Source organism: uncultured Croceicoccus sp., assembly GCF_947496385.1.
In the GTDB taxonomy this organism is placed as follows: domain Bacteria; phylum Pseudomonadota; class Alphaproteobacteria; order Sphingomonadales; family Sphingomonadaceae; genus Croceicoccus.
This window is the reverse complement of sequence record NZ_CANMCP010000001.1, coordinates 454,585-683,771: the sequence shown is the minus strand read 5'-3', so window position 1 is coordinate 683,771 and position 229,187 is coordinate 454,585. Positions and strand designations below refer to the sequence as shown.

The 229,187-nt window shown below is 65.6% G+C and carries 203 protein-coding genes, 3 tRNA genes and 1 pseudogene (2 of these 207 only partly in view); 70 read left to right on the top strand and 137 right to left on the bottom strand.

Annotated features, from left to right (window positions below):
- Together secA and Q0897_RS03215 are read right to left on the bottom strand one after the other, a co-directional pair.
- On the bottom strand, positions 1-763 hold the 5' end (the start) of the coding sequence (gene secA, locus Q0897_RS03220; RefSeq protein WP_299307470.1) for a preprotein translocase subunit SecA. 2,006 nt of this gene lie to the left of the window's left edge; 763 of the gene's 2,769 nt are visible here — the first part of the coding sequence; its start codon is at positions 761-763; its stop codon lies beyond the left edge, outside the window.
- A 111-nt stretch (positions 764-874) separates the two neighbouring features.
- The gene (locus Q0897_RS03215; RefSeq protein ID WP_299307469.1) at positions 875-1,144 is read right to left on the bottom strand and encodes a hypothetical protein; all 270 of its coding nucleotides are present in this window, start codon (positions 1,142-1,144) and stop codon (positions 875-877) included.
- A gap of 102 nt (positions 1,145-1,246) precedes the next feature.
- On the opposite strand from Q0897_RS03215, the gene argJ reads away from it, so the two are divergent.
- Complete coding sequence (gene argJ / locus Q0897_RS03210; protein WP_299307468.1) at positions 1,247-2,467, top strand: bifunctional glutamate N-acetyltransferase/amino-acid acetyltransferase ArgJ; 1,221 nt, start codon at positions 1,247-1,249, stop codon at positions 2,465-2,467.
- Positions 2,468-2,499: 32 nt separating this feature from the next.
- Entirely contained in the window at positions 2,500-3,264 is a 765-nt protein-coding gene (locus tag Q0897_RS03205; RefSeq protein WP_299307584.1) for an inositol monophosphatase family protein, read from the top strand.
- Here the strand turns inward: Q0897_RS03205 and trxA are convergent.
- The 8 genes from trxA to ahcY all read right to left on the bottom strand — a co-directional run bounded on the left by trxA (position 3,261) and on the right by ahcY (position 16,267).
- The gene (trxA, locus tag Q0897_RS03200) at positions 3,261-3,581 is read right to left on the bottom strand and encodes a thioredoxin (protein WP_299307467.1); all 321 of its coding nucleotides are present in this window, start codon (positions 3,579-3,581) and stop codon (positions 3,261-3,263) included. The two genes, Q0897_RS03205 and trxA, sit on opposite strands and share 4 nt — an antisense overlap.
- A 76-nt stretch (positions 3,582-3,657) precedes the next feature.
- Positions 3,658-7,140, bottom strand: coding sequence for a double-strand break repair helicase AddA (gene addA / locus Q0897_RS03195; protein WP_299307466.1), 3,483 nt, complete (start codon positions 7,138-7,140; stop codon positions 3,658-3,660).
- The gene (gene addB, locus Q0897_RS03190; protein WP_299307465.1) at positions 7,137-10,202 is read right to left on the bottom strand and encodes a double-strand break repair protein AddB; all 3,066 of its coding nucleotides are present in this window, start codon (positions 10,200-10,202) and stop codon (positions 7,137-7,139) included. The genes addA and addB overlap by 4 nt, the downstream gene beginning before the upstream one ends.
- Positions 10,195-10,929, bottom strand: a complete 735-nt coding sequence (locus tag Q0897_RS03185; protein ID WP_299307464.1) for a nucleotidyltransferase family protein — start codon at positions 10,927-10,929, stop codon at positions 10,195-10,197. The genes addB and Q0897_RS03185 overlap by 8 nt, the downstream gene beginning before the upstream one ends.
- Positions 10,926-11,969, bottom strand: coding sequence for a phosphotransferase (locus Q0897_RS03180; RefSeq protein ID WP_299307463.1), 1,044 nt, complete (start codon positions 11,967-11,969; stop codon positions 10,926-10,928). Before Q0897_RS03180 ends, Q0897_RS03185 begins: the two co-directional genes overlap by 4 nt.
- Positions 11,966-12,430, bottom strand: coding sequence for a tRNA (adenosine(37)-N6)-threonylcarbamoyltransferase complex ATPase subunit type 1 TsaE (tsaE, locus tag Q0897_RS03175; protein WP_299307462.1), 465 nt, complete (start codon positions 12,428-12,430; stop codon positions 11,966-11,968). Before tsaE ends, Q0897_RS03180 begins: the two co-directional genes overlap by 4 nt.
- Complete coding sequence (locus Q0897_RS03170) at positions 12,427-14,721, bottom strand: PAS domain-containing sensor histidine kinase (protein ID WP_299307461.1); 2,295 nt, start codon at positions 14,719-14,721, stop codon at positions 12,427-12,429. The genes tsaE and Q0897_RS03170 overlap by 4 nt, the downstream gene beginning before the upstream one ends.
- Positions 14,722-14,851: 130 nt before the next feature.
- Positions 14,852-16,267 carry an adenosylhomocysteinase gene (gene ahcY, locus Q0897_RS03165; RefSeq protein ID WP_299307460.1) on the bottom strand — a complete coding sequence of 472 codons (1,416 nt, stop codon included), beginning with the start codon at positions 16,265-16,267 and terminating at the stop codon, positions 14,852-14,854.
- Between the two features lie 211 nt (positions 16,268-16,478).
- Between ahcY and Q0897_RS03160 the strand changes: the two genes are divergently transcribed.
- Complete coding sequence (locus Q0897_RS03160) at positions 16,479-16,958, top strand: peroxiredoxin (RefSeq protein ID WP_299307459.1); 480 nt, start codon at positions 16,479-16,481, stop codon at positions 16,956-16,958.
- 76 nt (positions 16,959-17,034) lie between these two features.
- Here the strand turns inward: Q0897_RS03160 and Q0897_RS03155 are convergent, their stop codons facing one another.
- From Q0897_RS03155 to Q0897_RS03140, 4 genes are all read right to left on the bottom strand, one after another.
- Positions 17,035-18,561, bottom strand: coding sequence for a phospholipase D-like domain-containing protein (locus Q0897_RS03155; protein ID WP_299307458.1), 1,527 nt, complete (start codon positions 18,559-18,561; stop codon positions 17,035-17,037).
- Positions 18,558-19,049 (bottom strand): hemerythrin domain-containing protein, encoded by a 492-nt coding sequence (locus tag Q0897_RS03150; protein ID WP_299307457.1) that lies wholly within the window; start codon positions 19,047-19,049, stop codon positions 18,558-18,560. The genes Q0897_RS03155 and Q0897_RS03150 overlap by 4 nt, the downstream gene beginning before the upstream one ends.
- Before the next feature lie 139 nt (positions 19,050-19,188).
- Positions 19,189-19,265 (bottom strand) — tRNA-Arg (locus Q0897_RS03145).
- A gap of 62 nt (positions 19,266-19,327) precedes the next feature.
- Positions 19,328-19,738, bottom strand: a complete 411-nt coding sequence (locus Q0897_RS03140) for a (deoxy)nucleoside triphosphate pyrophosphohydrolase (RefSeq protein ID WP_299307456.1) — start codon at positions 19,736-19,738, stop codon at positions 19,328-19,330.
- A 123-nt stretch (positions 19,739-19,861) separates the two neighbouring features.
- Here Q0897_RS03140 and Q0897_RS03135 point away from each other — a divergent pair, with 123 nt between their 5' ends.
- Together Q0897_RS03135 and Q0897_RS03130 are read left to right on the top strand one after the other, a co-directional pair.
- Positions 19,862-20,047, top strand: coding sequence for a Flp family type IVb pilin (locus tag Q0897_RS03135; RefSeq protein WP_202084287.1), 186 nt, complete (start codon positions 19,862-19,864; stop codon positions 20,045-20,047).
- Between the two features lie 133 nt (positions 20,048-20,180).
- Entirely contained in the window at positions 20,181-20,405 is a 225-nt protein-coding gene (locus tag Q0897_RS03130) for a Flp family type IVb pilin (protein WP_299307455.1), read from the top strand.
- Positions 20,406-20,528: 123 nt separating this feature from the next.
- Here Q0897_RS03130 and Q0897_RS03125 read toward each other — a convergent pair whose 3' ends face one another.
- The 5 genes from Q0897_RS03125 to Q0897_RS03105 all read right to left on the bottom strand — a co-directional run bounded on the left by Q0897_RS03125 (position 20,529) and on the right by Q0897_RS03105 (position 26,324).
- Positions 20,529-22,004: a M48 family metalloprotease gene (locus tag Q0897_RS03125; protein WP_299307454.1), complete on the bottom strand. Its 1,476-nt coding sequence runs from the start codon at positions 22,002-22,004 to the stop codon at positions 20,529-20,531.
- Positions 22,005-22,198: 194 nt separating this feature from the next.
- Positions 22,199-23,158: an acetyl-CoA carboxylase carboxyltransferase subunit alpha gene (locus Q0897_RS03120; protein WP_299307453.1), complete on the bottom strand. Its 960-nt coding sequence runs from the start codon at positions 23,156-23,158 to the stop codon at positions 22,199-22,201.
- Between the two features lie 35 nt (positions 23,159-23,193).
- Positions 23,194-24,132 (bottom strand): tyrosine recombinase, encoded by a 939-nt coding sequence (locus Q0897_RS03115; protein WP_299307452.1) that lies wholly within the window; start codon positions 24,130-24,132, stop codon positions 23,194-23,196.
- A gap of 37 nt (positions 24,133-24,169) precedes the next feature.
- Positions 24,170-26,104: a hypothetical protein gene (locus Q0897_RS03110; protein WP_299307451.1), complete on the bottom strand. Its 1,935-nt coding sequence runs from the start codon at positions 26,102-26,104 to the stop codon at positions 24,170-24,172.
- Between the two features lie 82 nt (positions 26,105-26,186).
- Positions 26,187-26,324, bottom strand: a complete 138-nt coding sequence (locus Q0897_RS03105; protein WP_202084280.1) for a hypothetical protein — start codon at positions 26,322-26,324, stop codon at positions 26,187-26,189.
- A gap of 159 nt (positions 26,325-26,483) precedes the next feature.
- Between Q0897_RS03105 and Q0897_RS03100 the strand changes: the two genes are divergently transcribed.
- Positions 26,484-27,047: a shikimate kinase gene (locus Q0897_RS03100; RefSeq protein ID WP_299307583.1), complete on the top strand. Its 564-nt coding sequence runs from the start codon at positions 26,484-26,486 to the stop codon at positions 27,045-27,047.
- Positions 27,044-28,168 (top strand): 3-dehydroquinate synthase, encoded by a 1,125-nt coding sequence (gene aroB / locus Q0897_RS03095; protein ID WP_299307448.1) that lies wholly within the window; start codon positions 27,044-27,046, stop codon positions 28,166-28,168. The genes Q0897_RS03100 and aroB overlap by 4 nt, the downstream gene beginning before the upstream one ends.
- On the opposite strand, the gene Q0897_RS03090 is transcribed toward aroB, so the two are convergent.
- The 11 genes from Q0897_RS03090 to Q0897_RS03040 all read right to left on the bottom strand — a co-directional run bounded on the left by Q0897_RS03090 (position 28,165) and on the right by Q0897_RS03040 (position 38,631).
- The gene (locus Q0897_RS03090) at positions 28,165-28,689 is read right to left on the bottom strand and encodes a YetF domain-containing protein (protein ID WP_299307446.1); all 525 of its coding nucleotides are present in this window, start codon (positions 28,687-28,689) and stop codon (positions 28,165-28,167) included. The two genes, aroB and Q0897_RS03090, sit on opposite strands and share 4 nt — an antisense overlap.
- Positions 28,690-28,726: 37 nt before the next feature.
- On the bottom strand, positions 28,727-29,284 hold the full coding sequence (locus tag Q0897_RS03085) for a YetF domain-containing protein (RefSeq protein WP_299307444.1): 558 nt from the start codon (positions 29,282-29,284) through the stop codon (positions 28,727-28,729).
- 60 nt (positions 29,285-29,344) lie between these two features.
- Positions 29,345-29,791, bottom strand: coding sequence for a DUF488 domain-containing protein (locus tag Q0897_RS03080; RefSeq protein WP_299307442.1), 447 nt, complete (start codon positions 29,789-29,791; stop codon positions 29,345-29,347).
- Positions 29,788-30,159, bottom strand: a complete 372-nt coding sequence (locus Q0897_RS03075) for a tRNA-binding protein (RefSeq protein WP_299307440.1) — start codon at positions 30,157-30,159, stop codon at positions 29,788-29,790. Before Q0897_RS03075 ends, Q0897_RS03080 begins: the two co-directional genes overlap by 4 nt.
- Entirely contained in the window at positions 30,159-32,186 is a 2,028-nt protein-coding gene (locus tag Q0897_RS03070; RefSeq protein WP_299307439.1) for an acetyl/propionyl/methylcrotonyl-CoA carboxylase subunit alpha, read from the bottom strand. Before Q0897_RS03070 ends, Q0897_RS03075 begins: the two co-directional genes overlap by 1 nt.
- On the bottom strand, positions 32,186-32,536 hold the full coding sequence (locus tag Q0897_RS03065) for a lysozyme inhibitor LprI family protein (protein WP_299307438.1): 351 nt from the start codon (positions 32,534-32,536) through the stop codon (positions 32,186-32,188). Before Q0897_RS03065 ends, Q0897_RS03070 begins: the two co-directional genes overlap by 1 nt.
- Positions 32,533-33,540 (bottom strand): biotin synthase BioB, encoded by a 1,008-nt coding sequence (bioB, locus tag Q0897_RS03060; RefSeq protein WP_299307436.1) that lies wholly within the window; start codon positions 33,538-33,540, stop codon positions 32,533-32,535. The genes Q0897_RS03065 and bioB overlap by 4 nt, the downstream gene beginning before the upstream one ends.
- A complete protein-coding gene (gene scpA / locus Q0897_RS03055) occupies positions 33,537-35,786 on the bottom strand; it encodes a methylmalonyl-CoA mutase (RefSeq protein ID WP_299307435.1) in 2,250 nt (749 codons plus the stop codon). Before scpA ends, bioB begins: the two co-directional genes overlap by 4 nt.
- 18 nt (positions 35,787-35,804) lie before the next feature.
- Complete coding sequence (locus Q0897_RS03050; RefSeq protein WP_299307433.1) at positions 35,805-36,578, bottom strand: enoyl-CoA hydratase-related protein; 774 nt, start codon at positions 36,576-36,578, stop codon at positions 35,805-35,807.
- A 2-nt stretch (positions 36,579-36,580) separates the two neighbouring features.
- The gene (gene mce, locus Q0897_RS03045; protein ID WP_299307432.1) at positions 36,581-37,018 is read right to left on the bottom strand and encodes a methylmalonyl-CoA epimerase; all 438 of its coding nucleotides are present in this window, start codon (positions 37,016-37,018) and stop codon (positions 36,581-36,583) included.
- Between the two features lie 86 nt (positions 37,019-37,104).
- Positions 37,105-38,631 carry an acyl-CoA carboxylase subunit beta gene (locus tag Q0897_RS03040; protein ID WP_299307430.1) on the bottom strand — a complete coding sequence of 509 codons (1,527 nt, stop codon included), beginning with the start codon at positions 38,629-38,631 and terminating at the stop codon, positions 37,105-37,107.
- A 134-nt stretch (positions 38,632-38,765) separates the two neighbouring features.
- Between Q0897_RS03040 and Q0897_RS03035 the strand changes: the two genes are divergently transcribed.
- On the top strand, positions 38,766-40,175 hold the full coding sequence (locus tag Q0897_RS03035) for a helix-turn-helix transcriptional regulator (RefSeq protein ID WP_299307429.1): 1,410 nt from the start codon (positions 38,766-38,768) through the stop codon (positions 40,173-40,175).
- Positions 40,176-40,253: 78 nt separating this feature from the next.
- On the opposite strand, the gene Q0897_RS03030 is transcribed toward Q0897_RS03035, so the two are convergent.
- The 4 genes from Q0897_RS03030 to pgi form a co-directional block, all read right to left on the bottom strand.
- A complete protein-coding gene (locus Q0897_RS03030; protein WP_299307428.1) occupies positions 40,254-40,853 on the bottom strand; it encodes an opacity protein in 600 nt (199 codons plus the stop codon).
- A 262-nt stretch (positions 40,854-41,115) separates the two neighbouring features.
- Positions 41,116-42,462 carry a glutathione-disulfide reductase gene (gene gor, locus Q0897_RS03025; RefSeq protein WP_299307427.1) on the bottom strand — a complete coding sequence of 449 codons (1,347 nt, stop codon included), beginning with the start codon at positions 42,460-42,462 and terminating at the stop codon, positions 41,116-41,118.
- Between the two features lie 189 nt (positions 42,463-42,651).
- Positions 42,652-42,873 (bottom strand): hypothetical protein, encoded by a 222-nt coding sequence (locus Q0897_RS03020; protein WP_299307426.1) that lies wholly within the window; start codon positions 42,871-42,873, stop codon positions 42,652-42,654.
- A 101-nt stretch (positions 42,874-42,974) separates the two neighbouring features.
- Positions 42,975-44,519: a glucose-6-phosphate isomerase gene (pgi, locus tag Q0897_RS03015; protein WP_299307425.1), complete on the bottom strand. Its 1,545-nt coding sequence runs from the start codon at positions 44,517-44,519 to the stop codon at positions 42,975-42,977.
- Between the two features lie 144 nt (positions 44,520-44,663).
- On the opposite strand from pgi, the gene lepB reads away from it, so the two are divergent.
- Genes lepB through era form a run of 3 tightly spaced genes read left to right on the top strand, consistent with a single transcriptional unit; the run spans position 44,664 to position 47,117 of the window.
- A complete protein-coding gene (gene lepB, locus Q0897_RS03010) occupies positions 44,664-45,512 on the top strand; it encodes a signal peptidase I (RefSeq protein ID WP_299307424.1) in 849 nt (282 codons plus the stop codon).
- A complete protein-coding gene (gene rnc / locus Q0897_RS03005) occupies positions 45,512-46,186 on the top strand; it encodes a ribonuclease III (protein WP_299307423.1) in 675 nt (224 codons plus the stop codon). The genes lepB and rnc overlap by 1 nt, the downstream gene beginning before the upstream one ends.
- On the top strand, positions 46,179-47,117 hold the full coding sequence (gene era, locus Q0897_RS03000) for a GTPase Era (protein WP_299307422.1): 939 nt from the start codon (positions 46,179-46,181) through the stop codon (positions 47,115-47,117). The genes rnc and era overlap by 8 nt, the downstream gene beginning before the upstream one ends.
- 3 nt (positions 47,118-47,120) lie before the next feature.
- On the opposite strand, the gene Q0897_RS02995 is transcribed toward era, so the two are convergent.
- From Q0897_RS02995 to plsY, 4 genes are all read right to left on the bottom strand, one after another.
- Positions 47,121-48,572 carry an MFS transporter gene (locus Q0897_RS02995; RefSeq protein ID WP_299307421.1) on the bottom strand — a complete coding sequence of 484 codons (1,452 nt, stop codon included), beginning with the start codon at positions 48,570-48,572 and terminating at the stop codon, positions 47,121-47,123.
- A 55-nt stretch (positions 48,573-48,627) separates the two neighbouring features.
- The gene (gene topA / locus Q0897_RS02990) at positions 48,628-51,222 is read right to left on the bottom strand and encodes a type I DNA topoisomerase (protein WP_299307420.1); all 2,595 of its coding nucleotides are present in this window, start codon (positions 51,220-51,222) and stop codon (positions 48,628-48,630) included.
- A gap of 97 nt (positions 51,223-51,319) precedes the next feature.
- On the bottom strand, positions 51,320-52,453 hold the full coding sequence (gene dprA / locus Q0897_RS02985) for a DNA-processing protein DprA (RefSeq protein ID WP_299307419.1): 1,134 nt from the start codon (positions 52,451-52,453) through the stop codon (positions 51,320-51,322).
- Positions 52,450-53,046, bottom strand: coding sequence for a glycerol-3-phosphate 1-O-acyltransferase PlsY (gene plsY / locus Q0897_RS02980; protein ID WP_299307418.1), 597 nt, complete (start codon positions 53,044-53,046; stop codon positions 52,450-52,452). Before plsY ends, dprA begins: the two co-directional genes overlap by 4 nt.
- 141 nt (positions 53,047-53,187) lie before the next feature.
- Between plsY and murI the strand changes: the two genes are divergently transcribed.
- The 3 genes from murI to hemA all read left to right on the top strand — a co-directional run bounded on the left by murI (position 53,188) and on the right by hemA (position 56,371).
- Positions 53,188-53,994, top strand: a complete 807-nt coding sequence (gene murI, locus Q0897_RS02975) for a glutamate racemase (protein WP_299307582.1) — start codon at positions 53,188-53,190, stop codon at positions 53,992-53,994.
- A 60-nt stretch (positions 53,995-54,054) separates the two neighbouring features.
- Positions 54,055-54,984: a hypothetical protein gene (locus Q0897_RS02970; protein WP_299307417.1), complete on the top strand. Its 930-nt coding sequence runs from the start codon at positions 54,055-54,057 to the stop codon at positions 54,982-54,984.
- A 172-nt stretch (positions 54,985-55,156) separates the two neighbouring features.
- Complete coding sequence (gene hemA, locus Q0897_RS02965) at positions 55,157-56,371, top strand: 5-aminolevulinate synthase (protein WP_299307416.1); 1,215 nt, start codon at positions 55,157-55,159, stop codon at positions 56,369-56,371.
- A 30-nt stretch (positions 56,372-56,401) separates the two neighbouring features.
- Here the strand turns inward: hemA and Q0897_RS02960 are convergent, their stop codons facing one another.
- The 5 genes from Q0897_RS02960 to Q0897_RS02940 all read right to left on the bottom strand — a co-directional run bounded on the left by Q0897_RS02960 (position 56,402) and on the right by Q0897_RS02940 (position 60,991).
- Positions 56,402-56,779 carry a VOC family protein gene (locus tag Q0897_RS02960; RefSeq protein ID WP_299307415.1) on the bottom strand — a complete coding sequence of 126 codons (378 nt, stop codon included), beginning with the start codon at positions 56,777-56,779 and terminating at the stop codon, positions 56,402-56,404.
- A gap of 51 nt (positions 56,780-56,830) precedes the next feature.
- Positions 56,831-58,024: a type III PLP-dependent enzyme gene (locus tag Q0897_RS02955; protein WP_299307414.1), complete on the bottom strand. Its 1,194-nt coding sequence runs from the start codon at positions 58,022-58,024 to the stop codon at positions 56,831-56,833.
- A gap of 172 nt (positions 58,025-58,196) precedes the next feature.
- A complete protein-coding gene (locus tag Q0897_RS02950; protein ID WP_299307413.1) occupies positions 58,197-59,369 on the bottom strand; it encodes a carboxynorspermidine decarboxylase in 1,173 nt (390 codons plus the stop codon).
- 12 nt (positions 59,370-59,381) lie between these two features.
- Entirely contained in the window at positions 59,382-59,777 is a 396-nt protein-coding gene (locus Q0897_RS02945; protein ID WP_299307412.1) for a hypothetical protein, read from the bottom strand.
- A 2-nt stretch (positions 59,778-59,779) separates the two neighbouring features.
- Entirely contained in the window at positions 59,780-60,991 is a 1,212-nt protein-coding gene (locus tag Q0897_RS02940; RefSeq protein WP_299307411.1) for a saccharopine dehydrogenase family protein, read from the bottom strand.
- A 146-nt stretch (positions 60,992-61,137) separates the two neighbouring features.
- On the opposite strand from Q0897_RS02940, the gene Q0897_RS02935 reads away from it, so the two are divergent.
- Positions 61,138-61,575 carry an MAPEG family protein gene (locus Q0897_RS02935; protein WP_299307410.1) on the top strand — a complete coding sequence of 146 codons (438 nt, stop codon included), beginning with the start codon at positions 61,138-61,140 and terminating at the stop codon, positions 61,573-61,575.
- On the opposite strand, the gene Q0897_RS02930 is transcribed toward Q0897_RS02935, so the two are convergent.
- The 6 genes from Q0897_RS02930 to Q0897_RS02905 form a co-directional block, all read right to left on the bottom strand.
- Entirely contained in the window at positions 61,565-62,779 is a 1,215-nt protein-coding gene (locus Q0897_RS02930) for a class I SAM-dependent RNA methyltransferase (RefSeq protein ID WP_299307409.1), read from the bottom strand. The genes Q0897_RS02935 and Q0897_RS02930 overlap by 11 nt on opposite strands.
- 12 nt (positions 62,780-62,791) lie before the next feature.
- On the bottom strand, positions 62,792-64,204 hold the full coding sequence (locus Q0897_RS02925) for an NAD(P)H-hydrate dehydratase (protein WP_299307408.1): 1,413 nt from the start codon (positions 64,202-64,204) through the stop codon (positions 62,792-62,794).
- 5 nt (positions 64,205-64,209) lie between these two features.
- Positions 64,210-66,072: a dihydroxy-acid dehydratase gene (ilvD, locus tag Q0897_RS02920; protein WP_299307407.1), complete on the bottom strand. Its 1,863-nt coding sequence runs from the start codon at positions 66,070-66,072 to the stop codon at positions 64,210-64,212.
- Positions 66,073-66,154: 82 nt separating this feature from the next.
- Positions 66,155-66,877, bottom strand: coding sequence for an N-formylglutamate amidohydrolase (locus Q0897_RS02915; protein WP_299307406.1), 723 nt, complete (start codon positions 66,875-66,877; stop codon positions 66,155-66,157).
- The gene (locus Q0897_RS02910; protein WP_299307405.1) at positions 66,874-67,686 is read right to left on the bottom strand and encodes a 4-(cytidine 5'-diphospho)-2-C-methyl-D-erythritol kinase; all 813 of its coding nucleotides are present in this window, start codon (positions 67,684-67,686) and stop codon (positions 66,874-66,876) included. Before Q0897_RS02910 ends, Q0897_RS02915 begins: the two co-directional genes overlap by 4 nt.
- A 16-nt stretch (positions 67,687-67,702) precedes the next feature.
- On the bottom strand, positions 67,703-69,349 hold the full coding sequence (locus tag Q0897_RS02905; protein ID WP_299307404.1) for an electron transfer flavoprotein-ubiquinone oxidoreductase: 1,647 nt from the start codon (positions 69,347-69,349) through the stop codon (positions 67,703-67,705).
- Between the two features lie 200 nt (positions 69,350-69,549).
- On the opposite strand from Q0897_RS02905, the gene Q0897_RS02900 reads away from it, so the two are divergent.
- The 3 genes from Q0897_RS02900 to moaB all read left to right on the top strand — a co-directional run bounded on the left by Q0897_RS02900 (position 69,550) and on the right by moaB (position 72,759).
- Entirely contained in the window at positions 69,550-70,371 is an 822-nt protein-coding gene (locus tag Q0897_RS02900) for a hypothetical protein (protein ID WP_299307403.1), read from the top strand.
- 77 nt (positions 70,372-70,448) lie between these two features.
- Complete coding sequence (locus Q0897_RS02895) at positions 70,449-72,242, top strand: lytic transglycosylase domain-containing protein (RefSeq protein ID WP_299307402.1); 1,794 nt, start codon at positions 70,449-70,451, stop codon at positions 72,240-72,242.
- Positions 72,232-72,759, top strand: a complete 528-nt coding sequence (gene moaB, locus Q0897_RS02890; protein WP_299307401.1) for a molybdenum cofactor biosynthesis protein B — start codon at positions 72,232-72,234, stop codon at positions 72,757-72,759. Before Q0897_RS02895 ends, moaB begins: the two co-directional genes overlap by 11 nt.
- A 13-nt stretch (positions 72,760-72,772) precedes the next feature.
- On the opposite strand, the gene Q0897_RS02885 is transcribed toward moaB, so the two are convergent.
- Positions 72,773-73,120, bottom strand: coding sequence for a LysR family transcriptional regulator (locus Q0897_RS02885; protein ID WP_299307400.1), 348 nt, complete (start codon positions 73,118-73,120; stop codon positions 72,773-72,775).
- Between the two features lie 70 nt (positions 73,121-73,190).
- Here Q0897_RS02885 and modA point away from each other — a divergent pair, with 70 nt between their 5' ends.
- The 3 genes from modA to Q0897_RS02870 are packed head-to-tail and all read left to right on the top strand — an operon-like array spanning position 73,191 to position 75,278.
- Positions 73,191-73,961 carry a molybdate ABC transporter substrate-binding protein gene (gene modA, locus Q0897_RS02880; protein WP_299307398.1) on the top strand — a complete coding sequence of 257 codons (771 nt, stop codon included), beginning with the start codon at positions 73,191-73,193 and terminating at the stop codon, positions 73,959-73,961.
- On the top strand, positions 73,958-74,659 hold the full coding sequence (gene modB / locus Q0897_RS02875; RefSeq protein ID WP_299307397.1) for a molybdate ABC transporter permease subunit: 702 nt from the start codon (positions 73,958-73,960) through the stop codon (positions 74,657-74,659). The genes modA and modB overlap by 4 nt, the downstream gene beginning before the upstream one ends.
- Positions 74,649-75,278, top strand: a complete 630-nt coding sequence (locus Q0897_RS02870) for an ATP-binding cassette domain-containing protein (protein ID WP_299307396.1) — start codon at positions 74,649-74,651, stop codon at positions 75,276-75,278. The genes modB and Q0897_RS02870 overlap by 11 nt, the downstream gene beginning before the upstream one ends.
- 22 nt (positions 75,279-75,300) lie before the next feature.
- On the opposite strand, the gene dnaE is transcribed toward Q0897_RS02870, so the two are convergent.
- From dnaE to Q0897_RS02850, 4 genes are all read right to left on the bottom strand, one after another.
- Positions 75,301-78,783, bottom strand: coding sequence for a DNA polymerase III subunit alpha (gene dnaE, locus Q0897_RS02865; protein ID WP_299307394.1), 3,483 nt, complete (start codon positions 78,781-78,783; stop codon positions 75,301-75,303).
- A gap of 94 nt (positions 78,784-78,877) precedes the next feature.
- On the bottom strand, positions 78,878-79,165 hold the full coding sequence (locus Q0897_RS02860) for a hypothetical protein (RefSeq protein WP_202084199.1): 288 nt from the start codon (positions 79,163-79,165) through the stop codon (positions 78,878-78,880).
- Positions 79,166-79,250: 85 nt separating this feature from the next.
- Complete coding sequence (locus Q0897_RS02855) at positions 79,251-79,946, bottom strand: ABC transporter ATP-binding protein (protein WP_299307392.1); 696 nt, start codon at positions 79,944-79,946, stop codon at positions 79,251-79,253.
- Positions 79,939-81,180 (bottom strand): lipoprotein-releasing ABC transporter permease subunit, encoded by a 1,242-nt coding sequence (locus tag Q0897_RS02850; RefSeq protein ID WP_299307391.1) that lies wholly within the window; start codon positions 81,178-81,180, stop codon positions 79,939-79,941. The genes Q0897_RS02855 and Q0897_RS02850 overlap by 8 nt, the downstream gene beginning before the upstream one ends.
- Positions 81,181-81,423: 243 nt before the next feature.
- On the opposite strand from Q0897_RS02850, the gene purF reads away from it, so the two are divergent.
- Genes purF through Q0897_RS02835 form a run of 3 tightly spaced genes read left to right on the top strand, consistent with a single transcriptional unit; the run spans position 81,424 to position 84,031 of the window.
- Entirely contained in the window at positions 81,424-82,905 is a 1,482-nt protein-coding gene (gene purF / locus Q0897_RS02845) for an amidophosphoribosyltransferase (protein ID WP_299307390.1), read from the top strand.
- Positions 82,902-83,621 carry an SDR family NAD(P)-dependent oxidoreductase gene (locus Q0897_RS02840; RefSeq protein ID WP_299307389.1) on the top strand — a complete coding sequence of 240 codons (720 nt, stop codon included), beginning with the start codon at positions 82,902-82,904 and terminating at the stop codon, positions 83,619-83,621. The genes purF and Q0897_RS02840 overlap by 4 nt, the downstream gene beginning before the upstream one ends.
- Before the next feature lie 44 nt (positions 83,622-83,665).
- On the top strand, positions 83,666-84,031 hold the full coding sequence (locus Q0897_RS02835; RefSeq protein ID WP_366519892.1) for a PilZ domain-containing protein: 366 nt from the start codon (positions 83,666-83,668) through the stop codon (positions 84,029-84,031).
- Positions 84,032-84,033: 2 nt separating this feature from the next.
- Here the strand turns inward: Q0897_RS02835 and Q0897_RS02830 are convergent, their stop codons facing one another.
- Both Q0897_RS02830 and Q0897_RS02825 read right to left on the bottom strand, forming a co-directional pair.
- Positions 84,034-85,290 carry a cyclopropane-fatty-acyl-phospholipid synthase family protein gene (locus tag Q0897_RS02830; RefSeq protein WP_299307388.1) on the bottom strand — a complete coding sequence of 419 codons (1,257 nt, stop codon included), beginning with the start codon at positions 85,288-85,290 and terminating at the stop codon, positions 84,034-84,036.
- 59 nt (positions 85,291-85,349) lie between these two features.
- On the bottom strand, positions 85,350-86,741 hold the full coding sequence (locus Q0897_RS02825; protein WP_299307387.1) for a deoxyribodipyrimidine photo-lyase: 1,392 nt from the start codon (positions 86,739-86,741) through the stop codon (positions 85,350-85,352).
- Positions 86,742-86,872: 131 nt separating this feature from the next.
- Between Q0897_RS02825 and Q0897_RS02820 the strand changes: the two genes are divergently transcribed.
- Positions 86,873-87,514 carry a phosphatase PAP2 family protein gene (locus Q0897_RS02820; protein WP_299307386.1) on the top strand — a complete coding sequence of 214 codons (642 nt, stop codon included), beginning with the start codon at positions 86,873-86,875 and terminating at the stop codon, positions 87,512-87,514.
- 13 nt (positions 87,515-87,527) lie between these two features.
- Here the strand turns inward: Q0897_RS02820 and Q0897_RS02815 are convergent, their stop codons facing one another.
- Together Q0897_RS02815 and Q0897_RS02810 are read right to left on the bottom strand one after the other, a co-directional pair.
- Positions 87,528-88,562: a 2-oxoacid:ferredoxin oxidoreductase subunit beta gene (locus Q0897_RS02815; protein ID WP_299307385.1), complete on the bottom strand. Its 1,035-nt coding sequence runs from the start codon at positions 88,560-88,562 to the stop codon at positions 87,528-87,530.
- A gap of 38 nt (positions 88,563-88,600) precedes the next feature.
- The gene (locus Q0897_RS02810) at positions 88,601-90,565 is read right to left on the bottom strand and encodes a 2-oxoacid:acceptor oxidoreductase subunit alpha (RefSeq protein ID WP_299307383.1); all 1,965 of its coding nucleotides are present in this window, start codon (positions 90,563-90,565) and stop codon (positions 88,601-88,603) included.
- A 237-nt stretch (positions 90,566-90,802) separates the two neighbouring features.
- On the opposite strand from Q0897_RS02810, the gene Q0897_RS02805 reads away from it, so the two are divergent.
- Positions 90,803-91,285 (top strand): RNA pyrophosphohydrolase, encoded by a 483-nt coding sequence (locus Q0897_RS02805; RefSeq protein ID WP_299307382.1) that lies wholly within the window; start codon positions 90,803-90,805, stop codon positions 91,283-91,285.
- Between the two features lie 27 nt (positions 91,286-91,312).
- On the opposite strand, the gene Q0897_RS02800 is transcribed toward Q0897_RS02805, so the two are convergent.
- The 5 genes from Q0897_RS02800 to Q0897_RS02780 form a co-directional block, all read right to left on the bottom strand.
- A complete protein-coding gene (locus tag Q0897_RS02800; RefSeq protein WP_299307381.1) occupies positions 91,313-91,837 on the bottom strand; it encodes a hypothetical protein in 525 nt (174 codons plus the stop codon).
- Positions 91,838-91,921: 84 nt separating this feature from the next.
- On the bottom strand, positions 91,922-93,103 hold the full coding sequence (locus Q0897_RS02795; protein WP_299307380.1) for an RsmB/NOP family class I SAM-dependent RNA methyltransferase: 1,182 nt from the start codon (positions 93,101-93,103) through the stop codon (positions 91,922-91,924).
- 9 nt (positions 93,104-93,112) lie between these two features.
- Positions 93,113-94,588: an IMP dehydrogenase gene (gene guaB, locus Q0897_RS02790; protein WP_299307379.1), complete on the bottom strand. Its 1,476-nt coding sequence runs from the start codon at positions 94,586-94,588 to the stop codon at positions 93,113-93,115.
- A 159-nt stretch (positions 94,589-94,747) separates the two neighbouring features.
- A complete protein-coding gene (locus Q0897_RS02785; RefSeq protein WP_299307378.1) occupies positions 94,748-95,785 on the bottom strand; it encodes a M20/M25/M40 family metallo-hydrolase in 1,038 nt (345 codons plus the stop codon).
- A gap of 37 nt (positions 95,786-95,822) precedes the next feature.
- A complete protein-coding gene (locus tag Q0897_RS02780) occupies positions 95,823-96,608 on the bottom strand; it encodes a 3-hydroxybutyrate dehydrogenase (RefSeq protein ID WP_299307377.1) in 786 nt (261 codons plus the stop codon).
- 92 nt (positions 96,609-96,700) lie between these two features.
- Between Q0897_RS02780 and Q0897_RS02775 the strand changes: the two genes are divergently transcribed.
- Both Q0897_RS02775 and Q0897_RS02770 read left to right on the top strand, forming a co-directional pair.
- Complete coding sequence (locus Q0897_RS02775; RefSeq protein ID WP_299307376.1) at positions 96,701-97,576, top strand: neutral zinc metallopeptidase; 876 nt, start codon at positions 96,701-96,703, stop codon at positions 97,574-97,576.
- On the top strand, positions 97,576-98,154 hold the full coding sequence (locus Q0897_RS02770) for a hypothetical protein (RefSeq protein ID WP_299307375.1): 579 nt from the start codon (positions 97,576-97,578) through the stop codon (positions 98,152-98,154). The genes Q0897_RS02775 and Q0897_RS02770 overlap by 1 nt, the downstream gene beginning before the upstream one ends.
- 57 nt (positions 98,155-98,211) lie before the next feature.
- Here the strand turns inward: Q0897_RS02770 and Q0897_RS02765 are convergent, their stop codons facing one another.
- A complete protein-coding gene (locus Q0897_RS02765; protein ID WP_299307374.1) occupies positions 98,212-99,765 on the bottom strand; it encodes a M56 family metallopeptidase in 1,554 nt (517 codons plus the stop codon).
- Positions 99,762-100,142, bottom strand: a complete 381-nt coding sequence (locus Q0897_RS02760; RefSeq protein ID WP_202084165.1) for a BlaI/MecI/CopY family transcriptional regulator — start codon at positions 100,140-100,142, stop codon at positions 99,762-99,764. Before Q0897_RS02760 ends, Q0897_RS02765 begins: the two co-directional genes overlap by 4 nt.
- 74 nt (positions 100,143-100,216) lie before the next feature.
- Between Q0897_RS02760 and Q0897_RS02755 the strand changes: the two genes are divergently transcribed.
- Entirely contained in the window at positions 100,217-100,918 is a 702-nt protein-coding gene (locus tag Q0897_RS02755) for a peptidylprolyl isomerase (RefSeq protein WP_299307579.1), read from the top strand.
- Between the two features lie 13 nt (positions 100,919-100,931).
- Here Q0897_RS02755 and Q0897_RS02750 read toward each other — a convergent pair whose 3' ends face one another.
- Positions 100,932-101,942: a glucokinase gene (locus Q0897_RS02750; protein ID WP_299307373.1), complete on the bottom strand. Its 1,011-nt coding sequence runs from the start codon at positions 101,940-101,942 to the stop codon at positions 100,932-100,934.
- A gap of 56 nt (positions 101,943-101,998) precedes the next feature.
- Positions 101,999-103,156 (bottom strand): hypothetical protein, encoded by a 1,158-nt coding sequence (locus tag Q0897_RS02745; protein WP_299307372.1) that lies wholly within the window; start codon positions 103,154-103,156, stop codon positions 101,999-102,001.
- Positions 103,157-103,251: 95 nt separating this feature from the next.
- Here Q0897_RS02745 and Q0897_RS02740 point away from each other — a divergent pair, with 95 nt between their 5' ends.
- Positions 103,252-104,010, top strand: a complete 759-nt coding sequence (locus tag Q0897_RS02740) for an alpha/beta hydrolase (protein WP_299307371.1) — start codon at positions 103,252-103,254, stop codon at positions 104,008-104,010.
- A complete protein-coding gene (gene murF, locus Q0897_RS02735) occupies positions 104,007-105,611 on the top strand; it encodes a UDP-N-acetylmuramoyl-tripeptide--D-alanyl-D-alanine ligase (protein ID WP_299307370.1) in 1,605 nt (534 codons plus the stop codon). Before Q0897_RS02740 ends, murF begins: the two co-directional genes overlap by 4 nt.
- A gap of 3 nt (positions 105,612-105,614) precedes the next feature.
- Here murF and Q0897_RS02730 read toward each other — a convergent pair whose 3' ends face one another.
- Positions 105,615-106,379, bottom strand: coding sequence for a molybdopterin-dependent oxidoreductase (locus Q0897_RS02730; protein WP_299307369.1), 765 nt, complete (start codon positions 106,377-106,379; stop codon positions 105,615-105,617).
- The gene (locus Q0897_RS02725; RefSeq protein WP_299307368.1) at positions 106,376-107,227 is read right to left on the bottom strand and encodes a cytochrome b/b6 domain-containing protein; all 852 of its coding nucleotides are present in this window, start codon (positions 107,225-107,227) and stop codon (positions 106,376-106,378) included. The genes Q0897_RS02730 and Q0897_RS02725 overlap by 4 nt, the downstream gene beginning before the upstream one ends.
- Before the next feature lie 182 nt (positions 107,228-107,409).
- Here Q0897_RS02725 and Q0897_RS02720 point away from each other — a divergent pair, with 182 nt between their 5' ends.
- Positions 107,410-109,551 (top strand): malate synthase G, encoded by a 2,142-nt coding sequence (locus tag Q0897_RS02720; RefSeq protein ID WP_299307367.1) that lies wholly within the window; start codon positions 107,410-107,412, stop codon positions 109,549-109,551.
- A gap of 52 nt (positions 109,552-109,603) precedes the next feature.
- On the opposite strand, the gene maiA is transcribed toward Q0897_RS02720, so the two are convergent.
- The 5 genes from maiA to Q0897_RS02695 form a co-directional block, all read right to left on the bottom strand.
- The gene (gene maiA, locus Q0897_RS02715; RefSeq protein ID WP_299307366.1) at positions 109,604-110,251 is read right to left on the bottom strand and encodes a maleylacetoacetate isomerase; all 648 of its coding nucleotides are present in this window, start codon (positions 110,249-110,251) and stop codon (positions 109,604-109,606) included.
- A complete protein-coding gene (gene fahA / locus Q0897_RS02710) occupies positions 110,248-111,561 on the bottom strand; it encodes a fumarylacetoacetase (RefSeq protein WP_299307365.1) in 1,314 nt (437 codons plus the stop codon). The genes maiA and fahA overlap by 4 nt, the downstream gene beginning before the upstream one ends.
- Entirely contained in the window at positions 111,558-112,106 is a 549-nt protein-coding gene (locus Q0897_RS02705; RefSeq protein WP_299307364.1) for a VOC family protein, read from the bottom strand. The genes fahA and Q0897_RS02705 overlap by 4 nt, the downstream gene beginning before the upstream one ends.
- A gap of 118 nt (positions 112,107-112,224) precedes the next feature.
- A complete protein-coding gene (locus Q0897_RS02700) occupies positions 112,225-113,592 on the bottom strand; it encodes an L-serine ammonia-lyase (protein ID WP_299307363.1) in 1,368 nt (455 codons plus the stop codon).
- Between the two features lie 24 nt (positions 113,593-113,616).
- On the bottom strand, positions 113,617-114,114 hold the full coding sequence (locus Q0897_RS02695) for an Lrp/AsnC family transcriptional regulator (RefSeq protein ID WP_299307362.1): 498 nt from the start codon (positions 114,112-114,114) through the stop codon (positions 113,617-113,619).
- 72 nt (positions 114,115-114,186) lie between these two features.
- On the opposite strand from Q0897_RS02695, the gene putA reads away from it, so the two are divergent.
- Positions 114,187-117,987, top strand: coding sequence for a trifunctional transcriptional regulator/proline dehydrogenase/L-glutamate gamma-semialdehyde dehydrogenase (gene putA, locus Q0897_RS02690; protein WP_299307361.1), 3,801 nt, complete (start codon positions 114,187-114,189; stop codon positions 117,985-117,987).
- Positions 117,988-118,107: 120 nt separating this feature from the next.
- On the opposite strand, the gene Q0897_RS02685 is transcribed toward putA, so the two are convergent.
- Positions 118,108-118,905 (bottom strand): hypothetical protein, encoded by a 798-nt coding sequence (locus tag Q0897_RS02685; protein ID WP_299307360.1) that lies wholly within the window; start codon positions 118,903-118,905, stop codon positions 118,108-118,110.
- A 172-nt stretch (positions 118,906-119,077) separates the two neighbouring features.
- Here Q0897_RS02685 and Q0897_RS02680 point away from each other — a divergent pair, with 172 nt between their 5' ends.
- From Q0897_RS02680 to Q0897_RS02655, 6 genes are read left to right on the top strand one after another with little or no spacing between them, the layout of a single operon-like run.
- Entirely contained in the window at positions 119,078-119,779 is a 702-nt protein-coding gene (locus Q0897_RS02680) for a DUF4129 domain-containing protein (protein ID WP_299307359.1), read from the top strand.
- Positions 119,776-121,065: a hypothetical protein gene (locus Q0897_RS02675; protein WP_299307358.1), complete on the top strand. Its 1,290-nt coding sequence runs from the start codon at positions 119,776-119,778 to the stop codon at positions 121,063-121,065. Before Q0897_RS02680 ends, Q0897_RS02675 begins: the two co-directional genes overlap by 4 nt.
- Positions 121,062-122,018 (top strand): MoxR family ATPase, encoded by a 957-nt coding sequence (locus Q0897_RS02670; protein ID WP_299307357.1) that lies wholly within the window; start codon positions 121,062-121,064, stop codon positions 122,016-122,018. Before Q0897_RS02675 ends, Q0897_RS02670 begins: the two co-directional genes overlap by 4 nt.
- Complete coding sequence (locus Q0897_RS02665; protein WP_299307356.1) at positions 122,015-123,328, top strand: DUF58 domain-containing protein; 1,314 nt, start codon at positions 122,015-122,017, stop codon at positions 123,326-123,328. Before Q0897_RS02670 ends, Q0897_RS02665 begins: the two co-directional genes overlap by 4 nt.
- Complete coding sequence (locus Q0897_RS02660) at positions 123,325-124,344, top strand: stage II sporulation protein M (RefSeq protein WP_299307355.1); 1,020 nt, start codon at positions 123,325-123,327, stop codon at positions 124,342-124,344. The genes Q0897_RS02665 and Q0897_RS02660 overlap by 4 nt, the downstream gene beginning before the upstream one ends.
- Positions 124,341-125,207 (top strand): RDD family protein, encoded by an 867-nt coding sequence (locus tag Q0897_RS02655; RefSeq protein WP_299307354.1) that lies wholly within the window; start codon positions 124,341-124,343, stop codon positions 125,205-125,207. Before Q0897_RS02660 ends, Q0897_RS02655 begins: the two co-directional genes overlap by 4 nt.
- Before the next feature lie 10 nt (positions 125,208-125,217).
- On the opposite strand, the gene Q0897_RS02650 is transcribed toward Q0897_RS02655, so the two are convergent.
- The gene (locus Q0897_RS02650) at positions 125,218-125,604 is read right to left on the bottom strand and encodes a MerR family DNA-binding transcriptional regulator (RefSeq protein ID WP_299307353.1); all 387 of its coding nucleotides are present in this window, start codon (positions 125,602-125,604) and stop codon (positions 125,218-125,220) included.
- A 242-nt stretch (positions 125,605-125,846) separates the two neighbouring features.
- On the opposite strand from Q0897_RS02650, the gene Q0897_RS02645 reads away from it, so the two are divergent.
- Genes Q0897_RS02645 through Q0897_RS02635 form a run of 3 tightly spaced genes read left to right on the top strand, consistent with a single transcriptional unit; the run spans position 125,847 to position 131,114 of the window.
- A complete protein-coding gene (locus Q0897_RS02645; protein ID WP_299307352.1) occupies positions 125,847-126,983 on the top strand; it encodes a thiolase family protein in 1,137 nt (378 codons plus the stop codon).
- Positions 126,983-129,307, top strand: coding sequence for a 3-hydroxyacyl-CoA dehydrogenase/enoyl-CoA hydratase family protein (locus Q0897_RS02640; RefSeq protein WP_299307578.1), 2,325 nt, complete (start codon positions 126,983-126,985; stop codon positions 129,305-129,307). The genes Q0897_RS02645 and Q0897_RS02640 overlap by 1 nt, the downstream gene beginning before the upstream one ends.
- 10 nt (positions 129,308-129,317) lie before the next feature.
- Positions 129,318-131,114, top strand: coding sequence for an acyl-CoA dehydrogenase C-terminal domain-containing protein (locus Q0897_RS02635; RefSeq protein ID WP_299307351.1), 1,797 nt, complete (start codon positions 129,318-129,320; stop codon positions 131,112-131,114).
- 105 nt (positions 131,115-131,219) lie between these two features.
- Here Q0897_RS02635 and glpK read toward each other — a convergent pair whose 3' ends face one another.
- On the bottom strand, positions 131,220-132,761 hold the full coding sequence (gene glpK / locus Q0897_RS02630; RefSeq protein WP_299307350.1) for a glycerol kinase GlpK: 1,542 nt from the start codon (positions 132,759-132,761) through the stop codon (positions 131,220-131,222).
- A gap of 157 nt (positions 132,762-132,918) precedes the next feature.
- Between glpK and Q0897_RS02625 the strand changes: the two genes are divergently transcribed.
- The 4 genes from Q0897_RS02625 (at position 132,919) to Q0897_RS02610 (ending at position 136,406) form a co-directional block, all read left to right on the top strand.
- On the top strand, positions 132,919-133,752 hold the full coding sequence (locus tag Q0897_RS02625) for a pirin family protein (RefSeq protein ID WP_299307349.1): 834 nt from the start codon (positions 132,919-132,921) through the stop codon (positions 133,750-133,752).
- Between the two features lie 149 nt (positions 133,753-133,901).
- Positions 133,902-134,327 carry a hypothetical protein gene (locus Q0897_RS02620; protein WP_299307348.1) on the top strand — a complete coding sequence of 142 codons (426 nt, stop codon included), beginning with the start codon at positions 133,902-133,904 and terminating at the stop codon, positions 134,325-134,327.
- A gap of 110 nt (positions 134,328-134,437) precedes the next feature.
- Positions 134,438-134,764, top strand: coding sequence for a UrcA family protein (locus Q0897_RS02615; protein WP_366519891.1), 327 nt, complete (start codon positions 134,438-134,440; stop codon positions 134,762-134,764).
- Positions 134,765-134,843: 79 nt separating this feature from the next.
- Positions 134,844-136,406 (top strand): tetratricopeptide repeat-containing sulfotransferase family protein, encoded by a 1,563-nt coding sequence (locus Q0897_RS02610; protein WP_299307347.1) that lies wholly within the window; start codon positions 134,844-134,846, stop codon positions 136,404-136,406.
- 42 nt (positions 136,407-136,448) lie between these two features.
- On the opposite strand, the gene Q0897_RS02605 is transcribed toward Q0897_RS02610, so the two are convergent.
- From Q0897_RS02605 to Q0897_RS02590, 4 genes are all read right to left on the bottom strand, one after another.
- The gene (locus Q0897_RS02605; RefSeq protein ID WP_299307346.1) at positions 136,449-138,881 is read right to left on the bottom strand and encodes a TonB-dependent receptor; all 2,433 of its coding nucleotides are present in this window, start codon (positions 138,879-138,881) and stop codon (positions 136,449-136,451) included.
- Between the two features lie 555 nt (positions 138,882-139,436).
- Positions 139,437-140,372, bottom strand: a complete 936-nt coding sequence (locus Q0897_RS02600; RefSeq protein ID WP_299307345.1) for a YncE family protein — start codon at positions 140,370-140,372, stop codon at positions 139,437-139,439.
- A 31-nt stretch (positions 140,373-140,403) separates the two neighbouring features.
- Positions 140,404-141,405: an MBL fold metallo-hydrolase gene (locus Q0897_RS02595; RefSeq protein ID WP_299307344.1), complete on the bottom strand. Its 1,002-nt coding sequence runs from the start codon at positions 141,403-141,405 to the stop codon at positions 140,404-140,406.
- 30 nt (positions 141,406-141,435) lie between these two features.
- Positions 141,436-142,524, bottom strand: a complete 1,089-nt coding sequence (locus tag Q0897_RS02590) for an MBL fold metallo-hydrolase (protein WP_299307343.1) — start codon at positions 142,522-142,524, stop codon at positions 141,436-141,438.
- 209 nt (positions 142,525-142,733) lie between these two features.
- Between Q0897_RS02590 and Q0897_RS02585 the strand changes: the two genes are divergently transcribed.
- The 12 genes from Q0897_RS02585 (at position 142,734) to Q0897_RS02530 (ending at position 157,242) form a co-directional block, all read left to right on the top strand.
- Positions 142,734-143,816 carry a putative urea ABC transporter substrate-binding protein gene (locus Q0897_RS02585; RefSeq protein WP_299307341.1) on the top strand — a complete coding sequence of 361 codons (1,083 nt, stop codon included), beginning with the start codon at positions 142,734-142,736 and terminating at the stop codon, positions 143,814-143,816.
- 30 nt (positions 143,817-143,846) lie between these two features.
- Positions 143,847-144,662, top strand: a complete 816-nt coding sequence (locus Q0897_RS02580; protein WP_299307340.1) for an ABC transporter permease — start codon at positions 143,847-143,849, stop codon at positions 144,660-144,662.
- Complete coding sequence (locus Q0897_RS02575) at positions 144,659-145,477, top strand: ABC transporter ATP-binding protein (protein WP_299307339.1); 819 nt, start codon at positions 144,659-144,661, stop codon at positions 145,475-145,477. Before Q0897_RS02580 ends, Q0897_RS02575 begins: the two co-directional genes overlap by 4 nt.
- A gap of 12 nt (positions 145,478-145,489) precedes the next feature.
- Entirely contained in the window at positions 145,490-146,017 is a 528-nt protein-coding gene (locus tag Q0897_RS02570; RefSeq protein ID WP_202084107.1) for a CopG family ribbon-helix-helix protein, read from the top strand.
- Positions 146,014-146,838 (top strand): urea amidolyase associated protein UAAP1, encoded by an 825-nt coding sequence (locus tag Q0897_RS02565; protein ID WP_299307337.1) that lies wholly within the window; start codon positions 146,014-146,016, stop codon positions 146,836-146,838. The genes Q0897_RS02570 and Q0897_RS02565 overlap by 4 nt, the downstream gene beginning before the upstream one ends.
- Positions 146,839-146,868: 30 nt before the next feature.
- The gene (locus Q0897_RS02560) at positions 146,869-147,504 is read left to right on the top strand and encodes an urea amidolyase associated protein UAAP2 (protein ID WP_299307336.1); all 636 of its coding nucleotides are present in this window, start codon (positions 146,869-146,871) and stop codon (positions 147,502-147,504) included.
- On the top strand, positions 147,501-151,091 hold the full coding sequence (uca, locus tag Q0897_RS02555; RefSeq protein ID WP_299307335.1) for an urea carboxylase: 3,591 nt from the start codon (positions 147,501-147,503) through the stop codon (positions 151,089-151,091). Before Q0897_RS02560 ends, uca begins: the two co-directional genes overlap by 4 nt.
- Positions 151,088-152,854 (top strand): allophanate hydrolase, encoded by a 1,767-nt coding sequence (gene atzF, locus Q0897_RS02550; protein ID WP_299307334.1) that lies wholly within the window; start codon positions 151,088-151,090, stop codon positions 152,852-152,854. Before uca ends, atzF begins: the two co-directional genes overlap by 4 nt.
- 113 nt (positions 152,855-152,967) lie before the next feature.
- Entirely contained in the window at positions 152,968-154,482 is a 1,515-nt protein-coding gene (locus Q0897_RS02545) for a hybrid sensor histidine kinase/response regulator (RefSeq protein ID WP_299307333.1), read from the top strand.
- The gene (locus tag Q0897_RS02540) at positions 154,479-155,417 is read left to right on the top strand and encodes a response regulator (protein WP_299307332.1); all 939 of its coding nucleotides are present in this window, start codon (positions 154,479-154,481) and stop codon (positions 155,415-155,417) included. The genes Q0897_RS02545 and Q0897_RS02540 overlap by 4 nt, the downstream gene beginning before the upstream one ends.
- A 134-nt stretch (positions 155,418-155,551) precedes the next feature.
- Positions 155,552-156,538, top strand: coding sequence for a sterol desaturase family protein (locus tag Q0897_RS02535; RefSeq protein WP_299307331.1), 987 nt, complete (start codon positions 155,552-155,554; stop codon positions 156,536-156,538).
- A 53-nt stretch (positions 156,539-156,591) separates the two neighbouring features.
- Positions 156,592-157,242, top strand: a complete 651-nt coding sequence (locus Q0897_RS02530) for a hypothetical protein (RefSeq protein WP_299307330.1) — start codon at positions 156,592-156,594, stop codon at positions 157,240-157,242.
- A 7-nt stretch (positions 157,243-157,249) separates the two neighbouring features.
- Here the strand turns inward: Q0897_RS02530 and Q0897_RS02525 are convergent, their stop codons facing one another.
- The 6 genes from Q0897_RS02525 to Q0897_RS02500 all read right to left on the bottom strand — a co-directional run bounded on the left by Q0897_RS02525 (position 157,250) and on the right by Q0897_RS02500 (position 165,728).
- Positions 157,250-157,780 carry a hypothetical protein gene (locus Q0897_RS02525; RefSeq protein WP_299307329.1) on the bottom strand — a complete coding sequence of 177 codons (531 nt, stop codon included), beginning with the start codon at positions 157,778-157,780 and terminating at the stop codon, positions 157,250-157,252.
- A complete protein-coding gene (locus Q0897_RS02520; RefSeq protein WP_299307328.1) occupies positions 157,780-158,172 on the bottom strand; it encodes a hypothetical protein in 393 nt (130 codons plus the stop codon). Before Q0897_RS02520 ends, Q0897_RS02525 begins: the two co-directional genes overlap by 1 nt.
- Entirely contained in the window at positions 158,157-160,457 is a 2,301-nt protein-coding gene (locus Q0897_RS02515) for a hypothetical protein (RefSeq protein WP_299307327.1), read from the bottom strand. Before Q0897_RS02515 ends, Q0897_RS02520 begins: the two co-directional genes overlap by 16 nt.
- 26 nt (positions 160,458-160,483) lie before the next feature.
- Positions 160,484-161,308 carry a hypothetical protein gene (locus Q0897_RS02510; RefSeq protein ID WP_299307326.1) on the bottom strand — a complete coding sequence of 275 codons (825 nt, stop codon included), beginning with the start codon at positions 161,306-161,308 and terminating at the stop codon, positions 160,484-160,486.
- Position 161,309: 1 nt separating this feature from the next.
- Positions 161,310-161,831 carry a DUF4402 domain-containing protein gene (locus tag Q0897_RS02505; RefSeq protein ID WP_299307325.1) on the bottom strand — a complete coding sequence of 174 codons (522 nt, stop codon included), beginning with the start codon at positions 161,829-161,831 and terminating at the stop codon, positions 161,310-161,312.
- A 219-nt stretch (positions 161,832-162,050) separates the two neighbouring features.
- A complete protein-coding gene (locus Q0897_RS02500) occupies positions 162,051-165,728 on the bottom strand; it encodes an endonuclease/exonuclease/phosphatase family protein (RefSeq protein WP_299307324.1) in 3,678 nt (1,225 codons plus the stop codon).
- 224 nt (positions 165,729-165,952) lie between these two features.
- On the opposite strand from Q0897_RS02500, the pseudogene Q0897_RS02495 reads away from it, so the two are divergent.
- Positions 165,953-168,486, top strand: a pseudogene (locus Q0897_RS02495) (EAL domain-containing protein).
- 79 nt (positions 168,487-168,565) lie between these two features.
- Here Q0897_RS02495 and Q0897_RS02485 read toward each other — a convergent pair.
- From Q0897_RS02485 to Q0897_RS02435, 11 genes are all read right to left on the bottom strand, one after another.
- The gene (locus tag Q0897_RS02485) at positions 168,566-169,210 is read right to left on the bottom strand and encodes a glutathione S-transferase (RefSeq protein WP_299307322.1); all 645 of its coding nucleotides are present in this window, start codon (positions 169,208-169,210) and stop codon (positions 168,566-168,568) included.
- Positions 169,200-169,997: a beta-carotene 15,15'-dioxygenase, Brp/Blh family gene (locus tag Q0897_RS02480; RefSeq protein WP_299307321.1), complete on the bottom strand. Its 798-nt coding sequence runs from the start codon at positions 169,995-169,997 to the stop codon at positions 169,200-169,202. The genes Q0897_RS02485 and Q0897_RS02480 overlap by 11 nt, the downstream gene beginning before the upstream one ends.
- Positions 169,997-170,692, bottom strand: a complete 696-nt coding sequence (locus Q0897_RS02475) for a bacteriorhodopsin (protein ID WP_299307320.1) — start codon at positions 170,690-170,692, stop codon at positions 169,997-169,999. Before Q0897_RS02475 ends, Q0897_RS02480 begins: the two co-directional genes overlap by 1 nt.
- A 412-nt stretch (positions 170,693-171,104) precedes the next feature.
- Entirely contained in the window at positions 171,105-172,310 is a 1,206-nt protein-coding gene (pcaF, locus tag Q0897_RS02470) for a 3-oxoadipyl-CoA thiolase (RefSeq protein ID WP_299307319.1), read from the bottom strand.
- A 293-nt stretch (positions 172,311-172,603) separates the two neighbouring features.
- Positions 172,604-174,475 (bottom strand): GGDEF domain-containing protein, encoded by a 1,872-nt coding sequence (locus Q0897_RS02465; protein WP_299307318.1) that lies wholly within the window; start codon positions 174,473-174,475, stop codon positions 172,604-172,606.
- A gap of 177 nt (positions 174,476-174,652) precedes the next feature.
- Positions 174,653-175,624: an NADP-dependent oxidoreductase gene (locus tag Q0897_RS02460; protein ID WP_299307316.1), complete on the bottom strand. Its 972-nt coding sequence runs from the start codon at positions 175,622-175,624 to the stop codon at positions 174,653-174,655.
- Positions 175,625-175,770: 146 nt separating this feature from the next.
- A complete protein-coding gene (locus Q0897_RS02455) occupies positions 175,771-176,457 on the bottom strand; it encodes a FadR/GntR family transcriptional regulator (protein ID WP_299307315.1) in 687 nt (228 codons plus the stop codon).
- 34 nt (positions 176,458-176,491) lie between these two features.
- A complete protein-coding gene (locus tag Q0897_RS02450) occupies positions 176,492-177,415 on the bottom strand; it encodes a Gfo/Idh/MocA family oxidoreductase (RefSeq protein WP_299307314.1) in 924 nt (307 codons plus the stop codon).
- A complete protein-coding gene (araD1, locus tag Q0897_RS02445) occupies positions 177,412-178,383 on the bottom strand; it encodes an AraD1 family protein (RefSeq protein WP_299307313.1) in 972 nt (323 codons plus the stop codon). The genes Q0897_RS02450 and araD1 overlap by 4 nt, the downstream gene beginning before the upstream one ends.
- Positions 178,380-179,960, bottom strand: a complete 1,581-nt coding sequence (locus Q0897_RS02440; RefSeq protein ID WP_299307312.1) for an aldehyde dehydrogenase (NADP(+)) — start codon at positions 179,958-179,960, stop codon at positions 178,380-178,382. The genes araD1 and Q0897_RS02440 overlap by 4 nt, the downstream gene beginning before the upstream one ends.
- A gap of 26 nt (positions 179,961-179,986) precedes the next feature.
- Positions 179,987-181,810 (bottom strand): IlvD/Edd family dehydratase, encoded by a 1,824-nt coding sequence (locus Q0897_RS02435; RefSeq protein WP_299307311.1) that lies wholly within the window; start codon positions 181,808-181,810, stop codon positions 179,987-179,989.
- A gap of 58 nt (positions 181,811-181,868) precedes the next feature.
- Between Q0897_RS02435 and Q0897_RS02430 the strand changes: the two genes are divergently transcribed.
- Positions 181,869-182,774, top strand: coding sequence for an SMP-30/gluconolactonase/LRE family protein (locus tag Q0897_RS02430; protein ID WP_299307310.1), 906 nt, complete (start codon positions 181,869-181,871; stop codon positions 182,772-182,774).
- Positions 182,775-182,809: 35 nt separating this feature from the next.
- On the opposite strand, the gene Q0897_RS02425 is transcribed toward Q0897_RS02430, so the two are convergent.
- Positions 182,810-182,884 (bottom strand) — tRNA-Gln (locus Q0897_RS02425).
- A gap of 137 nt (positions 182,885-183,021) precedes the next feature.
- Here Q0897_RS02425 and Q0897_RS02420 point away from each other — a divergent pair.
- The gene (locus tag Q0897_RS02420) at positions 183,022-184,059 is read left to right on the top strand and encodes a DNA topoisomerase IB (RefSeq protein ID WP_299307309.1); all 1,038 of its coding nucleotides are present in this window, start codon (positions 183,022-183,024) and stop codon (positions 184,057-184,059) included.
- Between the two features lie 12 nt (positions 184,060-184,071).
- On the opposite strand, the gene Q0897_RS02415 is transcribed toward Q0897_RS02420, so the two are convergent.
- The 8 genes from Q0897_RS02415 to ffh form a co-directional block, all read right to left on the bottom strand.
- Entirely contained in the window at positions 184,072-185,172 is a 1,101-nt protein-coding gene (locus Q0897_RS02415; RefSeq protein ID WP_299307308.1) for a branched-chain amino acid aminotransferase, read from the bottom strand.
- Between the two features lie 82 nt (positions 185,173-185,254).
- Positions 185,255-187,546 carry a DPP IV N-terminal domain-containing protein gene (locus tag Q0897_RS02410; protein ID WP_299307307.1) on the bottom strand — a complete coding sequence of 764 codons (2,292 nt, stop codon included), beginning with the start codon at positions 187,544-187,546 and terminating at the stop codon, positions 185,255-185,257.
- Between the two features lie 168 nt (positions 187,547-187,714).
- On the bottom strand, positions 187,715-188,089 hold the full coding sequence (gene rplS, locus Q0897_RS02405) for a 50S ribosomal protein L19 (RefSeq protein ID WP_239805529.1): 375 nt from the start codon (positions 188,087-188,089) through the stop codon (positions 187,715-187,717).
- 12 nt (positions 188,090-188,101) lie between these two features.
- Positions 188,102-188,833, bottom strand: a complete 732-nt coding sequence (gene trmD, locus Q0897_RS02400) for a tRNA (guanosine(37)-N1)-methyltransferase TrmD (protein ID WP_299307306.1) — start codon at positions 188,831-188,833, stop codon at positions 188,102-188,104.
- A gap of 63 nt (positions 188,834-188,896) precedes the next feature.
- Positions 188,897-189,628, bottom strand: coding sequence for a DUF5818 domain-containing protein (locus tag Q0897_RS02395; RefSeq protein WP_299307305.1), 732 nt, complete (start codon positions 189,626-189,628; stop codon positions 188,897-188,899).
- Positions 189,629-189,679: 51 nt separating this feature from the next.
- The gene (rimM, locus tag Q0897_RS02390) at positions 189,680-190,168 is read right to left on the bottom strand and encodes a ribosome maturation factor RimM (RefSeq protein ID WP_299307304.1); all 489 of its coding nucleotides are present in this window, start codon (positions 190,166-190,168) and stop codon (positions 189,680-189,682) included.
- 4 nt (positions 190,169-190,172) lie between these two features.
- Positions 190,173-190,652: a 30S ribosomal protein S16 gene (gene rpsP, locus Q0897_RS02385; RefSeq protein ID WP_299307303.1), complete on the bottom strand. Its 480-nt coding sequence runs from the start codon at positions 190,650-190,652 to the stop codon at positions 190,173-190,175.
- A gap of 43 nt (positions 190,653-190,695) precedes the next feature.
- Positions 190,696-192,159 (bottom strand): signal recognition particle protein, encoded by a 1,464-nt coding sequence (gene ffh / locus Q0897_RS02380; RefSeq protein ID WP_299307302.1) that lies wholly within the window; start codon positions 192,157-192,159, stop codon positions 190,696-190,698.
- 328 nt (positions 192,160-192,487) lie between these two features.
- Between ffh and Q0897_RS02375 the strand changes: the two genes are divergently transcribed.
- The 5 genes from Q0897_RS02375 (at position 192,488) to Q0897_RS02355 (ending at position 197,809) form a co-directional block, all read left to right on the top strand.
- Entirely contained in the window at positions 192,488-194,155 is a 1,668-nt protein-coding gene (locus Q0897_RS02375; RefSeq protein WP_299307300.1) for an EAL domain-containing protein, read from the top strand.
- A 75-nt stretch (positions 194,156-194,230) separates the two neighbouring features.
- The gene (gene dapF / locus Q0897_RS02370) at positions 194,231-195,040 is read left to right on the top strand and encodes a diaminopimelate epimerase (protein WP_299307299.1); all 810 of its coding nucleotides are present in this window, start codon (positions 194,231-194,233) and stop codon (positions 195,038-195,040) included.
- Positions 195,037-196,227, top strand: a complete 1,191-nt coding sequence (locus Q0897_RS02365; protein ID WP_299307298.1) for a MiaB/RimO family radical SAM methylthiotransferase — start codon at positions 195,037-195,039, stop codon at positions 196,225-196,227. The genes dapF and Q0897_RS02365 overlap by 4 nt, the downstream gene beginning before the upstream one ends.
- Positions 196,224-197,144: a signal recognition particle-docking protein FtsY gene (ftsY, locus tag Q0897_RS02360; protein WP_299307297.1), complete on the top strand. Its 921-nt coding sequence runs from the start codon at positions 196,224-196,226 to the stop codon at positions 197,142-197,144. The genes Q0897_RS02365 and ftsY overlap by 4 nt, the downstream gene beginning before the upstream one ends.
- On the top strand, positions 197,144-197,809 hold the full coding sequence (locus tag Q0897_RS02355; RefSeq protein WP_299307296.1) for an inner membrane-spanning protein YciB: 666 nt from the start codon (positions 197,144-197,146) through the stop codon (positions 197,807-197,809). Before ftsY ends, Q0897_RS02355 begins: the two co-directional genes overlap by 1 nt.
- Positions 197,810-197,856: 47 nt before the next feature.
- Here the strand turns inward: Q0897_RS02355 and Q0897_RS02350 are convergent, their stop codons facing one another.
- The 10 genes from Q0897_RS02350 to Q0897_RS02305 all read right to left on the bottom strand — a co-directional run bounded on the left by Q0897_RS02350 (position 197,857) and on the right by Q0897_RS02305 (position 206,195).
- Complete coding sequence (locus tag Q0897_RS02350) at positions 197,857-199,785, bottom strand: potassium transporter Kup (RefSeq protein WP_299307295.1); 1,929 nt, start codon at positions 199,783-199,785, stop codon at positions 197,857-197,859.
- Between the two features lie 124 nt (positions 199,786-199,909).
- A complete protein-coding gene (locus Q0897_RS02345) occupies positions 199,910-200,599 on the bottom strand; it encodes a tetratricopeptide repeat protein (RefSeq protein WP_299307294.1) in 690 nt (229 codons plus the stop codon).
- Complete coding sequence (locus tag Q0897_RS02340; protein WP_299307293.1) at positions 200,596-201,033, bottom strand: cytochrome c-type biogenesis protein; 438 nt, start codon at positions 201,031-201,033, stop codon at positions 200,596-200,598. The genes Q0897_RS02345 and Q0897_RS02340 overlap by 4 nt, the downstream gene beginning before the upstream one ends.
- Positions 201,030-201,590: a DsbE family thiol:disulfide interchange protein gene (locus tag Q0897_RS02335; protein WP_299307292.1), complete on the bottom strand. Its 561-nt coding sequence runs from the start codon at positions 201,588-201,590 to the stop codon at positions 201,030-201,032. The genes Q0897_RS02340 and Q0897_RS02335 overlap by 4 nt, the downstream gene beginning before the upstream one ends.
- On the bottom strand, positions 201,587-203,542 hold the full coding sequence (locus Q0897_RS02330) for a heme lyase CcmF/NrfE family subunit (RefSeq protein WP_299307291.1): 1,956 nt from the start codon (positions 203,540-203,542) through the stop codon (positions 201,587-201,589). Before Q0897_RS02330 ends, Q0897_RS02335 begins: the two co-directional genes overlap by 4 nt.
- A complete protein-coding gene (gene ccmE, locus Q0897_RS02325) occupies positions 203,539-204,009 on the bottom strand; it encodes a cytochrome c maturation protein CcmE (protein ID WP_299307290.1) in 471 nt (156 codons plus the stop codon). Before ccmE ends, Q0897_RS02330 begins: the two co-directional genes overlap by 4 nt.
- Positions 204,006-204,146 carry a hypothetical protein gene (locus Q0897_RS02320; RefSeq protein ID WP_299307289.1) on the bottom strand — a complete coding sequence of 47 codons (141 nt, stop codon included), beginning with the start codon at positions 204,144-204,146 and terminating at the stop codon, positions 204,006-204,008. Before Q0897_RS02320 ends, ccmE begins: the two co-directional genes overlap by 4 nt.
- A 10-nt stretch (positions 204,147-204,156) precedes the next feature.
- On the bottom strand, positions 204,157-204,885 hold the full coding sequence (gene ccmC, locus Q0897_RS02315; RefSeq protein ID WP_299307288.1) for a heme ABC transporter permease CcmC: 729 nt from the start codon (positions 204,883-204,885) through the stop codon (positions 204,157-204,159).
- Between the two features lie 112 nt (positions 204,886-204,997).
- Positions 204,998-206,056 carry a Glu/Leu/Phe/Val dehydrogenase dimerization domain-containing protein gene (locus Q0897_RS02310; protein WP_299307287.1) on the bottom strand — a complete coding sequence of 353 codons (1,059 nt, stop codon included), beginning with the start codon at positions 206,054-206,056 and terminating at the stop codon, positions 204,998-205,000.
- Positions 206,057-206,118: 62 nt separating this feature from the next.
- Positions 206,119-206,195, bottom strand: a tRNA-His gene (locus Q0897_RS02305).
- A 266-nt stretch (positions 206,196-206,461) separates the two neighbouring features.
- Here Q0897_RS02305 and Q0897_RS02300 point away from each other — a divergent pair.
- Complete coding sequence (locus Q0897_RS02300) at positions 206,462-207,094, top strand: 2OG-Fe(II) oxygenase (protein ID WP_299307286.1); 633 nt, start codon at positions 206,462-206,464, stop codon at positions 207,092-207,094.
- A 1-nt stretch (position 207,095) separates the two neighbouring features.
- Here Q0897_RS02300 and fdhD read toward each other — a convergent pair whose 3' ends face one another.
- The 3 genes from fdhD to rpmE form a co-directional block, all read right to left on the bottom strand.
- A complete protein-coding gene (gene fdhD / locus Q0897_RS02295; RefSeq protein WP_299307285.1) occupies positions 207,096-207,902 on the bottom strand; it encodes a formate dehydrogenase accessory sulfurtransferase FdhD in 807 nt (268 codons plus the stop codon).
- A complete protein-coding gene (locus Q0897_RS02290) occupies positions 207,899-210,193 on the bottom strand; it encodes an FdhF/YdeP family oxidoreductase (RefSeq protein ID WP_299307284.1) in 2,295 nt (764 codons plus the stop codon). Before Q0897_RS02290 ends, fdhD begins: the two co-directional genes overlap by 4 nt.
- Before the next feature lie 154 nt (positions 210,194-210,347).
- The gene (gene rpmE, locus Q0897_RS02285; RefSeq protein WP_202084009.1) at positions 210,348-210,572 is read right to left on the bottom strand and encodes a 50S ribosomal protein L31; all 225 of its coding nucleotides are present in this window, start codon (positions 210,570-210,572) and stop codon (positions 210,348-210,350) included.
- Between the two features lie 194 nt (positions 210,573-210,766).
- On the opposite strand from rpmE, the gene Q0897_RS02280 reads away from it, so the two are divergent.
- Positions 210,767-211,567 (top strand): MipA/OmpV family protein, encoded by an 801-nt coding sequence (locus tag Q0897_RS02280; RefSeq protein ID WP_299307283.1) that lies wholly within the window; start codon positions 210,767-210,769, stop codon positions 211,565-211,567.
- A gap of 61 nt (positions 211,568-211,628) precedes the next feature.
- Here the strand turns inward: Q0897_RS02280 and fabZ are convergent, their stop codons facing one another.
- The 11 genes from fabZ to rpsB all read right to left on the bottom strand — a co-directional run bounded on the left by fabZ (position 211,629) and on the right by rpsB (position 222,709).
- Positions 211,629-212,075: a 3-hydroxyacyl-ACP dehydratase FabZ gene (gene fabZ, locus Q0897_RS02275; protein ID WP_202084005.1), complete on the bottom strand. Its 447-nt coding sequence runs from the start codon at positions 212,073-212,075 to the stop codon at positions 211,629-211,631.
- 33 nt (positions 212,076-212,108) lie between these two features.
- Entirely contained in the window at positions 212,109-212,786 is a 678-nt protein-coding gene (locus Q0897_RS02270) for an OmpH family outer membrane protein (RefSeq protein ID WP_299307282.1), read from the bottom strand.
- Positions 212,786-215,407, bottom strand: a complete 2,622-nt coding sequence (gene bamA / locus Q0897_RS02265) for an outer membrane protein assembly factor BamA (RefSeq protein ID WP_299307575.1) — start codon at positions 215,405-215,407, stop codon at positions 212,786-212,788. The genes Q0897_RS02270 and bamA overlap by 1 nt, the downstream gene beginning before the upstream one ends.
- Before the next feature lie 287 nt (positions 215,408-215,694).
- Entirely contained in the window at positions 215,695-216,810 is a 1,116-nt protein-coding gene (gene rseP, locus Q0897_RS02260; RefSeq protein ID WP_299307281.1) for an RIP metalloprotease RseP, read from the bottom strand.
- Entirely contained in the window at positions 216,810-217,964 is a 1,155-nt protein-coding gene (gene dxr / locus Q0897_RS02255) for a 1-deoxy-D-xylulose-5-phosphate reductoisomerase (RefSeq protein WP_299307280.1), read from the bottom strand. The genes rseP and dxr overlap by 1 nt, the downstream gene beginning before the upstream one ends.
- A gap of 30 nt (positions 217,965-217,994) precedes the next feature.
- A complete protein-coding gene (locus Q0897_RS02250; RefSeq protein WP_299307279.1) occupies positions 217,995-218,714 on the bottom strand; it encodes a phosphatidate cytidylyltransferase in 720 nt (239 codons plus the stop codon).
- Between the two features lies 1 nt (position 218,715).
- On the bottom strand, positions 218,716-219,441 hold the full coding sequence (gene uppS / locus Q0897_RS02245; RefSeq protein WP_299307278.1) for a polyprenyl diphosphate synthase: 726 nt from the start codon (positions 219,439-219,441) through the stop codon (positions 218,716-218,718).
- Positions 219,438-219,995, bottom strand: coding sequence for a ribosome recycling factor (frr, locus tag Q0897_RS02240; protein WP_299307277.1), 558 nt, complete (start codon positions 219,993-219,995; stop codon positions 219,438-219,440). Before frr ends, uppS begins: the two co-directional genes overlap by 4 nt.
- Positions 219,996-220,037: 42 nt before the next feature.
- Entirely contained in the window at positions 220,038-220,760 is a 723-nt protein-coding gene (pyrH, locus tag Q0897_RS02235) for a UMP kinase (protein WP_202083995.1), read from the bottom strand.
- Between the two features lie 157 nt (positions 220,761-220,917).
- Positions 220,918-221,844, bottom strand: coding sequence for a translation elongation factor Ts (gene tsf / locus Q0897_RS02230; RefSeq protein WP_299307276.1), 927 nt, complete (start codon positions 221,842-221,844; stop codon positions 220,918-220,920).
- 112 nt (positions 221,845-221,956) lie between these two features.
- Positions 221,957-222,709 carry a 30S ribosomal protein S2 gene (rpsB, locus tag Q0897_RS02225; RefSeq protein WP_299307275.1) on the bottom strand — a complete coding sequence of 251 codons (753 nt, stop codon included), beginning with the start codon at positions 222,707-222,709 and terminating at the stop codon, positions 221,957-221,959.
- A 372-nt stretch (positions 222,710-223,081) separates the two neighbouring features.
- Between rpsB and Q0897_RS02220 the strand changes: the two genes are divergently transcribed.
- Positions 223,082-223,315, top strand: coding sequence for a hypothetical protein (locus tag Q0897_RS02220; RefSeq protein ID WP_299307274.1), 234 nt, complete (start codon positions 223,082-223,084; stop codon positions 223,313-223,315).
- On the opposite strand, the gene Q0897_RS02215 is transcribed toward Q0897_RS02220, so the two are convergent.
- The 6 genes from Q0897_RS02215 to Q0897_RS02190 form a co-directional block, all read right to left on the bottom strand.
- Positions 223,290-224,063: a phosphatidylcholine/phosphatidylserine synthase gene (locus tag Q0897_RS02215; protein WP_299307574.1), complete on the bottom strand. Its 774-nt coding sequence runs from the start codon at positions 224,061-224,063 to the stop codon at positions 223,290-223,292. The genes Q0897_RS02220 and Q0897_RS02215 overlap by 26 nt on opposite strands.
- A gap of 47 nt (positions 224,064-224,110) precedes the next feature.
- A complete protein-coding gene (locus Q0897_RS02210; protein WP_299307273.1) occupies positions 224,111-224,860 on the bottom strand; it encodes a phosphatidylserine decarboxylase in 750 nt (249 codons plus the stop codon).
- A 71-nt stretch (positions 224,861-224,931) separates the two neighbouring features.
- Complete coding sequence (locus tag Q0897_RS02205) at positions 224,932-225,390, bottom strand: GNAT family N-acetyltransferase (RefSeq protein WP_299307272.1); 459 nt, start codon at positions 225,388-225,390, stop codon at positions 224,932-224,934.
- Between the two features lie 13 nt (positions 225,391-225,403).
- Positions 225,404-227,218 (bottom strand): cobaltochelatase subunit CobT, encoded by a 1,815-nt coding sequence (cobT, locus tag Q0897_RS02200; protein WP_299307271.1) that lies wholly within the window; start codon positions 227,216-227,218, stop codon positions 225,404-225,406.
- Positions 227,219-227,230: 12 nt separating this feature from the next.
- The gene (fsa, locus tag Q0897_RS02195; protein WP_299307270.1) at positions 227,231-227,884 is read right to left on the bottom strand and encodes a fructose-6-phosphate aldolase; all 654 of its coding nucleotides are present in this window, start codon (positions 227,882-227,884) and stop codon (positions 227,231-227,233) included.
- 95 nt (positions 227,885-227,979) lie between these two features.
- Positions 227,980-228,687, bottom strand: a complete 708-nt coding sequence (locus Q0897_RS02190) for a DUF4197 family protein (RefSeq protein WP_299307269.1) — start codon at positions 228,685-228,687, stop codon at positions 227,980-227,982.
- 103 nt (positions 228,688-228,790) lie between these two features.
- Here Q0897_RS02190 and Q0897_RS02185 point away from each other — a divergent pair, with 103 nt between their 5' ends.
- Positions 228,791-229,187, top strand: partial view of a primosomal protein N' gene (locus Q0897_RS02185; protein ID WP_299307268.1) — the 5' end (the start) only. The gene runs 1,814 nt beyond the window's last position; the window shows 397 of its 2,211 coding nt (coding positions 1-397); it begins with the start codon at positions 228,791-228,793; its stop codon lies beyond the right edge, outside the window.

The following is a 229,187-nucleotide window of genomic DNA, read 5'->3' as shown; positions in this document are numbered from 1 at the left end:
CGTCCTTCTCGTAATCGTCCTCGGTCATCTGCGTGACGACCGCGTGGACCTTGACGTAAAGTTCGGACTTGTCGTCGGTCGGGCCGGAGATGATGAGCGGGGTCCGCGCCTCGTCGATGAGGATGGAATCGACCTCGTCGACGATGGCATAGTTGAACGGACGGTGGACCTGCTGCTCGCGCGTGTGCTTCATATTGTCGCGCAGATAATCGAAGCCGAGCTCGTTGTTCGTCGCATAGGTGATGTCGCAGCGATAGGCGTCGCGGCGCTGCATCTCGTTCATCTTGGGGACGATGGTGCCGACCGTCAGGCCGAGGAAATTGTAAAGCTGCCCCATCCATTCGGCGTCGCGCGCGGCGAGATAGTCGTTGACGGTGACGACATGGACGCCCTTGCCCTCCAGCGCGTTGAGATAAACGGCGAGCGTCGCGACCAGCGTCTTGCCCTCACCCGTGCGCATTTCGGCGATCTCGCCGCGGTGAAGGACGATGCCGCCCACCATCTGCACATCGAAATGGCGCATGCCGAAAACGCGCTTGCCGCCCTCGCGCACGGTTGCGAACGCCTCGGGCAGCAGATCGTCGAGCGTTTCGCCCGCGTTCAGCCGCTCGCGGAACGCCGCGGTCTGGCCGGTGATCTGCTCGTCCGACATGGCCTCGAATTCGGGTTCGAGGGCGTTGATGCGGTCGACGATCTTGTCGAGCGATTTGAGGTAACGGTCGTTGGAAGACCCGAAAAGCGATTTGGCCAGGGCGCCGAACATGGGCGTTTCCTTTTGCGATGATGGGAAGAAGATGCACGGCGCCATGGCTCGTGCGCAAAGTCGGGAGACCGGGGAACCGGGCGGCAACGCGGCCAGCCCGGAGGCCGGATGCTATTCGTGGGCGCGGTCGGCGGACAGGATGACCGTCCGCGCGAAAATGGCCGGAGCCGATTGCAGGCGCAAAGGCCCCGGATGGGCGATATCCGCCGCGCGCGGCCTCGCCAAGGCGGTGATCGCGGCCGCCGCATCATCGATGGCGGCGCCATCGTCATGTGCGCCGCTGGCCGCGATTTCGTCCTGCGTGCGCGCGAATGCCATGCGCGCCTGTGCCGGTGTCACCACCGCCGCCAGGCCCAGCATCAACATAAAAAGAGCGATCACGCGTTTCATTGCGCCGCAAAGATAAGTCACCCCGCCGCATCCGTAAAGGCGGCGCGCGGTATTTATTGCGAGGTGCCTGTAAAGCCATTACCCGGTGCCGCCATGGACACATCGCCCCTCGCCCGCCCGTTTCCCGTCATGCCGCCCATCGCGGGCGCGGTGCCGCGCATCGCCCGCGCGCGGTACAAGGATTGGGACCGGTGCGACCTGACCTTCGTTGAGCTGGTCGAGGGAACGTCGGTCGCCGGCGTGTTCACGAAGAACATCTGCTGCTCCACCGAGGTCGAGATGGGGCGGGAGCAGGTCCGGCTTGGCCGGGCGCGCGCACTGGTCGTGAATGCGGGCAATTCCAATGCCTTCACCGGCTATCGTGGGCGCGAGGCGGTGGAGCAGATCATGGCGCAGGTGGCGGGCCATCTAAGCTGTGAGCCGAGCGACGTGTTCGTGTCCTCCACCGGCGTGATCGGCGTGCCGCTTCCCCTCGACAAGGCGCGCGACGGGGTGGAAAACGTGCTCCGCGCGCAGCCGTGCGACTGGCGCGCGGCGGCGGACACCATCGGCACGACCGACACCTTCGCCAAAGGCGCGCATGCCAGCGCCATGATCGGCGACACCCGCATCCAAATCGCCGCCATCATCAAGGGCAGCGGCATGATCGCACCCGACATGGCGACCATGCTGGGCTACCTCTTTACCGATGCGCAGGTTGCGCCCGCCTTCCTGCAACACTGCCTCTCCGCCGCAAACGAGGCGACATTCAGCTGCATCACCGTCGACAGCGAAACATCGACCAGCGACACCGTGCTCGCCTTTGCCACCGGGCAGGCCGGCAATGACGAGCTGGTCGATTTCGACAGCCCCGGCGCCGATGCCTTTGCCGCCGCGATCCACGATGTATGCCGGCAGATGGCGCATCTCGTCGTGCGCGATGGCGAGGGGGCGCAAAAATTCATCGAAGTCGCGGTGACCGGCGCAAAGGACGACGACAGCGCGCGAACCATCGGCCTTGCCATCGCAAATTCCCCCCTGGTGAAAACCGCGATCGCCGGCGAAGACGCCAATTGGGGCCGCGTGGTCATGGCCGTGGGCAAGGCGGGCGAACCGGCGGATCGCGACAAGCTTTCCATCGGGTTCGGCGGGGTATGGGCCGCGCGCGATGGCCTGCCGCTCCCCGATTATGACGAGGAACCGGTGGCACGCCATCTTCGCGGGCAGGATATTCGCATCGACGTCGACATCGGGATTGGCGAGGGACGTGCCACGGTGTGGACCTGCGACCTGACGCATGGCTATATCTCGATCAACGCGGATTACCGCACGTGACCGATGCGCTGACCCGCGATGTCGCCGCCTTGATGCGCCGCGCCGCGCGCGAGGCGGTGATGCCGCATTATCGCACGCTTTTGGACGCGCAGATCGTGGAAAAAGCGCCCGACGATCTCGTCACCGTGGCGGACCGCAAATCCGAAGCCATGCTGAGCGAGGGGCTCGCCGCGATCCTGCCCGAGGCCACGATCGTCGGCGAAGAGGCCGCGCATGCCGATCCCGCGATCCTCGACCGGCTGGGCGATTCGCTGTGCTGGATCATCGACCCGATCGACGGCACCCATAATTTCGCGCATGGCCGCCCGCCTTTCGGCATCATCATCGCGCTGGCCGAACATGGTGAGACGGTCGCGGGCTGGATCTACGACCCGTTAAACGACCGCCTGTGCCATGCGCGGCGCGGCGGTGGCGCGTTCGTCGGGGAGGAGCGGATCGCGGCGCGCACCACGGGCGAAAATCCGCCAGTCGCGGCTATTTCCGTCATGTTAATGGACGAGGCGCAGCGCCACGCGATGAAGCGGCATATCGCGCCGCATTACACGCTGACCGATATTCCGCGGTGCGCGGCGGAACAATATCCCCGGCTCGCGCTGGGTATCAATGACGTTTCGGTTTTCGAGCGCACGCTGGCGTGGGACCATGCCGCGGGCGTGCTCTGGCTCAATGAGGCGGGCGGCATGGCGGCGCGCCTCGACGGGAGTGCGTATCGCGTGGACGACCGCCGCACCGGGATGATCGGTGCGGCGTCGCCTGCGATGTTCGACGCGCTCGCCGAACGGTTGAACGAAGCTTAGAGCTCGCCTTCGATCCAGCTCTTGAGCTGCGTCTTGGGCGCGGCGCCGAGCTTCTGCGCGACCGGCTTGCCATCCTTATACAGGACCATCAGCGGGATCGACTGCACGCCGATTTCGCCGGGCACCTGCTGATTGGCCATGATGTCCATCTTCGCGATGGTGATCTTGTCGGAAAGCTCCTCGCTGATTTCCTCCAGCGCGGGGGCGATCATCTTGCACGGGCCGCACCAGTCCGCCCAGAAATCGACGAGCACGGGCTTGTCGGATTTCAGAACGTCGGTTTCAAAGCTGTCGTCGGTTACGGTCTTGGTCGCCATGGCGTCTATTCTCCTGATTGCTTGAGCCCCATTTGGGGGCGCGGCGCGCAAATGCAAAGCCGGAGCGCGAAAACCATTATTCGCCCCCCGACAAGGCCGTCTTGGCCGGCGCAATATCGGCATCCGACAGCACGAACATCTGCGGCAGGTGGGTATAGAGCAGCGCCGCCTCGACCCGCCTGTCGGGGTAAATCGCCTCCAGCGCCGCGACATAGGCGGCCATTTGCCGGATATAGGCCGCGGGGATGTCCCCCTTCGTGGCGGGCGGACGGCGGGCGGTCTTGAAATCGACGATGCGGATCGTTTCGCCCAGGCACAGGCGGTCGACCGTGCCCGAAATCACGCGCCCCCCGACCGTCGCGGCAATCGGCACCTCGGCCAGCGCATCCGGCCCGAATACGTCGGAAAATCCGGGGTGAGAGAGCACGCGCATCGCCGCGGCCACCATCTCGCCGCGATCTTCCGGGGCGAGATCGCCTGCCTGCCGATCGAGCCAGCGCCGCGCGGCCCCCTCGCGCCGGTCCTCCGCCACTTCGGGAAGGCGTTCGAGCAAGCGATGGACAAGCACGCCGCGCCGCGCCGCATCCATGCCGGCACCGGGGGGAAGCGGCGGATCGGGCGCGTCTTCCTCGCCCAGCGATGACGGGGCGAGCGGGCGCGGCGGGCGCGGCTCCGGCCCGACCGGCGTGGTCAGCCACCGGGGCAGCAGGGCAAGCGCGTCCTGTGCATCGGTCGCCGCATCGTGCAGCGGTTCGCCCGGCGCCATGCCCCATTGCTTCGCCCCGGCCCAGATCGGATCGTCGCGCCACTCCTCCTCGAAAAGGGGGAGCAGCCGCGCGTACCAGCTGTCGCCCGGCGCCTCCTCCGCGCGGGCCGGCAATGCGCCGGCGATGAACAATGCCTCCTCCGCCCGCGTCATCGCGACATAGAGCAGGCGCCAGTGTTCCTGCCGCTCCGCCAGGGCGGCGGCCTCCTGCGCCGCGGCGACCCGCCCGCGGCGCTCCTCCTTGCGCAGCGCGGGCATCGGCAGGGTCCGGGGTGCGAAACCGGGCGCATCCGACCCCGGCTCGGTCAGTTGCAGCGTGGAGGGCATGGAACGGTCCGGGTCGTCCGCCGCGTCGGCGAGGATGACGATCGGCGCCTGAAGCCCCTTGGACCCATGCACCGTCATCACCCGGACGAGCCCGCCATCGCCCCCGGCCTCGCGCTTCAGCTCGCCCGAACCTGCATCGAACCAGCGGATGAAGCCGGTGAGGCTCGGCGTCTGCGTCGCGGAAAAGGACAGCGCCGCGTTCAGCAATTCGTCGATCGGATCGTTCGCTTCGGAGCCAAGCCGCGCCGTCAGCCGCGCGCGCGCCTGCCACGGCCCGACGAGCAGCCAGTGCAGCAAACCCTGCGGCGGCTGATAATCGGTGCGCGCCAGAAGGGGCCGGAGCCGTTCCACCGCGGCGCGCGGCAGGTCCGCCGTCGATGCGCGAAGATGGTCCCAAAGCGAGCGTCCCTTCTCGCGATAGCCATGTTCGAGCAATGCGTCCTGCGACCAGCCGAACATCGGCGACACGAGCAGCGCGGCCAGCGAAAGATCGTCGCCCGGCTGCACCGCAAAGCGCAAGGCCGCCATGAGGTCGCGCACCGCCAAAGGCGCGCCCAGCCGCAGCCGGTCCACCCCCGCGACCGGCACGCCCCGCGCATGCAACCGCGCCACGATCAGCCCGGCGAGCTCCTTGCGCTTGCGCACCAGCACCATGACATCGCCCGGTCCTGCCCGGCGCGCCTGCCCGCGCTTTTCCCCTTTTACGAGCGGGAAACCGGCGTCGACCCACTGCGCGATCTGTTCCGCGACATTGTCGGCCACGCGCCGGTCGGGCCGCGAAAGCCAGCTTTCCTCGCCCGCATCGCCGCTCTCGTCCTCATCCTCCGGCATGGCCCCCACCGCGCGCCAGATCACGACCTGTCCTGCGCGCATCTCGCCGACATGCTTGCCCGGATCGTCGCGCAGACCGAAATTTTCAGGCGCGATCGCGGTGATCGCCTTGTCCACAAAATCGAGCACCGGCTGCGCGGTGCGATAGCTGCGGCCGAGGCCGTATTCCTGCAATTCGCGCAAGTCGGGGCCGCCGCGCTGCGCCTCGACATTGGCGAAGGCCTCCGCCATGCGCGCCTTCACCCGCAGTTTGGCGGATTCGAAGTTTTCGGGGCTCGTGCCTTGGAAGCGGAAGATCGCCTGCTTGTAATCGCCCACCACGAAGAGCGTGCGCATCCGGCTGTCGCCTGCGCCCTGTCCGGCAAAAAATTCCTCGGTCAGCGCCTCGATCACGTTCCATTGCGCGGCATTGGTGTCCTGCGCCTCGTCGATGAGGATGTGATCGAACCGCCGGTCGAGCTTGTACCGGATCCAGTCCGCCATGTCGGAGCGTTGCAGGAGGCGGGCGGCCTGCCGGATCTGATCGTCGAAATCGATCAGCCCCTCGCGCTGTTTCGCCCGCCCCCATTCGAGCGCGAATTCACGGCCCAGCATCAGGGCCGGGGTCAGCCATTCGGCAAGCGTGGCCAGCGCGCGAAGCTCCTCAATCTCGTCCAGCTGTTCGCCGACCATGCCCGCATGGGTCGCATAGGCCGGGTCGATCTTCTCCAGATTGGTGAGCCGCCTGACGTCGCCCTTCTGCGTGAACAGTGCGGACCGCAATTCGGGCAGGTTATCGGCCCGCCCCTGCGCATCGCGCGCGAGCCACGCCGCGATGGACGCCGCCATGTCGAGCCCGCTCTTCGTCCCCCATTCCACCATCGCATCGCGGCATAGCGCAAGCGCCTGCGTATCGAAGCGATCCTCCCCGCACAGTGCGGCCACGTCGCAGCCCAAGAAATCCGCCGACAGGCCGAGTAGGCGATTGACCCGCGGGCGCAGCGGGGGTTGCCAGGCGCCCGGCCCCTCCCACGCCTCCGCCGCATCGGCGCACGCCATGAGGAAACGTTCGATCGCCGACTGATCCGCGCGAAGGGACAGTGCCGACAACGCAGCGATGAGCGCATCGTCGCCCCGCTCATCCGCCGCAACCAGCATGGCCGAGAGCACCTCGCGCAGCAGAAGCTCGCGGTCGCGATCCTCCATCGCGCGCGTGCCGGGCACCAGCCCCGCCTCCATCGGAAAGGCCGACAGCAGCCATTGCGAGAAAGCATGGATCGTCTCGATCCGCAGGCCGCCGCCCGGACAATCGAGCACCGCGGCAAAGCGCGTGCGCGCCCGTGCCCGCGTTTCGGGATCGGAGGACGCGCCGATCGCTTGTAGATCATGGGCGAGCGACGCGGCATCCGCCCGGACCCAGCTCGCCAGCACGTCATTGACCCGGTTCGCCATTTCGGCCGCGCCCGCCTTCGTAAAGGTCAGGCACAGGATCTGCGAAGGCTCCACCCCCGGTTCGAGGAGGAGGCGCAAAACGCGGGCCGACAACACCTGCGTCTTGCCCGTGCCGGCACTCGCCGAAAGCCAGACCGTGTCGGCGGGATCGACCGCCGCACGCTGATTATCCTGAAGCGGATAGACCTTGGCCGCGCCGCTCATGCGCCGTCTCCTTCGCCGGGATCGCGCCGGGCCCGCCCCTGCCATTCGTCGAGGCGCATGAGCTGGTCATACTCGTTATAACCGGGCAGATCCGGGTTCAGGCGGGCGGTGAACGGTGCATCGCCCGCAATCCATTTCGCGATCGCGTCGGACAGGAAAAACGCGCTCTGATCGAGAAATTCATCGCGCGCGAGGCCTGTGCGCTTGCGCCCCTCCTTCACCGGTTCGTCGCGAAAGCCGAAACCGTCTTTCCCGCGGGCGAGCGACCAGTATTCGAACCGGTCCGGCGTGCCGTCGATCCCTGCGTCATGGAAACCGCCGCGTGCCGCGACGAGGCCGGTCGTCCCCAGTTGCAGGGCAAACCCTTCCTCCACCATGCTGGCGCTCGGCGGGCGGCCGGTCTTGTAATCGACGATGGCGAGCGTGCCGTCGGCGAGCCTGTCGATCCGGTCGGCGCGGGCCTCCACCCGCACGCCGTCGACGGTGATGACGCCCTTGCATTCGGTGGCCGCGATCGTGCGCCCGTCGGTCGCAAGCGCCGCCGTCTCCGCCTCGATCCAGTCGAGCGCGGCGAGCAGGCGCGGCTGCCACAAGCCGCGCATGAACGGGTGCCCGGACATCGCGTGCAGCATGTCGCGCGCCAGATCGTGGAGCGTTCCCGGCGCCGCACCGTGGTCACGATGCCAGCGATGGAGGATGTCATGCACCGCAGAGCCGCGCCACGCAGGCGTCGGCTCATCATCGATCGCGTCGAGCGCATTGAGCCGCAGGATCGACCGGGCATAGAACTGATACGGATCGGAGCGCAGCCGGTCGAGCCCGGTGGCCGAAAGACCGACGCGGCGCTGCTCCGCCGAGGGCATGGGATGGGGCTGCGGATGCGGGGCAACGGGTTCCACCCTGTCGATCGCGGCGGAGAGTGCAGGCGCGCTGCTCTGCACATGCGTTTCGAGCAATTTCGGCCCCAGCATCGCCCGCACGCGCAGGACGAACCGGCTCGCGATGACAGGGCCGCTGCTGTCGCGGCGGGCGTGGCTCAATACTACCTCCGGCGCGCCGAGTGCGGCGGCGAGGTCGTGCGCCGAAAGCCCGATGCGGAAATCCCCGCCCGGCACGCCCAGCGCGCGCAGCACGGCGGGCGCGATCAACGGATCGGTCGTCGCGGGCTGCGGCCAGCTGCCTTCGTGAAGCGCGCCGCAAATGACGAGATCGGCACGGCTCATCCGCGCCTCGATCAGGCCGTAGATCGCCAGCCGTTCATGCCCGCCATACGGGGGGCGTACCGCGACCTGCTCCATCGCGTCGCGCAGCATCGCCGGCAATTCGGCGGGTTCGAGCATGGTCGGAACGCCGCGCGCCTGTTCGCGCAGATCCTCGACAAAAGCGGCGAGCGCGCGCCCGTCCGCCTCGCCCCAGATGGACAGGCCGCAAATCCCCTCCGCCGCCGCCGCAAGCGCATCGAGGCTCGCGGCAACGTCGATCCGCTCCTCCCCGCCCAGCGTGACGAGCGGGGCCAGCATCTGCTCCACCGCGTCCCACCATGCGCGCATCGCAGGCTCGCCCCGCCGCTCCGCCACCCGGTGCACCGCTTCGCGCAGCGGCGCCAGCCCGATGTCGAGCCGCGGCCCCCGCATCGCGAGATCGAGCCGCCTCGCATGGGAGAGCCACGCCGCGCGGCGCGTGCCCCTTTCGTTCCCGCCCCCGTCATCGGACCCCAGCCCGGCATAGGGATGCATCAGCACCGAGAGCAGCGGGATCGCCGCCCCCCGCTCCGCCAGCACCTCGGCCAGAAGCAGCAGCATCCGCCCGGCCACGGTCTGCGGCAGGGGGCGGCCCGCCGTATCATCGGCGGCGATGTTCCACCGTTCGAGATGCGCGATCACCCGCCCGGCGAGCCCCCGGTCCGGCGTGATGAGCGCCACCCGCCGTTCGGGGGTTTCCAGCGCCTCGCGGATGAGGATGGCAATCGCCTGCGCCTCCTCCTCCGGATGCGCGGTTTCCATGAGGCGGACGCCCGACAGGCGCCGGGCCTCGGGCGGAAGATCGATCCAGGTCGCGCTCTGTTCGGGGGGCAGGAACAGGTTCGAAATCGTCCGGCTGCGTTCGGGGGGTGCCTTGCTCATCCCCGCGCGATGCCAGGGCCGGACCTCGCCGCGCGCGACGCCCATCCGGTTGAGCAGGAGTTTGAGATGATATTGCGGATGGGTGACCGCATCGCCCGCGCCGATGGGGGGATCGTCGGGATCCTCCCCCTTGCCCGCCCGGCCAAGCCCGTCCCACACCGCATCGTCCAGCGCGAGATCGAGATCGGGCAGCACCACGCTCCCCTCCGGCATTTCGGCAACCACGCGCAGCAGGCGGGCGATCGACGGGCTTGCGCTCGTGACGCCGGCGGCCACGATGGAGCCTGCGGGCGGGGTCCGGCTCCATTTCGCGGCGGCATGGTCGAACAGCCGGGTACGGCGCGCCGGCGCATCGAGTTCGCCGCGCTCCTGCAATTCGGCGAGCCACATCGCCTGCACGCTGGCGAACAGGTGCAGGTTGCGGACCCAGTGTTCGGACAGTTCGCCGACGAGGTCGAGCACGCGTTCGCTCATCAATTCTTCGGGGCCGATTCCCTCGACGAGCAGGCGATCCATGCCGCGGGCAATCTCGCGCGCCTGCCGCAGCAGGGCGGCCTGGCCGGGGATTGTGTCCATCCCTGCGCGCTCCATCGCGAGACGCAGCATCTGCGCGAGGCTCAGCCAGCGGCGCGTCGGGTCGGCGGCGGGCGGAATCTCGTTATCCGAACCGATCGGATCGAGCAGCGCGCCCAGCGTTTCGTCGAGATCGAGATCGCCTATCACCGCCATGCGCGGCAGCAGCAATCCGCCCCCGCTCAACCGCACGAACGCCTCCGTCACCGTGCGAATGGCGCGCCTGCTCGGCAAAAGCAGGGTCAGCCGCGCGAGCCCTGCATCCTTTTCGGCGTAGCGCGGGATCAGCCCCGCGACCAGCGCATCGGCAAAACCGCGATGCGCGGCAATGGAATAGAGCGAGAGCCGCGTCGCCGTCTCAGACACGCGTGAACAGTTCTTCGGCAGGCTTGATATGATGCGGTTCGCCGATCTCGATCCATTCGCCGGCGTGAATGGCCCCGAAGAGGCGCCCCTCCTCCATCGCGCGCTGCCAGAAGACATTGGTCGAGAATTTCGCCTCCGCCGGCGGATCGCGCAGGAGGCGGCGATGCACGAGCTGTATCCCGCTGAAGACGAAAGGCGCGACGCGGCCGGGTGCGCGGCGCGACACCCGCCCCATCGGATCGAGGTGGAAATCCCCCTGCCCCCGGTAATTATGCGTGCGCATGTGCGGCACGAGCAGGAGCAGCGCGTCCATCCGCTCCGGATCCCAGGCGATGGAAAGCTGGCGAAACACGTCGCGCGGCCCGTCGAGCCACATGGCATCGGAATTGAGACAGAAGAAACAGTCGGCATCCAGCAGCGGAAGCGCCTTCACCAGCCCGCCGCCCGTTTCCAGCAATTGCTCCCGCTCGTCCGAAATGGTGACGGCGGGCGCGCGGCGCCGCTTCACATGCGCCTCGATCGCGTCGGCGAGATAATGCACGTTCACCACCGCCCGCGCGACGCCCGCATCGGCCAGCCGGTCGAGCGCATGGTCGAGCATCGGCTTGCCGCAGACCTTCACCATCGGCTTTGGCGTCGTCGCGGTGAGCGGGCGCATGCGCTTGCCCAGCCCGGCGGCCATCACCATCGCCACGTCACTGGCGAGCGGTTCGCGGCCGAGCGTCATTGTCCGTCCCCGAGCGGCGCACCGTTCGCCATCCGGATTTCGGACGGGATATTCGCATCGAACCATCGCGCGACCGGCGCCAGCGCGGGATGGGCAAGGTCCCGCTCCATCGCGGCCCACACCCGCGGGATCAGCGTCATGTAGCGATGCTTTCCATCCCGGTGGGAAAGCCGCATGAATATCCCGACGATCTTGGCGTTGCGCTGTGCGCCGAGCCGTGCGTAATCGGCGCGAAACGCATCGCCCACGCCGGTCCGGCTCGCATAATGGTCGAGCATTTCGGACTCCAGCGCCTCGCTGACCTCGCGGCGTGCATCCTGAAGCAGCGAGACGAGATCGTAGGCGGGATGACCGATCAGCGCGTCCTGAAAATCGAGGAGGCCCTGTCCATAAGGAGCAGCGCCGCCGGCGCCGCCCTCCGCGTCGAGCAGCATGATATTCTCGGCGTGATAGTCGCGCAGCACGGTCACGCCCGCGCCATCGTCGAGCGGTGCGAGCACCTCGCGCCAGGCCTGCTCATACCCGTCATCATCGACGCGCAGCCCGCGCGGAATGCAGAACCATTCGGTGAACAGCTTCGCCTCGCGCAGATATTCGGACATGTCATAGGGGCGGAACGGACCGGCGGGCGCATCGCGCAACCGGGCCAGCACATCGACCGCATCCCGGTAGACCGCCGTTTCGTCCCCCGCGTGAAGGTCGAGATGGTCGCGCATGCGCCGGTCGCCGAAATCCTCGAGCAGGACGAGCCCACGCTCCGCATCCTGCGCCAGCACGCCGGGCGCGCGAAACCCGTGCCGCGTCAGATAGTCCGCCGCATCGAGGAACGGGCGCGGATCCTCGTTCGGGGGCGGTGCGTCCATCAACATCGCGCTCTCGCCCTCGCCCCGCCGCACCCTGTAATAGCGGCGAAAGGACGCATCGCCGGGCAAAGGCTCGACATGCGCGCCTCCCCATCCGGCATGGTCGAGGAAGGCGAGGATGTGCGGCGCCACGGGCGATCCGGACTGCCCCTCGGTCGTGTTCGTCTTTGCGGTCATGGCATTCGCCCTTGCCAATCCTTTGCGCCTTTCACAATGGCGATCCGCCCTTCGTCCGCCGGTTCGAGCCGGATCGAGAGACAGGCCCGGTCGAATTCGAAACCGCCGGCATGCTCCGGCCATTCCGCGATCAGCGCCGCATCGCGTCGATAATCGTCGAGGCCGAGTTCCTCCACCTCCGCCGGATCGTCGAGCCGGTAGAAATCGGCATGGCATATCGGGAGCGAAACCGACGGCGGATCATAGGTCTGGATAATGGCGAAGCTCGGGCTCGGCACCTCGCCTTCGTGGCCCAGCGCGGCGATGATCGCGCGGGCGATGGTCGTCTTTCCCATGCCCAGCCCGCCCGAAAGCGCGACAACATCGCCGCCGCGCAGGCGTGCCGCGATGCGCCGGCCCAGCGCGTGGGTCGCCGCCTCGTCGCGGAGCGGCAGGCGAAGCACGGGCGCACCATCCGTCATGGCAGGAAGATCGCGGCCTGCACGGTCTGTCCGTCGCCGTGCGTGAAATCGAGCCGCCCGCCATGCGCCTCTATTAATTCGCGTGCGAGCGGCAGGCCGAGCCCCGCGGTCTGTCGCGCCGCCTCGCCGCCGGATGTCTTGCCGGTGGACACATGCATGACCTTGATCACCGCACCACTCGGCCTGCGCCTGAGTTCGACATTGATCTGGCCGCCCCGCGCGCTCGCCGAAATGGCATTGTCGAGCACATTGCCGATCGCGCGGCGAAGGCGGCGGCGGTCGCCCTGCACGCTGCCCGAAGACCGGTCCCCGCGCACGTTCAGCGTCAGCGCCTCTGTATCGATGCGCTCGGCCCGTTCATGCGCAAGTTCGGTGACCAGCGCCATCAGCTCGACCGTTTCATGGACCAGCGGCAACATGCCCGCCTCGCTCTGCGTGAGGTCGAGAACCGCCTCGATCTGATCCGAAAGCCGCTGTGTCGAGGACAGGATCGCATCGACGTAATCCAGCTCCTTTTCATTGAGCGTGCCGGCCACCCCGCTGTGCAGCATTTCGGCAAACCCCATGATGGAGGTGAGCGGCGTGCGGAATTCATAGCTCATGTTCGCAAGAAAGCGCGTCTTGACCGCATCCGCCTCGACCAGCGCCTTGTTCCGCTCGATCAGCGCGGCCTCCGCTTTTTGCGAATCGGTAATGTCGAGCGCGGACAGCATGCCGTTCCCATCGGGCAGCGGCACCCCCATCAGCGCGAGCGTGCGCCCATCCTTCATGGCAACGCGCCGGCTCGCCCGCTTGCGCCGCAGGGTCGCGGATTCGATGATATGCGCGATGTGCTCCGCATCGTTTTCGTTATCGAGCTGCGATTGCAATGCGGGCAGAAGGGCGTCGACATGGGGATGCGTCGCCAGGAATTTCTCCGCCAGCGACCACTCCGTGCCGAAACGGCGGTTCCACATCTGCACCTTGCCGTCGGGCGCGAACACGGCGAGCGCCTCGAACAGGCTGTCGAGGGTCGCCGACCGCACGCGCAGCAAGGTGTCGCGCGAACTCGCGAGCTTGAGCTGCTCGGTCCTGTCCTCCACGATCATCATCAAGCCGCCATCGGGCATCGGCTGCGCCACCACGCGCAGATGCGTTCCGTCGGCGAGCACCCATTCCTCGTCCTGTGCGCCGCTCGCGGTGAACCATGCCTCGTGCTCCCGCCGCCACTGGGGGAAGTCGCGCACCTGCGGAAGCCGGTTGGAATCGCGCATCATGTCCAGCACGCGGCCCACCGGCACCGATTCGCGCCGGACATCGGAGGGAAGGTCGAACATGCGCCGCATCGGCAGATTGATGAAAATGAGATTCCGGTTGCGGTCGAACTGCGCGACGCCGGACGAAAGCTGATCGAGAAGGGCGCGCTGTGCCGCGCGGAACATGCGGAATTCGCGGGACAGCTGCTCGACATCCTCGACATCGATGGCATAGCCGGCGACGCCTTCCTGTCCCACCGGCACGTCGCTCACGCGCAGGGCGCGGCGCTCGCCGCCGATCGTGGCCATGACCGTGCGCTCGACCGGGCGGCGCGCGGCGAAGGCCTGGCTCGCCACGTCGGCGGCATCGACCCCGGCGATGGACTCGACCAGTTCGATATTGGCCGCGGTGGTGCGCCCGGCATCCGGCGCGCCGACGCTGCGGACATAGGCTTCGTTCACCAGCTTCATCCTGCCGTCGGGGCCGCGGAACCACATCGGTATCGGCGCCGCCTCGATAAGGCCGGAAAGCGCCGCATATTCGCCCTGCACCCTGTCACGCTCCGCCGTGAGCCGTTCGATATCGTCGGCCATGTTCGTGACGTCGATCGCCCAGACCAGCACGGAACCGGCGGGTGCATTGCGCGAATCGGCGCCCTTGCCCTCCAGCATGATCGTGCGCGGACCGCCGCCGGGCCGCACCGTCATGCGAAAGGGCGTGGCCGATGCCTTCGTATCGCGAACCGCCTGGCCGAGCGCATCGACATCGGCCGCCGACAGCCCGCCTTCGTCCTGCACCAGTTCGGCCATGGTCGCGGGCATCCGGTCGAACCCGAACCACCGGGCGAGCCGTGCCGGCCCCTCGATCCGCATCGATGCATCGATCAGCAATGGCTGTGCCGGGGCGGCGTCGATCATGGATTGCAGGTGATCGGGCGGCGCCTTGGCGTGATGCGCCGCGAGGGCGCGCGCCTTCATCACCGCAAAGACCGCGGCCATGGTCCACCCGGCGAGAATCAGCCCGATGGCAGCAAGAGCGATCCCGTTCAATTCCATCGCCGCGCCTGTGCGTCGCGCGATCGCGCCAGAAAGGAAAAAGCCCGCATACCCATGGCCATAGGGCTAGGGAATGCGGGCTTCCATTACAATCTGTCCGATGCCGTCCGGCCCCGGAAAACTGATCCGCTTAGTAGCGGTAATGGTCCGGCTTGAACGGGCCTTCGACGGGGACGCCGATATAATCGGCCTGCCGCTTCGACAGCTTCGTCAGCTTCACGCCCAGCTGTTCGAGGTGCAGCGAGGCGACCTTCTCGTCCAGATGCTTGGGCAGGACGTAGACGTCGTTCTTGTATTCGTCGCCCTTGGTGAAAAGCTCGATCTGCGCCAGCACCTGATTGGTGAAGCTGTTGCTCATGACGAAGCTGGGGTGCCCGGTCGCACAACCGAGATTCACGAGCCGGCCCTTCGCCAGAATCAGCAATTGCTTGCCATCGGGGAAGGTGACGAGATCGGTGCCGGGCTTGATCTGCTTCCACTCGTAATTGTCGAGGGCGGAAATCTGGATCTCGGAATCGAAATGGCCGATGTTGCACACGATGGCCATGTTCTTCATCGCCTTCATGTGTTCGCCGGTGATGACGCCTTCATTGCCGGTCGCCGTCACGAAGATGTCGCAGCGTTTCACCGCGTCTTCCATGGTGACGACCTCGTACCCTTCCATCGCGGCCTGAAGCGCGCAGATCGGATCGACCTCGGTCACCATGACGCGGGCGCCGCCATTGCGCAGCGAATCGGCGCTGCCCTTGCCGACATCGCCGAACCCTGCGACGCAGGCGACCTTGCCGGCCAGCATCACGTCGGTCGCGCGGCGGATCGCGTCGACCAGCGATTCCTTGCACCCGTACAGATTGTCGAACTTCGACTTGGTGACCGAATCGTTCACGTTGATCGCGGGGAACGGCAGCTTGCCCGCCTTCGCGATGTGGTAAAGGCGGTGCACGCCGGTCGTCGTTTCCTCCGACACGCCGCGAATGGCCTCGACGCTGCGGGTCAGATAGCCGGGCTTGCGCTTGATGAAGGCCTTCAACGCGCGCTGCATCTCGATCTCTTCGGCGTTTTCGGGGTCGGGCATTTCCTCGCCCGCCTCAAGCCGTGCACCCCACAGCGCGAACATCGTCGCATCGCCGCCGTCGTCGAGGATGAGGTTCGCGGTATTGTCCGAACCGTCGTTGTCCCATTCGAAGATGCGGCCGACGTAATCCCAGTAATCGGCGAGGCTCTCACCCTTGATCGCGAAGACCGGCACGCCGCTTTCCGCGATGGCGGCCGCGGCGTGATCCTGCGTGGAGAAGATGTTGCACGTCGCCCAGCGCACGTCGGCGCCCAGCGCGGTGAGCGTCTGAATGAGCACGGCGGTCTGGATCGTCATGTGGAGCGAGCCGGTGATGCGCGCACCGGTGAGCGGCTTGCTCGCGCCGAATTCCTCGCGCAGCGCCATCAGCCCCGGCATTTCGGTTTCGGCAATCGCGATTTCATCGCGGCCATATTCGGCAAGGCCGATGTCGGCGATGACGTAATCTTCTTTTTTTGCAGCAGTGGCCAAGGCGCTGTGCTCCTGTGAAAATGATGAAAGACAATGGTTCGGCGCGTGCAAAGGGCGCCTGTATCGCTTCGCGCTTTAACGCCTCGACGCGTAGAGGGCAAATATAAAGGAAACTTTATATGCGCGCCCCGCACCCGCCCCTCCCTTGTCGCCCGCGCGATGCCGCCTATCTGGCACGGTGACGATCACAGTCAGACAGAAGGACCCGTTCATGACGATCAAGCAAGGCGATACGCTCCCCGATGCAAAGCTGGTGAAAGCCACCCCCGACGGCCCGGCTCCTGTGCAGGCGAAGGATTATTTCGCCGGTCGCAAGGTCGCGCTGTTCTCGGTTCCGGGTGCCTTCACCCCGACCTGCTCCGCCCGCCACCTGCCCGGTTTCGCGGACAAGGCCGAGGAACTCAAAGCCAAGGGCATCGACGAAATCGCCTGCACCGCGGTGAACGATGCGTTTGTCATGGGCGCCTGGAACGAGCGTGACGGTTCGCAGGACATCACCATGCTTGCCGACGGCAATGGCGAATTTGCAGAGGCGCTCGGCCTCACCATGGACGGCAGCGGTTTCGGCATGGGCAAGCGCGGACAGCGTTGGGCCATGATCGTCGACGATGGCAAGGTCACCTCGCTCAACGTCGAAGAAGGCGGCGATTTCAAGGTCAGCAGCGCGGAGCACATGCTCGATCAGCTCTGATCGAAGCTTTCGCAATGACCATGAAGGGGGCGCTTCCACGACGGAGCGCCCCCTTTTTCATGCGCCGGTCACGCCCTTATTTCGGGCGACGCAGGCAGCGGAACAGCCCCTTGCGCCTGCTCATCGGCTCGAACATGTCCGCCGGGCTCTCGGGGTCCAGCCATTCCTCGTCGGCGAGCGTCTTTTCGACGTCGGTCAGTTCCTTGAGCTCGAACAGGCGGAGGCTGCGCCCCGGCTGCGGATGTTCGCGGATCAGCGCGCGCATGGATCCGTATTTCTCCAGCAATCCGCCGATTTCGCCCTCCGGAATGCCGAGATGTTCGGCCAGAAGCGAATAGCGCAGCTTGCGAATATTATCCCCTTGCGTGCGATTGGGTGCGCGCGCCGTGTCGAGCAGCAGGTCGCATTCGCTGTCGAGCCCGAGCGAACGATTGTTCATGTTCGCCGACCCGATTTTCAGCACCTCGTCATCCACGATCATCAGCTTGGCATGCACATAGATGGGCGTGCCCTTGTCCGTGTGCGGGACATAAAGCTGGAAGCGGTTGCCCGGATCGTTCCGGCCGATCGTCTCGATCAGGCGCGCGCGGGCGGTATCCATCGCCTGTTGTTCGAGCCATCCCTCGGCGGTCACCGGGTTCACGATGACGATCTCCGGCGGGTCATCCTCCTGCATGCGCCGGCAGATCGCTTCGGCAATCTTGCGCGACGCGAAATACTGGCTCTCGGCATAGATGAAATTCTTGGCCCGGTCGATCAGCTCGACGAAAAGCGCCTCGATCTCGCGGATTTCCTCAATGTCGCCGTATTGCGCGCGGGTGCGCGACACGCCGAGTTCGACATCCTCGAAATCGGGTTCCAGACCCTCCGGCCACGCGGTCTGCGACTGCGCCTCGACGGGGCGAAGCTCGTGCCCGCCCGCCAGCCTCCACCGGGTCAGCGCGAGATCCTCCAGCGCCCGCACGATGTCGCCTTCGACCATCATCGTCATGTCGTGCCATGGGGGATATCGGCGCCCGCCGGGTTGGCGGCGGCGCGGGTCGCGGTCGATGTGATCGCGCGTGTCCCACCGGTCCGCCGTCATGTCGATGCCGCCGCACACGGCAACGGTATCGTCGATCACGACGATCTTCTGATGATGGGAGCAGCCGAACGGATGCATCGAATCGAACTTGAACTCGATCCGGTCGTGCCGATACCAGCGCCATATATCGGCCAGCATCGAACCGCGGAAAAACATCTTGATCGCGCCGAAATCCCATTTCAGCACACGAATCTCGAGATCGGGATTGCGATTGGCGAGCCACACGACAAACCGCCCCAACCGGCGCGGCGGCCGGTCGCGCCCGAAAATCTGATACCACCGGCGCCCGCGGCCAAGCGCGATGCGCGTGTCGAAATCCCATCCGATCAGCAGGATGCGCTTCTTCGCGTTCATCATCGCCTGCTGCATGCACTGAAAATAATCGGCCGCGTCGACGATCACGGTCGCGCGCGTCGCCCGGTCATAACGCCAGACGGCGGGAGAGGCTCTTTCCTCCCCCGTCGCCTGCAGATCCTCCTCACGGGTGATGTCCCCCGGCGAGTCCAGCGGTGTGCTCACTCCTTGGCGTCTTCCATCTTTTCGGGCGTGACCTCGGCGTGGCCCTTTTCCGCTTCCTTCCGGCGGTCGAACACGGACCGCATGTGCGCGATGTCGTCCTCGGTCAGATATTTCGCGAAATCGGGGAAGTGATCGTCCTCTTCCTCATCGATGTGGTGTTCGTAATCGTGACGCAGATCCTTGAACTTGGCCAACCACGCGCTCGACGACATGTCCGTCGCGGCCAAGTCGTTGAGCATTTCCTCGATCTCGTGATGCTCCGCGACCGAATGGCGGGTTTCGCCCGTCGTTTCGGGCTTGCGCAACATGGTGGAGTACAGCGCCTGCTCCTCGGCGGCGGCGTGGCTTTTCACCTCGCGCGTGAACTGCGCCAGGAGATCGGCGCGCTCTTCGCTTTCCCCCGACGTGCCGGCCATTTTTTCGAGCAGCTTGCGATGATCGTCGTGGTCCTTCTTCAGACGATCGAAAATGTCGGTCTTGTCGGCCATGCGCATTTCTCCTTGCATCTTTCGCTATGGGAACAGGCGAAGCGAGATGCGGTTCCACGCAGCGCGGCCCCGGCCGGCAAACGCAAAACGCAGACACGAAAAAGGCCGCTCCCTCTTGCGAAGGAGCGGCCTGAATTCATGGTGCGCCCGGAAGGATTCGAACCTCCGGCCCCCTGATTCGTAGTCAGGTACTCTATCCAGCTGAGCTACGGGCGCCTTGTGGGGTGGCAAATAGTCGGCACGCCGAACATTGGCAAGCCCTGTCTGTAACAAAATTATCAACCGCCGAGAAATCCGCGAAATCGCAGCAGTTCCCGGTCGAGCGGCGCGAGATCGAGCGTGTCCAGCATGTTCGCCGCCGTCCATCGCAAGGCTCCGCCTTCCTGCGGATCCGGCGTCCCCGACCAGCGCCGGCAGGCATAAAGGAGAAGCACGATTCCCCCGCCGCCCGGCCCGCCCCGGCGCGAGGACACGAACCCCGACGGCACGCAATCGTCCGGTGCGACGACAATGGCCAGTTCCTCCTGCAGTTCGCGGGCGAGCGCATGGTCCGGCTGCTCGCCCGGATCGACCTTTCCGCCGGGAAACTCCCAGAGACCGCCATGATGCTTGCCCTCTGGCCGCCTGTGCATCGCGATCCGCCCGTCCGGACCGATCAGCGCGCCGGCGACGACAATGATCGGTGCCATCGTTTTTTTCATCCCATCCGCGTGCAAGCCCGAGGGGCCGCTCAACCAAAGCTTAACGGCTTTGCTGCATCACATGCCCCGTATCCGAAGAAAAGACCTGCCGCAAAAACCAAGGAGCGCCGGATGACCAGCTGGATCAAGGCAATTTGGCACGATGAAAGCGCCGCCACCGCCGTGGAATACGGCCTGATCGCGGCGGTGCTGGTGATCGGGCTCATCGGTTCGCTGGTTTTCTTCGCGTCCAGCACGATTGGCATGTGGGACGGCGTATCGACCCGGACACAAAACGCCGTGGAAAAGAAGAATTAAACGAATTTACGATTTATTCAGTAATTCCCCTTAACCATCGAATGGCGCGATCTCAACGGAATGGGGGCAATACGAAATTCGCCAGACCGTAATTTGAACGGCGCAATCGAGTTTTGAAGTCAGGAGACCAACCATGAAGCTTTTCCACCAGATCATCAAAGACGAATCCGGCGCGACCGCCATCGAATACGGCCTGATCGCCGCCCTCATCGCCGTGGCATGCATCGGCGCGCTCACCACGCTGAGCGGTAGCCTGCAGGGCACGTTCACGACCGTCGGGACCAAGCTGGGCGGCGACGCCGGTGCCGGTGCTGGCGCGGACGCCGGTGCGGATGCTGGCGCGGACCCCGCCGCCTAATTCCCAAATCCATCTACCCGAGTACAAGCGACGGGCGGCGAGCAATCGCCGCCCGTTTCGTTTGGCGCATGAAAAAGGCGGCATCCGGAAATGCCGCCTTTCTCCATGTCAGGGCGAAGGGAATCAGTAGGTAACGATCTTCACCTTCTTGCCTGCGCGCAACGTCGCATTCGGGTCGAGCGAGTTCAGCACCAGGAACCGTTCGAGCTGCGCATTGTCATACGCCATCCGTTTGGCGAGCGAGCGAATGGTATCGCCCGATTTCACCGTCACGACGCTGACCTTGCGCGGCTTCACGGCATTGGCCTCTGCCGAGGAGATGCGGCGCATCGAATTGAACATCGGATTGAATGTCGCGGTCTGACCTACCGGCGTGATGGTCAGGAAGTGAAACGCCTGATCGTTCGAGAACTCATAGGCGAAGACGGTCACCTCGACATTCGACTGCCCATTGTTCACGCGCGCCTGGCCATAGGCGGCCTCGATCCCGTTGACCGTGGTGCGCTGTATCGCCTGCGGCACGATGTTCTGCTGCCCTTGCGGGGTGAGATCGGCGAACGCGGCGCGGATGTAGCTGTCGAGATTATTGCCATAAGGCCGCGTGGTGAGCTGCGCCTTGCCCGTCTGTCCGGTGATGGTGACGGCCTGCGTGCCGTTCACCATGAAATATCCGTCGGGGGCACGAAACTGAAAACCGAACACCGGGTGGATGAAGGTGGAGCCGTTCACCACGCCCTGCTTCGGGTCGTCGCCATACATCATGCCGTTGATACGGCTGAGGAAAACGTCGCGATTGGTGACATTGCCGGGCATGCCCTGCGCCTCGGCCAGCGCTTCGTTCACGCGGCTCGCCGGATCGGGGTGAGTCGAAGCCCATTCGGGAACGTTGGTGTCGCCCCGGCCCGTCAACCGCGCGTCGAGCGCGTTCTGCTCGGCCAAGCTGCGCAGCACGGTGCCCATCGCGCGCGGATCGTAACCCGCCGACGACAGATAGGCGACGCCGAGATCGTCGGCCTGACGTTCCTGGCTCCGCGAATAGCCGAGGGTGAGCAACTGGCTGCCGGTTTGCGCAACCTGCTGCCCGATCTGTCCAAGCGCGCTATTGCCGAGCAGCACGCCCGAAAGCACGGAGCCCAGCACGCCGAGGATCGAGTTCTGCTGCGCCGCTTTCTGTCGCGATTGCGAATGGCGCGCCGCGACGTGGCCGACTTCGTGACCCAGCACGGCGGCGAGTTCCGCCTCGTTATCCATGAGCCCGACAAGCTGACGCGTGGTGTAGATATAGCCGCCGGGAATGGCGAAAGCGTTGTTCACCGGCGAATTGAGCAGGGTCACCGTATAGGCGCTCTGCGCGTTGGCGAGCCCGGATTGCGTGGCGATGTTCTGGCCGACCTGCTGCACATAGTCTGCACCCGGACCTTCGTAGGAACCGCCGAACTCGGCCACGAGCTGCGGATGCGCCTGTGCGCCCTGCTGCTTTTCCTCCGGCGTGATCGCCTGCGCCTGTCCCGGCACCACCGGCGGCGTGGTCGTGCCCGCACAGCCCGACAAGGCCAGCGCGCCAACGGATGCAAACGCGGTCAACCGCACCTTGCGCATAAACGTGGGGAAAGGGGTGGCGGGGCGGTTCGGCATTTGATCAGGCTCCTCGATACGAACGTGACGAGGGCGGGCGCATTCGGACGGACCTGCGACCACACCCCGGTATGTTGCGAGTAAAACCAGCCTGATACTGCAATTGTTCCCGGCGGCGTTCGTCCGATCGTTCGACCGCCGTCACCCGGTGCGCGCGATTATGACCCGAGCGATCCGATCGCGACGAAGCGGTCCGCACGCTGACGCTGCAAGGTTGCGGGGTCGAGCCGCGACAGCACGGAAAGCTCCTGCTCGATCGCGTCGGCCAGATTTTGCGACGCCGCCGCAGGATCGCGATGCGCCCCGCCGAGCGGTTCTGCCACGATGCGGTCGATGACCTGAAACCGGCGGAGATCCTGCGCCGTGACCTTCATCGCCTCGGCCGCTTCGGGCGCCTTTTCGTTGGTGCGCCACAGGATCGAGGCACACCCCTCGGGCGAGATCACGGAATAGACCGCATGTTCCATCATGAGCACGCGTTCCGCCGCGGCCAGCGCCACCGCGCCGCCCGATCCGCCCTCGCCCACGATCGCGGCGACCATCGCCACCGGGAGGTTGAGGCAGGCCTCCGTCGCGCGGGCGATCGCCTCGGCTTGGCCGCGCTCTTCCGCCTCAACGCCCGGAAACGCCCCGCTCGTATCGACGAGCGTGACCACCGGCAGCCCGAACCGCCCGGCCAGCTCCATCAGGCGGATCGCCTTGCGATAGCCTTCCGGCTTGCCCATGCCGAAATTGTGGCGGAGCCGGCTCTGCGTATCATTGCCCTTTTCATGCCCGATCAGCATGACGCGCCGGTTGCCCATCGTCGCGAAGCCGCCCATGATCGCCTGGTCATCGCCAAACGCACGGTCGCCCGCGAGCGGCACGAAATCGGTGAAGGCATGGGCGACGTAATCGCCGAAATGCGGGCGGGCCGGATGGCGGGCGACCTGCGTCTTCTGCCACGGGGTCAGGTTGCGATAGATCGCGGCGCGCTGCGCATCGGCCTTGGCCTGCAGCTTGGCGATGTCGCCGGCCATTTCCCCGGCGACATCCGCCTTTTCGGCGGTTTCGCGCAATTCGGCGATCCGCCGTTCCAGCTCGGCAAGCGGCTTTTCAAATTCGAGATAGCTAATCATTTCGCGCCAACCGCTACGGTCGAAGGCCGCGCCGGTCAACTCGTATCCGACGCATTCCCACCCCGCCGCGCCAAAGGATGGCGCGCATTGACAAGCGCGACGAGCCGCCCCGCATCGACATGGGTGTAGATTTGCGTCGTCGCGATATCGGCATGGCCGAGCAGGCTCTGCAACACGCGCAGGTCGGCCCCGCCCTCGAGCAGATGCGTGGCAAAAGCATGGCGGAGCACATGCGGGCTGACCGATTCGGGCGCGATCCCCGCCCGCGTGGCCAGTTCGCGCAGCATCTGAAACAGGCGGACCCGGCTTATATGAGAGCCGCGCGAGGGAAAGAGGTAGCGCGAGCCCGCATCGCGCCCCGCCCCGCGCACCGCCATCCAGTCGGAGAGCGCCGCCCGCGCCCGCCCGCTCACCGGCACGAGCCGTTCCTGACCGCCCTTCCCCTTGACGGTGAGCAGCGGCGCATCGCGCGGCACCGCACTCAGCGGCAGCGACACAAGCTCCGTCGCGCGCAGGCCGGACCCGTAAAGCAATTCCAGCAGCGCCAGCATGCGCAGCGCCGCGGGCCTTGCCTCCGCCGCCTCCTCCTCCGCGCGGGTCAGCAGCGCCTCCACCTCCGCATGGGACAAGATCCGCGGCAGCGGGCGCCGCGTCACAGGTTTCGGCAGAGCGCCGGATGGATCGTCGTCCCGAATGTGCGAATCGATCAGAAAGCCATAAAACTGCCGCAGGGCGGAACAACGCCGCGCGACGCTCGACGGCGCAAGGGCGGACCATTGCGGGCCGAGCGCGGCCAGATCGTCCGGCCCGGCGCGAAGCAGCGAGGGCAACGCATCGCGCGCGGCATCCAGATCGCGGCGATAGGCGGCAATGGTATTGGCCGCCGCCCCCCGGTCCACCGCCGCCATTTCGAGAAACGCGTCGATCGCGGCACGGTCGGCGCACGCGCTTTCGCCGGCAGTTCCATCGCTCACCGCCGTGTGCCCCGGTCCCGAAGCACGCACCGCGTCATCAGGCGCGCGCGACGGCCTCGGCCGCGATCATCCGCGCCTCCGCACGCAAGCCCGCGGTGTTGAGCGCGGACACGATGTGATAGAGATAGAGCGGCGTCATCTTGCTCCAGTCGCTGCCCTGCATCCCCAGCGCGGCGAGATAGGTGACAAGCGGCTGGTTGCGCCGCTGTGCCGAGCGGCTGATCGCCTGCGTCCACCGGGTGCGGCGGGCAAGGTCGAAGCCCATGTCGCTCGCGAGTTCCGCGCTCGTCCCATCGTCGAGCCGCCCCAGCCCGGCCAGCCCCGCGACGAGGAAAGCGGCCTGACGCTCGCTCCCCACGTCCATGTAATCGCGCACCGCGCCCTCGCTGACTTCGGCAGACGCCGGATTGGCGAGCGACAGCAACGCCCACCCTTGCGACCCGGTCGGCACCACGCTGGCCCAGCGCAGCGCATTGCGATCCAGCCCCGCCGTCAGCATCGAGGCGATGAGCGGCCCCGCATCCTCGGCAAATTCTTCCGACGGGAGCAGCCGCGCCGCGGCATAGGCGGTGAGCACCTGGCGCGATTCGTAATTCGCCGCGGCCTCGCCGCTGGTCGCGCGATCGCCCCAGATCTCGCGGATGGCCGCGAGCCGCTGCGACGGCGTGCCGACATAGGCGGTGCGGAGCCGGTTCGCCTGCGCCGCCGCATCGCCCTCCATGTCGGTTTGCGCGTAAATCTGGGAATAGAGATCGACCAGCGCCGCGCTCGACAATATGCCCGCCGCGGCGGCCCTCTGTGCGCCCTTCGCCCGTTCGCCGAGGCCGACATTGGGCGATGTCGCCGCATAATAGGCATAGCGCGGCCCACCCGCATCGACGAGCGCGGCCGGAACCGTGCCCCCCGTCGCGGTGGCGAGTGCATAGCGCCACGGCGTCAGCTCATCCACATCGTCCCATTCGACGGTGACGGCGCGGCGTTCGGTGCCGAAAGCGCCGGCGTATTTCTGCGCGAGCAGGGCATCGATGGCGGGCGCCTGTTCGCGGCGCAGCATACGCTCGATCCGGTCCATTCCGCTCGTCTCGCCCGAATAGGTCGAGCAGATCCCGCGCAGGAGGTTCCATTGCGGATCGTCCCGTTCCGCCCCGTGCAGGCGCACCATCGGGCACGCGCCGGTGATGTCACCGTTGGCGAGATAGCTGTCATAGGCCGTCGCGATGAGCGCGGGCGAATAATCGGCGGTATCGACCTGCTGCACCATGGCGCGGGCGACGGTGCTTTCGCCGAGCCGCAACAGCGCCGCGGTGCGCAGCGCGGCGAATTCCACCCCGTCCATGCCCGACGGCGTCTCCAGCCGACTCGCCAATGCGCGGCGCAGCGCGATATGGCCCCAGCGCGATACGAGCGGCCCCTCGATCCCGTTGAGCACATTGCGTACGAACAACCCGGCCGTATTGCCGAGCGACGACGCCGCCATCCCGCGCTCCTCCGGGCCGAGCAGGCCGACCTCGTCCGTCGAACGGCGCGCCGCGGGCGGAATGTCGAAACTCGGGCGCAGGCCGAGCAATTCGTCGATCTCGTCAGTGTCCGCCGAATCGAGCGTATCGAGCTCGTTGATCCGGCGCAGGATTTCGCGCGCGCGCTCGATCCCGCTCGTCGGCGCGGAGGCGGACGGGGTCGCGTTCGCGGACGACGCACCGCGCGAGCCGGAGCCGGTTCCAGAGGACCTGGTGCTATCCGGTATGTCCTGCACCACCGGGCGCGACGTCGTGGCCGGCGCGGGCGCAGGGGTCGGGGCCGGTCGCGAGGTGGGCGCGGGACGGGGTGCGGGCGCAGGGGACGGACGCGGCGCGGGCGCCGGTGCGGGATCGTCGAAACCCGGCGGCAGCAGCGATTCCGGCGCGCCCTGCGCCTGAAGCGCGAGAACCGGCGCACTGGCCAGCAAGAGAGCTATGAGAGCTTTGGTCTTCATCGGTGCATGCTCTTGTTCATTGTGCGCTTCGCGTCAATCGGCCCGGTCGACAGGGCGGTGCCCCTTGGCACTGTTCGCGGCATCATTCGGTCCCGCCCTCGTCCAGTGCGACCGGCTGTTCGATCATGCGGGTTTCCTCCCGCCCCCCGTCGATCCAGGCATAGGCCACTATCGCCAGAATGAGGATGATCGCGGCCACCAGGCCCCTGCCAATGTGCATCGCGTTCGGCTCGTTCCCATTTTCGTACAATGCGGCCACGCGATCAATCGCGCCCGCACGCTTGCGCCGACGCCTAGCCCATCTATACGCGGTCCCGCAATGGATCACGCGCATGACAATTCGGACCATGATGACCATGACGGCGCGGCGGGGCCGCCGATGCCGTCCGCCGCCGCGATGGATGCCCTCATCACGCGGATCGATCGCCCCATCGTGCTGGTCGGGCTCATGGGTGTGGGCAAGTCGACCGTCGGGCGAAAGCTCGCGCAGGTGCTCACCACCCCGTTCGTCGATGCGGACGATGCCATCACGGCGGCGGCGCAAATGCCGATCCCCGACATTTTCGACCAGTATGGCGAGGCGCATTTCCGCGATGGCGAACGCCGGGTGATCGCGCGTCTGATCGAGGAGAACACCGGCCGCGCCGCCGTCATCGCGACCGGCGGCGGTGCCTTCGCCGATGACGAAACGCGCAGCCTCATCCTCGATCGTGCGATTGCCGTGTGGCTCGACGCGCGGATCGAGGTGCTGGCCGAGCGGGTCGGGCGCAAGCAGACGCGCCCGCTGCTCATCGGGCGCGACCCGCACGAAGTACTGGCCGAGTTGATGGCGAAGCGCGGCCCCGCCTATGCGCAGGCCCCCATCCGCATCGTCAGCGACCAGGGACCGCACGCGCATAGCGTGGCGCGCATCCTGGCGGCATTGATGGAGTATGTGACATGACGCATGAAACCGTCCGCGTGGAACTGGGCGCCGGATCGGAGAAGGACCGCAGCTATTCCGTGCTGGTCGGTGACGGGCTGATCGCGGATATGGCGGGATTGGCCGGGCCGTTGCTGCGCAAGCCGGTGGTGCCGGTCGTGACCGACGAGAATGTCGCGCGCCTGTATCGCGGCGCCGTGGATGCTGCGTTGCAGGCCGCGGGGAAAGACGCGCGCTGGCTCGTCCTGCCGCCGGGCGAGGCGACGAAGGACTGGGCTCACCTCGCGAAGGTCAGCGATTTCTTCCTGACCGAGGGGGTCGAGCGGGGCGACCATGTCATTGCGCTGGGCGGCGGGGTCATTGGCGATCTCACCGGCTTTGCCGCCGCCATATTGAAGCGCGGATGCGGTTTCATCCAGATCCCGACCAGCCTGCTCGCCCAGGTGGACAGCAGCGTCGGCGGAAAGACCGCGATCAATACGCCCGCGGGCAAGAATCTCGTCGGGGCCTTTCACCAACCCGCGCTGGTGCTCGCCGACATCGGCGCGCTTGCCACGCTGCCGATGCGCGAATTGCGCGCAGGCTATGCCGAGGTCGTGAAATACGGGCTGATCGACGACCCGGAATTTTTCGAATGGTGCGAAACGAACGGCCCGGCCCTGCTCGCCGGCGATGCGGATCTGCGCCGCCATGCGGTCACATGCTCCGTCGCGGCAAAGGCCCGCGTGGTCGCCGCGGACGAACGGGAATTGAGCGGGACGCGCGCCCTCCTCAATCTCGGCCATACGTTCGGTCACGCGCTGGAGGCGGAAACCGGATATTCCGACCGGCTCCTGCATGGGGAGGCGGTGGCACTGGGCATGGTGCTTGCCGCGCGCTATTCCGTGCGCAGCGGTCACATGGACGCGGACGATGCGGACCGTATCGCCGCGCATTTCGCGGCCTGCGGGATGATGGCGGAACTGTCCGATCTCGGCCTGTCGTGCAGCGGGCGGCGGCTCGCCGATCACATGCTCCATGACAAGAAGATGGATGCGGGCACGCTGCCCTTCGTCCTGATGCGCGGGATCGGTGCGGCCTTCCTCGACCGGGCGGTCGACATCGACGACATCGCCGCCTTCATGGGCGAGCAGCTGGCCTAAAGGCTGGTCTCCTCCGGCCCCAGCACCGAGCGCAGGGCCGTGAAATCGCGCGACGGCCCCTGACATATGACGGAGAGCGAGCCGTCGGATTCGAGGACGACCGCGCTGACATTGGCGATCTTGCCTTCGCCGTGCTTGCGGATTGCCGCCTCGACCTCGCCTTGGGTGATGCGTTCATTGCGCAGCGCCTCGTCATGGAACTTGCCATCCGACAGCAGCAGGCGGGGTTCCGAGCGCAAAGCCTTGGCAAAGCGATGGCTGCAATTGGAGAGCCACGTCACCACCATCTGCAACGCGGCGAGGCCGAGCAGCGCCGCCGCCCCTTCGGACAGGGAAATATCCTTGAGCAGGATCGTACTGGCCAGGATCGACCCCAGCGCGATGGTCACCACGAAATCGAACGCGTTGAGCTTCGACAGGGAGCGTTTCCCCGCCACGCGCAGGATCACGATGATGAGCGCATAAGACGTTGCGACCATCGCGAGAACTCTGAGGACCTGCTCCCAACTATCGAAAAACATTACTCATTCCTTGGATATTATGATCGGCATCCACGCATCACATGTCGGTGCCGCTCTTACGCACGGGGTTCAGCACGCTGCGGGTATGGGCCTTGGATCGCGGGATCACGCTGAACGTGCCGTCGCTTTCGAGCACGACGGCGGCGATATCCTCCCGGTCGCCGAAGCCTTTCTTGCGAATTTCGGATTCGACCTCGTGATGGGTGATCCGTTCGTCGCGCATCGCGGCTTCGCAAAACGCTCCGTTTTCGAGGAGGAGCCGCGGTTCGGACCGGATCAACCGCTTGAACCTGTCGGAATGGATCGACCATTTCGACACGATCCACTGAAGGCCGCACAGCATCACGAACGCCATCGCCCCTTCGACATAGGCGACGTTTTCGGACAATAATATGCTGGCGAGCGTGGACCCCAGCGCGACGGTGACGACGAAATCGAACACGTTCAGCTTCGCCAGCGAACGCTTGCCCACGATGCGCAGGATCACGATCAACCCGATATAGGCAAACGTCGTCATCACGATAACCCGCTCGATCCCGAACCAGTTATCGTAGAACATCTTCGCCAGGTCGGCGGCGATTTTCCCGAAATCCATAACCGACCTTACGCCCGGCCGCGCAGTCGGTTCCTCAATGCGGCGCGGCCCGGCTGTCCCTTACGGCAAAAGGTCGATCGCGGTGAAATCGTCGAGCATCGCGGCGTGCAGGATCGACCGATGGCATTTGCTGGCATCGCGACAGAAGCACAGCATGGCGGTGCGATGATGGAGCGCCAGATCGCGCAACTCCGCACCGGCGGCCAGTGCCTCCGGCAGTTCGAGCTGTCCTTCGTAAATGCGTTCCAACGTGGCCCGATCGCCCTTGCGCGCCGCCTCCCGCCCCTCCTTCGGCGTGCCGAGCGGCTTCATGTGGCGATAGGCGATGCCCGCCTCCCGCGCCGCGCCGGCCAGCGCGGTCTTCGAAAATCCGGGCCGCCGCGACAGGGGCAAGGCCCGCACGTCGACAAGCAGTTCGATCCCCGCCTCGGTAAGCGCGTCGATAAGCGCAGGAACGGTCGCCTGCTCGTACCCGATGGTCCAGATCCGGCGTCCCGGCTCGCTCAAAACAGGCGCGATCCGTTCGGCACCGGCGTGTCCGGCGCGAACAGGACCACCTCGCCCGCCTCATCCGCGAAACCGATGGTCAGCACCTCCGACATCAACGGCCCGATCTGCCGCGGCGGGAAATTCACCACCGCGGCGACCTGCCGTCCGACAAGATCCTCGCGCGTGTAATTTACCGTGATCTGCGCGCTGGATTTTCGCGTGCCGATGGCTGGGCCGAAATCGATATGGAGGATATAGGCAGGCTTGCGCGCCTCCGGAAAATCGAGCGCCTCGACCACCGTGCCGACGCGAATGTCGGATTTCAGGAAGGTCCCGAAATCCGTCGCCTCGGCCGGTGGGGCGGATGGATCGTGGTGAAGGTGCATTATTCCAGTTCGAGGATGATGGCGTCCACAGCGAGGCTGTCGCCCTCCGCCGCCTCGATCGATTTGACAGTCCCGCTCTTTTCCGCGCGCAGGATGTTTTCCATCTTCATCGCCTCCACCGTGGCGAGCGGCTGACCGGTTTCGACCTTGTCGCCCTCACCCACATGAAGCGATACGAGAAGACCCGGCATCGGGCACACCAGATATTTGCTCATGTCCGGCGGGATCTTTTCGATCATGTGCTTCTGATGCTTGGCGACGCGGGTCGGCAACACGCGCAGGTCGTGGCTCGCCCCGCGCGCGATCAGGCGAAAACCCGCAGGCTTCGGCTTCACCTGAACCGTCATGGTCTCGCCGCCCTCGCCGTCCTCGTCACTGTCGAAGACGGCCTGCACGCTGCGCTGTCCGGGTGCGTATTCCATGGACAGGTCGATCACCGCGTCGTCGACCATGATCCGGTCGCCGGACAATTCGACGGTCATCACATCGTCCTCGATCCACACGCTCCATTCGCCCGGCGCGTGGAGCCGGTTGCCGAGCTGTCCGTCGATGCGGCGCGCGCGGTCGGCATGGGCGGCAGCGATGAACGCCCCGATCGCGGCGAGCCGCTTGCGCAGCGTTTCGTCCGCGGGCGCGCCCTGGAAACCTTCGGGATATTCCTCCGCGATGAAGCCGGTCGTCAGCTCGCCCGAACGGAAGCGGGAATGTTGCATGATGGCGGACAGGAAATCGATATTATGGCCCAGCCCCTCGATCTCGAACGCGTCCAGTGCGGCGATCTGGAGGTCGGCGGCCTCATCGCGCGTTTCGCCCCAGGTGACGAGCTTTGCGATCATGGGATCGTAGAACATCGAAACCTCGCCGCCCTCGGCGACGCCCTCGTCGACGCGGATGCCGTCCACGCCGCGAATGCCCCCGGTCCAGCCCGCGACAGGCGGGTCGTAGCGCACGAGGCGCCCCGTACTCGGCAGGAAACCGCGATAGGGATCCTCGGCATAGACGCGGTTCTCGATCGCCCAGCCTTCGATCTTTACATCGTCCTGCGTCATGTCGAGCTTTTCGCCGGCGGCGACGCGGATCATCTGCTCCACGATGTCGATGCCGGTGATCGCCTCGGTCACCGGGTGTTCCACCTGAAGCCGGGTGTTCATCTCGAGGAAGTAGAAACTCTTCCCCGTCTTGTCCGCGCCCGACACGATGAGCTCCACCGTGCCCGCGCTGTAATAGCCGACCGCACGTGACAGGGCGACGGCCTGCTCGCCCATGGCCTTGCGCATTTCGGGCGTGACGAAGGGCGACGGCGCTTCCTCGACCACCTTCTGGTGGCGCCGCTGGATCGAGCATTCGCGCTCGTTGAGGTAGAGGATGTTGCCGTGCTTGTCGCCGAGGATCTGAATCTCGATATGGCGCGGCGATTCGATGAATTTCTCGATGAAGACGCGGTCGTCGCCGAAGGAATTGAGCCCCTCGCGCTTGGTCGCCTCGAAGCCTTCCTCGACATCCTTGTCGTTCCAGGCGAGACGCATGCCCTTGCCGCCGCCGCCGGCGCTGGCCTTCATCATGACCGGGTAGCCGATCTTGTTCGCCCATTCGAGCGCCTCTGCCGTGGTGTCGATCGCGCCGCCCGAACCGGGGACGGTGTTCACCCCCGCCTTTTCGGCCAGTTTCTTGGACTCGATCTTGTCGCCCATCGCGGCAATGGCATTGACCGGCGGCCCGATGAATTCGATGCCCGCCTCGGCCAGCGCCTCGGCAAAGCTGGTGCGTTCGGACAGGAAGCCATAGCCGGGATGCACCGCATCGGCGCCGGTCTGCTTGCACGCGTCGATGATCTTGTCCGCGACGAGATAGCTTTCCGCCGCCGCCGCGGGGCCGATATGCACCGCCTCGTCCGCCATTTTCACGAAGGGCGCGCGCGCATCCGCATCGGAATAGACGGCGACGGTCGCGATGCCCATCTTCTTCGCCGACTTGATGACCCGGCAGGCGATCTCGCCACGATTTGCGATCAGGATTTTCTTGAACATCAATTCGTCTCACTCATTTCGCGCAGCTGTGTCGTGCGTGTTTTGGTCAGTTCTGTCAGGCAGGAATTGTGGATCAACGGACGGATCGAGCCGCCGGCATATTGCGCCGCAACCGCCTCGCAATGCGCGTCGCGAAATGCGAGCCACGCCCGCTGCGCCTTCAGCAGGTCGGCGAAAAGACCGCGGTTCTTCGCCACGTCGCGGGCGATCGTCCACTCGGCATTCAATGCCGCATCCGCCGACTGATACTCGGCGTAGGAGCACGCGTTCATCTCCGCCTGCGTCATCGCGTCCCCGCAATCGGGTGCGGCGGCCGGCTGCGCCATCATGGCCAGCGCAAGGAGGATCATTCCGCCGCCTCCGCAATCCGCGGTGCAGACGACCCGTCACCGCCCATGGTTTCGAGCCCGAGCCGTTCGAACAGAGCATCGTCCGCATCGTCGCCCGCGTTCCCGGCGGTGAGCAATTTTTCCCCGCTGAAAATCGAATTCGCGCCCGACAGGAAACACAACGCCTGCGTGCTGTCCGACATGCTTTCGCGCCCGGCGGACAGGCGCACCATGCTGTCCGGCATGGTGATGCGGGCGACCGCCACGGTGCGCACGAATTCGATCTCGTCGATCTTCGCCATCGGCGTATCGGCTAGCATGTCGCCCAGCACCGTGCCCTTTACCGGGACCAGCGCGTTGACCGGCACGCTTTCCGGGTGCGTGTCCATCGTGGCCAGCGCATGGATGAACCCGACGCGATCGTCGCGCGTTTCGCCCATGCCGACGATGCCGCCGCAACACACCTTGATCCCGGCGCCGCGCACGTTGCCGATCGTGTCGATGCGATCCTCGAACGTGCGGGTGGTGATGACGCGGTCGTAATATTCCGGCCCGGTGTCGATGTTGTGGTTATAGTAATCGAGCCCCGCCTCGGCGAGTTGATCCGCCTGCTCTGCGTCGAGCATCCCGGCGGTCATGCAGGTTTCCAGCCCCATCGCCTTCACCTGCCGCACCATTTCGGTGAGCGCGGGCATGTCGCGCGGCTTGGGATTGCGGAACGCCGCCCCCATGCAGAACCGGGTCGAGCCGTGGTCCTTCGCCTGCGCTGCGGCCTGGATCACCTGCCGCACATCCATCAACTTGGTCGCCTTCACCCCGCTTTCGGCTTTCACCGACTGGGAGCAATATCCGCAATCCTCGGGGCAACCGCCGGTCTTGATCGACAGCAGCGTCGAACGCTGCACCGTGCCGGCCCGGTGATGATCGCGATGCACGGCGGCGGCGCGAAATACGAGCTCGGTAAAAGGCAGGTCGAACAATCCCGCAATCTCCTCGCGGGTCCAGTCGTTACGCGGCGCGCTCATTCGGCTGCATCCTTTTCTTCTTCATCGGCGGGCGGCATGTTGTGGCCCAGCAGGCGGAGCATGTCGGCCGCGCATTCCACGACATTGCTGCCCGGACCATAGATGCCCTGCACCCCGGCATCGCGCAGATATTGGTAATCGGTCGACGGAATGACGCCGCCTGCCGTGACCTTGATGTCGCTGCGGCCAGCATCCTTCAACAGGCGGATGAGTTCGGGGATCAACGTCTTGTGCCCGGCGGCGAGCGAGGACGCGCCGATGATGTCGACATCCCGGTCGAGCGCCATTTCCAGCGTTTCCTGCGGTGTCTGGAACAAAGGCCCGGTGGTCACGTCGAAGCCCATGTCGCCGAATGCGCTGGCGATGACATTCGCGCCGCGGTCGTGGCCGTCCTGCCCCATCTTGGCGACCATCACGCGGGGCGCGCGGCCCATGCGGCGTTCGACGGCCTGAACCCCTTCGACGACGGCGCGGTAACGCGTATCCTCGGCATAGGCCTTGCCATAAATGCCCTTTACCGGGGTGGGCATGGTGTCGTGACGGCCGAACACCGCCTCCATCGCGTCGGAAATCTCGCCCAGCGTGGCGCGTTCGCGCGCGGCATCCACCGCCAGCGCCAGCACGTTGCCATCGCCGCGCGCGCCGTCCTCCAATGCTTTCAACGCGGCGCGGCATTTCGCCTCGTCCCGATTGGCGCGCGTCGTTTCGAGCCTGCGGATCTGCGAATGCCGCACGGCGGTGTTGTCGATGTCGAGCGTTTCGAGATCGTCCTCCTGCGCCAGGCGATATTTGTTGACGCCGACGATGACGTCCTCGCCCTTGTCCACGCGGGCCTGGCGGGATGCGGCGGCTTCCTCGATCATGCCCTTGGGCCAGCCCGCCGCGACGGCCTTTGCCATCCCGCCCTCGGCCTGAACCTTTTCGATGATCGCCCATGCCTCGTCGACGAGGTTCTTCGTGAGCGCCTCGACGTAATAGGACCCGCCGAGCGGATCGACCACGTTGGTCATGCCCGTTTCTTCCTGCAACACGATCTGCGTATTGCGGGCAATGCGCGCGGAAAAATCGGTCGGCAGTGCAATCGCTTCGTCAAGCGCATTGGTGTGCAGCGACTGCGTACCGCCCAGCATGGCGGCCATCGCCTCCACCGTGGTGCGGATGACATTGTTGTACGGATCCTGCTCGGTCAGGGACACGCCGCTGGTCTGGCAATGGGTGCGCAGCATCTTGGAGCGTTCGGACTGCGCACCAAGTTGCGTCATCGCCCGGTGCCACAAGGTGCGCGCGGCGCGCAGTTTCGCGACCTCCATGAAGAAATTCATGCCGATCGCAAAGAAGAACGACAGCCGACCCGCGAACCGGTCGATGTCCAGCCCGCTCTCCACCCCATATTTCACATATTCCATGCCGTCGGCGATGGTGAAGGCAAGCTCCTGCACCTGCGTCGCGCCGGCCTCCTGCATGTGATAGCCGGAGATGGAGATGGAATTGAACTTCGGCATGTGATCCGCCGTGTAGGCGAAGATGTCCGAAATGATCCGCATGCTGGGTTCGGGCGGGTAGATATAGGTGTTGCGGACCATGAACTCCTTCAGAATGTCGTTCTGAATGGTGCCCGTCAGCTGATCCGGCGTGACGCCCTGCTCCTCCGCCGCGATGATGTAGAACGCGAGACACGGGATCACCGCGCCGTTCATCGTCATCGACACGCTCATCTTGTCGAGGGGGATCTGATCGAAGAGGATCTTCATGTCCTCGACGCTGTCGATGGCGACGCCCGCCTTGCCGACATCGCCGACGACGCGGGGATGATCGCTGTCATAGCCGCGATGGGTCGCAAGGTCGAACGCGACCGAAAGCCCCTTTTGCCCGGCGGCGAGATTGCGGCGGTAGAACGCGTTGGATTCCTCCGCCGTGGAGAAGCCCGCATATTGCCGGATCGTCCATTTGCGGCCCGCATACATGCTCGCCTTCACCCCGCGCGTATAGGGCGCGAAACCGGGCAGGCCGGGATCCCAATCGACAAGGTCATCCTTTGTATACAAAGGCTTGACGTCGATACCTTCGGGCGTTTCCCAAGTGAGGTCGCGGCCCTTCACTTCCTTCGCGGCGAGTGCCTCCCAATCCGAAACGGTCGGCGCATGGTCCTCCGCCTTGGCCGGGGCGGCGGGCTTGGCGCCGGTCGCGCCGGCATCCTCGCCGGTGTGCGTCTCGATCTTCGGATCGTTGTGATCGGATGTGCTCATGCTCTGTCCTGTCGGCCCTTACCGGCCCTTGAATTCGGGTTTGCGCTTGTCGCGAAAGGCGGCGACCGCCTCTGCGAAATCCTGCGTGAAGCCGGCCGTGGTCTGATGCGTGCGCTCCGTGTCGAGGCTGGCTTCGAAATCATGGTCGAGCGCGTGGAGCACCTGCGCACGGATCAGGCCGATGGCCTTGCTCGGCCCCTTGGCGAGCCTTGTCGCGAGCGCCTTCGCCTCGGCCAGGGCGGTGCCGTCGTCGACCACGCGCGAGACCAGCCCGGCGGCAAGCGCCGCCTCCGCGCCGATCCTCTCCCCGCTCAGCAACATGTCCATCGCCCGCGCCTTGCCCACGCTTTTCGCAAGGTGCCAGGTCGTGCCCGCATCGGGAACCAGCCCGATATTGACGAATGCGAACAACAGGTAGGCCGACCGTTCGGCGATCACGATGTCCCCGCCAATGGCGAACCCCGCCCCCGCGCCCACCGCCGGGCCGTTCATCGCGACGATGAACGGTATGGACAGATCGGCAATCGCCCGCGCGACGGGATTGTAATAAAGATCGATCTTCTCGCCCAGATCGGCCGATCCGCGCGAACCGGCCTTGAGATCCGCGCCGGAGGAGAACGATTGCCCCGCCCCCGTGAGCACGATGGCCCGCGCCCCCGCCTCCGCCGCGCCGGAAAGCCCCGCGGCCAGCGCGGTCAGCAATTCCGGCGTCAACGCATTCATGCTGTCTTCGCGGTTGATCGTGAAGACGACCACATCGCCCTCGCGCTCGGTCAGGAGTTGTTCTGTCATCGTCAATGCGCCTGCTTCGGCGTTTCCATGATCTCGGTCAGCTGGCCGAGCATGTCCTTGGGATGAAGGAAGAAGATCGGCGTACCATGCGCGCCTGTGCGCGTGGGGCCGAGGATACGCTTGCCCATCGCTTCGAATTCGGCGCGCGCTTCGGCAATGTCGGGCACCTCGTAACAGATGTGATGCTGTCCGCCGGCCGGGTTCTTCGCCATGAAGCCGGCGACCGGCGACGTGTCGTCGAGCGGTGAGAGCAATTCGACCTGCGTCCCTTCGGTCTCGTCATGACCGGGCGTATGGACGAAACACACGCGCACGCCCTGTTCGGGCAGGTCGAACGGTTCCGTCACTTGCCGCGCGCCCATCGTGTCGCGGTAATGCGCGATGGCCGCGTCGATGTCCGGCACGGCGACGCCGACATGGTTCATGCGTCCAAGCTTCATGAAAGAACCCCGAAAAGAATGCTGATCACCACGATGATCGCGATGAAGACGAGACCGAATTTGGCAAGCCGGGTCATGACGCCACCTTACAACGGAATATTGTCATGTTTCTTCCACGGGTTGGCGAGTTCCTTGTTCCGCAGCTTGCGCAGGCCGAGTGCCACGCGGCGACGGGTGGAATGCGGCATGATGACCTCGTCGATGAAGCCTTTCGACGCCGCGACGAAGGGATTGGCGAAGCGATCCTCGTATTCCTTCGTCTTTTGCGCGATGCCCTCTTCGTCGAGATTGCGGAAGATGATCTCCACCGCGCCCTTCGCGCCCATCACCGCGATTTCCGCGGTCGGCCAGGCATAGTTGAGATCGCCGCGCAAATGCTTGGACGCCATGACGTCATACGCGCCGCCATATGCCTTGCGCGTGATGATGGTGATCTTGGGCACCGTCGCCTCGGCGTAGGCAAAGAGCAGCTTGGCCCCGTGCTTGATGATGCCGTTATGCTCCTGCGCCGTGCCGGGGAGGAAGCCGGGCACGTCGACGAAGGTGACGATGGGAATGTTGAACGCGTCGCAGAAGCGCACGAAACGCGCCGCCTTCTTCGCCGAATTGATGTCGAGCACACCGGCCAGCACCATGGGCTGGTTCGCGACGATGCCGACGCTGCGCCCCTCGACCCGCCCAAAGCCGCAGATGATATTGCCGGCATGCCTGGGTTGCACCTCGAAGAAATCGCCCTCGTCCACCGTTTTGCGAATGACCTCGTGCATGTCGTAAGGCTGGTTCGCATTGTCGGGGATGATCGTGTCGAGGCTCTCCTCAAGCCGGTCCCACGGATCGTTGGTGGGCCTCTCCGGCACCTCGTCCCTGTTGGACAGGGGCAGGAAATCAAAGAAATCGCGCGCCTGCAAAAGCGCGACGATGTCGTTCTCGCACGCGAGATCGGCGACGCTGGTCTTGGTCGTGTGCGTGCTCGCCCCGCCGAGTTCCTCCTGCGTCACGACCTCGTTCGTGACCGTCTTGACCACGTCGGGCCCGGTCACGAACATGTAGCTGCTGTCCTCCACCATGAAGATGAAGTCGGTCATCGCCGGCGAATACACCGCCCCGCCCGCGCATGGCCCCATGATGAGCGACAATTGCGGGATCACGCCCGATGCGAGCACGTTGCGCTGAAACACCTCGGCATAGCCGCCCAGCGATGCGACGCCTTCCTGAATACGCGCACCGCCGCTGTCGTTGAGGCCGATGACCGGCGCCCCCAGCTTCATCGCCGTGTCCATCACCTTGCAGATCTTTTCCGCGTGACGTTCGGACAGCGAGCCGCCGAACACGGTGAAATCCTGGCTGAACACGTAAACGAGGCGGCCATTGATCGTGCCGCTGCCGGTGACGACGCCGTCGCCGGGGATGTGGTTTTCGTCCATGCCGAAATCGACGCAATTGTGCTCGACATAGGTGTCGAGCTCTTCGAAGCTCCCCTCGTCGAGGAGAATCTCGAGCCGTTCGCGCGCGGTCAGCTTGCCCTTGGCGTGTTGCGCATCGATGCGCTTCTGTCCGCCACCCATGCGGGCGGCCTCGCGGCGGCGTTCGGTTTCGGCGATGTTCGCGGACATCCAGCTCTCCGTTCAAACTACAGACGTATTGTTGCGCGATGTATGGCGCAGGGCCGCCGCCGATGTCCAATGCGAATTTGCAAAATCGGCGCGGTGGGTTTTGCAAAACCGCGGCGATGCGCTACGCCGGACCCATGCCGAGACAACAGCGCATCTTTGCGGGAAAGACCCTTCGCGCCCTTCGCGACATGCGCGGTCTGCGGCAGGCGGACATGGCCCGCGATCTCGGCATCTCGGTCAGCTATCTCAGCCAGATCGAGCATGATCACCGCCCGCTCACCGCCCCGCTCATCGCGGCATTGTCGCGCCGGTTCGGCGTATCGCTCGACGATTTCGGCAGCGACAGTTCCGACGCACGAGCCGAGGCATTGCGCCGGGCGGCGGCCGATCCGATCTTTGCCGAACCGTTCGACGATGCGCAGACCTTGCGCGCGGTGCGGCAGCAACCGCATCTCGCCGAACGCTTCATTCAGCTTCATGCTGCCTATCGCGATGCCGGCGAACGGCTGCTCATGCTCGACGAGGCATTGTCCAGCGACGGCACCGCCGGCACCCGCCTCCCGTGGGAGGAGGTGCGCGACTGGTTCCACAACGCCGGCAATTACGTCGATACGCTCGACCGCGCGGCCGAAACATTGGCGCAGGACATGTCGGAGGGGGCGCCCTCGCCGCCGTTTTCGGGGCTTGCCCGTTTCGCACGCGCGACATTGAACATCACCCTCGCCGAAGGGGGCGGCACCGTCCTGCGCCAGTTCGAGGCGGATACCCGCGCGCTCACGCTCGACCGTGCGCAACCGCCGGAAACGCGCCGCTTTCAACTCGCGCATCAGATCGCGGCCCTCGCCCTTTCGAACGAAATCGCCGGCGTGGTCGATGCTTCCGGGCTGAGCTCCCCCGCCGCGCGGCAATTGTTGTCGGTCGGGCTGGCGAACTACACGGCGGGCGCGATCATGATGCCCTACGCCATTTTCCGCGAGGCGGCGCGCGAACAGCGCCACGACATAGACCGTCTGCGCCAGATTTTCGGCGTCAGTTTCGAACAGGCCTGCCACCGGCTTTCCACGTTGCAGCGGCCGGAGATGCGAGGCATTCCGTTCTTTTTCTGCCGCGTCGACATGGCGGGCAACATCACCAAGCGCCATTCCGCGACGCCGTTGCAATTCGCGCGATTTGGCGGGGCGTGCCCGCTGTGGATCGTGCACGAGGCGGTCGCGATACCCGACCGCATCCTGACGCAGCTGGCCGAAACGCCCGACGGGGTCCGCTATGTCTCCATGGCGAAGGGGCTGGTGAAACCCTCGGGCAGCTTTGCGCGGCAGCCGCGCCGCTACGCCGTGGCGCTGGGCTGCGAGGCGGGGCACGCGGGCGAATTCATCTATGCCGACGGGCTCGACACCAATGCCCACCATGCGGCGACGCCCATCGGCATATCCTGCCGGATCTGTCCGCGCGACAATTGCGATCAGCGCGCCTTTCCGCCCGGCGACCGGGCCATCGTCGTCGATCGTGACGAGCGCGGGGTCGTGCCCTACCGCATTGCGTGATGGGGCGCGGGCATGAACGAAAACGGCCCGCCCCCGGGGTGGGGAGCGGGCCGCGTTTCTATCGCAGAGGCGACAGGATCAGAACTGGAACACCACCGCCGCGTTCGGGCGGAAGGATTCGAAATCCTTGAACGTGTCGACGCCCACGCGCAGGCGCACGCCGCTTTCGCCGGTGACGCCGCCAAGGCCGATGTCCTTCGTGCCGACCTCGGCACCGATGCCGTAGATCATGCCATCGCGGTCACGGCTGCTCGGCCCGCCGTCGGTGTCGAGGAAATCGTCCTCGGCATAGTTGTTCTCACCTTCGAGCCACATGTAACCGACCCGGCCGAAGAACATGCCGGATTCGCCGACACGCACGCCAAAGCGGCCCGCGGCGCCATATTCCCAGTCAATGTCGGAAAATCCGTAGGAGCCGAAACCTTCGGCGCCGACGAAAAACGCGCCGAGCGGGACATTCGCGCCGACCGTGCCGGTGACAACGGCGCCCTCGGTCGAATCCTCGAACGCGATCGTGCCGGGATTACCGGAGCGGTCGAAATCGTGATAGCCGCCGCCGACCGCCACATAGGGTTCGAAACCGAATGCGTCGGTACCGTCGGGTGCTTCCTGCGCGAAGGCATGCGCCGGGAACAGCGCGGCGCCAGCGGCGAGAAGAAGTGCGGTCTTGGTATTCATAAATCTATATTCCTAGTGTTCGTTTTTATCAGTTCCCCGGCCGCACAACCGGGCACTGACGGCGACGTTCCGGTTCCCTGCGGAACCGAAATTTTGTGTGTTATTTAAGCAACTTCCCGCAGACGCACACGAATCCACACGCGCGATGCTGCATGGCGGCAAAGATGTATGGGCCCTGTATGGATCATGGCCTCGCGCATCCGATTTGCGCCGCCGTCGCATCGCCGGCCCGCTTTGTCGCGAGGCTGGCTTGCGCCAAAGCCTACTTCATCAGCACGAGTTCTTCGGCCATGGTCGGATGGATCGCGACGGTCGCATCGAAATCCGCCTTCGTCAGGCCGGCTTTCACCGCGACGGCCGCGCCCTGCATGATCTCGGCCGCGTCCGGCCCGATCATGTGCAGCCCGACGACCCGTTCGTTGTCGCCCTCGCAGATCATCTTGTAGAGGCCACGCTCGTTCCGCCCCGCCACGACGTTCTTCATCGGACGGAAATCGGATTGATAGACCTTGATCGTGCCAAGCTTGTCGCGGGCCTCCCCTTCGGTCATGCCCACGCTGGCGAGCGGGGGATGGCTGAACACCGCGCTCGGGATACAGTCGTAGCTGACCGAGGTGGGCTTGTTCCCGAACACCGTGTCGGCAAAGGCCTGCCCCTCGCGAATGGCCACCGGCGTCAGTTGCACCCGGTCGGTCACGTCGCCCACGGCATAGATATGGTCGACATTCGTCTTGGAAAAACGGTCGACCTGCACCGCGCCGCGCGCGTCGATCTCGACGCCTGCAGCCTCCAGGCCCAGCCCCTTCGTATTGGGAAGCCGGCCCGTCGCGAACAGCACGCAATCGACGTCGATATCGTCGTGGTTCGTCATCGACACGCGCAGGCTGCCATCGTCGTTCTTTTCGATCCCGCGGAAATCGGCGTTGAAGCGGAACTCGATCCCCTTCATCAACGAAATCTGAAGCAGCCGGTCGCGCAGGCTTTCGTCATATCCGCGCAAAAGCTGGTCGGAGCGGTTGATGAGCGTAACCTTCGATCCGAACTGATGGAAGATTCCGGCAAATTCGTTCGCAATATAGCCCGCCCCGGCGATCAGCATCCGTTTCGGAATGGCGTCGAGATGGAATGCCTCATTGCTGGTGATGCCCAGCTCATGGCCCGGACATTGCGGCACGTGGGGGTGCGCGCCGACCGCGATGAGGATGTGCTTGGCCGTGACCGTTCGCCCCGACGAAAGCGTGATTTCATGCGGCCCGGTCAGAACCGCGCGCTCATTGATGATCTCGACCTCGTGGTTTTCGAGCGTCTGACGATACAGCCCGTTGAGCCGGTCGACATCGGCGAGCACATTGTCGCGCAGCTTTTTCCAGTTGAAATGGCACTCGCCCATTTCCCAGCCGAATTGCTGTGCATCTTCCAGATCCTCGGCGAAATGGGCGCCGTAGACGAGCATTTTCTTCGGCACGCAGCCGCGGATGACACAGGTGCCGCCGACGCGAAATTCCTCCGCCACGGCGACCTTCGCGCCATGGGAGGCGGCCACGCGGCTGGCGCGCACCCCGCCCGAACCGGCACCGATGGTAAAAAGATCGTAGTCGAATTCGGACATGTTGGCTCCTGTTTGCTTGTGCGCCCGATATGGCGAGGCCGGCGGCGTTTTTCCAACCCCAATCCGCGCAATGTCTCGCTGGGGTCAGGATCACGCGCACGAAAAAGGCCGGCGGATCGCGATGATCCACCGGCCTCGTTCACCATCCGGGATGGCGGGCAATGCCGCCATGCGCCGGAATAAGCGAGATCAGATCTCGTCGGCAGCTTCGCCCATGGCATCGGCCTGCTCGTCGAGCTGCTCTTCCTGCATTTCCATGCCCTGCTCGTCGGCGAGGTCGGCCTGCTCTTCAAGCACGTCTTCCTGCGATTCCAGCTTCTGCTCCTGAACTTCTTCAGCAGCATTGTCGGCGCCGCAAGCGGCGAGCGTTGCGAACGAAGCAGCGGCGAGAACGGTAACGATCTTCTTCATGATAAATCCCCTTCTGGTTGGAATGGTGCTTTCATGGCATGAACCAAATCACAAGGCAAGCGGTTTGCCACTTTTTTGACACATTTGGCGAAAAAACCGGCTTACCCACTCAATCCCGCGGCGCGCAGCAGCGCCTTGGTCGAGGGATCGAAATTGCCCCCCTCGCCGCGTTCTATCTCGTTCGCGATGCGCTTGCCAAGCTCCACGCCGAACTGATCGAACGGATTGATGCCCAGCAGCGCCGCTGCGCTGAACGTGCGATGCTCATGGAATGCAATAAGGGCGCCAAGCGTTCCCGGCGACACCGCATCGCACAGGATCGTCGCCGACGGACGATTGCCGGGATAGCGGCGCGCGCCATCATCCGCATCCGCGCCGGCCATCAACGCCGCCCCTTGCGCAAAACAATTGGTGAGCAGGATCCGGTGGTGCGCCTCGTCGAGGTCGTGGCCCGCTTCCTTTGCCGCGATGAAATCGACCGGAACCTCGAACGTGCCTTGGTGGAGCAGCTGAAACACCGCGTGCTGCGCGTCGGTGCCGGTCCCGCCCCAGGTGATCGGCGCACTGGGCCGCGCGAGCGGTTCGCCGTTTGCGGTCACCGATTTCCCGTTCGATTCCATCTCCAGTTGTTGCAGATAATCCGGAAACAGGTCGAGCCGCTCGTCATAGGCAAATACGGCGCGCGTCTGACACCCGCGCACCTGCGTGTAGAGAAGATCGGCGAACGCGGCGCGCAGCGGCAGGTTCGCGGCTCCGCTTTCATTCGCGAAATGCGTGTCGATGGCCGCCGCACCCGCCAGCATCGCGGCAAACCCGTCATAGCCGAGCGCCATCGCCACCGGAAAACCGATCGACGACCACAGCGAATAACGCCCGCCCACGCTTTCGGAAAAGGGCAGCACGCGCGTTTCGTCAATGCCCCATTCCACCGCCTTTTCCGGGCTCGCGGTGAGCGCGACGACGCGGCCATGCGCGTCGGCCACGCCCGATTCCTCGAGCCATTGCACCGCGCTGGCCGCATTGGTCATCGTCTCGATCGTGGTGAAGGTCTTGGACGCGACCGCGATCATGGTGTGGGCCGGGTCGCACGCCTCGAACGCGGCTTCGAGCGCGTTGCCGTCGATGTTCGACACGACATGCACGTCGATCCGCGCGCGAAACTCCGCCGTCGGCCGCGCCAGCGCATCGACCGCGAGCGCCGGACCCAGCGCGGAGCCGCCGATGCCGATATGGATGAGATGGCGAATATCGCCGAGTGCGCCCTCGTGGATCGCCTCGACCAGCAATCGCATCCGGTCGTGCAGCGCCTCTGCCTCCTCCACGCTGGCGTCGGCGCCCATGCCGCGTTGCGCCGTATGCTCGGCGGCGCGCCCTTCGGTCGGATTGGCGATGCCGCCGGTCAGCATGAGCTGTCGCGCCGCGTTGAAATCCATCGCATCGCAAAGCTGCTCGAACCGGGCGATGGTGTCATCGTCGAGATGCGTTTTCGACCAGTCGAAGAGAATATCGCCGCCGGGCAGAGCGAGCGTTTCCGAAAGCCGGTCGACCCGATTCGCGTCCTTGTCGAACAGCGTCTGCAAGCTGGGCCGGTCATGGCTTGCCAGCGCGTCCCAGATTTCGGCGGCCTTGGAAGTGTCCTGCGTCATTTTCGGTCGGTGTCCTTTCCTTGCGGGTGCGGTCCTGATGGCGCCGGGGCGATACGAGCGCCCTCGCGCCGCAATTGGCTTTGCATGGCGGCGTTCCTGCCCTATGCCGCCCGCCTTGACCAGCAGCAAGCAGACGAAACCTGTATGAACGATCCGGCGACCCCCGATAAGGCCAAGGGGAAGGAAAAGAAGGAAGACAGCTTCGTCGTTTTCCTGATCAAGCTTGCGGTGATCGTGTTCGTCTTTCGCAGCTTCATCTATTCGCCGTTCAACATTCCGTCGGAATCGATGCAGCCGCGCCTGCTCATCGGCGATTACCTGCTCGCGGCGAAATGGCCATATGGCTATACCCGCTATTCCCTGCCGGGGAGCATTCCGCTCATCCCCGACCGCATATTGGCGAGCGATCCCGAACGCGGCGACATCGCGATCTTTCGCGGGACGAAGACCGATTTCGACCTCATCAAGCGGGTCATCGGCCTCCCCGGCGACCAGATCCAGGTGCGCGAGGGGCAATTGTTCCTCAACGGCACGGCGGTCCCGAAGGAGCGGATCGAGGATTTCGTCATTCCGGTGACGCAGAACATGATCGATGCCGCCGATCTTGCCGGGCGCCCTTCCCCTTGCCGCGACGAAAGTTTCGTCGAAACCGGCCCGAACGGTGGCGATTACTGCCGCTATCCCCGCTATCGCGAGACATTGCCCGGCGGGAAAAGCTACGAGGTGCTTGATCTCGGCATGAGCTGGCCCGACAATACGCCGGTCTTCACCGTGCCGGAGGGCCATTTCTTTGCCATGGGTGACAACCGCGACAATTCGCAGGACAGCCGCTTTCCCGCAACGCCGGAGGGCGGTCTGGGCTACATCCCGATGAACCACCTCATCGGGAAGGCGCATGTCATGATGTTCAGCACCGATGGATCCTCGCACCTCTGGAACCCGGTGAGCTGGTTCGAGGCGACCCGGTGGAGCCGCATCGGAGGCACGTTCTGATGCCTTCGCTTCCCCCCGAAACGCGGGACTGGATCGAGCGGAACACCGGCGCGAAACCCGACGATGCGCGCCTGTGGCTCGCCGCGTTCACCCATGGCAGCACCGGCGAAACGCTCGATTACCAACGGCTCGAATTCCTGGGCGACAGGGTTCTGGGGCTGACCATCGCGCAATGGCTCTATGAACAGAACGGCGATACCGAGGGCACGCTTTCGCAGCGTCTGAACGCGCTCGTCAGCCGTCGGACCTGTGCGCATGTCGCGCGCAGCGTCGGCCTGCCCGCGCATATTCGCCTTGGCAAGCAGGCCAATGCCGATGGCGGGCGGGAGAGCGACAATATCCTCGGCGATGTGACCGAATCGGTCATCGGCGCCTGTTTCGTGGCGCAAGGCTTCGACACGGCCAGCGCCATGGTCCGCCGATGGTGGCAGGAAGCGATGCATGGCCATGCCGGGCGCAGCAAGCATCCCAAATCCGCGCTTCAGGAATGGGCCGCGGGCAATCAGCGCCGCATGCCCGAATACGAACTGGTCGAACGATCCGGCCCCGACCACGCCGCACATTTCACCGTGCGGGTCACGATCCACAATGTCGGCGACGCGATCGGCAAGGGCGACAGCAAGCAGCAGGCGGAAACCAATGCCGCCGCTGGGTTTTTGGAACAACATGGCTGACACGAACGAAAATCTTCCGCCCGAACACACGCCTTCCGATGGCACGAAATGCGGGGTGGTCGCCGTGCTCGGCCCGCCCAACGCGGGCAAATCGACGCTGGTCAATCAGCTGGTCGGGCAAAAGGTCGCGATCACGAGCGCCAAGGCGCAGACGACGCGTGCGCGCCTGCTCGGCATTGCGCTTCACGGCGATACGCAGATCATCCTTGCCGATACGCCCGGCATTTTCGCGCCGCGCCGCCGGCTCGACCGCGCGATGGTCAGCGCGGCGTGGGAGGGCGCGCATGCCGCCGATGCCATCGTCCTGCTGATCGACCCGGTCAAGCAGCGGCGGCACGAGCTGATGCCGCTCATCGAAAGCCTGAAGGACCGGCCCGAGCGCAAGCTGCTCGCGCTCAACAAGGTCGATGCCTCGCCGAAGGAGCCGTTGCTCGCGCTTGCGCAGGAGCTGGCCGATGGGGGGCTTTTCGACGAGGTGTTCTTTATTTCCGCGCTGACCGGCGACGGTGTGCCGGAGCTAAAGGCGCATCTGGCCGCGCTCATGCCCGAAGGTCCGTGGCACTACCCCGAGGACCAGGTTTCGGATGCGAGCGAACGGTTGCTGGCCGCCGAAATCACGCGCGAGCAGCTTTACCGGCAATTGCACGATGAACTGCCCTATGACAGCGCGGTGCGGCCCGAAGCCTACAAGCATCGCAAGGACGGCTCGGTCGAAATCCATCAGCAGATCGTGGTCGGACGCGAAAGCCAGCGTCCCATCGTGCTGGGCAAGCGCGGCGCCCGGATCAAGGCCATCGGCGAGGCCGCGCGGACCGAGCTTGCGGAACTGCTCGGACACAAGGTGCACCTTTTCCTCCACGTGAAGGTCGAGGAAGGCTGGGACGAAAATCGCGAACATTACGAGGCGATGGGCCTCGACTGGGTGAAATAAGCCTCAGGCCCCGACATCCTGCACGGTGACGGGGCCATGTTGCGATGCGACGGTGCGGGTGCGGAACATGCTGCACCCGGCGGCCAGCAGGGCCAGGACCGCCGAGACGATCAACGGCATCGGTCCGAGGCCCAGCCCCAGCGACAGGATGACGCCGACCATCGCGGCCGCCGTCGTCTGCCCGAACAGGCGCGCGGTGGACAAAAGACCACCCGCCGCGGCCGAACGATCCTCCGGCGTGCTCCCGATCAGGAGGCGGGAATTGGGGGCGAAGAAAAACCCGAAACCCAGCGCCACGATCGTCAGCCGCCACGCAATCCCGAACCATCCCGGCTGCTCCGGCATGAAAATCATGAGCAGCAGCCCGACGATCGTCACCGCCATCCCGGCCACGCCCAGCTTCGTCGACGCGACCCGGTCCGACAGCCAGCCCGCCAGCGGTGAAATGACCAGCAGCGTCAGCGGATAGGGCAGCAGCAGCAAGCCCACCTGGTCCGGCGAATATCCCATCGCCTGCTCGAACAGGAACGGGAGCGACACGATGAGCACCGCGCTGGAGCAGAAAACCGCCACCGCGGCGAGCGCGCTCAACCCGACCGACGGGATCGCCATGATGTCCACCGGCACGATCGGGCGCTGACGCCCGCGTTCGCGGCGGATCAGGAAGACGCTCGACACGATGCCCGCCGCGATGATCGCAAGGCCGTAGAGCAGGTCGCCCGAATGGGTCGAGACCTGCACTCCGCCGATGAGCATGGCGACCGTGGCCGCGCTCCACAATGCGCTGATGATGTCGCCGCGCACGTTGCCTTTTGGCTGAACCGGCGATTCGGGGAGCGCACGGCCCAGCAGCAGTGACAGCACGGCAAAGGGCGCCGCCGCCACGAACACCAGCTGCCACGGGAGATCCGCCACGATAAACCCGCCCAGCGTCGGCGCGATGGCCGCTGCGGTCGCGATGACCACGGAATTGAAGCCCAGCCCGCTGCCGAGCGAAGCGCGCGGGTAGATCCGGCGCAACACCGCGACCGAAACCGCGAGCGCCATGCTCGCGCCCAGCGCCTGCCCCGCGCGCAGGATGAGCAACATCGCGAAGCTGTCCACGAAATAGCACAGGGCCGAGGCGAGGCAGAAGATGACCTGCCCCATCTGATACAGGCGGCGATGCCCGATCCCGTCGCCCAGCTTCGCAAAGGGGAGCAGGCCCATCACCATGACGAGTTGATACAGGGTGATGACATTCGTCACCGCCGCCTCGGTCACGTTCAGTTCGCGCGCCAGCGTCGGCAGCGCAACATTGGCGATGCTCCCGTCGATGACCAGCACCGCAACGCCGAAACTCACCGCCGCGATCGCGACGAGCCGCCGCGGCATGGGCAAGCCGTCCCACCGATCGGGCGAGCTTTCGCCGCCACCGGTTGTCTCGGTGGCGGAAATGGTTCGCGATTGCAGCATGGGGTTCAAACGGCGCCGCCCCGGCCCGGTTCCCTCGTCCAGACCGGGGCGCACATCATGCGTCCTCGCCGCTCTTGGCTGCTGCGGCTTTCTTCTTGGCCGGCGCCTTCTTGGTCGCGGCCTTCTTCGGGGCGGCTTTCTTGGCGGCGGGCTTCTTGGCCGCCGCCTTCTTTGCCGGGGCCTTCTTCTTTTTGGCCGGTGCCTTCGCCGCACGCTCGTCGATCAACCGGATCGCATCCTCCTCGGTCACGTCCTCCGGCTTCATGTCGCGCGGAATGGTGGCGTTGGTCGTGCCGTCAGTGACATACGGACCATACCGACCGGGCAGGACTTTCATCTCGCCGCCGCTGGTCGGATGCTCCTTGAAGGTCTTGATCGGCTCGGCCTTGGCGCGGCCGCGACCGCCCTTGTTCGCGGCTGCCTCGGCCAGGAGCGTGACCGCGGCATTCATGCCGGTGTCGAACACATCCGCCGTTCCGGCAAGCTTCGCATACTTGCCCTGATGGACGAGGTATGGCCCGTAACGCCCTATGCTCGCACGAATTTCTTCGCCCGTTTCGGGGTGGATGCCGACAAGCCGAGGCAGGCTGAGCAGCTTGACCGCCATGTCGAAATCGAGTTCGCCAATATCCTTGGGGATGGAGGAGCGGCTCGCCTCCTTGCCCTCACCCATCTGCACATAGGGGCCAAAGCGGCCCGTCTTGCGCACGACATCCTCACCCGTTTCGGGATGTTGACCCAGCACGCCATCTTCGGCCGCTTCGTCGCCATCGGCATTGGGCTGCCCGAACCGCCGCGTGAACTTGCACTCCGGATAGTTGGAACAGGCGACGAACGCGCCAAAGCGCCCGCCGCGCAGGGCAAGCCGGCCATCGCCGCATTGCGGGCAGGTGCGCGGATCGCTCCCGTCATCCTTGGGCGGGAAGAGATAGTCGGAGAGGAAAATGTCCAGCTCGGCGGTAATTTCGCTCGGCTGCTGCTCCATCACCTCGTCGGACTTGGGTTTGAAATCGCGCCAGAACGCTTCGAGTACGGCCTTCCACGCGGCGCGCCCGCCGGACACGTCGTCGAGCTCGTCCTCCATCCCCGCGGTGAAATCATAGGCAACATAGCGCGTGAAGAAACGTTCCAGAAACGATGTCAGGAGCCGGCCTGAATCCTCTGCAAAAAAACGATTTTTCTCGGTCCGGACGTAATTGCGATCCTTCAGCACCTGCAACGTCGCGGCATAGGTCGACGGGCGCCCGATGCCCAATTCCTCGAGCCGTTTGACCAGGCTGGCTTCGGAATAGCGCGGCGGCGGCTGGGTGAAGTGCTGCGTGGCCTCCACGCCCTTCTTCGCCGGCTTGTCGCCCGATTTCATGGCGGGCAGCAGGCCCGATTCCTCGTCCTCCGACTTTACGTCGAGCCCTTCTTCATAAACGGCGCGGAAGCCCGGAAATTTCACCACCTGCCCCGTCGCGCGCAATTCGGAATTGCCGGTCCCGTCGCGCAGGGTCACGGTCGTGCGTTCGAGCGAGGCCGACGCCATCTGGCTCGCCATCGCGCGCTTGAAAATCAGGTCGTACAGCTTGCCTGCGTCGCCCTGACCGGCGCGATCCTTCGTGAAGTCGGTGGGACGGATCGCTTCGTGGGCCTCCTGCGCGTTCTTTGCCTTGGTTTGATAATGCCGGGGTGTTTCAGGCAGATAGTGACCATCGTAACGATCGCTTATCGCCTTGCGCGCGGCGGAGATGGCGCTGTGATCCATTTGCACGCCATCGGTCCGCATATAGGTGATGGCGCCCTGTTCATACAGCCCCTGCGCGAGCCGCATGGTATGGCTCGCGGAATAGCCGAGCTTGCGCGCGGCTTCCTGTTGCAGGGTCGAGGTCGTGAACGGCGGCGCGGGGTGGCGCTTCTGCGGCTTGGTCTCGACCTCTTCGACGGTGAAATTGCCAGCCTCGACCGCTGCCTTCGCGCGCATGGCGCTGCCCTCGTCGCCGAGGGTGAGCTTGTCGAGTTTCTTGCCTTCAAACCGGACGAGACGCGCGTCGAACGGCGTTCCGCCCTGCTCCATCCTGGCCAGGATCTGCCAGTATTCGTCGGGCCGGAACGCCTCGATCTCGCGCTCGCGCTCTACGATGAGGCGCAGGGCGACCGACTGCACGCGTCCGGCCGATTTCGCGCCCGGAAGCTTGCGCCACAACACGGGCGAAAGCGTGAAACCGAACAGGTAATCCAATGCGCGCCGGGCGAGATAGGCGTCGATCAGATCGCTGTCGAGATCGCGCGGCGCCTTCATCGCGTCGGTCACCGCCTGCTTCGTGATCGCGTTGAAGGTTACGCGCTCGACTTCCTTCGGCAGTGCCTTACGTTTGGCGAGCAACTCCCTGACATGCCAGGAAATAGCCTCCCCCTCGCGGTCAGGGTCAGTCGCGAGGATGAGGCGGTCGGCTTGCTTGGCGAGATCGGTGATCGCGCGGATCTGCTTCTGCTTGTCGCCGTAAAGCTCCCAGTCCATGGCAAAACCGTCGTCGGGTTTTACCGAGCCGTCCTTGGGCGGAAGGTCGCGGACATGGCCGTAGCTGGCGAGGACCTTGTAATCCTTGCCCAGGTATTTTTCGATGGTTTTTGCCTTTGCGGGCGATTCGACAATGACGAGTTGCATGCAATTTCCTGTTGCGGGGCGCCGGTACGGCCAAGCCCCTTACGTGTATGCGCACGAAAATGGGGAGGCTTGCGCCCCATCGTCAAGCGGGATGTTTCTATGACGTCAGGCTGACCCGCCCGCCGGCATGGCGCGTCAGCCGCCCGGCCAGCTCCAGTTCGATGAGCGCCATCTGCACCGTGGGCGTGTTCGCGCCGCTCAACCGGATGATCTCGTCGACGCTGACGGGCGCGCTCGACAAAAGGGCGGCGATGTCGAGATCACTGTCCGCCTCGCTCTCGGCCGTGGCGGCGTGGACGAACGGTTCGGGCGCTTCCTCCCGAAAATGGGAGCGCGGATTGCCGGTAAAGCCGTCGAGAAGTTCGGCGACATCGTCCGGTTCCTGCACCAGAACCGCGCCGTCGCGGATAAGCTCATTGCAGCCGCGCGCCCGTGCATCACGCGGCGAACCGGGGATCGCCATGACCTGACGACCGGCCTCATCCGCCAGCCTCGCGGTCAGCAGGCTGCCCGAGCGCGGCGCCGCCTCCACCACCAGCGTTCCGGCGCACAGCCCGGCGATGATCCGGTTGCGGGAGGGGAAATGGCGCGCCTGCGGCTCGACCCCCGGCGGCTGTTCCGCGATGAGGATACCCTCGTTCGCGATGCGCTGCTGAAGATCGAAATGCTGCGAGGGGTAGACCACGTCGATCCCGCCCGCGATCACCCCGCAGGTGCCGCCGCTTGCCGCGGACAGCGCCCCTTCGTGCGCCGCCCCGTCGATGCCGCGGGCAAGGCCCGACACCACGAGCCGCCCCTGCCCGGCAAGCGCGGCGGCGAATTCCCACGCCATGCGCATCGCCGCCGCAGAGGCATTGCGCGCCCCGACAATGGCCACCGCCGGACGATCGAAAAAAGAGATATCGCCGCGATAGGTCAGGATCGGCGGTGCGCCCGGAAATTCCCGCAAAAGCGCTGGATAGGCCGGCGAATCCTCGAACAGATATTTCGCGCCCGCCGCGCGCACCGCGTCGATTTCGGCAGACACCCGGTCGGCGCCTGCCACGCGATAGCGGCCCCCGCCCCGTGCCGCGAGATCGGGCATCGCCTCCAGCGCGCTCTGCGCTGTGCCGAACCGCGCCATCAGCTGGCGATAGGTGACCGGCCCGACATTGGGAGAGCGCAGGAGCCGGATGCGCGCGAAAGCCTCCGCCTGCGGCAAGGTCTGGCCATGGCCGGGCGCCTGCGTCACCGCGATGGGCCCTTGCCCCCGACGCGCGGTTCCTGACCCGCCATCAACCGGGCGATGTTGGAGCGATGGCGCCACAGCACCAGCGCCGCCATCACGACACCCGCGACGATAAATTCGGAGTAGCCGAGCGCCCACGCGGCCAGCGGCGCGGAGATCGCCGCGCTCATCCCCGCGACCGAAGAAATGCGCAGCACCGCGAGCAGGCCGAGCCACACCACTGCAAATACCAGCCCCAGCGGCCATGCCAGGCCCAGGACGACGCCCATCATCGTCGCAACGCCCTTGCCGCCGTTGAACCGCAGCCAGACCGGGTAGCAATGGCCCGCAACCGCGCCGATGGCCGCCAACGGCGCAGCCCCCGGCCAGAGCGCCCCCGCGATGAGCACGGCGCAAAGCCCTTTCAACAGATCGAGGAGCAAGGTCGCCGCGGCCAGCCCCTTGCGCCCGGTGCGCAGGACATTCGTGGCCCCCGTGCTGCCCGATCCGATTTCGCGCAGGTTCCCCGCCCCCGTCACGCGGGTCAGCACGATGCCCCACGGTATCGAGCCCAGCAGATAGCCGAATGCGGCCGCGAAAATTGCATGTGCGGACATGATGGTATCAACGGGCCTCCCTGCCGGTTCGCGTTTCGCATAGGCGCTGCCCGGGCAAGGCTCAAGCGCCCGGCTTGCAAAAGGTGAGCCGCGCGGCGATAGGGCGGCACCATGGCAACCGCCCCCTTACCGACGCCCGACATGCGCGGCGATGCACCTGTTCTGATCTTCGATTCAGGGGTGGGCGGGCTCACCGTGCTGGACGCGCTGCGCCGCGAAATGCCGGACATGCCGGTGATCTATGCCGCCGACAATGGCGGGCTGCCCTATGGCGAGAAGAGCGAGGCCGAAATCGCGGCGCGGGTGGCGGGGCTGCTCGGCCGCATGGCGGAGCGGTTCCGGCCCCGGCTCGCCTGTATCGCGTGCAACACCGCCTCCACCATCGCGCTGGGCATGGTGCGCGACGTTCTAAACATCCCCATCGTGGGCACGGTGCCCGCGATCAAGCCTGCCGCCGCCCTGACGAAGACCGGCACCATCGCGCTGATCGGGACGGAGGCCACGATCCGGCAGGGCTATGTCGACCGGCTGGAGCAGGAATTCGCGCAGGGCTGCACGCTGATCCGGCTGGCCGCGCCCGAGCTTGTGAGCCTCGCCGAAGGCAAATTGCGCGGCGCGCCGGTCGATGGGGCGGTGATCGTCAATCTCGCCAACCGGATGCGCGAAATGGCGGACATGTGCGGGGCCGCGCCGATCGACACGCTGGTGCTCGCCTGCACGCATTTCCCGCTGCTGCGCGACGAATTGCGCGCCGCATTCGGCGGGGATGTCGCGCTGGTGGATGGCGCGGACGGCATCGCGCGGCGGATCGCGTTTCTCACCAAGGCTCACCCGATGACGCGAACGCGGCCCGACACCGCGGTTTTCACGCGCGAGAACGCCGATCTTGCCCGTCTTTATCCGCCCTTGCGCATGCGCGGGTTGGAGAAATTCGAAATTCTGTCATAGAAGCGCAAGAATGATGGGGGCGGGGTTCATCGCGTAATGGCTTTTGGGCGGAAAAGACGCTTGGCACGCAGGCTGTTCTGGGTCGTGGCCGCGCTGTTCCTGGGATTGTACTGGTATCTTCTGCTCGACGGGCGTGCGGACGGCGATGGGCCGGCGCCCCGGATCGACATTTCCCGCCTGCGCGAGCTTTCGCAGGCGGTACCCGGCCCTGCGCCCACCGACATTGTCGCCTATGTCACCGCGGTCGATCGCAAGCCGGGCAATCTGCTCGTCGCGGGGTCGGGCTTTCACGCGCCACACGTCGCCGCGATCGGATACGCCATCAACTATGCCCGTCAGCCGGCGATCGTCATCGACGCCGCGATGGACGAACGCGCCGCCATCGCGCAGGATGTCGAGGGATATTCCGCCACCCGCCGGGCCGAGCTCGACCGCCGGATAGAGCAGGCCTCCACGATACTCCTGACCGGGACCGGCCCGTTCTACGCATCGGGTCTCCATACGCTGCGCAGGGCGCGGCTGGGCGAAGCGCAGGCCCGCGTGTTGCGCGCGCAGATCCCGGCGGACACGGAGCAGGAGCAAATGCCGAACCTGCTCCCCGACGATCGGCCCAGCGCCATCGCACCGGGCATCGTGTCGATCCCGGCGCCGGGCTTCGATGCCGCGACCCGCATGATCTATGTCCGGATGATCAGCGGGCGCGAACTGCTCTTTACCGGTCCGAATGCCCCGATCGCGCGGGCTTGGCATGCACAGAAACCACCGGCACGCATCGTCACCGACATGCTCGAAAATCGCGATCGCGCCGCCATGCGCGGCTGGTTGCAAGTGATTGCCGACCTCAAGCGGCAGGCCCCGGACCTGATCGTGATCGCCGGCAATGACATCGATATGCTGGAACGGGAAATTCAGGATAGCGATGCCGCGCTCGGCCTGTTGCGCTACGGACTGCGGCAGCCCGGCATTTTCGTCCCGCCCGGCGAGGACTGATCTTCGCCCGTTTCGGATTAAAATGCCTTTTGCATGGGTGGGCGCAATCGTCTATGGGCGATGGCAAGCAATCTGTCCTGCCCCCGGCAGGCGCGATTTTTCGCGCGTTTGGGTGCGCCGTTTGACAGGTCGGTTGCAACGACGAAGTCTTGAGGCCGACGGGACCCGAAGCGTGAATTACGACCAGATTTTCGATCAGGCAATCGACCGCCTCCATTCCGAGGGGCGTTACCGGGTTTTCATCGACATCCTGCGCAACAAGGGCGCGTACCCCAATGCGCGGTGTTTTGCCGGGCACAACGGGCCCAAGCCGATTACCGTGTGGTGCTCGAACGACTATCTCGCCATGGGGCAGCACCCCAAGGTGGTCGAGGCGATGGAAGAGGCGCTGCACGATGTCGGTGCCGGTTCCGGGGGCACCCGCAACATCGGCGGCAACACCCATTACCACGTCGATCTGGAACGTGAGCTGGCCGACCTCCACGGCAAGGAACGCGCGCTTCTTTTCACGAGCGGATATGTCTCCAACGACACGACGCTCTCCACGCTGGGCAAGCTGCTGCCGGGCTGCGTGATCTTTTCGGACGAGCTCAACCACGCCAGCATGATCGCCGGCATTCGCAATTCGGGCTGCGAGAAGCGCGTGTGGCGGCACAACGACCTCGCCCATCTCGAGGAGCTTCTCGCCGCGGAGGATGAGAACACGCCGAAGCTGATCGCCTTCGAATCGGTGTATTCGATGGATGGCGACGTGGCGCCGATTCACGCGATCTGCGACCTCGCCGACAAATATAACGCGCTGACCTATATCGACGAGGTTCACGCCGTTGGCATGTACGGACCGCGCGGTGGCGGCATCTCCGAACGGGACAAGGCCGCCAACCGCATCACCATTATCGAGGGGACGCTGGGCAAGGCGTTCGGCGTGATGGGCGGATATATCGCGGCGGATGAGAAGATCGTCGACTGCATCCGCTCCTACGCACCCGGTTTCATTTTCACGACGTCGCTGTCGCCGGTGCTCGTCGCGGGCGTTCTGGCCTCCGTCCGCCATTTGAAGGGCAGCAGCACCGAACGCGACGCGCAGCAGGCCGCCGCCGCGACGCTGAAAACGATGTTCCGCGATGCCGGACTTCCGGTGATGCACAGCACCACGCATATCGTGCCGCTCATGGTGGGCGACCCGGTCAAGGCAAAGAAAATCAGCGATATCCTGCTCGCCGAATATGGTGTCTACGTGCAGCCGATCAATTTCCCGACCGTGCCGCGCGGGACGGAACGTTTGCGCTTTACCCCCGGCCCCGCCCATGACGAGGCGATGATGCGCGACCTGACCAAGGCTCTCGTGGAAATCTGGGATCGACTGGAAATGCGGCTGGCTGCTTGATCGCGCGGCGGCGCTCCATGCGGTGCCGCCTCAATCCGTAACCGGCAATCGCCATGGCGGATCCCGCCGGTTGACGCCCGCATAAAAGATGCACAGCCGATTGCCCGCAGGATCGCGCAGCCGTGCCTCGCGCCAGAGCCAGGGCTGATCCACCGGATCGCTTTCGAACACGATGCCAGCGGCGCGCAGGCGTGCCACCACCGCATCCACGTCGCCCACCTCGAAATAGATCATCGGGCCGGATTCGGGCTCCCGATCCTGCAGATGCACCGATAGGGTGGCATCCCCCTCCGGCATTTCGAAGCGGGCATATTCCTCCCGCGCCGATACGATCAGCCGGAGGCCCATGCGCGTGTAGAAATCGACGCTCTGCCGGAAATCCGTGGCGCCGACGGTGACCTGGTTCAAGCGCACGCGCGTGCCTTCGGGCGGGACGCCGGAGCATCCCGCCGGCTGTGATTATCGCAGGCTGACCACATTGTCCGACACGCGCGGATCGGTCCGGTCGCCGCGGTAAAGGCTTGCCATCGGCTCATCGCTGACCGTCTCCACAGGGCCGGTGCCGAAGCCGTTGAACCCGGTCCGCATCGCCGCGCCATAGGCGCCGAGCATGCCGATCTCGATATAATCGCCCGCATCGATCCCGGCGGGCAGGTTGAACGGCCCCTCCATGAAATCGGCATCGTCGCATGTCGGGCCGTAGAACGCGAAATCGGCCATCTCGGCACCCTCGACCGGTTCGGCGACCTGCCGCACGGGAAAGCGCCACCCGATATGCGCCGCATCGAACAACGCGCCATAGGACCCGTCATTGATGTAAAGCTCGTTCCCGCGGCGCTTTTCCACCCGCACGATCATCGAGTTGTATTCCGCACACAGCGCGCGGCCCGGCTCGCACCAAAGCTCCGCGTTGTAGGCGATCGGCAATGCGTAAAAATGGCGGTGAATGATCGCGAAATAATCGTCGAGCGGCGGCGGCTCCATGCCCGGATAGATCGACGGGAAGCCCCCGCCAACGTCGATCATGTCGATCAGCACCGCAGCCTCGGCAATGGCGGCGCGCACGCGTTCCAGCGCCTGCACATAGGCGAAGGGCGTCATCGCCTGGCTGCCAACGTGGAAACACACGCCCAGCCAGTCCGCGACCTGCCGCGTGGCCTGCAACAGCGCAGGGGCATCGGCCAGCTCGGCGCCGAATTTCGAGGCGAGCGAAAGCTCCGAATATTCCGACGACACGCGCAGGCGCACGCACAGGCGCAGATCCTTCGCATCCTTCGTCGCGGTGCGGATTTTTTCCAGCTCCTCGATCGAATCGAGGCTGAAGGTCTTGCAGCCGTGCTCGAAATACGCTTCCTCAATGGCGCGGGCGGTCTTGACCGGGTGCATGAAGCACAGCGTCGCCTCCGGCAGCGTTTCGCGCACGAGCCGGACTTCGGCGATGCTGGCGACGTCGTAATGGGTCACGCCCCCGTCCCACAGCACGCGCAGGAGGTCGGCGGACGGATTCGCCTTCACCGCGTAGAGCACCTTGCCGGGGAATTTATCGACGAAGAAACGCGCCGCGCGCCGCGCCGCATGCGGGCGGTTGAGAATGACGGGTTCGTCCGGAGCGGTGTCGCGAACTACAGCCAGTGCGTCAGGATGGATGGACAATTCAAGGGACCCCCAGGACGGTAATTGCACAAAAAGCTGCCTTGCGGTTTGGAAGTCCCCATGGGGCAGCGGGGGGCGGATATAGGCAGTGGTGCATGAACTGCAAGTGAAATCCGCGCGGATGATTTACAAGCGTGCACCGGCCCGGCCGCAGCACGCAAGCGACGAGCGGTCAGCTCAGCCTGTCGCGAAAGGTTTCGTAGCCGAAATCGCGAATCTTTTCCAGTGCATCGGTCTCGCTGTCCCAGAGCCAGATGGAGGGCAGCGGCACGCCGTTGAACGTGTTGGTCTTCACCATGGAGTAGTGCGCCTGATCGAGGAAAGCGATGCGCTGCCCTGCCTCGTTCGGCACGGGCAGGTGGTAATCGCCGATGACATCGCCGGCCAGACAGCTCGGCCCGCCGAGACGCACGGGCGCACCCGCCCCGCCCTCGTGCAGCATGGCGGGGCGGTAGGGCGCCTCGATCACGTCGGGCATGTGGCATGTCGCGGAAATGTCGGTGATCGCAATCGGCATCTCATTCTCGCCCGAATCGAGGATCGTCCCGACGAGGATCCCGGCGTCCAGCGCGACCGCCTCACCCGGTTCGATGATGATCTCGGCGCCGGTATCCTCGGCCGCATCGCGCAGGAATTCGACCAGCTCCTCGCGCTGATAATCGGCGCGGGTGATGTGGTGCCCGCCGCCCATGTTGATCCATTTGAGCTGTCCGAACCACGGTTCGATCGCATCGAATACCTTGTCCCAGGTTTTCAGGAGCGGCTCGATATCCTGCTCGCACAGATTGTGGAAATGGATGCCGTCGATCCCCTCCATATGCTCTTCGCGAAGCTGGTCGAGGGGAAAGCCGAGCCGCGAGCCGGGGCTCGACGGGTCGTAGCGCGGCACTTCGCCGGTGGGCACCTGCGGGTTGAGGCGCAGACCGACATCGAACGCACCGCCCGTGCTGCGCGCCTGTTCGAGGATGAGGCCCGCCCGCATATGTTGTGCCGGGGAGTTGAAGATGACGTGGTCGGACAAGCGGCACACCTCCTCCAGCTCGTCCGGGCGGTAGGCGGCGGAATAGGTGGTGATCTCGCCGTCGTAGAATTCGGACGCCAGCCGCGCCTCCCACAGTCCCGAGGCGCAGACCCCGTCGAGATATTCGCCGATGATGGGCGCGGTCGACCACATCGAGAACGCCTTGAGCGCGGCGAGCACCTTGCACCCCGCCGCATCGCGAATATCGGCGAGGATCCGGCAATTTTCGCGCAGCTTCGCCGCGTCCACGACGAAAGCCGGGCTATCTACCCGGTTGAGGTCGAAATGCGCGAACGCACCGGGATCGCCTGCCCTGGTTTCCATCGAAATGCCCCGTCAATCCACGCAGATGGCGCGCACGGCGGCGCCATCGACAACCTCGGCATAGCAGCCGAACAGCGCATCGTCGGCCTGGCATTCGCCGACGACGCCGGTCATGCCGGCATCGGGTTCGGCGACGCACTTGCCATCGCATTGCTGATTATCGGTGCAGCTTTGCCCGGCATCGCCATAGGGATGCACGCAGGTTTCGAACTGCCCCCGCCCGCGCCGGTCGACATGTCCGCCCGACGCCTCGCACGCAGCGGGGTCGATATTGCGCGGATTGGCGACCGATTGCGGGCCGGACACCGGCGCGGTAACGGGCGCCGGATCGGCAGGCGCCTCCGTCACGGGCGCCGGAACGCACGCCGCCATGGCGAGCGGAATGCAGATCGCCGCAAAACGCCGCACGCTCAAAATTCCAGCGGGCCGGACAGTTCCTCGACCTCCCACGGCAGGCCGTTTTCGGCCAGCATGTCGAGGAAGGGATCGGGGTCGAACTGCTCCATGTTGAACACGCCCGCGCCGTCCCACTTGCCGGTCAGCATCATCGCCGCACCGACCATCGCGGGCACGCCGGTCGTATAGGACACGGCCTGGTTGCCGGTTTCCTCGAACGCCTTTTCATGGTCGCAGATATTGCGGATGTAGAACGTCTTTTCGCCGAGCCCGTCCTTCGCCTCGCCGGTGGCGATGTCGCCGATATTGGTCTTGCCCTTGGTGGTGGAGCCAAGGCTCGACGGTTCGGGCAGCACGGCCTTAAGGAATTGCAGCGGGATGATTTCCTTGCCCTCGTACATGACGGGGTCGATGCGCGTCATGCCCACGTTCTGAAGCACGGTAAGGTGCTTGATATACTCCTCCCCGAACGTCATCCAGAAGCGCGCCCGCTCCATTTCCGGCACGAATTTGGCGAGGCTTTCCAGCTCCTCGTGGTACATCATGTACATTGTCTTTTCGCCGACTTCCGCAAAATCGAAGGTCTGCTTCACGCCCATCGCCGGGGTTTCGACGAACTGCCCGTTTTCCCAGTGGCGGGCGGGCGCGGTCACTTCGCGGATGTTGATCTCGGGATTGAAATTGGTGGCAAACGCCTGCCCATGGTCGCCGCCGTTGCAATCGAGGATGTCGAGCAGGCGAATCGTGTTGAGGCGGTGCTTCTTGAGCCACATGGCGAACACGCTCGTCACACCCGGATCGAAGCCGGATCCGAGCAGCGCGGTCAGCCCGGCCTTCTCGAAACGCTCATGATATTCCCACTGCCACTTATATTCGAACTTCGCTTCCTCGCGTGGTTCGTAATTGGCGGTGTCCATGTAATCGACGCCCGCGGCAAGGCACGCATCCATGATCGCCAGATCCTGATACGGCAGGGCGAGGTTCACGACGAGCTTCGGGCCGACCTCGTTGATGAGAGCGGTGGTCGCCGCGACATCGTCGGCGTCGATCTGCCGGGTCGCGATGTCGACGCCGGTGCGGTCCTTCACGCTCTCGGCAATGGCGTCGCACTTGGAAACCGTGCGACTGGCAAGGGTGATATCGGTGAAGATATCCTTGTTCATTGCCATCTTGTGCACCGCGACACTGCCGACGCCGCCCGCACCGATCACCAGAACCTTGCTCAAACCCGATCTCCTGTTACCAATTCACGGGGCCATGTCCGGCCCGGATACCGACCCGAAGGCCGTCCATGCCCGCCCATATAGGGGCTATGGCCATTATCGAAAGGGTCAATGCGCCGCACGCGACCCCGGCGCCGAAAAGGAAAGCGATGAACGGATTGGATACGCAGATACTCGTGCCCGCGGCGGTGCTGCTGGTGTGGACGATGGCCGTGATGGCGTGGATGATGGCAGGCCGCATGGCGAGCTTTCGCGTGAACAAGGTGTCGATGGGGCGCCTGCCGCGCGGTTTCCGGGCGAGCGATGCCGGCGACACGCTGTCGGGCCGGCGCGAATGGCCCGCGCATAACTACATGCATCTGATGGAGCAGCCGACGGTCTTCTACCCCTGCGTCATTCTCCTTGCGCTGGGCGGATACGAGGCGTTCGACGTGGTGGTGACGTGGGTTTACGTCGCGTTGCGCGTGGCGCACTCGCTGTGGCAGAACCTCGTCAATACGCTGCCGGTGCGTGCCGCGCTGTTCATGGCGGGCAGCATCGCGCTTTTCATCCTCACCATACGTGCGCTTCTCGCGCTTATTTCGTGAAATAGCTCGCCAGCTCGACATGGGTGGACCAGCGGAATTGCCCCACCGGGCGCAGGTTCTGTAACGTCCAGCCCGCGGCGACGAGCGCGGCCGCATCCTTTGCCCAGCTGCTCGGATTGCAGCTGATGTAGCAGATGCGCGGGACCTGGCTTTCGCACAACCGCTCCACCTGTTCGCGCGCGCCGGCACGCGGCGGGTCGAGCAGGACGGCGTCGAAACGATTGAGCTCGTCCGTCATCAACGGGTTGCGGAACAGGTCGCGATGCTGCGCAAAGACCGGGCGCCGGTGCAGATCGGCGCCCTGCTTGCACGCAAGGTGCAGGTCGCGCGCCGCTTCGGCTGCGAGCACTTTCGCATCCCCGGCCAGCGCGAAGGCAAACGTGCCCAGCCCCGAAAACAGATCCGCCACGCGCGTCGCGCCGGCAAGATAGTCGCGGGCGGAGGCCACGAGCGCCGCCTCCCCCGTGCGGGTCGGTTGCAGGAAGGCACCCGGCGGCATCGCGACCGGCACGCCCGACAGCGTGACCGTCACCGGCTCCGGCTCCCAATGCGTTTCGGGGCCATATCCATCGTCGAGCGTGAGCCGCGCCAGGCCATTCTCCTGCGCAAAGGCGATCATGCCCTCCGTCTCGGCAAGGCCTTCGGGACGCCAGCCCTCGATCCCGCAATCGACACCCTGGTCGGTGAGGGTGAGATGCACGTCGCAGGCAAGCTTTTTTCGTCCCAGCCCGGCGATCAACCGGCGCAGCGGGCCGATGATCGCGAAAAGCGCCGGCTCCATCACCTCGCATTGTTTCATGTCGACGATGCGATGCGTGCGCGCGGCCTTGAACCCGATGCGGACCTGCCGGCCCTTCGCCTCGGCATGAAGCGTGGCGCGGCGGCGGCTTCGTGCAGGGGACAGGACGGCGGGCTCCATGATGGCGGGAGAAAGGCCCTGCCCCTCGGCCGCGTTGGCGACGCGCGCGGTCACGAAATCGGACCAGCTTTCCTCGTCCAGCTGTTGAAGCTGGCACCCGCCGCATTCGGGGAAATGGCGGCATGGCGGGGTCTGGTGATGCGGGCCGGGCACGATCGTGCCATCGGCGGTGACCGCGTCGCCGGGGGCGGTGAGCGCGACGTGCCGCCCCGATGGGGTCACGCCGTCGCCCTTCGCCGCGATGCGCAGGATGGTTTCGGATTCGGTGGGTGTGGTCTTTTCCATTACGCCCCGCCCTTACAGCGCGGCGGCCACCGCGTCTTGCACTGATTGCGCGAGCATGGCGGCGGTGAATGCCGGTCCCGCATGGCGCGCAGCCTCCCCGTGGAGCCAGACGGCCTGCATCGCGGCGTCCCACGCCTGTCCCGTCACGCCGAGCCGGGCGGCCACGATCCCCGCCAACACGTCACCGCTGCCCGCCACCGAAAGCCAGCTTGTCGCCGACGGCGCAAAGGCCAGCCGCCCCTGCGGCGTGGCGATGACCGTGTCCGGCCCCTTTGCAATGACAAGCGCATCCATCTCGGCAGCGAGCGCGAGCGCCCGTTCCGGCTTCGATCCCTCACCCGACAATCCGAACAGGTCTTCGAGCCCCGAAAGCTCGCCCTCATGCGGTGTCACGATCAGCGGCGAGGCCCGGCGAGTCATCATCGCCGGCCGCAGCATCACAAGCGCATCGGCATCGAGCACCGTCGGCCGATCGGCGGACAGCACCTGCCCCAAACGTTCGCGCGCATCGGCATCGCGGCCCAGCCCCGGCCCGATGAGCAGCGCGGCCACGCGTTCATCGCCAATCTCCCGCCCGAGCGAAACATCGCCCGGCGCCTTCATCGTGACGAGATCGGCGGGTGCATCGACGATGCGGCGCTGCGAGAGCAGTTTGACATAGCCCGCCCCGGCCAGCCCCGCGGCCCGCGCGGCCAGCATCCCGGCGCCCGGCATCTGCCCACCCACGACATCGATCAGCCCGCGCCGATATTTGTGCGCATCCATCGCAGGCGCCGACAGCCGTGGTTTTTCCACGAGCAAGGCCCGGCCATCGGCCCGCTCCACCCCGATATCGATCAGCCGGACCATGCCCCAATGCGCCATCGCCGGCATCAGATAATGCGCCCGTTTCCACGCCCCCAGCGCGATGCACAGATCATAGCGCGGCAATTCATCGGCGAGCAGCGCCCCGTCATCCGCGCCGATCCCACTCGGCAGATCGACAGCGACAAGCCGGTCGTGGCGCGATGCCAGACCGATCAGCATATCCTGAAGCTCGTCTGACAGCCGCCGATTGAGCCCGCTCCCGAACAGGCAATCGACCAGCACGTCGCCCTTCGCAGCATCGGGTTCGAGGCGCGGTGCATCGCACTCCGCCGCCGCACGGCGGGCCGCATCGCCGCCCGGCTCCATCGCCGCAACGACCGCGACCCGGTGCCCCCATTCACGCAGCGCGCGCGCGATGACATAGCCGTCACCGCCATTGTTGCCCGGCCCGCACAGCACCGTGATCGCCGCCCCCGGCGCCATCCGCCGGATGAGATGCGCCGCGCCGCGCCCGGCCCGCTGCATCAAGGCATCGACATCGCTGCCGCCCGAGATCAGCCGTTCCTCCGCGCTGCGCATCTGCGCAACGCTCAGCACCTGCGCGCCCGCATTGTGCATGGGTGTCAATCCTTGCGCCGGCGCTCGAGGGCGGAGAGGTCGCGCACGGCCCCGTGTGCCGCGCTCGTCGTCATCGCGGCATAGGCCTTGAGCGCGGTCGAAACGCGGCGCGGGCGCGGGTGCGAGGGCATCCACGCATCGTCGCCCTTCTCCTCCATCGCGGCGCGGCGATGGGCGAGCGTGGCCTCGTCCACTTGCAATTCGATGGTGCGTTCGGGAATGTCGATGGCGATGATGTCGCCCTGTTCGACGAGACCGATATTGCCGCCCTCCGCCGCCTCCGGGCTGGCATGGCCGATGGACAGGCCCGACGTGCCGCCCGAAAAGCGCCCGTCGGTGATCAGCGCGCAATCGGCGCCCAGCCCCTTCGATTTCAGATAGCTCGTGGGGTAGAGCATTTCCTGCATCCCCGGTCCGCCGCGCGGCCCTTCGTACCGGATGACGACGACGTCGCCCTTCACCACCTTGCCCGCGAGGATGCCGGTGACGGCAGCTTCCTGGCTTTCGAAGACCTTGGCCGGGCCGGTGAATTTCAGGATGCTTTCATCCACGCCCGCCGTTTTCACGATACAGCCGTCGCGCGCGATATTGCCGTAGAGCACGGCGAGCCCGCCATCCTTGCTGAATGCGTGTTCGGCGCTGCGGATGACGCCGGTTTCGCGGTCGAAATCGGGGTCCCAGCGGCGATCCTGCGAAAAGGCGGTCTGTGTCGGCACACCGCCCGGCGCGGCGGAGTAGAAGCTGACGACGCCGGGCGACGGATCGCGCGCGATGTCCCACCGGTCGAGCGCGTCGGCCATGGTGCGGCTGTGCACGGTCGGCAGATCGGTGTGGAGCAGCCCTGCGCGGTCCAGCTCGCCCAGGATCGCCATGATGCCGCCGGCGCGGTGCACGTCCTCCATGTGGACGTCGTCCTTCGACGGCGCGACCTTCGACAGGCACGGCACGCGGCGCGACAGCCGGTCGATATCGGCCATGGTGAAATCGACGCCCGCCTCGTGCGCGGCGGCGAGCAGGTGCAGCACGGTATTGGTCGATCCGCCCATCGCGATGTCGAGGCTCATCGCGTTTTCGAACGCGCCGAACCCGGCGATGGAGCGGGGAAGGACACTGTCGTCGTCCTGCTCGTAATAACGCTTGCACAGGTCGACGGCGGTACGGCCCGCCTCCCGGAACAGCTTTTCCCGGTCCGCATGGGTGGCGAGCAGCGACCCGTTGCCCGGCAGCGACAGGCCCAGCGCCTCGGTCAGGCAATTCATCGAATTGGCGGTGAACATCCCGCTGCACGATCCGCAGGTCGGACAGGCGGAGCGTTCGATCGCGGTCACGTCCTCGTCGCTGATCCGGTCGTCGGCGGCGGCGACCATCGCATCGACGAGGTCCAGCGCCTTTTCCTTGCCGTCGATCACGACCTTGCCCGCCTCCATCGGCCCGCCCGACACGAACACCACCGGGATGTTGAGCCGGAGCGCCGCCATCAACATGCCGGGCGTGATCTTGTCGCAATTGGAGATGCACACGATCGCATCGGCGCAATGGGCGTTGACCATGAACTCGACGCTATCGGCGATGAGGTCGCGGCTCGGCAGGGAATAGAGCATGCCATCGTGCCCCATGGCGATGCCGTCATCGACCGCGATGGTGTTGAATTCCTTGGCGACGCCGCCCGCATCCTCGATCTCGCGCGCGACGAGCTGCCCCAGATCCTTCAGATGCACGTGCCCCGGCACGAATTGCGTAAAGCTGTTGGCGATGGCGATGATCGGTTTGCCGAAATCATCGTCCTTCATGCCGGTCGCCCGCCACAGACCGCGCGCCCCTGCCATGTTGCGGCCATGGGTGGTGGTGCGGGAACGATAGGCAGGCATGGGTATCTCCGTCGGTTGCGCTTGGCGCCCCCCTACAGCACCATGTCCTATAGCTTAAGCAAGAAATGCTTGGGGCGGGCGGTTAATCCAGCATCAAAGCTACGCGATTGGCGATGTCGGCGATCAATCCTGCCCAGCGTTGCTGCCCCGCGGCGGTGGCGATATGATCCTGCCGCACCTCGATGGCGAGATAGTCGCGGCCCTTCGCCTCGGCATGGCGGTTCATCGTGGCGTTCAATATGCGCCCGGAATAAGGCTCGTTATCGCCGACATTCATCCCCTGCGCCCGGAACATGGCAATGGCGCGCAGGGCCGGCTCGCTGTTTTCGTTATAGAGCAGGCCCACGTCCCAGGGGCGTTCCTCGTCCGGATCGCTCTCCAGCTTCGGCGTGAAACTGTGCAGCGACACGATCAGCCGCGGGTCCGCCGCATCCAGCCATTGCGCCAGCGCATCGTGATAGGGCCGGTAATAGAGCGCCACGCGCCGGTCCCGATCCGCGCCGATATTGCCCGCGATCAGGTGCCCGTCGCTTTCGACCGGGATCAGCTTTTCGTGGTCCTCCTCCCGGTGGAGGTCGATGACGAGCCGGCTGATCGTCGCGAGATGGGCGGGAATGTCGTGGCGGCGGGCCATGCGTTCGGCCACGCCTTCCACCCCGATATCGACGGCGATGTGTCGTTTCATCAGGTCAGGCCCGATGCCCAGCGGAATATCGTCCGGCACCGCGGTCCCGGCATGGTCGGCGACGAGCACGATGCCGCCGCGCGAGGGCGTGCCGACCTGGCGATAGGGGGTAAGGCTCAACGCAGGCATCCTTCCATCTGCCACCAGCCCGGATGGGCGGCGGCCAGCTTGCGGGCCGCATATTCGCGGCCACGCATGTCGTCATATAACGCAAAACAGGTCGCACCCGATCCCGACATCCTGACGACAAATGCATCGGTTTCGCGCAAGGCCGCCAGCACATCGGCGATCTGCGGGCACAGCGCGATCGCGCCCGGCTCCAGATCGTTGCGCCCCGCCATGGCGATCGCGCGGACGCCGCCATCGGGCATGGCGCCGCGGTCGCGCCCGTCCCAGCGCCCAAACACCGGCCCGGTCGCCAATGGCACCCGCGGATTGACGAGCAGCACCGGCGTTCCGGCAAGGTCGCTCTCCACCATTTCGAGGTCGGTTCCGGTCCCCCGCCCGATGCAGGTCCGGCTTTCCACGCAGGCCGGGACGTCGGCGCCGAGGCGCGCGGCCTTCTCCTGCCAGCCATCGGGCAGGCCATGCGCATCGCGCACCATGCGAAAGATTGCGCCCGCATCGGCCGACCCGCCGCCCAGCCCCGCCGCCACCGGCAGCCTTTTTTCAAGCGTCACGTCCCAGCCCGCCCCATGCGGGAGGCGGGAGAGCGCCTGCGCGACGATATTGCCGAACGGGTCGGTCAGCGCACCCGCGAATTCGCCGGTCGTCGTCAACCGGTCGCCCCCCGCCCCGCACGCGGTCAGGCGATCGCCATCATCGACGAAGGCGAACAGCGTTTCAAGCTCGTGATAGCCATCCTCGCGCCGCTTGCGGACATGCAGCGCGAGGTTGATCTTGGCAAAAGCAGTCTCGGCAAGCGCCACGCGTCAGGCGCCCCGCTCACATATTGGGATAGTTCGGCCCGCCGCCGCCCTCCGGCGTGACCCAGTTGATGTTCTGCGTCGGGTCCTTGATGTCGCACGTCTTGCAATGCACGCAATTCTGCGCGTTGATGACGAATTTCGGATCGCCCTCCTCGACACCGACATATTCATAGACGCCCGCCGGGCAGTATCGCGCCGCAGGTCCGGCGAAGACCGGCAGGTTGATCTTTACCGGCACGTCCGGATCGGTCAGCTGCAAATGGCAGGGCTGATCCTCGGCATGGTTGGTGTTGGACAGGAACACACTCGACAAACGGTCGAAGCTGATGACGCCGTCGGGCTTGGGATATTCGATGGGCTTGTAAAGATCGGCACGCTGCAATTGCTCGCAATCGCGGTGGTGCTTCATCTTCACGGGAAGCCCGATCTTCAACGTGCGCATCCACATGTCCGCGCCGGCGAGGATCGTGCCGAGCGAACCGCCGAATTTCGCGACGGCAGGTTCGGCGTTCTGCACCTTCTTCAATTCCTCGGCGATCCAGCTCGACCGCAGATTCGCTTCATATTCCGAAACCTCGTCATGTTCGCGGTCGGCCGCGATGGCGTCGGCCATGGCCTCGGCGGCGAGCATGCCCGATTTCATCGCGGTATGGCTGCCCTTGATCCGCGGCACGTTGACGAAACCCGCCGCACAACCGATCAGCGCGCCGCCGGGGAAGCCGAGCTTGGGCACCGATTGCCAGCCGCCCTCGTTGATCGCCCGCGCGCCATAGGACACGCGCTTGCCCCCTTCGAGCAGCGGGCGAATGTCGGGATGCTGCTTCCACCGCTGAAATTCCTCGAACGGGTGGACATAGGGGTTCTTGTAATCGAGCGCGGTCACGAAGCCGATCGCGACCTGCCCGTTCGCCTGGTGATAGATGAACCCGCCGCCCCAGCTTTCGCTTTCGGACAGGGGCCAGCCCTGCGTGTGGACGACGCGGCCCGGCACGTGCTTGCCCGGCTCGATGTCCCACAATTCCTTGATGCCGAGACCATAGACCTGCGGCTCGCAATTCGCCTCAAGGTCGTATTTCGCCTTCAGCTGCTTGGTCAGCGAACCGCGCGCCCCTTCGGCAAAGAGCGTGTATTTCGCGTGCAGTTCCATGCCCTGCGCGTAATCGGCCTTGTGGCTGCCATCGGCGGCGACGCCCATGTCGCCGGTCGCTACACCGCGCACCGCGCCATTGTCGTCATACAGGATCTCCGCCGCGGGAAATCCGGGGAAAATCTCGACGCCCAGACCTTCCGCCTTCTCCGCCAGCCAGCGGGACAGATTGCCGAGCGAGCCCGTATAATTCCCCTTGTTCGACAAGAGCGGCGGCATCATCGCATGGGGCATGTTGAACTTTTTGCCCTTGGTCAGGATCCAGTGCCAGTTGTCCGTCACCGGCACCTCGGCCATGGGGCAGCCATCCTCGCGCCAGTCGGGCAGCAATTCGTCGAGCGCGCGCGGATCGACCACCGCACCCGACAGGATATGCGCGCCGATTTCCGATCCTTTTTCAAGGACGCAGACCTCAAGCGCGTCATTCACCTGTTTCAGCCGGATCGCCGCGGACAGGCCGGCAACGCCGCCGCCGACGATGACGACATCATAGGGCATGGATTCGCGTTCGCTCATGGGGTCTCGTCCCTTCCAGATCTCTTGTCTTCGCAACTGTTGTGCCCATGGCCTTGATTGCCATTGACGGTAAGGTCAAGAGCGGCAACGGGCTGCGTCTTGTAAATTCGTGTAAGGAAAGGCCGTTCCGGTCAAGGCGCTTGTCCCGCCATGCGGCGCGGCGTTATGGGTTCCCCCGCGACGATCGAAAGGCAGGCATCATGACCGACGGCACGGGGCGCCCGCAGCAGACAGGCGGCGACGGGGACTGGTCCGCGCTCGCCGCGAGCATCGACGCGTGGTGGGCCGATGCGGGCGTCGATCATGCTTTTGTCGACGATGCGCGCGACTGGCTGGCCGAAGGGGCGGCCAGTGCAAAGCCCGACCCCGCCGCAAAGGACGCACGCCGCCCCGCCCGCCGGCCCGCCCATGCCGATGCGCCCCCGCCGCCGCGCGGCCCCGCCGCCAATGCCGCGCTTCCCGACCGGATCGGTGGCCCGCGCGAGGATTGGCCCGAAACGCTTGAAAGCTTCGCCGCGTGGTGGCTCACCGAACGCAGCCTCGATACAGGGCCGGTCGCGCGCCGGGTGCCGCCCGCCGGGCCGAAGGGCGCTGCGGTCATGGTTCTTGTATGCGAGCCTGAAGCCGCCGATCACGAAGTCCTGCTTTCGGGCAGCGATGGCGTTTTTCTGGACGCGATGCTGCGCGCGATGGGGGTGGCGCGGGCCGCGACCTACCGCGCGAGCGTGCTGCCGCGCCATACGCCCGCCGCCGATTGGGAGGCGATGAAGGCCGCGGGGCTGAGCGATGTGCTGCGCCATCATGTCGCGCTTGCCGCGCCCGAACGGCTGCTGGTGTTCGGGCGGGAGGCGCTCGACCTGTTGCAGCCCAGCGAATTTGCCGAGACCGGCGTGGGCAATGTGTCCATCGACGGGGCGGACATTCCGGTGATGGCCGGCTATCCTTTGTCTACGCTGGCGCAGCGCGCGCATTTCAAGCGCAACTGGTGGCATCGCTGGCTCGCCTTCTCTCACGAGGCTTGACGCGCGATGCACGGCGATTCAAACCGGTGTCGTGGGCTGGGCCGCGAGGATCGGCGCCCGGCAGCGAGAGGGAAACGATGATCGAACGCAATTCCAGATGGCGCCGGCTGGCGATGGCGGCGGTTTTGCCGGCGATGGCCGCGCTCGCGCTGCCGGGCCCGGCCATGGCCAACAGCGCGGCGATTACCATGCCGAACGCAGAGGTGCCGACGCAGCTCAACGCCAGTGACCGGCAATATTACGCCAGCGTGTTCCGCGCGATCGACGCGCAGGACTGGACACAGGTGCAGAACCTGCTCAACCGCGGCGACACGAGCGCGCTGCATCAACTCGCGCTCGCCGAATATTACCTGCACCCCAACAGCCCGGCGATCGACCTCGATTCCCTCAACAACTGGCTCGCGATGGGACGCACGCTTCCGCAGGCGGAGCAGATCGGGCGGCTGGCGGTGAAACGCGGGCTCGGCGCGGAACCGGCGCTTCCGGGTGCGCAGCGGCTGGTCTCGATCCGCGCGCCCGAAAAACGCACCCGCCCGCGCGGCATTTCCGATGGCTCCATGCCCGAAAGCGTGAGCAGCGCGATCCTCGACCGCATCGTCAATGACGACCCCGGCGGCGCGCGGCAATTGCTGTCGGGCGTGGAGATGACCTTGACCCCCGCCTCCCGCGCGGAATGGCGGCAACGCGTCGCGTGGAGCTATTATATCGAGAATGACGACCGCACCGCGCTCGCCATGGCGCGGCAGGTGGCCGACGGCGGCAGCGGGCCGTGGGTCGCCGAAGGCTGGTGGGTCGCGGGGCTTTCGGCATGGCGGCTGGGCGATTGCGCGCTGGCGGCGGACGGTTTCGCCCGCGCGGCGCAGGCATCGCAGAATGACGAGCTGACCTCAGCCTCGCATTACTGGGCCGCGCGTGCCTATACCCGCTGTCGTCAGCCCGAGAACGCCGCCCCTGCGTTGCAGAATGCCGCCAACCTGCACGAAACACTTTACGGCATGCTGGCCTCGGAACAGCTCAATCGCGCGCTCCCCGCGCAGGCCGCCGGCGAACCGTTTTCGCAGGACGACTGGCGCCGCCTGTCGGACGAGGCGAATGTCCGCGCCGCCGTCGCCCTCGTCGAAATCGGGCGCGAGGGGCTGGCGGACGAGGTGCTGCGCCATCAGGCCCGCATCGGGGCGCCCGCCGATTATCCCGCGCTCTCCCGGCTCGCCCGCGCCTTGGGCCTGCCCGCGACGCAGCTTTACATGGCCTATAACGCGCCGAGCGGGACGCGCGCCGACCCCGCGACCCGGTACCCCGCCGCAAAATGGCAGCCGGTCGAAGGATGGCGTGTCGATCCCGCGCTGGCCTATGCACACACCTTGCAGGAATCCAATTTCCGCGCCGATGCAGTCAGCCCCGCACAGGCGGTCGGCCTGATGCAGATCACGCCGATCACGGTGCGCCAGCATGCCCCCTCGCTCGGCATGGATGCGAGCCGCGCCGACCTGACCGACCCGGCCACGAACATGAGCTTTGGCCAGCGCAATCTCGAAATGCTGCGCGATTCCAGCGGGACGCAAGGGCTGCTCCCGAAGATCATGGCGGCGTATAATGCCGGCCTGTCGCCCATCACGCGCTGGAACACCGAGATCAACGATTACGGCGATCCGCTGCTCTGGATGGAATCGATCCCCTATTGGGAAACGCGGGCCTATGTCGCGATCGTGACGCGCAATTACTGGATGTATCAGCGTCAGCAGAACCGCGATTCCGACGCGCGGGAGGCGCTGGCGCAGAATCTGTGGCCGCGTTTTCCGGGCGTGTCTGGCGCCGATGCGGTGTCGATGCAGGGCAAGCCGGTTTTATCGGGAGCGGTTCGTGGCAATTGACGAAACGCGCGCGTTCATACCTGTCCGCATCGCGCTGCTGACCGTATCGGACACGCGCGGGCCGGACGAGGACACGTCCGGCGACATCCTGGCGCAGCGGATCGAGGGGGCGGGCCATATCCTCGCCGACCGCACGATCATGAAGGACGATGCAGCGCTCATCACCGCGGGGTTGCAGATCTGGATCGGGCGCGCGGACGTGGACGCGGTCATCATCACCGGCGGCACCGGCCTCACCGGGCGCGACGTCACGCCAGAAGCGCTCGACCGTGTGAAGACCAAGGACATCCCCGGTTTCGGCGAGCTTTTCCGCTGGCTAAGCTTCAAGACCATCGGGACCAGCACGGTGCAATCGCGGGCCTGCGCGGTGGTGGCGCAATCGACCTATATCTTCGCGCTGCCGGGATCGAACGGCGCGGTGAAGGACGGTTGGGACGGCATCCTTGCCGAACAGCTCGACGCGCGCAACGGCCCCTGCAATTTCGTGCAGCTCATGCCGCGTTTGATGGAACGCTGACCCCCCGGCGAGGTCAGCCAGTCGGCGCCACTGGCGCGTCGCGCAACCGCCGGGCGATGGCGCCGGGCGCCGCCGCTGCGCCGTCCACCTGTGCCATCATCGCGCGATAGGCGCCGAGCACCGCCGCCCCGTCCGCCGTCACATCCGCGCCCCCGCCGGGTCGCGTCGCGATGAGCGGCTCCGCAAAGCAGCGGTTCATCGTATCGACCAGCAACCACGCGCGCCGGTAACTCATCCCCAAAGCGCGGGCGGCCGCCGAAATCGACCCCTCCCGCCCGATCGCGTCGAGGAGCGCGGCCTTGCCCGGCCCCATCGCGATGGCATCGCCGCAATAGATCTGAACCTTGACCTTGATGCGCATGTCCCCTCCCGCCGTGCGGGCGCAAATGCACGCTCGACGATCTGTATATGCGCGGATATAGCTTTGCACCATGCTCCGCACGCTTTTCACCTTTTTTGCCTGCGCGCTCCTGATGGCGTGCAGCCCTGCGCCCGCCACCGGGCCCATCGTCCTCGCCGCGTCGAGCATGACGGAGGCCTTGACCGCCGCGGCGAATGTTTGGGCCGCGCGCGGACATGCGCGGCCCGTCCTGTCCTTTGCGGCAAGTTCCGCACTCGCCCGCCAATTGCAGGAGGGCGCGCCGGCGGATCTCTTCGTTTCGGCGGACGAAGAATGGATGGACGTGCTGCAACAAGGGGGGCACATCCGGGAGGAGAGCAGACGTGTCATCGCCGGGAACGCGCTCGTGCTGATCGCGTCCGCGGGTGCCGCGGATGCCGGGGCCGTCGATCTGCGCGATCCGGTCGCGCTTTCGAATGCGCTGGGCGGCGCGGGCCGGCTCGCCATGGCGGATCCGGTGGCGGTTCCGGCGGGCCGGTATGGCCGTGCGGCGCTGGTGGCGATGAACCTCTGGGACGGAGTGGCGAAGCGCATCGCACCTGCGCAGAACGTGCGCGCCGCGCTCGCGCTCGTGGAGCGGGGGGCCGCACCGCTCGGCATCACCTACGCCACCGACGCGGCGGCATCGGACCGGGTGCGGATCGTGGCGCGGTTTCCGGGATCGAGCCACCCTGCGATCCGCTATCCCGCGGCGATTCCCACGCTGTCGCGCAATGGCGATGCGGCGGCGTTCCTCGATTTCCTGACCGGCGCGGAGGGGCAGGCGATCCTGCGCGCCCGCGGCTTTACGGCGCCGCGATGACGGCCTGGCTTTCCCCCGCCGAATGGGAGGTGATCGCGCTTTCGCTCAGGGTCAGTGCGGTGGCGATGGTGGCCACGCTGCCTCTCGCCTATGCGCTGGCGTGGTTGCTTGCGCGGCGGCGGTTTGCGGGGCGGGTCCTGCTCGATGCTGCGGTGCATCTCCCGCTGGTGGTGCCGCCGGTGGTCACGGGGTGGATCCTGCTCATCGTGCTTGGCCCGGCGGGACCGGTCGGGGCGTGGCTGCAAACGCATTTCGGTATCGGTTTCGTGTTTCGCTGGACCGGGGCGGCAATTGCGGCGGCGGTGATGGCACTGCCGTTGATGGTGCGGGCGATGCGCCTGTCGATCGAGGCGGTCGACCGGCGTGTCGTCGATGCGGCGCGGACGCTCGGTGCGACGCGGTGGCGCGCGTTTGCGACCGTCACGCTCCCGCTTTCGATGCCGGGCATTCTGGCAGGCGCAGTGCTCGGTTTTGCGCGGTCGCTCGGCGAATTCGGCGCGACGATCACCTTTGTCTCCAACATTCCGGGCGAGACGCAGACGCTCCCGCTCGCGATCTATAGCGGGTTGCAGGTGCCGGGGGCGGAGGCCGCGGTGACGCGGCTCGCCATCGTGTCGGTGGTGCTGTCGGTCGGTGCGCTGATGCTGTCGGAATGGCTGATCCGCCGCTCCGGCGCCGGGAATAGCCATGTCCTTTGACGTCGACATCGCCTTTGCGAACGGGGCGGCGGGCGCACCGACGGCGTTGCGTATTGCGAGCGACGCGGCGCTGATCGCGCTCACCGGCCCCTCGGGCGCGGGCAAGACCAGCGCGCTCAACTGCATCGCGGGATTGCACCGGCCGATCCGGGGTCGCATCGCCATTGGGGACGCGGTGTTGTTCGATGGGCCCGCGGGCATCGACCTTGCGCCGCAGCGCCGGCGGGCCGGATATGTCTTTCAGGAAAACCGCCTCTTTCCCCATCGCCGCGTCAGCGCCAACCTCATCTATGGCGAGATGCTGCGCGACGAAGGCGAGCGGTGGATCACCCGCGCCGAAGTCGTCGATTTCCTCGGCATCGGCCATTTGCTCGACCGCTGGCCCGCGACGCTTTCGGGCGGGGAGGCAAAGCGCGTTGCCATCGGGCGGGCGCTGCTTTCGGCGCCGCGCTTCCTGCTGCTGGACGAACCGCTCGCCGCGATCGACCCCGCCCGGCGCGACGAAATCCTCACCGTGATCGAGCGGATCCGCGACACGCTGCCGGTGCCCATCCTCTATGTGGGCCACCATCCGGACGAGATTGCCCGGCTGACCACGGTGAATGTCACGATGGGCTGAACGACGCGGCGGGCGCCGGCGGTCAGGCCACCAGCTTCAGATCCTGCACCCGTTTCGCCTCCAGCGCGGTCGCGGCGATGCCGTCCACCTCGGCAATCCGGTCGACCAGATCGCCATCGAGCATGAAACGCCGCCCAAGGCTCATCACCGCCTCGCGCCCTTCGCCGAGCTGCAGCCGCGCGATGACCTCACCGGTCGCGTCGGCGCCGGTCGGCAGCATCGCGGCCAGTTCCGCCATCGCGTCCGCCCGCGACACCGACAGGCGAAGCACCATGCGCGCCGTGCCCTTCACCTCGGCCAGCGGGCGGGCGCCGCGCACGGTGACCCGCGGCGGCTCATCGATGCTGGGCCGGTCGAGTTCGACGTTGAGCAGCACGCATTCCCCGCTCGCCGCCCATTTGACGAAGCTGTCAACCAAAGCCTCCTCGAAACAGCTGGCCGAAAACTGCCCCGACTGATCCGAAAAATCGGCCATGACGAAATCGCGGCCCTTGCGCGTCTTGCGCTTGTTCACGCTTTCCACCAGCACGGCCATCACCGCATTGGTGCGGCCCTGCCCGCCGGCGCCCTGCCCGCCGACATCGCCCACGGTCAGGCTGGCATGCGTGCGCGCGCCATTGGCGCCGGCGACCGCGCGCCATTGTTCGACCGGGTGCGCGGCAAAGTAGAACCCGAAATTCTCGCGCTCCTTCGCCATCTGTTCGATCCGGGGCCAGCGTTCGGTCTCCACCATGCGGAGATCCTGCGCGTCTTCCCCCTCCGCCCCGAACAGCCCGGCCTGCCCGCTCGTCTTCTCGCGCGCGGCGGCGTCCGCCACGGCCAGCAGCATGTCCGCATTGGCGATGATCTTCGCCCGGTTCGGCTCCAGCTGGTCGAGCGCGCCCGCCGCGGCCAGCCCTTCGAGCCCGCGGCGGTTCATCGCACCGGGCGGCAGGCGGCGGAACAAGTCGGCGAGGCTTTCGAACCGTCCGCGGGCAATCCGCTCGTTCACCACCGCGTCCATCGCCTTTTCGCCGACATTGCGAATGCCGGCCAGCGCATAGCGGACCTGGTGCCCGTCCTCGGTCGGCTCGACGGTGAACTCGGCCTCCGAATGGTTGATGTCCGGCCCGGCCAGCGCGACGCCCGCGCGCCGCATGTCATCGACGAAGATCGAAAGCTTTTCCGATTGATGCATGTCGAAACACATCGACGCGGCATAGAATTCGTGCGGGTAATGCGCCTTCAGCCACGCGGTCTGATACGCCAGCAACGCATAGGCGGCGGCGTGCGACTTGTTGAAACCGTAGCCTGCGAACTTGTCGATCAAGTCGAACAGCTCGTTCGCCTTCGCCTTGTCGATGTCCGACACGCGCTTGCACCCCTCGACGAAACGTTGGCGCTGCGCGTCCATTTCGGCCTGCACCTTCTTGCCCATCGCGCGGCGCAGAAGGTCCGCATCGCCGAGCGAATATCCGGCGAGGATCTGCGCGGCCTGCATCACCTGTTCCTGATAGACGAAGATGCCGTAGGTTTCGGCGAGAATGCCTTCGAGCTTTTCGTGCGGATACTCGATCTCCGCCTGCCCGTTCTTGCGCTGTCCGAACAGCGGGATGTTGTCCATCGGGCCGGGACGGTAGAGCGAGACGAGCGCGATGATGTCCTCGAACTTGGTCGGCTTCACGGCGGACAGCGTGCGACGCATGCCTTCGGATTCCAGCTGAAACACGCCGACGGTATCGCCGCGTTTCAAAAGATCGAACACGCCCGCATCCTCCCACGACAGCGTGTCGAGGTCGATGGTAATGCCACGCTGCGCCAGAAGATCGATCGCCTTGCGCAGCACCGACAGCGTTTTCAGGCCGAGAAAGTCGAACTTGACCAGCCCGCTCGATTCCACGTGCTTCATGTCGAATTGCGTGACCGGCATGTCGGACCGCGGATCGCGATAGAGCGGGACGAGCTGGCTCAGCGGGCGGTCGCCGATCACCACGCCCGCCGCGTGGGTGGAGGAATTGCGGGGCAGACCCTCAAGCTGTCGGGCGAGATCGACGAGCCGCTGCACATCCTTGTCGCGGCGATATTCGCCGGCAAAATCGGACGCGCCATTGAGCGTGCGTTCGAGCGTCCAGGGGTCGGTCGGGTGGTTCGGCACCATCTTGCACAGCCGGTCGACATGGCCGTAGCTCATCTGCAGAATCCGGCCGCAATCGCGCAGCACGGCGCGGGCCTTCATCTTGCCGAAGGTGATGATCTGCGCAACATGGTCGTGCCCGTATTTGTTCTGCACATAGCGGATCACCTCGCCCCGCCGCGTTTCGCAGAAATCGATGTCGAAGTCGGGCATCGACACGCGCTCGGGATTAAGGAACCGTTCGAACAGCAGGCCGAGCCGCAGCGGATCGAGATCGGTGATGGTCAGCGCCCACGCCACCAGGCTGCCCGCGCCGGAGCCGCGCCCCGGCCCCACCGGAATGCCATTGTCCTTCGCCCATTTGATGAAGTCGGCAACGATGAGGAAGTACCCCGGAAAGCCCATTCCGGTGATGATCTCGACCTCGAATTTCAGCCGGGCATAATATTCCTCCCGCGCCTCCTCCGACAGGTCGGGATAGATTTCGAGCCGCCTGTCGAGGCCGCGCCGCGCATCCTCGGCCAGGGCCTTCGCCTCGCCCTCCTGATCGCCGGCGAGGCTGGGCAAAATCGGCTTGCGATAGGGCGGCATGAAGGCGGTGCGTTGCGCCACGATCAGCGTGTTGGCGGTCGCCTCGGGCAGGTCTTCGAACAGCTCGTGCATGACGGGCGCCGGTTTCACCCACGCATCGCGCGGGGCGCGGGGCCGGTCGGTCGCATCGATATGCGTGCTGTTGGCGATACACAGCAGCGCATCATGCGCAGGGTGGAACGGCGCCTCGTCGAACAGGGCGGGATTGCTGGCCACAAGTGGCAGGTCACGGGCATAGGCAAGCGCAATCAGCGCGTCCTCGGCCTCCGCCTCGTTCGGGGCACCGCTGCGCGCGATTTCGATATAGAGCCGGTCGCCGAACAGCGCCTGCAGCCGGTCGCAATAGGCCGCCGCCTCGTCCCCCTGCCCCTCGGACAGGAGGCGGGCGAGCGCCCCCTCCCCCGCGCCGCTCAGGCACAGGAGGCCTTCGGTCCGCCCCTCCAGCATGTCCATGCTCACATGCGGGTCGAGATGAAGCGGCCGGTCGAGATGGGCCGCGCTCACCAGATGGCACAGATTGTCCCAGCCGGTTTCATCCTGTGCGTAGAGCGCGATCCAGTCGATCTGCTCCCGCCCGGGCCGCTGCACCGCGAGGAACGTGCCGATGACCGGCTGCACCCCTTGCACCTTGCACTCCCCCGCAAAGGGAATCGCACCGTAAAGCCCGTTGCGGTCGCAAATGGCCACGGCGGGAAAGCCGCGCGCCTTTGCCAGCTTTGCCAATGCCTTGGGGTCGATCGCGCCTTCGAGCATGGTAAAGCTGGAAAAGACGCGAAGGGGGACGAAATCTGCATATGCCATCGCGGGATAGATAGCGAAACGCCCGCCCCCATGCGAGGGGGCGGGCGATATTTTCACCCGTTAACGGACCGTGGCGCGATCCGTCGGACGCGGGTCAATCCGCCTTCGGAAAATCGTCGTGCCGGGCCAGCGCCAGGATTTCGGGAAGCGTGAACACGCGGTCGCCCGATTTCTGAATCACGAGATGCTCGCGCTCATCCTCCGGTAGGTGGTCGACGAAACGGACCATTTCGGCGAACGTGCCCTCGCGCATCACGTTGAAACCGCGCAGCATGTTGCTTTCATTGCCGTTCGGGCGATTGTGGATCGCGGCGTGATCGTCCCACTCGATCCCGTTGAGATTGGGCGATTCGCCGCGAAAAGTGGTGGGGGAATGGCTCACCTGAGAGATCCTTTGTCAAAACGGTTCGATGGATCAACGCCCCTTAGTCCACCCCGGTTCCGGTTCGCAAGGCGGATTGCCGCGGCTACCCCGCGCGAAGGCGCCCTTCGTGGAGGCGGACGACGCGGTCCATGCGGCGGGCGAGCCGTTCGTTATGCGTCGCGATGAGCGCGGAGCTGCCCTGCCCGCGCACGAGCCGCAGGAATTCTTCCAGCACGCGGTCCGCCGTCGCCTCGTCGAGATTGCCCGTCGGCTCGTCGGCCAGCACGAGTTCGGGCCGGTTGGCGAGCGCGCGGGCGACGGCCACGCGCTGCTGCTCCCCGCCCGAAAGCTGGCTGGGCCGGTGGTCGAGCCGTTGTGACAGGCCCAGCGCGCCGAGCAGTTCGTCGGCCCGTGCCTCCGCCTCGCCCCGCGCGCGTCCGGCGACGAGCTGCGGCAGGATCACGTTCTCGCGCGCGTCGAAATCGGGCAGCAGATGGTGAAACTGATAGACGAAGCCTAGATGTTCGCGCCGCAGCGCCGTGCGCGCATCGCCATTGAGCGCGCTGGCCTCGACACCTGCAATCTCGATCTTGCCCTGAAACCCGCCTTCGAGCAGGCCAACCGCCTGCAACATGGTGGACTTGCCCGAACCCGACGGGCCGAGCAGGGCGACGATCTCGCCCGGCATGATGGAAAGCTCGACCCCGCGCAGTACCTCGATCGTGACGCCGCCTTGGGTAAAGCTGCGGCGAAGATCGTGGAGCCGGACGACGGGCGCGGACGATACGGTATCATTCATAGCGCAGGACCTGCACGGGATCGGTGCTCGCCGCCTTGAACGCGGGGTAGAGCGTGGCGAGGAAGGACAGCACGAGCGCCATCACGACGATGACCGTGACCTCGGCCGGGTCGGTCCGCGCGGGCAGTTCGGTGAGGAAGCGGATCGAGGGATCCCACAATTCCTGTCCGGTGAACAATTCCATCGCGCGCACCACCGACTGCCGGAATTCGAGCGCGACGAAGCCGAGCAGCAGCCCCGCCATCGTGCCCATCGCCCCGATCAGGAATCCGGCGGTCACGAAAATCTTGAGGATGGACCGCCGCGTCGCCCCCATCGTGCGCAGAATCGCAATGTCGCGCGTCTTTGCCCGGACCAGCATGATGAGCGAGGACAGGATGTTGAACACGGCGACCAGAACGATGATCGACAGAACGACGAACATCGCGACCCGCTCCACCGCGAGCGCCTCGAACAGGGAAGCGTTGATCGTTTTCCAGTCGGACACGACCGCGCGCCCGGCGAGCCTTTGCGCAATGGGCGCCATCGTATCCTCGACCGTGTCGGGATCTTCGGTGAGCACCTCGATCATGCCGATGGAATCGCCCGAAAGCAGCAGCGTCTGCGCATCCTCCATCGCCATCACGACAAAGGAATTGTCGTAATCGTAGATGCCGATTTCAAAGATCGCCCCGATTTCATAGCCGATTTCGCGCGGCACGGTGCCGAACGGCGTCGTGCGCCCCTGCGGATTGATGATGGTGATCGTATCGCCAAGCCGCATGCCGAGCGTCTGCGCCAGCCGCGCACCGATGGCCACCGTATTGGACCCTGGCTGCACCCGCGACAGGTCGCCCATCACGTTCTTGTCGGCGAGCCTTGCGATATCGTCCGGCTCGTTCCCGCGGACCAGCACGGCCTCCACCCGCCCGTTGAACGTGGCGAGCAGCGGCTGCTCGATCAGCGGGGAAGCACGCGTCACACCGTCCGTTTCCCGCACTTCTTCGAGCACGTCGCGCCAGTTGTCGAGCCGGCCGCCATAGGCCTGCACGATGGCATGGCCGTTCAGTCCGACGATCTTGTCCATCAATTCGGCGCGAAACCCGTTCATCACGCTCATCACGATGACGAGCGCGGCCACGCCGAGCATGACCGCCACGAGGCTGATGCCGGCGACGAGCGCGATGAAACGCTCCCCCTTGCCGGGCAGCATGTAGCGTTTGGCGATCGTCCATTCGAAAGGGGAAAGGATCACGAGGGCAGCGGTCCGTGCATGGTGGGAAGGTGCGTGCGCCCCATGAACGGGGCGGCTTTAACGCAAGGTGAAGTAGGCGGTGCCGCCCCGCGTGGCAAGCGTTCCGGTGCAAACGCACCGCTGCGTACAACACACAGGTTGTAATCGAACGCGTTTCTCGGCAAAGCGGCGCCAGCGAACGGGGGCGATAACGCCCTGCACGAAACGGCCACCGATCGGGCCGATCCGGGACATTGCGCGAACATGACCATCGAGACAAACGTGAACCATCCCTTCCATGACGAGGACGGGGATACGCTGCGCGAGGAATGCGGCGTTTTCGGCGCCATCAACGCACGCGACGCCACCGCGCTCACCGCGCTGGGCCTGCACGCGTTGCAGCATCGCGGGCAGGAAGCGGCCGGCATCGTCAGCTATGACGGGGCGGAATTCTACGTCCGGCGCGGGCTTGGCCACGTGGCCGAGAATTTCGGCGCGGGCGATGCCATCGCCGAACTGCCGGGGTCGATGGCGGCGGGCCATGTCCGCTATTCCACGACCGGCGGATCGGGCCTCCGCAATATTCAGCCGCTCTACGCCGAACTCGCCACCGGCGGTTTCGCGATCGCGCATAACGGCAATATCTCGAACGCGATGCACCTGCGCGCCGATTTGGTGCGCAAGGGGGCGATCTTCCAATCCACCTCCGATACCGAGGTGATCGTCCATCTCGTCGCGACGAGCCGGTATCCCACGCTGCTCGACCGGTTCGTCGACGCGCTGCGCCTTGTCGAGGGTGCCTATGCGCTGATCTGCATGACGCCCAAGGGGATGATCGCCTGCCGCGATCCGCTTGGCATTCGCCCGCTTGTCATGGGGCGGGTCGGCGACGCGGTGGTCTTCGCCAGCGAGACGGTCGCGCTCGACATCATCGGGGCCGATTTCGAACGCGAGGTCGAACCGGGCGAGCTGATCGAGGTGGATTTCGACGGAAAGACGAAGAGCCACCGCCCGTTCGGCAATCGCGGTTCGCGCCCCTGTATCTTCGAACACGTGTATTTCAGCCGACCCGATTCGATTTCGGCGGGCCGCTCGGTCTATTCCGTGCGCAAGGCCATCGGGGAGCAGCTCGCCATCGAATCGCCTGCCGATGTCGACCTCGTCATTCCGGTGCCGGATTCGGGCGTGCCGGCCGCGATCGGCTATGCGCAGCAATCGGGCAAGCCGTTCGAGCTGGGCATCATCCGCTCGCATTACGTGGGCCGCACCTTCATCCAACCGTCCGACGGCGCCCGGTCGAGCAGCGTCAGCCGCAAGCACAACGCCAATCGCGCCCTGGTCGAGGGCAAGCGCATCGTGCTCATCGACGACAGCATCGTGCGCGGCACCACCAGCCTCAAGATCGTGCAGATGATGCGCGATGCCGGCGCAACCGAAGTGCACATGCGCATCGCCAGCCCGCCGACCATGCACAGCTGTTTCTATGGCGTGGACACGCCCGAACGCTCAAAATTGCTGGCCGCGCGGATGGAGGTCGAAGCGATGCGCGAGTTCATCCAGGCCGACAGCCTCGCCTTCGTCTCCATCGACGGCCTCTATCGCGCGGTGGGCGAGGAAGAGCGCAAGCCCAAGTGCCCGCAATATTGCGACGCGTGCTTTACCGGCGATTATCCGACGAAGCTCACCGACCTCGAAGAGCGCACCGAACCGGATCAGATGTCGCTGTTGCAGGAGAAAGTGGCGTGAGCGCCGACCGCGACCTCGACGGGCAGCTCGCGCTCGTCACCGGCGCATCGCGCGGGATCGGTGCGGCGATCGCGCAATCGCTGGCCGCGCGCGGGGCGCATGTCGTCCTGACCGCGCGGAGCGATACCGCGCTGGAGCAGGTGGAGGACGCGATCCACGCCGCTGGCGGAAGCGCGACCATCGCGCCGATGGACCTTTCAGAACCCGACGCGGTCGCACGGCTCGCCGCCGCGATCCGCGGCCGGTGGGACGCGCTCGACATGCTGGTCATCAATGCGGCGATCCTCCCGCAATTATCGGCGGTGCAGGATATCGACCCCCGCGAATTCAGCCGGGCGATGACGGTGAACGTCCTCGCGACGCAGACATTGCTGACCGCATTTCATCCCATGCTGAAAGCGTCGAAGGATGGCCGCGTGGTCGGCATTACCAGCAGCGTGGGGGCAAGCCCGCGTGCCTACTGGGGCGCATATGGCGCGACGAAGGGCGCGTTCGACGTGCTGCTCGATTGCTATGCGCAGGAAAACGCGAAGGTGTCGCGCATCCGCACGGCCATCGTCGATCCCGGCGCCACCCGCACGACGATGCGGGCGCGCGCCTATCCGGGTGAGGATCCGCAGACGGTGAAATCGCCCGACACGGTCGGCGAGGCGGTCGCGCGCCTGCTGTGCGAGCCGTTCGAAACCGGACATAGACTTCGCGTTAACCAAGCCTGATAGGCAAAAATTCACACTTCCAGACGAGATTGACTCGCAATACGATGATCCCCATCGGGAGTGTTGCGATGCACGCCTTGCTTCAACGAAAACGTCCAAGTGCCCCGGTCCGGCCCCGCCGTTATGCGACCGCGGCCGGGCTCACGATTCCCGCCAATCTGAGGCCGTCTGGCGGGCGCGGATTTTCCACCGTGATTCACGATTTTTCGATCGGCGGCTTTTCCGGCACCGCGGCGGAGCCCCTGCGCGAAGGCACGCTATGCTGGCTCTACGTGCCGGGGATCGAGCCGCTCGCGTGCGAGGTGATATGGTGGCGCGACAATGCGGTCGGCTGCGCGTTTCACGACCTGCTCGATTTCGGGACGTATGAAACCATCGTCGCGAGCTGCCGCATTCCGGCCCGGCTCTGACGCTATTGCCGGATCAGCGTGACCTGATGCACGTCGATCCCGCCGCCGCGAAACCCGCCCTCGCAATACATGAGGTAGTAGCGCCACAGATCGACAAACCCGCGGTCGAAACCGGGCGGAAGCAGGCCATCGTCCACCGCACGCTCGAAATTCTCGCGCCAGATCCGCAGCGTTTCGGCATAATCGTGCCCGAAATCATGTTGATCCTGCCATGACAGGCCCCGCGCCTCGGCAAGCCTGCGGAACTCGCTCGTCCGGATCAGCAGACCGCCGGGAAAGACATAGGTCTGAATGAAATCGGCGCTGCTGGCGTAGGCGTCGAAAATGTCGTCGCGGATCGAGATATATTGAATCGCCGCACGCCCGCCGGGCTTCAGGTTGCGGGCGATGCAATCCATGTAGGTCGGCCAGTATTCCCGGCCAAGCGCCTCGACCATCTCCACGCTGGCGATGGCGTCGAACTGCCCCTCGACATCGCGGTAATCCTGCCGCCGGAAATCGATGGACAACGATTCGCGCGCCGCCCTGTCCCGCGCATGGGCGAGCTGTTCGTCCGACAGGCTGATCGCGGTGACATCCGCGCCGTGCCGGTCGGCCAGCCGCCGCGCGAGAAAACCCCAACCGCATCCGATTTCGAGCACACTGTCATCGGGCGCGAGCGCGAGCCGGTCCGCCAGCGCGTCGACCTTGGCGAACTGCGCCTGCTCCAGATCGTGTGCCCCATCGGTGAACAGCGCGCTGGAATAGCTCATCGTGGGATCGAGCCACGCGGCGTAGAAATCATTGCCGAGGTCGTAATGCGCGGCGATGTTCACCTGCGCGCCGGCCCTGGTATTGCGCCGCAAGCGGTGCAGCATCCGGCTGGCCAGCCGCCACGGTCCCTTCGCCCGCCCGACCGAGCCGAGCGTTTCGGCATTGGCGATGAACAGCGCAAAGATCATGACCGGGTCGGGGCTGTCCCATTCGCCCAGCTCCCATGCGCGATACCATCCGACCGACCCGCCGGTGGCCAGCCGCAACAACGCGCGCCAGTCGTGGAGCCGGATCTGCGCCGCGAAACCCGGCGCGCGTCCGCCGACGATGCGATGGCTGCCATCGGGCAATTGCGCCTCGATCGAGCCGGTCGCAATCCCGGCGTCGATACGCTCGACCAGCCGGTCTGTCCCGCCGGATATCACCCGCGCGAGCCAGCCTGTGCCGTTCTGCCAGTCAAGGCCCGCCTGTGTCAGGTGCCTGCCGCGTGGTTCGGGTGCATTCATCGCGGCCCCCTATGGCGCGGGATGCGCCGCTTGCCAACAGGCGGAAAGCATGCCGTCCCCTATCCCGCGCGATCCTTCATTTCGCCATAGGCGTCGAGCGCGCGTTGCCGGGCGACCTTGTGCGCGATTCGCTTTTCGGGATAGCCGTCCGGCCGGCAATCCTCACCCGGATCGTGGATCGTGTCGTCGCCGAGATGGCTGAGTTCCGGCACCCATTCGCGGATGTATTCGGCGGCATCGAACTTCGGCGATTGCGAGAGCGGCGCCATGATGCGCGGGAACATGTTGCTGTCCACCCCCGTGCCTGCGATCCATTGCCAGTTCACGCCATTGTTCGCATAATCCGCATCGACCAGCGTGTCCCAGTACCACCGTTCCCCGTGGGTCCAGCGGATGAGCAGATGCTTGATGAGGAAGCTCGCCGCGATCATCCGCACCCGGTTGTGCATCCAGCCGATGTGCCACAATTGCCGCATGCCCGCATCGACGATGGGATAGCCCGTCCGGCCCTCTTGCCATGCTTTCAGATCGGCCGCGGCTTCGTCGTCGCTATCCGGGTCGCGCCACGGGAAATGCGCGAACTGGTCGCGATAGCCGCTCTCGGGATATTCGGGAAACTGGCAGATGATGTTCTGCGTATAATCGCGCCACAGCAATTCGCCGCGAAAGCTGTGCAGCCCTTCCCCGCTGCGCCCTTCCAGTGCCTTCCACACCTGCGTCGGCGAAATCTCGCCCCAATGAAGGTGCGGCGACAGGCGCGAGGAACCGTCGACCGACGGCAGGTTGCGGTCGGTTTCATAGGACGCGACCCGCTCGGAGAATTCGTCGAGTTGGTCCTGGCCCGCGTTTTCCCCCACGGCCCATTCGCTGCGAAATCCCTCGGCCCAGTCGGGCTTTGTGGGAAGCAGGTTCCAGTCGCTCAGGTCGTCGCTGTCGGGCCATGCGTCGGGAAGCGTCAGGCTCGGCACGTCAAGCGGGTCGCGTTGCGGCAGCTGGCGGGTCGCCGCCTTCGCGAAGGGGGTGTAGATCTTGTACGGATCGCCCGAACCCGTCGTCACCGTGCCGGGCGGCAGCAGGTAATTCCCGTCATAGAGGTTGAGCGTGACCCGTTCGCACAGCGCGTCCTGCGCCTTCACCCACCAATGTTCGTAATGGCGGATGGCGTGGACCGCCTCCGCGCCCGTTTCCTCGACCAGCGCGCAGAGTTCCTCGACCGCGTCACCGCGCCGCAGGATCAGCCGCGAGCGATGCTGCGCCAGCCGGCTCGCCATCGCATCGAGGCTATGATGCAGCCACCATCGCGACGCCCCGCCCAGCGCGCGATCCCCCGCGCGGTCGTCGTCCAGCACATAGACCGCGATGACCGGCCCCTGCGACGCGGCGGCGCACAGCGCGGGCTGATCCGAAAGGCGCAGGTCGCGTCGCAGCCAGACGATTTGCGGGGCAGTCATTCAGGTCTCCTCGGCAGTCGTAATGTTCTGATCGGGAACGGGTGGCCAAGCGCGAATGTTCCATGACGATGTCATCTCCTCCCCCTTCGCCCGTCGCGTCCCGCCCTTCCCACCGCCACGGGCGCGCAGGGATGCTTGCTCTCGCGGCGCTGCTGTGGGCGGGGTTTGCGATTGTGGTCTGGGCGGTATTGGGGGGACATACTGCGCGGTTCGACACGGCTCTGCTCCGCTTGCCGCGGATGGCGGACGGCGCGGCGCAGGGGCCGGGATGGATGCTTGAAATGGTGCGCGACGTGACCGCGCTGGGCGGTGTGTTGCTCCGCAATGTCTTCGCCTTGGTCGGGGTGGGTGTCGCGGCCTTCGTCTTGCGGTGGCGGGGGCTTGCGGTCTGGCTTTTCGTGACGGTGGCGTCGGGCTGGCTCGTGAACAGCGTGATGAAATATGCGATCGCGCGGCCCCGGCCCGAACTCGTACCGCATCTGGCGGAGGCAGGCGGCCCCGCCTTTCCCAGCGGGCACAGCTTCAACGGGGCGGTGGTCTATGTCGCCCTTGCGCTGGCCTTTGCGCCATGCGTCGCGCGGGCATCGGTGCGGCATGCGCTTATCACGGCGGCGATGGTTCTGGCCATGCTCATCGCGGTGAGCCGGATATGGCTCGGCGTGCACTGGCCCAGCGATGTGCTGGCCGGATGGCTCGGCGGGACCGGCTGGGCCGTGCTGTGCGCCTCCGCGTTCCACCCCTCGCCGAGAGGGCGGGACGCGGCGCGCGCCTAGCGCAGACCCGCGTTCAGATCGGATCCTGCGCCGTGCCCGACACGGTCCAGGTCTGCCCCTTGCGGAGCAGCGCAGCGAAATCGGTCGACTTGCCGGCTGCGTCCTTCGCATTGCGCGCGTGGACCATGTCCTCGTAAACCGGCGCCGGATTGTCGTAGATCACGCCCAGCGCCATCGGAAACGGCCCGAACGGCATCTCGATCAGCATGTGGGCGAGCGTCTTGCTCTTCGCATTATGCGTCATCACGCCCGCGCCCTGCCAATCGCCATCGACAACATCCACGACCTTGAGCGTGAGCGTCCCTGTATCGAGCGCAAGACCCTTCGTCCCCTTGGCAAACAGCATCGGCTCGCCATCGGTCAGCCAGATCTGTGTTTCGGGCGCGGTTTTCTTCTGCGTGAAATCGTCGAACACGTCCTTGTTATAGACGATGCAGTTCTGGAAAATCTCGATAAAGGCCGCGCCCTTGTGCGCATGGGCAGCTTTCAGCACCTCGGGCAGATCCTTTGACACGTCGTAACCGCGCGCCACGAAACGCGCCCCCGAACCGAGGGCAAAGGCGCACGGGCTGGCCGGTGCCTCGACCGAACCGGCCGGTGTCGACGGGCTGGTCGTGCCGGGGCGGCTGGTCGGCGAATACTGGCCCTTGGTCAGGCCGTAGATCTCGTTGTTGAACAGCATGATCTGCATGTTCACGTTCCGGCGCAGCACATGCATCATGTGATTGCCGCCGATGGAGAGCCCGTCGCCGTCGCCCGTCACCAGCCACACGTCGAGATCGGGATTGGCGAGCTTCACCCCCGTCGCAACCGCGGGCGCGCGGCCATGGATGGTGTGGAAGCCATAGCTTTCCATGTAATAGGGAAAGCGGCTGGAGCAGCCGATGCCGGAAATGAAGACCGTATTGGCCGGATCGGCGCCTAGCTGCGGCAAGGTGCGCTGTACCGCCTTCAAGATGGCGTAGTCGCCGCAACCGGGGCACCAGCGCACTTCCTGATCGGTTTCCCAGTCCTTGAGCGTGGTCGTTACAGGGGTCATGTCGTTCATGTCGCGTGTCCTTCTGGACTGATTCAGGCGTGACGGGCTCAGGATTGGGCTTTTTCGGGGCTGGGAAGCTGCGTGTCGTTCACGTCGACCTGCCCGCCCTCATTGCCGTCGACATCGTCGAAATAGGCGGCGATCGCGGCCTCGATCTCGGCAATGGCAAAAGGCTGCCCGCTGGTCTTCGTCAGCGATTGCGCATCAATCAGGAACTGATCGCGCAGCACGGTCTTGAACTGTCCCGCGTTCATTTCGGGGATCAGCACATTGTCGAACCCGGCCAGCAATTCGCCCATGTTCTTCGGCAGCGGCCAGATGTGGCGGACGTGGATGTGACTGACGTCGATGCCCTTCTTCCGCGCGCGGCGGACGGCCTGATGGATGGGGCCGAACGTGCTGCCCCAGCCGACCACGGCGAGCTTGCCGCTCGTATTGCCCATGCACACATCCTGATCGGGGATGTCGCTCGCGATCCCCTCGATCTTGTCCTTGCGCGCGTCGGTCATCGCCTGGTGGTTGGCGGGCGAATAATCGATGTGGCCGGTGCCCTGCGCCTTCTCGATCCCGCCGATGCGGTGCATCAGACCGGGGGTGCCGGGCTTGATCCACGGGCGCGCGCCCTTTTCATCGCGCGCGAAGGGGAGCAGCGTGTCGTTGCCATCCACATCCGTCGCGTTCTTCTCGGAGAGGAACTTTGCCGGGAAATGCGCGAAACCGGTCGGGTCGGGCACCTTCCACGGTTCGGCGGCATTGGCGATATAACCATCGGTGAGCAGCATCACCGGCGTCATGTAATGCACGGCGAGGCGGCATGCCTCGATCGCGCATTCGAACGCATCGGCCGGGCTGCGCGCCGCGATCACGGGAAGCGGCGCGTCGCCGTTGCGGCCATAGACCGCCTGGTAAAGGTCGCTCTGCTCGGTTTTCGTGGGCAGGCCGGTGGACGGGCCGCCACGCTGCGAATTGACGATGACGAGCGGGAGTTCGGTCATCACGGCAAGGCCCATGGCTTCGCCCTTCAACGCAATGCCCGGCCCGGACGAGCTGGTGATGCCGAGCTGCCCTGCATAGCTTGCGCCGATGGCGGCGCAGATCGCGGCGATCTCGTCCTCCGCCTGAAACGTGGTGACGCCGAATTCCTTCAGATTCGCCAGATGGTGCAGGATGGCGGACGCCGGCGTGATCGGATAACCGCCGAAGAACAGCGGCAATTCGGCCAGCTGCGCCCCCGCGACCAGACCAAGCGAAATGCTCTCCGCCCCGGTGATGGTGCGATAGAGACCCGGATCGCTTTCGACCGGCGCGACATGATATTGCTTGAGCGGGCCGGAAATCTCCGCCGTCTCGCCATAGGCATGGCCCGCATCCAGCGCCGCGATATTCGCCTCGGCCAGGTCGGGCGCCTTCCGGAACTTCTGCTTCAGCCAGTCATGGATCGGTTCGCGCGACCGGTCGAACATCCACAGCGCGAGGCCCAGCGTCCACATGTTCTTGCAGCGCAGCGCTTCCTTGTTGCCCAGCCCGAACGGCTTCACCGCTTCCAGCGTGAGCGCGCTGATGTCGAAGGCCAGCACGTCCCATTTCGCCAGCTCGTCCCCGTCGAGCGGGTTGTGGTCGTATTTCGCCTTGTCCAGATTGCGCGCCGTGAACTCGCCCGTATCGGCAATGATCAGCCCGCCGGGCTTCAACGCGGCAAGGTTCACCTTGAGCGCCGCCGGGTTCATCGCGACGAGCACGTCTGGCGCATCGCCCGCGGTTTCGATCGCGGTGGAGCCGAAATTAATCTGAAACGCCGAAACGCCGAACAGCGTGCCCTGCGGCGCGCGGATTTCGGCCGGAAAATCGGGGAACGTGGCAAGATCGTTGCCGGCCAGCGCGGTGGACAGCGTGAACTGCCCCCCGGTCAGCTGCATCCCGTCGCCCGAGTCCCCGGCAAAGCGGACGACGACCGCCTCTGTCTGACCCGACGGGGTATCGGGGGCGGCGGTGCTTGCGGTTTGTGAAGCCATTGTCATCCTCGGTATCGGCCCGAATGAAAGCGCGGCGGGCGGCGCGTGCCCGAATTGCGGGCGGCGGTCATTGCCTGACTAGTCTTCTGAACCCAAGCGTTCAATTTAGAAAAAGTTTCCGCCCCGCCCTGATGCGCTTTGCCGGATCGATCCGCCCCGCGCATCGCAACCGGTTGCAAAACCCATGCTCCGGCGGCCAGATGGCACCCATATCCGCGAATCGAGAAAGCGAACCGCATGAGCAAGCCCGACCCCACCCTTTACCGCCCCTGCGCCGGGTTGATGATCGTGAACGAGGATGGCCGCGTCTTCGTCGGCAAGCGGCTCGACACGAAGGAAGGCGACTGGTGGCAGATGCCGCAGGGCGGCGTCGATCCGGGCGAGGACATGCACGATGCCGCCTTTCGCGAAATGTACGAGGAAACCGGCATACGGTCCGACAAGGCCCGGATCGAGGCGCAGAGCGAGGAAGAGCTGTTCTACAACCTGCCGGAGGAATTGAAGGGCAAGCTGTGGGGCGGCAAATATATCGGACAGCGTCAGCGCTGGTTCCTCGTCCGGTTTTCGGGGACCGATGCGGATATTGACCTCAACGCGCATAGCGAGGCCGAGTTCGCCGAATATCGCTGGGTCGACGCCGACACGCTGCCGGCGATGATCATTCCGTTCAAGCGCCCCGTTTACGAAGCGGTTCTGTCGCAGTTTCGCGACCGGATCTGACGCCGGGCCGCAAGCGTTCAGTTCAGTTCAGTTCACCTCGACCGGTTCGTCCATCCCGGCCATCGCATCGCCGCCCGATGCGTCCGCCGAACGGACCGGTTCGACCGGCCCACGCTCGATCGCGGCGGCCAGTGCGCCGACCTGGGCGCAATCATTACCGCACAGCGATTTCAGCCGGGTGAGGTTCTGCTCCGCCTTGGCGATCGCGCCCTTTTCGGCCATGGCCGCGCCCTCGCCTGCGATGGCGGAAAGATTGCCGGGATCGAGGGTCAGCGCCTGCCGGTAATAATGGATGGCCTTGCCCTGCAAACCCTTCGAGCGGGCAACATCGGCCAGCGACATGAAAATCTCTGCATAGCCGGGGGCGAGCACGGCCGCAGCCTCGAACCGGTCGGTCGCGCCGGCAATGTCACCGCTCGCAAGCGCCGCATCGCCCGATTGCAGCAGGCTTTCCACCCGCGGATCCGCCGGTTCGGCCGCCTTGCCATAACCGGTGCTCGCACTGATCGCGACGAAGAGCGACAGGGCGGCGGCGATCGGGGTGTAGCGCATCAACAAATCCTTCCAGGCCGGGTCACGCTCCGTGCGCGGGCGATCGAACGATGAGGCGAGAGGGCGGGCCATGTCCGGCCAAGCCTAGCACGGCGAGATATAGCGTGCGATAAAAAACCCATCGGTCGCATCGTGCAACGGCGTGAGCCGCATTCCGGTTCCCCGCCTCCGGCCAAGCGGCAGATCGGGCGTATCGGCCGAAAAACCGGGGTTGCGCGAAAGAAACGCCTCGCCCTGCTCCGCCCCTTCGACGTCGAGCAGCGAACACACGACATAGACGAGCCGCCCGCCCGGTTTCACCAGCCGCGCGGCAAGGTCGAGCAGCCGCGATTGCAGCGCCGCCTGCTCCTTCAGGCTGGCGGGCGTCACGCGCCAGCGCGCCTCGGGATTGCGGCGCCAGGTGCCGGTCCCGCTGCACGGCGCATCGACGAACACGATGTCCGCATCGCCCTCAACCTGCGTCAACGCGTCCATCTCGTGTCCGGGGTTGAGCAGCACGGTTTCGGCGATCGTGACCCCGGCGCGTTCGGCGCGCTCCGGCAATTTCTGAAGCCGCGCGCGCGAGGTATCGGCGGCAAGGATGCGCCCCTCGTTCCCCATCATCGCGGCCAGCGCGAGCGTCTTGCCCCCCGCGCCCGCGCACAGATCCACCACGGTCATTCCCGCGCTCGCCCCAGCGGCGAGGCAGGCGATCTGGCTGCCGGTGTCCTGCACCTCGACCGCGCCGCTCCTCCACGCGTCCCAATCCTCGACCCGAAGCCCGGTGTCGAGCCGCAGCCCGTGCGGCGCCGCGGTCGGCTCCGCCGTTTCGGGCAGGGACAGCGTATCGCGCCGCGCCTTCAGCGTATTGACGCGCAGGTCGAGCGGCGCCCGCGCGGACAGAGCGTCCTGCTCTTCGCGGTCGAGGCCGCTCCCCATCATCTCCTCGCGCAGCCAGCGCGGCGCCGTGTCGAGATTGGCGACCGGTTCGCCCGGCTCGATCTCGGCCGGGCCATACTGGCTCCCGTCGAACATTTCGCGCAATTCCGGTTGTTGCTTGGTCAGCGCCAGCATCGCGGCGCGGCCCGACACCGGCACCTCGCCGCAGGCCCGGATCGCAGCATAGACCAGCTCGCGGATCGCGCGCCGGTCCTTCGACCCGGCATAGCGATTGCCCCGCGCCCAGTCGGCGATGATGCGGTCGGCGGGCGGGCCATTGCCCCGCGCGCCTGCGATCACCGTGTCGAGAATGTCGATCGCGGCTTTCACGCGGGCGGGCGGGGTCATGGCTGTTCCTTAACGGGTGGGATAGTTGGGCGCTTCGCGCGTGATCGTGACGTCGTGAACGTGGCTTTCGCGCAGGCCCGCACCGGTGATGCGCACGAAACGCGCATCCTTGCGCAGCGCGTCGATCGTGCCGCACCCGGTATAACCCATCGCGGCCTTCACCCCGCCGACGAGCTGATGGACCACATCCTTGGCCGGGCCTTTATACGGGACCTGCCCCTCGATCCCCTCGGGGACGAGCTTCATGGAATCCTTGATGTCCTGCTGGAAATAGCGGTCGGCGCTGCCGCGTGCCATCGCGCCGACGCTGCCCATGCCGCGATACGCCTTGTACGCGCGGCCCTGATACAGGAACGTTTCGCCCGGCGCTTCCTCGGTCCCGGCCAGCATCGAGCCGATCATGATGGTGGAGGCACCCGCCGCCAGCGCCTTGGCCGCGTCGCCGCTCGTGCGCAGGCCGCCATCGGCGATGACGGGCACGTTCGACTTGTCGGCCTCCTCCGCCGCATCCATGATCGCGGTGAGCTGCGGCACGCCGACGCCCGCCACGATCCGCGTGGTGCAGATCGAGCCGGGACCGATGCCGACCTTGATCCCGTCGGCCCCCGCATCGATGAGCGAGCGCGCAGCCGCCGCCGTCGCGACATTGCCGGCAATGACCTGCACGTCGCTGGACAGCGCCTTCACCCGCTCGACGGCGCGGGCGACATCCTTGTTGTGCCCGTGCGCGGTGTCGATGACGACCACGTCGACCCCTGCATCGACGAGCGCGCTGCTGCGCTCGAAGCCGGTGTCGCCGACGGTGCTTGCCGCCGCGACGCGCAGGCGCCCCGCCGAATCCTTGGTCGAATCGGGGAAGGTCACGGCCTTTTCGATGTCCTTCACCGTGATGAGGCCGATGCAATGATACGCATCGTCCACCACGAGCAGCTTCTCGATCCGGCGGCTGTGGAGGAGGCGGCGCGCCTCGTCCTGCTGAATATCCGCCGAAACCGTGGCGAGATCGTCGGCCGTCATCAATTCGCGCACCGGCTGGCGGTCATTGGCGGCAAAGCGCACGTCGCGATTGGTCAGGATCCCGACCAGCCGGCCCGATTGCTCGACCACAGGAATGCCCGAAATCTTGTGGCTCTGCATGAGGTTGCGCGCCTCGCCCAGCGTCGCATCGGGCGCGATGGTGATGGGGTTGACGACCATGCCGCTTTCGAACCGCTTCACCTGCCGCACGGCGCTGCATTGTTCTTCCACCGTGAGATTGCGGTGCAGCACGCCAATGCCGCCCATCTGCGCCATGACGATGGCCATCTCGCTCTCGGTCACGGTGTCCATCGCGCTCGACAACACCGGAATGTTGAGCGTGATGCCCCGCGTCAGCCGCGTGCGCGTGTCGGCAAGGCTGGGCACGATGTCGGATGCGGCGGGCTGCAACAGCACATCGTCGAAGGTGAGACCGAGGGGGATGTCGGAGGAAAGGCGGTTTGGCACGGCGAAGGGATGCTTTCGTTCGGTAGGCGGGCGGTTCGTTGCGGGCGAGCGGCATAGATGCGGCGAATCCACGCAAGGGGCCGCTTCCGCCCGGACCCTGTGAAACTGCCCGGCATGGAGAGTCGTGCAACGCCCTCTAACCGCCCTGCGCCTTCGCCGCTAGGGGGTGGTCGCGCTTTCTGTTGCAACGGGCCGCCCGTCGGAGCGCAAGGGGCCGGGAAAACGGGACGGGTCCGCCGCCGCCCGGACAAGCGCGGTATGCAGACGCACCATGTCGACCGCCGCGCCCAGCTCGACCGTTTCGAACTCGTCGCCGGGGCGGTGGTAATTGCCATCCATGAACCGGGCGAGCCGCGGCGCATCGGCGAAACTCGCGCTCACCATCACGGCGGGCAGCCCGGCCCGCATCAGGGCATAGCCATCCTGACGGCGCAGGAACATGGCGTTCACCGCGTCCGGATCGACGAGCACGATCGCCTCTTCATCCGCGACGCTCTGCACCAGCTCGGCCAGCGGACCGCCCTTTTCTCCGATCACGACCGCCGGTGCGTCCGCCGGGGCCAGCCCTTCGCTGTCGATATTGAACGCGGCGACGAACTTGCCCAGCGGCACGGGCGGATCCTCGGCAAAGGCGCGCGCGCCCAGGAGGCCGTCCTCTTCCGCCCCGGTGGCGAGGATATAGACATCGCGCTTCATCCGCGGTCCGGCGCGAAGATTGCGCGCGATCTCGGTAATCATGGCAAGCCCGGTGGCATTGTCGACCGCGCCGTTGCAGATCGTGTCGATGAACCGGCGCCCGCACTTCGCATTATGCGCGCCAAGGTGGTCCCAGTGGGCGAGCAGCAGCACCGCGCCCGCCTGCGGGTCGGTCCCCTCGATCCGGCCGATGAGGTTGTAGGTCGTGACCGCCTCGCCGTTCGCGCCGGTCACGCGGAACGGCGCGCGCCACGGGCTGGCCGAATCGTGGGTGCCCGATTTCAGGCCGATCGCCTTCCACTGCGCCTGAAGATAGTCGAGCGTCAGCCCCTCGCCCGGCGTGCCGGCCGCGCGCCCTGCGAAACGGTTGGAGGACAACAGCTCGACATGGGAGGACAGCGCCTCCGCAACACTCGCCGGTTCACGCTCGCGCACCGTTGCGCACGCCGAAAGCAGCGCCGCGCAGGCCGCCACCCACGCGCACTGTGCGGCCCGTCGCATACGCCTGTCGCCCCCGTTTGCCCCGTGTTTCATCGCATCATTGCGCGGTCCAGCCGCCGTCCATGCTGATATTGCCGCCGGTCATGTTCTGCGCCGCGTCCCGGCACAGGAACACCGCGAGCGCGCCAATATCCTCGGGCTGGGTGAATTTCTTGGTCGGCTGCCCGGACAGGAGGACGTTTTCGATAACCTCCTCGCGGCTGAGCTTGCGGGCTTTCATCGTGTCGGGAATCTGGTTCTCGACCAGCGGGGTCCACACATAGCCGGGCGAAATGCAATTGGCCGTGATATTGTCCTGCGCGAGTTCGAGCGCGACCGTCTTCGTCAATCCGGCCAGCGCGTGTTTTGCCGCAACATAGGCCGATTTATACGGCGATGCGGCCAGCGAATGTGCAGAGGCGGTATTGATGATGCGCCCCCATCCGCGCGCCTTCATCATCGGCACGCAAAGCCGGCACGCATCGAACGCCGCCGTGAGATTGAGCGCAATGATGCTGTCCCATTTTTCGGGCGGAAATTCGTCGATCGGGGCGACATGCTGCATCCCGGCATTGTTGACGAGTATGTCGACCGCGCCAAATCGGGTCCGCGCCGCCTCGATCAACGCCTCGGTCCCTTCGCGCGCGGTCAGGTCGGCGGGCACGAATGCGACCTCGACCCCGTGATCCAGCGCCATTTTCGCGCGCGTCTTCTCGATCTCGGCCTCGTCGCCGATGCCCGTCATCACGATATTGGCGCCCTCCTGCGCGAGCGCATCGGCGATGGAATGCCCGATGCCCGAGGTCGATCCGGTCACGAGTGCGGTTTTTCCGGTAAGGAACATCTTATACTCCAAAAGGTTATCCGGTCTGGCATCAAGGTGGCACCATGACCGGGCCGATTCGGCACGACCGGCACCTTTGAAAACGAGGTAACATGAGGCTGAACGATTTCTCCCGTAATATACGCGTGCGGGACCAGCGCGGTTCCGGCGGCGGTATCGGCGGGGGCAAGAAACTGGGTTGCGGCGCGATCGTCGTCGCGCTGATCGGGGCGGTGTTCTTCGGAATCGACCCGATGACCACGCTCGGCACCATCGACCAGGTGACGCAATCCGCCCCCGCCGGCAGCGGTCAGGAACAGGTACAGAGCGGGCAGACGGTCGAGGAAAGCTGCTCCGCCGGGCCGTACAGCCGCGAAAGCTGCGCTGCGCTCTCCTCGCTCGACGAAACATGGGCGCCCTTGTTCGCAGAGGCGAATATTCCGTTTGAGCGGCCCACCCTAAATTTCTACGACGGCCAGGGGCGTTCGGGTTGCGGCAGCGCGCAGGCGGCGATGGGGCCGTTCTACTGCCCCGCGGACGAGGGTATCTATATCGACACCAGCTTCTATGATCAGATGGAGCGTCAGATGGGCGCCGGCGGCGATTTCGCGCGGGCCTATGTCATGGCGCACGAATATGGCCACCACGTACAGCACCTGACCGGTCTCGCCGATCAGGTCCGCAGCGCGCAATCGTCCAATCCTTCGGGCGCGAACCCGTTGCAGGTGCGCATGGAGTTGCAGGCCGATTGCTATGCCGGGGTGTGGGCGGCGAAGAACCGCGACCTCATCGAACCCGGCGATATTCAGGAAGGCCTGCGCGCCGCCAGCGCCATCGGCGACGATACCTTGATGCGCAATGCCGGGCGGCGCGTATCGCCCGAAAGCTTCACCCACGGTTCAAGCGCGCAGCGTATGGAATGGCTGCAACGTGGGCTTCAGACAGGAGACGAGGATCAATGCGACACCTTTGCCGATTTGCGCCGCTGATGGCCATGGCCGCCGCGTTCAGCGCGCCGGCCATGGCACAGGAGGACATGCGCGATCCCGATTTCGAGGCCGAGGATCTCGCCACGCAGCCGCTGCGCGATCTCAACCTGCACCGGGACGATATTCCGCCCCTGCTCATCGACGTGGCAGCGGACCCGTATGCGACCGGCGGGCTGCACGATTGCGCGCAGATCGCGCGCGCGGTGACCGATCTCAACCTCTATCTCGGCGTGGACATCGATCAGCCCGCGGCGGAAAAGAGCGACATGCAGAAGGGCACCAACATGGCGGGCAATGTCGCCAAGTCGCTGGTCGGCGGGCTCATCCCGTTTCGCGGCATCCTGCGCGAGGTGACGGGCGCGAACGAGGAACGCCGCCGGTTCGAACGGATCGTCGGGGCCGCGCTGATCCGGCGGGGCTTTCTCAAGGGATTGGGCGCGGCGCGCGAATGCGAATGGCCCGCCCGCCCGGCCCGCGAAGGCGACGTGTTCGATCCGGTCGCGCGGCGGACCGCGGAATTGGACCTTCCGCAGCAAGGCAGCACCGCGGAACAGATGGCGGTAAGCGAGACGCCCTAACCCGGCGTCCCCCTGCATTTCCGTCCCTTGCGCCCCTGAACTCCCCGCGAAGGAAGGTCAGTTGCCGCGGAGCTCTACCTGCATGTCCTCGAGTTCCTGGTCCAGATCGCGCAAGGCTTCGGCACGGGCATCGGCCGGGATCGAGCGGCTCGTCGCGATGGCACGGCGCGCGGCGCGCACGGCGGAGATCGCACTGGCATAGGCCTTGCGCTCGATCGCGCGTTCATCGACGACCTGCGTCTGCATGACGCGCCGCTTGCCGTCCTCGTCCACGCCGAAGAGCCGGATGACATGGCGCTTCCCATCGCCGTCGCTCGACACGGAGTGCTCTATGTCGGGCACGGATTTCATTGCGAGGCGCACGCTTTGCGCGATCATGGGGCCGAGCTGCTCCATCTCGTTTTCGAACGCCTCCATTTCGGATTCGAACGCGTCGGCCTCGGCTTCGGCTCTCGATGCTTCGGCCTCGATCCTGGCTTCGTAGGCGTGACGGTCGGTACCCGCCCACGTGTCCGGAATGTCCTCGGGTGCCGGCACCTGCGCAAAGCTGGCGGGCGTCGCCGGCGGCGCGGGTGGGTGCATGGGTGACGGCGGGGCGGCGGGAACCGGCGGCGCGGCGGGCGCAGGACGCGCGGCCTGCTCCCCCTCGGCAAAGCTGATCGTCGCAGAGAGGGGCAGAGCGACCAGCACGGCGCCCGCAATCGCCATGCGCCCGGCACGGCGGCGGCGGGTGCTGCCCTCCTCCTGCGTCAGGCTGCGCAAACGGTGGACGATCGCCTTTTCACCGAGCGCCGGGCCGATCTCGCGAAAACCCGCCATCGGCGCGGCGAGCGCCATGTGCTGTTCCCGGGCGAAGAGCACGATCACCTCGCCATAGCGGGCGCGCACGGGACGGCTCTTGCCCGCCATGACATGCGCGTCGCAGGCCGCTTCCTGATCCCGGCGCATTGCGCGCCAGCCCAGCCACGCCACGGGATTGAACCAATGCAGCGCCAGCACCGGCTGCGCCAGTATATTGGCGAGCAGATCGCCGCGGCGATGGTGCGCAATCTCATGCGCGATGGCGAAATCGCGGGCCTCACGGCTCGGCTGCGCCATGAAACCCGCGGGCATGGCGATCACCTTGTCGCGTATGCCGAAGGCGAGCGGCGCGGCGACCTTGCGGCTTTCCACCATGCGAATATCGCCGACCTCGCCCACCGGCACCGCGCCGTCGAGCAGGCGTGCCCGCATCGCGCGATAATTGCGCATGCGCCAGACACAGAACGCCGCCGCCCCGCCAAGCCAGATCGCGATGGCGAGCGTTGCGAAAATATCGCCGCCCGCGCCGGTCTGCACCGCCGCGTCGGTCAGGGATGCAGTCCCGATCTCGGCATCGACCACCGAGGGATGCACCGGAGGCGCCTTTTGCGCAAAAAGCGGCACGCCGGCCTCCGGCGCCAGCCACGCGGGCAGCACGATCGGCGGCATGACGAACCGCAACGCCGGCAACAGCCACAGCGCATAGGCAAGCCGCGCGCCGAACAGATGCGCCATCGGCCGGCGGATGAGCAGCACCAGAGCGATCAGCAGCCCCGTGGCGAGCCATGTATCGAAAACGAACCCGGTCATTTGCGCAACTCCTGCAAGAGAGCCTCAATCTCGGACAGATCCTTGTCATCCAGCGCCTCGGCCTCCGCCAGATGCGCGAACAGCGACGATGCGCGCCCGCCGAACAGCCGGTCAACGAGCCGGCGCGATTCCGTGCCGACATATTCGGAGCGCGCCACGACAGGCGAATAGAGAAAGCGGCGCCCGTCCGGCGCCGTGTCGACCGCGCCCTTCTGGCTAAGGCGGGAGAGCAGCGTCTTTACGGTGGCAAGGCTCCACCCGCGTGTTTCGCCGATCCGGTCGGCCACCTGCGCGGCGGTGAGCGGCGCGTCGGCCCACAAGGCTTCCATCACCGCGTGTTCGGCCTCGCTGATGCGTTCGGTCTGGGGGGTGTTCATCGATTCCTCCACGGGTTGCGATTACAGTTGTAAGCGATCCGATTACATCTGTAAATGCTCGCGCCGTGGCCGAAATGACGCTCGTCGATCCCGGTATGTCGTTCGTCGAACGGATTTGGCATGATCGCGCCATGCTCAAACGATTCGCCCTCGCCGCCCCCCTCGCCCTCGCCCTGTCATCGCCCGCGGCCATGCCGGCATCGGGGCAGGATGCCGCGCCGCCCGCCACGCAGGACGTCGTCATCGAAACGACCATGGGCGACATCACCGTCACGCTCGAAACCGGGCGCGCGCCGGTGACCACCGGCAATTTCCTGCGCTATGTGGATGAGGACCGGTTCGACGGGACGGTGTTCTACCGCGCGATGCGGCTCGACTGGGGTGAGCAGCCCAATGGCTTGCTCCAGGGCGGAACGCGCAACGATCCGGAGCGTATTCTCGACCCGATCGCGCACGAACCGACGAGCGAGACCGGGCTGACCCACGACACCGGCACCATTTCGATGGCGCGATTCGACCCCGGCACGGCGACCGGCGATTTCACGATCATGCTCGCCCCGCTGTCCAGCATGGACGCCGATCCCGCGTCGGACGATCCGTCCCTGCACGCAGGGTTCGCCGCGTTCGGCCGGGTGGTGGACGGCATGGACGTGGTGCGCGCGATCTTTGCCCGCCCGCTCGACCCGGAGGCCGGCGAAGGATGGATGAAAGGGCAGATGCTCGCAGAGCCGGTCGAGATTGTCGACATACGTCGGGTGGCGCCGGCGGAACGCTGACCCCGGCGGGCGTTTAGTCGTACGCCTGCGCAAAGGCGGCGGCGGCGCCGAAAAGACCCGGCTGCGGATGGGTGATCAGCTTGACCGGGATCGTCTCCATGAGCGCGCGAAACCGTCCCTTTGCCACGAAACGTTCGTCGAAACGGCTGTCGAGCAGCTTGTCCTTCAGCCTGAGCCCCAGCCCGCCCGCGATCACCACCGCATTGGCCCCGTGGGCAAGCGCAAGGTCGCCCGCCACGCTGCCCAGGATCATGCAGAAACGCTGACACGCCTTGACCGCGACGGGATCGCTGTCGGTCATGGCGGAAAGCCACAGTTCGCGATCGTCGCCCGACGGCATCGGCAATCCCTCGATCGCGGCGATCGCCTCGGCGAGCGGGATGATCGCGGGGCCGGAACACATCCGCTCGACCGATACGCGGGGAAGCACCTCGCGCACGTGGGACAGGATGCGCTCGTCGATGCGGTCCTCGGGCGCGAAACCGATGTGCCCGCCCTCGGTCGGCTGCACGCGATAGCTATCCTCTTCGCGCGCGCCCTGAAACAATTGCGCCACGCCGAGCCCGGTGCCCGGTCCGGCGACGGTCGTGACCCCGGTGCGCGGCAATGAAATGTCCGGCCCGGCGAGATGGATGAAATGATCCTCGTGCGCCGCGGCGACGGCGTGGCCGACCGCCTCGAAATCATTGATGATGACGTGGTCGTCGACCTTCAGCTCTTCGGCGATCTCGGCGGGTTTTACGACCCAGTGCGAATTGGTGAAGCGGATTTCCTCACCCGTGACCGGCCCTGCGACCGCGATGGCCGCCGCGCGGGGCAATTCGTAATCCACCGCATCGGCAAACCGGTCCCATGCCGCGCCCAGGCCAGCGACGCTGCTCGTCGCGAAGGTGTGCGGCGTGCCCAGCGAGATGACATGGCCATCGGCAACCTCGGCCAGGGCAAAGCGGGCATTCGTCCCCCCGACGTCGATGGCAATGACGCGGGTGGTGTCGTGGGCGGGCTCTTCGGGTTCGCTATCCATCGCCACCGTGCTAGCTTTCGCGCGGTGCGTGGACAAGCGGATTTGCACGCCTCTTTTTACCGGGGCAGGAGATAGGCACCCTGCGGCACCGGGTCATCGAACCGCTTGACCGTATCGGCCAGCGCTTCGGCCACCAGATGGTCAATTAGTTCCGGGAACAGCAAGGGCCGCGCCGCCGCCTCCCAGAGGAAGAAGCCATAGCTGCCGGGAATGGCGTTGATCTCGTTGAACCACAATTCGCCGGTTTCGCGATTCGCCATGAAATCGATGCGCGGCGCACCCCGATGGCCGAGCGCGACGAACACCCGGCGCGCATAATCGTGAATGCGGTCCTGAAACGCGGCGGGAAGGTCGGGATTGATGTCGCGGGTCAGCGAAAGCATCCCCTCGCTCGGCAGGAAGGCGCCCTTCGTGCCGCCGCCCGATGACAGGTATTTCTCCTTGAAATCAAGGAGTTCTGCACCAGACTTCGGACGCTCTATAGCCGAAAGCGCGACATCGTCCCCGGTCCAGCGCATGGCGATGTTATATTCGACCAGATTCTGCACCTGCGGCTCGATCAAGGCGAGATTGTCCTGCGCCAGCACATAGGCGACCAGCGAGGGCAGATCCGCCGCCGTCTTCGCCAGCCCGACCCCGATCGAGGAGCCGAGATTGGCCGGCTTCACAATGGCGGGAAAGCCGACCTTCGCCTCCACCTCCGCGACAAGATCGGCGGACCGGGCGAGCCGCGCCCGGTTGGCCGTCACATGGTCGAGCACGTTCACGCCCGCCAGCTTCACCAGCGCCTTCGTCGCGTCCTTGCGCATGGCCATGGCGCTGCTGCCCGCGGCAAAGCCGGTGACCGGAATGCCGAGCAGTTCGAAATGCCCCTGAAGCCGGCCGTCCTCTCCGAACGGGCCGTGAAACACCGGGAGCACGCAATCGATCGGCGTCTGCGTCCCGGATTTCAGCTCCTGCATCACCGGGCCGCGTTCGGACCAGCGGAAGAATACTTCGGGCGCGCCCGCAGGTTTGGGCTTGAACCGCCTGATATCGCGCAGGAAAGGCGCGGAAAAAAAGCGGTTCTCGAAATCGGTGTAGACCGGCACCACCTCGATATTGCGGACATCGGCGGCATCCATCAGCTGATGCGCCGACACGACGGACACGTCATGCTCCTGGCTTGCACCGCCGAACATCACCGCCACGCGTTTCCTGTCGTGAGCCGTCAAAACATATCCTTGGGTCTGAAGTTTTCCGCCGTCATGCGCCGCTTGCGCGCTTGCTTCGTCTTGTGCCGCAAATCAAGGCCTGTAAGAAGGGCGTCATGCAGCCCCCCCATCATATTCGGATCGGCACGCCGGGCAAGCCGCGCGTCGTTTTTGCCCATGGCTGGGGTCGCACCCACCGCGATTTCATCCCGGTTGCGGAGGCGCTGGCCCCGTCGGTCGATGCGTATCTGTTCGACATGCCGGGCTTTGGCGAATCCGAACGGCCCGGCGATGCGTGGGGCACCGCCGATTACGGGCAATTCATGTCCGAGCATCTGCTCGACGCACTCGGCATCGATTCGTGCGTGTGGGTCGGGCACAGTTTTGGCGGGCGCGTCGGATTGCGCATCGGCGCACGCTCGCCGGGGTTGTTGCAGCATATGGTGATCGTCGCCGGTGCGGGCGTTCCGCGCGACATCGGCTGGGGCGAGGGGATGAAGCGCAAGCGTAGCGCGGCAAAGTTTCAACGGCTGAAGGCCGCGGCAAGGGATGAGGACGCTCTCATCGCGCTCGAAAAACAATATGGCAGCCCGGATTACGTCGCGGCGCGCGAAACCGGTATGCGCGACATTTTCGTCGCCACCATTTCCGAGGATCAGAGCGATCAGCTTCACAAGGTCGCCGTCCCCACCACGTTCATCTACGGCGGGGCGGATACCGAAACACCGCCCGAAATCGGCCGGAAACTGGCCGCCGGCATTCCGCAATCCGAATATATCGAATGCCCGCATTATGACCATATCTCGATCCTCGATCGCGGACGGCATCAGATCGCGCTCGCCATCAAGGAAGCGGTGCAGGGAGGCGAGGCATGACCTTCGCGCTGATCCTTTTTGCGGTGGCGGCCTATGCGCTGGCATGGGTGCGCATCCACACGCTGCTGACCTATTTTCAGCAGGAGGAATATAACGGGCGCCGCTTTATCGGCGCGGTGATGCGCGTGCGGCTTTTCGACGTGAAAGCCAGCATCGTGCTCGCGATCAGCACTGCGATCGCGCTGTTTTTTCCCGCCAGCCGGACGGGGGCGATTGCGCTTTCGCTGCTGATCTTCGTGGATGCGGGGCTGCTCGCGCTGATCGCGTGGCGGGAACGCGGCTATGGCTATAAAAAGCCGCTGGTGATGACGGGGCGGGCGCGGCGCATTCGCAACCTTGCCGCGATCCTTGCGCTGTTCGTCGTCGCGGCGGCGCTGTCGGGGCCGCTGGCGACGTTGGTCGCGCTGCAATTGCTGCCGCTGGCGCTGATCGCGGGGAATGCCGTCCTCGCCCCGCTGCAGGAGCGGGAGAACGAGGGATACATTGCCGAGGCGCGGGAAAAGCTTGCCCGGCTGAACCCCCGCCGCATCGGCATCACCGGTAGCTTCGGAAAGACCACGACGAAGCATATCTTTGCCGAGGTGCTCGCCGTATCGGGGCCGGTGTTCTATTCCAAGGGGTCGATCAACACCGTGCTCGGCCTCACGCGCCATATTCGCGAGCGCCTGCAATTCAGCCACCGCTATTTCATTGCCGAGATGGGCGCCTACGGCATCGGTTCGGTCGCGCGTCTGTGCCGGTTCGTAAAACCCGATTTCGGCATCGTGACCGCGATCGGCGATGCGCATACCGAACGCTTCGGCTCGGTCGAGAACATCGCGAAGGCGAAGAGCGAGCTGGTCGAGGCGGTGTGCGCCAATGGCGGCATCTCGCTCGTCTCGACGCAGGTGATGGATTACGAACCGTTCCGCATCCTGCGCGATGCCCACCCGGCGCAGGTCGTGACCGTCGGCCCCGAGGAGGACGCCGACATCCGCATCGGGAGCGCGGAATTGCGCGATGCGGACTGGCACATCGTGCTCGACGACCGGCGTGAGGGCGGCTTTGGCGCGCTCGCTTACGAGCTGCCGCTGCTGGGCGAGCATAATGTGATGAATTCCGCGCTGGCCGTGGCGGCGGCGGCGGTGATCGACCCGACGGTGGCGCGGCGCATCGCACTGGTCACCCCCGATGTCGAGCAGGTGCCCCACCGCCTGCAAAAGCGGGAAAGCCCCGGCGAGGCGCTGGTGCTGGACGATGCGTATAACGCGAATGAACAGGGCTTTCGCAATGCCGTTTCCGTGCTGGCCGAGCTGGCGCGGCAACGCGGCGGGCGCGCGATCCTGGTCACGCCGGGCATTGCCGAGCTGGGGATGGAGCACGATCGCGTGCATGCGGCGCTCGGCGAATATACCGCGCGCCATGCCGATATCGTCTATGCCGTGAACCCGTCGCGCATCGCCAGCTTTACCGCCGGCTTGCGCAAGGCCGGCAAGGAACCGCACGAGGTCGACAGCTTTGCCGAGGCGCGCGCCGCGCTCGAAAAAATCGCGACGGCGGAGGATGTCATCCTCTACGAAAACGACCTGCCCGACCTGCTGGAGGAAAAGCGCCTGCTCTGAGCCTCAGATCCCGGCCCACCAGGCGTAGCGGGCGCTGTCCTCCCAGTAACCGCCCTTCCCCCCGGCTACATTCGCGAAATCGGCAATCGCCTCGATCCCGGTCACGAATTTCGCGTGTTTGTAGCCCAATTGCCGCTCCACCCGGAGGCGCAGGGGCGCGCCATGGCGTTCGGGCAGCATTTCGCCGTTCATGCGCCAGGCCATGATCGTCTGCGGATGAAATGCCTCGATCATGTCGATCGTCTCGTAATAGGGCGTATCGCCATAATTGTCGGCACAGCGAAACAGGATGTAGCGCGCCCGCGTCCGGTCCAGCCCCGCCATGTCGAGCAGCAGCTTGAGCGGCGTTCCGGTCCATGCCCCGATGGCGCTCCACCCCTCCACGCAATCGTGTTTCGTCACCTGCGTCCGGGCGGGCAGGTTCGTCAGATCGCGCAACGACAGTTCGAGCGGCCGCCGCACCAGCCCGCCGATGCGCACCCGGTAATCGGCAAAGCCATTGGCCAGCATCCGGCGATATTCGGGCGTATCGACCGTGCGCGAACCATTGGCGCGAAAGACCGGGCTGCGCTGCGACAATGCATATTCGGGGGCCAGCGCGCGCCGGTCGGTGACGAGCCGCTGCGCATCGCGCGTGAATTCGTCCAGCGAATAGACCACGTCCGACACCGGCCCGGTTTCCAAAATCCGCTGACACCCGCCAAGCGCCGCGCCCGTGCCGAGCAGCGCCGCGCCGCGCGCCATCATCCCGCGCCGTGAAACGCTCATCGCTTGTCCTCCGGCAGGCGGAAGCGCCCGCTTATCATGCTGCGTATCTCGTTCACCGGTCCGGCCAAAAGGACCATCGCGATATGCACGATGATGAAAAGGACCAAAGCGAACGCCGCGATGAAATGCACCGAGCGGGCCGATTGCCGCCCGCCGAACAGGTCGAGGATCCACCCCCACGACGCATTCATGAACGGGCTCATGCCAAGGCCGGTCAGCACGATCGTCGGCAGGATGACGAACAGCACGGCAAGATAGCTCAGTTTCTGAAGGATGTTGTAACGCGCCGCCGCCGCGCCGGTGGGAAAGCGCAGCCGCGCATGATCGCGGATGTCGCGCCAGATATGCCGGGGCCGCAATTCGCGTTTCGTGGGGAGGAGATCGCGCGCGACATGGCGGTTGGCGATGCTCCACAGCATGTAGAGCAGCCCGGCCACGCCGAAAATCCACGCGCCGAGGAAATGATAGCGCCGCCCGTCGGCGAGGCTGTAATAATTGGGCAGCGTCATCCAGTGGGGAAAGGCGCGCGTCATCGTGCGGCCCTCCTTCTCCCACACGCCGAGCACGCCGGTCGTCCGGAGCGCCGCATCGCCGACGCGCACATATCCCTCCGCCCCCGCATCGGTGTCGCGGGCGCCGATCTGGAGCCAGGCGGTATCGTAATTCGCGCCGTAATGCCCCCAGTAGAGCCGGGGATGCGCGTTGAAGATCATCAGCCCGCTCATCAAAAGCGTGAACACCGCGACCACATTGGTCCAGTGCCACAGCCGGGTGGACAACCGGTGCCGCCGCACCACGCGCCCGCCCGCGGTATCGCCGGGGGTTTCGACCTGTTCGGGAATTGCCATGCATCCACCATGCCGCGCCGCCGACCCCCTTGGCAAGCGCCATCGGGCGGGCGCCGGGTCGCGGCAAAGTGCAAAACTTACAAGCGCGGCGCCCCGCCTTTACGCAAAAGCACAAGGTCGGCGGTTTCGCCGACGCCGCCGACCCCCTACCCCGGTCGGCAACAGGCACGAGGAGAATGGCGATGACGCAGCAGGACACAATCGAGAGAACCGGCACGAGTGGCGGGCGCGTATCGCGGGCCGGGCTCGACGTGGCGGCGGGGCTTGCCGAATTCGTCGAAACGCGCGCCCTGGCAGGGACCGGGATCGACGCGGACGCGTTCTGGCAACGGTTTGCCGCGTTGCTCGGCGAACTTGCGCCCGTCAATCGCCGCCTGCTCGACCGGCGTGACACGCTGCAGCAGGCGATCGACGAATGGCACGCGGCCCGCAAAGGAAAGCCCATCGACACGCAGGAGTACATGCAATTCCTTCGCGAGATCGGCTATCTCGTGGAGGAGCCGGCACCGTTTGCCGTCGATACCGAAAACGTCGATCCGGAAATCGCGACCATGGCCGGGCCGCAGCTCGTCGTGCCGGTGCTTAACGAACGGTTCGTGCTCAATGCCGCCAATGCGCGCTGGGGCAGCCTGTATGATGCGTTCTATGGCACCGATGCGCTCCCCGGCACGCCGGAGCCGCGCGGTTATGACGAGGCGCGCGGCGCGAAGGTGATCGCGGCGGGGCGCGCGTTCCTCGACGAGACCGTACCGCTGCGCGAAGGGTCGTGGGCGGATTGGGACGGGCGCGAACCGCTCTTGCGCGAAGGCGAATTGCGCGGGCGGCGGGGCGATGGCTGGCTCCTGCGGCACAATGGGCTACATATCGAGATCGTCGTGGACCGCGATCACCCCATCGGCCGGACCGATAGCGCGGGCGTTGCCGACATCGTGATGGAGGCGGCCATCACCACCATCGTCGACATGGAGGATTCGATCGCCGCCGTCGATGCGGAGGACAAGGTTGCCGCCTATGCCAACTGGCTCGGGTTGATGCGCGGCGAGCTGACCGCGCATTTCCGCAAAGGGGGGAAGGATGCGAGCCGAACGCTCGCCGCCGACCGCGACTATACCGGACCCGATGGCGCGTTCACCCTGCCCGGGCGGAGCGTGCTCTTCGTCCGCAATGTCGGCCATCTCATGACCAATCCCGCGATTCGCCTGCCCGACGGGTCGGACGTGCCCGAAGGGTTGATGGATGCGGCGATCACCGCGCTGTGTTCGCTGCACGATCTGAAGCGGCTCGGCAATCCGGCCATCGCGAACAGCCGCACGGGCAGCATCTATATCGTGAAGCCGAAGATGCACGGGCCGGAGGAAGCCGCCTTTACCAACCGGCTGTTCGACGCGGTGGAGGACATGCTGAACCTGCCGCGCAACACGATGAAGGTTGGCGTCATGGACGAGGAACGCCGGACGAGCGCCAATCTTGCCGCCTGCATCGCGGCGGTGCGCCACCGGATCGTGTTCATCAATACGGGGTTCCTGGACCGTACCGGCGATGAAATCCACACCGCGATGCGCGCCGGGCCCATGGTGCCCAAGGGCGAGATGAAGGCATCGGAATGGATCGACGCCTATGAAAAGCGCAATGTCGCGATCGGTCTTTCCTGCGGGCTCGACGGAAAGGCGCAGATCGGCAAGGGGATGTGGGCGATGCCCGACCGCATGGCCGACATGCTGGAGGCGAAGATCGCCCATCCCATGACGGGTGCGAACACGGCATGGGTCCCCTCTCCCACCGCCGCGACCTTGCACGCCATCCATTACCACCGCGTCAATGTGTTCGACCGGCGGGAGCATATCGCGAACGAAGGCATCCCGCCGCTCGAAAACCTGCTGCGCGTGCCGCTGGCCGACGGGCGCAACTGGACCGAGGATGAAATCGCGCGCGAACTCGACAATAATGCGCAAGGGATCTTGGGCTATGTCGTGCGCTGGATCGATCAGGGGGTCGGGTGTTCCAAGGTGCCCGACATCCACGACATCGGCCTCATGGAAGACCGCGCGACCTTGCGCATTTCATCGCAGGCGCTGGCGAACTGGCTCATGCATGGTGTGTGCAGCGAGGCCGATGTCGACGCCGCCCTGCGCCGCATGGCCGCAAAGGTCGATGCGCAGAACGCCGGCGATCCGTTCTACGAACCGATGGCCGGCAATTGGGACAGCAGCCACGCATTCCGGGCTGCACGCGCGCTGATCTTCGAAGGGGCGGCGCAGCCTTCGGGCTATACCGAGCCGCTGCTACACGCATGGCGCCTGCGCAAGAAGGCGGAGGCGGCCTGAGGCAGGACGGGCGCCGGTTTGCCACGCATGCGGCGAACCGGCGCTCTATCTGTCAGTCGGCGTCGGGCTGACGGTCGGGGTGGGCCGCGGCGATCTGCGCATTGTTGCGGGCATGTTCGACCACGCGCATGAGCTTGGGGTACGGCGCCATGTCGACGCCGAAACGCTCGGCGGAATAGACCTGCGGCACGAGATAGCATTCGACCATCGTCGGCGAATTGCCGAATGCATATTTGTTGCCATGTTTGATGATCATTTCCTCGAGCGCCTCGAAACCGCTCGCGATCCATTTGGTCGCCCATGCCTTCACCGCGTCGTCATCCGCGCCGAAATCGTCGCGAATGGCGCTGAGCACGCGCAGATTGTTGAGCGGATGAATGTCGCACCCGATGACCGCGCACATCGCGCGCACCGTCGCCCGCTCATAGTGATTGGTCGGCAGCAGCGGCGGCTCGGGATAGCGTTCCTCAAGAAATTCAAGGATCGCCGGGCTTTGCGGGAGGTAATAGCCCCCCTCCTCGAGCACGGGCACCAACCCTTGCGGCGCCATCGAGCGATAGGTTTCCAGCCTGTGCGCCCCGGTACGCAGATCATGCGTGACCTGCCCGTATTCCAGCCGCTTCAGCTCCAGCGCGATCCGCGTGCGATAGCTCGTCCCGGACCGCCAGTATCCGTGGAGGATCAGTTCGGGCGGCGTCACGACCGGAACTCCGGCGCGGCGCGGATGACCGCGCGGCATTCGCCGAACCCGATGCGGACGGCGCCATCCGCCTCGCCATAGGCGCGCATGATGATCTCGTCGCCATCCTCCAGGAATGCGCGCGTCTCGCCATTGGGCAGTTCGAGCGGTTGCTTCCCGCCGCGGCTGATTTCCATGAGGCTGCCCATCGTGTCGTCATCGGCGTCCGACAATGTCCCGGTGCCCAGAAGATCGCCGGGCCGCAGATTACAGCCATTGACCGCGTGATGCGCGACAAGCTGCGCCGCGGTCCAGTACATCGCCGTCATCGGCCCCTTGCTGAGCCGGTGCGGTTCGGCGCCGGCACTGCGCATCGTCGGCGTGGTGAGCAGGACCTCCATCGTGATGGCGAACGCGCCCGATTTCTGATCCTCCGCATCGGTGAGATAGGGCAAGGGCTGCGGGTCGCCATCGGGGCGGGCGGGCTGTGCCGTGCGGAACGGGGCGAGCGCATCGCCGGTCACGATCCAGGGCGAGATCGAGCTGTGGAAATTCTTCGCGAGGAAGGGGCCGAGCGGCTGATACTCCCACGCCTGAAGATCGCGCGCGGACCAGTCGTTGAGGATCGACATGCCGGCGATATGGTCGCCCGCCTGCGCGATCGGGATCGGCTGACCCAGATCGTTGCCCTTCCCGATCCAGATTGCCATCTCCATTTCATAGTCGAGCCGCGCCGCCGGGCCGAAGCCGGGGTTGCCGCCCTCTTCCGCCGGCTTTTTCTGGCCGACCGGGCGCGTGACCTCCGCGCCCGACACGCGGATCGAGGACGAACGCCCGTGATAGCCGATCGGCACGTGCTTGTAATTGGGCAGCAGCGGATTGTCGGGGCGGAACTGCTTCCCGATGTTCATGGCGTGGTGGATGCCGGTGTAGAAATCGGTGTAATCGCCGACCATGACCGGCACGTGCATGGCGCAATCGTCCGCCGCGTAAAGATGCGGGCGCACGTCGCCGGCCCGGCTTTCATCGGTCAGCAGGCCGAACAATCCGCGGCGAAGGGCGCGCGCCGATGCCGGACCGCAGCCGAGCAGCGCATTCAGCGTGTCCTGCCCCGCGAGCTTTGCGGCCTCTACCGCATCGCCGTCGAGCAGATCTGCAACCGCCGCGATGTCCAGGATTTCATCCCCGATCGCGGCGCCGCCACGCTTCCCCTTTCCGCCGGGCGCAAAAATGCCGAGCGGCAGATTCTGTACCGGGAAATCGGGGTGGCCATTGGCGCTCTCGACCCAGCTTTTCGCGGCGGGGTCATGGGTGAAATCCGTATCGGTCATTGCTTTTCAGGTTCCTCGTGTAGCCATGCGGCATGGCGCGGTGCACGCTTCGTGCGCGACCATTCGTCCAGCATGAGTGGGGCGACCCGTTCGAGCTCCGCATATTGTTCGTCGGTGCCGATATTGCAGGCCAGTTCGACGCGGTGCCCGTTGGGGTCGAAGAAATAGATCGATCTGAACACGCCGTGGAACGTCGGGCCGAGCACGTCGACGCCCCCCGCCTCCAGATGGTCCTTCGCCGCGAGCAGCGCGTCCATGTCCGGTACCTCGAACGCGAGATGCTGCACCCACATGGGCGTGTTTTCATCGCGGCCCATGTCGGGCTGTCCGGGCAGTTCGAAGAAGGCCAGCACATTGCCGCCCCCGCAATCGAGGAAGACATGCATGTAGGGGTCGTCTTCGCCGGTGGAGGGGACCTTGTCCTCGCTAAACGCGCTTTTGAACGTCATGCCGAGCATGCGCTCGTACCACTCGACCGTCTCCTTCGCGTCCTTGCAGCGATAGGCGACGTGGTGAATGCGGCTGAGTTGGAATGGCGTGGTCATCGTGATCCTCCTTGCCCAACGCGCCTGTGGCGAAAGGTTTCCCCGGCTTCCTCGGCGCTCCTGTGCGTTTACCGTGCTATAGTATCACCTGAAACCTGTTTGCGCCATGGTCTGCGTGTCAGCATTCGACGACGTTCACGGCCAGCCCGCCGAGCGAGGTTTCCTTGTAGATTTCCATCATGTCCTGCCCGGTCTTGCGCATGGTTTCGATCACCTCGTCGAGGCTGACGCGGTGGGTGCCATCGCCGAGCAGCGCGAGCCGCGCCGCCTCCACCGCCTTGATCGAACCCACGGCATTGCGCTCGATACACGGCACCTGCACCAGTCCCGCGACCGGATCACAGGTGAGGCCGAGATTGTGCTCCATCCCGATTTCCGCGGCGTTCTCCACCTGCATAGGCGTGCCGCCCAGCGCGGCGGCAAGCCCCGCCGCCGCCATGGAGCAGGCGACGCCCACCTCGCCCTGGCACCCGACCTCGGCGCCTGAAATGCTGGCGTTTTCCTTGAACAGCGAACCGATCGCGGCGGCGGTGAGGAGGAAATCCTCCACCCCGCGCCGGCTCGAATTGGGGGCAAAACGTTCGTAATAGCGCAGCACCGCCGGCACGATGCCCGCCGCACCATTGGTCGGCGCGGTCACCACCTTGCCGCCAGCGGCGTTCTCCTCGTTCACGGCGAGCGCCCACAGGTTGATCCAGTCGATCACGGTGAGCGGATCGGCCAGCGCACGCTCCTGCCGCTGCATCAGCGATTCGCGAATGCACGGCGCGCGGCGTTTCACCTTCAACCCGCCGGGCAATTCGCGAAGGTCGGTGTGCATGCCGCGTTCGATGCAAGCCGTCATCGCATCGGCAATCTCGGCCAGCCGCCGCCCGATCTCATCCGGCGAACGCAGGCTTTCCTCGTTCTCGCGCACGAGATCGGCGATGCTGGTGCGGTTTTCGCGGGCCAGCGCCAGCAATTCGCGCGCGGAGGAAAACGCATTCGGCACGTCGCCGGCAAGGTCGACCGGCGCATTCCGGCCCACCTCGTCTTCGTGAAGGATCGCGCCGCCGCCGATCGAATAATACACGTCGCTGCGCAATTCGGCGCCGCCTTCGTCGAAGGCCGTGAACCGCATGGCGTTGGAATGAAAGGTCAGCCGCTCCTTTTGCAGGAACAGCAGGTCCGCATCCTCGTCGAACGCGATCTCGCGCTTATTGTCGAGCGGCAGGCGCCCTGTTTCCCGTACGCGTGCGACGATGCGCTCCGCCTCGTCCGGGTCAATCTCCGCCGGCGTCTGCCCGGACAGGCCGAGCAGCACCGCGCGATCGGTCGCATGCCCCTTCCCCGTCAGCGCGAGCGAGCCGAACAGCCGCGTTTCCACCCGCGCGGTACCGGACGGCGCCGCGGCGGCAAAGGCGGCCGCGGCCGACATCGGCCCCATCGTATGAGAGCTGGACGGGCCGACGCCGATCTTGAACAAATCGAATGTGCTGATGAACATGGGCCGTGCATAGCCCATCGCCCCCTATCGGGAGAAGTCGCAAATCGTTTCCATCGCAACGAATGTCGACGTGCTGGACACATGGGGCAGCGCGGAGATGCGTTCGGAGAGCACCTTGCGATATTCCTGAATGTCGCGGGTGCGGATCTTGAGCAGGAAATCGAACGTGCTGGCGATCATGTGACATTCCTCCACCTCGGGGAGCTGCCGCACCGCGGTCTTGAAGGCGACCATTGCCGCCTCCCGCGTGTCCGACAGCTTCAATTCGACGAAGGTCACATGGTCGCGGCCCAGCCGGGCGAGGTCCACGACCGCGCGAAAGCCCGTGATGACGCCAAGATCCTGCAACCGCTTCAACCGGATCTGGCATGGCGTTTTCGACAGGCCGATCTGCCGGGCCAGCTCGCTCACCGACATGCGCCCGTCGGCGGTCAATGCGGCCAGTATCTTGTGGTCGAACGCGTCCAGATCGACTGTATCGTCCGCAAGGCGTGTGCCATTTGGTCTAGCAGGTGGGCTCATTATGGCCAGATAGGGCTTAACTGTCCGGGGGGGAAGGAAATAAGCCATACGCCGTGCGTTGAATTGGCTATTATGACCTACATGCACACACCCGAATCCATCGACCGCCTGAACCACGACGCCCATGATGCGCCGCGCGATACCGACGCGCCCGCCGCCAACCGGACGGACAAACCCTCCGATGAGGTCCAGTCGGGTCAGGCGTCCGGTCAGGCGCCCGACCATGCCGTGATCGCAGGGGAAAAGGCGTTCACCCATTTCGCCCCGCCCGTCCGCGAGCAATCCGAACTTCGCCGCCGCATCACCGATCATTATCGCTGTGCCGAGCCCGACTGCCTGCAACCCCTGCTCGAATATGCGCGCCGGCCCAAGGTGCAGCGTCAGGCCGCGCAGGACACCGCCTATGACCTCGTCATGGGGCTGCGCAAGGCGCGCAAGCCTTCGGGGGTCGAGGGGTTGGTGCAGGAATTCTCCCTGTCCACGCAGGAAGGTGTCGCCCTGATGTGCCTTGCAGAGGCATTGCTGCGCGTGCCCGATGCCGCGACGCGCGACGCGCTGATCCGGGACAAGATTTCGGGCGGCAACTGGCGCTCCCACGTGGGCGAGGAAAAGGCGCTCTTCATCAACGCGGCGAGCTGGGGCCTCATGTTCACCGGCCATCTCACCGGGAGCGTCGGGCCCAAAGGCCTGACCGAAAAGGGGCTGGCCAATGCGCTGACCCGCGTGGTGGCGCGCGTCGGCGAGCCGGTCATCCGCAAATCGGTCGACATCGCGATGCGCATGATGGGCGAACAGTTCGTCACGGGCGAGGACATTGACGAGGCGCTGAAACGTGCGCGCCACATGGAGAAGAAGGGATTTTCCTACAGCTTCGACATGCTGGGCGAGGCCGCCGCCACGATGAAGGGCGCGGAAGGCTATTACCGCGATTACGAAACCGCCATCCACGCCATCGGCAAGGCGGCGAACGGTCGCGGCATCTACGAAGGCGCGGGCATTTCGATCAAGCTGTCGGCGCTCCACCCACGCTACGAACGTGCGCAGGCCGACCGCGTCATGGACGAGATGCTGCCCAAGGTGATCGAACTCGCGCGCCTTGCGAAACATTACGACATCGGTCTCAACATCGATGCGGAGGAAGCGGACCGGCTCGAACTCTCGCTCGACATTCTGGAATCGCTGGCCGTGCATCCCGACCTTGCCGGGTGGAACGGGCTGGGTTTCGTGGTGCAGGCGTTCGGGAAGCGGGCGTTCTACGTGCTCGACTGGATCATCGACCTTGCCAAGCGGTCCGACCGCCGCATCATGATCCGGCTGGTCAAGGGCGCCTACTGGGATGCGGAGATCAAGCAGAGCCAGGTCGAGGGGCTGGACGATTTCCCCGTGTTCACGCGCAAGCTGCACACCGACGTGTCCTTCCTCGCCTGCGCGAAAAAACTGCTGGAGCACAAGGATGTCGTGTTCCCGCAATTCGCGACGCATAACGCGCAATCATTGGCCGCGATCTATCACATGGCGGGGCCGGACGATTTCGAATTCGGCGATTACGAGTTTCAGTGCCTGCACGGCATGGGCGAACCGCTCTATGAACAGGTCGTCGGTCCGGACAAGCTGAACCGGCCCTGCCGCATCTACGCACCTGTCGGCACGCATGAAACGCTGCTTGCCTATCTGGTGCGGCGCCTGCTCGAAAACGGGGCGAATTCGTCCTTCGTCAATCGTATTTCCGATCCCGCGGTCCCGGCGTCCGAGCTGGTCGTCGATCCGGTGAAGATCGTGCGCGACATGCCCATGCCGGGCCGGCTGCACGATCGTATTTCGCTGCCGAAGGACATTTATGGCGAGCGGCGCAATTCCGACGGGATGGACATCTCGGACGAGCGTGACCTTGCCACCATGACCGACGCGATGATCGCCAGCGCGAAGCGGACATGGACCGCCTTTGCCGACGGCGACACGAGCGATCCTGTCGAGGTGCTCAACCCTGCCGACCACCGCGACGTGGTGGGCCACATGCGGGTCGCCTCCCCCGAAATCGCGCAGGCGGCAATGACGCGGGCCGCGGCGTCCAAATGGAACGAGGTGCCGCTCTCCACCCGCGCCGACATGCTCGAACGTGCGGCTGACGCGATGCAGGAACGCATGCCCGAACTGCTCGGCCTGCTGGTGCGGGAGGCGGGGAAATCCGTGCTCAACGGCATTGCCGAGGTGCGCGAGGCGATCGACTTCCTGCGCTATTACGCGATGCAGGCGCGCGAGATTTTCGATGAGGGTCAGAAGCCGCTCGGCCCTGTGGTCTGCATCAGCCCGTGGAACTTCCCCATGGCGATCTTCACCGGGCAGGTTGCCGCGGCGTTGATCGGCGGGAACACGGTCGTGGCGAAACCGGCGGAGGAAACCCCGCTCATCGCTGCCGAAGCGGTGCGCATGCTGCACGAGGCGGGCATCCCGCGCGATGCACTGCAACTGATGCCGGGGTTTGGCGAAACGGGCGCCGCGCTCATCGGGTCGCCGGAGGTGGCGGGCGTGATGTTCACAGGCTCCACCGAAGTCGCGCGCATCATTCAGAAACAGCTCGCCGACCGGCTTTCGCCCGAGGGCAAGCCGATCCCGCTTATCGCGGAAACCGGCGGGCAGAACGCGATGATCGTCGATTCCACCGCGCTTCCCGAGCAGGTCGTGGGCGATGTCATCGGTTCCGCCTTCGACAGCGCTGGACAGCGTTGTTCGGCGCTTCGCGTGCTGTGTCTTCAGGATTCGATTGCGGACAACACGCTCGACATGTTGAAGGGTGCCTTGCAGGAATTGCGCATCGGCTCGACCGACCGGATCGGCAACGATATCGGCCCGGTCATCAGCGCCGAGGCGAAGGACGGCATCGAAAAGCACATCGCCGAGATGGAAGCCAAGGGATGCCGGGTGCATCGCCTTTCCATGCCGGACGATACCGCCCACGGCACGTTCGTCGCGCCCACGATCATCGAGATCGACAACATGGCGATGCTGACCCGCGAGGTGTTCGGCCCGGTCCTGCACGTCGTGCGGTTCAAGGCGCATCAGCTCGACGCGATGATCGATGCGATCAACGATACAGGCTATGGCCTGACCTTCGGCCTGCACACGCGGATGGACGAGCGCGTCGCCCACGTGGTGAAGCGGATCAAGGTCGGCAATGTCTACGTCAATCGCAACCAGATCGGCGCCATCGTCGGCGTGCAGCCGTTCGGGGGCCGCGGGCTTTCGGGCACCGGGCCGAAGGCGGGCGGGCCGCTCTACCTTCGCCGGCTGGTCAAGAATCCGCCGGTGATGGAGCATCCCTTTGCCGTGCGCGGCGATACGGCGCTGCTCGATTACGGCAAATGGCTCCATGAAAATGGCGAGCAGGGCACCGCGCGCCGGGCCAAGACCTATGGCTGGCAATCGGCGCTCGGCGTGGAGCTGGAACTGCCCGGCCCGGTAGGCGAGCAGAACCTCTATGCCCTCCACAGCCGGGGCCGCATCCTTTGCCTGCCCGAAACGCGGCGCGGCATGCTGGGGCAACTTGCCGCCGTGATCGCGGCGGGCGGCGTGGCCGTTTTCGACAGCGAGGTGGAGCTACCCACCGACCTGCCGCAAAGCGTGCGGCGCCACGTGTCGCAGGATCTTGGCCTGGGCTTTGCCGGCGCGCTCATCGAAGGCGATGCCGACAGGGTCAAGGCGCTGCAACGCGAAATCGCGAAGATGGACGGGCCGATCCTGCTCACCCAGGCGGCGACCCCACGCGAATGTCTCGAAGGCGGGGCATGGCACGTGGACTGGATGCTGGAGGAGGTATCCACCTCCATCGACACCACCGCGGCGGGCGGCAATGCCAGCCTGATGATGCTGGGCTGATCGCACGCACCGGAGCCTACGGAAAGCGCCGCGTCCCGATGGGGGATGCGGCGCTTTTCACATTGGCGATGCAGGCGCTGTCACCCGGAATGCCCGCGGCTGGGGTAAGAACGCCGGGCCTCAGGAAAAGATATCCTCCAGCTCCGCCACATCCGGCCCTTCCTCCAATTCGCGCAATTGTATGAAGAGCGCGGTCACGAGGATCGCGCCGACCATGTTGACGAGACCGGTAATCAGGCCATTGATCGCGGCGGCCACCCACAAACCCGATCCCGATATCGCGTCCGGTGCCCCCGTTAACATCACGATCGCGGCGCCCAGAATGCCGCCCCCGACCATCGACGCCACGAACAACAGCAGGAACAGTCCGAAAATCGACCAGCGATGCCCCTTCGTCAGCCGGCGGCTGCGGCCGAACGCCCCGATCACGCCGCTGCGTTCGAGCACGAGGGCGGGCACCGCGACCGACCACATGACGATGAGCACGATCCCCGGCACGATGAACAGCATGAACCCGCCGAAAATGCCCAATATGTAGAGGATGAGGAAACCGAGCAGCGGCAGCACGACCGAGGCGGCACCGGCGATGCTCTGCCCGAACGCCGCACGCTCCCCGCGCAGCGACCGGTAGCTCGCCTGCACCAGCGCGGCCTGCACCAGGAGATAGGAGGCGAGGTTCACGAGATAGGCGATCGCCACCGCGCCGATGACCCCGTACCCGTCATCATCGCCGAGCCCGCCGGCAATGCGCGCCTCGAACAGGCTCCACACGAAAAGAGGCACCGCCCCGAAAACGAGCGTGAGAGCAAGCAGGGTCGCACCATCGCGGCGCAACGCACGCGGCACGGATTTCAGCGCGTCGCCAATGGAAAGATGCCCCTGCGTCCGATAGTCCCCGACCGCCATTTCGTCCGTCACGCGCCGCTCCCCCAAGATAATCCCCATCGGGTGCCAAGCAGGCTGCCGGCTGTCCAGCGATAATTGCGGCGGGGCGTGTGCCGCCCACACTTGAACCCGGCGCGGCATCGGCTACTCTGCGCCGATGGCGAGGTGCATGGGCCGGACCACAGACCATCGGGGCGCGTTTTTCATGGCATCAGCATCAGGGGCGCCCGACCCGTCGATGGGCGACGCGACATTTCGCGAGGCGCATCGCGAACTCGTGAACGGGGGCGAGGTTCAATTCTCCTTCGACCCGGCGACCGAGCCGCCCACGACGCCCGAATGGCTTCGCGCGGTGGGGCGCGCCATTGCCGATGCGCTGGAAACGATCGGCGCCGGGATCATGTGGCTGTTTTCATGGCTTCCGGAGGCGCCCTATGCACGTGTGCTGCTCGTGGTGCTGCTCGCGGCGCTTGCGATCCTCGCCGTGTGGATCGTGGCGGCGCGCATTCGCTCGGGGGCGTGGCGTTGGCCCCGGCGCGCGGGGCGCGATGCGGGCACGGAGGATGACGAGGGCTGGACCCCGGCGGAGGAGCCGGCCCGCGCCTGGCTGAACGAGGCGGATCGGCTCGCCGCCGATGGCCGCTATGGCGAGGCGGTGCATCGGCTACTCCTGCGCAGCGTGGAGGATATCGCCCGGTGGCGGCCCGGCGCGGTGCGCCCGTCCTCGACCAGCCGCGATCTTGCCGGGGCGCCTGCCCTTCCCCCCGCGGCGCGCGGCGCGTTCGCGCAGATCGCGGGCCTCGTCGAACGCAGCCTGTTCGGTGGGCGGGCGCTGTCGCTGTCGGACTGGAGCCGGGCGCGGGATGCCTATGCCGGCTTCGCCCTCCCCTCGGATAACGCGCGATGAGCGACATCGCCATCGGCCATACGGCGCAACGCAGCCCCTTTCGCCGGGGGGCCGTCGTCCTGCTCGTCGCGGCGGGGGTGCTGGGCTTCGTGCTGCTCCTGCTGCTGGCGGCCTATGCGCCCGAACGGCGGGGACTGGATAACGGGCGGGCCAATGCGCTTTCGAATAGCGCGGTGGGGTTTCGCGGGCTGTTCCTGTTGGCGGAGGCGACGGGGCGGGCGCCCGTGCTGGTCCGCAACGACCGGCAATGGGATGGCGACGGCCTGCTCATCCTCACCCCCGAAAGCGGCTATACCAATCTTGGGGAAAGCACGAACCGGGGCCGGCCCACGCTCGTCGTCTTTCCCAAATGGCAGATCGAACCCCTGAAAGAGCGTGACGGCTGGACCAGCACGCCCGGCCCCCTCCCTGCCGAAGATCCGGAAACCGTGCTCGCCCCGGCGATACGATACGATATCGAGCGACACGCCACGAATGGCGAACCGCTGGCGGTATCGGGGCTTTCGCAAGAGTTCCGCTTCGATGCTCCGCGCATGCTACAGGTCTTGGTGAACGATCGTTTCGCGAGCGATGAGGACGAGAACGCCGATCGTGACCGCCCGGGTGCCCCGGCCGATGCCCGCGACCGCGTGTTCGAACCGCTCATCACCGATGGGCGCGGCGGGATCGTGCTGGGCCGGATCGGGCATCTCTTCGTGCTTTCGGACCCGGATCTCATCAACAATATCGGCATGCGCGACGCGGCCAATGCGCGCGCCGCCCTCGCCCTACTCGACATCCTGCAGGCGGATGGTTCGCGAGACCCGGACGATGCGACCGGCATGTTGATGTTCGACGTCACGCGCAATGGCTTTGCCGTGACGGCCAGCCCCCTGCGCCTGCTGTTCGAACCGCCGCTGCTGGCCATGACGCTCGGCCTGCTCGTGCTGATGGGGATGGTCGGGCTGCGCGCCCTCGCCCCGTTTGGCGAACCTGTGGCACGTGCCCGCGCGCTGCCCTTCGGCAAGGCCGCGCTCGCCGACAGCAGCGCCGCCATGATGCGCAAGGCGAACCGCACGCACCGGCTCGGCACGCGCTATGCCGATGCGATCCGGTTACAGGCTCGGCGCATGTTCGCCATACCCGCGCATATCCGGGGCGAGGCGCTCGACGCCCGGCTCGACCGGATGAACCGCCGGGACGATTTCACCGCCCTTGCCGCACGTGCCGCGGCGGCGGACAACGATGCGGAGCTGCTGTCCGCGGCGCGCGCCCTCGATGACTGGAAACGGGAGAAGACGTCTTGACCATTGACGAATTGCAGGCACTGTCCGGCGCGATAAGGGCCGAGGTCGGCAAGGCCGTCGTCGGTCAGGACGAAACCTTGCGGCTGATGCTGATCGCACTGTTTTCGCGGGGGCACATCCTGCTCGAAGGGCCGCCCGGCACGGCCAAGACCCTGCTCGCCCACAGCTTTGCGCGGGCCAGCGGGATGGATTTCGGGCGCATACAGTTCACGCCCGACCTAATGCCGGCGGATATCATCGGCGCCAACCTGTTCAATTTCCAGACGAGCAGCTTTACCCTCACGCGTGGCCCGATCTTTACCGATCTCCTGCTCGCCGACGAGATCAACCGCACCCCGCCCAAGACGCAGGCCGCCTTGCTGGAGGCGATGCAGGAACGGCACGTCACCATCGACGGCGAGACGATGGATCTCGGCCCGCGCTTCACCGTGATCGCGACGCAGAACCCGATCGAGCAGCAGGGCGTCTATCCGCTGCCGGAGGCGCAGAACGACCGTTTCCTGTTCAAGCAGGTCGTCGGCTATCCCGGCTACGACGAAGAATTGCGCATCATCGCCGGGCATGGCGCGCGCGATGCGAACATGTCGCCGCAGGCATGGGGGGTCGAACGCGTCGCGGACGGGGATGCCATCGGCGCCGCCGTCGCCGCGGTGCGCGAGGTGCGCCTGGCGGAAGAGGTGGTGGATTATATCGCGCGGTTGATCCGCGGATCGCGCGATTCCGCCGATCTCGACGGCGGGGCGTCGCCGCGTGCGGGCGCGATGCTGGCCGGTGCGGCGCGGGCGCATGCCGCGATCGACGGGCGCGATTTCGTCATTCCCGACGATGTGAAGGCGCTCGCCCCTGCGCTGCTGCGGCACCGCCTGCAACTTTCGCCGTCGGCCCAGATTGAGGGCCGCGCGGTCGAGGACGTGGTCCGTTCCATCATCGACGCAATCGAGGCGCCGCGTTGATCTACCCCACCCGGCGCGCGTTGATTGCGGCGGCGGCGGGGCTTCCGCTGGCGCTGTGTATTGCGGTGTTGTGGCCAGGGGTATGGGCGGCGGGGCTCTTGTGGCCGGTCGCGGTGGCGGCGTTGGTGGCGATAGATGCGATCATGGCGCCGTCGCGCCGAACGCTATCCGTCGATGTCGACATGCCGGAAACCGTGTCCGTCGGCCATGCTTTCGACGCGGTGGTCACCTTGCGCTTTGCCGGCAAGGCGCCCGATACGGTGGAGCTTTCACTCGGCCTTCCCCAACATGCGGAGGCGGTGGACGGAGCATCCCGCACGCTCACCCCTTTGGCTGGCGAGGCGAGCGCTGCGTTTGCGCTGCGGCCACAGAGGCGCGGATTGATCGCGGGGCGGCGGGTGTGGCTGCGCTGGACCGGGCCGATGGGGCTGTGCTGGAAACAGATGGTGCACCATACGGATGGCGAAACCGCCGTCCTGCCCGACATCGAAACCGCCCGGCGCAACGGACCGCGCATGTTCGACCGGATTCAGCATAACGGCATGGTCACGCAGATGCTGCGCGGCGAAGGGTCCGATTTCGACAGCCTCGTCGAATTCCGGCCCGGCATGGACCGGCGCGCGATCGACTGGAAACACTCGGCCAGGCATCACGCGCTGCATGCCCGCGAATATCGCACCGAACGCAACAATCAGATCGTCTTTGCCATCGATGCGGGGCGGCAGATGACCGACCCCGTCGCGGGCATGCCGCGCATCGACCGGGCGGTTTCGGCGGCATTGCTCAACGCCTGGCTCGCGCTTCGGCTGGGCGACCGGGTTGCGTTCTTCGGCTTTGACGCGCGGCCCCGGGTGACGAGCGGTTTCGTCGGCGGGCCGTCCGCCTTCGCACAGTTGCAGCAGGTCGCCGCGCGCATCGACTATTCCGCGCAGGAGACCAATTATACGCTGGCGCTGTCCGAATTGTCCGGGCGGGTGCACCGGCGTTCGCTCATCGTGTTGATGACGGAGTTTACCGACGCCATCGCGGCAGGCTTCCTGCTGCGCTCCGCCGCGCAGATCATGCGCAGGCACGTGTTGATGGTCGTCGTATTGCGGGATGAGGAGCTGGAGAGCATGGCCGGCGCGCGGCCCGATACGGCGGACGATATTGCGCGGGCGGTCACCGCCGATGCGCTGCTGCGCGAACGGCTGCTGGTCCTCACGCAGCTGCGCCAGCTTGGCGTCGAGGTGGTCGAGGCCGGGCATGAAAATGTGGCCGAGCGGCTGGTCGAGGCGTATCTTGTCATGAAGCGGGAGAACCGGTTGTGAGCGCATCCCTGCCCGCCCCCGCCCCGGCGCGCGCGCATTCCACCCTTTTCCGCGAGGCGCGCGAGGCGGAGTGGATGCGCCTCGACGCGCTGCTCCAAAGGATCGAGAAACGCTCGATCCGCAGCCTTTCGGACGAGGAGCTGATGGCGCTCCCCGTGCTGTATCGCGCGGCGCTGTCCTCGCTTTCCATAGCGCGTGAAACCGCGCTCGACGCGGCGCTTGTCGCCTTTCTCGAACAGCTTTCCACGCGGGCCTATTTCCATGTCTATGGCGTGCCGGAGACGGGCCGGGCCCAGTTGCGCCGCTTTTTCGCTGCGGGCTGGCCGCGTGCGGTGCGCGCGATCGTCCCCGAAACGCTCGGCGCGCTGGTGTTGAGCGTCATGGGTGCGATCCTCGGTTTTGCGATGGTGACGGGCGATCCGGCATGGTTCTACGCGCTCATCCCCGAAGGGCTTGCGGGAGGGCGCAATCCCGGCGCCTCGGCCGAGGTGCTGCGCGCCGCGCTCTACACCCGGCAGCAGGACGGGTTGAGCGTGTTCGCCGCCTATCTCCTCACCCATAATTCGCAGGTGGCGCTGTTCTGCTTCGCGCTTGGCTTCGCCTTCGGTGCGCCGACGGCCTTGCTGCTGCTTTATAACGGGATGATCCTCGGCGCGTTCTATGCCGTCTATGCAAAGGCGGGGCTGGCGTTCGAGCTGACCGGCTGGCTGATGATCCATGGCACGACCGAGCTGTTCGCGATTCTGCTTGCCGGGGCGGCGGGGTTCCGCATCGGGCGCGCGATCGCCTTTCCCGGCGGGATGCGGCGTATGGATGCCGCGGTTGTGGCCGGACGCACCGCCGGGCCGGTCATGGGCGGGGTGGTCATCATGCTCATCGTGGCCGGCGCGCTCGAAGGGATCGGGCGGCAGCTCGTGACCGCAGATGGCGCGCGCTATGCCATTGCGGCGGGGATGCTGCTGCTCTGGACGGGCTATTTCTACCTCTGGCGGCGTGGGGACGCCGAACGGCGATGAGCCTGACCCGCCCCCATCGCCATCGCTCGCGCACCCGCGATTTCGTCACGCCGGAGGGGGTGAACCTGCGCCTGCGGCTCGCGGGCGGGTCGGAGCGTGCGATCGCCTTTGCCATCGATGCCGCGATCATCGTGGTGGCGCTCATCACCCTGACGATCCTGGCCTCGGCGGTGTTGTCGGGCGGCGGCGGCGAAGCGGCGGCGATCATCTGGCTGATCGGGTTCTTCCTGCTCCGCAATTTCTGGTTCATCGGGTTCGAGAGCGGTCAGCGCGGCGCGACGCCGGGCAAACGGCTGATGAAGCTGCGCGTGGTGGCGCGCGACGGTGCCCGGCTCACCGGCGGGGCGGTCGTCGTGCGCAATGCCATGCGCGAGATCGAGGTGTTTCTCCCCCTGCAATTTTTGGCGGTGGAGGCCGCGACGAGCGATCTCGACGCGCTGATCGGCCTGCTTGGCCTCGCGTGGAGCGGGCTTTTCCTGTTTTTCCCGCTGCTCAATCGCGACCGGATGCGGATCGGCGACCTGCTCGCCGGGACATGGGTGGTGCATGTGCCCGAGGCCCGGCTGCTGCCCGATCTCGCCGCGACGCAGGATGCCGGGCCACGGCGCCATTTCGACGAACGCGCGCTCCGGCTTTACGGGATATATGAATTGCAGACGCTCGAAAAAGTGCTGCGCCAGGGGCGGGAGGACAGCATTTCGCGCGTCGCCGCCACCATCCGGGCCAAGGCGGAAATCCCCGACGATGGCGAGGACGACGCCGCTTTCCTCAACGATTATTACGCCGCGCTCGTCGCCTATCTGGAGAGCGAGCTGGTTATGGGCCGCCCCACCGATACGAAGCATGGACGGCGGACTACGTGAACCGCGGGCGTCACTCCCCCTCGGGTATGCGGGCGCGGGCCTGCTTCTCCATTTCCTTCAGTTCGCGCAGCGTCTGATCGAGTGCGACGCGCTGCGCCTCGAGCTCCTCGACCCTTTCGGCGCAGCGTTCGGCGAGCCGGCGCATCTGTTCGACATGTTGCGGATCGGCGTCGTACAGATCGAGAAATTCCTCGATCTCCCGGAGCGAGAAACCCAGCCGCTTGCCCCGCAGGATCAGTTGCAGGCGCGCGACATCGCGGCGGGCATACACGCGCGTGCCCCCGACGCGGACCGGCTGCACCAGCCCCTTGTCCTCGTAAAAGCGCAGCGTGCGCGTCGTCACGCCCAGACTGTCGGCGACATCCTGAATGCCGCGCAGTGGATTGGTGTCGGCCAAGCTTTCGTTCCCCTCTCCCGCATACCGGAACCCGCGTCCGATCCCGTCCGTTGCCTTGTTGCAGGGTCGCGAGCCGTTTGGAAAGGCGTGTTTTACGATGGCCATTCTCCGTAAAAGTGGGGGGTTGAAAAACCCTGCCCTGATGGTTTACCTATAGGGTAAGCATACGACGCATTGGTTAGCAAGCGGAGAAACCCCGCCGACCCGTGTGCCACGAGTTCGGATCAAAGAGAGGAAATGCAGTGACTGATATCGTCATCGCCGGATATGCCCGGTCCCCCTTCCACCTTGCGAACAAGGGCGATCTGGCCCGCGTGCGGCCCGACGACCTCGCCGCGCAGACGATTCGCGGCCTGATCGAGAAGACCGGCGTGGACGCAGGCAAGGTCGAGGACGTGATCCTGGGTTGCGCCTTTCCCGAGGGCGAGCAGGGCCTGAACGTGGCGCGCATGGTCGTGCTGCTGGCCGATCTTCCGATTTCGGTGGGCGGCATGACGGTGAACCGGTTCTGCGGCTCGTCGATGAGCGCGATCCACATCGCCATGGGGCAGATCGCGATCGGCGCGGGCGATGCCTATATCTGCGCCGGCCTCGAATCCATGAGCCGCGTCCCGATGAGCGGGTTCAACCCCTCCCCCAACCCCGCGCTCGCGAAGAAGACCGCCGGCGCCTACATGGGCATGGGCGAGACGGCGGAGAACGTCGCGACGAAATTCGGCATCACCCGCGACGAACAGGAAGAATTCGCGGTGAAGAGCCAGCAGAAGGCCGCCGCCGCACAGGAATCCGGCAAGTTCGACGGCGAGATCATCGCGATCGAGGGCAAGCAGGGCACCGTATCCAAGGACGGCACGATCCGTGGCGGCACGACGAAGGAGGCTCTGTCCGGCCTGAAACCCGCATTCGACAAGGATGGCACGGTGACCGCCGGCACGTCCTCCCCCCTCACCGACGGCGCATCGGCGACGCTGGTGTGCAGCCGTGAATTCGCCGAGGCGAACGGGCTCGACATCCTCGCCACGATCAAGTCGGTCGCGATCTCGGGCTGCGAGCCGGAGACGATGGGCCTCGGTCCGATCAATGCGTCGAAAAAGGCGATGGAGCGCGCCGGGATCACCGCAGCCGATCTCGACGTGGTGGAACTCAACGAGGCTTTCGCCAGCCAGGCGATTGCGTGCATCCGCGAGCTGGGGCTGAAGGAAGAGACGATCAACATCGACGGCGGCGCGATCGCGCTCGGCCATCCGCTGGGCGCGACGGGTGCGCGCATCACCGGAAAGGCGGCGCAATTGCTGAAGCGCGAAGGCGGCCGCTACGCGCTCGCCACGCAGTGCATCGGTGGCGGCCAGGGCATCGCAACCGTGCTGGAGCGTGCATGATGGCTGAACAAATCAACAAGGTCTGTGTCATCGGCGCGGGCACCATGGGCGCGGGGATCGCGGCGCAAATCGCCAATGCGGGCGTGCCGGTGCTCCTGCTCGACATCGTGAAGGACGGCGAGGCCAATCGCAACGCCATTGCCGAGGGTGCGGTGGCAAAGATGCTCAAGGCCGACCCCGCTCCGTTCATGACGAAATCGGCGGCAAAGCTGGTCGAGACCGGCAATATCGACGACCACCTCGACCGGATCGCCGAGTGCGACTGGGTCGTGGAGGCGATCGTCGAACGGCTCGACATCAAGCAGAAGCTCTATGCCAGGATCGCCGGGGTGAAAAAGGCCGGGACCGCGGTGTCGTCCAACACCTCGACCATTCCGCTGGAAAACCTGGTCGATGGCATGGACGAGCAGTTCCGCCGCGATTTCCTCATCACCCATTTCTTCAACCCGCCGCGCTACATGCGGCTGGTGGAGGTCGTGCGCGGCAAGGCGACCGACGCCGCCACCGCCGACAAGGTGTCCGATTTCCTCGACCGCAAGATGGGCAAGACCGTCGTCGCGGCAAAGGACACGCCCGGCTTCATCGCCAATCGCATCGGCACCTACTGGCTCGCGCTCGCCGTGAATGCCGCGATGGATCAGGGCATCACGGTGGAGGAAGCCGACGCCATCGGCGGCCGCCCGATGGGCGTGCCCAAGACCGGCATTTTCGGCCTGCTCGACCTCATCGGCATCGACCTGATGCCGCTGCTGTCGCAAAGCCTGTCGAGCACGCTTCCGCAAGGCGACCCCTATTTCGACACGGTGCGCGACATGCCGCTGATCGAGAAGATGATCGCCGACGGCTTTACCGGCCGCAAGGGCAAGGGCGGTTTCTACACGCTGAAAAAGGCGACGGGCGGGGGCCGTGAGAAATACGCCATCGATCTGGAAAGCGGCGAATATCGCGCCGCGCGTCCCGCCAGCGTGCCGAAGCATGCGCAGAAGGACCTCACCGCGCTCGTCTCGCTCGACGGGAAGATCGGGCGCTATGCGTGGGAATTGCTGGGCCACGTGCTGTCCTATTCCGCCATGCTGGTGGGCGAGGCCGCGGACAATGTCGTCGCGATCGACGATGCGATGAAGCTCGGATATAACTGGAAGCACGGTCCGTTCGAACTGATCGACCGGCTCGGCCCCGGCTATCTCGCGAAACGCCTGCGCGAGGAAGGGCGCGACGTGCCCAAAATCCTCGACGTGGCGGGCGACCGTCCGTTCTACCGGATCGAGGATGGCAAGCGGCAATATCTGACGGCCGAGGGCGAATATCGCGACATCGTGCGGCCCGAGGGCGTGCTCCTGCTTGAAGATATCAAGCTTGCCTCCAAACCGCTGGCCAAGAACGGTTCGGCGGCGATCTGGGACATTGGCGACGGTGTTCTCGCGCTCGAATTTACAGCGAAGATGAACGCGCTGGACGAACAGGTCATGAAGATGATCGGCAAGGCCATCGGCATGGTCCGCGATGGGCGCAAGGCGCTCGTCATCTATAACGAAGGCAGCAATTTTTCCGTCGGCGCCAATCTCGGCCTTGCCATGTTCGCGGTGAATATCGCGGCGTGGAGCGAGATCGACAAGCTGATCCGCGCCGGACAGGATGCGTACAAGGCGCTGAAATACGCGCCCTTCCCCGTGGTGTCGGCGCCGGCCGGGCTGGCGCTTGGCGGCGGGTGCGAGATCCTGATGCATTCCGACGCGGTGCAGGCACATGCCGAAACCTATACCGGGCTTGTCGAATGCGGCGTCGGGCTGGTCCCCGGATGGGGCGGCAATGGCGAATATCTCTCCCGCCTGATGAACAGCCCGAAAATGCCGCGCGGCCCGATGCCCGCCCTGTCCAAGGCGTTCGAGACGATTTCCACCGCGCAGGTCGCCAAATCGGCGGCGCAGGCGAAGGAAATGGCGTTCCTGCGCCCCGACGACGTCATCACCATGAACAGGGACCGCCTGCTCGCCGATGCGAAGGCGAAAGCCTTGTCGCTTGTCGATGGCTACACCCCGCCGGAGAAGCCGGTGTATCGCCTGCCGGGCGATACCGGCCGCGCGGCGGTGGATCTCGCCGTCAGCGATTTTCACAAGAAAGGCGTTGCGACCGATTACGATACGGTCGTGGCCAAGCGGCTAGCCCACGTGCTGACCGGGGGCGACACCGACATGCAGGACGAGGTCAGCGAAGACCAGCTGCTCAAGCTGGAGCGCGAGGCATTCATGGAATGCGTGCGCGACCCCCGCACGCAGGCCCGGGTCGAGCATATGCTCGAAACCGGCAAGCCCCTGCGCAACTAAGGAAACGACCATGCAGACTTATGAAGCACCCCTTCGCGACATGCGTTTCGTGTTGCACGAATTGTTCACCGACGACGGTTTCGGCGGGATCGCCAAGCATGCCGATTTCGACGATGACCTGCTGAACGCCATCCTCGACGAGGCGGCGAAGACAACGCGCGACATCCTCCTCCCCCTCAACGCCAGCGGCGACCACGAAGGTTGCACGCTCGAAAACGGGGTGGTCCGCACGCCCAAGGGGTTCAAGGACGCCTACGATCAGTTCGTCGAGGCCGGATGGGCCGCGCTCGCCTCCGACCCCGAGTGGGGCGGACAGGGCCTTCCCGAACGGATCAACAAGCTGGTCGAGGAGATGATCTGCGCGACCAACCTGTCGTTCAGCCTGTATCCCGGCCTCACCCACGGCGCGACCACCGCGCTGGAGGCGCACGGCTCCGACACGCTGAAGCAGAAATATCTGCCCAAGATGGTGAGCGGCGAATGGTCGGGCACGATGTGTCTGACGGAATCGCATTGCGGCACCGACCTCGGCATGCTGCGCACGAAGGCGGAACCGAACGAGGACGGCAGCTACAACGTCACCGGGGCGAAGATATTCATCTCGTCCGGCGATCACGACCTCACCGACAATATCATCCATCTCGTGCTGGCCCGCCTGCCCGATGCGCCGAAGGGCGTGAAGGGCATCAGCCTGTTCCTCGTGCCGAAATACCAGGTCGACGAGGAAAACCGCATCGGGCCGTCCAATGGCGTGTCCGTCTCCGCGATCGAGCACAAGATGGGCCTCAAGGCGTCCGCCACCTGTCAGCTGAATTTCGACGGGTCGAAGGGCTGGCTCGTGGGCAAGCCGAACAAGGGGCTGGCCGCGATGTTCACCATGATGAACCAGGAACGGCTCTCGGTCGGTATCCAGGGGCTCGGCATCAATGAAATCGCGTATCAGTCCGCGGTCTACTACGCGAAGGACCGCATTCAGGGCCGCAGCCTTTCGGGTGCGAAGAACCCCGATCAGGCCGCCGACCCCATCATCGTGCATCCCGACGTGCGCCGCATGCTGATGACCATGCGCGTCTATGCCGAAGGGTGCCGCGCGCTGGGTCAATGGACGTCGCGTGCGCTCGACGCGAGCGAGCATGCCGACGATCCGGAGGTGAAGGCCCGCGCGACCGATTTCGTCGCGCTGATGACGCCGGTGGTGAAGGCGCTGTTCACCGACCTTGCCTTCGATGCGGCCAACATGGGCATTCAGACCTATGGCGGGCACGGCTACATCGTGGAATCGGGCGTGGAGCAATTCGTGCGCGACGCCCGCATTGCGCAGATCTACGAAGGCACCAACGGCATTCAGGCTCTCGACCTCGTCGGGCGCAAGATGCCGGACCGGATGGGCCGCAACATGCGCCCGTTCTTCCATGCGGTGTCCAACCTTCTGGAGGATATGGCCGGCACGGATGACAAGCTTCTGGCCGGGATGGTCGGCGGGATGCAGCAGGCGTTCGGCGCGTTGCAGCTCACCACCGGCACCATTGCGCAAAAGGGCATGAAGGATCCAGAGGAAGCAGGCGCCGCGGCGACCGATTACCTTCGCATGCTGGGCCTTGTCGGCATGGGCTATTGCTTCCTCAAATCGGCGAAGATCGCGACCGAACGGCTCGCCGAGGCAACGGGCGATGCGGAGTTCTACAAGAACAAGCTCAATAGCGCGCGCTTCTTCATGGACCGCGTCCTGCCCGAGGTGACGGCGAAATTCCTCGCCATCAAGAGCGGCAAGGATTCCATGATGGCGATGCAGGCCGACGCGTTCTGAACGCGGCTGTCTGACGGTGCCTGTCATTCGGCGCGGAGGCCCCTGACCTTCGCGTCGCGGGCGCGCGGAGCCATTCGCTCCGCGCGCCCTTGTTACGTCTCGGCCTTACGTTCCGGCCTGCCGCGATCGCGTGCGTGCCACCGCATCGTGCCAGCCCTCGATGCGGGCGGCGCGCAAGTCGGCCTTCATGTTCGGCTGAAACGCACGCTCGCGCCGCCGCACATGGGCGAGCGAGGCGAGATCGGGCCACAGCCCCACGCCCAGCCCGGCCAGAAACGCCGCACCCAGCGCCGTCGTTTCCAGATCGTCCGGCCGGTCCACGGGAACATCCGCAACGTCGGCGATGAACTGACACAGCCAGTCGTTCGCCGCCATCCCCCCGTCGATGCGCAGCACACGCGGCATCGTGCCGCCATCGTCGCGCATCGCGGTGATGAGATCGAGCGTCTGATACGCCACGGCCTCCAGCGTGGCACGCGCCAGATGCGCGGGCCGGGTGTCGAGCGTGAGGCCATAGATCGCCCCCCGCGCGCCCGCGTCCCAGTGCGGCGCGCCCAGCCCGGCAAAGGCCGGAACCATGTAAACCCCGTGACTGTCGGGCACGCTTTGCGCCAGCGCCTGCGTATCGCCCGCCCGCTCGATCAGCCCGACCCCGTCGCGCAGCCATTTCACCGCCGCACCCGCCGCGAAGATCGATCCCTCCAGCGCATAGGCGGTCCGCCCCGCAATGCGATACGCCGGCGTGGTCAGCAGGCGATGGCCCGACGTCACCGGCGTATCGCCCGTGTGCAGCAACATGAAGCACCCGGTGCCGTAGGTCGCCTTGACCGAACCCGCCTCGAAGCAGGTTTGCCCGATGAGTGCGGCCTGCTGATCCCCCGCCATGCCGGCGATTGGGATGGACCGTTCGAACAGGCCGGGCGCGGTGGTGCCGAATGCATGGTCATTGTCGTGGACCGCCGGCAATATCGCCATCGGTATCCGGAACATCCGGCAAAGCTCCGCGTCCCAGCATTGGCGGTGAATGTCGAACAGCATGGTGCGCGATGCATTGGTGATGTCGGTCTTGTGCACCGTCCCGCCGGTGAGGTGCCACAGGATGAAACTGTCCATCGTGCCTGCGCACAGCTTGCCGCGTTCGGCCCTCTCCCGCGCGCCGGCGACATTGTCGAGGATCCAGGCGATCTTCGTCGCACTGAAATAAGGGTGGATGAGCAGGCCGGTGCGCGCGGTGACGCACGCCCCATGTCCGTCCTTGACCATATGTGCGCAGGCGGCGGCGCTGCGCCGGTCCTGCCACACGATGGCGTTGTGGATCGGTTCTCCCGTGTCGCGGTCCCACACCACGCTGGTCTCGCGTTGATTGGCGATGCCGATCGCGGCGATGTCCTCGGCGCAAAGCCTACTCGCCGCCAACGCCTGGCGCGCGGTGTCGAGCGCGTTCTTCCAGATTTCCATCGCATCGTGCTCGACCCTGTCGCGGCCGGGGTAATGCTGAATATGCTCCACCTGCGCCGATGCGACCGCATGGCCGCGTGCGTCGAACACGATGCTGCGGGTGGATGTCGTGCCCTGATCGATGGCCAGGATATGATCGTTTGCGATTGTGCCGTCTCCCCTTGGCGCAGGATGGCGGCGCGGGCGCATGCGGGCAAGCGGTTCGTGGCCATTTCTCCGCCCCCCCACCTTGGAAAACCATGGGCGAGCGACCAGATGGGACGTCCTCTTCCAAACTTTGCAAACAGCCGAGATCCACGATGCAGCGCACCGCCCTTTCCGCAAGCCCCTTCCCCGCGAGGCACGCATGACCGCGCGGCGCCTCCTCTCGCTCCACACCGCGATGCAGGATGATATCGGCGATCTCGTCACGCGCTGCCCGGTGCCCGGCCCCGGCCTGCCGCAGGTCGATCCGTTCCTGTTTCTCAACCACCACGGCCCGCAGACCTACCCGCCGAACAGCAATGGCCTGCCCTTCGGTCCGCATCCCCATCGCGGGTTCGAAACGGTGACCTTCATCATCACCGGCAGCCTCGCCCACAGCGACAGCGCGACCGGGGAAAGCATCGTCGAGGCCGGCGGCACGCAATGGATGACCGCCGGGCGCGGTCTCGTTCATGCCGAGCTTTCGCCCGAAAGCTTCAAGAAGAGCGGCGGCCCGGTCGAATTCCTGCAATTGTGGGTCAACCTGCCCGCCCGGCTGAAGATGACGGAGCCGGGCTATATCGGCGCGGACGCGGCGGATATTCCCGACATCGCGATGGCGCCGGGGGTGACATGGCGGCCCGTATCGGGGCCGGACGGTGCGCCGGTTCAATCACTGACCGGGGTGGTGGTCGGGACGGTGGAGATGGAGCCGGGCACGCGCGCTACTTTCCCCGCGCCTGCCGGCCGGAACGTGCTGTTCTATACCGTGCGCGGCGCGGCGACCGTCGGCGGCGAGGTGGTTCCCGAATACACCCTCGCCCGGATAAGCGATGGGGACACGGTCGAGGTCGAAAGCGCCGACGGGTGCCTGATCCTCTATGGCCATGCCGATCCCATCGGCGAGCCGGTCGTCGCACATGGCCCCTTCGTCATGAACACGCGCGAGGAAATATCGCAGGCGATCCGCGATTATCAGACCGGCGTCATCCGGTGACGCGCGGGACGCCCCCGCCCGCCATTTGGATAATACCATTGACGAGGGTGGTAATACAGGTAAGCTGTAGCCCATAAGAACGACAAGCGCGTGGGAGAGATTCAATCGCCGCCGCAGCCAGATACGGCGCGGCGGAAGGAGATTTCTTCATGGATCGCATCCTGTCACGCCCCCTCCCCCGCATCGCGCCCCGGCACGGCCGCATCGCCGCCGCGCTGTTCGCGATGGCCACGGCCGGCGCCGTGCCGACGCAGGCTTTCGGCGATGACGATCCGGTCACGCGGCTCGTCCGCTGCGGCGAGGCGAGCTGCCTCATGGTGTCCGGGCGCCGTGACGATCCGGCAGCAATCGTGAAGGTGAACGGGCGCCCCGTGTTCGTCGAGGGCGGCAAGGGATGGAAACTGCGGCTGTCGCTAGACACGCTGCGCGAATGGTCGGACGGACCGGCGCGCACGATCGCGGTATCGCTCCATGCCCCGGACCGCAGCACGAAGGACGTGGCCATCGTCGACCTGCCCATCGGCGTGCTCGGCGACACGACCGACCTCGACACGTTGAGGGTTCGCGTACGATAACCATGCCCCTTGCGTTTCATGGCCGCGGGCTGCGTGTTGCCAATGGCGGCGCGGCACCCTATATTCCTGCCATCCGCCGAAGAGCGGCGTTTTGATGTTTGCAGGAGAGTATGATGAAAAAAGGCCTCATGGTCATGGCCGCGTGCGCGCTGGCCGGTACCGCATCGACGGCAATGGCCGATCCGTTCGTTCAGGAAAGCGCGACCTTGCATCTCGACGGGATCAACCTGTCGACCGTAGAGGGACAGCGCAGCCTAGCGATCCGTATGGACGCGGCCGCCAATGCCGTTTGCGGAGAGGGGCTGGACCGTGTCCACCTGAAACTTCACGCACAGGCCGAAGAATGCCGGGTCGCGGTAAAGCAGGACATTCGCAATCAGATCGAGCAGCGTATGGCCGCACGCTCGACATCCACCGTTCTGGCTCTGCGCGACTGATTCATGGCCGCGCGTCGGGGCGCGTGATCCCGATGGGCGGCATGGCATTGATCGGTCCCTGGCAAGGGCGGCGCGCCTCGTGACTCTCGCGTCGGAGGCGCGGAACGCACTTGCGCGGGGCGATCTTGCGGCGGCGTCGCGCGCGGCCGATGCGTTGATCGCGGACAGGCCGGACGATGCGGACGGCTATTTCCTGCTTGGCATTGCCGCTGCGGAAGCGGGCCGGATCGCGAAGGCGGTGCCCCTGCTCGAATCCGCCGTCGCACGGGGCGACGATCCCGAACATTGCGCGCAGCTTGCCCGCCTGCTCATCCTGATGCGCCGCGATGGCGACGCCGCGGCCATGGCCCGGCGCGCGCTGGACCTCAACCCACGCGATGCGCGCACCTTCGACACGATCGGTTGCGTGCTCGTCAGGCTGGGCGATCATGCGCGCGCGATCGCACCTTTCACCGCCGCGGTGGAGGCGGAACCCGACAATCTCGACTATCGCTACAACCTGGCCGCCGCGCTCGGCTTTACAGGTGCGGTCGAGGATGCGCGCGTCCATTACGAATACGTCCTCGGAATCGACCCTGAAAATGGCCGCACGCATTACGCACTCGCCATTCTGTCGCGGCAGACGCGCAGCGACAACCATGTCGATCGGCTGAAAACCGCATTGGGCGCGGCGCGAAGCGAGGACGACGCCCTGCGCATCCGCTACGCCTTGGCAAAGGAGCTGGAGGATCTCGGCGAGGTCGAAGCGTTTCGCCATTTGGCCGATGCCAATGCCCGGCACGCGCGCAATATCCGTTACGATTTCGCGCAGGACGCCGCGATCTTCGACGCGATCGAACAATGCTTTGCCGATGACGGCGGCCATGGCGCGGGACAGCCGATGGGGAGCCGCGCGCCCCTCTTCGTCGTGGGCATGCCGCGGACCGGCACGACTTTGGTCGACCGGATCCTGTCGTCGCATCCCGACGTCGTTTCCGCCGGGGAGTTACAGGCGATGCCGCTCGGCGTAAAACGGTTGAGCCAGACGGCGTCGCGCGTCATCATCGATCCCGAAACCATCCGCGCGAGCCGGCATATCGACCCCGCGCAACTCGCCAGCCATTACATGGCACAGGCGCAGCACCACCGGATGGACGACACGCGGCGCTTCGTCGACAAGCTGCCCGCCAATTTCCTGTATATCGGGCATATCGCGCGCAGTTTCCCCGACGCGCCGATCGTGTGCCTGCGCCGCAATCCGATGGACACGGTGTGGAGCAATTTCAAGAATCTGTTCGCCAGCCGCTCGCCCTATTACGCCTATTCCTACGACCTGATGGCGACGGCACGCTATTATGCGCGGTTCGACAGGCTCATGCGGTTCTGGGATCGCGTCTTTCCCGGCCGTGTCCTGCAATTGTCGTATGAGGCGCTGGTGACGGCGCAGGAAGCCAGAACGCGGGAGCTGCTGTCGTTTTGCAGGCTGGAGTGGGACGCGGCATGCCTGTCCTTTCACGAGAACAAGGCCGCCGTCGCGACGCCCAGCGCGGCGCAGGTCCGCCGCCCGATCAATAGCGACGGCATGGGTAAATGGCGGACCCATGCCGACGCCCTGGAACCGGTCCGCCGCTGGTTCGAGGACCAGGGGATCGAAACCGGTTGACGGGCGGGACCGGCGCCCGACGCGCCGCCCCGCCCATACGGATCAGAACTTCACCCGGCCCTCGATCCCGACGGTCCGGGGATTGAGCACGACCTGGCGGTAATAGCGCACGGCGACGCCGTCGTTGATCCCGATGCGCGACCGGTCGTTCGCGACCGACACGATGGCATATTTGTCGAAAATATTGTTCGCGAACAGGCCGATGCTGAACTTGTCGGTATCGTAGGTCAGCCGGGCGCGATGCGTGACATAGCTCGGGATCAGCTCGCCATAGGCCCGCTCCCATCCCAGCCGCGACACCACGTCGCCGCGATATACCGTGGTCCAGTTCGCGATGAGATCGCCATTCGTCAGGGGCTGCACATAGGTGGCGCCGATGCTGCCCGCATTCTTAGCCGAGCCGGGCAGCCGGTCGCCGTCCATCGCATCGAGCTGTACGAAACGGTTCGAATAATCGCCCGGCGTCTCGCGAATGGTCAGGATGCCGGGAATATCCTCTGTCAGACGCGCATCGGTGTAGGAATAATTCCCCTGGATCGACAGGCCGCGCACCGGGCGAAGCTGAAACGAGGCTTCGAACCCTTCGGACTTGGCCTGGCCCCCGTTCACCGTGATGCCGGTCGCGCCATAGAGCGTGGCCGAATCCACCTGGATGCCGTCCCACTTGATCTGGAACACGTTGAAATTGAGCGACAGCATCCGGTCGAACAATTGCGTGCGAACGCCCAGTTCGAGGTTCTTCGTCGTGTCCGGGCCGTATTGCAGCTCGTCCGGAAGCGCGCAAATGATCTGCTGTCCGGGTTGAATATCGGCGGGGCACGGCGCGACGCGGTTCGGCCCGCCGATGCGATAGCCCTTGCTATAGGTGCCGTAGACCATGAGGTCGGGCGTGAATTCGTAGCTGCTGTTGAATTTCCAGACCCAGCCGTCCTGTCCGGCCTGCCCGCCATTGGCCGGCAGGTCGTAAGGGCTGAGCGGATCGCCGAGCAGCGGGAGCGCGGCCGCACCCGAAATTTCCGACTCGTAATCGAAATAGCGCGTGCCGGCGGTGACCTGAAATTCCGGCGTGATTTCGAACGTTGCCTCGCCGAAGATCGCCTTTTCCGTGACCTCGGAGGTGATGTAGCTCACATATTCGAGCGCCTCGGGATTGTCCGGGCCGACCCATGGATGGTTGGGAACGCGTTCGGCATAATCGCTCTGATACTTGTTTTCTTTGAAGAACCCGCCGAGCACCCAGCTCAAGGGACCGCCGTGGCTGGAGACGAAGCGGATTTCGGCGTTCTTCTGCTTCCGCTGATTGATCGATTCGGTGTAGCCGGCGAAGGCAGGAAACAATTCGTAATCGTAATCGAGGTCGAGCAGCAGATCGGTCACATCGGCCTGCCCTTCGAAATTCACCTCGGTATAGGCGCCGGTCGCGACGATATCGACGAAATCGCCGATATTCGCATTGACCTCCGCACTCGCCAGATGCGCATTGCGGGAGATCGGCTCGATAAAGCGGCTCGCGTTTTCATAACGCCCGGTGCCCAGCACGCCGAAGCTGTTCGCCTGCGCGCCATCGGTGTCCGTCTTCTGATAGGCGTAGGTGAGGATGAGTTTCAGATCCTCGGTCGTCTGGAACAGAAGCTGGTTGCGCGTGGTGAACGTCCGCTCGAAGTTCAGATCCTCCGCACGGCGCAGGTTTTCGGCAAAGCCTTCCTGCGTGACGCCATCGGGCCCGTCGGGCTGCGGCAATGACACGCCCGGCTCCTGCACGAGCAGCGGATAATCGATGAAGCCGGGATCGAAATAGTAACCGGTCGCCGAACGGAACGCGACATGATCGCGCACGATGGGAATATTGACCATCCCGTCGGCCTGATAACCGAAATCGTCGCTGTGGCTCTTGGCGTAGGCGCGACCGTGGAACTCGCCCTCGAAACCGGTGACATCGGGGCGGTTGGGAATATAGCGGATGGCACCGGCCAGCGTGCCCAGACCGTACAACGTGCCCTGCGGGCCGAGCAGGGTTTCGACCCGGTCGATATCGATCAGCTTGAAATCGTAGAACAGCGGCACTTCGCCGAGATAGATGCCGAGCGAATCGTCGTAACCCGCACCGAAATCGTCGACCCCCGACGCATTCAGCCCGCGCAGCACGATCGAACCCGTCGACCCCGGCCCGGTGTCCGAAATGGTCATGCCGGGCGTGAAATCGGCGATGTCGCGGACATCCTCGATCTGCTTGCTGGCGAGCTCCTCCGCATCGATGGCCGAGATATTGATCGGCGTGTCCTGGATCGTGGTGCTGCGCCGGGTGCCGGTCACGACGATCGCGCCGTCGATCGTGTCGGCATAGGTATCGCCCGCCGGTTCGTTGATCATCGTGCCCGCGTTTGCATCCTGTGCCGAGGCGTGGGCGGCATGGCCCGCCATGGCGAGCACGGTTGCCGAAAGAAGGGTGGATCTGAAGGTCTGGCGTTTGGTCATGGTTTTCCCCCTGTCAGGTGTAAGACCCCGCGCGCGATCGCGCGTCGATGATTGGTGTAGAAAGGGACCGCCCCGCGTTCCGTCATGGCAAGGCGGCCGGTCGTCATCCGCGTGCCGCAACGCGCGCCCGGAACAGGGCACGTGCCGCCTTTCGCGCCGCCCGCATCAGCCCGGCGGCAGACCGCAGCCAAGCGGGTGCAGACGGCGGACGATGGCCGCGCCGGTCCTCCCGCCGCGCGGCGGGCGCGAACAGCCCGGCGGCGCGGGGATGGGCAAGGGATGCGGAATTTTTCTGATCGGGCAGATGCACGAGAAACCTCCGTATCAAGCCGGGCATATGCCCGGCCGGGTGGATCCTCTCGCTCTCGGTCAGACGCTCTTGCGGCGTCTCTCGATACGCTACAGATATTACGAAATGCGTCAAGCGTATTAATTTATGAAATGCGCGTTAACGAATGTTTCGAAGGCCCGGCGCGACATTAACCGATGCAAAACCGGCAGTTACCCGACAGAATTGCAAAGCGCGTCGCGTCTGGAACTGTATTGCGCGGAAGCTCAGTCCGGCCTGCTCCACCAGGAAAGCGTCTGATTGTCGTGGGCGCTGGTCCACACGCCATCGGGGGTGTAGCGGATCGCCCCGCTGCCCGCCGGTTCGCCAAGGCGGGCGGTCACATCCATGGTCGCCGGATCGATGACGGCAAACACCTGGTCCTCCGTCGTGCGGAGCCAGACCATCCCCCCGCCGACGTCGATATCGCCATAGGCCAGCGTCTCGCCGACCTTCACCCTGTCGGTGATGGCGAGCGTTGCGGGATCGATGCGCGCCACCGTGCCATCGCCCTGTTCCTGCACCCAGACGGCCCCCTCCCCCGCGGCGAGGAAGCCGGGCTGAAGCCCGAGCGCGACCGTGCCGACGACCGCGTTGCTGTCGGGGTCGATCTTCTGCAAGGTGCGGGCGTCGCTGCTCACCGCCCAGAGCGCATCATGCCCGTAGGCGAGGAAGAACGTGCCGGGATTGACCGGAATGCGGGCGACGATCGCGCCCGTCTCGGGATCGAGCCGCGCGATTTCGCCGCTTGCCGCGCTCGGCACCCAGACGGACCCAGCGCCGGCAACGACATTCGTTTCGCCCTTGGGATTGGCGATGCCGGTGGCGATCATCTGCTCCACCGTCGCGGTTTCGGTGTCGATGCGATAGAGATTGGCATCGGGGCAATTCGCGACCCAGAGCGATCCCGCCGCCACCGCCATCGTCCCACACGGGCGCGGCACGGTCACGCTGGCGAGCTTTTCCTCGCGCGACCATTGCTCGACCCGCCCGTCATTCGTGACCCAGACCGTATCGCCATCGACGGCGAGGAAATCGGCAAAGCCGGGCACGCTCAATTCCCGCTCGACCAAAGCCGGTGCGGCGTCCGGGCCGGGCGCGCCTGTCGTTACGCATCCTGTCGTCGCGGCGAACAGGGCGGCGGTTACGATGGTGCGTTTCATGGGAAGTCTCCTGAGCTCGCGCAATTGCGCATCATTCGTAGCGATAGGGGTAGCGGTCGATGGTCGTCGTGCTGCGCGACTGGTTGCACAGGTAGACCGTGCCGGTGAAATAGATGCCCGGCTCGGTAATGCCCTTCGCATATTCGTAGGTTTCGCGAAGCTGCGCGACGGTCATCTGCACCGGCGCCTCGTTCGGTTGGTAGGTCAGGCCATAAGGGTAATCCTCGCCCGTCTCGCTCATCTCGACATGGCAACCCATCACATGCGCGACCGGGTGGGTGTCGCAAAAATCGATCAGCCGCTTCATGCTGTCGAACCACGGCTGCCAGAAGCTGATGTAGCAGCGCCCGCGATAGAACATGTCGCCGGTATAGAGGATCTGCGTGTAGCTGTCGTAATAGGCGAATTCCGAAATCACGTGGCCGGGCGAGCCCCAGATAAGGATCTCCCGCCCGCCGAGATCGAGCGTCACGCGCTCTTCGGGAAAATTGGTCATGCCCCAGAAGCCCAGCATCTCTTCGTGGGTGAGGCCCATGTATCGCGTATTCGGGCGGTCGGCGAACTGATTGACCGCGGCATAATGGTCGGCGTCCAGATGGCTGAACGCGACGAGCAGTTCCATCGCGGCCGGATTGCGGCCGTTGCGGCGGCACCATTCTTCGATGCAATCGTCGACGACGGCGCGGTAATCGCAATCGTTGCGAAGCTGTACGTAGCCCTCGTCGAGCAGCAGCACCCGGTCGTTCCCGAAATAGAGCGGGGCGAACGGCGCTTCGTAGCTATAGGCCTTGTTCTGCCGCAGGATCGCGGTGTGCTCGTTATACCAGTGCACCTGGATCGGCGGGTCGGTGTTGTCCATCGCCGACGGCGATCCGCAGATCCAGCGGTCGGGAAATGCGCCCGGTGCGGGGCCGTCGACGGTGAAATCCACCGGCGGGCCGTCGTGGGAAACGGTTTTGCCATAGGCCTTTGCCGCGAGGGTGAGCGGCACGGCCGCCGCGGCGTTGTAGGCAAGGAAGGTGCGACGATCCATCGGCGGATCCTTTCGTTCGGATAGGAGCGTTCAGAACGGGTGCGGCGGATTGATCTTCGGCACGCCCTCGGGCCAGTCGGACGTGCGCTGATCCGGGCTGACCCCGTTCATCAGCACGAAGTCGGGCCGGATCAACATGGTGTCCCGCCCCTGCACCGCCCGCGCATGGGTCAGCGCCTCGTCAATGAGCGCGGGCTCCATCTGCAAGACGCGCTCATACGGCTTGAACGTGGCGAAGCGCGGGTAATAGCGGCCGGGCACGAACATCATCTCGACATGGCCGCCCATCACCCATTTCACCGGCTGACTGCCGGCAAACGCGGACAGCCGTTCGAGCGAGGCGACAAAATCGCGATCGTTGCCGATGTTGATCTTGCCGGGATAAAGAAGGTCGCCGGTAAACAGGAAATCGGTATAGGGATCGTAGAAGCTGACCCCGTCGCGATGCGCGCCGGGCGTCGGCAGGACGGTGATGACCCGGTCGCCGAGGTCGATCGCCCCCGTCCCGCCGGGCCAGTTTTCGGCGAGGCCGTAATGCCCCTTCATCGCGGCGAAGGGCGGCGGGACGATCGTCGTATCGGCGCGCCCGGCGAATTGTTTCAGGCCCTGGTTCTGCGCGACATCCTCACCCGAGGTCAGCGCAATGGTGAGCGGCACCCGCCGCCGCCCGCGCGCCTGCGCCCAGCGTTCGATCACGGCATCGACGGTCTTGCGCAGCGGATAATGCGCCGGGTTGGCGGTCGCGCCGGTATCGATGAGCAGCGCGCCGGCATTGCCGAAGAGCAGATAGGTGAACGGCGCCTCCCAATGGACGCAGACATTCTGCCGCAGGATGAAGCTGTCCTCGTTATATTGCAGGACATGAACCCGCGGATCCTGATTCTTCGCGGCGATATTGGAGCCGTGGATCCAGCGAAACGCGATCTGTCCCGGGGCCGGCCCGTCGCAAGCGTAATCGTGCATGACTGGCGCGCGGGGCGGGCGCGGGACCGCGCTGTCGGTGTTGCGCACCGCCGCGCGGTTGTAGGGAAGATTGGGATTGCCATTGGGATAGGCGCGTGTCGCGGTCGATTCCACGATGGTCGTCGTGATCGGCTTTGCCGCATCGGTCTGGGGCATCGTCATCCTTTCGAACCGCCGCGTGGGCGGCGTTGAACGCATGCCGTTTTCAGACGCCCCCTCCCCGGACATCGCACGCGGCGCTCTCTTGCCAAGGCGCCGCATGTGACGAGGACTATACCGATATTACGAATACGATCAATAGTAATATTTGGCATGGACAAGACGTCAGGATCGCGCAATGCTGCAAGCGCGAAAGGAGACGAATCATGATCAACCGTATCCGCACCGCGGGGAACATCGCCGCAATTGCCGGTGCACTCGTGCTGGCCTCGTGTTCGTCGCCGGAAGAGCCCGCCGGTCCGCGCACCGATTTCGACATTGGCTGGTCGATCTATGCCGGGTGGATGCCCTGGCCCTATGCCCAGCAGGCCGGGATCGTCGACAAATGGGCCGACAAATACGGCCTCGACATCGAATTCGTGCAGGTGAACGATTACGTGGAATCGGTGAACCAGTACACCGCCGGAAAGCTCGACGGCGTGACGGTCGCGAACATGGACGCGCTCACCATTCCCGCCGCGGGAGGCAAGGATACGACCGCCGTCATCATCGGCGATTATTCGAACGGAAACGACGGCATATTGCTCAAGGGCAATGACCGGCTCGGCGCGATCCGGGGCAAGGACGTGCATCTCGTCGAATTGTCGGTATCGCATTACCTGCTGGCGCGCGGGCTGGAAACGGCGGGCCTGCCGATGACCGCGGTCAACACGATCAACACGGCGGATGCGGACATCGCCGGCGCCTTCACCGCGCCCGAGATCAAGGCCGCCGTGGCCTGGAACCCGCAGCTTTCCACGATGAAGGACACGCCGGGCACCAATATGGTGTTCAGCTCGTCCGATATTCCGGGCGAGATTCTCGACCTGCTGGTGGTCGATACGGCCACGCTGAAATCCAATCCGAATTTGGGCAAGGCGTTGGCCGGGATCTGGTACGAGACGATGGCCCTGATGAAGCGGCAGGACGCAGAGGGCAAGGCCGCCCGCGACGCCATGGCCAAGATGGCCGGCACCACGCCGGAGGTGTTCGAAGGACAGCTCGCCACGACGTTCCTCTATGACACGCCGCAGGCCGGCGTCGCCGCGGCGCGTTCGCCGGCGCTGGTCGAAACGATGCGGCGCGTGCGCGATTTCAGCTTTTCTCAGGGCCTGTTCGGTCAGGGCGCGCGTTCCGCGGATGCGGTCGGCATGGCATTCCCCGGCGGCAAGACGCTCGGCAATGCGCAGAACGTGACGCTGCGTTTCGACGACAGCTTCATGCAGATGGCGGCCGACAATGCGCTTTGATCGTGCGGGCATAACGGGGGGCCGCCGCTGATGCGATGGGTCAACCGCAGGCTTGGGCGGGGTCACGCCATCATGATGGGCGCATTGCCGATCGCGCTGCTGTTGCTGCTCTACCTGCTCCTCGCCGCGGACCGGCACGCGATCAACCCGGCGGACAAGATCCTGCCGCTGCCGGGGCAGATGGTCGATGCGATGGCGGCGCTGATCCTCGAACGCGATCCGCTTTCGGGCGGGCGCCTGTTCTGGGACGATACCTTCGCCAGCCTGACGCGGCTCGCCATCGGGCTGTTGATTTCGACCGCTTCGGCGCTTCTGGCCGGGCTGGTGCTGGGCATATTGCCGACGGTGCGCGCGACGTTCGGGCCGCTGGTGACCGGCATTGCCGTCATTCCCCCGATCGCGCTGCTGCCGGTGTTGTTCATCGCGTTCGGGCTGGGCGAAACGGCGAAGGTTGCGCTCATCGTCATCGGCATCGCGCCGTTCATGATCCGTGACATCGCCGCCCATATCGCCGCCCTGCCCCGCGAACAGATCATCAAGGCACAGACACTGGGCGCCAATAGCTGGCAGGTGATGATCCGGGTCGCTCTCCCGCAGGCGATGCCCCGGCTCATCCATGCGGTGCGGCTCTCGCTCGGCCCGGCATGGGTGTTCCTGATTTCCGCGGAGGCGATCGCGGCGGACGTGGGGCTTGGCTATCGCATCTTTCTGGTGCGGCGCTACCTGTCGATGGACATCATCCTGCCCTATGTGGCGTGGATTGCGCTGCTCGCCGTGACGATGGACCTGCTGCTCACGCAGGCGAGCCGCCGCATGTTCCCCTGGGCCCATGGAGCAGGATATTGAGCGCGCTGCTGAGCCTCCGCAATATCTGGGTCGAATATGGCGACAAGATCGTGCTGGAGAATGTCTCGCTCGACATTGCGGACCGGTCCTTCGTATCGATCATCGGCCCCTCGGGCGCGGGCAAGAGCAGCCTGCTGCGCGTGATCCTGGGACAGGAGGCACCGACGCGGGGGTCCATCCTCCTCGACGGGGAGACGCTTCCCCCCGAATGCGGGCCGGATCGCGGGGTCGTGTTTCAACGCTATTCGGTGTTCGCGCATCTGTCCGCGCTGGGCAATGTGATGTTCGGCCTCGAATGTGCGCAGGCCCCCTTTGCCGCCCGTCTGTTCGGTGCGGGCAAGCGGGCCGCGCGTGAGCAGGCGGAGGAGATGCTCGACGCCGTGGGGCTCAAGGATGCGATGCACCTCTACCCCGCGGAAATGTCGGGCGGGATGCAGCAGCGGCTCGCCATTGCGCAGGCGCTCATCAAGCGGCCGCGGATCCTGTTGCTGGACGAACCGTTCGGCGCGCTCGACCCCGGTATCCGCGCGGATATGCATGCGCTCATCACCCGGCTGTGGAACGAATATGCGCTGACCGTGATCATGGTCACCCATGATCTGAAGGAAGCGTTCACGCTCGGCACGCGGGTTCTCACGCTCGACAAGCGCCGCCACGATCCGCACGCGCCGCACCGTTTCGGCGCCACGGCGGTCTACGACCTGGAGCTGTCGAAGAAGGATCCGGCGGCGCTGGAAGATCGCAGCGATGACCGGGCGAACCTTCGGGCCGATGACACCAACAGTATTACGATTGACAATAAACGTAATAATTGAGAAAGAGGTCGCATGAGTTCCGATTCCAACAATCTGGCGCGTCTGAGCATGAGCCTGCCCGCCGAATTGTTCCGTCAGCTCGACATGATGGTGGAGGAGCGCGGGCTTCCCTCCCGCTCGCAGCTTATCGCCGAGCTGATCCGCCACGCGCTCGCGGAGCATGAGGCGCAGTTCCGCCCGGACGACATGCTCGCGGGGACGATCACCCTCGTCTATCGCGGCAATCGCGGGCGCGTGCGGCAACAGCTCGCCGAGACGCAGGCGGATTACCTGAAGGAAGTCATCTCCTCGCAGCATGTCTTCCTCGAGGATGATCAGTCGCTGGAGGTGTTGCTCGTGCAGGGGCCGGCGATGCGGCTCGAAGAGCTGTGCGATGCCTTGCGCAGCATTCGCGGCATCAATCAGCTTCAGCTGGTGACGACAACCGCCCTGCTCCCCCCCTTGCACGAACTGGACACGCCGGAATGGGCCGCATCCGCCGATGCGCCGGAGCCCGCCGCCAAAGGACGCAAGGCAAAAAACAAGGACGCGAAGGTATGACAACCAATCTCGCCAACCCGATGGCCGCGCGCGACCATGCGCGCGCCATGGCCGGAACCGTCGCGGAGGCCATGCCGATCATCCCGCCCGTCGCCGACGACCTGCCCGATGGTGTCGATACAGGCGACCTGGTGTGGGAGGAAACGATCGCGGCGGGCGGCTATGCGACCCGCGTGCTGAAACGCGGGACGCGACTGCGGCTCGTCGATATTGGCGGCGATGCCTGTGCCTCGATGCTGCTCTACAATGCGGACATGCCGACGGAGCGGCTGAACGTCGCCGATACGGTAAAGGTGCAGTGGAACGCCTATCTCGCGATCGGACGGCTGCTCCTGTCCGACATGGGCCGCGTGCTGATGAGCGTGATCGAGGACGGCGCCGGCACGCATGACACGTTTTGCGGCACGTCGAACGCGGCCACCAACGCGGCGAAATATGGCGAGGGGCGCAACAGCGGCCCCACCCCCAACGGGCGCGACCGGCTCATCCTCGGCTCGGCCAAGCACGGGCTGACGCGGCGCGACGTGCACCCGTGCGTGAACCTGTTCAAGGGCACGCGGATCGGGAAGGACGGGACCATTACCCCGCAGGTCGGCCCGTTCGAGAAAGGCCGCGAAATCGTGATGCGCGCCGAGATGGACGTGATCGTCGTGCTCGCCAATTGCCCCCACGTGCTCGACCCGCGCGCGGAATGGAGCGTGACCCCGCTGCGTGCGACGGCATGGCGCGGCGCCCCCGCCCCGGCCGACGACCCGGTGCGCAACGCCACGCCCGAAGGCTTGCGCGCGTTTCAGAACGTCGAAGACTACTACCGCCGCTGAACGGCGCTGCTGATAGAAGGACTTGCCGACATGAGCAACGACCCGAATGTTGCCGGCCTCCCCGGCCCGATCGTGCATGACGAAATCGTCGCCGCCCGCGCACCCTGGCTCCACCATGTGAAGGCCGGGCAGACGCTGCGCATCGTCGATGTGGAGGGCAACCAGGCCGTCGATTTCCTGCTCTATAGCGAAGCGGACGATGCCGAACGTTACAGCGCGCAGGACACCGTCGCCGCGCAGGGCAATCTGTTCCTGCGCAAGGGCACCGTGCTGCGCTCGAACGAAGGGCGCCCGATGATGACGATCACCGATACCTCGGTCGAATATCACGACACCATCGGCGGCGCATGTTCGTGCGAATCCAATACCTTGCGATACGGTCATCATACGAAGTCGCAACACGCCTGCGTCGAAAATTTCCTGGAGGCGAACCTCACCGAACGGCGGGGGAAGCGCGACATGGTGTCCAACATCAATTTCTTCATGAACGTGCCGGTGGAGGATGACGGCTCGCTCGGCATCGTGGACGGCATCTCCGCACCGGGCCTCACCGTCGATCTCCATGCCGAAATGGACGTGATCGTGGTCGTGTCCAATTGTCCGCAGATCAACAATCCGTGCAACGCGTTCAACCCCACCCCCGTCCGCATGATCGTTTCGGCATGAGCTTCGATACGGTCCTCGTCGCCAACCGGGGCGCTATCGCAACGCGGATCATTCGCACGCTCCGCCGCATGGGGCTGCGCTCCGTCGCGGTCTATTCCGAGGCGGATGCAGGTTCGCTCCATGTCTCGCAGGCCGACCATGCCATCTGCATCGGTCCGGCGACGGCATCGCAAAGCTATCTTTCCATCCCTTCGATCCTCGATGCCGCGCGCGAGAGCGGCGCGGGGGCGATCCACCCCGGCTATGGCTTTCTCGCCGAAAGCACCGAATTCGCCGAGGCGTGCAAGGAGGCGGGGATCGTGTTTATCGGGCCGACGGCGGACGACATCCGCACTTTCGGCCTGAAGCATAGCGCCCGCGATCTTGCCGCGCGCCACGGCGTCCCGCTTGCCCCCGGCACCGGCCTGCTCACCGACCGCGAGGAAGCGGCCGGGGCCGCGCGCGACATCGGCTTTCCCGTGATCGTGAAGGCGACCGCGGGCGGCGGCGGCATCGGCATGCGCATTTGCGAGGACGAGGCCGCGGTGCGCGACGGGTTCGACGCGGTGGCGCGGCTCGGCCAGGGCAATTTCGGCGACGCGGGCGTGTTCCTCGAACGGTATATCGGGCGTGCGCGCCATATCGAGGTGCAGATCTTCGGCGATGGCGCCGGTCGCATTACGCCATTGGGCGAACGGGACTGCTCGCTCCAGCGTCGCAATCAGAAAGTGGTGGAGGAAGCGCCCGCCCCGTGCCTGTCGGATGCCAAGCGTGCGGAGCTGATCGGTGCGGCGGTCCGGCTGGGTGAGGCGGCGCATTATCTTTCGGCCGGCACGGTGGAATTCCTGTTCGATGCGGAGCGGGAGGAGTTCTTCTTCCTCGAAATGAACACCCGGCTTCAGGTGGAGCACGGCGTCACCGAAGAGGTCATGGGCATCGACATCGTCGAATGGATGATCCGGGGCGCACAGGGCGATTTCGCGTTCATGGACGCCGACGCCCCGGTGGCGAAGGGCCACGCGATACAGGTGCGCCTCTATGCCGAGGATCCCGCGATGGATTACCGGCCCACGGTCGGCACGCTGACCGCCGTGGAGTTTCCGGACGACGTGCGCGTCGAACGCTGGTGCATGGCGGGGAGCGAGATCAGCGCATGGTACGATCCCATGCTGGCCAAGATGATCGTCCACGCCGACACGCGCGAGGCCGCGATCGGCGCGATGCAGGACGCGCTCGACGACACGCGCATCGACGGGATCGAGACGAATCTGCGATGGTTGCGCGACGTATTGCGCGACGGGGATTTTGGCCGAGGGACGGTCTCGACCAAGCTGCTTGAAACCATCGACTACCGCCCGGCGAGCATCCGCGTGATCAGCGGCGGCACCGCGACGACGGTACAGGACTGGCCCGGCCGCGAGGGATACTGGTCCGTCGGCGTGCCGCCCTCCGGCCCGATGGACGACCGTTCGTTCCGGCTCGGCAATCTGATGCTCGGCAATGCGGAGGGTACGGCGGGCCTCGAAATGACGGCGAGCGGGCCGACGCTGCTCTTCAATGCGGATGCGCGAATCTGTCTCATGGGCGCGGATTTCGGCGCCACGCTGGATGGCGAACCGGCGCCGAGGGGCACCGTGCTCGACATCGCGGCCGGGCAGACGCTCGCGCTTGGCCGGGTGAGTGGCGGCGGCGTGCGCGGCTATGTCCTGTTCGCCGGCGGGCTCGACATTGCGTCCTATCTCGGCAGCCGCAGCACCTTTGCGCTGGGACAGTTCGGCGGGCATGCCGCGCGGCAATTGCTTGCGGGCGATACGCTGCATCTCGAACGTGGCGAAACCGCCGCGCCCTGTCCGCTGACGGGCGAACCCGCGTTCGGCACGCAATGGGCGCTGCGCGTGCTTTACGGGCCGCACGGCGCGCCGGATTTCTTTACCGAGGCCGACATCGCGCAGATCGCCGATGCCCGCTGGCAGGTGCATTACAACAGCAACCGGACCGGGGTGCGGCTCGTCGGGCCGAAACCTGAATGGGCGCGCAAGGACGGCGGCGAGGCCGGGCTGCACCCGTCGAACATTCACGACAATCCCTATGCCATCGGCGCGGTCGATTTCACCGGCGACATGCCGATCATCCTGGGACCGGACGGCCCTTCGCTCGGCGGGTTCGTCTGTCCGTTCACGGTGATCGCAGCGGACAGATGGAAGATCGGACAGCTTTCGCCCGACGATACCGTCCGCTTCGTCCCCGTCACAGTGGAGGATGCGGCACAGGCCGACCGCCTGCCCCTGTCGCACGACGATACGCCCGATGCGGGCTCCGACCTTGCCGCGCTCTCCCCCGTTCTCGGCATGATCGAGGCGCAGGGGCACCGCCCGCGCACCGTCTATCGACAGCAGGGCGACCGCAATATCCTCGTCGAATACGGGGACATCGTGCTCGACATCGAATTGCGCATTCGCGTGCACGCCCTGATGGAGGAACTCGAACGGCGCGCCCTGCCTGGCGTGATCGACATCGTGCCCGGCATCCGCTCGCTGCAACTGCATTTCGACGGGCATTCTCTGGATCAGAAGGGCGCGCTCGACGCGCTCATCGCGGCGGAAGAAGCATTGGGCGATCTTGAGGATTTCACCGTGCCCTCGCGCATCGTGCATCTCCCGCTGAGCTGGCGCGACCCGGCGATCGAGGAAACGATCGAGAAATACATGGGCGCGGTCCGCGACGATGCACCGTGGTGCCCGGACAATATCGAGTTCATCCGCCGCATCAACGGCCTACCCGATGCCGACGCGGTGGAGAAGCTGATCTTCGATGCGAGCTATCTCGTCATGGGGCTGGGCGATGTGTACCTCGGCGCGCCGGTCGCGACGCCCGTCGACCCGCGGCAAAGGCTGGTCACGACGAAGTATAATCCGGCGCGCACGTGGACCCCGCCCAATGTGGTGGGAATCGGCGGGGCCTACATGTGCATCTACGGCATGGAAGGACCGGGCGGATACCAGCTTTTCGGCCGCACGATCCAGGTGTGGAACACCCACAGGCAGACCGGCGCCTTCGTCGATGGAAAGCCGTGGCTGCTGCGCTTTTTCGATCAGATCCGCTTCTTCAAGGTGGATGCCCACGAGCTTGCCGAATGGCGCCGCGATTTTCCCAACGGACGCCGCGCGATCGAGGTCGAGCATTCGGAGTTCCGCCTCGCCGATTATCGCGCTTTCCTTGCCGAACATGCCGAATCCATCGCCGCGTTCGAGAAAACCCGACAGGCCGCCTTCGATACAGAGCGCGCCGAATGGGAACGCTCCGGCGAATTCGACCGGGTGAGCGATCTCATCGAGGATGAGGTCGGGCTCGGCGCTGCGGCCCCGGCCATCGAGGTTCCCGACGGGGCCGAGCTGATCGAGGCGCCCTTTGGCGGGAGCGTGTGGAAGATGAATGTGGCGCCGGGAGACAGCGTGACCGAGGGGCAGATCATCGCCATCATCGAATCCATGAAGATGGAATGCCCGTTCGAAAGCCCGGCGAGCGGCACGATCGCGGCCATCTATGCCGAGGAGCGCCAGGCGCTCACCCCCGGCGCGCCGATGGTCGCCCTGCGGCGGGAGGCATGAGCATGACAAATCTGCGCAGCGCCACCGAAATCGCCGACGCCGTCGCCACCGGCAGGAGCAGCGCCGCCGCGATCATGGAGGAGGCGATCGCCCGCATCGAACGCTACGATGCTGTGCAGCCGGCCATCTGGATTTCGCGCGCGTCGCCCGACACCCTGCGCGAGGCGGCCCGGCGGATCGACGCCCGCATCGCGGATGGGGAGAGCCTGCCACTTGCCGGCGTGCCCTTTGCGGTAAAGGACAATATCGACGTCGCCGGCTTGGAGACGACCGCGGCATGTCCCGCCTTCGCCTATCGTCCCGAACGGTCCGCGACGGTCGTGGCCCGGCTCGAACAGGCCGGTGCGATCTGCGTGGGCAAGACCAATCTCGATCAGTTCGCGACCGGCCTCGTCGGCGTGCGCAGCCCGTATGGCATTCCGCGCAATGCCTATAATCCCGACTATGTCAGCGGCGGATCGAGTTCCGGCTCCTCCATCTGCGTGGCGGCGGGGCTGGTCCCGATCGCGCTCGGCACGGATACGGCGGGATCGGGGCGTGTGCCGGCCGCATTCAATCACCTGATCGGGTTCAAGCCGACGAAGGGGCGGTGGAGCACCGACGGGCTTGTGCCCGCGTGCCGCAGCATCGATTGCATCACCGTATTTGCCAATGATTCCGCCGATGCCCGACTCGCCGATGCGGTGGTCGCAGGCTTCGATCCGCGCGATCCCTGGTCGAAACCTCTGGCGCATCGCGGCATCGCGGCGTCGCGCATCGGCGTCCCGCGCAAGGACCAGCGCGCCTTTTTCGGCGATACACAGTCCGAGACGCTTTATGACCGGGCGCTCGCAACGCTGGGCCGGGATGCCGAGATTGTCGAGCTGAACATTGCGCCATTGCTGGAGGCGGCGCGCCTGCTTTACGGCGGGCCGTGGGTGGCGGAGCGCACCGCCGCCATCGCCGAATTGCTGCGCGACGATCCCGACGCCATCGATCCCACCGTGCGCGAGGTGGTGAGTGCGGGCACCGGCATGAGCGCGGTCGAATTGTGGAACGGCATCTATCGTCTGGCCGAGCTGAAACGCCATGCCGATGAGCTTTGGGACGATGTCGACATGCTCGCCTTTCCGACCACGGGCACCACTTACCGGGTCCGCGAGCTGGAGGCGGCGCCGGTCGCGCTCAACAGCAATCTGGGTTTCTATACCAATTTCGTGAACCTGCTCGACATGGCGGCGATCGCCGTGCCGGCGGGTGCGCGCACCAATCGCACCGGCTTCGGCATCACGCTGATCGGGCCGGCGGATACGGATGCCGCGTTGATCGACGCGGCGCAGAACTATCTCGATGCGGCCGAATTGCCGCCGCCCCCGCCCCTTGCCGAGGAGACTATCGTGGAACGTGTGAAACTGGCCGTCGTCGGCGCCCATCTGAAGGACATGCCGCTGCACTGGCAACTGACTTCGCGCGATGCCGAATTCATCGCGGAGACGACCACCGCGCCGAGCTATCGCCTCTATGCCATGGCCGACAGCACGCCCCCCAAGCCCGCCCTTGCGTATAGCGCGGACGGCGCCGAAATCCCGGTCGAGATCTACGAGCTGGACGTCGCCCATTTCGGCAGCTTCACCGCCGAGGTGCCCGCCCCGCTCGCCATCGGTACGGTCACGCTTTCCGACGGCAGCAGCGTCAAGGGCTTTGTCGCGGAACCGCGCGCGCTCGACGGGGCGGAGGATATCACGCATCTGGACGGGTGGCGCGCCTTTATCGCGCAAGGTTGAATGGCGCCGGCGTCATCCAGCCACGCGGGCCGCACCGGCGCCGTGCAAGCGGCCCCGGCATTGCGTCATAAGCCGCGATTGCCTCCTGCCCGGCGGGCGCTAAGGCTGGCGGGATGACGGTGACAGGCCATTCCAGGGAGACGGACCCGGCGGGGGGCGCGGGCGATGATGCTCCATCGCGCCGCATGGCCGCGCTCGAGGCGGAAAACGCCCGGCTGTCGCAGGAGGCCCGCCGCGCGCAGTCCGCGAACGAGGCGAAGAGCCGCTTCCTCGCCAGCCTCAGCCATGAAATCCGCTCGCCCCTCAATGCAATATATGGCCATGCGCAATTGCTGGAGCGCAAGGAGGGGCGCGATGCGATGCGCGCGGCACAGATCATCCGGCGATCATGCGAGCATCTGACCAATCTGGTCGAGGGTCTGCTCGACCTTTCGCAGGTGGAGAACGGCGTCCTGCGGCTTCAGCGCGAGGCGATCCGCTTTCCCGCCCTGCTCGACCAGATGATCGCCATGTTCGAGCCGCAGGCCCGCGCACGGGGGCTGTCGCTCACCCTCGAACGGCCGGGCACGCTGCCCGAATTCGTGCGCGGCGATGCGAAGAGGCTGCGCCAGGTGCTCATCAACCTGTTGTCCAACGCGATCAAATTCACGAAAGATGGCTCCGTGACGCTGGCGGTGCATTACCGCAGCGATGTCGCAACCTTTGAAGTGCGCGATACCGGCATCGGCATTGCGCCCGCGGATTGCGCCCGCATTTTCGATCCGTTCGAGCGTGGCGACGAAACGCGCGCCGCCCTCGCGCCGGGGGCGGGGCTCGGTCTGTCGATCACCCGCGCGCTGGTGCACATGATGGGTGGCGACATCGCGGTGGAAAGCACGCCCGGCGCGGGAAGCCGGTTCACGGTGCGCATAATGCTGTCGCAGCCGCCCTCCCCGCCGGCGGGCCCGGCGCCGACCGCCCGCATCGCCGGCTATAACGATGCGGGACAGAACGAAGGCCGCCGCCGCATTCTCATCGTCGACGACGACGCGGAGCAGGCAGAAATGGTCGAGGGGCTGCTCGAACCGCTGGGCTTCGAAATTGCCGTTGCGGCCAATGGCGAGGACGCGATCGCGATGGCCGGACGCCGCCCGCCGGCGTTCGTCCTGCTCGACATATCGATGCCGGGCCGCACCGGGTGGGAAACGGCGGAAATCTTGCGCGCGCAGCACGGGGACGCGATGCGCATCGTGATGGTGTCGGCCAATGCGCACGAACGGGACGGCGGCGGCGATGGCCGGGCCGCGAATGACGGTTTCCTTTTAAAACCCTTCGACTTTACCAGCCTGCTCGATCTCGTGGCGCAGCAGCTTGGCATCGAATGGACCGATGCGGACGGGACGCCGCCAGCGCCCGCCCCGATACCGGAAGCGGAGGGGGCGCCGGCGGTCGGCGATGTCGCGGCCTGCCTGTCCCGGATCGCGCGTCTTGCACGGAGCGGCGATGTCCGTGCGCTCGAACAGCGGATCGCCGATTTCGCCGCACTGGCCCCCGATGCCGCGATGCGGGCCGACCGGATGCGCGATGCGCTCGATGCGTTCGATCTTGCCGCGCTGGCCCGCATCGCTGCCGAAGAGGCATCGCGATGACGGAAGAGCTTTCCCGGCGCGACCGGATCCTGGTCGTGGACGATACGCCGGACTCGCTGCGCTTTCTGGTCGACATGCTGGATCAGGAGGGGATGACGCCGCTCGTCGCGACAAGCGGGGAGGCCGCGCTCGACCTGCTGGACCATACGGTGCCCGATCTCGTGTTGATGGACGCGGTGATGCCGGGGCTCGACGGATTCGAGACGACGGCCCGGATCAAGCGCGATCCCGCGCTCGCCCACCTGCCCGTCATCTTCATGACCGGGTTGAGCGAACCGCAACATGCGATCATGGCGCTGGGAAGTGGCGGCGTCGATTACGTGCGCAAGCCCGTCGTGCTGGACGAATTGATGGCGCGCATCCGCGTCCATCTCGCCAATGCGCGCATGTCGCATCGTTCGCAGCGCGCGCTCGACGTAGCGGGGCGCCATGTGCTCGCGCTCGACAGCGAGGCCACATTGCTGTGGTGCACGCCGCAGGCCGAGAGCCTGCTTCTCCTCGTCGATCCGGCCTGGAGCAGCGCGCAATCGCGCCTCCCCGACGGATTGCGGGCCGCCGCCGCACGTTTGCTCCACGACCCTGCGGGGCCGGGCCGTTCGATCCGCGCGCCCTTCGACACGTTCGAGATCGAGCTTGCCACGATGGAAGGCGCACGTGACGGCGAACGCGGAGAGAACGGCGAAATCCTCGTCCGCCTGACCGAGATTCGCGAGGGCGCGGAGGCTGCCCTCCTGCAGAAACAGGCCGCCCTCACCCCGCGCGAGGCGGAGGTATTGCTCTGGGTGACGCGCGGAAAATCGAACCGCACCATCAGCGAAATCCTCGAAATCAGCCCGCGCACGGTGAACAAGCATCTGCAGCAGGTGTTCACGAAACTAGGCGTCGAAACCCGCGCGGCGGCAACGGCCCATGCCATGCGCATCCTCGCCGGATAGCGCGCGCAACGGTGGCAAACGTCATTTGAACACTTACGCGCGCCCTCTTGTTCCCTTTACCATTTGTGCAGTGCCGCATCGCTGTCCCCGGACGCGAAAACGGCACCATGAATGCAGTCACCAAGGTAGATGACATGAACGGAACGCGCGTAGGAAACAGGATGATCGGCACCGAGGCGCCGGTTACCATCGGCTGGGAAAACCTCCCCCGGGTCGAGGGCGGGCCGATCAAGCAATTCGTCTTCACCTGGTTTCAGCCGGTCATGCTGTTCGCGCTCATCGCGTTCTGGTATTACGCGCCCAATTCGCTCGCGACGGCGGAAACGGCGATCTACCTCGGCATCGGGTTCAAGGCGCTGCTGCTCGCGCTCGAATGGGTGAGCCCGCGGTTCACCAGCTGGCGGCTGACGTGGAAGGAAGCGGCGACCGACCTGTTCTATGTCGGCATCGGCTATACGGTCGTCAGCCTCGCGGGCAGCTATTTCGGCTCCGACTTCATGACCGAGGCTGTGCAAGGCGTGTTCGAATGGGACAAGTTCCTGTGGTTCATGGGCCTGCCCCTCCTGCTTCAGGCGTTCCTGATCTCGTTCATCTTCGATTTCGGGCAGTACTGGATGCATCGCGGCATGCACAACTGGTTCCCGCTGTGGCTGACCCATGCGCCGCATCACTACATCACGCAGCTCAACATCAACAAGGGCGCGGTCGGCAACCCGATTGAACTGTTCCTGATCGGTCTCGGCATTGGCGGGTTCTTCAACTTCCTGCCGCGCGCCGCGCTGCTGGCCGGGTCGCTCGGCATCGCCGTCTCGATCTATCAGCATGTCAACGTGCGCTTCAACACGCCCAACTGGTGGCGCTTCCTCTTCAACACGACGGAGCACCACAGCGTCCACCACTCGCAGGATTACGAAGCGAGCCGGAGCAATTACTCGGCCACCTGGATCATCATCGACCGCATGTTCGGCACGGCCATCGACGGCGAGGCGGAACTGCTCGGCATGGAAGGTGGGCGCCCGATGTCGATCCGCGAAACCATGGTCTATCCCTTTACCGAAGGGTGGAAGGCGTTTCGCGAGCGCTTCCCCGGTCAGCGCGAAACCGCCGTTCCCGCCGAGTGAGGGCGATCGCCGCCCCGTCCCGCCGACGTTTCCGCGCAAAAGGATAAGCGCCCATGAAATCCATGATCGACAGCATCTGGCACATCCGGGGCGCGGTGCCGCTCCGCCCCGGTCAGGATGCCGATGAGGCCTTCGCGCGGCTCGACCCTCTGTTCGCGACGCGGGGCACCACGCATCGGCGCGACGGCGACACCCTGACCTTTCACAAAAAGGATCAGGAGGCGCAGGACAAGCTGTCGATCTTCGATGGCGGAACCCTGCGTGTCGAGGCGGGTCCGGGCGGACGCGCGCTGCGCTACAACATGAAGAGCCGGGCTTTGCTCTATTGCTTCCTCGCGCCGCTGCTCTTCCTCGCCATCGCACAGGTGACCGTGCTCATCGGGCAGTACGAGGCGAACGCCGCAAAGGCCGAAGAGAGCGATAAAAAGGAAAAGGCCGAGGACGAGGATCTGCCGCAGCATTTCATCGACGCCGCACTCGGTGCCCCGGTGCCCGAAAAGCCGAGCGCCGACGACGCGGAAGAGGACAAGGGTCCCAAGCCGACGGCCGCCTATATCTTTGCCGGTATCTTCGCGGCGCTCTATGTCGTGGGCCGCATATTGGAAAGCTGGCTGGTAAAGTCGTTGTTCCGGCGGCGGCTTTCCGGCGATACCGGCGACATTCGCGCATCCGGCGATACGCCCGGCACCCGGCTCTCCGTCTGATCCTGTCTTAATCGAAGGCGACGCTCACGTTGTATGCGAAGGTCGTGGGGCCGGTATAGCCCGGCTCCACCACCACATCCATCGCGAGGCTCAGCGTCGTGTCGCCCACGCCCATCGGATTGAGCTGAAAATCGAGCGAGCTTCCGCCCGGCGGCGGACCGTTGCGAAAACTCGCCCCTGAAAGTTGCCCCGGATAAAACATGGTGATGCGCGATGCGGCATGCTGCGTCTGCGGCACGATGGTAATGCGGACATAGCGGATAAGACACAGGTTCGAGAGGTTGAGCGCGCGGCACGATATCATCATGCGGGGCGCGGCCACCGGCGCCGTGCTGAGCCGGATGGCGTCGCCCGACACGCGCGTGACCTGCCCCGATGGCGCGATCCGGAACGTCGTGGGCACGGTACCGGCGATGATCTCGCCGAGCTGCGGCGCGACGCCGGTCTGAAACACCACCGAGATCTGCGCCTTTGCAGACGACACGCAGCCGAGCGCCAGCGCCGCAGGCAGCAGAAGCCACATCACAAACCGGGACATCAGACCGTTCCTTCCTGAACATGGAGAATGGCACGGTCGAGCAGCATGTAGCCGCCCGACGCAGGCACCTCGACCACCGGCACCTCATCCATGCGGAGGCCGAACCGGGCGGCCTGATCGGGGTCGATTTGCAATGTGTATCGCCCCGGCGGCACGGCCCCGAAAATGGCAATGCCGTCATGCCCCGTGCGCGCCGCGATGACCGGACCCGCACCGTCTGCACCCTCCGCAGCCCCCATCGGCACAAGTCCAAGCAGGATCGCGGCGATCGGGCGAAAGCCATCCGAGGTTGCGAAGAACACCGGGATCTCGATCTCGGAGGCGAAGCTCATCGCGATGCGTATCGGGACGGTTCGCCCCTGCCGCGGGGTCAGCATCAACGCATCGGGCACACCGCCGAGATAAAGCTGGCCGGTCTGCGATGCGTCGATGCGCAGCCGGGCGGGCGACGAATCGCCGAGCGCCTCCGCGATGGCGTAACCGGCCGCATCGGTGGTGACGATCCCCCCGGGAGTATGAACGCGAAGCGCGCTGACGCCGACCTCGTCATCCTGTCGCCGTCCGTCGCCATTCGCGTCGATGAACGCGTCGATCGCCCCCCGCCCCCCGATCGCGCCATTCGCCGACGAAAGGCGATAGCCGCCCCGCGCTCCGCCGGGCGCGAGAACGAAGGACAGTTGCAGCGACGCGCGCCAGTCGCCACTCCCAAGCTCCATCCCGCCAGAGCTCGTGATATCCACCCCGCGATCCGGTAACGATGGGACATATCCACAAGCGTGCTGGCCACCCCGCGGTCGTAGCGCGATGCGCCGATCTGGAACTCGCCAAACCGGTTCCGGAATTGCGAGGCGATGAATGCGCGCTCAACGCCTGCCTCGTCGGTCATGCGATAGGTGAGCCCCGTCCGCAGCGTGACCGCCCCGGCCAGCGGAACGATCGCCTCCGCCGCGGCGACGTTCCGGTCGAGCGCGATCGGCCCGCCACGGCGTTGCCGGCTGAGCAGGAGATTGACATAGGCCCGGCCCAGCGTCACGCCCGCGCGTATATTGGCGTCGAGACGCGCACCGTCGGTGTCGTAATCGGCATAGCGAAGATCGAACGACAGCGGCAGCAGCATCCCGCCCGGCAATGGCGCGGCCACGCCCATCCGTAATTCGCTGGACCGCCGCAGCGCACCAAGGCCAAGGCCGATGGGCCCGCGCGTTTCGTCGATGAAACCGCCGGCATATTCCGAATGGCTCGCGCGCAGGTCGAAGCTGCCCCGGCGTGTCGCGGCAAGCAGGCTCGCCGCCCGGCCGCCGCGCGTATCATAGGCGACAATCGCATCCAGGCCGGTCCTTGCGACGATGGTCTTGACCCCGGCCGCGGCGGCGATCCGCGCGCCCGCACCCCACGGGTCATACCGCATCACATCGGCATGGACCGTCAAACCCGACGTCAACCCGTAATCGAGGCCGAGCGTGACGCGCGGTCCTTGCTCGGCCTGCATGAAATTGGCGAGCGCGAAGCCATAGACCGGCTTGAACGCCTCCGCGATGCCGAGCTGGAACACGCTCTCGCCCGGTTGCAACTGCCCTGCGCCGAGGGGTACGTGGCGGACTTCCTCGCGCATCTGTCCCTGCGGACCGTAGAATACGAGGCGCACCAGATTGTCGCCCATCGGCAGCGTCAGCCCATCGAAGCGATAGCGTCCGATCCCCTCATCGGCCAGACTCGCCCGGAGGACGCCATTGACGTAAAGTTCGACATCCTCACCAGCGGGCAGATCCCCCTCCAGCACGACAGGCGCGGAAAAATCGAAGCGCGACAAGGGGCTGGTGGAGTAGAACAGCCCGCGCCCCTGAACGCTCCGCGCGCCGAGCCGGGCATCGGGCGTGTTCACATCGCCCACCGCGACGCGCCGCCCCCCGAGCGGGCCGAGTGCGCGATTGTCGGCATCCACCCGTTCGAGGAACAGGCGAGCGGTCCGCATACCCCGCGAGTTCGCCGCAAAAGCCCCGCGAAACCCGGCAAAGGCAAGGTCGCTCGCCGCCTGCACATTGACCCATTGCATCGCATCGGCAAAGCCGCGCGCGGTTTGCATGCCGGCGGCAAAGGCGAGCGTGGGCGCGGTGATCGCGCGATAGGGATCCTCGATCCGGCGATAGACGCCCTTTGCCTCGTTCTGATCGAGATGGCGGCGGCGATCCTCGACCGCGCGGCGCAACATGACAGGAAGCGGGGCGGTCGGGTCGATCTCCATCAGCTGCGCATCGGGGCGCAGACGGAGACGCACGGGCAACACGCGTTCGATGAGCTCGGTCGCAAGATACAGATCGCCGGAAAAGGCGCACACGCTCCCGCTATCGAGCTGATGCCGATTTGTGCCGATGGTCGCCGTCATCGCGGCAAGATCGATGGCAAAGGGCGCCGCGGGCGGTTTCAGATCACCCGCGGCCGAAAGCCCGTCCGGCGAAACCCGGACCGAAAGATCGAGCAGACGCGCCAGCTGGCCGAGCGGGATGAAGATTTCGTCGCCTGCGCGATAGGCGTCCATCGTATCGGCCAGCAGTTCGGTCCCGACCCGCACTTCGAGCCAGAGCAGGTTGTCATCCGAAAGGCATGGGGCCGGCGCCGGCAAGGGCGTGGCGGAAACCGGCTGAGCCAGAACCGGCGTTCCGGCGAGGGCGAGGACCATGCCGCCACCCGCCATCCACGCCCGTCTCACGGCAGGCTGAGCGCGGTTGCCGCCAGTTCGTTGCCGGCGACGTTTTCCCGGTTTCGATAGACGACGCGCACGGTGCGACCCACCGAGTCCTCGGGAAGTGAAACGCGAACCGCGCGGCGGGCGATCTCCGGATAGACGGCGATGCCGCGAATGGATTCAAGCACCTCGCGGTTCTTGCCGGAGCCGGCAACGATTTCGACATCGCCGTACACCGAACCATCCCCCTGCCGCACCAGATCGAAGGCGAGCACCGGCCGCTCCTGCGGTCGTGCGCGAACCATGTGCAGAGATTCGATCGTCACCCCCGCCGCGTCGACCCCGGTGCGCAGGATGATCGGGATGCTGACACTGAACAGGCTGGAGACCCGGACGGAAATGGAGCTCGGGTTCACGCGGGCGATCTCTTCGGGAGAGAAGCCGGCATCGTCCGCCGGCTGTGCGGTGATGGCGAGATGGCTGCGCCGTTCGCCCGGCGACGCGGGGACGCGCGCCCTGACCTTGATCGCCTGGCTCTGCCGCGGGGCGAGCGCGATGCGACGGGGCGTGAAATCGACGAACGCACTGGCCGATGTGTCGGGCACCTCGTCGCCGAGCGGGGTAATCGCCCCATCGGCGTTCATCTCCATCTCGATCATGTCGACGCGATAGGTCACCGCCGTATCGCCCCTGTTCACGATATAGAGCGTCGCGGTTCGCGTCCCTTCGTCAAAGACCAGCCTGTGATGCGACAGGCTGACATTGCCGGATTGCGCCGCGGCCGGGCTTCCGGCCAACATCGCAATGCACAGCATCGCCGCCAATGCGCTGCGCACCCCCCGCATCTCAGTTATACGCGGTGGAAACGGTGAAGGAGCCGGAATACAGGCCGGCGACCGTCGCCGTGCTGACCGCGACCGACCCGCCGACGCGCACGTCGAGCTGCCCCGCCGAACCTGCGCTACCGCTCAAGGTTTGCGCGCTGAGCGAACCGGAGAGGTTATGCGCGGTCGCAACGGTCAGCATTTCGGACCCGTTCGACAGGACGAAGCTGCTGGGAATGGTGACGGAGACGGCGTGGCCGCCCTCCCCCGCGATCGTAAACGAGGCGGCCTGCGGCGTGTCGCCCGCATCCATGCTTTCCACCCCGCCGCTTACCGAACGCAGGCCCGAAACGTCGACCTGCACCGTGCCGTCACTCGTCGTCGAGCGCAGGATGCTGCCGAAACGAAGGTCCGCATTCTTCGTAATCGTCAACGGCTGCACGATTGTCAGGGAACCATTCGCCGTCGCCGAGCTTTGTGCAGTTGCGGGCGATCCGGAATAGAGAACGATCGTGGCCGCAGCCACGGCAAGACGCAGGAACATGACTTAATCCTTCGCAGTGGGACCGCGCACAAATTGTGCCGATCCGGTACGAAGATTTTTAAACGCATCCCCTGAATCGGAATCGTTTTCGCGTTACGTGTTTGACCCTAAAACCGTGAGAGATTGGTCCGGATTTAGATCAACGTCGGTCCCACGCGCATTGGCAAGATAACGCAATACGGTCGGGGCAGGCCGCAAACGGCCCGCCCCGCCCCGGCATCAGCCCAGATCCGATTGCGACAGCGCATGCATCGGGATCAGGTAATCCGCCTGCCAATCGCCGGCTTCGGATACCGCGACCGGTTCGGCGCCCACATATGCGCTGTTGAAGGACGCGGCGGGGGCCGGGGCCGTCGCATCCTCGACCGCGCCGGCCTTCGCATCGAGAACCGTCCCGATCAGCGTATCGCCGGCGTAGATTTCGGTATCCGCGCCGTTCTGCACGAATGCGATCGGTGCGCTGCCCATCCCTTCGATCAGTATCGCATCCGGGCCGTTGCCGAAATCCGCAACGATGTCCGCGTCCTGCGCCGTGCCATCGGCATGCAACACGAACACATCCGGCCCGCGTCCACCGATCAGCATGTCCATGCCATCGCCCCCGTCGAGCACGTCGGCGCCATTGCCACCCTCGAGCCAGTCATCGCCCGCACCGCCCAGCAGCGTGTCCGAACCATTGCCGCCGTACAGCCTGTCGTTCCCGCCAAGCGCGATCAGCACGTCGCTGCCATTCCCGCCAAACAGGACATCGTTGCCGCCATTCCCGGTCAGCATGTCGGCGCCATTCCCGCCGTCGATCACGCGTTCACCCAGGTTGAACCGGGCCAGCACCGGATCGTGGTCCGACACGCCCGACGCGGTGGGGATGTTGCGATGCACGATGTCGAACGCCGCCCCGCCGAGCAGGTTTTCGCTCGCAAGGATATGGTCGATCTGCTGCGCATTGCCTTCGAACAGGGCGGAGTAACGCTCCGCCGGGTCGAGCATCCACGTCAGGTTGACGAGTTCGACATCGCTGCCGTCCGTGATCGCGCCATCGGCGTAGTCGAGCTGCCCCGCGACGATCTGCAGGGTTTCCTCGAACTGGAAATCGTTGAAGTCGCCGGTGACCACGACATTCGCATCGGGATCCTCGGCAAGAACCCCCTCGACATAGGCGTTGAGCGCGGCGGCCTGTTCCGCACGGCGAAGCGCGCCCGCCATCTCCGGCGGCTGATTGGCGGAGAATGTCGTGTCCGACCCGATGAGCGAGGTGAAATGATTGCCGATGACCGTCACCTCCTCGCTATTGAAGGTGAACGTCGCGCCCAGGGGCACGCGCGCGAACGCCTCGTCGTCGATGGTAAAGACCGAGCTTTCGTCGAGATCGACCCGGTCCTCGCGATAGAGGAAGGCCACGCGAATATTGCCGCCCGGCTGCCCGCCGGTCTGCCCATCCTCGACAAACGGATTGTCGAGCACGGAGTAGACGATGCCCGTTTCGGCGTAGATCGCATCGGCGATCGCCTGCAGATTCATGCTTGCCGTGACGGTGCCGTCATTGGCCGAACCGCTATCGTCCTGCACTTCCTCCAGCACGACGATGTCGGGGGCGTTCATCGCCACGCCAATGTCGAAGGCGATCGCATCGAGCCGGCCATCGGCAATGTCGGTATCGCCGTCCGCCTCGTTGATGTCGAAATTGAGGATGTTGTAATTGGCCACGGTGAACTGATTCGCCGTGCCTTCCAGGATCGAGGTTTCGGCCGTGTTTCCGGCCTCAGCCGCGACCGTCACTGCCTCGGTCGGGCGCAATTCGAAATTGCCGAAGCTGTAATCGATGATGCCCGTCACATCGTCGAGGCGCGCGCCGGGGTCCACCTCGGGCGTATCGAAACGCACGCCGTTCAGCGTGTAGCCGCCGTCGATCTGTATCCGCTCGGGATTGAAATCGGACCCGGCCCCGCTGTCGAACACGCCGAGACCGCCCTCGCCGCCGCGCACGGTGACAAGGCCGCTTTCCGCGACATTGGTGGCAAGGAGCGTGCCCTCGCCGTCGCTCGCCACGGTCCAGATTTCGCCGAAACGATTGGTGCTGTCGACCGCGACGGGGCTTTGCACGGTGACGCGCATCGCCTCCATGCTTTCCCAGAAATCGATGCCGTCGCTCTGCGGATCGTAGGTGGTCATCCCGTCGTCGTCGATGATTTCGGTCGGCGGGGAAATCCCGTCCGGCCCGATCACGACCGCCTGCGGCAACGCATTGCCGCTGCTTTCGACTGTGACGTTCACGTCCATCAGTTCGGTCGTGGTGAGGCTGCTGTCATCGCCGCCGGGCAGGAATTCGGTGACCGTGCCCGATACCCGCACCGCATCGCCCGCCGCGACAGCAGGCGCCGTGCGGGTAAAGACGAAAATGGCGTCCGAGGTGGCGGCGTTACCGTCTCCGTCCGGATCCTGCATATAGAAACCGTTCGATGCGACCGCGGTGACGATGCCGCCCGTTTCGACCTCGCTGCCTTCGTAGATCGAGCGGTGGCCTTCGCCCTGGATTTCCCCGATGCGGAGGTTGAGCAGATCGTCATTCTCGATCGTACCGGTGGCGGTGCCGCCGCGAATATCGGCGCCGCCCGTCGCGTCGTTAAGCGTGAGGGCAAAGGTTTCGGTCGGCTCCGCGACCGTATCGCCCACTACCGCGACGGTGATCGTCGCGCTCGTCTGCCCATCGGCGAAGGTGACCGTGCCCGAAAGCGGCCCGGCAATATCGGCCGCATCCGCCGATTGCGCATCATCGCCCAGCACGACGGCGTAATCGACGGAAATGTCGCCATCGCTGCCGCCGGTGCGGCGCACGGTAAAGGTGAGATCGCGCGTGCCGCTGTCCCCTTCGACGACGGAGGCATCGTCGACATAGAGGCTGCCGGCCGGATTGGGCGCGACGAAATCCTGCCCGCCGTTCACGGTGCCAAAGCTGTCGTCCAAAGGCCCGGTCCAGGTAAAGTCGTCATAGCTCGACCCCGTGCCCGACAATTGCAGGGACAATCCCTCCGGGCTGCCCGCTTCCTCGACACCGACATCGACGCTGGTCATGCCGGCCGCGGGGCCGTCCGTCGCCGTCAACGTGCCTTCGTACGACAGGAACTGCACCACCGTGCCATCGGGCGAGACCAGCGCGAAGCCATCGGGCACGCCGTTCTGCAGACCCGTTGCGGCAAAGGCGAGCGTGCCGAACCCGTCATCCTCATCCGCGATGGTGCCCGACAGCGCGATGGTGTTGTAAACCCCGCCGCCATTGCCGTTGTAAAGCGCGATGGACCACCCGGTAAGATCGGTGCCTGCACTGCCCGCGATCTCGATCGCCTCGCCGACATCGCTGCCCGCGTTGTCGTAATGGAATTCGTTGAAGAACACCGTGGGCGCGCTCTCGTCCTGCGCGAAACTCTGCCCGGCATTCGCCTCGCCCGAGGTGCCCGGTGCCGCGCCGGTCCAGATGAAATCGCCGTAGCTCGTGCCCGTGCCCGACAATTGGAGCGAGTAGCCGACCGGCGTGGTGCCATCCTCGGCGACCCCGATGTCGGTGCTCTGCATCCCGTCGGCCGCGCCGCCCACCGCGGTAAAGCTGCCTTCGTAGGACAGGAACATGACCACCGCGCCGCCCGCATCGACAAGCGCCATCCCGTCGGGCGCGCCATTCTGAAGCCCGTTGACCGGCAGGTTCACCGTGGTGAAGCTCTCGCTCCCCGAAAGCGCGATGGTGCCATACGGCGCCCCGTTCGATCCGTTGTAGAGAATCACGCTCCACCCCGTCAGGTCGACGGAATCGAGATTGGCGATCTCGATGAATTTCCCGATGTCGCTGCCTGCATTGTCGTAGTGAATTTCGTTGAAAAAGACGCGCGCTGACGTGTTCGCAACCATATCCGTGACCCTCTTGGAAAACGATGCGGACGGCGGGAAGGCCGATCCGATGCCGAAATGCGGTAAGCCGATGTTAAGACAGATTTATGACGCAAATCAGCAGGACAGAGCAAGCCGCATTCGCGTGGCCGTGACACATGACGGGGATGCGAGCCGAACCCTGCGCAGTTTTGACGGAGCCGGCGTATACCAGACGTTAAGCGATACGCCGCTAGCGCAGCGGGGTGTTGCAAGCTCCCCATCCCTTCGCGCTGAGCGAGAAAGAACGGCTTACCGCTCTTGCCGAACTCGCCATCCTGGATTCCGAGGAGGAGGAAGAGTTCGACGCCGTCACGCGGCTCACTGCTTCCATATTCGGCGTGCACAGCGCCGCGGTCAGCCTCATCGACAAGCATCGGCAATGGTTCAAGGCGCGCCATAATATCGCGTTGAAGGAAACCCCGCGCGAGGTCGCGTTTTGCGATCACGTCGTCGCCCATCGCAAGGGGATGGTCGTGCGCGACACGCATCGCGACGCGCGCTTCGTGAAAAATCCGCTCGTGACCGGGGCGCCGCATATCCGATTCTATGCCGGCGCGCCGCTTTACCTTCGCTCGGGCCATTGCGTGGGCAGCCTGTGCGTGATCGACGGGCGTCCGCGGCACGATTTCGACGCGGACAAGTTCGAACTTCTCCACCATTTCGCCGCCATCGTGAGCGAATTGATCGAAGCGCGAAAATCGCGGCGCGAGGCCGACATCGCGGCCAAGGTGGTGACGTCGACGCCCGACGCCGTGCTCGCCGCGAACCGGAAGGCGGAAATCGTCTACTGGAACGACGCGGCGGCGAATCTGTTCGGCTGGTCGGCACAAGAGGCGCTCGGCAAGAACGTGACGCGCATCATACCCGAGGATTTGCGGGCCGGGCATCAGGCCCGGTTCGAGCGGGCGGCCAGGGGTGGGCCGACCCGGCTCGTCGGCAGGTTCGTGGAGTTGGAGGCGCGGCGGAGCGATGGCTCGGTCTTTCCGGTGGAGCTGTCCCTCGCCCCGTGGGGTGACGCGGCACAAGGCGGTTTCGCCGCGATCGTCCGCGATATTTCGGAGCGCAAGGCGCTGCAGGCCGACCGCCTGGCGAGCAAGCGTTTCCTCGACGCGGTGGTGTCCAACCTTCCGCTGATGCTGTTCGTGAAGGACGCGGAGACGCGGCAATATCTGTTGCTCAACAAGGAAGCCGAAAATCTCATCGGTCGTCCTGCCAGCACGATGCTCGGCAAGGAAGACAGCGAATTGTTCCCCGAGCGTGGCCCGGCCTTCAGGCAGAACGATCTGCGCGCGATCAGGAGCGGCAATCCCGAGTGCAGCGAAAGCGCGTTCGAGCGCGACGATGGCTCCGTCGTCAACATCCGGACCACCCGCGTCCTCATCGACGGCCCGGACCGACCGGGTCAGTATCTGCTCGGCCTGTCCGAGGATCTCACCGAGATGCGGCAGTCAGAAGCCGAGCGGTGGAGGCTCGCGCGCTTCGACAGCCTGACCGGGCTGATCAACCGGGCGAGCTTCCTTGAACAGGTCGAGGAGCTGGTCGGCAATCACGCGCCCTTTGCCATGCTGTCCGTCGATATCGACAGGTTCAAGGCGATCAATGACCAGTTCGGCCACGCCATCGGCGATAGCGTGCTCGAACATGTCGGCAAGCGGTTGCTCGCCATGGCCGACGATGGGACGAGCGTCGCACGCGTCGGCGGAGACGAATTCACCTGCCTGCTGACCGGTCGCAATCTGCGGACGCGCGCGCGAACATTGTCCCGGCGCCTGTTCGAAGATTTCGAAACGCCGTGCCAGATCGACGCGGTAACCGCCTATCTCGGCATGTCGATCGGCATCGTCATCTATCCCGATGACGGCAACACGATCGAAACTCTGCGTCAGAATGCCGACCTCGCCATGTACCGGGCAAAGCTCGACGGTCGCGGCGAGCCGTGTTTTTTCGACGATGCCATGGACACCGCGCAACGCGATCGCCTTCGCCTCGAAACGAAGCTGCGCAACGCGATCGCCGACGACCGCATCGAAACCGTCTATCAACCGATCGTCGAGGTGCACACCGGCGCCGTCGTGGGCGTGGAGGCGCTCGCCCGGTGGACCGACATGGAACGCGGCCCGATCCCGGCCGATCTGTTCATCTCCATCGCCGAGGATCCGGCCTTATCGACGAGCTGGGTGAGAATATCCTGCGGCGTGCCTGTGCCGATGCGACGGGCTGGCCCGCCGGAATAAGGGTTTCGGTGAACCTGTCGCCACGGCAGTTCTATTCCGGCAAGCTTTTGAAGATCATTGCCGACACGTTGAACCAAACCGGCCTTCCGGCAAACCGCCTGCAGCTTGAGATTACCGAAAATCTCGTGATGCAGAACGCGGATGAAGCGTTCGCCCAGCTCGAACGGATGAAGGACATGGGCATTCGCATATCGATCGACGATTTCGGAATCGGCTATTCCTCGCTCGGCTATTTTCAGAAGTTCTGCTTCGACACGGTCAAGATCGACAAATCCTTCATCCGCGAAATCGAAAGCTCGCAGGCGGCCAAGGCCATAGTGACCGCGGTGGTGGGGCTGGCCCGGCAATTGTCGATGTCGGTCGTGGCAGAAGGCGTGGAGACGCAGCGTCAACGCGAATTGCTCGCGAAGCTGGGCGCCAGCCATCTGCAAGGCTACCTGTTCAGCGCGCCTGTCAAGCCGAGCCGGCTCGACCGCCTGTTCATGAAGTCGTTCACGGATTGAACACGCTGGCCGCGCCGCGGTGGCCGAACCCATGGAAAGGAGGCACGGGCCCGCGCCCCTGCCCCCTTCACCCCTGGCCCTATGCCGCGCCCATCGGTTCCATATCCTGCCGCGCGAGAGCGGTTCGCACACCCTCGTCCACTTCCATCCGATCGCGATGCGCGGCAAGGGCCGGATAGTCCGCAAGTGTCATCGGCGTCTGATCGAGCCAGCGCACGAGCACATAGAGAAACGCATCCGCAAAGCTCCGCTCGCCAAGATACCACGTCCCGCCGGCGGTCGTCAGCTTCTCCTCCATACGCGCGTAATGATCCTTGAGCGTATCGTAGGCGGCCTGCTTGACCTCCTCCTGCGCATCCTCGCTTTGGGCGAAGTTCTGCGGCGCGAAATGCGGGCCGTAGCTTGCGTGAACCTCGGTCGTCATGAACGACAATGCCTCGGCCTCGCGCCGGCCGAGCGTCGTATCGCGGGCATAACCCTCCCCGCCATGGGCCGCGCCCAGCCAGGCAAGAATAGCCGAAAGTTCCGTCAGGACATCGCCATCGGGAAAGGTGATTGCCGGCACCTTGCCCTTCGGATTGATGGCGAGATAGTCGTCCTTCTTGTGATCGCCATAGGCCATGTTGTGCACCGCAACCGGCGCATCGATCCAGGCGATGGCGATATTGGCGGCCAGCGAACAGGTGCCGGGCATGGTGTAGAGCGTGGTCTGATTATCGGACATGGGTGGTTTTCTCCTTTCCCACCCATACGCATGGGCGCCCCGATGTGTCCGCGCGAAGGCGAGGGCGTGCCATCATCCGCGCGGTCAGATGCGGCATCGTCATATGCGGCACGCTCAACATCAAAAGCCCGAGAAGGAGATGGCTCCAATACGCCCCCTGCCACAGCACGAAACCGATGAGCAGGGCGATCGCGCCGACACTGAATACAGCATAGTCGAGCACGTGCCGCAGCAGCGTGACGCCGCGCCGCTGCGCTTGCCTTCGCAGCAGCGGTAGGCTGTGGAGAAGCACGAAATAGGCCGCGAAACCGAACGGCGGCGGGAGCAGGAGGTTCATCGCGATCTCCCCGCGCCAGCCCGGTCTGTGCCATGCCGCCCATGATGCCGCGAACAACACCGCAAGCGCATCGATCCGCACGCCGACGCGCGCTTCCGCCGGAACCGCCCCGATGAGCGGGTCAACAAGCGAGAACAGCGGTCCAGGCCAGAGCACCGCCGGAAGCATGACCGGCAATGCACCGCGCAGGATACGAGCCCAGCCGCGCTCCTCTTCCCCGAAATGCAGGATTCCCAGCATGAACAGCGCGAGCAGCGCAGCGGCAGGCGCCACGATCCAGGCCGCCACCACCCCGGCCAGAATGCCGAGATAGGCAAGGACGAAGAGCGCCGGTCCGCGCCGCCCCCATCGTGCCGACCATGCGCCCGAACCGAACCGCGCATCGGCGGCTCCGTGCGGGACGCCGGCCACCAGCACGGCGAGAAAGGCGAGGCCCGCCGCCACCGTCATTACGCGAGATCGACCGCGGTCTCGTCGACCTTGCCGAACCGGCGGACCGAAACGAAACCGTAAACGACCTTGGCAATGATATCGAGCGCCAAGATGATCCAGACATTCGTGACGGTATCGGTAATGCGAAGCCCCTGCGGCCCGATCGCGAATACGATGGGATAGGCGAGCCAGACAACCGTCACGAAGGCAAGGTTCTTCTTGTAGATGGAATCGAGCGGCTGACCGTAATGTTCGCTCCGTTCGCGCACGGGCTTCCACAGGAGGTACAGCACGCCCGCAAATGCCGCCGAGCTCCACCAGAACCAGATCCAGCGCGCGCCGGCATCGGGCGCCAGCGCGGACAGCAACCCGGTCAGCACCATGAGCACGTCGAGAATCACGACGGACACGACAAAGCCGGAAAAGCGGTGATGCTCGTGAAGCGCAGTCAGCACGAGGCCCGTCAACAGGATCGGCGTCGTCACCGTCCAGTCGGCATAGCGCGCAAGATAAATCGTCTCGCCGCCAATCTCGATGACGCCAACACCCAGCAGCATGGCGAGATAGGCAGTCGCCGCGATGAAGGGCACGACGGAATGAAAATGGGTATGGTGTCGGAACGTCTTTCCTTTGTCCCCACTCACGTAAAGTGCGAGCGAACTCACACTCATGACGATAAAGCCAATCAATAGTGGCAGATTATCCGTGCTCATCACCGTTCTTCCTTTTTGTTTCGAAGACGATAGACAAACAGACCCGAACCGACCTTGTTCCAGAAACACTCTGTTACAATGCAGAAATATACGACACGAATGGCACGACTGATCAAGCCGCGCGGATTTGTCCGTCCGGCGGCGGGGAAGGCAACGTCCCGAAGTTCTCGATGATGATGAGGTGCGGGAGGAACGTCAGCGGATCATGTTCGGGATACGGAACGGAGGCGGCAGGGCGGGCATGCGGGCACTGCGCAAAAGTCGCGAGCCGGCCCGGCATTGCAGCCGGTCGACATCGGTTCACAAACCGTGCACGGCGCCAGCCGCGTGCACAATTGCCCGCCATCCGCCGTGCGGCGACAGCGTGGATGCGCACCGCCCCGTGCGGGGCAAGCACACACCGCGAGAGTGATCAGACGCGTTCGACGATCATTGCCATGCCCTGCCCGACGCCGACGCACATGAAGATCAGCGCGTAGCGGCCTTCGGTCCGCTGCAATTCCTCGACCGCGGTCATGGCGATCCGTGCGCCTGACATGCCGAGCGGATGACCCAGCGCAATGGCGCCGCCGTTCGGATTGACCCGCGCATCGTCGAGCGGGTCGATACCGAGATCGCGCAGCGTGGCGATTGCCTGGCTTGCGAAGGCTTCGTTGAGTTCGATCACCGAAAGATCGCCGACATCCACCCCAGCGAGGGCGAGCGCCTTGCGCGCCGCTTCGACCGGGCCGACGCCCATGACGCGCGGCGCGATGCCCGATGCCGCCATGGACAGCACGCGCGCCCGCGGCGTCAGGCCATTTGCCGCCGCCGCCTTTTCCGACGCGACGATCATCGCCGCCGCCCCGTCATTGAGGCCGGAGGCGTTGCCCGCGGTGATCGTGCCATCCGCGCGCACCACCGGCTTCAACCCCGCGAGCGCTTCGCGCGTAGTGTCGCGGGGATGCTCGTCCTGTGCAAACACGGTCGGCGGACCCTTGCGCTGCGGAATTTCGACCGGCTCGATCTCGACCGCGAAACGTCCGGCGGCGATGGCGGCCTTGGCCTTGTGCTGGCTGGCGAGCGCGAAACGGTCCTGATCCTCGCGGGTGACGCCCCATTGGTCGGCCACGTTTTCGCCGGTCTGCGGCATGGAATCGACGCCATAGGCCGCCTTCATCGCCGGGTTCACGAAACGCCAGCCCAGCGTCGTATCCTCGATCGTCTGCGCCCGGTCGAATGCGGTTCGCGCCTTGCCCATGACATAGGGTGCGCGCGACATGCTCTCCGCGCCGCCCGCCACGATCATCTGCGCATCGCCGCAACGGATCGCCTGCGCGGCAAGACCCACCGCGTTCATACCAGAGGCGCAGAGCCGGTTCACCGTCACGCCGGGCACGCTTTCCGGCATGCCCGAGAGCAGCACCGCCATGCGCGCGACGTTGCGATTGTCCTCACCCGCCTGATTGGCGCAGCCCAGGATGACGTCGTCCACTCCGGCCCAGTCGACGGCCTCGTTGCGCCGGACGAGCGCACGCAGCGGAAGAGCGGCAAGATCGTCGGCGCGAACGCTGGCGAGCGCACCGTTCAGCTTGCCGACGGGAGTGCGGATGGCATCGCAGATAAAGGCCTGGGTCATGAGGTCGGGTGCCTTTCTGTAGACATAGGGCGACATGGCGGGTTGGTCGGCGCTTTGGCCGCAAGGGGCGAATGCCCCGTTCGAACCGCCGCATGGCATAGCGAGGGTTTGGCGAAAAGGAATAATTCCTTTGCGGGCGCCTCCGCTTCGCCATGATCACGAGCCCATTGCGGCTTGCGCAATTTCGTTACGCCCGATCGCGATTATATCAAGCCTCGCGCGGTTGCACGACACCCGGCCGCCGACGCGCGGCGCATGGCGCGGATTCCCCGAAGGTCACGCGGCCAGTAGGTTCAAGCAGACAGGCCCGCCGCCCGTCCCACGGCATGCGGCAGGCTTCGCTCTGCCGCCGCTTCCTTGCCGAACATGCCGTCCCCTTCCGCGCAGCTCTGATTCCGGCCCCGCGCCTTGGCGTAATAGAGGCGCCGATCGGCCAGCTTTATGCAAGCGTCAGGCTCTCCGCCCGCCTCGCTCAGCTCGGCGATGCCGGCGCTGAACCGCAGGCGGAAACCGGGGGCGTAATCGAAATACTCCGCTTCGGCTTCGTGGCGGACCCGCTCGATCATGCGCACAAGCTCCTTGCCGCTCGCATCCGGGGCGATGAGCAGGAACTCCTCCCCGCCCCATCGTCCCACCGCATCGCCCGGCCGGACGCAGCTTTCGATGATACTGGCAAACGTGCTCAAGACCCGATCGCCGGCATCATGGCCGAATTCGTCATTGCACGATTTGAAATGATCGATGTCGAGCAGGGCAAAGGACGCGTCGGCGTGCCCTGCTTCATTATTGTGAAACACGTCCTCCGCCTTGCGCAGGGTCGCCCGGCGATTGGCAAGACCGGTCAGCGGATCCGTCATGGCGAGCCGGCGGAATTGCCGCCGATGGCGCGCCAGCACGAAGACGAGAATGCCAAGGAGAGAAAAGGTCACGATCGCACCCAGGACGACGACAGTGACAAGCCGCAGTCGTGCCTCGCTGCGCCGTTGCTCCTCCGCGAGGCTGTCCTCGAGCTCGCGCGTCTTGAACCGGGCGCGCAGGGCCGTCGTCCCGCTCTCGAGTTCGGTTTCGACGTAGGCTTCGGACAGTTCGGTCACCTTCTGCAGATCGGCATAAGCCTCGGCGTAGCGGTCGACCGATGCGAGCGCATCCGCGCGCGTCCTGAACGCAACCATCCAGTCCTCGATCTGATTTTCGCCGCGTTCGCCGGCAAGCAGCGGATCGAGCAGCGCAATCGCCTCGCGCGGGTCACCCTGCGCAACGCGAAGACCGGCGAGCGAAGCGGCCGCGGCAAACGCCTTCGGCCCGCCCTCGGGCGCGAACCCGGCATACGCACTTTCGCACGCCGGGGCCGCCGTTTCAAAAGCCTCCCCGTCGAGCGCCGCCATGCAGGATCCAAGTTCTGCATAATGGACCGCATAGGAATTGTCGTATCGGCGCGAGAGATCGGCGGCGGCATCGAAATCGTCCAGCGCGCCTTTCCACTCATCGTCCGCAAGCTGCGCATATCCGCGCAGGACCAGCTCATTGGAGGCGAGATCGGCCTGCCCGAGCTTGAGGAAAATGGCGAGTGCCTCGGTCTGCAACTCCCTGGCATAGGCGAAATCGCGGCCCGTCGACACGAGATAGGCGAGAAAGGATGCCGCGCTTGCCCGGGCGATCGTATCCTTGTGCGCCTCGCTGTTGCGATAGGCCTGCGTTGCAAGGATGAACGCCTCGCGCGGGCGGTTGCGCATCGCATATTCGAAGGCGAGATTGAGCCCCCGGCACGTGCGCGCCATGCTTCCCTCCGGCAGCGAACCGTAATCGCGCGTGATGGCCGCGAGGGCTCGCAGCTTTGCCGCATTGTCGTCCATCAACGGAACATCGGCAAGCCGGATCGTGAGGTTCGCCACGTGATCGGGCGGGAATCCGCTCGCCGCCTGCCGCGCTTTTTCGAGCAGGGGCAAGGCGTCGCCCCCGCTCATGTACGTTGCCTTGAACTTGGCGAGATAGAGCAAGGCCAGCCGGTTCCTGTCCTCACGGTCGGTCCGCGCGATCTGCCTTGCGATCATGTCCACCGCGGCCTTGGGATCGCGCCCGGTTTCCCGCTCCAGCCGGATGATGACGGGATCATCGCTCCCGATGCAATGGGCGGCGGCCTCCCCGACAACGGCTGCCGGCGTCATGATCAACGCCGCAACCGCGCCCAATTGTCTGGCATAGCGCCGGGGAAATGATGGCCGGAATTTCACGAACATGCATTAACACAGGTTCGTTGACCAAGACTTACGGCATGCCTATCGATTCTATCGCATGCTTGCCCGGAAATGCGGTTCGCGCAGGGTTCTGCGGCGGCTCGCGTATCATACGAGCAGCACGGTTTTCCCACGGTCGTGCCCCTCGCGATTATGGACATAGCCGTCCTGCGCCGCGTCGAGAGGAAAGGTCTTTGCCACCTCCACGCGCAGCGTCTCATCCTTCATATGGTCGAGAATCGCGGCGAGCACCCCGTTGTCCGGGCTCGCCATGTAACTTTCGACACGGATGCCGCGCGGCGCCTCGATCGTATCGTTCTCCGCGACCGTCGTGATGAGCGTGCCGCCGTCCCTGATCACGGCGAGGGAGCGTTCCTGCACCTCTCCGCCGATGAGGTCGAACACGAGATCCAAGTCGTTCACGACATCCTCGAAATCCTGCGCTTCGTAATCGATCACCATCTTCGCGCCGAGCGATTCGACGAAATCGACGTCCTCGCCGGAGCAGGTCGCATAGACGGTCGCCCCCTTGATCCGCGCAAGCTGCACCGCGAGATGGCCGACACCGCCCGCGCCGCCGTGGATGAGCACGCTCTGCCCCGCCTCCAGCCCGCCATGATCGAAAAGCCCCTGCCACGCGGTCATCCCGATCAGGCCGACCGCGCCTGCGTCAATCGTCGACACGCCGTCGGGAATGGCCGTGAATTCGGTCGCGTCGACGCGGACGAAGCGGGCCTGCCCGCCGCGTTCGAAGCCGCCGACATGCGCCATCACTCTTTGCCCGATGCTCAGCATGTTGTGCGCCGCCGGGCCGAGCAGCGCGATCGTTCCCGCGCAATCGCGACCCATCGGCGCGGGCAGGTCATCCTCGTCGACGAACGGCGCCGCCCCATCGCGGATTTTCCAGTCCACGGGATTGACGCTCGCCGCCTCGACACGGATCACGATCCCGTCGTCGTGGGGGGCGGGCATGGTCGCATCGCGCACCTCGATCGCGCCATCCTTCCCCATGCGGGTCAGCATGACGGCGCGATTTTCGGGCAGGTCGCGCGCGGCGTTGGTAAGCGGCGTATCGGGCATGAAATGTCTCCTTTCATGCGAAGACGCCGCAGGTGCAGTCCCGTTCCGGACGGCCGCACGCCCTGCCCGCGGAGCGTGCACGAAAAGGGGCAGGACACCGATGCCGCCGTCCGCAATGGCTGGCGAGCCGCTGCCGGGCGCGGGGTCTAGTCGCGTGGCCCGACGGCGAGCCGCATGTCGTCCCACGCCAGCGTCACGAGCTTTGCCATCGTGCGGGACGCCGCATCCGCATCCTGTTTCGCGATGGCGGCAAAGACGGCCTGATGGTCGGGGAGGGAATCGCGTGGTTCGGCCTGATTTTCCTGCTTGAACCGGGTGGTCATGCCGACCGCCGCCTCGACCGGTGCGGACAGGGCGATGAAGAAATTATTGCCCGACGCATCGAAGATCGCCGCGTGGAAGGCCCGGTCGGCAAGCCGCCCCTCGTCCGTGGCGAGCCCCGCCCTTTCCATCTGGTTCAGTGCGTCTTCCATCCGGGCGAGATGGGCATCGCTACGGCGCTGTGCCGCCATGGCCGCGGCGGCCGGCTCGATGATGGCGCGCAATTCGAAGATTTCGCCCGAGAACGCCGGATCCGGCTCGTCCGAGAGGATCCATGACAGGATGTCGAGATCGAGCAGGTTCCAGTGATGCGGATCGCGCACGTGGGTGCCGCGGCGCGGCCTACTCTCGATCAGGCCCTTCGCGATGAGCGAGCGCATCGCCTCGCGATAGACGGTGCGGGACACGCCCCACGCGTCCGCCTCCTCGATCTCCCCCCTGAAACCGCTGCCGGGCGGGCGTTCGCCCTTGAGAATCTCCGTCCCGATCTTGCGCGCGACGAGTTGGTTCATGCGTTCCCGGCGCCCGCTCATGCGATGCTGACTCTCACCCATCCTCGTGAAAAGGGTCCACCGTCCGGCCGCGACCGCACAGAAACGCATCCGCCACGATGCGGAGCGGGGCAATATCTACATCACTGCGCCCCTCGCGGACAAGTGTCACGAACCGGTCGTAGAGCGCAGGATATTCCCGCTCGCCCCCGGTTTCGACTTCCTCACCGTCGATGAACAGCCGGTTGCCCCCCTCGCGGAGCATCAGCTCGCCCGCGTCGGTGTCCACCGCAATGTTCCATTTTTGCGGGCCGGTCTGGAGAAAGTCGAACTCCGCCACGACCGGCTGACCCGACGCCGTCGCCATGTCGAGCCTTGCCGCGATGGGCGCGGCCCGGTTCGCCGGGGTGTCGAGCACCGCACCCGTCACGCGAACAGGCTCCGGCAGCACCGCGGTCAGTATCGAAAGCGCGTTGATACCCGGATCGAACACGCCGAAGCCGCCCGGCTCCCAGATCCAGTGTTGCCCCGGATGCCAGACGCGCACGTCCTCCTTCCACTCGATCCGCGCCGCCTTCACGCTTCGATCGGCGAGCCATGCGCGCGCCTTGGCGACGCCTGCCCCCTCGCGCGAATGCCATGCCGCGAACAGCGTGCGGTCCGCCGTGCCGGCACTCTGGATAAGCGCCTCCACCTCCGACAGGGTGACGCCCGGCGGCTTTTCGAGGAACACGTGCTTGCCCGCGCGCAGAGCGGCCATTGCGGCATCGAAGCGCAATTGCGGCGGCTGACAGAGGACGACGGCGTCGAGCTGCGTCTCGCTCGCGAGCATGGCCTCGATATCGTGGTACACCGGGACGTCGGCGACCGCGTGGGGGCTGGCTACGGCGACCAGTTCGATGCCGTCGGTGCGCGCGATGGCGGGCAGATGCTGATCGCGCGCGATCTTGCCCAGCCCGACGAGACCCAGCCGGATCATAGGGGAACCACGCGGCTGTCCGCGTCATCGGCCGCGCGGCGCAGCGGATTGCGCACCGGCATCCGGAACGGGGCGGCGCTGATCTCGAAAATGTCGTCCTCGCGTGTTTTCACCGCGTCGGCAAAGGACAAGGTCGCCGTGCCGAAGAAATGCACGTGGAGATCGCCGGGCCGGCGGAAGGACGCATATTTGAAATGGTGATGTTCGAGGTTTTCGATGGAGTGCGACATGTTCGCCTCCCCCGAAAGAAACGGCTTTTCCCAGAGCGTTTCCTTCCCGCGAAGCACGCGGGACGTTCCCTCCACATGGGCGGGCAGATCGCCGAGCAGCAGTTCCGGGCCAAGCGCGGCAGAGCGCAGCTTCGAATGGGCGAGCCAGAGATAGTTCACCTGCTCGGTCACGTGGTCCGAAAACTCGTTGCCCAGCGCGAAGCCGAGCCTGCGTGGCCGGCCCTCGCCGTCGATGAGGTAGACGCCGGCGATCTCCGGTTCCTCGCCGCCGTCCCCGGCAAAGGACGGCTGGACCACCGGCTCGCCCGGCGCGGCGATGATGGATCCGTCACCCTTGTAGAACCATTCGGGCTGCACCCCCTCGCCCGTCTCGGGTTTTCCGCCTTCGAGGCCCATGAGGAACATGCGCATCGTGTCGGTCGCATTGCCGGCCGCGGCGGCCTTGTGCATGCGGTCGCGCCCCTCCGCCGAACCGAGATGGGTGAGCCCGGTCCCGCTCACCAGAAGATGCGCGTCGTCCGGATGGTCGATGGGGCTGAGCAGGCGCACGGCGGCGAGGTCGATGGCCTCGCCCCGGCGGGCCTGCGCCGCGGCGGCGAGCGATGTGCCGTCTTCGAGGCAGGCGTTCGCAAGTTCGAGCGTCGTGGCGACGCCCGACACGACATGCGCCCCCTCGTCGTCGAGGACGGCCAGCCCGCGCGCGCCGTCCTTTTCGAACTGAACGAGGCTCGTCGTCATGCGCGTGCTTCCCATACGCCGTCGACCCGGCGCGCAATGCCAAGCGGATTGTCCCGGCGCAGCGCGGCGGGGAGGAGGCTGTCCGGCGTATCCTGATAACAGACCGGCCGCACGAAGCGCATCATGGCAAGCGTGCCGACAGACGTCGTGCGCGGGTCGGTCGTCGCGGGGAACGGTCCGCCGTGAACCATGGCGCGGCACACCTCGACCCCGGTCGGCCAGCCGCCGAACAGGATGCGCCCGCACCGGTCCTGCGCCGCGGGCATAAGCGTTGCGGCGTCGGCCTCGTCCGCCTCGTCGCAATGGAAGGTGATGGTGAGCTGCCCTTCCATATTGGCGAGGATCTCGCGCATCTGCGCCAGGTCGCGGCAGCGCACGATGACCGATGCGGAGCCGAAAACTTCCTGCGAAAGCGCGCGATCGGCCACGAAATCGTCGCCCGAAACGGTAAACACCGCAGCCGAGCACAGATTGGCGCCGTCGCCCTTCGCCCCGCTGGCGACGCGGTTCGTGGCGGGGTGCGCGTCGAGCGCGGAGACCGCCTCGTCATAAGCGGCATGGATCTGCCCGGTCAGCATGACGGCCGGCGAACCGTTGGACAGCGCCTCTGCCGCCGCGGTGACGAAGGGGTCGAACCCCTCCCCGCCGAGCGTCAGCACGATGCCCGGATTGGTGCAGAACTGCCCCGCACCCATGACGAGCGAACCGGCAAACGCCTCACCCAGCGCGGCGCCGCGATCGGCGAGCGCATGCGGCATGAGGATGACGGGATTGATGCTGCTCATTTCGGCATAGACGGGGATCGGAACCTCGCGCTCCGCCGCGATCGCGGCCAGGGCGAGCCCGCCGCTGCGCGAGCCGGTGAAACCGACCGCGGCAATCCGCGGATCGCGCACCAGCGCCGAGCCCAGCGCGTTGGAACGGCCCGGAAGATAGGAGAACACGCCCTCCGGAAGGCCGCTTTCGGAAATGGCGTCGCGGATCGCGCGGGCGACGAGTTCGCCCGTGCCGGGATGGGCGGGATGCCCCTTCACCACCACGGGACAGCCCGCCGCCAGCGCAGAGGCGGTGTCGCCGCCCGCCACCGAGAAGGCGAGCGGGAAGTTCGAGGCGCCGAACACCGCGACCGGCCCGACCGCGCGATTGGCACGGCGCAGGTCCACGCGGGGCGGCTGACGATCGGGGAGCGCCGGGTCGATGGTCGCATCGATCCATTCGCCGCTGCGCACTTCGGCCGCGAAAAGGCGCAGCTGATTGCACGTGCGCCCACGCTCGCCCTCCAGTCGCGCGCGCGGCAGGCCGGTTTCCGCCATCGCCGTCGTCACCAGCTCGTCACCAATCGCCATGATCTTGTCCGCGATCGTTTCGAGGAAGCCGGCGCGGGCATCGGGGCTCAACCCGTCGAATGCGGCGAACGCCTCCGTGGCGAGTGCGCAGGCCGCGTCAACATGGCCGGCATCGGCTTCGCAATATTGCTGATCGAGGGGTTTTCCGGTGGACGGATCGACCGCGCCGAAGCTTTCCTCGCTCCGCTCTTCGCGCGATCCGACAAGAATGGCACCGTTGAGTTTCGACATGATGTATGACCTTTTGGGTTTGCTTTTCAGTGGCTGTCGCGCGGGAGACCGCGCGTCTGTGCGATGCGTTGGAATTTTTCCGCACCTTCGAGAATGGCGCCCTCGTCCATCTGTCCGACAAGAGCGCGCTGAATGTCCTGCCAGGGGGTTTGTGACGCGGGATAGGCGTAACCGCCCGCCTCGTTCAGCGCCGCACGGCGGGTGGCGAGTTCCTCATCCGGCAACAGCGCATCGACGCGGCCCCGCCGCAGATCGATACGGATCCGATCGCCCGATTTCAGCAGCGCGAGCCCGCCGCCCACCGCAGCCTCGGGCGCGGTATGGAGGATGGACGGGCTGCCGCTGGTGCCCGATTGCCGCCCGTCGCCGAGGCAGGGCAGGCTCTGCACCCCGTCGCGCAGGAGATGGGCCGGCGCGCGCATGTTCACGACCTCGGCCGAACCGGGGTATCCGACCGGCCCCGTGCCGCGCATCACGAGCACGGTCCCCGCATCGATGCCGAGCGCGGGATCGTCGATCCGCGCGTGATAATCCTCCGGCCCGTCGAACACCACGACCGGCGCCTCGAACGCGTCGGGATCGTCGGGATTGCCGAGGAAACGCTGGCGGAATTCGTCGGAAATGACGCTGCGCTTCATGATCGCGCTGTCGAAGAGGTTTCCGGTCAGCACGATGAAACCCGCGCTCTGCCGCAAGGGCTTGTCGAACGGGCGGATGACCTCGGTATCGAGGATGGCGACATCGCGGCAGTTTTCGCCGATCGTCTTGCCGTTGACCGTATTGGCGTCCTCGCGGATCAGCCCCGCCTCGATCAGCTGCGCCATGACCGCCGGCACGCCGCCCGCGCGATAGTAATCCTCGCCCAGATATTCGCCGGCGGGCTGCAGGTTGACGAGCAGGGGAACGTCGTGCCCGAATTCGTGCCAGTCGCGCAGGGAAAGCTCCACCCCCATGTGCCGCGCGATGGCGGCGAGGTGGATCGGCGCGTTCGTCGACCCGCCGATCGCGGTATTGGCCACGATCGCGTTGAGAAACGCATCGCGCGTCAGCAGGTCCGAGGGCTTGAGATCCTCGCGCACCATGTCGACGATCCGCTTGCCGGTGCGATAGGCGTTTTCCTGCCGGTCGCGATAGGGCGCCGGAATGGCGGCCGACCCCGGCAGGCTCATGCCCAGCGCCTCGGTCAGCGAATTCATCGTCGTGGCCGTGCCCATCGTGTTGCAATAGCCGGTGGAGGGCGCGCTCGACGCGACGAGGCGGACGAAGCCGTCCTGGTCGATTTCCCCCCGGCTCAACATTTCGCGCGCTTTCCACACGATGGTGCCCGATCCCGTGCGCTCGCCCTTGTGCCAGCCATTGAGCATCGGCCCGACGGACAGCGCGATCGCCGGAATGTTGACCGTCGCCGCCGCCATGAGCGCGGCCGGCGTGGTCTTGTCGCACCCGATGGTGAGCACCACCCCGTCGAGCGGATAGCCGAAAAGCACCTCGACCAGGCCGAGATAGGAGAGGTTCCGGTCCAGCCCCGCCGTGGGCCGCTTGCCCGTTTCCTGAATCGGGTGGACGGGAAATTCGATGGCGATGCCGCCCGCCTCGCGGATGCCTTCGCGCACGCGTTCGGCCAGGACGAGGTGATGGCGATTGCACGGGGACAGGTCGCTGCCTGTCTGCGCGATGCCGATGATCGGGCGCCCCGAACGCAGTTCCTCCGCCGAAAGCCCGAAGTTCAGATACCGCTCCAGATAGAGCGCGGTCATGTCGATATTGTCGGGGTTGTCGAACCACGCGGCAGAGCGCAGCCGGCGATCCCCGCCGTTATCCGCACCGTTTTGCGACCTGTTGGCCGTCATGATCCTATCCTTTCCAACACCGATTGACCCGTTTGACCGTGCCTATATACTCATACAAATGAGGTTTCAAGGGAGCGTAATCGTGGAAGAGCACGCGATGAGTGAGAGCGGATTGACGGTCGCCTGGCGCGCCGGGACGATACTGGGCGAAGGGCCGGTCTGGATCGAGGAGCAACAGGTGCTGCTCTTCGTCGACATCCATGGCGGGCGTATCTGCCTGTACGATCTGGAGCGCGGCGCGGGCCGCGACCTGCCCTGCACCGGGCGGCCGAGCTTCATCTATCCCGCGGGGGCGGACAGCTTCGTCTATGGCTCGAACCGGGAACTTCGGCTGCTGTCGCTGACGGGGCGCGACGATCGACTGTGCGACCTGCCCGTGCGGGAGGATACGCGGACCAACGACGGGGCGGTCGATCCGCATGGGCGGCTCTGGTTCGGGATGTCGCATGAACCGGAAACCGAGCCTCTGGGCGGGTTGTTCGTCTATGACCGCGGCGAGGTCCGGCAACATCTCGACAATATCGTGGTGCCCAACGGCCCGGCGATCTCAGCCGATGGCAGCACGATGTATCACGTCGATTCGCCGCGCGGGCGTATCTCCCGCTACAGGATCGAGGACGGCGCGCCGGTCGATGGCCGGCTCCATGTGCAGATCGAGGAAGGCAACGGGTTCCCCGACGGTGTTACCCTCGATGCCGAGGGATGCCTGTGGGTGTGCCTGTGGGATGGATGGGGGGTGAGACGCTACGATCCCGATGGGCGGCTGATGCGCGAAATCCGGTTTCCCTGCGCGCGCGTGACCAAGCTTGCACTGGGCGGGGCGGATGGGACGACCGCCTATGTCACCACGGCGCGCACCGGGCTCGACGATACACAGCTTCGCGAGCAACCCGACGCCGGGAGCCTGTTCGCCTTCGATGCGGGTGTGGCGGGGGTGCCGGCTGCGCATTGCGCGCTACCCTAGGGCGTCGCGGCGGGTTCGTTTCGTGAAAGCGCGGGTGGCTGGGGCGGCAGGATTCGAACCTGCGCATGCCGGTACCAAAAACCGGTGCCTTACCGCTTGGCTACGCCCCAATATGCATCCGTGTGCGCGGCGCCTTATAACCATACGAACGTCAAATGAAAGGGGCCGATTGCACGATCCGTCGCGATAGGCGCGCCGTCCCGGCACCGCGCGCGGAACCGCCTGTGGCGAAAAGGGTTTTTCGGCCATGGCAACACGCACATCCCCCGCCGAATGTTCGGCATCGCGGCTGGTCTATGTCGACGATTCCCTCCCCGGCGTCACGCGCCGGCGTTGCGGCAAGGGTTGGGCGTATTACGATCCGTCGGGCACGCTGATCCGCGACAAGGGGGAGATTACGAGGCTCAATGCCATCGCCCTGCCCCCTGCCTACACCGATGCGTGGTTCTGTCCGGCGGGCAACGGGCACATCCTCGCCACCGGGATCGACGCGCGCGGGCGCAAGCAATATCGCTACCACCCCGCCTTTCGCGAAGCGCGCGAGGGCGAAAAATTCGACCGCTGCGCCGCGTTCGGAAAACTGCTGCCGCTCGTGCGCAAGCGGGTCGAGGATGACCTCGCCGCCCCCACGCTCACCCGCGCGCGCGCCATCGCAAGCGTCATTCGCCTGCTCGACCTCGGCCGCATCCGGATCGGGAACGAGGCCTATTCGAAGGCGAACAAGAGTTTCGGCGCGACCACGCTGCGCCACCGCCATGTCGAGGTGACGAAGGGCGCGCTCCACCTGAAATTCAAGGGCAAGTCGGGCAAGTTGCGCAAGGTCACGCTGACCGATCGCAGCCTCGCCCGGTTCGTGAAGGATGTGCAGGATCTGCCGGGGCAGCATCTGTTCCAATATGTCGATGCCGATGGCGATGCGCATCACGTCACCTCCTCGGACGTGAACGCCTATCTTCGCGAAACCATGGGCGAGGATTTCACCGCAAAGGATTTCCGCACCTATCACGCGAGCGTTCTCGCCTTCACCGCGCTGTCCTCGGCAAAGGAAGGCGTGGCGATCAAGGATCTGCTCGACGTGGTGTCGGACCGGCTCGGCAATACGCCGGCGGTCGCGCGGCGCAGCTATATCCACCCCGCCGTCATCGCGCGTGTCGAGGATCAGGACGCATGGCGCGACGCGCTGCGCCTGCCACGCCGCACCCGCTGGCAAAGCCGGGAGGAGCGCGGCCTGCTGTCCCTGCTCGAACAAAGCCCGCAGGCGGCCGAGCTGCTCGCCGCGGCCTGACTCCGCGCGGCGTCAGTCCAGCCGCGTGACCCAGCCGTGCGGATCGGCGATCTCGCCGCGCTGAATCCCCGTCAGCGTCCGCCGCAATTTCTGCGTCAATTGCCCGGCGGCGCCCGATCCGATGGTGAACTCGCCATCATGGCCCGCCACCTTGCCGACCGCGGTGATGACCGCCGCCGTGCCGCAGGCGAAACATTCGACGAGCCGGCCCGAATTCGCATCCTCGCGCCACTGGTCGATGCTGTATTTCTCTTCGCGCAGGCGCAGGCCTTCGTCCTTGAGCAGGGTGATGAGGCTGTCGCGGGTGATGCCGGGCAGGATCGTGCCGGTGAGCGGCGGGGTCACGACGCTGCCATCCTCCATTACGAAGAACAGGTTCATCCCGCCCAGCTCCTCGATCCATTTGTGTTCCGCTGCGTCGAGGAACACGACCTGGTCATGGCCGCGCTCGATCGCTTCGGCCTGCGGGACGAGGCTGGCCGCGTAATTGCCGCCGCATTTCGCCGCACCGGTGCCGCCCGGCGCCGCGCGGGCATAATCGCGCGATACCCAGATCGACACCGCGGGCGCACCCGACTTGAAATAATTGCCGGCGGGGCTGGCGATCACGACGAACTTGTACTCACGCGCGGGCCGCACGCCCAAAAACGCCTCCGACGCGAACATGAAGGGGCGCAGGTAGAGCGAGCCGCCCTCGACCTCCGGAAACCAGTCCCTGTCGGCCGCGATCAATTCGCGCACCGCGGACAGGAACAGGTCCTCCGGCAACTCCGGCATCGCCATGCGCGCGGCGGAACGATTGAAACGCGCCGCGTTCTCCTCCGGCCGGAACAGGGTCAGCCCGCCATCGGGACCGCGATAGGCTTTCATCCCCTCGAAGATTTCCTGCGCGTAATGCAGCACCGCCGCGGCGGGGTCGAGCGGGATCGGCTGGCGCGGGCCGATGGTCGCATCGTGCCATCCGCGCCCTTCGGTATAATCGACCGTGACCATGTGATCGGTGAACAGCGTGCCGAAGCCGGGATTGCGCAATGCCTCCACCCGGGTTTCGCCGGGCACGGGCGCGGGGTGCGCGATTGCGTTGAATTGCAGCGTGGGCGCGCTGTTCGCCATGGTCCGTTATCCTGCCTGTCTTCGTGATATTGCGCGGGGGATTAGGCGCTGCGGCAATGCCATGCAAGCACCGCGAGGCGCCCTATCGCCCGCCGCCGGGCACGCCGTTCGCCTCCAGAAAGCGAAGCGCCGTTTCATAACGATGCACCGATATGACCGGCCCCGAAACACGGTGGGTGTAACCGGGATAGAGCATCATCTCGAACGGGACGCCGCCTTCCTGCATGGCGGAGATCAGCGCGCTGGAATTGTCGAACACGACATTGTCGTCGCTCAGCCCGTGAATAAGGAGCAGCGGATCGGCGATTTTTCCCGCGTCGGCGATGGCGTTGGCCGCTGCATACGCATCGGGCAACTCGCGCGGGTCGCCCATGTACCGTTCGGTGTAATGGGTGTCGTAAAGCTCCCATTTCGTGACCGGCGCGCCCGATATGCCGGCGGCATAAAAACCGGGATCCGCCTCCAGCATCTTGAGCGTCATGTACCCGCCATAGGACCAGCCATCGATCGCGATCCGGTCGGGATCGACATAGTCCAGCGTTTTCAGCCACTCGGCGCCCGTCTTCTGGTCGCGCACCTCGACACTTCCCATCGAGCGGTAGATCGCCTTTTCGAAATCGACGCCGCGATTGGCGCTGCCGCGATTGTCGATCTCGAACCAGATATAGCCCTTGTCGACAATCGCCTGTTGCAACGCGCCGCCCCACGACCGAGACACGACCTGCGCATGCGGGCCGCCGTAATGGGAGAACCACACGGGGTAACGCTTGCCCTGCTCCATCTCGGGCAGGATCATCTTGTAATAAAGCGGCGTGGCGTTTTCGTTCGGGATGGTGCCGAAGATCGCGGGGCGATGGCTCGCGGCGAACGGGGCATAGGGATGATCCGCATCGACGCGGTTTTCCACCAGCCAGGTCAGGCGCGTGCCGGCATTATCGGCGAGATAGCTTTGTGGCGGCTGATTGGGCGAGGATCGCGTGACGATGAGCGCCTGCGCATCCTTGTCCATGCGCGCTCCATGCGAATAGCCTTCCTCGGTGAGGCGAACCGGCGCGCCGCCGCCGGCGTAATCGAGCGCGTAGACATGGTTTTCGAGCACGCCGTCCTTCGTCCCCGACAGCCACAGCCGCCCCGCCGCCTCGTCCACGCCGAGCAGGCCGGTCACGACCCAGTCGCCATCGGTGAGCTGCGTCCACGCGCCATCTGCCAAGCGGTAGAGATGGCCGGATCCGTCACGCTCCGACCACCAGATCAGCGACCCGTCCTTCAGGAAACGATAGTTCGACGTCTGGTTCAGCCAATGCCCCTCGGCCGCCTTTTCGGTGAACAGGACCGTGCTCGCCCCGGTGGCCGGATCGATGCGCAGCATGTCCATGCGCGTCTGCGCCCGGTTCTGCCGCTGTGCGAAGATCGCGCTGCCATCCGGCGCCCAGTCGACGCGGGTGATGTAGATATCGTCGTTCTCACCCAGATCGGCGCGCACGCGGTCGCTGCCATCGGGATCCATGACATAGAGCGCGATTTCCACGTTGGGCGTGCCCGCGGCGGGATAGCGCTGTTCATAAACCTTGGTGCTGCCCGCGCCGATGGCGGTGCGCTGCACCGTGCCGACGCGCGCCTCGTCGAACCGCAGGACGGCGATGCGGCGTTCATCCGGCGACCACCAATACCCGGTATCGCGGCCCATCTCCTCCTGCGCGACGAACTCCGCCTCGCCCCAGTGGACCGTTTCGGCCTCGTCGGGCGGGGTCACGGCCTCCGCCTCGGCCCCGACATCGCCGACGAAGAGCCGCCCGTCACGCACGAAGGAAAGATACCGCCCCTCCGGGCTGAGCGCCGGGTTGAGCTCGCCCGCCTCGCTATCGGTCAGGCGCCGAACCGTGCCGTCGAGCCGCGCGAGATACAGATCCCCGTCGAGCGGCACGAGAATGCTCTGCCCATCGTCGGACCATTCATAGGCGACGATACCCTTCAAACTGCCGATGCGGGCGCGCTCGCGCTGCATCTTTTCCGCCTCGGACAATTCGCGGCCAGACCCCAGCTTTTCGGAATCGACCAGCATCGACCATGCGTTCGCCTCACGGTCGAATGCCCACAGGTCGTAACGCTCGCGGTCATCCTCCCGATTGCGCAGGACGGTGAGGTAGCGCCCGTCGGGCGACAGCCGCGGCACACGCGGCCCCGGACCGTCGAGTGCGGGGCTGGCGAATACGCGCTCGAGCGTGAGCGGGCGTTGCTCAGCCGCCGGAACGTCCATCGGTGCCGTCACGACCGGCTGTGCCATCTGTGCGAAGGCCGCAGGCGCGGTGCCCGCCATCAAACCGGCCATCAGAAACGCACCCGAGACGGCGCGGCTTGCGGAAAATCGAAACATGGGAAAAATCGTCCTATCGTCATCTGCGCCATGGTTCGCGCAAGCGGCGGACAATTGCAACCACCGGGAGACGAGCGGTTGCGACACCCCCCGAATAAGCCGCACACACGAAAAAGGGCGGCCCCGTTACGGCGCCGCCCTTCAACCTTGCGATACTGTCGCCGAGGCTCAGCTCGACTTGCGGTCGTCGCGACGTTCCGCGATACGCGCACGCTTGCCGGTCCGGCCGCGCAGGTAATACAGCTTTGCGCGACGCACGATACCACGGCGCACCACGGTAATGTTGTCGAGAATCGGCGAGTAGAGCGGGAACACGCGCTCCACGCCTTCGCCGAAGCTGATCTTGCGCACGGTGAAGTTCGAGCCCATGCCGCGGTTCGACCGCGCGATGCACACGCCTTCGAAATTCTGCACACGCTCACGCGTGCCTTCGACGACGCGCACGCCGACGCGCACGGTGTCGCCCGCACGGAATTCGGGGATGTCCTTGCCTTCTTTCAGGCTCTCGATGGCTTCCGCCTCGAGCTGCTGGATCAGGTTCATATCCTGTGTCTCTCAGTCTTCTTGCCGCGCGCCAGAGGCAGATCGGACCCGACCGTCACCATGACGATCCCAAAGATCCGGCCTGCGTAACCGTGTGTCATCCTCCGCCCGTTGTTTCCGCCAGGCGGCGATCTTCGCATGATCCCCCGATCGCAGCACTTCAGGGATCGTGCGCCCTTCCCATGTGACGGGCCGGGTATAGTGCGGATATTCCAGAAGACCGCTTTCAAACGATTCTTCCACTCCGCTCCAAGCCGCGCCCATTACGCCGGGCAGGAGCCGAATGCAAGCGTCGAGCACCATCAAGGCCGCCGGCTCCCCGCCCGAAAGCACGATGTCGCCGACCGACACCTCCTCGACCTCCCGCCCGTCGAAAATACGCTCGTCGAACCCTTCGAATCGGCCGCACACTATCGTCACCCCCGGCCCCGCGGCGAGTTCGCGGATGCGCGCCTGTGAAATGGGGCGTCCGCGCGGCGTCATGGCGAGGACCGGCGCATCGGGTGACAGGCCCCGCGCATGGTCGATGGCGCGGGCCAGCACGTCGGGTTTGAGCACCATGCCCGCGCCGCCACCCGCAGGCGTATCGTCCACGGTGCGATGCTTGTCGGTCGCAAAGTCCCGGATCTGCACCGCATTCATCGACCAGGTTCCGGCGGCATGCGCCCGCCCGGCCAACGACACGCCGAGCGGCCCTGGAAACATTTCGGGATAGAGCGTGAGGACGGTGGCGGTAAAACTCATGCCCAGCCGGTTAGCGGGCGCCGCCCCGCCGGGCCAGCATTCATTGCCGCGCCCCGGGCGCGATCACCCACATTTCACGAAAACGACGCCGTCGCCTGTAATCCTGTGCCCGGCCAGCGTCACCACCGGCCCGTCGCCCGGCATCACCGCCAGCCCGTCCGGGCCGCGTGATTCGATCGGCATGCGCGCGATGCCATCCGCCCATTCGAAGGCCGGATCGTCACCTGTTGCGACGACGCCGGTTTCCGGCAGGCCATCGATCCGCGTTTCGATGATGGTCCGGCCCGCCCCGGTGCGGGTCACGTCGAAATCGGGCTTTTCGCAATTGGCATTCACGCCCTTCGCGACCCAGCTTCCCGCGACATGGCGCGCGGTGATCGCCGTCCCGCCGGCGCGGGCGGGGTCGCGGTCGCGGGCGGGCGGATCGCGGCGTTCGATGCGGTCGATGGCGATGGTGCCGGCACCCTCCATGCACAGGCTCGTACCGGCGAGAGACCCCGTGATGTGGACGTAGTCGCCCGGCGTAAAATCGCCCTCGCCAAGATTTACGGCATAGGCTTCGCCGTCGGGCGTGCGAAGAACTGCGCATTCGGTCCCTTGGGCAAGCCGGCCTTCGAATTGCCGCAAGCCGTCACCGGACCGCGCATCGCCGGCGTCGTCCTGCGGTTCGGAAGAGTTCACGGTGGCATCGCCGTCCAGCCCGGTGAGGTCAGGTTGTTCGGACGCATCGCCGCCACACGCGGCAAGCAGGAGCGCGCCGGCGGACACGAAACAATATCTCGAAAAAACAGCCATATCATGGCCAACACGTCAGACGGGCCCGTGTTCCGAATCCGCCGAACCGGGTCAGATTTCGGCGAAACCCTCGGCCACGGTGAGGGTCGTATCGTCCCATCCCGGCACCGCGTCCCGCGTCATCGGGACCATGAAGCGCTTGCCGTCGGGCCTCTCGATCTCGACTACGTCGCCCGCGCCGTAATTCTCGACCGCAACCACCTTGCCAAGGATGGTGCCATCGCCCGAAACCGCGTCGAGAGCGAGGAGGTCGGCGTGGTAATATTCCCCCTCGTCGAGCGGGGGCAGCGCATCGCGCGGCACGGTCAGCACGGTCCCGCGCAGCGCCTCCGCCGCATTGCGATCGGCGATTTCGGCAAAGCGCGCGACGGCGCCGCCCTTGCCATCGTCGCGGATTTTCTGCGCGGTCAGGGCGCCATCGTTGAAGGCGCGGAATCGCCGAAGCGAGTCCACGCCTTCTCCGAACAGCTTCAGCCGCACGTCGCCCGTCACCCCGTGCGCGCCGGTGACAGCGGCCAGGGTAACGGTGCGCAGCGCCATGGGATCAGTCCTCGGCCTTTTCTTCGGACCCTTCCGCGGGTTCCTGGCTGCTTTCGCCTTCAATGGCCTGGCCTTCGTCGCCGGCATCGCCACTGGGGGTCGCGAAGTTTGCTTCCTCTTCGGCGGCCTTGGCAGCTTCGGCGGCGGCTGCGGCCTTCTCGGCGCGCTCTTCCTCACGCTCCTTGGCCTTCTCGCCCGGCTCACCCTTGTTCGGGTTGTTGCGGGCGGCGCGCTCCTTGATCCCGGCCTTGTCGAGGAAACGTGCGACGCGGTCGCTCGGCTGTGCGCCGACGCCGAGCCAGTAATTCACGCGATCCTCGATGAGGGTCACGCGCTTGTCGTCCTCCTTGGCGAGCAGCGGGTTGTAGGTGCCGACCTGCTCCAGATACTTGCCGTCGCGCGGGCTGCGCGCATCGGCGACGACGATGCGGTAATAGGGACGCTTTTTCGCACCACCGCGCGACAGACGCATTGCAATTGCCATGATATTCTACCTTTCGTTCAAACTGTAATCTATTGAATTGACGTTATTTCTTCAAAAGCTTGGCGAGATCGGGCGGAAGCTCGCCGCCGCCCATTCCGCCCGGACCGGCACCCCCGCCCAGCCCCGGCATCGCGGCATCGAGCCCGCCCTTGCCGAACAGTGCGCCGAGACCTTTGAGCCCGCCCATCTTCTTGATCTGCTTCATCGCCTTGGACATTTCCTGATGCATTTTCAGCACCTTGTTCACGTCCTGCACCTCCACGCCGGAGCCGGCCGCGACGCGCCGCTTGCGCTTTGCATTGAGCAGCGCGGGTTTCGCACGTTCGTCCGGCGTCATCGACGAGATGATCGCATCCATGCGCAGCAGCACCCGGTCGTCCATATTGGCGGACGCCATCGCCTGCTTGGCCTTCTTCATGCCGGGCATCATGCCCGCAATCGCGCCCAGCCCGCCCATCTTCGTCATCTGCTGCAACTGCATGCGCAGGTCGTTGAGGTCGAACTCACCCTTCGACATGCGGCGGGCGAGCCGTTCGGCGTCCTCCGCCTTGACGCTCTCCGCCGCCTTTTCGACGATGGAGACGATGTCGCCCATGCCCAGGATGCGATTGGCGACACGGACAGGATCGAACGCCTCGATCGCGTCGAGTTTTTCGCCCGTGCCCGCAAACTTGATCGGCTTGCCGGTGACGGCGCGCATGGAAAGCGTCGCACCGCCGCGCGCATCGCCGTCCATGCGGGTCAGCACCACGCCGGTCAGCGGCACTTCGCCGGTAAAGCTCTGCGCGACATTGACCGCGTCCTGCCCGGTCAGCGCATCGACGACGAGCAGCACTTCCTTCGGCGCGGAGACGGCGGCAACCGCCTTCATCTCCGCCATCAGCGCCTCGTCCACGTGCAGCCGGCCCGCGGTGTCGAGCATCAGCACGTCGAAACTCTGCAATTTCGCGGCCTGAAGCGCGCGGGTTGCGATGTCGACCGGCTGTTGCCCGGCGATGATCGGCAAGGTCGCGACATCCGCCTGCGTGCCCAACACGGCAAGCTGTTCCTGCGCCGCAGGGCGATTGACGTCGAGCGACGCCATCATCACCTTCTTGCCTTCCTTCTCGCGAAGGCGCTTGGCGATCTTGGCGGTGCTGGTGGTCTTGCCCGACCCCTGCAGGCCGACCATCATGATCACGACCGGCGGTTTCGCATCGAGGTTGAGCGCGCTCGTATCGGCGCCCTCGCCTTCGGCGTCGCCGCCGCCGAGCATTTCGACCAGCGCGTCATTGACGATCTTGACGACCTGCTGCCCCGGCGTGACCGAACGCAGCACCTGCTGCCCGATGGCCTGTTCGGTGACCTTGTCGATGAAGCGCCGCACGACCGGGAGCGCCACGTCGGCCTCCAGCAACGCGATCCGCACCTCGCGCATGGCGGCGCGGACGTCGTCCTCCTGCAAGGCACCGCGACCGCGCAGCGAATCGAATACGCCGCTCAGCCGGTCGGACAGCGAATCGAACATGGCCGCATCTCCATCTGGCGCATCGGCGCCGGTGTGAACCCGTGGCGCCGTGCGCGCCGCTTGAAACCGCTACGAAAAACGCGAAAAACGCCGATGGGCGAAACCTCGCCGATCAGCGTAGCGCGTATCACGCATGGAACGATGACACAGCCCAATGGCCTGCCTTCGCCGGATCCGATAGCGCAGACCCGCCTCGCTTGCAAGTGGGCCGCGCGCCCCCGCCAGCGCAGAGCCGGTATTTTACAAAATCTTTACCGCCGATCGAATAGGCTACGGACCACACCGGCCGGGAGGCCCGCAAGAAGCAGCGAGATGGCCACCCCCCGACATGGCGAAAAGCAGGCAACACAAGCACGAGAAACGCGGGGAGGCAGCGGACCGCCCGCCTGTCCTGCCGCTCGGCGTGATGATCGGCGCGCTCGTGACCTTCATCGCGCAGCTTTGCTATGCCTTGCCGATGTTCTGGAGCTATATGCGCGGCAATACCGCTGCGCGCGCGGACCTCACCCCGATCAGCGCGCTTCTGCTCAATATCGCGCTCATCCTGCTTGGATGGTTCCGGTATCGCGATCTTCGGGCCGAGATCGCCGCCCATCGCCGCGATGCGAGCCGCGCCCGGTCGCTTGCGCTCACCGATGCGCTGACCGGGGCGCTCAACCGCCGCTCGCTCATGCCCGAACTCGACGCACGGCTCGAACAGGCGCGCAATACCGGGCGCGCCGTGGCCTTTCTCATGGTTGATATCGACAGGTTCAAGCAGATCAACGACCTCAATGGCCACCGCGCGGGCGATGCCGTCCTCGTCGAGGTGGTGTCCCGCATACGTGCGCTTCTGCCCGACCATGCGAGCATCGCGCGGCTCGGCGGTGACGAATTTGCCTGCGTGCTGGATTACGACAGCGACGCGCCCGGCGCGCTGGAGGAGTTGTGCGCGCGGCTGGTCGTCGCGGCAAGCCGGCCCATCGCGGTTGCCGGCGGCTCGATCTGCGTGACGCTTTCGCTCGGCATCGCGTCGAGCATCGATATCGCGAAATGCAAGGCGCCCGGTTCGGACGCGCTGCTCCACATGGCCGACATGGCGATGTATCACGCCAAGAAGCACGGCCGCGACCGATTTCACTGGTACACGCCGGAGATGGAGAGCGAACTGCAACGGCGCAGTGCGCTCGAAAACGGTATCCGCCGCGGCATCGCACAAGGGGAGTTCGTCCCCTATTACGAGCAGCAGGTGGACCTCGAAACCGGCAGGCTGACGGGCTTCGAAATGCTTGCCCGCTGGCAGAATCCGGAACTGGGGCTCATCACCCCGGATGCCTTCATTCCCGTCGCCGAGGAAATGAACGTGATCGCCGAATTGTCCGAAACCGTGATTGCACAGGCGTTGCGGGACGCACGCGAATGGGACCGGGAGCTGATCCTGTCGGTCAATATCTCCCCGGTGCAGATACGCGACCCGTGGTTCGCGCATCGCTTGGTCAAGCTTCTGGCTGCGGCGAATTTTCCGGGCGAGCGGCTGGAAATCGAAATTTCCGAAGGATGCCTGCGGGAGGATATGGCGCTCGTGCGCTCCATGATCACCAGCCTCAAGAATCAGGGGGTGCGTGTCAGCCTCGACGATTTCGGCAACAGCTATGCGTCCATGGCCGAACTTCGCGCGCTGCCCTTTGACAGGGTGAAGATCGACCGCGGCTTCATCGCGCAGCTCACCTGTCAGGAAGAGAGCGAGGCCGCGGTGCACGCGATCAGCGCCATCGCGCAAGGGTTCGACCTGCCAGTCACGGTCGAGGGCGTCGAAAGCGGCCCCGTCCGCAACCTGCTGCGCAAGATGGGGCGGTTCAAGGGGCAGGGCTATTATTACGGGCGCCCCGAACCGGCCGAGCGGGTCCGCGCCCGCTTGCGCAGCGAAGCGCGCCTTGTCGTGAACGAGCCGTCGCGGACCGAACGCGATGCCACGAAGGCCGAGCGGGAAAATCCGAACGCGGCCTGGCACCCCTGAAACCGGCGCACGGGGCGCGCCCGTACTGTCACCGCGCACTGGACGTTGCCCGTCGCACTGCCTAGAGCCGGGACCATGCAGATCCCTTTCACCAAGATGCACGGGCTGGGCAATGATTTCGTCGTGCTGGACGCGCGGGAACGCAGCCTGCCGCCACTCGGCCCGGCCACGGCCGCGGCGCTTGCCGACCGTCACACGGGCATCGGCTGCGATCAGCTCGTATTGATCGAACCGTCGCGGCACGCGGACTGGAAAATGCGTATTTTCAATGCCGATGGGAGCGAGGTCGAGGCCTGCGGCAATGCGGCCCGCGCGGTCGGCATGCTCATCGGCGGGGCGGTCTCGCTCGAAACACTGGGCGGTGATATTCGCGCCGTGCCCGACGGCGGCGGCATCGCGGTCGACATGGGCGTACCGCGTTTCGGATGGCAGGATGTTCCGCTCGCCTATGCGATGGACACGCTTTCGTTGCCGCTGGGCTGGGACGGGCTCGAAAATCCGGTGTGCGTGAATGTCGGCAATCCGCATGCCGTGTTCTTCGTCGACGATGCCGATGCGGTGGCACTCGACACGCTTGGCCCCGTTATCGAAAACGATGCGGTCTTTCCCGAACGGATCAATGTCAATGTCGCAAGCGTAACGGCGCGCGACGCAATCTCTCTGCGCGTATGGGAACGCGGCGCCGGGCTCACGCGGGCGTGCGGAACCGGTGCATGCGCAACCGCGGTGGCGGCGATGCGGCGCGGCCTGACCGACCGGGCGGTGACCGTGACCCTGCCGGGCGGTCCGCTTTCCATCCGGTGGGGCGACGACGACCGCATCACCATGACCGGCCCGGCGACCATCGCCTTTACAGGACAGTTCGATTGGGGCGATTACGCGTGAGCGAGGCGCAGATCGTGACGCTTGGCTGCCGCATGAACATCGCCGAGAGCGACAGCATTCGCGCCATGCTCGCCGACAGCCCCGATACCGTGGTCGTCAATAGCTGCGCCGTTACGGAGGAGGCCGTGCGCCAGACGCGCAAGGCAATCCGCCGCCTGCGCCGTGCGCGGCCAGATGCGCGCCTGCTCGTCACCGGATGCGCGGCCGATATCGAACGCAGCCAGATTTCGGCAATGGACGAGGTGGACGGCATCGTCGCCAATACGGCAAAGCTCGATCCGCGCAGCTGGAACGTGCCCGCTGCCACCGTGCCGCGCCCCGATGTCGCCCATACGCGCGCCTTCATCGCGGTGCAGAACGGGTGCGATCACGCCTGCACCTTCTGCGTCATTCCGCAGGGGCGCGGGCAGAGCCGCTCGCTGACTATCGCGCAAGTGCTCCGCGAGGTGGAGGGCCATCTTGCGCTCGGCGCACCGGAGATCGTGCTGACCGGCGTGGACGTGACCTCGTGGGGCAGCGATCTGCCGGGACGTCCTGCGCTCGGCACGCTCGTCGGTGCGATCCTCGATGCGTTTCCCCGGCTGGCCCGGCTCCGCCTGTCGTCCGTGGACGGGGCGGAGATGGACGATACGCTCGCCGCGCTCCTCATGCACGAAGCGCGCGTCATGCCGCATGTGCATCTCTCGCTCCAATCGGGCGACGACATGATCTTGAAGCGGATGAAGCGTCGCCATTCACGGGCGCAGGCGATCACGCTCGTCGAACGGTTGCGATCCGCGCGCCCCGACATGGCCATCGGCGCCGACCTCATCGCCGGATTTCCGACGGAAAGCGAGGCCATGCATGCCTCCAACCTGTCGATCATTCGCGAATGCGGCATCGTGCACGGGCATGTCTTTCCCTATTCGCCGCGCCCCGGCACGCCCGCCGCGCGCATGCCGCAGGTGCCGCCGCCCATCGTGAAACGGCGCGCCGCGGAATTGCGCGCCGCCGTTGCCGAAACGCGCGATGCGTGGCTGCGCGGGCTTCACGGAAGCGTGCATCGTGTGCTCGCCGAACGCGACGGCACCGGCCACGCGGAGAATTTCGCCCGGTTCCGCCTCCCCGACGGGGTCGCGGCGGGCACCATCGTCACCATGAAAGCGGACGCGGTCGAAAACGGCCTCGTCACCGGGAGTATCGTATGAGCGAAAGCTGGAAAGACCGCGTTTTCGGAGGATTCCGCAAGACATCGGCCCGGCTGTCCGAAAACCTGTCGGGCATAACCGGCGCCACGCGGTTGAGCGAGGATCAGCTCGACGAGCTCGAGGATGCGCTGATCCTGTCCGATCTCGGTCCGCGTGCGGCGATGCGGATCCGCGACCATCTCGCCGAAAAACGGTTCGAGCGCGGCGCCGACGAACGCGCGATACAGGAAGCCGTCGCCGAGGAGATCGCGGAAATCCTGCGCCCCGTGGCAAAGCCGCTCGACATCGTGGCCTTCCCCCGGCCGCAGGTCATCCTCGTCATCGGGGTCAACGGATCGGGCAAGACGACCACCATCGCAAAGCTCGCCCATCTGTTTCAGGAGCAGGATTATTCGGTCATGCTGGCCGCCGGCGACACGTTCCGCGCCGCCGCCATCGGGCAGTTGAAGGTATGGGCCGACCGGCTCGGCATCGACATCGTGACCGGACCCGAAGGCGGCGACCCGGCCAGCGTGGTGTTCGACGGGGTGAAGGCCGCGACGCAGCGGGGCATCGACACTCTCATCGTCGATACGGCCGGACGCTTGCAGAACAAGCGCGAATTGATGGACGAGCTGTCCAAGATCCGCAAAGTGCTCGGCCGGCTCAATCCCGAGGCGCCGCATGACGTGCTGCTCGTGCTCGACGCGACGAACGGACAGAACGCGCTGCAACAGGTCGAGGTGTTCCAGCAAAGCGCGAACGTCACCGGCCTCATCATGACGAAGCTCGACGGGACGGCGCGCGGCGGCGTGCTGGTCGCGGCGGCGCAGCAGTTCGGGCTGCCCATTCACGCGATCGGTGTGGGCGAACGGATCGACGACCTGCGCCCCTTCGATCCCGAACTTGTCGCCCGCGTGATTGCAGGAATCGCCTGATGGAACAGCGCCCCTCCCCTTCCCCGGCGCCGAAGCGCAAGTCGGGCCTGGTCAATCTCGCCATCGATTACGGACCGCTGCTCGTGTTCTTCATCGTGTATCGCTGGGCCAGTCCGGACGATGACGGCAATGCGGTCGGCGAGGTTCTGGCCGTGGTGAAGGGGACGGTGGCCTTCATCGTAGCCGCGCTGGTCGCGCTCGCCGTGTCGAAGTGGAAGCTCGGCCATGTCACGCCGATGCTGATGCTTTCGACCGCGCTGATCGTGTTTTTCGGCGGGCTGACCATCCTGTTTCAGGATCCGGTGTTCGTGCAGGTGAAGCCGACGATCATCTACTCCCTCTTTGCCGCCGCGCTGCTCATCGGCGTCTGGCGGGGCAAGGCCTTGCTCAAATATCTGCTCGACGCCGCGTTCGAGGGGCTTTCGGATCGCGGCTGGATGAAACTTTCGCGGAACTGGGGCTTCTATTTCATCGGGCTGGCCGTGCTGAACGAGGTGCTGCGCGCGACATTGTCGTTCGATAGCTGGCTGGCGACGAAATTCTACGTGTTCATGCCGCTCTCGTTCCTCTTCACCTTCAGCCAGCTGCCGATGATGATGCGCGAGGGGCTCGGTGGCGGCGCGGCGGACGAAGCGATGAGCGAGCAGCCGCCCACCGGTGAATGATCCGGACCCGGTGCGCGCCCTGAGGCAGGCCGGGACGAGCAGCGCCGCTAGATCTTCAGCTGGCTGCCCAGTTCCACGACGCGATTGGTCGGCAGGCGGAAGAATTCCATCGCGCTTGCCGCATTGCGCAGCATCCATGCGAACAGCTTTTCCCGCCACAGCGCCATGCCGGGCTTGTCCGCGCTCAACAATGTCTGGCGCGAGAGGAAGAAGCTCGTCTGCATCATGTCGAAGGGTGCGCCGCACATCTCGATCGTCTTGAGCGCGCGCGGCACGTCCGTCTCCTCAAGGAAACCGAAATGCAGCGTCACCTTGAAGAAGCTGTCGCCGAACTGCTCCACCTGAGAGCGATGCCCCGCATCGACGAAGGGCACATCCTCGATGATCACGGTGAGGATCACGACCCGTTCGTGCAGCACCTTGTTGTGCTTGATATTGTGGAGCAGCGCGGACGGCACGCCCGCATTCGCGCTGGCCATGAAAACCGCCGTTCCCGGCACGCGCGCGGCCGAGTTATGCGCCGATTTCGCGAACACGCCGATGGGGATCGATTCCACCGCCATGTTCTCCTTCATCAGCGCGCGGCCCCGGTTCCACGTCGTCAGCAGGGTAAAGATCACCAGCCCCATCACCAGCGGCACCCAGCCGCCATCGGGAATCTTCGTAAGGTTCGCACCCAGATAGGCCGCGTCGAGCAGGAAGAACACGATGAGCAGCGGGGCTGCCTGCCACCATTTCCAGTTCCACAGTTTCAGGAGCACGACGCCGAGCAGGAAATTGTCGATCATCATCGCGCCCGTCACCGCGATGCCATAGGCGGCGGTGAGGTTCGACGAACGCTGGAACACCACGACCAGCAAAAGCACCGCAGTCATCAGCGCCCAGTTCACCAGCGGAATGAAGATCTGCCCGGCATGCAGCGAGGTATGCTTGATCGTCATGCGCGGCACGAAACCGAGCTGTATCGCCTGCTGCGTGACGGAGAACGCACCGGAAATCACCGCCTGGCTGGCGATGACCGCCGCCATCGACGCGATGATGAGCAAGGGCCACTGAAACCAGTCCGGCGCGAGATAATAGAACGGGCTTTCCAGCGCGGCGGGATTGCGCAGCAGCAGCGCGGCCTGTCCCAGATAGTTCAGCGTCAGCGCCGGCAGCACCAGCGTCATCCACGATACGCGGATCGGCGGGCGCCCGAAATGGCCCATGTCGGCATAGAGCGCCTCCGCCCCCGTCACGGCAAGAACCGCGGCACCCATCGCGAGAAACCCGCGCAGCGGATCGGCAATGAACATGGACACCGCATAATGCGGCGACAGCGACCACAGCACGTCGGGCATGCGGATGATACTGGCGAGGCCGAGCACCGCGATGGTACCGAAATAGACCAGCATGACCGGCCCGAACAATTTCGCCACGCGCGCCGTCCCGCGCGACTGTATGAAGAAAAGCCCGACGATGATGCCCATGACGAGCGGCACGACGAAATCCTTCATCCCCGGCGAATAGACGGCCAGCCCCTCGATCGCGCCGAGCACGGACACCGCCGGCGTGATCATCGAATCGCCGTAGAACAGCGCGGTCGCGAACACGCCCATCAGCACGACGAACTTCGTCACGCGCTTGTCCTTGCGCATCGCGCCCTGGATGAGCGCGATGAGCGCGAGGCTCCCCCCCTCGCCCCGGTTGTCGGCGCGCATGATGATGGTCACGTATTTGATCATCACGATCACGATCATGGACCAGAACATGAGGCTGATGATGCCGAACACGTGCAGCTGATCGAGCGGGAGCGGATGATGCCCGGCAAACGTATCGCGCATCGCGTAAAGCGGGCTGGTGCCGATGTCGCCGAACACGACGCCAATGGCACCGACGGCGAGTTTCAGGACGTTCTTTTCATGGCTGCGATGCTGGTCAGCCGGAAGCCCGGCAGGCAGCGTCGGAGAAGTCTCGCCCTTGGCGGTCTCGCTCATCGGATACTCCTGCCATGGGGGCGGGCGTGCAACGTATTGCCGGCACATGATGCCAGGCGGGCCATAGCGGATCGCCGCTTAGCAGCGGGCGAACCGCCGGGCAAGCAGGCGCATGCAGGGCCCGTCATTGCCGCCCCTGCGCCGATGGCGGAGCCGGCGACGCCGCGCCATTCCCCGGTCCGCGGCCTTCCTGCATCGCGATCAGCGCGTCGAGCTGCCGCAGCTGCGCATCGAGAATCGGAGCGAGCGGAGAGCCGGCGATTGCGGGACGGGCGCGAAGACGCATCCATGTCTCGCGCGCCTCTGCAAATTGCCCGGACTGCGCCTGCGCCAGGCCGGTAAAGAACGCCGGCCCCGGATTGCCCGGTGCCAGCAGCGACGCCCGGCGATAGGCAAGCGAGGCCGCCGGGGTCAGCATCCCCTGCGCATGACCGACCAGCGCATTGCCGAGCGCGAGCCACAATTGCGGATCGTCTGGCGTTTGCCGGATCGCGCCGCGAAGCAGGCCCGCCGCCGTGCCATATTGCCCCTGCCGAACAAGGGCGTCGGCGGTGATGATATAGTTCGAGCCGGAGCCGAAATCCGCGCTCATCGCCTTGCGCAATTCGATGAGCGCGGCCTGCCCGTCATCGCTCTCCGCAATCGGTTGCCCCGGTGCGCCGGCAAGCCCCGGACTGCCCTGCACCGCATAGCCGGCGAGCCCGAACAGGAGCGCCGCCGCCGTGATCTCGCGCCCGCCGCGCGGCATCCGCAGCACGAAATTCAGCGCCAGCCACACCGCCACGGCGGCCCCAATGATCACGACCCAGCTCATGCCACGTCCCCGCCCGTGCGTGCGCCTTTCCGGAACCGGCGGCGCAGCAGCAGCGCGGCCAGCGCGGCCAGCACCACCGGCGCGGCGAACAGCGGCCAGGTGAGCGGCTTCAACTCGGGCTTGTAGCTGATGTAATCGCCATACCGGTCGACGAGCCAGGCGCGGATCGCCTCCGGCTCCTCGCCCGCGGCGATGCGCATGCGGACCTGGCTGCGCATGTCGCCGGCCATCGGCGCGTCGGAATCGGCGATGGACTGGCTCTGGCACCGCACGCAGCGCAGCGTTTCCATCAATGCCTGCGCCTCGGCCTCCTGCGCCGGATCGTCGAGCTGCGTATAGGCGTAGGGCGCGGGCGGCATGCTGTCCTGCGCCGCGGCGACGGGCGCGGCGGCGGCAAGCCAAAGCGACACGAACGCGAGGATTGATCGGGTCATAGCGGCTCTTTCGCCTTGCGCCATTCGGACATGATCTGCGCGATGTCACGCTCCATGATCGGGCCCATATGCTGATACCGGATGATCCCCTCGCCATCGATGACGAAGGTTTCGGGCACGCCGGACGATCCGATGCCGAGTTGCACGGCGCTCACATCGTCCTTGCCGATGGCACGATAGGGGTTGCCGTTCCGGTCCAGAAACTGCGCGATATCCTCGCTCCGGTCGCGGATGGCGACACCGTCGATCGGCACCCCCTGCGCGGCGAGGGTATCGAGCTGCGGCGCCTCCACCGCGCAGGGCACGCACCAGCTTGCAAAGATATTGAGCAGGCGCGGCTCGCCCTTCGTAAAATCCGCGCGCGACAGTCCGGGCGTGCCCTCTACGCCGGCGGGGAGCGTGAATTGCGGAAGCGGATTGCCGACCATCGCGCTGCGCACGTCGCGTTCCCCCGGCGCCATCAGCCCGTATGCGACGAGCGCCACGAAACCGATGAACAGCGCAAGCGGAAGCCATATGGTCCAGCGCGACCGGCGCCCGGGGGTCGGCGCGCTCATGGCTGCGCCTCGCGATATTCGCGCCGCTCGGCGAGCCGCACCCGGATCGCCCGCTGTTTCCAGTCGGCAATGACCCGCCCGATCAGCGCGAGCAGACCGCCCAGCGCCACCATCAACCCGCCTATCCAGATCAGCGTCACGAACGGCTTCCACCACAACCGCAATTGCCAGCGTCCGCCGTCGGCCTCCTGTCCCAGAACGGCATAAAGCTGCCCGTTCCAGCGTGTCGCCAGCGCCGATTCATTCGTGGCCGTGGGGGGCGAGAAGAAATTGCGCGCCTGCGGGCGAAGCACGACCGGTGCCCCGCCGCGATAGCGGGCCGTCATCGTCCCCTCCAGCGCGGTCCAGTTGGGGCCAGCGATCGGCTCGATTTCGGAGAGCGTCACGTCCCATGGGCCCACCGCGACCGTATCGCCGATGGCCGCCGCGGCAAGCCGCTCGGTCGTAAAGGCGGCATTGCTGGCCATCCCGGCAAGCGCCACGGCGAGGCCGAAATGCCCGACCACCATGCCCCACACGGCAAGCTTGACCCGGCGCGGATTGCGGCCCAACACCGGCAACACGCTCGCAACCGCCAGCATCGCGGCGAGCGCGAGGCCGAGCAGCGGCAGGATCCCGATTCCCGGCGCGAGGACAAGCGCCGCCACCAGCGCAATTGCGAATATCGCCACCGGCGCGATCATCCGGCGCCCGACGCGCGCAAAGCGATCCTCCCGCCAGCGCAGCAGCGGGCCGATCGCCATGACCACCACCATGGGAAAGGCGAAAATCGCGCCGACCGGATTGAAATAGGGCGGCCCCACCGACACCCGCACGCCGAACGCCTCGGTCAAAAGCGGATAGAGCGTGCCGACCAGCACGATGCCGAGAATGGCGGTCAGCGCGACATTGTTGAACACCAGCGCGGCTTCCCGGCTGCTCCATGCAAATTGCTTGCCCTCGTTCACGGTGGAGGCGCGCAGGCCGAACAGCACCAGCGCCCCGCCGATGTAGAGGCACAGAAGCGCAAGGATGAAGCTGCCGCGTTCCGGGCTCACCGCAAAGGAATGCACGCTGGTCAAGACGCCGGAGCGCACGAGGAACGTGCCCACCATCGACATCGAAAACGCCACGACGCCGAGCATGATCGTCCATATCCGCAAGGCATCGCGCGCGGCCAGCACGCTGACCGAATGGAGCAGCGCCGTCGCCGCCAGCCACGGCATGAGCGAGGCATTCTCCACCGGATCCCAGAACCACCAGCCGCCCCAGCCCAGCTCGTAATAGGCCCAGTAGCTTCCCGCCGTGATCCCGATGGTCAGGAATATCCACGCGCCCAGCACCCAGGGCCGCATCGCGCGCGCGAATTGCGGCCCGACCTGCCGCGTCATCAAGGCACCGACGGCAAAGCTGAACGCGACCGAAAGCCCGACATAGCCGAGATAGAGCGTGGGCGGATGGAACGCGAGGCCGAGATCCTGCAATAGCGGGTTGAGCCCCGCCCCCACCCGCGCCGCCGGTTCGAGCCGGGTGAACGGGTTGGAGGAAAACAGCAGGAAGGCGTAGAAGCCAAGGCTCACGAACGCCTGCGCGGCAAGCGTCGCCAGCATGGTGCGTTCGGGCAGACGCCGTTCGAGCAGCGCGATCGCCGCCCCCGAAAGCGCCATGACCGTCACCCAGAGCAGCATCGAGCCTTCGTGATTGCCCCACGTCCCCGCCAGCTTGAACACGAACGGCTTGTCCACATGGCTATTGGACGCGACGAGCAACACCGAAAGATCGGTGCGCAGGAACAGCCAGATCAGCGCAAGGAAGGACAGCGTCACCAGCACGCCCTGCATCACGGCGACGGGGCGCACCGATTCGGCGAACCCGGCGCCCGCCTCGCGGAGCGACAGCAGCCCCGTAAAAAGCTGAAGCAACGCAAAAGCCGCCGCAAACCATAGCAGCGCAAGGCCGAGTTCCGCGATCATTGCGCCTGCGCCTCGTAGGTTTCGGCGACGACTTCGCGCTGCTGCGCTTCGGTCATGTCCTGCAATTCGCGCGGCATGTAATTCTCGTCATGCTTGGCAAGCAGGTTGGTCGCGATAAATGCGGTGGGGCCCATCGACCCTTCGGCGACGACGCCGGACCCTTCGACGAAGAGGTCGGGGATGATACCCGAAAACTCAACCGGGACCGATGCCTGCCCGTCCGTCACGGTAAAGCGGATCGTCACGCCATCGTCCATCGTCTCGATCGAGCCATCCGCGACCATCCCGCCCAGCCGCACCGCCTGCCCCGGTTCGGGCGGGTCGGCCACGATGTCGGACGGAACGTAGAAATAGCTTGCCTGATTGCGCAGCGCATAGGCCGCCAGCAACCCCGCCCCGATGAGCACGCACAGCGCGACGATCACGAGCACCAGCCGCTGATGCTTGGGCTTGAGCGACGCGCTCATTTCCCGCGCGCCCGGTCGCGGCGGCGTTCGGCGCGGCGCATCGCGACCCAGGCCCACGCCGCGGTCGCGAACGTGCCGCCCACGCCCACCGCATAGGCCGCCCAGACAAACGGCCACTGATCGAGCCCTTCGGTCATGCCGGAACGGTCACGTCAGCGCACGCCGGCGCAGGCGCGCCTCCGCCTGAATATCGGCGAGCAAGGCCCGCATGCGCGCAAGCACGATCCCGCCGAAAAGAAGCGAAAACCCAAGCGTGGACAGGAGCAGCGGAACGAGAAAGACCGGGTCGATCGCGGATTGCCCCATCGTGATGCTGGGCGGTTGATGGAGCGAGTTCCACCACACCACCGAACGGTTGATGATCGGAATATTGACCGCACCGACGAGCCCGAAAATGGCCGTGACCCTGTTTCCGCCGGCCCCTGCGGCCATGTCCCCCTGTGCCGCGCCGGCAAGCGCGATATAGCCGAAATACAGGAACAGCAGCACCAGCATCGAGGTCAGCCGGCCATCCCACACCCACCATGTCCCCCATGTCGGACGGCCCCAGATGGACCCGGTGACAAGGCAGATCGCCGTGAATGCCGCACCCGGCACCGCCGCCGCGCGCGCCGCGATTCCGGCCAGCGGATGGCGCCACACAAGCTCGACCAGGCTGGCGATGGCGATGGCGGTCCACCCCCCCATGCCCAGCCAAGCCGCCGGCACGTGAAGATAGAGAATGCGCACCGTTTCGCCCATCAACCGGTCCGCCGGCGTCGCCAGCAGCCCCCAGGCGAGCGCGCCGCCGGCGACGATCATTCCCGTCACCAGCAACACCGGCGTCAGCCAGCGGGCGATCGTCAGGAAGCGTTTAGGATTGGCAAAACCATGCATAGCGTTACGCAGCCCGCTTTGGCACCGCTGTCGCGCCGCGGCAAGGCACCGACTCGGCCCCTGCCCCGCGCGGCGGCGGTGCGGACAGGCGGAACTGATTGCGCAGCGGCGGTCAGCTGCGCCCGATGCGGCGGCGGGCCATCATGTCCGCGATCGTCGCGGGGGTTTCGCCCGTTCGGTCGCATTCGGCCCAGATTTCGACGAGCCGACCGGGAATCTGGCGAATCTTCTCACGCACCTCGTTCACATCGGCGGTCCGGCCGCTCTGCCGCGCGAGATATTCGATCGTGACCGAAATGATCCCGCCCGCATTCAGCACGTAATCCGGCGTATAAAGAATGCCGCGCTTGGCCAGCATCTGTCCGTGTTCGGGCCGGGCCAGCTGATTATTGGCGCCGCCCGCGACGATCTGCGTGTCGAGCCGGGCAATCCCCTCGTCATCGAGGATGGCGCCCAGCGCATTGGGGCTGAACACGTCGCAGGCAACGCCCATGATCTCGTCCGCCGCGACGGCGCGCGCGCCGAGGTCGCGGGCAAGCGTTGCGGCGCGCTCGGCATTGACATCGGCCAGCGTCAACTGCGCGCCATCCTTGGCGAGCATGCGGGCGAGGCGGCCACCGACGCTGCCGGTCCCCTGCACCGCGACATGCACCCCGTCGAGCGTTTCGCGGCCAAGCTTGTGACGGACCGCGGCGGCAAGGCCGAGATAGATGCCCATCGCGGTGAACGGCCCCGGATCGCCGCCCGCGGCCTGCGCGCCTTCGGTCGGAAGGCCGGTGACATGCGGGGTCGCACGGGCAATGGCGACCATGTCCTGCTCCGAAATGCCGACATCCTCGGCCGTGACATATTCGCCGCCGAGCGCGTCGACCGCGCGGCCATAAGCCTCCAGCATGGCATCGGTCTTCGTACCGTCCGCATCGGCCAGCAGAACCGCCTTGCCGCCGCCCATGGGGAGATCGGCCATCGCGTTCTTGAAGCTCATCCCCTGCGACAGGCGCAGCGCATCGGTCACGGCATCGGCGGAATCGGCATAGTGCCAGAACCGCGTGCCGCCCGCCGCCGGGCCGAGATGCGTGGAATGAATGGCGATGATGGCGCGCAGCCCGCTCTTGCGGTCATGGACCAGCGTGACTTTTTCATGATCGTCGAAAGCGGGATTGCTCCACATCGCGGCGCGTCTCCGATGCTGCGGGCAATGCGGGGCATCGAACGCCCGCTGCCAGTGAAAAATGGGGCGATCGAGGGGTCTCGAACCCCCGACCTCCGGTACCACAAACCGGCGCTCTAACCAACTGAGCTACGATCGCCATAAGCGTGCCGACCGCGGGAATTCCCGGGCCGGGCGTGCCTGTTTTCACCGACGGGCGACGACGTCAAGCGCTATCGCCAGCGGGTTCGCCCTGTTGCACAGCCATCGCGAGAAGGGAAGCAAAAAAGCGTCAAACCCCGCATTTTGCGCAAGATTCCATCGCCCGCCCTTTTTCGGTCGCCAGCCGGGCGCCGCGCGTGCCCTTCGCATTCGATTCGCGCGGACACTTGGCGCGCCGCACCGGCTTGCTTATGGAGTGAGCCCATGAGTTCCCACGCATCATCGGTCGCGGCCCGGCTGCGCGAAGACCCCGCCGTGCAGCAGCACCCCTCGCCCCGGCTGGAGCTGTTCACCCGGCGCGGATTTCTCTCTCCCGACGATTGCACCGCGCTCATCGCGCTCATCGATGCGGACCGGCGCCCGTCCACCATCGCCGACCCCAATGGCGACGCCTATTTCCGGACGAGCGAGACCTGCGACCTCGATTCCGGGATCGATGTCGTCGCCCGGCTCGATGCCGCGCTCGGCGCGCTGTCGGGGCTCGACCCCGCGCATGGCGAACCGCTTCAGGGACAACGTTACGCCGTCGGTCAGGAGTTCAAGGCGCACACCGACTATTTCACGCCCGGCGGCGAGGATTACGACAAATTCTGCGCCGTCGCGGGGCAGCGGACTTGGACCTTCATGATCTACCTCAACGAACCGGACGCGGGCGGCGCCACCCGTTTCAAGGTGATCGGCAAGACGTTTCAGCCCGAAACCGGGCGCCTCGTCGCCTGGAACAATCGCAAGAGCGACGGCGCGGTCAATGCGAGCACGCTCCACCACGGGATGAAGGTGCGCAAGGGCACCAAATATGTCATCACGAAATGGTTTCGCGAACGCCCCTGGGGCTGAATCACGTCAGCTCGAGCACCGAATCCCCGCGCGCCAGCACGAAAAGCGGAAGCCCCGCATCCCGTGCCCGTTCCACCGCCATGCTCGTCGGTGCCGAAATCGTGACGAGCGCACTCAATCCGCCCCGCACCGCTTTTTCGACCAGCTCGAAACTGCATCGCGCGCTCAACATCGCGAAACGCGGGGTCGCGCCGCCCGGCGCCGCCCCGGCGGCGGTCCACGCGCCGATCGCCTTGTCGAAGGCATTGTGCCGGCCGACATCCTCGCGCACGCATGCGATCGCGCCATCCATGGTGCAGATCGCGGCGGCATGGGCGGCACCGGTCGCGCGGCCGATCGGCTGGTGCTCTCGCAACATAGCCCCAGCGCGGAAAATGGCGGCGGGTTCGGGCCGCATCGGCACCGCGACCGGCGGCAACGGGCGGGCCACCTCGGCCAACGTGTCCATGCCGCACAGGCCGCAGCTGGAATCGCCGATCCGCCGCCGCACGCGGGTCGCCATGGTTTCGGCATCGCAGCCCGGCAATTGCGCCCGCACGATCCATCCATCGTCGATCCGCGCGACATCGACGGACAATGGGGGAGCGTCGCGCGCAATGAGCCCCTCGCCAATGGCGAACCCGCGCGCGTAATCGCCAAGATCTTCGGGCGTCGCCATCATGACCGCCCACGTCACCCCATTGTATTCCAGCGCGACCGGCACTTCGCCGGGAAGCGAACGGTCCAACGGCCTCGCGGGCCGTCCGTCGGCGAAATGTTCGGTAAAGCGGGCGGGCGCGGTCCCGCCCGTCACGGGATGACGGCTCATTCCTTCACGATACGGACGGGAATGCCTTTCGATGCGGGCGTTTTCGACAGCTTGTCATGATACCACAGCGGAACGAGCGGATTGAGCTCCGGAAAATAACCCGCGAGGCACCCGTCCGGCAGGCGATAGGGCGTCACCTTGAGCCCGCGGACCGTGCGCTCCATATCATCCTCCGCGTCGCCGATCAGCGTGACGAGATCGCCGTCCGCCAATCCGTGGCGCTCCATGTCGTCGGGGTTGATCATCACCATCATGCGCGTCCCTTCGAGCCCGCGCAGCCGGTCCGAATGGCCGTAGACCGTCGTGTTGAACTGATCGTTGGAGCGGACGGTGACGAGGTGAAATCGGCCGTCCGCCTCCCCGATACCGCAGGCATTCAGCACGGTGGGATCGGTGAATTCCGCCTTCCCGCTGTCTGTTTTCCAGATGCGGTCATGGGCACCATTGCCGCGATAGAACCCGCCGGGCTGGTTCATCCGCCCGTTCATGTCATGGAACTCGTCCGGGAACGTATGCGCGATCAGGTCGCGGATGCGCGCATAATCGCCGGTCCATTCGTCCCATGCGAGCTTTGGATTGCGCGTTTCGCGATGGGCCAGCGTCGCCTTCGCCAGCCCCGCGACGATCGCCGTTTCGCTTTTCAGCTGTTCGCTCGCCGGCTTGCGCTTGCCGATGCTGCCGTAGATGTGGCTGAAGCTGTCCTCCATCGTGACGGTTTGCCGGCCGCTTGCCTGCATGTCCTCCTCCGCCCGGACGAGGCAGGGCAGGATCCACGAGGATTTGCCCGGCATGAGATGCGTCTTGTTGAGCTTCGTCGCGATATGCACGGTCAGCTCCATCTCGCCCCAGGCGCGGTGCACGCGTTCATGGTCGGGCACCGCCTGCGCCAGATTGCCGCCAAGGCCGATGAAACCCTTGTTACTCCCGTCGAGCAGCGCCTCGAGGAATTCGACCGTGGTGTGGCCGTCCTCCTCCGGCGTTTCGAGGTCGAGCAATTCGCGGTATTTCTCCACCGGGGCGAGCTTCGTCTTCTCGGTAATGCCGACGGTGCGCTGCCCCTGCACGTTGGAGTGGCCGCGGATGGGGGTGCAGCCGGCCCCTTGCCGCCCGATATTGCCGTTGAGCAGCAGGAGATTGACCAGCATCCCGATCGCCTGCGAGCCGTGGACATGTTGCGTCAGCCCCATGCCGTAGATGCCGATGACATTCTTCGCCCCGGCATAGACATCGCCCGCCCGCTCCAGATCGGCGCGCGCGATGCCCGAATTTGCCTCGATCGCGTCCCAGCCCGTATTCTCGACCGTGTGGCGCAGCGCATCGAAGCCATGCGTATGTTCGGCCAGAAACGCATCGTCCAGCGTGCGGGCCAGGCCCTTTTCCTTCGCCTCATCATCGATTTCCAGCACGCGCTTGATCACGCCCATCAGGGCCGCGATGTCGCCGCCGGGCTTCACCTGCATGTACATGTGCGACATCTTGGTCGGCTTCTGCGTGAGCATCGCGACCGGGTCCTGCGGGTCGATGAATTCGAGCAGGCCTTTTTCGCGCAGCGGGTTGAAGGTGATGATCTTGCAGCCGCGCTTCGCCGCCTGCATCAACGGGCGCAGCAGGCGCGGGCTGTTGGTGCCCGGATTCTGGCCGAGGTAGAAGATCGCGTCGCAATGGTCGAGATCCTGCAAGGTGCAGGTGCCGACCGGCGAACCGACGACCTTCTTCAACCCGACCGACGTCGTTTCATGGCACATGTTCGAACTGTCGGGCAGGTTGTTATGCCCATAGGCCCGCGCGAACACGGCATAGAGATAGGACGGTTCCAGCGCCGCCTTCCCCGAAGCGTAGAAGGTCACCGATTTGGGGTCGAGCCGGTGCAGCTCCGCGCCGATGGCGGCAAATGCCTCGTCCCAGCTCGCGCGGACATAGCGATCGGTCCCGGCATCGTAGCGCATCGGCTCGGTCAGCCGCCCGCGCATTTCCAGCTCGTACCCGCTGCGTTCGCGCAATTCGGTCACCGTGTGGCGCGAAATCCATTCCGGCGTGCAACGCTCGCTGGTCAGGTCCCAGAGCGTTGCCTTCGCCCCGTTTTCACAGAATTCGGCGAGATGCGGGTTCGGCGGCTTCGCCCATGCGCAGGACGTGCACATGTGGCCCTCGGGCTTGTTCTGGCGATAGAGCGTTTCGGCAGCCCCCGGCCCGGCGCGCTCCTTCAATTCGATGCGCGCGATACCCTGTAACGACCCGAAGCCGCCCGCCGCCCCGTGATATTCGCGTGGTTCGGCTTTGCGGCTGCTCATCGCTCATTCTCCATTCGATGGAACTGTTCGCACAAGAGACGAAAGGCGCCCCCGCGCGGTTCCCGACGCGTAACAGATTCCGCAGCCGCCCATAACGAAAAAGGCGGCCCGTGCGGACCGCCTTTCGCGCGTGGGACAGCAATGTCCGCGTCGCTTATTTCTTGAGCGAGAGACCGCCGAAACGCTTGTTGAAGCGTGCGACCCGGCCGCCTTCGCTCACCAGACGCTGACCGCCGGTCCATGCCGGGTGCGAGGTCGGGTCGATTTCGAGCGTCAGCGTATCACCCTCATTGCCCCAGGTGGAGCGGGTCTGATACTCGGTGCCGTCGGTCATCTTGACCGTGATCATGTGGTAATCGGGGTGGATGTCGTTCTTCATCGCGTCGTCTCCGTATTCGCGACCGGTTCCGACCGGGCACGCGGGGCTGATAGTTCGTTCAAGCCCGCGCCCTTAGCCAGTCCGCCAACGCTTGGCAAGCGGGCGACGAAAACTTGGGGTCCGCAAAGGGGCCATCGCGTGACAGCGCGCCGCGAAGCCCGTATGGCCGATGTTCGATGAAAAGAAGGAAAACCATGGTGAATTGCCGAATATGGCCCGCGTTGATCCTGGCCGGCACGATCGTTCCGGTCGCCGCACAGGCGCAGGACGCAGACGAGTTCGAGCAGGTGCGGATCGGCATCGGCCCGCAGTTTCAGCCCGCCTATCCCGGTGCGGACGGCGCGCGGCTAGGCCCGTTCTTCGACATCGACCGCCGCGCGGAGGATGAGGATTTCGCGTTCGAGGCGCCGACCGAAAGCTTCGGCTTTCCGCTGATCGAGTTCGGCGGCGTCTATCTCGGCCCGACGGGATCCATCACCAACAGCCGCAAGGAAAAGGACACCGCGCCCGGCCTGCGCACCATCGGCACCACGGTGGAGGCGGGCATCGCCGCGCAGGTCTACATCAGCGAAGATCTCTACAGCTTTGTCGAGCTTCGCCGCGGGATCGGCGGGCACGATGGCTGGACCGGGCAGGCGGGGCTCGATTACATCGTGCGCGATGCGGACCGCTATGTGGTGTCGGCGGGGCCGCGCGTAACCTATGGCGATTCCACGCATAGCCAGGCCTATTTCGGCATCACGCCCGAGGAATCGGCGGCGAGCGGCTATGCCGCCTACGATGCCGATGGCGGGCTCCAATCGGCGGGCGGCGTGGTGAGCGTGGACTTCGCGCTCAGCGGTCCCTGGGGCGTCATGGGTTTTGCCGGGTATCAGCGGCTCGTCGGCGATGCGGCGGATTCGCCCGTGGTCGAACTGTTCGGGAGCAAGGACCAGTGGACCGGCGGCGTTGCGCTCAACTACACGTTCCGTCGGCGGCGCGGCGGGCTGTTCTGATCGAGCGGCGCCGCCACGAAGGATGCAATAAAAAAGCCCCGGCGCGAAACCGGGGCTTTTTTCAATCGGCGATCATCGCGGTAAACTCGGTCTCGCACGTGACCTTGCCGTCGATGTCGGCCTTGCCCCAGAACTTGCACACGCGCGTGCGCTTCTGAACGAAGCCGGTGCGCAGGTTGAGGAGATGGCCCGGTTCCACCGGCGCGCGGAATTTCGCATTCTCGATCGCCATGAAATAGACGAGCTTGCCCGTGCCCGCGAGGCCCAGCGCCTCCACCGCGAGGATACCCGCCGCCTGCGCGAGGGCCTCCACCTGAAGCACGCCGGGCATGATCGGCCGGCCGGGGAAATGCCCCTGAAAGAAATCCTCGTTGAAGGACACCGCCTTCACCGCGTGGATCTCGCTTTCGGGGTCGAGCGAAACGACCCGGTCCACCAGCAGCATCGGATAACGATGCGGCAGCAGTTCAAGAATGCGCGCGTGGTCGAACCCGGTCGTCTCGCTCATGCCCCGTCCCCTTGCCTCACTGGTCCCCGTGCCTCAGCGACCGCCGGTCGCGGCGGCGTTGCCCTGCTGCGGCTGCTGCGCCTGCGCGGCCTGTGCCTGCGCCTGCGCCTCGCGCTGCGCCCGCGGGAGCCAGCCAGCCGGCGGCACGATCTGCACGCTGGGCACCAGGCGATCCATTTCGGTCACGACGTCCTGGTTGATGTTATACGCCTGATCCGCGTCGAGCACCGAATCCGGCGTCAGGACGAGCGTCAGCCGCTTGCGCTGCTTCACATTGGTGAGCGCGGTGTTGAACTGCTCGCTAAGCTGTTCGAGCACATAGGCGCGCGACAGGGCGACAGGCTGCATGATCTGCTGCAACTCGGCCTGCGCCTGCTGCTCGATCTGCTGGATCTGTGCGGCCTGCTTCTGCAATTGCTGCTGATTGGGGTTGGCCTGCTGGCTCGCGGTCTGGATCTGTTGATACAGCGGCTGAAGCTGCTGAGAGATCTGGGCGCGGCGCTGTTCGGCCTGCTGCATCTGCGCGGCATAGGTGGTCTGGCGCTGCTGCTCCGCGAGGCGGAAGGCCGCGGTGTTGACGACGATCGCATCGGGATTGGCGATGCCGATGCCCTGCACGACCTGCGCGGAGGCAGGCGCAGCGGTCAGGGCCGCGGTGGGCAGAGCGCCGGCCATCAGCGCGGCGGCGAGAAGCTTGGTCGTGTTTTTCATCAGAATTGCGTTCCTACGTTGAAGGAAAATGTCCTCGGATCGTCGCCCTCTTCTTTCAAGAGAGCCTTCGACAGGTCGATGCGAAGCGGTCCGAAGGGAGAATTCCAGTTGACGCCGATGCCCACCGCAACGCGCGGTTTCGGGCTGTCCCCCAGGAATTGTTCGGTAAACGGGCTGATGATCCGCTGATTCTGCGTTTCACCATCGGGCGCCAGCGGGTCATTGGTGTAGATGATCTCGTCGAGCGGATCGCCATTGGCATCGACCCGCTGCGCATAGAGCGGCTGATCGAAGGTCTGCGTCACCGGGTCGGTCAGGCCGAACACCGCACCGGCATCGACGAAGATCGACGGCCGCAGACCCAATTCGCGCGCACCGGAGCCGAGCGGAATTTCCAACTCTGCCCGGCCGAGATAATAGGCCCGGCCGCCCAGCGCGTCATCGGTCCAGGTGTCGCGATCGTCGCTCACCGTTTCGAAAATGCCGTCGCCATTGGTGTCGAGCAAGGGCTTGCGAATGACGCGCGGACCGACGCCGCGAATGTCGAAGCCGCGCATCTGCGGATTGCCGAGGAAGAACCGGTCGGTCAGGCGGACATCGTCGATATTCGCACCCGCCCGGTCGCTCAACGCGTGAATATAGCCGCCCTCGCCCTGCAGCGAGAAGATGAAGCCCGAACCCACGCCCCAGAATTTCGACGCGTTCAGCTTACCCCGCAGATATTTCACCGAACCGCCCAGCCCGGCAAAATCGCCGTTGAGCACGACACGGTGCCCGGCAGAGGGACGCAGCCGGTTGTTGAGCGTGTCATAGACCAGCGACGCGCCCAGGATCGAGCTCGTCCGCTTGCCAAGAGCGTCGCACAGATAGCGCCCCGCGATCAGCGGTTCGCAGGTCCGCACGCCGTCGCCGTCGAGGTCGGCGAAATATTGCTGTCCCAGCGTCACGTCCTCGACCTGAAGCGTGTAGCGGCCGATGAACTGCATATACTCGCTGAGCGCGGTGCCGGCGCGCACCGAAAACCCGGTCGAGCTGTTTTCGTAGGTGGTGTTGCGGCTGTTGTTGAAGCGGTTGAAGCTGTTGAAATCGCGGCGGTAGATGTCGGCGCCGAACGAAATGTTGGAATCGAACACGTACGGTTCGGTAAAGCTGACCTGCGCCGATTTGGAAAAGCGCGAATAGTTCAGCGAAAGGCCAACGGACTGCCCGCGGCCGCGGAAATTGTTCTGCCGGATCGAACCCTGCAGGATGAAGCGTTCGAGGCTCGAAAAACCGGCCGAAAGCTGAAGCTCGCCGGTCGGCCGTTCCTCGACATTGGCGGTCAGGACGACCCGGTCAGGTGCGCTGCCCGGCCCCTGCTCAACCTCGAAATTCTCCTGGAAATAGCCCAGCGAATTGATGCGCGCGGTGGACCGGCGCACCTGGAGCGAGTTGAACGCGTCCCCCTCGGCCAGCCGGAATTCGCGGCGGATCACCTTGTCCTGCGTCAACGTATTGCCGTTGATGTCGATCCGCTCGACATAGACGCGCGGCGCCTCCGCGATCTGGAACGTGACGTCCATCGTCAGGTCTTCGCGGTTCGGATTATAACGCGGCTGCACCTCGCCGAACGCATAGCCGAACGCGCCGATCGTTTCGGCCAGGCTTTCAATCGTGTTCTCGACCTGCTCGGCATTGTACCAGTCGCCGGTCTTCATCGGCAACGTCGCGGTCAGCGCGGCATCGTCGAAATCGCGGATCTCGCTTTCCACCTCGACATCGCCGAACTTGTACCGCTCGCCTTCCTCCACCACGTAGGTGATGATGAAATCCTTGCGATCGGGGGTCAGCTCGGCGACGGCCGACACCACGCGGAAATCGGCATAGCCCTGCGTGAGATAGAACCGGCGCAGGTTCTGCTGATCAAAGGCGAGCTTGTCGGGATCGTAGCTGGTATTGCCGGTCAGGAAGGTCAGGAAGCCGGTCTGCTTCGTCAGCATCTCGCCGCGCAGCTCGCCGTCGGAAAACTGTTCGTTCCCGATGATGTTGATCTGGCGAACCTTCGATTTCGGGCCTTCGGTGATTTCAAAGACGATATCCACGCGGTTCTGGTCGAGCATCACCGCCTGCGGCTCGACCGTGGCGGCAAAGCGGCCCTGCCGCTTGTACAGCTCGATGATGCGGGCGACATCGGCGCGCACCTTCGAACGGGTGTAGATCTGCCGCGGCGCCAGCCGGATTTCGGGAAGGATCTTGTCGTTCTTGAGCCGCTTGTTGCCTTCGAGCACGATGCGATTGATGACCGGGTTTTCCTGCACCTCGATCACGACATTGCCGCTGTCCTGCCCGATGCGCACGTCGCTGAACAATTCGGTGGCATAGAGGTCGCGCAGCGCGGCATCGGCCTTGGCCGTGGTATAGGGTTCGCCCGGCCGCATGGAGATATAGGACAGGATCGTCTGCGGCTCGAGCCGCTGTGCGCCCGAAACGCTGATCGTCTGGATGATCTGCCCTTGCGGGGCGGGCGCAGTGGCGGGCGCCTGCTGCGGCGCGGCGGCGGGATCGGCGGGGACGTCCTGCGCCGCGGCCGGCACGGCGGACAAGGCCGTTCCCGCCATCAGCGCGACCGCCATCGAGGCCATGCGCGGCGCGAAGGTGGAAAGGGGCTTTCGTCCCGAATTAAGGCTTGCTGTCACTATCTATCCCGTCGCTCTATTCGTAACCCGCGCCTGGCGGCGATCTGTGCCGCTGCAACCGCGATGATGCCCCTTCGATCGGCCCCTTGCGCGGCCGATCCGTTCCGTTTCAGCCTGCGAATTGCCGTTTCTGTCTCAGAATTAATCGTCGCCCTTGCCCGATGCGCCTGCGTCAATCAAGCGGAGCGAGCGGCGAACCGCACCGAAACCTGCGTGCCAACCGTCCTCCCGCCTCAACTCCCGAACAGATCCAGCGAGGCCAGATCGATGAAGGTCACGACGACCATCAAGGCCAGGACGAACGCCAGCCCGGTCCGGAAGGCCAGTTCCTGGGTCGCTTGCGAGACCGGTCGGCGGCGCACTGCCTCCGCGGCGTAGAAAGCGAGATGCCCGCCGTCGAGCACGGGAATTGGCAGGAGGTTAATGAATGCCAAGTTAATTGAAATCATGGCAATGAAATAGACGAAGCTCTGCCACCCGGAGACTAGCTGTTCTCCCGAAAACTTGGCGATCTTGATCGGCCCGCCAAGCTCTTCGATGGGGCGGCGACCCGAGATGATCTGCCATATGCCGACCACCGAAAGCTTGAGCAGCTTGCCCGTTTCGGTGACGCCGATGCCGATCGCCTCGGCCGGTCCCACATCGCGCAATTCGCCCGTGTTCGAAAAGACGCCGATCTGCCCCATGCGGAACGTATTGCCGAACCGGTCCTCCTCCACATGGAGGCCGATGGTCATGTCGGTCGTGAATTCGCGGCCATCGCGCTCCACGGTGAGCGTGATATCCTCGCCCGGATAGGGGATGACGCTGTCGCGCACCTCCTCGAACCCGTCGATCCGCCGGCCTTCGATGGCCACGATCCGGTCGCCAAGCTCCAGCCCGGCGGCCGCGGCGGGCGATCCCTCGACGAAACCATCGACGACGGGCTCGGCCACCATCCTGCCATAAGCGAGGCTGAACCCGCCGAGGATCAGCACCGCGATCAGCAGATTGGTGAGCGGTCCGGCCGCCACGATCCATGCGCGCTGACCCAGCGATCTGGCCTGAAACGTGCGTTCGCGCTCCTCCGCCGGGAGGTCGAGCCAGTCCTGCCCCGGCTGGCTAGCCGGGTTCATGTCGCCGGCGAACTGCACATATCCGCCCAGCGGCAACGCCGACAATTTCCAGCGCGTCCCCCGCGAATCGGTGAACCCGGCCAGCTCCTTGCCGAAGCCGACGGAAAATGCCTCCGCCTTGACCCCGAACCAACGCCCGACGAGGTAATGCCCCAGCTCGTGCAACACGACCAGCGGGCCGAGCACGAGGACGAAACCCAGGATCGCGGTAAAGATATTCGCGTTATCGAACATCACGCGGTCTGTAACAATTCGCCGGCCCGGCGGCGCGCATCCGCATCAATCGCCAGGACATCGTCCAGCGTTCCGGGCGCATCAGGCATGGGGCCATCGTTCAACATATCGGCCACCATTGCCGCGATGCGCGTGAACCCGATCTGACCGGAAAGGAAGGCCACCACGGCAATTTCATTGGCCGCATTCAGGATTGCCGGCGCCGCACCGCCGTTCGCGCACGCCTCCCGCGCAAGCCGGGTGGCGGGGAACAGATCTTCATCCGGGGCACGAAATTCGAGCCGGCCGATCGCGGCGAGGTCCAGCGAACCCATCGGCGTGTCCATCCGCCGCGGCCATGCCAGCGCGCTGGCAATCGGCACGCGCATGTCGGACGGGCCCAGCTGCGCCAGCGTGGAACCGTCGCGATATTCCACCATCGAATGCACCACAGATTGCGGGTGCACGATGATCCGCAATCTATCGAGACCCACGGGAAACAGGTGAAACGCCTCGATCAGCTCCAGCCCCTTGTTCATCATGGTGGCGGAATCGACGCTGATCTTGGCGCCCATGTCCCAGTTCGGGTGCGCGACCGCCTGCGCCGGGGTCGCGGCCTCGATTTCTTCACGGGTGCTGTCGCGAAACGGCCCGCCGCTCGCGGTCAAGGTGATGGAGCGGACGTCCGACAGGCGATTGCCCTGAAGGCACTGAAATATCGCGTTATGTTCGGAGTCCACGGGCAAGAGTGTCGCGCCGTGCCGTGTGACGGCGGCGGTCATCACCTCGCCCGCGGACACCAGCGCTTCCTTGTTGGCAAGCGCGATCGTGCCGCCCCGCTCGATCGCGGCCATGACCGGCGCAAGCCCGGCACATCCCACGATGGCCGCAACGGTGAGGTCGGCGCCCCGCCCCGCCGCGTCGTTCAACGCCTCGGCGCCCGCCGCGCATTCGACCCCGCTACCCGCAAGGGCGCCGCGCAATTCGGGGAGGCAGGCCTCGTCCGCGACGACCGCGACATCGGGCACGAATTCGCGGGCGAGCGTGGCCAGCGCCTCCACGCTTGCGTTGGCAGTCAGCACGGTCACACGCCACGCATCGCGGTTGCGCCGCACGAGATCCAGCGTCGAGGCGCCGACCGAACCGGTCGCGCCCAATATCGCGATGCTGCGCATATCGTCCCCCAAAGGCTTTCCCACAGGCGTCTATAACACGATTTCGTGCAGAAGGCCGATGAGCAGCAGCACCGGCAACATGCCGTCGGTCCGGTCGAACAGCCCGCCATGGCCGGGGATCAGTGTGGAGCTGTCCTTCACCTTGGCCCGCCGTTTCATCCAGCTTTCGAAGAAGTCGCCGGCCTGCGCCGACACGGCCAGCACCGCCCCGATCAGCGCGGCCAGCGCGAAATCGGTCGCGCCGAGCCCGTGCGTCGCGTTCCCGCTCGTGAGCGAGGCCGCCAGCGAACCGATGAAGGCCAGCCCGAAACAGCACCATGCCGCCGCCCCGATCATGCCGCCGACCAGCCCGGCCCAGGTTTTCGACGGGCTGATCCGCGGGGCGATCTTCGGCCCGCCGATCGCGCGCCCGGTGAAATAGGCGCCCGTGTCGGTCATCACCGTCACGCCCAGCGCGAATACGAACAGCCACGCATCCATCGCCACCGCGAGCCACGCCGCGGTCCCGATATAGAACGCGCCCGCCACCAGCCACAGCAGCGCGGCGGAAAACCGCAATTGCCACCGCCGGACGAGCCTTTGCCATTCCCAGAGCGTCACGCCCGCGACCGCAATGATCAGCAGGTCGAGCACCCAGCCCCCCTGCCACAATGCAAAGGCGGCGATGGCCAGCATGATGATGGCGCTCGCCGCGCGCACGGGAAGGTCGGTCTTGCGCCGCCCCTCGGGCCGGACGGCGGGGGATTTCATCTCACCGTCCGCCAAAACGACGCTCCCGCCCGGCAAATTGCGCGACCGCCTGCCGCAAATGATCGACGGTGAAATCGGGCCACAACACGTCGGTAAAGCACAATTCGGCATAGGCCGATTGCCACAACAGGAAATTGGACAGCCGGATTTCCCCCGACGTGCGGATGAGCAGGTCGAGCGGCGGCATGTCCGCCGTGTCGAGATGGGCGGCGAGCGTATGCTCGGTAATCTCGCCCTGCGCGGCGGCAGCGCGGGCGGCGCGCACGATTTCCTGCTGCCCCCCGTAATTGAGCGCGATGGCGAGCGTCGTGCCGGTGTTGCCCGCCGTGCGCGTCAACGCCCCGTCGATCAATGCGACCGCTTCCTCGTCGAATGCGGAATGGTCGCCGATGATCTTCAACCGGACGCCATTCGCGGCGATCTCGTCGAGGTCGGAGCGGATGAAATGCTTCATCAACCGGGTGAGATCGTCGATCTCCTCCGCCGGACGCCGCCAGTTCTCCGAACTGAACGCATAAAGCGTGAGCGCCTCGATCCCCATGTCCCGCACCCCGCGCAGCAGGTTGCGGACCGCCTCCACCCCGCGCTTGTGCCCCATGGCGCGCGGCAAATGGCGTTTCCTGGCCCAGCGCCCGTTGCCATCCATGATGATGGCGACATGGCGCGGGCCGTCCGGACCGCCCGCCGCGTGCGCGACCGGCTGGGATCGTGGCGCGCTGGCGCTCACTGGCTCATGATTTCCTTTTCCTTCGCCTCGGACGCCCTGTCGACTTCGGCGATGTGGGTATCGGTCATCTTCTGGACCTCATCCTCGAGCCGCTTGCGGTCGTCCTCGGAGATTTCCTTCTTCTTCTCGTCGGTCTTGAGCGCTTCCATGCCGTCGCGGCGCACGTTGCGGATCGCGATCTTCGCGCCTTCTGCATATTTGCCGGCGAGCTTCGCCAGCTCCTTGCGGCGCTCCTCGGTCAGGTCGGGGATCGGCAGGCGGATGTTCTGCCCGTCGACCATCGGGTTGAGACCGAGGCCCGCCGAACGGATCGCCTTTTCAACGGGCGTCATGTTCGATTTGTCCCAGACCTGCACGCTCAACATGCGGGGATCGGGCGCCGAAACGGTGGCCACCTGGTTCAATGGCATGTTCGCGCCATACACCTCGACCACGACGGGATCGAGCAGCGTCGTATTCGCACGGCCCGTGCGCAGGCCGGCAAGATCGCTCTTCAGCGAATCCACGGCGCCGTTCATCCGGCGTTCCAGGTCGGCCTTGTCATATTTGGGCATCGTCTTGATTCCTCTCTTGGATTCTCGGCGGGGGTGCGGGCCTTAGGCCGCCTCGCCCACGATGGTCTGCGTGCCTTCGCCGGCGAGCACGCGGGCAAGATTGCCGCGCTCGCGGATGGAGAACACGATGATGGGGATCTGGTTGTCGCGGCACAGTGCGACCGCGGACGCGTCCATCACCTTCAGATTGTCGGCCAGAACGCGGTCGTAGCCGACCTGGTCGTAACGGGTGGCGTTCGCGTCCTTCTTCGGGTCGGCGTCGTACACGCCGTCCACGCTGGTGCCCTTGAACAAGGCGTGACAGTTCATCTCGGCCGCGCGCAGGGCCGCACCGGAATCGGTGGTGAAATACGGGCTGCCGACACCGGCGGCGAAAATGACCACGCGCCCCTTTTCAAGATGGCGTTCGGCGCGGCGGCGAATGACCGGCTCGCACACGGCGTCCATTTGAATCGCGGATTGCACGCGGGTCGATACGCCCAGCTTTTCGAGGCTGCTCTGCATCGCGAGCGCATTCATCACTGTCGCGAGCATGCCCATGTAATCGGCCTGCGCGCGGTCCATCCCCTTGGCCGCGCCCGCCATCCCGCGAAAGATATTGCCCCCGCCGATGACGAGACAGATTTCGAGCCCCGTATTCTTGGCCGCGACCACCTCTTCGGCGAGGCGATCGACATATTCGGTGTCGATGCCGAATTGCTGATTGCCCATCAATACCTCGCCCGAAAGCTTGAGAAGGATGCGCTTATATTGGGGTAGGGCCATGGGAAGGACGGGTTCCGCTCGATTCTGGGGTGAAGCCGGTCCTTAACCCCACCGCCGCCTTCGCGCAAAGGGAAAGCCGGGCCGCAATCGGCGCGGGCACGAAAAAGGGCCGGGAGCGCAATGCCCCAGCCCTCTTGCGTTCGGACAAAAGCGGCGATCAGACGCCGGCGGCGGCAGCCACCTCGGCGGCGAAGTCGCTCTCTTCCTTCTCGATGCCTTCGCCGAGCTGGAAGCGGACGAAATCCTTGAGCACGATCTTCGTGCCCGCATCCTTGCCGGCCTTCTCGACGACCTGTGCGACGGGCGTCTTGTTGTCCATCACGAAAACCTGGCTGAGCAGCGCGTTTTCCTTGGCGAACTTGGCGACGGCACCCTCGACCATCTTTTCCTGCACGTTTTCGGGCTTGCCGCTCTCGGCAGCCTTCTCGCGCGCGATGGCACGTTCACGCTCGATCACCTCGGCGTCGAGGTCGTCGGCGGTGAGCGCCTGCGGAAACGCGGCGGCGATGTGCATGGCCAGCTGCTTGCCCAGCGGTTCGAGAACGTCGGCACCCGCATCGCTTTCGAGCGCGACCAGCACGCCGATCTTGCCGAGGCCGTCGGCCACCGCATTGTGCATGTAGGGCACGACGACGCCGTTCGACACCTGCACCGTCTTCATGCGGCGGATCGACTGGTTCTCGCCGATGGTGGCGATATTGTTGGTGAGCTTGTCCTGCACCGAACCGCCATCGGGATACGCGGCGGATTTCAGCGTCTCGACATCGTCGCCGTCGGTCTTCAGGCCGAGCTCGGTAACCTTGCGCACGAAATCCTGGAACTGGTCGTTCTTGGCGACGAAATCGGTTTCGGAGTTCACTTCGACGGCGACGCCGCGCGTGCCTTCGACCGCGACACCGACGAGGCCCTCGGCCGCGGTACGGCTGGACTTCTTCTGCGCGGCGGCAAGACCCTTCGCGCGCAGGAAGTCGACGGCGCCTTCGATATCGCCGCCGGTCTCTTCCAGAGCCTTCTTGCAATCCATCATGCCCGCGCCGGTCTTTTCGCGCAGGTTCTTCACATCAGCAGCGGTATAAGCAGCCATGGCGTTTACCCTCTTAATAAAATGATGCGCCGCCGGGGCGCCTGACGACGGTCCCCGGCGGGCTGAAACATGAATGCGTCAGGGCGATGACCGCCCCGACGTCATTGTAAAATCAGGCGGTCGCGTCTTCGGCGACCGGCTCATCCATCGCGCCGATGTCGGCACCCGAATCGGCGATACCCTTGGCATTGCCTTTCGTGGCGGCCTCTGCAATCGCGTCGCAATACAGGCGCACGGCGCGGCTGGCGTCATCGTTCGCCGGGATCGGGAACGCGATGCCCGAGGGATCGACATTGGTGTCGAGCACGGCGACCACCGGAATGCCGAGCACGTTGGCTTCCTTGATGGCGAGTTCCTCGACATTGGCGTCGATCACGAACATCACGTCGGGAATGCCGCCCATGTCGCGAATGCCGCCGAGCGACATTTCAAGCTTGTCGCGCTTGCGCGTCATGTCGAGGATTTCCTTCTTGGTCAGCCCGGACGTGTCGCCCGAAAGCTGCTCCTCGATGGTCTTCAGCTTCTTGATCGACTTCGAAATCGTCTGCCAGTTGGTGAGCATCCCGCCCAGCCAGCGGTGGTTGACGAAATACTGGCCGCTCGCCAGCGCCGCTTCGCGAATCGGGTCCTGCGCCTGGCGCTTGGTGCCGACAAAGAGCACCTTGCCGCCGGCCTGCACGGTCGAGGATACGAAATCCAGCGCGCGCTGAAACAGCGGAACGGTCTGCGACAGGTCGATGATGTGAACACCGTTGCGGGCGCCGAAGATATACGGCTTCATCCGCGGGTTCCAGCGGTGGGTCTGGTGGCCGAAATGCGCGCCGGCCTCGATCAATTGCTGCATGGTGACGCCAGTGGACGCCATAGGGAATTCCTTTCCGGTTGAGCCTCTGGCCAGCGGGAACCGGGGCGATACGCCCGCGGCACCGGTATGTGTGCCGACCATGTGGAGTTAAGATGTCCGCGCCCCCTGCCCGTCGGCAAGAGACGCGAACGACGCGCCCTTAGCCCAATGCGCCCGCTTTGCAAAGGACAAACAGGCCGGTCGGCCCATTCGCTTTGTCGGATGCGCAATTCGCCCCGCCGCAAATTCCGCTTGACCAACGCGAACAAAAGAGGAACATTAAGGGAAAGAACGGAACGGCTTACCGAATATCCCGTTATCCACAGGATTTCGACAGGTTTGTGACAAGGTTTGTAAACACATCCCTGCCGCGATCGAACGAAGGATCAGTCCATGACACATTTCGCGACGACAGTCCTGCCTCTCCTGTTCTTCGCCCTTTGCGGCGTCGCGGGTTTCGTCATGAGCTGCAAATGGTTGAAGGATCTGGCGCCGTTGTTGCGGCATGGGGAGCCTTCCGTGTCGAAGGCCCGTGCATCGCAACCAAAGGCGCGTCCCCGGCCCGCACCGCGCAGCACGGCGCGGCGCGGCGGCCCTGCCGTCATGCCCCGGCCCGCGCTCGCCTGACCTTGCGGTAGCGCCACCAGCCCAGCGGCAAGAGCGCGAGATACACCACGCAAAGCCCGACGAGCGAAAGCCAGGGCTCCAGCATCAGCGCAACACCCAGAATACCCAGCAAGGCGATCAGCTCGATCCGAATCGACCGATCCGGCTTGATCGAGGTCCAGCTCAGCGTCGCGAGATTGGAAATCATCAGGAACGCCATCAACACGATCCAGATCGCGACGAGCACCGGATTGCGGAAGATCTCCTCTCCCGACGCCATCCACAGGTACAGCGGCAGAAACGCCAGCCCCGCCCCGACCGGCGCGGGCACTCCGGTCAGGAAGCCGGCGGATTTGTGCGGCTGTTCATCCTCGTCGATCTGCGCATTGAACCGGGCGAGGCGCAACATGCAGCACAGCGCCAGCGCCAGCGCCGCGAACCAGCCCAGCCGCGGCAATTCCTGAAGCGACCACATGAAGATGATAAGCGCGGGCGCCACGCCAAAGGACAGCGAATCGGCAAGGCTGTCGAGCTCGGCCCCGAAGCGCGATTGCGCCTTCAGCAAGCGGGCGATCCGCCCGTCGATCCCGTCGAGCAGCCCGGCGACGATCACGGCGAGAACCGCCATACCCCACAAACCATCGGTCGCGAAACGGATGCCCGTCAGGCCAAAGCACAGGGCCGCGGCGGTAATGGCATTGGGCGCCACCGCCCGCACCGAAAGCCCACGGCTCCGCCGCGAGGGCACGGCACGCTCGCCATGCGAGATGCGCGGCCCGACATCGCCGGGTTCGGCATGGCGGTCATCGTCGTGGTTCAAAGCGAAACTCCTTCGAGAAGTGGGGCATGGCCGATCATGGCGAGGACGGTTTCCCCGGCGATGGTGCTTTGCCCCATGACGACCCGCGGTTCGGTGCCGGCGGGAAGATAGACATCGACGCGGCTGCCGAACCGGATCAGGCCGATACGTTGCCCCGCCGCGACCATGTCGCCCGGTTTTACGAACGGGACGATCCGGCGCGCGATCAGACCGGCGATCTGCGTGAAGCCGACCTGCACGCCGTCCGCGCGCGCGACGAGGAAATGTTGACGCTCGTTGTCTTCGCTCGCCTTGTCGAGGTCGGCATTGACGAACTTGCCCGGAATATACGCGACCCGGCGGACCGTGCCGGCGATCGGGCTGCGGTTGATATGCACGTCGAACATGCTCATGAAAATCGAGATGCGGGTGACGGGATCGCCCGCCATGCCGCCGTGGCCCGACCCGTCGTCGACCTGCAATTCGGGTGGCGGGGGAACGCGCGCGATGAGGGTGACCAGCCCGTCTGCCGGCGCGACGATCACGTCGTCGTCCTGGGGCACGACGCGGGCGGGATCGCGGAAGAATGCCAGCACGCCGCCCGACGCGGCCACCGTCGTCCAGGCGAGGAAACTCCACCCGATGACGAAGAACAAAAGCGCGATACCCGCCGCGATCAATGCAAACTTGCGGCCTTCGGGATGCACGGGGGGCAAGGCCCACCCGGCCTCGCCACGCCCCCGGTTGTCGAGAATTTCACCTGCCATGTCCGAACGTCTAGGCGCTGCACCCGCAGGCGGCAAGCATCGCATTTTTTCGCAAGGCCCGCCCCGCGCAGTCAGATCTGCCGAACCATGCGCAGCGTTTCGGCACCATATCCCGCAGACTCGTAAAACGCGCGCGCACCCGCGTTGCTTGCAAAAACGTCGAGAGCGATCCGCTCATAACCCTTTTGCGCGGCCCAGCTTTCCGCATGTTCGACCAGCGCGCGCGCCACGCCGGTCCGCTCCTGCTCCTCCACGACGGCGAGCAGGGCGATATAGGCGCACGGTTCGTCTGGGATATCGTCCATGCCGGGCCGCACATTGACATAGCCCAGCCGCCGCCCATCGGCATCGCAGGCCACGAATGTCGCGCCGGCGTCCTCGCTTTCGTCAAATGCGGTCGCGGTGAAACGCGCCTGAAACGCGGCAACCTCGGCACGCGAATGGGCAGGTGCGACGATGACATCGATCAGGCGATCGTCGAGCGTCCGGATGAATTCGCGATCTTCGGCGCCCGAGGCGGAACGGATCACGAAAGCGGACACGTCAATCTTCTTCGAACAATCCAGCCAGCTGTTCGATCATCGTGCCGCCCAGTTGCTCTGCATCCATGATCGTGACGGCGCGGCGATAATATCGCGTGACGTCGTGCCCGATCCCGATCGCGACGAGCTGCACCGGCGATTTCTTCTCGATCCACTCGATCACCTTGCGCAGGTGCATTTCGAGATAGCCGGCGCTGTTCACGCTCAACGTGGAATCGTCGACCGGCGCGCCGTCGGAAATGACCATCATGATGCGGCGGTCTTCCGGCCGGGCGAGCAGGCGGGAATGCGCCCACAGCAAGGCCTCGCCATCGATGTTTTCCTTCAGCAATCCCTCGCGCATCATCAGGCCGAGATTGCGGCGCGCCCGGCGCCAGGGCTCATCAGCCTGCTTGTAAACGATGTGCCGCAAATCATTGAGACGACCGGGATTTTCCGGCTTCCCCTTGGCCAGCCATTGTTCGCGTGCCTGCCCGCCCTTCCACGCGCGGGTGGTAAAGCCGAGGATCTCCGTCTTCACCCCGCAGCGTTCCAGCGTGCGGGCGAGCACGTCGGCGCTGATCGCCGCGATGGAAATCGGGCGCCCCCGCATCGAGCCGGAATTGTCGATCAGCAGCGTGACGACCGTGTCCTTGAACTCCTGGTCGCGCTCCACCTTGTAGGACAAGGCCTGTCCCGGCATCGTCACAACCCGCGCCAGCCGCGCTGCGTCGAGCAGGCCTTCCTCCTGATCGAAGTCCCAGCTCCGGTTCTGCTGCGCCATCAAACGGCGTTGCAACCGATTGGCGAGCCGGGTCACGATACCCTGTAACCCCTTGAGCTGCGCGTCGAGATAGGTGCGCAGCCGGGCCAGCTCCTCTTCATCACACAGATCATGTGCGGCGACGATCTCATCGAAATCGTTGGAGAATGCCTTATAATCGAAATCGTCGGGAAGCTCGGTCCATGGCCGGTTGGGGCGCACCGGCATCATGCCGTCCTCGGCACCGTCGGCGGGGTCTGGGTCGCCCTCGCTCTCGGCCTCGCCCTCCTCCTCGCCGTCGCCTTCGGCCTCGGGATCGGCGTCGCCGGGCTGTTGATCGACGCGCATGTCCTCCTGGCTCGAATCGGACAGGTCGTCCTCTTCGTCCTGGGTTTCCTCGCCTTCCGGCTCGTCGCCCTCCTCGCCGGCTTCATCGGATTCGGGTTCGGTCGCGATCAGTTCGAGATGTTCGAGCAGGCCGATCGCCTTCTTCTGAAACTCGGACTGGTCATCCATCGCGGCGAGCAGATCGTCGAAATCGCCGCCGATGGCGCTCTCGATCTGTTCGCGGCGCAGGTCGACGCCGGCCCGCGCGGCCTGCGGCACCGCCTCCCCCGTCAGATGTTCGCGCAGCATCAGCGCCAGCGCGGTCGAAATCGGCGCATCCTCGACCCGGTCGGCGCGGCTGATCGGGTCGGTGGCCAGCCGCTTGTCCAGCGCGGCGGCGAGATTGTCGCGCATCCCGCCCATGGCATTGGCGCCCAGCGCCTCCCACCGGACCTGTTCGATCGCATCGAAAGCGGCACGCGCCATCGGCTCCGCCGGGCGGGCGCGCAGGTGCCGCTGCGCATCGTGGTAACGGCGTTTCAGCGCGTAGCTGTCGGCGACGCCCCGCGCGCTGGCGACCGGCCCGGCCTCCAGCTTGCGGCCCGGCATCGGCACGCGCACGGTGTTGCCGAGCTGCGCAGGCGCGTCGCTGGTCCAGCTGACGTCGAGTTCGGGCTCGCGCGCGACGGCACGGGTCGTGGCGGTCAGCGCGGCGCGGAACCGGTCGAGAGGGGATTCGTCTGCCAAGCCGAGGTTCTCTTAAAGTATGCTCTGGCCGGTCTTCGCCCAGTCGGCGGTGAACCCCTCAAGCCCCTTTTGCGTCAGCACGTGATCGGCCAGCGCCTTGATCACCTTGGGCGGCATGGTTGCGACATCGGCGCCGATCTTCGCCGCCTGCAGCACATGGGTCGCATGGCGGATCGACGCGGCGAGAATCTGCGTCTCGAACCCGTAATTGTCGTAGATAAGGCGCATGTCCTCGATCAGATGCATGCCGTCGATGCCATTGTCGTCGTGCCGCCCGATGAAGGGGGACACGAAGGTCGCGCCCGCTTTCGCGGCCAGCAGCGCCTGATTGGCGGAAAAGCACAGGGTGACGTTGACCATCGTGCCATCGTCGGTGAGCTTGCTACAGGTCTTCAGCCCGTCGATCGTCAGCGGCACCTTGATACACACATTGTCCGCGATCTTGCGCAGAACCTCGGCCTCGCGCATCATCGTTTCATGGTCGAGCGCGACGACCTCGGCCGACACCGGGCCATCGGTCAGGCCGCAGATTTCCTTCGTCACTTCCTTGAAATCACGGCCCGATTTCGCGATCAGCGACGGGTTGGTCGTCACCCCGTCGAGCAGTCCGGTTTCGGCCAGCTCGCGAATTTCGGCGGTGTCGGCGGTGTCGGCAAAGAATTTCATGGGTAGTGCCCTTCGCGAAAAATGCGGTCATGCGTCAAATACGAATCTGACCCCGCCTATATGCATCCCCCGCCGCCGACGCCACCCCGCCATGATCACAGCACCGCATCGCCCAGGTCGTTCAGTCCGAAGACCCGGCGGATGAGCGGATCGTTCGTGCTGTCCGGGTTTTCGCGGATATACGCCTCTTCCCGGCCGATCTGGGTCCAGATCGTATTCTCGACCTCGTCTGTGAAACGCCCCGTAACCCGTTGAATATCCACACCGGCAAGGTCGGACAGCGCCGGACCGAGCAGCGGGTCGTCGATGATCCGCATCGCATCGCGCACCTCCGGCAGCATCACGTCGATGAGCCGGCGGCCCATGCTCGCGCGCAGAAAGCCGGTCGCCGCGGTATCGCCGCCGCGGATAAGGTCGATGGCATTGCGAATGCCCACGACGCGGATCGCATCGGCGACGGCGGGCGCGGCGGCCGCGGCCCCGTCGGCCGCCACGTCATAGAGCGCGCGTGCCATCCGGTCCCGCACCAGCGAGGAACCGAGAATGCGTTCCACCGCCCCGCCGCGCACCCCGCCAAGCATCGTGCCGAGGTCGAGCGAGGCGATCTGCGTATCGTAGAATCCGCCGGGCGCCAGCATCCGGTCGAACGCATTCACGCTCGATATGGTGAGAAGCCGGCGGATCGCCTCGTCGAGGCTGAACCCGCCATAGCTGGCGCAGCCCGGCAGCGTCATCGCCGCGGCGCCCATCATGGAAAGGCCGATGAAACGGCGGCGGCTCGCGGGGGTGGTCGTCATTTCCATCGTCGGTCTTTCCTTCACCAGTCGGCCCGCTTGGTCGCCGGGCCATGCGGCGATGCTGCCGCGTTGTGTTGTGCGTTTCGGCGTCCCATATGGGGCGCGGCCCATGAACCAGACCGAAACCTCCCCCTCCGAAACGCCGCCCGCGGGGCGCGCGCGTGTCCGCCTGCTCGTCATGAACGCGGCGCTGGGGCCGCTCGACTATACCGTGCCCCCATCGCTTGACGTGGAGCCGGGGAGCGTGGTCATCGCACCGCTCGGCCCCCGGCAGGTCACGGGGATCGTGTGGGAGACGGAACGCCTTCCCGGCGCGCCGGTTCCGTTTGCGAAGCTGCGCCCGATCCTCGACGTGATGCCGGTGCCGCCGCTGTCGGCGCCGCTGCGCCGGTTGATCGAATGGACCGCCGATTATTATTGTGCCTCGATGAGCAGCGTCGCGCGCATGGCGCTGTCCTCCGGCGCGGCGCTGCGCGGCGGGGGCAGCATCACCGAATACCGGCTCA

Excerpts from the sequence above, each read along its gene's own strand:
- argJ (WP_299307468.1), top strand. The coding sequence starts at position 1,247 with ATGGACACATCGCCCCTCGCCCGCCCGTTTCCCGTCATGCCGCCCATC.
- Q0897_RS03205 (WP_299307584.1), top strand. The coding sequence starts at position 2,500 with ATGCGCCGCGCCGCGCGCGAGGCGGTGATGCCGCATTATCGCACGCTT.
- trxA (WP_299307467.1), bottom strand. The coding sequence starts at position 3,581 with ATGGCGACCAAGACCGTAACCGACGACAGCTTTGAAACCGACGTTCTG.
- addA (WP_299307466.1), bottom strand. The coding sequence starts at position 7,140 with ATGAGCGGCGCGGCCAAGGTCTATCCGCTTCAGGATAATCAGCGTGCG.
- Q0897_RS03185 (WP_299307464.1), bottom strand. The coding sequence starts at position 10,929 with ATGACGCTCGGCCGCGAACCGCTCGCCAGTGACGTGGCGATGGTGATG.
- Q0897_RS03180 (WP_299307463.1), bottom strand. The coding sequence starts at position 11,969 with ATGACCGCAAAGACGAACACGACCGAGGGGCAGTCCGGATCGCCCGTG.
- tsaE (WP_299307462.1), bottom strand. The coding sequence starts at position 12,430 with ATGACGGATGGTGCGCCCGTGCTTCGCCTGCCGCTCCGCGACGAGGCG.
- Q0897_RS03170 (WP_299307461.1), bottom strand. The coding sequence starts at position 14,721 with ATGGAATTGAACGGGATCGCTCTTGCTGCCATCGGGCTGATTCTCGCC.
- Q0897_RS03160 (WP_299307459.1), top strand. The coding sequence starts at position 16,479 with ATGACGATCAAGCAAGGCGATACGCTCCCCGATGCAAAGCTGGTGAAA.
- Q0897_RS03150 (WP_299307457.1), bottom strand. The coding sequence starts at position 19,049 with ATGGCCGACAAGACCGACATTTTCGATCGTCTGAAGAAGGACCACGAC.
- Q0897_RS03140 (WP_299307456.1), bottom strand. The coding sequence starts at position 19,738 with ATGGCACCGATCATTGTCGTCGCCGGCGCGCTGATCGGTCCGGACGGG.
- Q0897_RS03135 (WP_202084287.1), top strand. The coding sequence starts at position 19,862 with ATGACCAGCTGGATCAAGGCAATTTGGCACGATGAAAGCGCCGCCACC.
- Q0897_RS03130 (WP_299307455.1), top strand. The coding sequence starts at position 20,181 with ATGAAGCTTTTCCACCAGATCATCAAAGACGAATCCGGCGCGACCGCC.
- Q0897_RS03125 (WP_299307454.1), bottom strand. The coding sequence starts at position 22,004 with ATGCGCAAGGTGCGGTTGACCGCGTTTGCATCCGTTGGCGCGCTGGCC.
- Q0897_RS03120 (WP_299307453.1), bottom strand. The coding sequence starts at position 23,158 with ATGATTAGCTATCTCGAATTTGAAAAGCCGCTTGCCGAGCTGGAACGG.
- Q0897_RS03110 (WP_299307451.1), bottom strand. The coding sequence starts at position 26,104 with ATGAAGACCAAAGCTCTCATAGCTCTCTTGCTGGCCAGTGCGCCGGTT.
- Q0897_RS03105 (WP_202084280.1), bottom strand. The coding sequence starts at position 26,324 with ATGCACATTGGCAGGGGCCTGGTGGCCGCGATCATCCTCATTCTGGCG.
- Q0897_RS03100 (WP_299307583.1), top strand. The coding sequence starts at position 26,484 with ATGCCGTCCGCCGCCGCGATGGATGCCCTCATCACGCGGATCGATCGC.
- aroB (WP_299307448.1), top strand. The coding sequence starts at position 27,044 with ATGACGCATGAAACCGTCCGCGTGGAACTGGGCGCCGGATCGGAGAAG.
- Q0897_RS03090 (WP_299307446.1), bottom strand. The coding sequence starts at position 28,689 with ATGTTTTTCGATAGTTGGGAGCAGGTCCTCAGAGTTCTCGCGATGGTC.
- Q0897_RS03085 (WP_299307444.1), bottom strand. The coding sequence starts at position 29,284 with ATGGATTTCGGGAAAATCGCCGCCGACCTGGCGAAGATGTTCTACGAT.
- Q0897_RS03075 (WP_299307440.1), bottom strand. The coding sequence starts at position 30,159 with ATGCACCTTCACCACGATCCATCCGCCCCACCGGCCGAGGCGACGGAT.
- Q0897_RS03070 (WP_299307439.1), bottom strand. The coding sequence starts at position 32,186 with ATGTTCAAGAAAATCCTGATCGCAAATCGTGGCGAGATCGCCTGCCGG.
- Q0897_RS03065 (WP_299307438.1), bottom strand. The coding sequence starts at position 32,536 with ATGATCCTCCTTGCGCTGGCCATGATGGCGCAGCCGGCCGCCGCACCC.
- bioB (WP_299307436.1), bottom strand. The coding sequence starts at position 33,540 with ATGAGCGCGCCGCGTAACGACTGGACCCGCGAGGAGATTGCGGGATTG.
- scpA (WP_299307435.1), bottom strand. The coding sequence starts at position 35,786 with ATGAGCACATCCGATCACAACGATCCGAAGATCGAGACGCACACCGGC.
- Q0897_RS03050 (WP_299307433.1), bottom strand. The coding sequence starts at position 36,578 with ATGACAGAACAACTCCTGACCGAGCGCGAGGGCGATGTGGTCGTCTTC.
- mce (WP_299307432.1), bottom strand. The coding sequence starts at position 37,018 with ATGAAGCTTGGACGCATGAACCATGTCGGCGTCGCCGTGCCGGACATC.
- Q0897_RS03040 (WP_299307430.1), bottom strand. The coding sequence starts at position 38,631 with ATGTCCGCGAACATCGCCGAAACCGAACGCCGCCGCGAGGCCGCCCGC.
- Q0897_RS03035 (WP_299307429.1), top strand. The coding sequence starts at position 38,766 with ATGCCGAGACAACAGCGCATCTTTGCGGGAAAGACCCTTCGCGCCCTT.
- Q0897_RS03030 (WP_299307428.1), bottom strand. The coding sequence starts at position 40,853 with ATGAATACCAAGACCGCACTTCTTCTCGCCGCTGGCGCCGCGCTGTTC.
- gor (WP_299307427.1), bottom strand. The coding sequence starts at position 42,462 with ATGTCCGAATTCGACTACGATCTTTTTACCATCGGTGCCGGTTCGGGC.
- Q0897_RS03020 (WP_299307426.1), bottom strand. The coding sequence starts at position 42,873 with ATGAAGAAGATCGTTACCGTTCTCGCCGCTGCTTCGTTCGCAACGCTC.
- pgi (WP_299307425.1), bottom strand. The coding sequence starts at position 44,519 with ATGACGCAGGACACTTCCAAGGCCGCCGAAATCTGGGACGCGCTGGCA.
- lepB (WP_299307424.1), top strand. The coding sequence starts at position 44,664 with ATGAACGATCCGGCGACCCCCGATAAGGCCAAGGGGAAGGAAAAGAAG.
- rnc (WP_299307423.1), top strand. The coding sequence starts at position 45,512 with ATGCCTTCGCTTCCCCCCGAAACGCGGGACTGGATCGAGCGGAACACC.
- era (WP_299307422.1), top strand. The coding sequence starts at position 46,179 with ATGGCTGACACGAACGAAAATCTTCCGCCCGAACACACGCCTTCCGAT.
- Q0897_RS02995 (WP_299307421.1), bottom strand. The coding sequence starts at position 48,572 with ATGCTGCAATCGCGAACCATTTCCGCCACCGAGACAACCGGTGGCGGC.
- topA (WP_299307420.1), bottom strand. The coding sequence starts at position 51,222 with ATGCAACTCGTCATTGTCGAATCGCCCGCAAAGGCAAAAACCATCGAA.
- plsY (WP_299307418.1), bottom strand. The coding sequence starts at position 53,046 with ATGTCCGCACATGCAATTTTCGCGGCCGCATTCGGCTATCTGCTGGGC.
- murI (WP_299307582.1), top strand. The coding sequence starts at position 53,188 with ATGCGCGGCGATGCACCTGTTCTGATCTTCGATTCAGGGGTGGGCGGG.
- Q0897_RS02950 (WP_299307413.1), bottom strand. The coding sequence starts at position 59,369 with ATGGAAACCAGGGCAGGCGATCCCGGTGCGTTCGCGCATTTCGACCTC.
- Q0897_RS02935 (WP_299307410.1), top strand. The coding sequence starts at position 61,138 with ATGAACGGATTGGATACGCAGATACTCGTGCCCGCGGCGGTGCTGCTG.
- Q0897_RS02930 (WP_299307409.1), bottom strand. The coding sequence starts at position 62,779 with ATGGAAAAGACCACACCCACCGAATCCGAAACCATCCTGCGCATCGCG.
- Q0897_RS02925 (WP_299307408.1), bottom strand. The coding sequence starts at position 64,204 with ATGCACAATGCGGGCGCGCAGGTGCTGAGCGTTGCGCAGATGCGCAGC.
- ilvD (WP_299307407.1), bottom strand. The coding sequence starts at position 66,072 with ATGCCTGCCTATCGTTCCCGCACCACCACCCATGGCCGCAACATGGCA.
- Q0897_RS02905 (WP_299307404.1), bottom strand. The coding sequence starts at position 69,349 with ATGAGCGAACGCGAATCCATGCCCTATGATGTCGTCATCGTCGGCGGC.
- Q0897_RS02900 (WP_299307403.1), top strand. The coding sequence starts at position 69,550 with ATGACCGACGGCACGGGGCGCCCGCAGCAGACAGGCGGCGACGGGGAC.
- Q0897_RS02895 (WP_299307402.1), top strand. The coding sequence starts at position 70,449 with ATGATCGAACGCAATTCCAGATGGCGCCGGCTGGCGATGGCGGCGGTT.
- Q0897_RS02885 (WP_299307400.1), bottom strand. The coding sequence starts at position 73,120 with ATGCGCATCAAGGTCAAGGTTCAGATCTATTGCGGCGATGCCATCGCG.
- modA (WP_299307398.1), top strand. The coding sequence starts at position 73,191 with ATGCTCCGCACGCTTTTCACCTTTTTTGCCTGCGCGCTCCTGATGGCG.
- modB (WP_299307397.1), top strand. The coding sequence starts at position 73,958 with ATGACGGCCTGGCTTTCCCCCGCCGAATGGGAGGTGATCGCGCTTTCG.
- Q0897_RS02870 (WP_299307396.1), top strand. The coding sequence starts at position 74,649 with ATGTCCTTTGACGTCGACATCGCCTTTGCGAACGGGGCGGCGGGCGCA.
- dnaE (WP_299307394.1), bottom strand. The coding sequence starts at position 78,783 with ATGGCATATGCAGATTTCGTCCCCCTTCGCGTCTTTTCCAGCTTTACC.
- Q0897_RS02855 (WP_299307392.1), bottom strand. The coding sequence starts at position 79,946 with ATGAATGATACCGTATCGTCCGCGCCCGTCGTCCGGCTCCACGATCTT.
- purF (WP_299307390.1), top strand. The coding sequence starts at position 81,424 with ATGACCATCGAGACAAACGTGAACCATCCCTTCCATGACGAGGACGGG.
- Q0897_RS02835 (WP_366519892.1), top strand. The coding sequence starts at position 83,666 with ATGATCCCCATCGGGAGTGTTGCGATGCACGCCTTGCTTCAACGAAAA.
- Q0897_RS02830 (WP_299307388.1), bottom strand. The coding sequence starts at position 85,290 with ATGAATGCACCCGAACCACGCGGCAGGCACCTGACACAGGCGGGCCTT.
- Q0897_RS02825 (WP_299307387.1), bottom strand. The coding sequence starts at position 86,741 with ATGACTGCCCCGCAAATCGTCTGGCTGCGACGCGACCTGCGCCTTTCG.
- Q0897_RS02820 (WP_299307386.1), top strand. The coding sequence starts at position 86,873 with ATGCTTGCTCTCGCGGCGCTGCTGTGGGCGGGGTTTGCGATTGTGGTC.
- Q0897_RS02815 (WP_299307385.1), bottom strand. The coding sequence starts at position 88,562 with ATGAACGACATGACCCCTGTAACGACCACGCTCAAGGACTGGGAAACC.
- Q0897_RS02810 (WP_299307383.1), bottom strand. The coding sequence starts at position 90,565 with ATGGCTTCACAAACCGCAAGCACCGCCGCCCCCGATACCCCGTCGGGT.
- Q0897_RS02805 (WP_299307382.1), top strand. The coding sequence starts at position 90,803 with ATGAGCAAGCCCGACCCCACCCTTTACCGCCCCTGCGCCGGGTTGATG.
- Q0897_RS02800 (WP_299307381.1), bottom strand. The coding sequence starts at position 91,837 with ATGCGCTACACCCCGATCGCCGCCGCCCTGTCGCTCTTCGTCGCGATC.
- Q0897_RS02795 (WP_299307380.1), bottom strand. The coding sequence starts at position 93,103 with ATGACCCCGCCCGCCCGCGTGAAAGCCGCGATCGACATTCTCGACACG.
- Q0897_RS02785 (WP_299307378.1), bottom strand. The coding sequence starts at position 95,785 with ATGCGACGGGCCGCACAGTGCGCGTGGGTGGCGGCCTGCGCGGCGCTG.
- Q0897_RS02780 (WP_299307377.1), bottom strand. The coding sequence starts at position 96,608 with ATGTTCCTTACCGGAAAAACCGCACTCGTGACCGGATCGACCTCGGGC.
- Q0897_RS02775 (WP_299307376.1), top strand. The coding sequence starts at position 96,701 with ATGAGGCTGAACGATTTCTCCCGTAATATACGCGTGCGGGACCAGCGC.
- Q0897_RS02770 (WP_299307375.1), top strand. The coding sequence starts at position 97,576 with ATGGCCATGGCCGCCGCGTTCAGCGCGCCGGCCATGGCACAGGAGGAC.
- Q0897_RS02765 (WP_299307374.1), bottom strand. The coding sequence starts at position 99,765 with ATGACCGGGTTCGTTTTCGATACATGGCTCGCCACGGGGCTGCTGATC.
- Q0897_RS02760 (WP_202084165.1), bottom strand. The coding sequence starts at position 100,142 with ATGAACACCCCCCAGACCGAACGCATCAGCGAGGCCGAACACGCGGTG.
- Q0897_RS02755 (WP_299307579.1), top strand. The coding sequence starts at position 100,217 with ATGACGCTCGTCGATCCCGGTATGTCGTTCGTCGAACGGATTTGGCAT.
- Q0897_RS02750 (WP_299307373.1), bottom strand. The coding sequence starts at position 101,942 with ATGGATAGCGAACCCGAAGAGCCCGCCCACGACACCACCCGCGTCATT.
- Q0897_RS02740 (WP_299307371.1), top strand. The coding sequence starts at position 103,252 with ATGCAGCCCCCCCATCATATTCGGATCGGCACGCCGGGCAAGCCGCGC.
- murF (WP_299307370.1), top strand. The coding sequence starts at position 104,007 with ATGACCTTCGCGCTGATCCTTTTTGCGGTGGCGGCCTATGCGCTGGCA.
- Q0897_RS02730 (WP_299307369.1), bottom strand. The coding sequence starts at position 106,379 with ATGAGCGTTTCACGGCGCGGGATGATGGCGCGCGGCGCGGCGCTGCTC.
- Q0897_RS02725 (WP_299307368.1), bottom strand. The coding sequence starts at position 107,227 with ATGGCAATTCCCGAACAGGTCGAAACCCCCGGCGATACCGCGGGCGGG.
- Q0897_RS02720 (WP_299307367.1), top strand. The coding sequence starts at position 107,410 with ATGACGCAGCAGGACACAATCGAGAGAACCGGCACGAGTGGCGGGCGC.
- fahA (WP_299307365.1), bottom strand. The coding sequence starts at position 111,561 with ATGACCGATACGGATTTCACCCATGACCCCGCCGCGAAAAGCTGGGTC.
- Q0897_RS02705 (WP_299307364.1), bottom strand. The coding sequence starts at position 112,106 with ATGACCACGCCATTCCAACTCAGCCGCATTCACCACGTCGCCTATCGC.
- Q0897_RS02700 (WP_299307363.1), bottom strand. The coding sequence starts at position 113,592 with ATGTTCATCAGCACATTCGATTTGTTCAAGATCGGCGTCGGCCCGTCC.
- Q0897_RS02695 (WP_299307362.1), bottom strand. The coding sequence starts at position 114,114 with ATGAGCCCACCTGCTAGACCAAATGGCACACGCCTTGCGGACGATACA.
- putA (WP_299307361.1), top strand. The coding sequence starts at position 114,187 with ATGACCTACATGCACACACCCGAATCCATCGACCGCCTGAACCACGAC.
- Q0897_RS02680 (WP_299307359.1), top strand. The coding sequence starts at position 119,078 with ATGGCATCAGCATCAGGGGCGCCCGACCCGTCGATGGGCGACGCGACA.
- Q0897_RS02675 (WP_299307358.1), top strand. The coding sequence starts at position 119,776 with ATGAGCGACATCGCCATCGGCCATACGGCGCAACGCAGCCCCTTTCGC.
- Q0897_RS02655 (WP_299307354.1), top strand. The coding sequence starts at position 124,341 with ATGAGCCTGACCCGCCCCCATCGCCATCGCTCGCGCACCCGCGATTTC.
- Q0897_RS02640 (WP_299307578.1), top strand. The coding sequence starts at position 126,983 with ATGGCTGAACAAATCAACAAGGTCTGTGTCATCGGCGCGGGCACCATG.
- Q0897_RS02635 (WP_299307351.1), top strand. The coding sequence starts at position 129,318 with ATGCAGACTTATGAAGCACCCCTTCGCGACATGCGTTTCGTGTTGCAC.
- glpK (WP_299307350.1), bottom strand. The coding sequence starts at position 132,761 with ATGCGCCCGCGCCGCCATCCTGCGCCAAGGGGAGACGGCACAATCGCA.
- Q0897_RS02625 (WP_299307349.1), top strand. The coding sequence starts at position 132,919 with ATGACCGCGCGGCGCCTCCTCTCGCTCCACACCGCGATGCAGGATGAT.
- Q0897_RS02620 (WP_299307348.1), top strand. The coding sequence starts at position 133,902 with ATGGATCGCATCCTGTCACGCCCCCTCCCCCGCATCGCGCCCCGGCAC.
- Q0897_RS02615 (WP_366519891.1), top strand. The coding sequence starts at position 134,438 with ATGATGAAAAAAGGCCTCATGGTCATGGCCGCGTGCGCGCTGGCCGGT.
- Q0897_RS02605 (WP_299307346.1), bottom strand. The coding sequence starts at position 138,881 with ATGACCAAACGCCAGACCTTCAGATCCACCCTTCTTTCGGCAACCGTG.
- Q0897_RS02600 (WP_299307345.1), bottom strand. The coding sequence starts at position 140,372 with ATGAAACGCACCATCGTAACCGCCGCCCTGTTCGCCGCGACGACAGGA.
- Q0897_RS02595 (WP_299307344.1), bottom strand. The coding sequence starts at position 141,405 with ATGGATCGTCGCACCTTCCTTGCCTACAACGCCGCGGCGGCCGTGCCG.
- Q0897_RS02590 (WP_299307343.1), bottom strand. The coding sequence starts at position 142,524 with ATGCCCCAGACCGATGCGGCAAAGCCGATCACGACGACCATCGTGGAA.
- Q0897_RS02585 (WP_299307341.1), top strand. The coding sequence starts at position 142,734 with ATGATCAACCGTATCCGCACCGCGGGGAACATCGCCGCAATTGCCGGT.
- Q0897_RS02580 (WP_299307340.1), top strand. The coding sequence starts at position 143,847 with ATGCGATGGGTCAACCGCAGGCTTGGGCGGGGTCACGCCATCATGATG.
- Q0897_RS02570 (WP_202084107.1), top strand. The coding sequence starts at position 145,490 with ATGAGTTCCGATTCCAACAATCTGGCGCGTCTGAGCATGAGCCTGCCC.
- Q0897_RS02565 (WP_299307337.1), top strand. The coding sequence starts at position 146,014 with ATGACAACCAATCTCGCCAACCCGATGGCCGCGCGCGACCATGCGCGC.
- Q0897_RS02560 (WP_299307336.1), top strand. The coding sequence starts at position 146,869 with ATGAGCAACGACCCGAATGTTGCCGGCCTCCCCGGCCCGATCGTGCAT.
- uca (WP_299307335.1), top strand. The coding sequence starts at position 147,501 with ATGAGCTTCGATACGGTCCTCGTCGCCAACCGGGGCGCTATCGCAACG.
- atzF (WP_299307334.1), top strand. The coding sequence starts at position 151,088 with ATGAGCATGACAAATCTGCGCAGCGCCACCGAAATCGCCGACGCCGTC.
- Q0897_RS02545 (WP_299307333.1), top strand. The coding sequence starts at position 152,968 with ATGACGGTGACAGGCCATTCCAGGGAGACGGACCCGGCGGGGGGCGCG.
- Q0897_RS02540 (WP_299307332.1), top strand. The coding sequence starts at position 154,479 with ATGACGGAAGAGCTTTCCCGGCGCGACCGGATCCTGGTCGTGGACGAT.
- Q0897_RS02535 (WP_299307331.1), top strand. The coding sequence starts at position 155,552 with ATGAACGGAACGCGCGTAGGAAACAGGATGATCGGCACCGAGGCGCCG.
- Q0897_RS02530 (WP_299307330.1), top strand. The coding sequence starts at position 156,592 with ATGAAATCCATGATCGACAGCATCTGGCACATCCGGGGCGCGGTGCCG.
- Q0897_RS02525 (WP_299307329.1), bottom strand. The coding sequence starts at position 157,780 with ATGTCCCGGTTTGTGATGTGGCTTCTGCTGCCTGCGGCGCTGGCGCTC.
- Q0897_RS02515 (WP_299307327.1), bottom strand. The coding sequence starts at position 160,457 with ATGGTCCTCGCCCTCGCCGGAACGCCGGTTCTGGCTCAGCCGGTTTCC.
- Q0897_RS02510 (WP_299307326.1), bottom strand. The coding sequence starts at position 161,308 with ATGCGGGGGGTGCGCAGCGCATTGGCGGCGATGCTGTGCATTGCGATG.
- Q0897_RS02505 (WP_299307325.1), bottom strand. The coding sequence starts at position 161,831 with ATGTTCCTGCGTCTTGCCGTGGCTGCGGCCACGATCGTTCTCTATTCC.
- Q0897_RS02500 (WP_299307324.1), bottom strand. The coding sequence starts at position 165,728 with ATGGTTGCGAACACGTCAGCGCGCGTCTTTTTCAACGAAATTCACTAC.
- Q0897_RS02485 (WP_299307322.1), bottom strand. The coding sequence starts at position 169,210 with ATGTCCGATAATCAGACCACGCTCTACACCATGCCCGGCACCTGTTCG.
- Q0897_RS02480 (WP_299307321.1), bottom strand. The coding sequence starts at position 169,997 with ATGACGGTGGCGGCGGGCCTCGCCTTTCTCGCCGTGCTGGTGGCCGGC.
- Q0897_RS02475 (WP_299307320.1), bottom strand. The coding sequence starts at position 170,692 with ATGAGCACGGATAATCTGCCACTATTGATTGGCTTTATCGTCATGAGT.
- pcaF (WP_299307319.1), bottom strand. The coding sequence starts at position 172,310 with ATGACCCAGGCCTTTATCTGCGATGCCATCCGCACTCCCGTCGGCAAG.
- Q0897_RS02465 (WP_299307318.1), bottom strand. The coding sequence starts at position 174,475 with ATGACGCCGGCAGCCGTTGTCGGGGAGGCCGCCGCCCATTGCATCGGG.
- Q0897_RS02460 (WP_299307316.1), bottom strand. The coding sequence starts at position 175,624 with ATGCCCGATACGCCGCTTACCAACGCCGCGCGCGACCTGCCCGAAAAT.
- Q0897_RS02455 (WP_299307315.1), bottom strand. The coding sequence starts at position 176,457 with ATGAACCAACTCGTCGCGCGCAAGATCGGGACGGAGATTCTCAAGGGC.
- Q0897_RS02450 (WP_299307314.1), bottom strand. The coding sequence starts at position 177,415 with ATGATCCGGCTGGGTCTCGTCGGGCTGGGCAAGATCGCGCGCGATCAG.
- araD1 (WP_299307313.1), bottom strand. The coding sequence starts at position 178,383 with ATGACGACGAGCCTCGTTCAGTTCGAAAAGGACGGCGCGCGCGGGCTG.
- Q0897_RS02440 (WP_299307312.1), bottom strand. The coding sequence starts at position 179,960 with ATGTCGAAACTCAACGGTGCCATTCTTGTCGGATCGCGCGAAGAGCGG.
- Q0897_RS02435 (WP_299307311.1), bottom strand. The coding sequence starts at position 181,810 with ATGACGGCCAACAGGTCGCAAAACGGTGCGGATAACGGCGGGGATCGC.
- Q0897_RS02430 (WP_299307310.1), top strand. The coding sequence starts at position 181,869 with ATGAGGTTTCAAGGGAGCGTAATCGTGGAAGAGCACGCGATGAGTGAG.
- Q0897_RS02420 (WP_299307309.1), top strand. The coding sequence starts at position 183,022 with ATGGCAACACGCACATCCCCCGCCGAATGTTCGGCATCGCGGCTGGTC.
- Q0897_RS02415 (WP_299307308.1), bottom strand. The coding sequence starts at position 185,172 with ATGGCGAACAGCGCGCCCACGCTGCAATTCAACGCAATCGCGCACCCC.
- Q0897_RS02410 (WP_299307307.1), bottom strand. The coding sequence starts at position 187,546 with ATGTTTCGATTTTCCGCAAGCCGCGCCGTCTCGGGTGCGTTTCTGATG.
- rplS (WP_239805529.1), bottom strand. The coding sequence starts at position 188,089 with ATGAACCTGATCCAGCAGCTCGAGGCGGAAGCCATCGAGAGCCTGAAA.
- trmD (WP_299307306.1), bottom strand. The coding sequence starts at position 188,833 with ATGAGTTTTACCGCCACCGTCCTCACGCTCTATCCCGAAATGTTTCCA.
- Q0897_RS02395 (WP_299307305.1), bottom strand. The coding sequence starts at position 189,628 with ATGGCTGTTTTTTCGAGATATTGTTTCGTGTCCGCCGGCGCGCTCCTG.
- rimM (WP_299307304.1), bottom strand. The coding sequence starts at position 190,168 with ATGGCGCTGCGCACCGTTACCCTGGCCGCTGTCACCGGCGCGCACGGG.
- rpsP (WP_299307303.1), bottom strand. The coding sequence starts at position 190,652 with ATGGCAATTGCAATGCGTCTGTCGCGCGGTGGTGCGAAAAAGCGTCCC.
- ffh (WP_299307302.1), bottom strand. The coding sequence starts at position 192,159 with ATGTTCGATTCGCTGTCCGACCGGCTGAGCGGCGTATTCGATTCGCTG.
- Q0897_RS02375 (WP_299307300.1), top strand. The coding sequence starts at position 192,488 with ATGGCGAAAAGCAGGCAACACAAGCACGAGAAACGCGGGGAGGCAGCG.
- dapF (WP_299307299.1), top strand. The coding sequence starts at position 194,231 with ATGCAGATCCCTTTCACCAAGATGCACGGGCTGGGCAATGATTTCGTC.
- ftsY (WP_299307297.1), top strand. The coding sequence starts at position 196,224 with ATGAGCGAAAGCTGGAAAGACCGCGTTTTCGGAGGATTCCGCAAGACA.
- Q0897_RS02355 (WP_299307296.1), top strand. The coding sequence starts at position 197,144 with ATGGAACAGCGCCCCTCCCCTTCCCCGGCGCCGAAGCGCAAGTCGGGC.
- Q0897_RS02350 (WP_299307295.1), bottom strand. The coding sequence starts at position 199,785 with ATGAGCGAGACCGCCAAGGGCGAGACTTCTCCGACGCTGCCTGCCGGG.
- Q0897_RS02345 (WP_299307294.1), bottom strand. The coding sequence starts at position 200,599 with ATGAGCTGGGTCGTGATCATTGGGGCCGCCGTGGCGGTGTGGCTGGCG.
- Q0897_RS02340 (WP_299307293.1), bottom strand. The coding sequence starts at position 201,033 with ATGACCCGATCAATCCTCGCGTTCGTGTCGCTTTGGCTTGCCGCCGCC.
- Q0897_RS02335 (WP_299307292.1), bottom strand. The coding sequence starts at position 201,590 with ATGAGCGCGCCGACCCCCGGGCGCCGGTCGCGCTGGACCATATGGCTT.
- Q0897_RS02330 (WP_299307291.1), bottom strand. The coding sequence starts at position 203,542 with ATGATCGCGGAACTCGGCCTTGCGCTGCTATGGTTTGCGGCGGCTTTT.
- ccmE (WP_299307290.1), bottom strand. The coding sequence starts at position 204,009 with ATGAGCGCGTCGCTCAAGCCCAAGCATCAGCGGCTGGTGCTCGTGATC.
- Q0897_RS02320 (WP_299307289.1), bottom strand. The coding sequence starts at position 204,146 with ATGACCGAAGGGCTCGATCAGTGGCCGTTTGTCTGGGCGGCCTATGCG.
- ccmC (WP_299307288.1), bottom strand. The coding sequence starts at position 204,885 with ATGCATGGTTTTGCCAATCCTAAACGCTTCCTGACGATCGCCCGCTGG.
- Q0897_RS02310 (WP_299307287.1), bottom strand. The coding sequence starts at position 206,056 with ATGTGGAGCAATCCCGCTTTCGACGATCATGAAAAAGTCACGCTGGTC.
- Q0897_RS02300 (WP_299307286.1), top strand. The coding sequence starts at position 206,462 with ATGAGTTCCCACGCATCATCGGTCGCGGCCCGGCTGCGCGAAGACCCC.
- fdhD (WP_299307285.1), bottom strand. The coding sequence starts at position 207,902 with ATGAGCCGTCATCCCGTGACGGGCGGGACCGCGCCCGCCCGCTTTACC.
- Q0897_RS02290 (WP_299307284.1), bottom strand. The coding sequence starts at position 210,193 with ATGAGCAGCCGCAAAGCCGAACCACGCGAATATCACGGGGCGGCGGGC.
- rpmE (WP_202084009.1), bottom strand. The coding sequence starts at position 210,572 with ATGAAGAACGACATCCACCCCGATTACCACATGATCACGGTCAAGATG.
- Q0897_RS02280 (WP_299307283.1), top strand. The coding sequence starts at position 210,767 with ATGGTGAATTGCCGAATATGGCCCGCGTTGATCCTGGCCGGCACGATC.
- fabZ (WP_202084005.1), bottom strand. The coding sequence starts at position 212,075 with ATGAGCGAGACGACCGGGTTCGACCACGCGCGCATTCTTGAACTGCTG.
- Q0897_RS02270 (WP_299307282.1), bottom strand. The coding sequence starts at position 212,786 with ATGAAAAACACGACCAAGCTTCTCGCCGCCGCGCTGATGGCCGGCGCT.
- bamA (WP_299307575.1), bottom strand. The coding sequence starts at position 215,407 with ATGGCCTCGATGGCGGTCGCGCTGATGGCGGGAACGGCCTTGTCCGCC.
- rseP (WP_299307281.1), bottom strand. The coding sequence starts at position 216,810 with ATGTTCGATAACGCGAATATCTTTACCGCGATCCTGGGTTTCGTCCTC.
- dxr (WP_299307280.1), bottom strand. The coding sequence starts at position 217,964 with ATGCGCAGCATCGCGATATTGGGCGCGACCGGTTCGGTCGGCGCCTCG.
- Q0897_RS02250 (WP_299307279.1), bottom strand. The coding sequence starts at position 218,714 with ATGAAATCCCCCGCCGTCCGGCCCGAGGGGCGGCGCAAGACCGACCTT.
- frr (WP_299307277.1), bottom strand. The coding sequence starts at position 219,995 with ATGCCCAAATATGACAAGGCCGACCTGGAACGCCGGATGAACGGCGCC.
- pyrH (WP_202083995.1), bottom strand. The coding sequence starts at position 220,760 with ATGGCCCTACCCCAATATAAGCGCATCCTTCTCAAGCTTTCGGGCGAG.
- tsf (WP_299307276.1), bottom strand. The coding sequence starts at position 221,844 with ATGGCTGCTTATACCGCTGCTGATGTGAAGAACCTGCGCGAAAAGACC.
- rpsB (WP_299307275.1), bottom strand. The coding sequence starts at position 222,709 with ATGGCGTCCACTGGCGTCACCATGCAGCAATTGATCGAGGCCGGCGCG.
- Q0897_RS02220 (WP_299307274.1), top strand. The coding sequence starts at position 223,082 with ATGACACATTTCGCGACGACAGTCCTGCCTCTCCTGTTCTTCGCCCTT.
- Q0897_RS02210 (WP_299307273.1), bottom strand. The coding sequence starts at position 224,860 with ATGGCAGGTGAAATTCTCGACAACCGGGGGCGTGGCGAGGCCGGGTGG.
- fsa (WP_299307270.1), bottom strand. The coding sequence starts at position 227,884 with ATGAAATTCTTTGCCGACACCGCCGACACCGCCGAAATTCGCGAGCTG.
- Q0897_RS02190 (WP_299307269.1), bottom strand. The coding sequence starts at position 228,687 with ATGGAAATGACGACCACCCCCGCGAGCCGCCGCCGTTTCATCGGCCTT.